The organism is Bremerella sp. P1, from assembly GCF_028748185.1.
Lineage (GTDB): Bacteria > Planctomycetota > Planctomycetia > Pirellulales > Pirellulaceae > Bremerella.
This window is the reverse complement of the sequence record NZ_CP118164.1, coordinates 3,919,678-4,150,363: the sequence shown is the minus strand read 5'-3', so window position 1 is coordinate 4,150,363 and position 230,686 is coordinate 3,919,678. Positions and strand designations below refer to the sequence as shown.

The window sequence follows — 230,686 nt, the reverse complement described above, 5'->3', positions numbered from 1 at the left end:
TCGAACCGACCGGGCAGTTTCAGATGTTTTCGTAGATCGCTAAATGCCCCAGCGCTCGCGCAATGCGGCGATCAACTCGGTCTGATCCTTATCGTCGAGATGATCCCAGGCCAGTTCTCCCTTGTAAACCGAGAAGCAGCTTAGCTCCTCGAAGGGAATGCCGGCGACCTGAACCTGAATCCGGCACAACGCTTGAACGTGATCTTTCCCGTCCGGCACATACCCCAGAACCTTGGCCGACTCGAACTTAGAAACGACCTTCTTGAGATCAGGAAGATGCTTCTCGTGAATGGCCTGGGCATGTCGCCACATCCGCGGCACTTCGTCGTCGAGCAGCATGTACCACTTGCCGTCGACCTTCTGGCAAGTCTCTTCGATCACATGCAGCGTCACCGCACGTGTGATGACATGAGCGCGTTCCGGTGACTCGTTAATGACACCCAGGATCTCAAGCTCTGGCGTACTTTCACGGAGCTGCTTCTTGGGAATCACCCCAAAGGTGTTTTCATACTTCTGCTTCAGCACCGCATCGGGACCGGCCTGGCTGACTTTCTCTTTGGTGTCGATCGGATGCAGCTGCTGCTTGTGATGGGCAACGACCGGGTCGAGCGGATTGCTCGCGAACAGTTCCATCAAGAACTTGGAGTACGCTTCCTTCGACTTGGGATGCGTCAGGGCAATGATCCGATCGAAGTCGGAATCGTAGAGCGCGTTGAACGTTGCCTGGACGACGGCCTTGGGGGAAGCCTGGGCAGGATCAACTTCTTCTCCCCAAGCAACTCCCGGGAAGAGCACTACCAGCACCAGCCAAACAAATTGATTTCGCATATCGCTTTCCGAGCAGTCGAGTTGTTTCGAGTTCGCTTCAGTATACAGAAGCGAACCAGTCCGTTTTCCGAACGAACCGAATCTTCGACGTAACCTACAAGCAATTAACACGTTACGCCACTCTCTGGCAAATTCTTTCAAAAACTTTTCCCACCTGAAATTCAGGTGACCCAACGTGTCACCCGCCTAATCGATAGTACTTGTGTCGCGGATGGAAAGGGTTTTCCGCCGGGCTGCACACGACACAAAACACATCACGTTGCCGAGATATGGAGAGGTCTGTCATGGCTTTGGGAATTGGCCTGGAACTGGGTGATTGGATCGAAGAGTCGACCGAAACGAAGACCGCATTTGCGGAACTGGCCGTACTGGAAGATTTGTTCGAGGGTGTCGATGCTCAGCCGCGTCCGTACCAGGTACGCATCGCGACGAAAGCAATTCAAGCTCTGTTGAGTGCCGACGCAGATCCGTTTGACGAATTTGCCGGGTCGAGTGCTTCGGTCCTGATCGAAAGTCCCACGGGCAGCGGGAAGACGGTCATGGGCCTGGCAATCGCCCAGTGGATGCAAAAGCACTTCGGCCTGTCGATCGGCTGGGTTTCGATGCGACGCAATCTTCTGTCGCAAGCCCAGGCCGAGAACATCGCTCGCGGCTTCGATGTGAAGCTGGAGCTGATCTCGATGTTCGACAAGGACCCACCGAAGGTCGACATGTTGATCGTCGACGAAGCCCAACACGACGCCGCGATGAGCATGGCCAATCTGCACTGCACGATTCGCCCGCAATATATCTTGGGCCTCACGGCGACTCCCTTCCGTGGCGATCGCGTCAAGCTTTGCTTCGATCATGTCATCCGCGACGCAGGCATCCATCAACTGATTCAAGATGGTTACCTCAGCGAGTACCACCACTACACAATTCCTGAATATACCCCGGGAGCCGTCGCGGAGACCTACGCGTCGGACATCCAGCGGTGGGGGAAGTCCATCGTCTTCTTCCACCGCCACGACCAATGCGTCGAATGCCAACAGGAGCTCACGCTCCGCGGCATTCGCAGCGAGATTGTCACCGCCAAGAGTGACCGCGATCGGCAACTGGCCGACTTCATCTCTGGCAAGATCACCGTGTTGATCAACATGAACATCTTGACCGAAGGGTTCGACTGCCCTGATTTGAAGACGGTCTTCTGTCGACCATCGAGCAAGGCCTGCACGATTCAAATGTGCGGGCGAGTCTTCCGCAAGCACGTCAGTCACCCCTTCAAGCAAGTGGTGCAATGTCAACAAACGCCGCATCCGATTCTGAAAACGGCCGCGGCCATCGAGCAGTACGTGTGGGCCGGCGATCAGTGGAACAGCTTGAAGATGAACCGCCAGATCGAAGCGATCAGCCAGCGATCGCGACGCCTGATCGCCGGTACCCAGGTACGCTTGCCCAAACTGGTCGCGGCACTCAAAGAGACGCGGCCGATGTGGGAACAGCGGCGGAACCGCTTCTAATCGTTCACCAGAAAGCGATTAGCCCCTCACCCTAACCCTCTCCCCTCAGGGGAGAGGGGACCAGATGTTGCTGAAAGCAAATCCCTCTCTACTGAAAACTGAACACTGAAAACTTCACACTGACCCAAGAACCAGGTCAAAACTCATCCGGAGCCCTGAACCATGCGATGGAATTTTGAATACGGACATGCTCGCGTTTCTGATTTTCGTGTCGAGGCCGAGCGAGACCTGAAGTCAGGCCGCGTGAACGTGACCGGCATCGAACTGCACGGCGAGAAGCTTCGGCCGACGAAGCGATTCTGGAAGTCGATGTTCATGCGGTTCGGCTTCTCGGAAAGCGTCTTCCGCTACTTCGATCATGGCGAAGTCTTTCAGCGGATCTCGGAGAAGGCCCCCAACGATTCGGTTCGCTTCTGCCTGGAACGGGGCGGTGCGAAAGGGCCGCGACTGCTTTCGGTCAGCAATCCGAAACGCCCCGTGATTACGCACGAGGAAGTTCGCGGCTTGCTCGACCAGTACGACGGGAAAGACATCAAGTACACCGAAGGGGTCATCACCAGCACGCATCGTCCTCGCAGCGGCGACTGCGACTTTGAAATCGGCGGCGACCGCTTCAAGCATCGCTTCGTGATGGAGACCCCGATCGATGGTTTCAGCCAACCGAAGATCTACCTTTCGTTTCTGCGGATGCTGTGCAGCAACGGAGCGATCGGCTACAGCCGGGCGTTCCGCAGCGACATCAGCCTGGGCAAGGACATCGGGCACTGCATCTCGCGGGCTCTGGAAAGCTACGACAACGGTGAAGGGTACGCCGGACTACGGCAACGGTTTGAAAGCTCGCAAACCTCGTGGGCTTCGCTCAACGAATGCAACAAGCTGTACAAGCTGCTGTTCCGCTGGGACCGCTCGAAGTCGTTCGATCGCCCCAACGTGTTGACCGACTTCCACCGCTTGACCGGCCGCATGAATCAGATGTACGGGCTCACCAACCTGGATGCGTTAAGCGAGAAGCGTCTCCGCGTGTTACCAGCCAAGTGCCGCGTGTACGACCTGGTCAACTTCGCCAGCGAAGTCGCGACGCATCACGCCGACGAAGCGGCCTCGCGTACGCTGCAAGCCTACATCGGCAGCTTGATCTCCGACGAATACGACATGGAAGGCACCGCCGGCGAAGGCTCGGAATTCGCCGACTTCTTCGTCTCGGACGAGAAGCCCGCCAACGCGATGTTGAACTAAACAGATCTGGTCCCCTCTCCCTCGCAGGGAGAGGGTTAGGGTGAGGGTTTATCGAGCAAAGATCGCACAAAGTCGCCCGTCGAATTTCCAGGTCTGTCCAGAACTCAAGCTAAGCAATCTCTTCAAACAAACGCGACGCCCCCACACCCTATCCCTCTCCCCCGAGGACGGTGGAGAGGGGACATGATATTGCCGCCACCCATCCAATTCCGTTTCTCCTCCGTGACCCCGAAGGCGGGCCGAACTTGTTCGGCCCGCTTTTGTTTCTTGGTACGATAGTCGAATTAATCACCCCTGGTCCGCTGCAGACACCGCCGTGACTGACTCATCTGAATTGAAGATACCTGCCTGGCTTCAGGCCATTGTGCTAATCATGATGGTCGCGTGCGTGCCGCCCATCGCATTGATCCTCCATGCAATCTTGTGGCACCTTTTTGACTTTCCCCTATTTCCTTTTGCTCTCTTGATTGGATATCTCTTCCTGATTAGCGTTCAGTTTGAAGCAACCTTCTTCAAGTCGCCCCGGGCAACAAAGCGTGCAATTTATTTACTGGGAGCCGCAGCCATAATGCACGCATACCTCTTCTTGGCCGCAATAACTTTTCCTGGATCCATGCAAAGATTTCGCGTAGTTGAACAAGTTCTCTTCTACACTTCGCTCGTCTACCTGCCTGCGACCGCAATATTGTTCATAGTCATGATAAAGATGAACTACGTTTGGTTTGACCGACTTTGGAATGCTTACGGAGAGGAAGGTCCACGCGAGATTCCACCCGTGATGACCTTAAGAAACTTGCTGGGTGCGATCGCCTACCTTGCCATGGTGCTGGGATTCATGACCGCGATTGCCCGCTTTGTCTAATCGTACAGACGGAACAACCGCTTCAGGGCATCCAGCAGCCCACCTTGGGCGCCGCTTTCGATGTCATCGCGAAGCGATTCCAGCGGTGGGTGTAGCAGCTTGTTCACCAGGCGATCGAAGGAGCGTTCGATCTCTTTTTGCAGCTTCGGATCGAGATCGTCCATCTTGTTCATCAGCCGCTTCAGTTCGTCCTGCTTCAGTTCGTCGGCGGCTTGCTTCAGGCGTTTGATCGTCGGGCCGGTCGCGCGGTGGTGCAGGTCGGCCATGAACTTGGCCGTTTCTTTTTCAACGATCTTCTCGGCCTTTGGCCATTCCAGCTCGCGGGCCTTGCGGTTCTTCTCGCACGCTTTCTGCAGGTCGTCGATCGAGAATAGGTAGACCCCTACGCAGTCGCCGATCTTCGAGTCGAAGTCGCGGGGGATAGCCAGATCGAGGACGAACAGCGTCTTCTGATAGCGCTTCGATTCGACTTCCTGGAATTGCTCGTACGTAATGATCGGCTCGCTGGCTCCGGTCGTGCTGATGACGACGTCGGCCCGCACCAGCTGCCGCGTGAGTTCCGTCCAGGGGAACGCATCGGCGTTGAACGCTTCGGCCAGCTTCTGCCCCCGTTCGAGGTTGCGATTCACAACCGTAAAGTCGCGCACGCCCATGTCACGCAGGTAATTGAGAGTCTCTTCGCCCATCTCACCGGCACCGATGATCAGGACCTTCTTATCGTCGAAGCGGTCGAAGATGCTCGAGGCGAACTCACCCACGGCCACGCTGGGAATGCTGACCCGCTTCTGGTGGATATTCGTTTCGTTGTGGACGCGTTTGGCGACGTGGATGGCCGCTTGAAACACGCTGTGCGTGAGCGTTCCGGCGCAGTCGGCATCGGTCGCCATCTCGTAGGCCTGTTTGACCTGCGAGAGGATCTGGGCCTCGCCCACAACCATGCTGTCTAAACTGGCCGCGACCGTGAACAAGTGCCGCACGACATCTTCGCCGGTGCGTTCCAGGACGTTGTCGAAGATGTCTTCCGACTTCAGTTGATGAAACTGAGCCAGGAAGTCGACCATGTCGTGGTGACTGGGGAACTTGGTCGGATCGATCGCCGCGGTGTAAAACTCGGTTCGGTTACAGGTCGAGAGGATCACCGACTCGGTATCGGGGTAGTGCTCTCGCAGCAGAAGCATGGCTTGCTTGGCCTGCTCTGGCGTGAAGGCCAGCTGCTCGCGGACTTCGACCTTCGCGTTGTGGTGGCTACAGCCGATCATGTGGAGCTTCATCGCGTGAGGCTCCTTGGCGGGTCGGCTGGCAATTCGAGCAGGCTGGTGCTCTCGCTCGTGCCTGGGCTTTCCGGGTTTCGGGCATGCTGCGACGGGCCGAACAGGATCAACGCCAATACGATCATCAGGAATAAGAAGTTCGCCATTGTCAGGTAGGCGACCTTTTGACCACGCCGGGCCGGGCGATAGACCACTTCAAAGATCGTCGCCGCGACGAGCCACAAAAACAGGATCGCCGAGCTCCAGATCACGGGATCGGTCCAAGGGAAGCTGTTATGGCTGATCTTCAACAGGATGCCAGCGAACATCCCACCGGCCAATAGACACGTCGAAATGACCAAGGCTCGTCGATTGGTCGTTTCCAGCCATTCGAGACTCGGGAGCTTGAAGCCTTCGCTGGTCAGCATCTTGTGCTTCAGCCGGTAAGACTGAATGAGGTACATGATCCCGGTCACGAATCCCAGCATCACCACGACCGTTCCGGCCAATAGCGCGGTTCCGTGAATTACCCCCCAGGTTTCTGCCGAGGTGGCGGCGCCAAAGGGTGCGACCTGGTCCATCAAGTAAGCGACGCCGATCAGCAGCAAGACCATCGGCAGCAGAAATAATCCGAGCGAGGTCCCTGGCTGGGCGAACGCGGCGATCACAAACAGCGACATCAATACCCAGGCCGCCATCAAGCACCATTGGTGCCACGAAGAAATCGGCCCCGATTGGATGAGACCTTGTTGCTCGCCAATCAGATAGAGCGTGTGGGTGATGATCCCCACGACGGCAAACCCGAGCGAGACGACAGCCCGGGATCGTGCTCGAACCCAGATTCGCGCAACCTCAAGCCCGAGCGTAATCGCGTAGCAAGATGCAAAACAAAGCAGGGTTATCCCAGACAGCATGACCGTTCTAAATGGACCTTCGTGGGGGGGAAGGGGTTGGGCTTCTCGTAATGGGGATCGGCCAGGCTCACCGCCAGCTTCACTCGATCGAGCATCTTCCGGCGGCTTCCTGCGAAGGTGGGTAAAGTCGACTCACTTATTCTAGATATGAGGACCCCAAAAGGGTAACTCCCCTGAGCGTGGTACACGGCGACGGAAAGCCAAAAAACGGCGTTTGTGCGGTTTCCCACGCGATAAAGCGGCCCTCGTATCCCTTATGTCCGCATCTACACCGCTTTCATGAGGGGGCGAAACATCTTATAGTGATCGTTTACGTTCTGGCTTCGGGGATCTACCGTGCACCCCAGAACCAAGGCCGTAGTCCAGACAATCTCGCTCCCCACGCTCACTCGCCGACGGATTCTTTCGCACTCGGCCATCCCTACTGAAGCGTGGGCTAATCGTTTTCGACCGCAGGATATTGAATGAAAACGCTGATTAAGAACGCCACCGTAGTGCTGCCTGATGGCCCGCAAAAGACGTCCGTCTTGATCGATGGAGCTCAAATTGCCGATATCGATCCGGCCGAATCGGTGAAAGTGGACGAGACCGTCTATGCGTACGGCATGACGCTGATCCCTGGCGTAATCGACGCCCACGTGCACATGCGCGACCCCGGCCTGACCGCCAAGGAAGACCTTCGCAGTGGTAGCCGAGCCTGTGCGAAGGGGGGAATCACCACCTTCCTGGAAATGCCGAACACCAACCCGGCCACCATCTCGCAGAAGCTTCTGGAAGAGAAGCTCACCCTGGCAGCCAACAAAAGCATCGTGAACTACGGGTTCTTCCTGGGTGCCACGCTGCAGAACATGGAAGAACTGAAAAAGGGCACCCGCACGCCTGGTATCAAGATCTACATGGGCAGTAGCACCGGCGATATGGCCCTGACCGATCCCGGCCTGCTGGAAGCGATCTTCGCGGAAACCAAGCTGCCGATCGCCGTGCATGCCGAAGACGAAGCGATCATCGAAAAGATGAAGCAGGAATTGGCCGGCACGCGAAACGTGGTCGACCACTCCAAGATTCGCAACGTCGAGGCCGAAGTCTCGTCGGTGAAGCGTGCCTGTGAGCTGGCTCGCGAATACAAGCACCGCCTGCACATCTGCCACGTGAGTGCCGGAGCCTCGGTCGATGTCTTCGAAGATCACGCCGACGTGATCACCGCCGAAGTCACCCCGCATCACTTGTTCCTCAACGTGGACGACTACATGAACCTGGGCCCGCTGGCCCAGATGAATCCTTCGCTCAAGACGAAGGAAGACAACGAAGCGTTGTTCCAGGCCCTGCTGGACGACAAGATCCAGATCGTCGCGACCGATCACGCCCCGCACACGTGGGAAGAGAAGTGCGGCCGCTACCCTGACACCCCAAGCGGTGTGCCTGGCGTCGACACGGCCCTGCCGCTGATGCTGGACATGGTAGCCAAGGACAAGTGCACCATCGAGGACGTTGTCCACTGGATGTGCGAAGGCCCGGCATTGGTTTGGGACATCCTGGAAAAGGGACGCATCGAAGTCGGCTACGACGCCGACCTGGTGCTGATCGACATGAACAAGACCCAGGTCATCCACGGCCCAAGCATGGAAACCAAGTGCCGCTGGACACCTTTCGAGGGCCGCGAAGTCACCGGTTGGCCCATGCGAACCTGGGTCTGCGGCAAGGAAGTCTACCGCGACGGCAAGTTCGACGAGTCGCGCATGGGCGTCGAAGCCATGTTCGACCACGATCGCGGCGGGTACTGGGAAGGGGTCGACGAGTAATCGTCCCTCTTCCAATCGTGCCAGCCCCGCAAGGGCAACATCCCAAAGCCAGAGGTACTCGCCCCTGGCTTTTTTCGTTGGCGCATGCGTCACCCGCACACCCAAGCAGACTTCGGCGTGGCACCCGATCTTTATCTCTCTAGTCCCCTCGCCACCGTCTTCGGGGGAGAGGGTTAGGGTGAGGGGGCAGTTCGCAGAAATGAATCCCATGCGCGGCCGAGGTTTTCGATCGATACGGAACTCTCGTCTGGCGATGCAAGTAAACGTTGCACAAGAAACCCCTCACCCTGGCTCTCTCCCTGCGCGGGAGAGGGGACAAGAGGTTTATGGTGGGCCGCGTTTGTTCGGTATGTCTTGGCAAGACGCGGGTGCCACGCCCAAGTCCGCTTGGGCGTGTTTTTGCGTCTCACCAATGCCGGGGACCGTCGGTTCTTGGCGTATGACCTCTTTCACACGCCCAGGAAGACTTGGGCGTGACACCTGGGCTGTTGATTGCTTCTTCAGCAGCTTCTTGAGCCGCGTGATTTCGCTCCCTTGCCGGTCGAGGACCTTCAGGTGAAACGAAACCCACGTCAGTGCTCGATCTAATTCTTTGGCAGATGGAACCCGCAGCCCGTCGATGATCGTGTTGGTGAATGCGTCCCGTTTGGGTTGCCTCGGACGCTTCGGCCTGGCAGGCCGGGCCCCCTGTAAAGTCGATCGCGGCGCAGGCTCTTCGATGAGAACCGGTTGCGGCTGCGGCTCATGGTGAGTCGATACCTTCGAAACAGGCTCAGCGTGGGCAGGCGGTTCCTCAGCAGATGGTTCCCCAACACAGACCTCCTGCGGCATTGGATCGACCGCGTTTACCAACTGCCCGACGACATCTGCCGGTATTTCTACCAACGTCCCGCACGAGGAGCACACATAGGTTTTGCCAGCGCGCACGACAACCTCGGGCATTCTTACGCCGCGCTGTTCAGGTTGTTCGTGGGATGATGACATAGTGATGCTCGAAAAAAGAAAGTTGCTCGTGATTGAGTAGAGTAGGGCCCGCGGGTCGCGCAGCGGGTACCAGGCTTCCGACCCGCGCTCGCGCGGGGCCCTACGATTCGGAGGCCAGTGACACCCAGGAATCGAAGTGATCCGCAGGGTGTACGTGCAATTTAGACGGCTAGCGCTTCAGAAAGATAGTGCGCCTGGAAAATTTTTTTGGGGGAGACCCGACGTGGCACTAGAGACGTATCGTTTCGATTAATCTATCCGACGCCAAGGGGTCAGCTCTTGGGGTGTTCGCCAGCGGATTCCGTATTCCAGAATAAGTCGCTGCTGTACTTCGTGCCATATACGATGACATATGCCACGCTTCGACTGGCCTTCAGCTATCGAAGCAGACACAGACGCTTCGACATCACGAAGGACGCATTGAATCAGGGGACCAGTGACCGGATCTGATTCAATAGGATCATGAATCATGCCCCCGTCAGCATTTTCTGCCATCGCGACATAGGTTTCAGGGTCGAATTCGGTAAGTTGCTCCAAACACTCCCGAGCAACAGGTGGCGATAGCCCAGTTGCTTTTCGAAACCGCATCACCAGATTCGCGTCGACGGCCATCGCACTTACAGATACATCCCCAGAAAACCTTCATCCGATTCGCTTTCTTCTTTGATCTTGGCGATTCGTTCTTCGGTTTTCTTCAGGTCGCCTGCTTGGATGTAGTGGTCGAACTCGACCGCCACGCTGCGCTGGACCGTTTCCTGGAACCAATGCACGATCGGTTCGGATAGCCACGTGCAGGTTTCTTTGACCAGTTCCACTTCCAGGTCGCTGCCGCGGGTTTCCATATCGTCGGCATCGGTGATGACGGTGCCGTGGAACTTGAACTGGATCATCCCGTCAACCGGGTGATTCAGCAGATGGTAGGTGCACTTGGCGTTGTGCAGATAGTACGTGTTGTGCGAACCATGCTTTTCCATGGCCGCTTTCACACGCAGGCAATGCTCCTGAAACTTCGGCGAAGCATCCATCGGAATATCAAGCCGATCGATCGAACGCAGCGGAAGACAGTCGAATTGAATTTCTACCCAACGATCCATGGGCGCTCCTTTGGAGCTCAGGTTTGAAGTTTTCAGATTTCCGTTTTCAGTGAAGATATCAGCTTCTAAGTCAAACGACAAAGGCACCCAAAGAGACGGTTCGCATCGAACGCGTCTCTTGCTGAAAACTGAACACTTCGCACTGAAAACTCGCGAAGCGGCTTATTCTACCACAGAAGTCACTTCTGTCGCAGCGGCGGGTTCTGGAGCTTCGAGTCTCCAGCTACCCACAAACCAGCCTGGCGTGACGGCCAGGGACGAGATGCGGAGCGTGCCCGCCTTTTCCCATTCGCCTTCGAGCTTGATGCCTTCGCCGACGATTTCCGGCTTGAAGACGGCTTCAAACTTCTTTCGCAGGAAGGTCTTGGCGGTCAGATCGAGCGGACCCAAGCGTTCCTGGGTGGGGAAATCGACCACGACGTCGCCGGTGCGGGTCAGCAGCGTACCGCTTTCCCCCTTTTCGATCTTGTAGTCGGCACTGATCGCGATGGTGCGGTTCACTTCGTTATCGCCACGGGTGAACTGCCGACCGCGGATGCCGATCTTGACGGTGTCGTTGTCGAAGACGACCTGAATCGGGCTCTTGTAGTCAAATGTGATCGACCAAGGATCGGTATCAGGCGTGATCTGCAGCTCTTCAGGAACCTCTGCATCGCGTTCCGTTAAGATCTCGACCAGGCGTTCGTCGGTCAGCTTCACGCCGGCCAGGAACGTTTCGCCATAGTTGTTGACGATCGATTCGTGAAGTTTCAGTGTCAGGTCAGCTGCTTCGTCTTCGGAAGCCGGAGCAGGACCAGGGGCGGCCAACTGCGATTGGCTGGCTTGCATGACTTCGAGATTCAGATGCTCGGTCGTCGTCGAAACATTGACTTCGTCCGGAAATTCATCACGACCAATGAGGGGTCGGTAAAGCTTTTCCTGCAGCCGGGTATTGGCGTCGGCGACAAGGTCTTTCGTTTCGTCGTCGAAGCGATTTTGAATGCGGAATTCGGTTCGGTCGGAAGCAATGGCTTCGGCCTGCGATTTCTGCTGATAGGCACGCTTGGTGGCGATCTTCTGCACCAAACGCAGCTTGGCGCAAATGGCGTTGAAGGTCGTCGAGGTGTCGGCATGGGCGACCGCAGGATTGGGCGTCAGGCCGTCCTTATCGACGGTCAGCAGTTTGCTGGCCCCGATGGTGCTATGTCCGGTCGAGTAGATCGTGGCCGGGCCGTTCACACCGACATTGTCGGAGGTCACGGTGCCGGTCAGCGAAAGCTCGATTAGCCCCTTGTCCTTGCTGGGAACCAGGTTCACGTCGACATCACCAACCATATGAGCCGTTCCGTGGACGTCCGTTCCGAGGATGATCTCGTGGACGGGATTCACTTGATCGACAGGACGGCTGATGCCACCGGCGATCAAATCTCGGGAAACCGAAGCGTAGAGGTTGGGTTGATCCAATTTATTTCGGATCGTTTTAAGCGCGGCAGGAACCTGTTCGCCTTGCTCAAGCCAGCCGAGAATGGCACCAATTGCCCGGGCATCGTCCCCGGTGGCCATGTCGGTGTAGCGTTTTACCGCGTCAGCCAGCGTTTTTAGCTGCATATCGAACTGCTGCTTGTACTGATCAACCTGCACGAAGTAGGCCAGATTAATGTACGTCCGCAGTGCCTGTCGGGCAGACACAACCTGCTTCTTGTCAAGGCCCGCATACGAACCCTTGTACTTCAGGTAGATTTCTTCCAAGGTTCGCATGTCGGGGTTTTCGGCCGACAGTTGAGCCTGCAAGTCGTCCCATCGCAGATAGTCTTTCCAAGCTTGTTCGTTTTCGGACGAACCATTGGACAGCAAGCTCTGCAATGAATTGAGTTTGGCTTGAAGCGTCGATTTTGCAGCGGCAACATCGTCTGGCGTGACTGGCTTAAAGCCGGCCTTCGCGTCTTCGATGGTTTGTGTCAGATCACCAGCTGGTGCTGGCTCTTGAGCCAGGACATTGCCTGTGAAGAGAAGAAATCCTGAAGCCAGGATCACAAAACTGTGCGCCGCCGTACGCCGTAGATTCCAAATCATGATGTTCCTCATCCGTGGGGGAAGGGGCTGAATACGGTTTGTGAGGTTTAGGCAGCCCACAAGATATACCGATTAGGTGATCTCGTGAAGCTTTCATCGCCAGCATTCCTTGGAAAAGCCGCCTAATACACAAACTATTCCTTGACCACATCCTTTTTCTATACTTCGTACTCAACCCACTTTAACGTCAGGGCAAAGATCCCAGGAAATTCCATCTCTCTACTGCCCAGGACGGTACTAGTAGATTGACTGCTACAACTCTCCCACTTACCTTTACGTAAACAACTTGACCGGTATATCCAGCTTTTCCTGCCTAAATGCTGGATCCTTTACCATCGATAAGTCTCCCTTTAACCTCCCCCGATCTCCATGAACATGTCGCTTCGCTCATTTTGCCTGCTGTCTTGTCTTCTGCTTGTAGGAAGTTGGACAAGCATCGCAACAGCGGAAACCTCAGAGTCTCCTTGGCACCACGATTACTCGAGTGCCGTCAAAGCTGCCACGGCAGAAAAGAAAATGTTGTTCATCGTCTTCAATGACGATTCCAACGCAGCAACACGCTTCGAGTCCGAAGTCCTCACCAATCGCCGCGTCCAAGAGTTATTGGATAACTACGTCGTCGCGAAGCTTTCCGTTGATGCCAACGTGAAAGTAGACGGCAAGCCGACTCGCATTCTGAATCATGGCGCGTTCAGCTACATGTACGGCAACGCTGGGATTGCGATCGTCGATTACACCAACAACGATCCTTCGCAGTACGGCCAGGTCGTCAGCCAATTCAATTTCCGTTCGACGCAGGGTCGTTCGGTGCAAGAGATGGAAGTCATCCTGACGCTGCCGCCGGGCTCGCTGACGCAGCGGACGCTGATCTACGCGGTGCGGATGCATCCCGAGAAGCCTCGCAGCACCAAGGGCATCTTCCGTCGTCTGCTGGCACTGGAAACGTTCCGCCACAGCCGCAACCAGGCCAACATGCAGTTGCAAGGGCATCACCAGTGGGAATCGCGTTTCCAGCAGATCAAGGCTCAGCTTCCCGGTGGATTGGTTCCGACCGAAGTCTGTGCCGAAAGCTGGCCAGGTCAACAACTGGAAGACGCCGCCGTCGAATGTGTTCGTAGCTGGCGTCATTCGTCGGGACATTGGTCGGCCGTCAGCGATAACAATGTCTATTACGGCTACGACATGAAGCGCGGCCGCAACGGCATCTGGTACGCCACCGGCATCTTTGCCCGTAACCGCTAGGGCATTGGGCCGCTCGGCCCTGCAATCTGAATAACCACGACGACCCGTGCAGTTCGCGTAACCGCACGGGTCGCGTTGTTTTTTCTCAACATCGCATGATGAAAAAAAGCCGCATGTTGCCTAACCGCGTGCTAAGTTTTCACGGCTTGTCATTCTGGGCAAGCTACGTCGGGAACTCCACGTCCGAGTTTTGGAAACAGTCATGCGTTGGTCAACTAGCACGAAGCGAATGTTGCTCCTTACGACGCTCTGCCTTGCGATCGTCAGCTCAGGGTGCGCGCCGCTTCGCGTCCCTCGCATCGATCCTACCGGACAGCGGATCTTCGCCCGCGACACCACTCCAGTCGACTGCAACCTCGGCTGCTTCAATCAGCAGCCAGCCTTCCAGCAGCCGGCTCCCCTTTCCCCCTGCCCTGCCTCAGGCGTCACGCCGCTGACTCCCCTTCCTGCTCCGCCCAAGGGCGTTGTCGATACCGAAGCCTTGCAGCTTTCCCCATCGCGTGTGGTGGCTCCGGTCGGCACCGAGGTCGTCCTGGTGGCCGGCCTGAACCGTAAGAAGCACTTGCACGAAGCCGGCCGACCGGTCAACTGGATCCTTTCGCGTGAAAGCGTCGGCTATATCACCGAAGTGGGCAGGGATTCCAATATGTTCGACCTGGTCTCCAGTCGAGACTACGGCGTGCAAGGCCCTGACTTTGCTACCAGCAGCACTCTGCTTTGCAATAAAACGATCGATCGCGGCACAGAACTTCCCGGTGACGATGTTCGCGTATTGAAAGGCCAAACCTGGATGTCGATCAGTTCCGCCGCTCCCGGTGTGAGCCGTGTCACGGCATTGGCCCCAACTTTCGAGAACTGGCCTGCTCGCCAGCAAACGGCAACCATCTATTGGGTCGATGCCCAGTGGCAGTTCCCTGCCCCGGTGGTTGTCCCAGCAGGTGACAAGGCCGTTCTAACGACCACCGTGCTGCGACAAACCAATCGCCAGCCGGTCGAAGGTTGGAAGGTCCAATACGAAGTCCTCGACGGTCCTGCCTCGGCGTTCCTGGTCAATGGACGACCTGCCGAACAAGGGGCTCCGATCGAAACGCGTAGCGATGCCAACGGTTTCGCCACGGTCGAATTGGCACCGCTCTCCAATCAGGCCGGAACGGCCCAGGTTCGTGTCACGATCATCCAACCTAACTTGGATCCCGAGAGTAACGCCGAGAACCTCATGCTCGGCTCAGGCGTGACGACGGTGACCTGGAGTGCTCCGCAATTGGCGGTCGACATGACCGGTCCTCAGGTTGCCGAATTCAACGCTCAAGCGGTTTACAATATCAACGTCCAGAACGGCGGCGATGTCGCAGCCCGTAACACGCTGGTCAGCGTCATCCTTCCGCCTGGCCTGTCTTACGAATCGAGTGTTCCTGCGGCCCAGCAAATGGGTAACCGCCTGGAATGGTCGATCGGTGACTTGGAGGCCCGCGGCTTCCGTCAGATCTCGCTCACGACCCGGGTTCAGCAGTCCGGCACGATCGAGAACTGCGTAGTTGCCACCGCCGAGCCAGGACTGCGAAGCGAAGACTGCACGAGCACGCAGATCTCGGTCGACGCCATCCACTTGGAAATGACCGGCCCGGAAGCCGTCACGGTCGGCGACCCGGTCGTGTACGAAGTGACGATCCAAAACACGGGCGATCGACCGCTGACGAACTTGAAGCTGGAAGATGTCTTCGACGATGGCTTGCTCTATCCGAATCAGCAGAGCCCGATCTTTAACGATCTGGGAACGCTGGGCATCGGTCAGGCCAAGAAGATTCGCTTGAACTTCCAAACCCAGACCCCAGGACGCTTCTGTCACCGCCTGACGGTCTCGGCCGACGGGGTGCAAGGGAAGTCATCCACGGCCTGCGTCTCGGTCAATCCACCACCACCGGAACCAACCTTCACGCTGGAACTGCGAGCCCCGGCCAGCCGCGAAGTGGGTCAGCCGATCCTGTTCCGTGCGGTGCTTACCAATACGGGTGCCACGCCACTGACCAATGTCGTAGTCGAAGAGCTGATCGATCCCGAGTTCCAAATCACGGGACGAACCGATCCGGCCCGCGACGAACAGAACAAGGTCATCTGGACGTTCCCACGCATCCTGCCCAATCAACAAGCGATCCTGGAAGTGCAGTGCCAGGCCAATCGTCCAGTCGGTCAGGCCTGCAATCGGATCTCGGCCCGCACGGATGAAGGGCTCACGCAGAACGCCCAGACGTGTACGTCGGTCACACCATCGAGCCAGCCGGCAGCCGAGCCTCCACCGGCCGTCGGACAGAATGGGGGCGGCGGTGCTGCCCAGCCGGTAACTGGCCAGTTGGAAGTAACCCTCACCGAACTGCAAGACGGCATCCCAGCCGGACAGAATGTTCGCTACTACCTGACCGTCAAGAATTCCCGCAACGTCGACGACGAGAACGTGCAGATCATGCTGCGGCTAGGCGAGGGCATGCGATTTTTGAAACTGAGTGGCCCTGTGAATCCGCAAGTATCGCAGTCGCCCGATGGACTGACCGTGGGTGTGCAGCCGCTTCGCTTCCTGCGAGCCGGAGAGGCCGTCAGTTTCCAAGTCGATATCCAGACCGCCACCCCAGGCAAGAAGATCGTCAAGGCTGAAGTTCGCAGCCAACAATCGCCGCAGGGAGTTTCGGTCCAGGAAGATACGACCGTATACTAGTGCAATGCCTCGCTTTGCCATCCTTCATCACATCACGCCGGTCGATGCCGAGAAGCCTGATCATTATGACCTGCTTCTCGAAGATGGCGATGTCTTGAAGACCTTCACGCTCGAGAGCTTTCCAAGCGTGGATACCTCGGCAAAAGCGGTCGCCGACTTTGATCATCGGATGATCTACCTCGACTACGAAGGCCCCATCTCCGGCAACCGCGGAGAAGTGACCCAGGCCGACTCAGGCACGTTCAGTTGGATCACGCGGCAAGCGGACCAGATCACGGTTCAGTTGCAAGGCAAGCGGCTTGTAGGGCAACTCACCCTAAAGATTCAGGATTCGTCTGCTGACTCTTGAACCTCAGAAGCAGCAGGCAGGGCTTGTTCCGTCGCTGCGTCTTCCTCTTTGAGTTCCTGCTCGGTCTTGATCGTTTCGCCGGAAAGTAAGATCTCGCCATCTTTGAACTCAAGGGCATCAATCCGGATCTCGCCGTCGATCTCTTTGCCGGTGCTTGGGATCGTGACCAACGCTACCGGGTCTCCATCGCGCTGCTGCCAGCGGATCGGGATATCGGCTTTGCCGGCATAGGTATCGATCTCTGAAAGCAGCTGACCAATCGGGATCGGTAGTGCCCCGGCGGTTACGTTATGAAGCTGAATCCCGACGACGTTGGGTTCCCCTTCCACGAGATAGCAATCGAGTGAGACGGCCAGTACCGAGTGGAGCGATTGCCCGTTGTATTTGCACCCGACCAGAAGCGTCTTCCCTTTGACCGCAATGCGAGGGTCTTCGATATGCTCGGGCAGAAGCTCCGGGAACTTCTCTTTCAAATCAGCGGCCAGCCAGCTGTTGATCTGTTTGTCGGTCAGACGCAGCGACCATGGCCGGGGTTTTTTGACCTGGTTGGAAAAGGCAAAGACCTGCTCTTCCAGGACTTCGCCATCCTCATGTGCGGTGGTTGGCTCGACGTAGAGGGCTTCGGTGTAGAAGTCTGGCACGTGCTGAGTAGCGTTGTACACCGATCCGGCCACGGCCGCGATCAGCACGGCCGCACCAACAAACAACACCAAAAACGTTTTCTTCCGCGCCACGATCGACCTAGCTGTCAGGGAGAATGCCCCACCCCAAAATGCGAACCGCCTGCCGGAATAGTAGGAACTTGGCAGGCGGTCGTCAATTTGAATCGGGGGATAGCTAGCAAACCGCTAGGACTAGTTGGCGAATCGCAGCAGGGCATACTTCTTCTTGCCGCTGCGAAGCACCATGACCGTTTCACTGGCCAAGTCCTCGGTTCCCAGGGTTTTCTCGACCTCTTCCACACGGCGGTTATTCACGTAAGCCCCGCCCTGCGAAATAGTTCGGCGTGCGTCCCCCTTGCTCTTGCAGAGGCCTGATTCGACCAACGCATCGACAATGTTCAACCCACCGTCGGCGGTCAATCGGTCACGGCTTAGCTCCTGGCTGGTAACATCCGCGAAGATTTCGGTCAGTTGCTTGTCGCTCAGATTGTCGATCTCACCCCCGAAAAAAATCTCGGTGGCACGCTGCGCACTCGCAACCCCTTCGGCCCCATGGACCAATTCGGTCAGCGCCTCGGCCAATCGCTTCTGGCTCTGTCGCTTGTGCGGCTCCTCTTCACGAGCTTTATCGAGTGCTTCAATCTCTTCTCGATCCAACTCGGTCAAGAAGCGTAGGCACTTACCGGCATCTTCATCGGCGACGTTGACCCAGTATTGGTAGAACGCGTAGGGGCTCGTACGGTCTGGCGAAAGCCAAATGGCACCCGACTCGGTTTTACCCATCTTGGTTCCGTCGCTCTTGGTCAGCAGCGGACAGGTCATGCCGAAAAGCTGAGCCGATCGCATACGACGCCCCAGGTCTATCCCAGCGGTGATATTGCCCCACTGATCGCTTCCACCGATCTGCAGCGTACAGCCATGCTTGTCGAACAGGTGCACGAAGTCGTACGCCTGAAGCAGCATGTAGCTGAATTCGGTGTAGCTGAGGCCAGCGTCATCGCGTTCCAAGCGGCCTTTCACCGAGTCCTTCGCCATCATCACGTTGACCGGGAAGTTCTTCCCGATGTCGCGGAGGAAGTCGAGGTAGCTGAAGCTCTGCATCCAGTCGAAGTTGTTCACCAGCACGGCGCCGCTGCCGGCTTCGTCGAAGTCGAGGAATTGCCCCATTTGGACTTTGATCGCCTCGACGTTGGCGCGCAGTTGTTCAACCGACAGCAGATTACGTTCGGCGCTCTTACCGCTCGGGTCGCCGATCATCCCGGTCGCACCACCGACCAAGGCAATCGGTTTGTGCCCTGCCGCTTGAAAACGACGTAGCAGCATCAGCGGCAGCATGTGCCCAACGTGCAGACTCTCGGCGGTTGGGTCAAAACCGGCGTAGACGGTCCGCGGCTGCTCATTCAGCCAGGTACCGAACGAGTCGTCCCCGGTTGTTTGATTAATGAGACCACGCCACGAGAGTTCTGCGAAAATATCGTTCATCTGACCAGGATCGCCACCGTTAAGGGTTTTGTTGCCAATTTCAAACCGGCATTCTAAGAAAAATCGCCCCATTGAACTACGGGACGACACCGAAACCGCTTGTCAGGTTCAACTTCCGTCGGCCAACAGCCGTTCAGCCACGGCCAGATCGTCCTTGGTCGTGATCTTCAGATTCTTCATCGCGCCGCGAACGACTGAGACGGGGTGCCCCAGACGTTCGACCAGGCTGGCATCGTCGGTGGCAGGCTCGTTGCGGAACTTGTCATACGCCTCGAGAATCAAGGGGCGTCGAAAGACCTGGGGGGTTTGCGCTTCCCAAACTCCTTCGCGGGGAACCGTTTCGACGATCTTGCCTTCGATCGAGACTCGCTTGAGCGTGCCAGGTACCGGCAGAGCGAGAATCGCGGCACCACTTCCGGCGGCCGAGTTGAACACGGCATCGATCATCGCATCGTCGATCCCAGGCCGGGCCGCATCGTGAATGGCGATGAACTCGCTTCTGGAGTCTAACGCGTCGATACCGTTGGCAATCGAATCGGTTCGGGTTTCTCCTCCCAGAACGATTTGAATTCCCAACTCGTTACAGACATCGGAGAACTGCTCACGAAAGTACGACTCATCATCCTGCGAGATGACAATCACGACGCCGCTCACATCCGGGCGAGCGGCGAATCGCTTCGCGCTATGCAGCCAGACCGGCTGTCCCAACAGCGGAACGTATACCTTTTTCAGTTCGCCGCCGCCGAAACGCGTACTACGGCCGGCGGCAGGCAGGATGACACTGAATTTGATCACCGATGCGGTCCTTCCAGACAATCAAGTAACAAAGCGTTACTTATCATACCGCATCATGATTTCGTCTGGGGGAACGTCAACGCCGGGGAAGTTTCCTTCGGCGATCATACCCCCCACTTCCGAAACGCGACGGAAGTAGCGATCGCTTGGCCGCGTGAGCAGAATCTTCCGCTTCAAGTCGCGGCAGGCGATATCGGCCGCGGCGCGAACCGTTTCGTTCTCTTGCTTCGCCGCGTACAGCGCCGTGCACAGAATGGTCATCAGGTCCTGCACATTTGCCGACAAATACGACATACGGCACTGACGGTCGGCCAGCTTCAGTTGGTGCTTTCGCATGGTGCCTGAGATATGCAGCGGCATGTCTTGCAGACGGTCGGCAGCGAACTGAGCGTGGGCCTTCAGGTCTTCTGGCATCTGCGGGAACTTCGGACGCGGCTTGCCGCCCATGTACTCCTTCATCATCCAGCTGGCGTACGGAGCCAATGCCCCCTTGAGCGCCCAGGCATGGGCCGGGTTGAAGGGATTGGGCTTCTTGATGCCGGCTTCGTGCAGAGCCTTGCCGATCGGCTCGAAGAACTGCGTACCGTGCTTCTTGACTAGCGATTTGAAGAACGCCATCCCGAGCATCTCCCCTTCCCCTTCATAGATGCAAGGAGCCAGGTACTCGTGGACGTTGTCGCCGAACATGTGCCCATGCAGGAACGACCGTCCACCGTGCGTCTTCATGAACAGTTCGATCGCCGCTTCCTTTTGCGACTCGCTACCGAAGATCTTGGCGATGATGCATTCCATCTCGCCCCGGTAACCGGCATCGATCAGCGTGCTACACCAGGCTACCAGTGCATCGGAGGCCACGATCATCCCGGCCAGCTTACCCAAGCGGCGCTGCACCAGTTCCCGCTTGGCGATCGGCTCGCCGTACGTTTCGCGGAAGTGAACCCAAGGGATCATGCTGGCCATCATCAGGCGCATCGTACCGGCCGCATTGGCGCACAGGCTGATACGACCAAGGTTGAGCCCATGATAGGCGATGGTCAGACCATTCCCCTTGCCAGGCACCAAGAGGTTCTCTTTCGGGACGCGGAAGTCCTTGAAGATGATGCCCTGGTTGTAGGTGTGCTTGAGGGCCCAGATACCATACTTCCGAAGTTGAAAGTTATCGTTCTCTTCGGGAGGCAAATCGACCACCAACACCGCCGGCACGTCGTCGATGAGACACACCACGCCGATCGTTCGGCCAGGCACCACGTTGGTGATGAAGAGCTTCTCGCCGTTGAGCACGTAACTGTCGCCATCAAGCTTGGCGTGTGTGCGCAGCGCGGTCAGGTCGGAACCAGCACACGGTTCGGTCAGTGCGAACGCCGAGAGCTTCTCGCCGCTGGCCAGCTTGGGGAGATACCGCTGCTTCTGTTCTTCGCTACCAAACGTACTGACAGGATCGACCGCCCCAATACAGCCGTGCACCGAAGCCAGGCCTGCGAGGGTCGGATCGACCATGGCCATTTCGGTCAGAAAGGGTGCAAACGCGCGAAAGGGCGTACCGCTACCGCCGTATTTCTTGTCGACGAGCAAACCCCAGTAGCCTGCATCGCCTAGCGACTGAAGGACTTCGTCGCGGATCTTCCCTTTGTCGTCGGTAATGGCCTTGCTCTTACGGAAGCCGCGCACGACCTCCAGGCTGTCGTCCATCACCTTGCGAATCTCAGGCGGCGTCGCAACCGGATCGGCTTCAAACAGTTCGACCGGAATACCTCGATCCCACACCGCGCGATGGGCCGGGCTGTTGGCCGTTTGATACTGCGGCTGGAAGAGCTTCTCGACCTGATCGTCGGCCGAATCGATCGCCCCGGTACGACGTGCTTCATCCTCGCTCTTACCGCCGAGCTTCAGCGCGGTTTCGGCGAACGAAGTCTCTTGCTGCTCTTCCGGCTTCGTTTCCGGCGGCTGTGGATTGGTCGTGTCACTGCTCATCGTTGCTGCTCCTGCCGAGGTTCGAGTGTACGCATAACGAGGGACTCACCCCCGTTAGCAATGCTTCCTGGCTACCTAACTCTACCTTATTTTCGCTCAACTGGCTCCCCGCGGGCCAACTGAATTGACCATAACCTATTGCAAATCAAGCAATTACAACAACCACAACCTCCACCAAGGTCTCGACACTTCCTGGGGCTTGTACATTTGCTCGATCGTATCCTGGTAATTTTTCACGATGGCATCCCGGCGCAAACTGAGCTTAGCGGTCATTTCACCGGTCGCGGGCGTGAAGCCTTGCCCCAGGATCGTGAACGGTCCGACCTGTTCGTAGTCGGCGCGATTGGCCAGATGACAGTCGAGGATGTCGCGATACCATCCTCGGACGGTCGGATGCTGCAACGCTTGTCGCTTGGAGAACACCCACAGCCGGGCCTCTTTGATGCGCTTACGCAGCTGATCCGGATCCGGCACGACCAGGGCCGACAGGCACTTGCGACCTTCGCCACATACGATCACCTGGGCGACCAAAGGATCACTGCTGATGGCCAGTTCCAAGGCTGTCGGAATGACTTTCCGACCTGTCGAAAGGACGAGCATTTCTTTCTGCCGACCGGTGATCCACAAAAAGTCTTCCTCGTCGATCATGCCAAGGTCGCCAGTGCGTAGCCAGTCGCCATCCATCACTTGCTGTGTGGCCTGGTCGTCCTGGTAGTATCCCCTCATCACGTGCGGACCGCGGGTTTCCAGTTCGCCTTGCTCGGAGATACGAACTTCAACGCCTTCCAGCTTCTTGCCGACACTCCCGGCGCGGTGGGCCGCTTCGGTCGACACCGAGATCACCGGTGAGGCCTCGGTCATGCCGTACCCTTCCAAAAGCGAAAGGCCCTGTTTCTCGAAGGCTTCGATCACCCAGCGGGCCAAAGGCGCACCGCCACTGGCACACATGCGGACCTCGCCCCCCAGTGCGGTTTGCAGTGTACCGGGAGCATCGAGCTTACCTTTCGCTTTCAGGCCTTCGACCACCTTCTGATAGAAGTAGGGCACGCCGTTAATCAGCGTAGGCTTGATCGCCTGGCAGTCGGCGAGAATGGTCTCGCGCGCATGGGCCAGCGCCAACTGCGATCCACGGGCAATCCAGGTATAGACATCGCACGTTCGGGCATACAAGTGGCTAAACGGCAGAAAGCTCAACCGTTTGTCGGCCGGCTTCTCTTCATAGGCGTGCACGACCGCCATGGCGTCGAAGGCCAAATTGCGATGCGTCAGCATCACTCCCTTGGGCGGACCTGTCGTGCCGCTGGTATAGACGAGCGAGCAGATCTCATCCGGATTGATCCGCTGCAAACGGTCCTCCAAATCAGCCAACGCTCGATCGACCGTCGTCGGAAAAGCTCCCGTAAGTTCAGACATCAAAAGTGCGTCGGAAGATCCGTCTGGATCGTAGCCAATGGTGATGACCGAATCGGAGACATCCTTGGCGATCCATCCGTCCTTGAGCGTTGACTCGACCACAATGATGGCAGGATCGCAGTGATCCAGGATCTGACGAATCTGACTGGGAGACGCGTGCGTGCTGATCGGCACATGCCAGGCACCAAGAAGCAGCAGAGCCAAGTCGAGCGTGATCCACTCGCGGCGATTCTCGCTGAGCTGAACGACACGCGTGCCGTGGGTAACGCCCTGTTGCTCAAGCGCCGCCACCGTACTGGCGACCTCGAGCAGAAGTTGCTCCCAGGTGGTGGCCTGGTACTGGGAATCCGCGGATCGCGTCCACAGGGCAGGCGACTTCAGATCGGCGCGGACTCGCTCTAGAAAGATAGCCGCGATTGAATCGGTTCGCTGGATCTCTCCCCCCGTATCCATCCGAGATCTCCGTGCCGGCGTTAGTCGATCCGCTCGAAGATGGTCGCGATTCCCTGGCCGACACCGATACACATCGTCGCCAGGCCGAAGCGAGCACCACGATCGTGCATCGCGTGCAGCAGCGTTGTACTGATGCGTGCTCCCGAGCATCCCAGTGGATGCCCGATCGCGATCGCCCCGCCGTTGACGTTAACCTTCTCAGCGTCCAACTCGAGCCCGCGAAGGCATGCCAACGATTGAGCCGCGAACGCTTCATTCAGTTCGATGAGGTCGATCTGATCGAGCGTCATTCCGGCCCGCTTCAGGACTTTGTGTGTGGCAGGAATGGGGCCGGTTCCCATCACCGACGGCTCAACGCCAGCGACAGCAGTGGCAACCACCTTGGCCATTGGCTTCAGCCCTAACCGCTTGGCAGCCGCGTCCGACATCATGAGCATCGCACACGCGCCATCGTTGATCGGCGAAGCGTTCCCAGCGGTGACCGTACCTCCATCCGGCATGAAAGCGGGACGCAGGGCCGACAGGGCTTCCATGCTGGTGTCGTCGCGAATGCACTGATCGCTGGTGAGCAGTTGGCGTTTACCATCTTCAGTACGGCCGTGCGTGGGGATGATCTCTTGGCTGAACTTGCCAGCTTCGGTCGCAGCGATCGCTTTTTGATGGCTGGCCAAGGCAAACTCGTCCTGATCCTTGCGTGAGATCCCCTGCGTCTGAGCGAGAAACTCCGCGGTAATGCCCATGTGCAAAGCCGCTTCGGACGTGTGATGGTAAAGCTTGGGATTTACGTCGATCGCATGATCCATCGGAACGTGCGTCATGTGTTCCAGGCCACCCACGATCTGCACGTCTTCGCCGCCTGCGATGATGCTGTGCGCGGCTTGATTGAGTGCTTGCAGGCTACTGCCACAAAGCCGGTTGATGGTCGCCCCAGCCGCCGTCACCGGCAAGACGGAGGTCAGCCCAATGATTCGAGCGACGTTCAGGCCTTGTTCCAGCGTTTGCTGGGTGCAGCCAAACAGGACATCTTCGATCTCGTGGGGATCGATCCCGGTTCGCTCGACCAGGGCCTGGACGCAGTGCACGGCCAGGTCGTCGCTGCGGACGTCCCGATAGTAGCCACGCTCGGGGTGAGCTCGACCGATCGGAGTTCGCAAACAGTCAATGATTACCGCCTGATTCATGATGATGCTTTCTCTCACTTCCTCGTGCGTTTAGTCCGAGGTCCGGTCATAAAACTTGCTGTCCTGCTTGGCCATCTCCAGAAGCATATCGGTGGGCGCGAAACGATTGCCCAGTTCCTGAAGCGGCTCGAGCCACTCGACCAATGTCTTGGCCCCGACGGTATCGGCCCAGAACAGCAGGCCTCCCTTGAACGGTGGAAAACCAATGCCGAAGATCAATCCGAGATCGACATCACGCGGGTCGCGGACGATGCCTTCATCCAAGGCCCGGGTCGCTTCGAGCAGCATCGGCAGAATCAAGCGATGCTGGATCTCCTCGTCGGTGATCTCTCGCTCAGGTGCGTCGACATACCGGGCAATCAATTCCAAGGCCATCGGATCTGGCTCAGGACGGCCCTTCTTCTTTTCGTGGTTATAGAACCCGTACCCCTTCTTCGTACCGAGCCGCTCATTCTTGATCAGTGCCGGCAGAATGGGTGAAACGAGCGTCCGCTCGGGGAACGCATCATACATGGTTCGCCCGGCGTAGAAAGACGTATCGATCCCCACCATGTCGTACAGTGCGATCGGCCCCATCGGCATGCCGAACTTCACCGCAACCTTGTCGATCCGTTTCATGTCGACGCCATCTTGCAGCAACTGCGTCGCTTCGTTCATGTACGGGAAGAGCAACCGGTTGACCAGGAAGCCAGGTCCGTCGTTGACGACAATCGGGAACTTCCCCAGCCCCTTGGCGTAGGCAACGGCCGTCGCAGCCGTTTCGTCGGAGGTCTTCTCGCCACGGATCACTTCGACAAGCTTCATCTTGCGGACCGGATTGAAGAAATGAATCCCCACAAAGCGTTCGGGATGCTTCAGGTTCTCGGCCAGCTTGGTGATCGGCAGCGTCGAGGTATTGCTCGCCAGGATCGTCTCGGCAGGTAGCTTTTCTTCCAGGCCGGCGAAGATCTTGCGTTTGAGTTCCAGGTTCTCAACGACCGCTTCGATGATGATGTCGGAATCGATCAGCTGGTCGCCGCTGGTCGTGCTGTGCAACTTGCCGGAGTAGCGAATCGCTCTCTCGACGCTCTTGCTGCGAGTTTCCTTATCGAACGATACTTCATCCAACACCAGGCTGGCACCACGCTCGAGTGCTTCAGGGTTGGCGTCATTCAGCGTGACGGCCAGGCCTCGTTTGAGATTCGCCGCCGCGATGCCACTTCCCATGATGCCGGCCCCGATGACACTGGCCGATTGAAGCTTGCGTGGCTTGGGGCCATCCCCCTGGACGCCGCTATCCTTCTTGTTGCGATCGGTCAGCAGGAAGACATTGATCAATGCCGCATTCACTGGTGTTCCGAACAGCTTGGCCATGCCTTGGGCTTCGGCTTCCAGGGCCGATGGGGCATCGACCATGGCTCCGCCAAGCAGTGTTTCCAAAGCCGCGAGTGGGGCCGGATATTGCCCCTTGGTCTGCTGCTGAATGTAGGCCGAAGCGGTCGCACCGAGAAACCCAAGCTCGGTTTCGTTGATCGAGATCGGCTTGACGCGTTCAGCGCGGTCTTTCAGATACTGACCGGTTTCCTGCTCTTCGCGAATCATCCGAATCGCGGCGGCAACCATCTGATCGGCCGGTACCATGTCGTCGGCCAGTCCCAGTTCCAAGGCCTTCGCTGGCGAGACACTTTCGCCGGAGGTAATCATTTTGACGGCATTGCCCAAGCCAATCAGACGCGACAAGCGAACCGTACCACCCCATCCGGGATAGATGCCAAGCTTCACCTCAGGCAGGCCGATTTCGGTTTTCTCGTGAGTCGAGACAATCCGGCGATCACAACCCAACGCGAGTTCCGTTCCACCGCCGACGCAGGTTCCATTGATCGCCGCGATAGTCACCCACTTGTAGGCATGCAGTCGACCGAACAGATCCTGTCCCCAGCGGGACATCTCATAGGTTCGTGTTTCGTCGACTTCCATCGACGCCGCGAATTCGTTGATATCGGCACCGGCGATGAAGATGCTGGGCTTCGCCGAATCGATAATGAGACCGACGATGTCGTCGCGGTCGGCGAGCGTGTCGAGATGCCCGTTGAGTTCTTCCATGACAGGACGACTCAGAATGTTCGCCCCCTTGTCAGGCAGGTCGAACGTCAGGCAGGCAATGTCCTGTTCGGGGAAGCTAAGCTTGATGCTGCAGTTAGGGGCCATGTCTGGTTCCGTTTCGTCCCGGGCCAAACAAGAACGGCTCGCTTGACCACGTAACTAATCTTGGGGAGCGCAACATGTGGGGTGCTCCCAGACGCTGGAATTATAACGCGCAAGCCGCCTCAGGGTTGAGAGGGTTAGCCTGAGGGCGACAAGATTTCGCGCTGGCTTTGACCTGCTTGCCGGTCGAACCAGTTTTTCCAGGCAGCGCACTTCGCTTCTAAAGAAATTGCGTCAGAAATCGCCCCGGGCCATTGATCTTTCGGGACAATACTGGACAGTCCGTCAAGTGCGGCCGAGCGGATCGCCGTTTCATCATCCATCACGCGAATAAGAAGTGGGATATCGCCTGCCTGTTTTCTGGAGGCAATCGCTTGTACCGCTTTCAGACGAATGGACTTCGAAGACGAATAAGTCATGCGGCTCAAGTGATCGAGTCCGCGGGGATCGCCTTGAGCATCGAGCGCTCGGCACGCGGCCATTTGCACATCGATATCACTATCGGTCAATCGACCCACAAAGTCATCGATGCTGGCTGGTCCATTCACGCTGGCAAGTGCTTCGATCGCAGCGACGCGGACATTGGGCATCTCGTGCCGAAGACCGTCTTGGACCTGCGAAGAAACGTCTTCCAACGGAAAGTCGGCGATGTATCGATAGGCAGCAATGCGTACCTGGGGGTTGTCATGTGCTAAAGCACGTCGGACGATTTGCTGAGCCGCTTCGCGTTGGTCACTGCGAATCACTTCCATCAGCACCGGCCATGTCATCGGCGTGAACTGCTCGACGTGCGATTGTAGTCGCCACACGACGAGTTCCGGCAAGTCTGCCTGACGAGACTGCTGTTCCAACTTTCGCAGTGCGGAAAGCGTGAGCTTGGGATCGCCGGACGTCGCCTCTTGAAGATGGCGGTAGGCGGGATCGCACTGGGGCAGTAGCACGTCGAACAAGTAAGGATTGTTGTACGAGACCAAGGGCTCGGCGGCCTGATCGACCGCGGCAAGGACCGCTTCCGGCTTAAGCAGCAAGGCCCGTCGGGCATCGGTTCTTTCGGTTTCACCGGAGGCATGTTCGGCCTTTTCGATCAGATCGAGAATGGCCACAACCTCTTCCGCTGAAAGCGTCGGGATCTCTTTGGGCTTCGCTGCTCGCGGCAATACTTCCGGCGACCGCTTCTGCTGGGCCACCAATTCCGGCGAACGTTGAATCATCGCCTCGCGTACCTGGCGACTATTGTCTTCCTTCAGGCGAGCAAAGACGGCTTGATACTTCGACTGCAGCGGCACTAACTCGGCAACCGCCAGGCGTACCCGCCATGACGAAGCTTCCGACAATCGTGACCACTCTTCATGGCCAGGAATCAGGCTCCAGGCAAACACCGCGGCAACTTGAACCAAGGTAGGATCTTTGTCGGTGATCTCTTTCAGCATGGCCTGAGCCGCGGCCGAGCCGTCACGTCCGAGCCCAATGGTGGCGTTGGCCCGCGAAGCGAACTCCGGGGATCGTGTCTGGGCGATGAGCGTTTCCAAGGAAGCCACGCTACGCAGGTAAGGCTCCCACAGCCCAAGGCGACGGATGGCCTGAGGCGATAACTGATCGAAGTGTTCGGTGATTGCGTCTGGCTCGGTCGAGCGATGAAACATGAGTAGGTCGAGCAGCGTCCCTTGCAGTGGAGGCGCGACTTGCGAGAAGTTGTCGATCAGTACGGATGCCTGCTGGTCTACCGGGAGAACCATCGCCAGGGAGATCCAGAACTGTTGCTCCAGGGCTAACGCTACGACTTCGTCCGTGGCTTCGGCAACACCGATGATTGCTTCCTTCTCTTGGAAGAGCTTCTCCACGATCGGCTTGGCCTGCTTGGGCGACGTCATCGCGAGAGCTTCCAAGAGCGCTGCTTTGGTGGTGAAAGCGACCTCGGGATCCTCGATCAATTCAGCCAACCGTCGGGATTCGACGGCGTACCCACCTCGCACCAAACCGATCAGCGCGGTTGCGGCGATCTCGGGATTGTTCGACTTCGTTCCGTTTTCCAAGGTCGCTTGCGGCGATTCTGGCTGATCTAACAGCGACTCGAGCGCGGAGTGACGCCAGCGAGTGCTTCGTTGAGCGACGGCCTGGTAGACAGGCACGCCATGATCGAGATACCAACCGCGTGACTGAACATGCTGAGGTCGGAGGGCCGTTTCCGAGGTTTGCACGACACTCGCGGCAAGCACCACTTCAGCCGCTTCCACGGCGGGATCGGTTTCGGCTGGCAGTTTCGCAGAAGAACGGGGGGGCTTCTCAGGCTTCTCTTTCGGTGGAGTCGAAGCCAACTCGGTCAGATCGCGGGAACCATCGACAACACTACGACAGCCGGGTCCCGTGGCGAGGGCCATGGTAACGATCGCTGCTAGCAGCGCAGCATGAATCGAATGGTTGCGAAGGTAATGAACGAACATGCCGCTGCTTTTAGCTGGCAGCGGCAGCTACGACAAGAGCATTCCAGCCGTCACGCCCCGTTAGTTGGGCACATCGGCTGGTGGAGCACCAGGACCATCGGCCATCGGAGCAGCCGCAGCCCCAGGAACGTCTGCTGGAGCGGCACCGGGAACATCGGCCGGTGCTGCACCCGGTACGTCTGCAGGTGCACCAGCACCAGGAATATCAGCAGGAGCTGCTCCTGGAATGTCAGCCGGTGCGCCACCTGGAATATCTGCGGGAGCGGCACCACCAGGAACGTCGGCCGGTGCTGCACCGCCAGGTACGTCAGCCGGGGCGGCACCTTCCGCATCAGGTGCTGCGATGTCGACGGCGGCCTTGGCAGCCAGTTTCTGGGCCGACACGGTCAGCGACTCGAGACGTGTCTTCGAGTTCTTCAGCAAATCGTCTTCCCACAGCTCGTCGTCATCGACGGTTGCCAACATCGAGAGCATCGACTTGGACAGGTTGACGATCAGCTGTCGATCTTCCGCGTTCTTGGCATACCGAATGAGACCTTCGCGGATCGAGCTACCATCGCCAGGGACTTGCGTTGTGGAGCCAATCAAACCTTGCTTGCAATCGTCGAGATGCGTCTTCACGCGACGACGGAACAAGGTTTCCATACGAACGACCAGGGGATCGCGAATGATCTCTGGCTCGGCCATCTCGTCGCCGAATTCACCGAATTCACCAAACTCGCCAGGACCACCTGGGCCACCGCGACCGCGCGACGTACGGGAAGGACGCGTCGAACGACCCGATGGAGGTCGCGACGTAGGGCGACCCATCGGCTGCATCATCGGAGCACCGGGACCGAATTCACTTCCCATCATTCCGGAACCACCTGGGCCCATCAATGCTTTGTAATACTCCGTCATCGCGTTGTCGTACCACTCGACGTCTGCCGCAACGGCTTCCAATGCAACCTTGCCAATTTGAGCCGAATCTTTGGCGACGTCCAGTTTAGCAGCCGTTTGAGCGTCGAAAGTGAGATAGCCCTTGGCTGCGATCGCATTGCATCGCATTTCAATCGGCAAGCTCTCATCGAGAATGATAATGTTGAGGGCGTTGGCCAAAGCACCATCACGGCCAGCGTTACCAATACTTCGTGCGATGTCGATCGCGCGTTTTCGCATCCAGGTATGGGCATCGGCTCCGCGACCTTCCGGCGGTGCCTTCTCGGTCAATGTTTTGACGACCAGGTCCATCACCTTGGTCTTCTCAGCACCGGCCATTGCTCCGAGGTTCACCCCATAAAGCTGGCACTGCTCCATCAAACCAATCCAGGCACCCACCTTCACGGCGTCGCTTTGATTCGGATCTTCCAACGCGGAAAGCAGAATAGCGGTCGCCGGAGCGTAAGGAACCTCAGGTGTCTGGTTAATGTTATCCATTTCCCGTGCGCGGAGGTCGCCCAGCAGCAAAATTGCGTTGTATCGAAGCACAGGATGATAATTCGGCTTGATGTATTCGCGCATAAACTCGACCATGATCTCGTTCACCATGGCTCGAGAAGTTGGCTCGGAGTAGAGTGGGCCGTAATAGGCACGCAAGAACTCTTGGCGCTTCGCACCAGCCTGCGTCCAATTCTCTTTGCGAGTCCAACTCTTGAGGTAGGCATCGCGGAAGAATTTGCGAATGAGTGCCCGGCCTTGCTCGTCCATCGTCTTACCGCTGAGGTATTCGCGAACGGCAGCTTGAGCCTGACCGAAACGGATGCGAGTTTGCGTATCACGCGAATCGGGATCGATGTCGGTGGCGGTAACCGGAATCTCGTTGTACTGAGCCCAGCTGGTCTGCGCACAGCAGGCCATGATGGCGAGTACCAGGGTCGAGACAGCAACTCGTTTCATGCCACGATGTTCCTATGAGTAAGAGTCTTCCCACCTCAGACAAACTGAGATAGAGCTTCGATGAGATGAGCGAGGGATCTAAGGGAGTACTTTTCCCCAATCGACGAGTAATCTAATCATACCCTCTGACATCGGTTAGGTTAAGAATAGTTGCTCGCCCGATTTTGTGTCAACGAATTCGCACTATCCCCCCAAAAGAGCCAACCTCGGCGATGACCAGCCTGCTTTATTACCACGATCGTTGTCTTCAGCACCAAACGGGCAAACATCCGGAATGTCCGTTGCGCCTGACGACGTGCACGACGCAGCTTCGCGACAAAAAAATCTGGGAAAAATGGACCCTTCCTACGTTTGAGGCAGCCACGCTCGAACAGGTTTTGATGGTTCACGACCGCGATATGATCGCCCGAACCCGCGAACTGGCCGAAAACGGAGGGGGAGAACTTGATGCCGATACGGTCGTTTCACACGACTCTTACAAGGTAGCGCTACTCGCTGCCGGTGCCGCAATTGATGCGACGCGGAAGGTGGTTCAGGGGGATGCTTCCAACGCGTTTTGCATGATCCGACCGCCGGGGCACCACGCCACAACCGACAAGGCGATGGGCTTCTGCCTGATGAACAACATCGCCATCGCGGCCGCCTTGGCGGTCAAAGAGCTGGACGTCCCCAAGGTCTTGATCGTCGACTGGGACGTTCATCACGGGAATGGAACCCAAGACATCTTTTGGCGTGACGAGAACGTGGCGTTCTTTTCCATGCATCGCTATCCGTTCTACCCAGGCTCTGGTGATCGAGATGCCGTGGGAGAAGGCCCGGGAAAAGGTACGACCTGGAACCTACCGGTCCCGTACGGAACCGATCGCATGGCTACGCTCACTACCTTTGAGTATCAATTGCAAGAGTTTGCCGAGCGTATTCAACCAGACCTGGTGATGATCAGCGCCGGCTTCGATGCGCACAAGGACGATCCGGTCGGTGACTTGGGCCTCGAAACCGAAGACTTCGCCACGCTGACCAATATTGTCCAGCAAATCGCCAACACATGGTGCGAGGGACGCATCGTCAGCATGCTGGAAGGTGGATATAACCCGCCACGCCTGGCCGACTCGATTGAAGTGCATCTTCGTGAACTGGCCAAGGCATCGGTGGAGAATGCTTCTTAGTGTTTTCTAGAGCTCGAACTCGTCTCCATCGGAGACTTCATCGGCCACGCTCAGCATCTTGAGCAGAACGACTACGTAGGGTGTGTCTGGGTGTGGATTCGGAGGCAGCGGCCGCGAGAAAGCATCCAAATCCATGGGGTCGTTAGAATTGGATTGGGGCCACTGAAAGTGGTTGACGTTGCAAACCATCGATGCGTCTTTCAACTAACCGGAGGAGACCAGGGGGAGACTAGTCGCTCTATTTAGCAACCGTAGTGCCAAATTCCCGAAAAGACATCCGAAAAAGTCTCAAGTCGCTGATATGCGTGTTTCTGGATGTTCGCTAGGTGCCGGCACAAACTGCCCTGTTTGTGCCTTCGGAGCAGCCGCTCAGGTCGATGGAAGAAATTGCAAATCGCTTTTGCAAAACGTACCAAAGGCTTACTTTTTCGCTTCTTCGATCAATTCAATGGCCAGTTGCAACTGAGGATCTTCAAAGTCGAGAAGCTCCTTCTCTTCATCCGAAATTTCTCGCTCGTTGGCCTCGTCCGGATTCGAGAAGTTGGTCCGGTCGACGTCGTGTAAACGCCTCGCCTTGATGACTTTCGTCAACGTCTCGTCGTCCAGCTCCATTTCCCCCCCCTCGTCAGGAGTTACGCCCCAATCGTCTTCTTCCTTGGAATCGGGAAAACGATGAATATTGCTTCCGTTGGGTCGCCAGTAGGTGGCCGTCGTGATCTTCATAGCGCGACGATCTCCATCGAGCGGGAAAATACTTTGCACCGTTCCTTTGCCAAACGAACGTTCTCCGACGACCGTTGCTCGCCCGTGATCCTGCAGCGCGGCTGCGAAAATCTCGCTGGCGCTGGCACTGAACCGATTCACCATCACCACAACCGGGAGATCACTGGGGACGATCGTTCCACCGGACGAAGCCTCGTAGACGTCGCGAATGCGATTGTTCCGCGTACGTGTCGTGACGATGTCCCCTTGATCGATGAACATGTCGACCATCTGGATGGCCGCCGTCAGGTAGCCACCGGCGTTGCCCCGCATATCGATGATCAAACCTTCCGCTTCTTCGTCAATTTGCTCCAGGGCAAACTCGAAGTCTTCGGCCGTTCGATCGCCAAACGAGTCGACACGGATGTAGCCAATCTTGGGGTTGCTTGCGAGATGGAAATCCCACTTCCCCCCTTCTCCATGTGTATCCCCCATGACTGACTCGACCATGATGTTGGCCCGGGTCATCGTGATATCGACGGGGTCTTCCTGGCCAATATGCCGCACGGTCAGTGTGACCGGGGTGCCGGTCTCCCCGTGCAGACGTTCCAGTGACTTGTCAAAATCTTCGCCGTTTAAGTCGACACCATCAATCGCCAGGACGATATCTCCGGCCTGAATTCCGGCCTCGTAGGCAGGAGCACCCGCAAGCGGCGTAATGATCACCATCTCGCGGGTTTCTTCATCGAAATCGACATGCACGCCGATCCCACCAAATTCCTGACCAAGCTCGCGGCGAAAGTTGGAATAGCGTGGCGGCGCGATATAGACCGAGTTCTGATCTAAAGGGGCGGTTAGCCCTTCCATGGCGGCGTTGAAAAGATCCTCGTTCTCAACCGGACGCACATAGAAGTCCGAGATCGTCCGCATCCCCTGCTGAAACATCAACGCATAACGAGATTGCGCCGCTGACTGGTAACAAATCATCGCCACCACAAAGGCGACGCAAATCACGATCAGGTTTCCACGCGGCATGGAACACTTCAACCTAAGAGCGGGAGAGAGATAAACCGATGGTTCTATCGTACCCCTTTGCCGGGGACGGTCCTAGTGCCAACATCCTAGAGGGGAAAAGCTAAGCCCCTAAGAATGGTACAGGAACCAGAAACGCATGCTGCTCTAAAAGGCTATCCGCCCCGCGCCACGAGATGTACAGAAACAAGTACATAAAGAAGATGTACGACACCACCACCGGGATCGCCGCCAGACGACTCATCCAGCGCCAGACGAAGTGGGCCGGCTTCTCGCGTTTCTGAGCCACGGCAACCGCCCAGCCTGAAAGCATCCGCGCCGGGAAAATGAAAATCACAAAGAACAAGCTCGGCAGCCAGGCAATCTCGCGATCGATCATTTCAATCTTCAGCAAGTACAGCGGCAGCGCAAACAGCAAGGTAATAAACAAGGCCAACCACCATGCCAGCGGTGCCTGACGGAACAACTGGCGAATGGCACGCACTTCAAACAATGCCTTGAAGCGGTTCTCGGCCGCGAAACGAGCTTGCAGAAATGGCAAGTAAAGCAGCACAAATGCAAAAAGGATCATGCCTGGCAAGCTCACCAGGAATGCAGGTCCAGGCTCGTTGATCTGGCGAGCACCGATCATCCACAGCACCGGCACCAACAGCCAGATCAGGGTGCCCACGAATCCCCGGGCACCCATCGAGAAATAGTGCCAGAGATGAAGTTCTTTGATAAAAGCAAGCGTTCCTTCCCGAGCCTGGGAATACATGCCGCCGTGAAAGATCGTTTTGAAGAACCTGATCGGAGCTGGCCAAAGAAAGTGTCGCAGCCGCCCACCGCGGTAGCATGCCCAAGCGACATGCAGGCTGACGGCGACCGTCGCGACCATCGTAATCACCCACAGATTTCGTGTTTGAGCGCTCTGCGGATCAATCAGCCAAGCGCTTTGCCAGGCATCCGATAAAAGCCGCAGCGGCAGAAACATTAACCAGGCACCAGCGACGATGCTCCCGATACGGGCCGCTTTGCGAATACCGACAAACCCTTGTGTGAACTTGCCGGTCCGGGCAATTCGTCCGCTTACTTCCAGCAGATAACCCAGGCTCATCAGGTTCAAAATGGGCACGGTCGCGAGAAAGGCGAGAATCACGATCATCGAAACGACGCCAAAGCACCACTCCCAGGCACTCATCAGCCCATAGCCAATGCGCCAGACGATGTTTTTCTGCGGCGGCTGGGCGGCCTCGGCCGGGATTTCGCTGGCAGGCTCATCGCGCGAATCGACAACCGGGGCAACCAGTTCCTCGGTAGGAACAAGCTCTTCGTCATGCCAAGTTGAATTGACCACAGACATCGGGGAGATCCAGGAATCGATGAGACGGGAATCAGCGTAATTCCTTATGTCTGTTCTACCTAACGCGATGCCGTCTTGGTTTTGAGATTTCTGTGAAAACAGAAAGATTTCTCGACAACAGGAAACAAATATTGCCCAGACCCGGTAAGAATAGGTACTAAGCCGTTTCTTTTCTAATCTCGAGAGTCTCAGAGCGAGTCTCCCTATGTGGCTCAAGAATATTGCCTTTATCGCCCTGGCCACCGTCGTCTTGGCCTCTCTGGCCAACTGGCTGCTAGCGCCGCCTAAGGTCGAAGCACTCGACGAACCGGTTGTCGTTGTCTCGGATGACTTCCAGACGGCGAAAGAGGCGGTCGATGCTCAGTTTCGGGAAACCTGGCAATCCCAAGAGCTTGAGCCAGCGCCGAAGGCCGACGATCTTACGATCGCCCGGCGTATCTCGCTGGGTCTGACGGGCTCGATTCCTTCGCTGGAAGAAATCCGCCTACTCGAGAATCGCCCGGCAGAAGACCGCCTGGCATGGTGGGTCAACCATCTGCTGGAAGATCGCCGCTATGGCGACTACATGGCCGAACGCCTTTCGCGAGCCTATGTCGGCACCGAGAATGGCCCCTTCCTGATCTTCCGCAAGCGGCGTTTTGTCACCTGGCTCAGCGATCAGCTGATGGCCAATCGCCCCTATAACGAATTGACGCAGGACCTGATTGCCGAATCAGGCCTCTGGACCGATCACCCCGCGGTCAACTTTATTACCGCGACCGTCGATCAAGATGGCACCAAGGAACCGGATGTCGCGATGTTGGCCGGTCGCGTGACCCGTGCTTTTCTGGCGACCCGCATCGACTGCGTGCAGTGCCACGACGACAACCTCGGTGGCGATCTGAAGCAAACCGACTTCCACGAGTTAGCATCATTCTTCAGTGAAGCCCAGAACTCGTTTGTCGGCATCATGGACAGGAAAGGGAAACCGTACGAGTACAAGTATCTGCATGCCGAGGAAGAAACGACCGTTCCGGCCCAGGTGCCGTTCAATCAGCATCTGCTCGACGAATCGGGCGGAACGCTACGTGATCGCCTGGCAGGCTGGGTCACACATCCTGAGAACAAACCGTTTGCCCGGGCGATCGTGAACCGTGTCTGGGCAGTGATGACCGGTCGACCACTCGTCGAGCCGGTCGACAACATCCCGCTCAAGGGAAGCTTCGAGCAAGGAAACTACCCCGCCGGGCTCGATCCGCTGGTCGACGACTTCATTCAACACAACTTTGACCTGAAGCGATTAATTCGCCTGATCGCGTCGACCGAGGCTTTCCAGCGTGATAGCCGTGCCGAGCATGAAATTACCGCCGAGCACGAACGTACCTGGGCTTCGTACCCAGTGACGCGACTACGACCTGAGCAGGTCATCGGCAGTATCAACCAGGCTTCCTCCTTGAGCACACTCAATGCCGAGAGCCACGTTCTTACGCGATTGGTTACCTTTGGCGAAACGAACGAATTCCTCAAACGGTACGGGGATGCTGGCGAAGACGAGTTCAGCATGGACGGTGGAACGATCCCGCAGCGTCTACTCATGATGAACGGCAATCTGGTCACTGAGCGGACTCGCAACAATTTTGTCCGCAACGCCGCCACTCGCATTTCGCAGCTGTCTCCCGACAACGAGACCGGTGTGGAAACGGCTTTCCTGTGCGTACTGACGCGACGTCCAACTCCCCAAGAGTTGGAGCACTTTGTCAGCAAGCTGGAAAACGACGAAGTGAAATCGAACCGCACCCAAGACTATGAAGACATCTACTGGGCTTTGATGAACTGCACCGAGTTCGCCTGGAATCACTAGGAAACGCCATGAAACGCTTTCAACATCTCCTTGGTCCCGAAGGTTGCGGCACACGTGCGCATTTCAATCGCCGCACGCTGCTCGGAGCCGGTGCCGGTCTGGCTTGGCTGACGCCACTTTCCCAGTTGCTGGCAGCCTCGTCGGAAGAGAAGTCCAATAAAGGACGCCCTAAGTCGGTCATCGTCCTGTGGATGCAAGGTGGTCCCAGCCAACTGGAAACCTGGGACCCACATCCCGGCAAGATGATCGGTGGCGATACCAAAGCGATCGACACGTCGGTCAAAGGCCTGAAGATCGCCGACACAATGCCGCACACTGCCGAAGTGATGCACGAGATGGCGTTGCTGCGGTGCGTGACCAGTAAAGAAGGCGATCACGAGCGAGCCACCTACAACATGCAGACCGGCTATCGGCCTGACCCCACGCTTATTCATCCATCGATCGGAGCCATTCTCTGCCACGAGCTTTCAGCCCAAGGGGTCGAGATCCCTCGGCACGTGTCGATCTTCCCTTCGGCGTTCGCTTCGCGAGGTGGTTTTCTGGGAAATCAGTACGATGCATTCAAGATGTACGATCCAACTGGCCCGCTGCCAGACCTGCCGAAGCGTGTCCCGGAAGATCGCTTCGAAGCCCGACTGAGCGACCTGGACATACTCGAATCAAGCTTTGCCAAAGGACGTCGTTTCGATCTGGAGAAGAACAAGACTCTGCATCGCGAGACCGTCGATCGTGCTACCACAATGATGACATCGGACCAGATTGGTGCGTTCAATATTGACGGCGTGCCGGAGGAAATCAAAGAGCAGTTCGGTAACACTCCGTTCGGCCGCGGCTGTCTGTGCGCGACACAGTTGATTGAAACGGGCGTACGCTGCGTTCAGGTAACACTTAACGGCTGGGACACGCATGCCAACAATCACGAACTGCAATCGGCCCGCGCCGGCGACCTCGATGCCGCACTCAGCGCGACCATCAAGCACCTGAAGGACCGCGATCGCCTGGATGATACGATCGTCCTGTGTGGCGGCGAGTTTGGGCGAACCCCTAAGATCAACCCAGCCGCTGGTCGCGATCACTGGCCGCACGGCTTTAGCGTGGCCTTGGCAGGCGGCGGCATCCGCAAAGGGGTCTTCCTCGGCGAAACCGATCCCGAGGGGGAAAAGATCACGCCTGAGACCAAGCACGCGGTTCGTGTCGAGGATATCCACGCCACGATCCACAATGCCTTGGGGATCGATATCGACAAGGACTACCAGACTCCCATCGGACGCCCGATGGCAATCTGCCAGGGAACTCCCATCTCTGAAATCGTGGCCGACGCTTAATCAACCGGCCGCTGTTTCTCGAACTCGAGAATCGCATCGAGTGTCATGTTCGATTGTTGATACTCGATGACCATCATCTGCGGCTGTTTCAGAAGTGTCTCGATGGCATCATTCGTCACAGGCGTATTGGCAAGTCCGATGCCCACCAGCTTCGGCAGCAGGGGCAAACGCATCAGGTCGTCGTCGGTCACTTCGCAGCCGGCCAGGTTGATCTGCTCGAGATTCGGAAGACCTGCCAACATTTCCAGTAGTTCAGGTCGATATCGCTCCGGGGGAATCTCCACGGCGTAAATCGTTGTCTGCTCGTCTCGGCGGAGCATTTTCACGCCAGCACGAGCTAACAGGAAACGAATCCGTCGGCTCTCGACCTCCATGCCGAACACTTCGTCATCGCTCCCTTGCACAAACTGCTCGCGTGTTTGTTCGACCAGTCCCCCTTCGTTGTTCAGGACATAGTACTTGTCCCCCAGCCATGGCCGAGGCTCCGACAGGTGCAGCTTATCCCCAGGCTGCGATGAACGCTGAAAGTAAAGCGTGAGCAGTCGCCGCTCATTGGGAAACGGCACGTGAAGGTCTCCCCAGCCGGTAATCTTCGTGGCATCCTCCTTGGTCGTGATCATCCCTTCCGGCAAATGATTTGAGTAAAGCACGCTGGCGATTCCATGATCGACCAAGCCCAAGTAAAACCCGGCCGGATAGACCAACAGCAGCACCGCCACGACCCACTCCCAGCGAAACTGCGGACGAATGCTCGGAGCATTCCACATCACCCAACTACCGATGACCGCCGTGGCCAGGTTCCATGGCATGACGCTTTCGTTATGACTGTAAAAGAGCGGAGACAGAAAGATGACGATCCCCACATGCATCATCACGCAGGGTATCGCCGCCCAGCGTGGTCGAAATATGGCCAGCAGGCCCACCGCGATCTCTCCCAGCGAAACCCCGTAGGCAAACAGCATCTGGAAGTCTTCCGGGTTCACGTGTAGCGACTTCACCATGTACCACGACCCGAACGAGAACCAGTCCGGCGACAAAAGCTTATGCGTGCCTGCCCAGAGCCATAGCGAAGCGAGAAACCAACGCACGATCACAACACCCACATTCTCGACGGTGGCCAGCATCAAAACGGTATTGGCAATGAACTGAGGCTGCGTGCGGTACTGATCGAACACGAACGCAACGAGCAGCGAAGCTGCGTGCACTGCGAGGCCCATTTGGGGACGGACCAGAACCAATACCAGCGTGGCCAGCATCCACCAGCCGAATGGTATCTGCGGAAGATCGATCAGCGGCATATGGACTGGCATATCACGCACCTGCCACAGCGGCCACGTAATCAGAATGGTGGCAGTCTGAGCTATCACCGCCACGACCAGCAAACGATACCGCACCGGAGGCAGCCCCAGCACCAATGGCTGAGCCCCCTGCAAGGCGTCGGTGTTTTCTGACTTTGTAGCCGTTTCCATGCTTCCGAGTGCTGGTTGGATATTCGATATAACCCTTAACCATAGCACACAATCGGCCAATTCCAGGGAGATCGAGAATTCCGACCCAATCACTTGATCGAGGGGGTCGCCATGCCACACAATGGGGCACACCCCTAGACAGTCCACATGATGAAGGCGACGAGGAATTTGGCATGCTGGCTCAACTACGTACCTACTCCATGGCCGGCATCGATGCGATTCCTGTGGAGGTCGAAGTCGACGTTTCCCCCACGGCATTGCCCAAGACCGTCCTGGTCGGCCTACCGGAAGCGGCGGTGAAGGAAAGCGTTCACCGCATCGAGCGGGCCATCGTCAACAGTGGCTTCTTCTGCCCACGGGACCGCGTGGTGATCAACCTCGCCCCGGCGAGGCCCCGCCCATGAAGCTTATAGAATCCCCGGAAATCGGGACTATTTCGAGCCTAGTTAAACGACTTCGGCCGTTGTTCACCTTCCGTTCCCCATGCTGGAAGTGGCAGACGATCCTATCCACAACACCCCGCAAGGCTTCACCCTTGCGGCGTCCGGCGGCCTCCCGTTCGATTTCCTTCTCTGCCGCCTCAAGGGCCGTCTTGCGGGTTTCGAGTTCCTCACGGATGCCCTGGAAAGGCTTCCGAAGATCAACCAGCCGTTGCCGTAGTTCGCCGATCTCGGCTTCCAGTGGTTCCATCTTTGCGACGGCGCGAACCTTCAATGAATCCGGCAACGTCCGGTAGTCGTCTAGCATGCCATCTAGTTCGGTTTCCTTCTCAGCAATCAACTTTTCGAGCTTGGGCCGGATTCGCTCGAAGGCCAAACCGAAAACCACATCGAATCCCTCCCCAATTCGCTTACGTTCCTTGGACGTGGCGAACTCTTCAACGTAGGCGATGACATCGCAGGCGACGTCCGCGAATTCCTGCTCCAGGAACCGCCCGTTTACCAGGATCGACCGGACGCCCTCTACGTCGCCCGTGTCGCTCGCCTGGATCAACTGCGCCACCTTGGGCGCGGTTTCCTTCAGGTATCGCAAAACGAATTCTTCTAGAACCTCATGGCGCACCCGGTGACAGTGGCAGCCCTTGGGATTCTTGGGGCCGTATTTGTTGTAGGTGCTGCAAAAGTAGTTAGGTTTCATCCGAGTTGAACCACCTCCACCGGCGGCGTGCATGACCTCGCCACAATGGCCGCAATAGAGAAACGGCCTCAACCAGAGTTCCGCAAGTTTGGGCGACCGGTGCCCCCTGTTGGCTGCTTTGCTCGCGGCCTTGAGTTTGTTCTGGCACTTGTTGAAAGTTTCAACGGGGACAATCGGCGCAAATTCCGGCGCTTCGGGCTGGACGTAATCGGCGCAATCGCGGCGCTTGGTCCTAGCCTTCCCGTTTATTTCCTGGAGACGCCCGTCGACATACTCTACGAATGCGGCGTTGCTTCGCTTGTTCCAGGTCGGAAGCCCGATATAGATGGGGTTCGAGAGCATCGCCCGTATCGTGTGCTTATACCATGCCTCTCCGAAGATCGGCGAAACCTGGAGACCGTTGAGACGGTCGGCAATTCCACGGGGTGAGATGTCTTCTGTAGAGTACCATTTGAAAACCTGCCGGACAATCTTCAACCGGTCCTTCTCCTTGGAAGGTCGCAGACGTAGCGTGTCGGTGGTGTCCTTAACCGGGGTGACGTTCTTCCCAGTGAATCGTTCCGACTTACCGCCCGGATAAACCTTCAACCGGTCCAGGTGACCGACATAGACCGTCCGCCACTTCTCTTTCCCGTCAGGGCCGAAGCAAACTACGTCCGTCCCGTATGGCGCGTAGCCGCCTTGATACTCACCCTTGCGGGCATAGGTAACCTTGCCGGAGATATTCCGGTGCGCCTTCTCGCGTTGCTCGCGTTTGCTTGTCAGAGCGCCCACAACGCCCGTCAGGACGGAACCGTCATCGTCCCCGGACAATAGCCTGCCCTGCGAGTCGATCAACTCGCATTCGTGATCTCGCAAGATGGAAATCAGTTTGCCCCACTCGAAGGCGTCCTTCGTACCGAATCTATCTTGTGAGTCCACAATGATTCTATCGAACCTCCCCGCCTTCACTGCCGTGAGTAGGGCCTGGAAGTTCTGCCGTTTGTCTGACCGATGCCGGGGGTTCTTCCCGTCGCTGTCCTCATACCAGATAGGCGCGGCCCCATTGCGGGCTGTCCAGGCTGTTATGTTGTCACGTTGGCGAGTGACATCCTGCTTGTCAGAACTGACTCGGACGTAGGCTGCTAATCTCATGGGGCGTTCCTTGTTTGGGTAGTCTCGTCCGATCAAGCCTACTTTGATTCGATCGCGCTAGCAATTCAGTAGTCGCAAAATAAAAGGCCACCGGTCCCCCGGTGGCCTTGCCTTGAATAAGAAGCCCCGGCCCCCTGGAGTAACAGGGCCGGGGCAACGCCGTTCCTAGGCCACTACTACGACGGTCACGGCGAAATGGAAACCCAAAAATTTTTCGATCCTAGATCGTCAAGAAACTAGCTAGATGAGAGGCAGGATTTCCCAGCGTCGGTTGCTTCTCCCTGATTGCATCTAGCTAGAATCTAGCAAGACGCAAAGCCTTTCAGGGCAATCTTTTCCGTTGACGCAAGTGGTTCCCGGTGCATGCTTTCAGTAGTCAATCGCCGCCAACTACTGAGGAACTCGCCATGATGAACAGCAGCTACAACGCCCTATTAACAACAGCCATTGCCCGCAAGACTTCCAACGTCGAACCCGTGTTAGCGGCCGTTTGGCGATACGTGGCAAATCACGAGAAGCCCACTGACATGCCCTTTGAAACTTGGCTGTTTGCCGTGGCCTTTCGTTTCGTGCGAACCCAAGAAAAAGGCCCCGGGGAAAAATGAACAAACCCCGGGGCCTGACCCCGCCTACTTTTGTTGCCGTCGCTCAGCGAGTTCGGCGAGAAGCTTGTCATTCTGCCAAGCCTGGAGGAAGACTTTCTTCTTTCGGCTATCGGTCTCAGCTAGATACCGCTGAAAGGCCGCTTCGGCTTGGGCTTTGAGATATTCAAGGTTCATTGAATCAAACCAGTTAGTTTCTTTCTGACGCTTCGGTCGATTGGGTGCCATCGCTTGCGTGGTGACTCGGACCGACAACCGGCGCAGATGGATAGAGGGTTCACTGGCCACCAACCAGGAGACGGGACAGGTTCTTCTAATCCCGTCATACCTTTTGGAATTGTCCAAACTCGACAACGCCCGTAGTCGGTTCGACTGAAGGCAACGAGTAGGCGACGGGGGAAGGAATCGGGCGTGAATTCGCCGTGCGTACCGGACGTGGTTTCATGCAACCAAGTTGCATAGCGGAAATCAGGGAGAAGCCAGACAACTTCCGTCTCTTGTTCCGCGACGTGGTGCAGGATGTCGTGGGCATGCTCGCGACGTTGTGGGACTGGTTCGGCGTCGATTATGTCGGACATCTGCCAGAATTTCTGGAAGGTGTCGTGATAGTAGGCGGACTGCTGACAGACGTCATCACCGGGGATACGCTTCGGGTATCGACTCGGATGCAACGCCGGACAGTGAAGGTCCAGACGAGGGAAAACAGCATCTTCGGGGATGTCATCAACCGTGCAGCCTTCCGGACGTGGCCGCATGACGTTTCGATAGAGAATCCGCGAGACTCTCGCAGGAGTGTAGACGCCGTTGATTTCGTGTGCTCGCGAGATGGAATAAGCCACAATTTGCGAACCGTGCATACTAGTTGCCGTGATTCCCATTTCGGCATCAACCGTGAGGCAGCGCACCCAAGCCCAACGGCGCGCCGGATCATGCAACCAGCGCACTTTGGTTTCGTGGGATAGGTCACTCACTGAGGCGTTCCTTAATTTTCTCGCGTTCGGCCTCACGCTCGGAAATGGAAACCATCGTCCGCGAGTGGTCTAGGTTCGCCTTTTCACGCTCTTCGGCTTGCTTGGCTGCTTTGCCTCTCGCGGCGTTGAGTTCGGCTTCGGCTAGTCGGTCGATGATGCCCCAAAACTCAGTAGCGAGTACGTCCGGTGATAGATCGTTCGATCTTGCGACAGCGCGGGCATAGGCGATATCTTGCTCGCTTGCATGCGGGTAGGAAGCGAGCGACAGAGACGCCGCGCACTCTCGCGCCGTTTTCACTTCGGGATGATTGCCGAGTGCATCAAGTCGAGATTGTTCGGCCGCTTCGGCTTGCTGTTCCTTGGAGACCTTCTTAGCAATTGCTAGGCGGCGTTTTGCTGCTGCAATCTCGCCAGGGGTTCGCGCTGACTCTAGCGTCTTGGCGGCATGATCCGCGAAAGACGATTGCCAGGGAGTTTGCTCTCGGGGCGCCAGTTCGGCCGCCTCGCGGGCTACTTGGGATTTTGTATTGGCGGCGCGCTGCCGGTCGGCTGCCCGCTCATCGAAGGATTTGAGACGAACTCGATTGCCAGCGTCGTCATATACGAAGTAGTGATCGGGTAGCATTAGCGCGCCTCGCGTCGTTGAGACTGGGTGTTGAGCATCTGACGGACTCGCGCCAGGGCGTTCGGCGAGATGCCGCGCGACTCCAGGTCATCGCAAACGGCAACGAATGGATTTCCATTCGTGGTCACGTCGAGTTGCTCGCCCATATTCAAAATGGCCAGCAGCCAAGCGTTTTCGCCGTGGGCACTGTGGGGGTCGGCGAATAGTGTTTTTCGAGTGTGTGCATAGGGATTCATAGCGGGGTTTCCTAAGTTGAAAGAAGCCAGTCACCACGTATTCGTGGTGACTGGCAACCGGGTTCTACGGACGGCACTTTCAAACCGCCCGGAAAATAGAAGAAGCGACCGTTGATTGCTTACGGTCGCCGTCCATCGGCCCAGACCCGGCCGATGGGTGTTCGAGTCCGGCGGCAGGCAGGTAGGATACCTGCCGCCGGAAGGCTGCCACCGCCCGTCACTTTGCGGTAGCTAGTCGCATTCGGCCGTCGTCATCGACGGTCCAGGTTTTCGGTGGTTCTGGCGAGATGCCAGCGACATAGGCAACGCCATCGGCATTTTTCCCGATTGGGAAGCCAAGTGCAGAAACAACCTCAACGAAACGCCAACGAGGCCAGACCACTCGTCGGCGCTCGTCGAGAGATGTGAGATACCCGTGGTAGGCGTCCTTGAGTTTGACGCGGCCACGTGGGTCAGTGTGGTAGTTGGTGTGGAGAAATTCTTGAATCGTCACGGTGTCTTGCCTTTCAGAATGGGGAACCGTGACGGTGGTTCAGAGTGTCGGCCAGAAAAGATTGCCTTACCCCCTTAGTATCTCCCAAAAGGCCCTCTAAATTCAGGACTTGCACCAAACTTCTACAAATATTCCTTATCAACGCGTCAAGACTAACGCACCTATTCCTGAGATGTGCTGCCGGTGGCCAGTATCAATTTTAAGGCTGCTAGCAGCCCGCCCTCTGCGTGCGAGCCGCAAGAACGATGAACCACGCCACTTGCTGCCAAATGCCGCGAGACGTCGCCTCCGGGCCTCTCAGAGGCTATTGCCATTTCAGTCGACTCTCTAGTTGCCCGAGATTACCCATTTTCCGAGTCAATTCAAAAGGATAATATTCGTAACCCACTGCCATACAATAAGTTGCAAAACAACAGTTACCCAATTAGCCGATTACCGTTTTCTCGCTTCTATTCTCTTATAGGAGTATTAAAACACTTTCCCCTTATATGATTCTCAAGAGATAAATAACTAACTAACTCAGTAACTAAAATAAGGAATCAGGAAACAGGTAAATTGCCGAAGTACATACAGTGCCAATACTTGCGAATATTGCACGCGTCGCCCGACATCTCACGAAACCGCTCACAAAAGGGTAACAATCGGGGTGAAATGGTTACTGTTTCTGGCAGGTGAGCCGCTGACGACGCGACCACGCGTGATACTGCACCGCGTCTCGCGCGGTTAATGTATAGTATACGTCTGTTCACTTTGCAAAAGTCGTCACAATCTCTTCAACCGGTGAAATCATACCGGCCGCGTCTGGCATCGCGACCGGCGAAACCCGGACAACCGCGTCTACCGGCATAGCTCATCCAATCGTCACCACCGGCCGGTGAAGTTGGGCAAAATGCGTTTTACATTCCTTCAACGGACGTTCAAGCAATGTAAAATTGGGTAGGTGAGAGAAGTTTAACCGCCCGGAACCGACATCATGAGCAAGCCACACGTCGCCTACCTTCGAGTCAGCACCCAACGCCAAGGCCAATCCGGCTTAGGTCTGGAGGCCCAACGCGCGGCCGTGGCCTCTTATTCGCCTGCTGCTGAGTTCATCGAAGTGGAATCGGGAAAGAAGTCGGATCGTCCACAACTCGCGGCAGCAATCGCAGAGTGTCGCAGGACGGGGGCAGTCCTCGTCATCGCAAAGCTAGACCGCCTAGCCCGCAACGTGGCTTTCGTGGCGAACCTCATGGAGGCCGGTGTAGAGTTCGTGGCGTGCGACATGCCCAACGCCAACAGGCTGACGGTCCATATCATGGCGGCCGTGGCCGAAGATGAGGCCGCGCGTATCTCGCAACGCACCAAGGACGCCCTAGCGGCAGCCAAGGCGCGAGGCGTTCGCCTGGGGAACCCTGACAACCTCACGGAAGCCGCGAGACGCGCCGGGGCCGACGCTATGCGAGCTAAGGCCGCCAAGGCTTATAGCGGCATCCTCGCAACCATGCAGGCCATGCGAGCCGCCGGTGATTCCCTTCAGGCCATCGCCGATCACCTGACGCAGGCAGGCCACCTAACGACACGGGGGAAGGCGTGGAGTCCCACGGCCGTGGCTCGCGTCCTTGCGAGAGCCTGACACGATCTCCAGACGCTCGTCGTGAGGTTGTGTTGTGTCGATCGTAGGGGGTGGGTCAAATTTGATGATTGACCACACCCCCTCCCATGGGCCGCTAGTCCAGCCCTTTCGACGAACTGCGCACCAGTGAAAATGGGCGGTACCGCGTCGCCATCACCCACTAGCGATCCAGTCTACAGAGGGGCGACGCTGACTTCATTTCGCACAGCTTATTGAAATCATTGGTCATTCTAAACTTTGTAATGCCGTAGGAATCCAGTCGATTGGATTTCTAGCACGAGTCACGTTTTTGAAATTACCTTGGAAATTACCCTAATAATTACTGTGACATTTTAATTACGTAATTAGAAACACTGTGCGATGAAATGCTGAACAAAAGAGAACAACTTTGAACATGCGGCAAAATATAAATTCAAGCCATGAAGAATTTGGGTCCATGCAGGAGAAGCAATATCTCGACACAGAAAAAAGATGTTTGAACAACAATATCCTCATTGGAGTTCAGCTCAGGAATTCAATTCGGGAATGTTGTTCGCGATGAGATTTAGAACCAAACAACGTCGATATAGCAAACAAAGAAGCGAGTGAGGATCGCGATGAGAATTTGAAAGTTTTTTCTCTTGAAGACGATTTTTGCTGTTGGCGCATTCGGAAAATATGCTCCAATCGAAGCAATCAGAAAGGAAACCCGTGGCCTTTAACTTTCAAAAATTCACCGATACCGACACGTCCTTCGTGGCGAGGATCACGGTCCGCCAAACGGGCCAGCTTGGTTTCAATGCCGGTGCGATCAACCGCTTCGATATCAACAGCTATGAGAAGGCGATTCTCTATTTTGATCCGGTAGAACGCGTGGTAGGTATCGAATTAACAAACGAGAACAGCGAGGGCGCAATTGATATCAAACGCAGCCCAACGAACACGTATATCCGCGCGAAGAATTTTTGTGACCGGTTTGAGATCGACTACAAGGAGTCCCACCGGTTCGAGCTACAGAAAGACAGCGACACCGGTTTACTGATTTTTGAACTAGCCAAAGAAATAACAAAGGACAGTGTGTCCGATTAAACGCACAAAGCCGCCTCCGAGACAAGTTTCTGAGGCTTATCGGAGGCGGCTTTCGTTGGGCGGGGTGGGTACCTGTAAGGCTTTCCCCCTATGCATACAGGTACTCCGCCATCGCCTTCATGTCAACCTGTTTCCTAGGGGGCATGGAGGTTTCTTCGATGAAACCATACATGATTTCGTACGACCTGAATCGGCCAGGTCAGAACTATGCCGATTTGTACGAGGCGATCAAGAAGGTGGGGAACTGGTGGCATCACCTGGACTCCACATGGATCGTCACGACTTCGTTGTCCGCTAGTCAAATTCGCGACAATCTGGCGCCCTATCTGGACGGCAACGACAAGTTGCTTGTCGCCCATCTCTCTGGAGAGGCGGCTTGGATCGGCTTCAATAAGAACGCCTCGGATTGGCTAAAGGACGCGCTGTCGTAGTCTGTTAATAGCCCACGGCGCGATTCGCGCCGTGGGCTTTTCCTGTGATTTCAAGTTTACGTCAAAGTTCTAATCCTGCGTGGTGCCATATGAACGAACAGCAGAAACCCTCCGACAAGCGATCCATTCAGGAATCGCAGGGGGTCCGGGGAACCGTCAAGAACGAACAAAAGGCCGACGAAGCCATTCGTCGGATGAAGGAAGGCAAGAAATAATGAGTGACGACCAAAAATCCAATAGTGGCATTACCAATAATTCACAGGCCAGTGCCAGTTCGGCAAAGAATGCTCAAATGGCCGACAAGGCGATTCAAGCAATTAAACAAGAAGGAGCAAATGATGTCCGATCGGAAAAATGATGATGTTCGTTTCAAGGAAATGGACTTGCGTCCGCAACACGTACAGGGTTCGCAGGGCGGTAAGGGCACTTCCGAAAATGATCGTAAAGCACAGGAAGCCATCACTGAAATGAAGAAGAAGCAGGAAAACAAATGACTCCAGAATGGGTATCAGCGATTTCCTCTGCGGTCTGCGGATTCGGTACGCTCGCAGCAGTGCTCGTCGCATTCTTCCAATTGCGAAAACTCAACAAGTCGGTCGCGTTCGCTGGATTGGCGAACGTGATCCAGCTTGAACGTGACATGTGCAACAGCAAAGAGAAACTGGACGAAATCAACAATCGGATTCGGACAGAGTGCCATAATAATCCCGATCCTGCCGCGATCGAAATTCTTGAGGATTTGCGTCAATGCTATTTGGAAAACTGGCTCAACACCGTGGATCGCTTGGCCTATTGCATCATCAAGAAGCACCTTGATGATCGTGAGTGGAAGGTTGAATATCGTCCGTACATCAATACGGTGATCAATTCATTCCCCGAAGAATTCGGAGTGAATTCGATTTATACCAATACGATCGATCTCCATGACAAGTGGAAGCGATCGTAGTTGCAAGGAGGGAGATAAATCTTAGGCGTCGAGTAAGTTGGCTCAATGGTGTTCCGCAAGCCCCGGAAACTCGGTTAGTCCGGCCTCGTATTCGAGACGGTCCAACTCTTCCAGAAGTTCGCCTTCTCGCGTCGCCGGGTCGCCATCAACGACACGGCCCTTGGCGATGCCTTCTAGCTCTTTGTCGATCTCATCCCATCGACGCTGAATCTCTTCCGGTGTCATAGCCCACCTTGAATGTGTTAGAGTTTTCCGCGATTCTAACCCCTCTGCGGCTAGTTACCACCCCCGCCTTCTGAAGGAATTCCAATACTGGAGATTCATCTGATGTCTCACCCTTTCATTCCCGGGACAGAATACACCCGCGCCGACGTCTATCGCTTGCTCGACGTCCCCACTCACCTGCAACGTGGGAACTGGGAAACGGGCTACAACCGGTATGAGAACAACCTCTACATTTTCTGCAATGTCGGTGTGAAAGGGCGCACGGATCACGACTACGACAATCACTGGGAGGGAGATGATTTCGTCTGGTTTGCGAAGACCGGAACCAAGCTCAGGCAGCCTCAAATCCAATGGATGCTCAACCCGACTGGGAAAATCTTCCTATTCACCCGAAGCGTCGAGCGAGGGGCGTTCACGTTCTGGGGAACCGTCATCGCGAAGAACTCGGAAGATTCTTCACCGGTGAAAATCACATGGAGAGTGGAAGAGCGTTTCCTGATCGCAGTCGACATCGAACCCGTACCAGCAGACCGAACAGAGACCACGATATCCAGAATCATACGTGATACGGCCCTGGCGAAACGAATCAAGGAACTTCACGGCAACCGGTGCCAGATATGTGGCGAGGCTTTGAAGCTATCGGACGGGACGTTCTACTCGGAAGCCCATCACCTGCAACCTCTCGGCAGCCCTCACGATGGCCCGGATGTTGAAGGAAATATCCTTGTAGTTTGCCCAAATCATCACGCCCTTTGCGATTTCGGAGCAATTCACTTGGATATCGAAACATTGCGTCGACACCCTTTGCACGAAATCGGTCCACAGTTCGTAAGTTACCATAACGCCACAATTGCCCATCGCAGTAGCAGATAGGCGGGCTCACATTTAGGCGTTCAACTTCGCCTTCCGTCGCTCTAACCTGTTTTCTCAGCCGGGTTATTGACGGCTGACAATAGCTTGCCAGAATATCGGTAACATGGACACGCTTACACCCTCCCAGCGCAGCGAACGCATGAGCCGGGTCCGGTCGAAGGACACGAAGCCAGAACTTCGAGTCCGCAAGCTTATCCATGGCATGGGATATCGCTATCGACTTCACGTAAGAAAGCTTCCCGGTAACCCCGATCTCGTCTTTGCCTCCCGTCGCCGTGTCATCTTTGTTCATGGCTGTTTTTGGCATCGTCACAGAGGGTGTCCGAATTGCCGATTACCAAAGTCGAAGCTTGATTTTTGGGAACCGAAATTGGAAAGCAATGCCCGCCGGGACACCCGGAATCAAAGGGAATTGCGTAAACTTGGCTGGAAGGTGCTCGTTATCTGGGAGTGCCAAACCAAGGATGTGGAACGCCTCACGGAAGTGGTACGTTCCTTCATGGAAGACGGCGAATGAAAGCTATTGAACTTTTCGCGGGTGGTGGCGGACTTGCTCTTGGAACCAAGGCCGCCGGTTTCGATCATGCTGCCGTTGTCGAATACGACCGCAATTCATGCGATACAATCCGCGAGAATAACCGGCGCGGAGTTGTCGATTGGCCAATCTACCAAGGCGATGTCCGAGAGTTCGATTTCAAGCCCTATGAAGGCGTTGACCTTGTCGCCGGTGGACCGCCATGCCAACCGTTTTCAATCGGTGGAAAGCATCGGGGCCATAGCGACCACCGCAACCTTTTCCCCGAAGCTGTCCGTGCCGTACGCGAGACAATGCCGCGCGCGGTGCTCATTGAAAACGTCAAAGGCTTGTTACGTCCGGCTTTCAATTCGTTCTTTGAGTACGTGATTCTACAACTCACCTATCCTGAACTCACGATCAAAGCTAACGAGGAATGGCAGAAACACCACGAAAGGTTGGAACGCCATCACACAAGGGGCCGCAATAAATCCGGGCTCCACTATCAAGTTGTCTGGAACCGAATCAACGCCGCTGATTTCGGCGTACCCCAAAAGCGCGAACGGGTTTTCATTGTTGCTTTTCGTAGTGACATCGCCGCGCGATGGGCATTCCCACAACCAACGCATTCCCACGCTGCTTTGCTGCGCAGCCAATGGATTACGGGGGAATACTGGGACCGCCATAAGATCACCAAACGGAAGCGGCCCCCCATGCCGACGATTACCGATCGCCGTCTTGAACAACTCGAAGCCGGTGACGGCTTGGAATCGTGGTTGACGGTCCGAGATGCAATCTCTGATTTGCCAGACCCAACAAAGGGCCGCAACAAAATCCCCAACCATGTCCACAATCCCGGGGCAAGAACCTACAAGGGGCATACCGGCAGCCCGCTAGATGTCCCAGCCAAGACACTCAAGGCAGGTGACCACGGTGTCCCGGGTGGTGAAAATATGCTGGCCTACCCTAGCGGGGATGTCCGATACTTCACGGTGAGGGAAAGCGCGCGATTGCAGACCTTTCCCGATAACTTCATTTTCGCGGGCTCTTGGACCGAAACCATGCGGCAACTCGGAAACGCCGTCCCGGTATCCATTGCCGCGAAAATAGCAACGAACATCCGGGAAAGCTTAGCGACGGAGCGAAGGCGTGAGGGAAGAAACGCCATACAACCCACTGGACAAGGTTCATCTAGGCGAAAGCGTAGCTAACGCCATCTTAAGGCGACCCGTGGAGCCACTGCCGCCACCAGAGGCTTTTCTTGGGGCTGGTGTTTACGCAATCTACTACACCGGTGACTTCCCAGCATATCGAAAGATTTCGGAAAGGAATCGGGAGAACCGTTTCGAGTGGCCAATCTATGTCGGTAAAGCAATACCAGCGGGCGCTAGGCGTGGAGGATTCGGTCTGAATGTCTCACCAGGGCGGGCGTTGTTTGGGCGTTTGAATGAACATGGGCAATCGGTAGAACAGGCAGGGAACATAGACCGGTCCGATTTTTTCTGCCGCTATCTAGTTGTTGATGATATCTGGATTCCACTTGGTGAGGCTCTGTTGATCCAGATGTTCTCCCCGGTATGGAACACAACATTAGACGGATACGGCAACCATGATCCGGGCAGGGGGCGCTATAACCAGCAGCGTTCCCCATGGGATGTTGTTCATCCAGGCAGAGAGTGGGCAATGCGTTGCGCAGAAAACGCTAGGACTTCGGATAGCATACTGGAGGACATCGAAACCGCAATTATCGCGACTTTCTAGGTTTCCATTTACTCCGGATTGAGCAGCGAGGACCGGGAAGGTTCCATAGCGATTGATTGGAAATGCTTGCTGATTTCTACCTTTATGGAAGCCGGTGTTTTCCTCTTACGCGACGTCTGCCCAGTTGCCCACGGTCGGCCTGAATGTAACACGTCCCACTTCGAGAGTTCGCCTCGCTCCCGATCTCCGTGTTTTCCAAACCCTGTAACAACCAGATTCCATATCGGGCGAAAGTGTTTGATCAGGTATTCTTCGGTTGCGTCTTGTAGCCCTGATTGGATGACCATATACCGGCAGTGGAAATCCTGAATCCTGACATGCTTAGCTTTCCGAAGATTGCTTGCGTGCTTAGCTAGTCGGTCCCAGACCGCAGGCCCTTGCTCTTTAGGGGTGACCGCTTCGTCGCGATCGGGTCTCGCCTTGCCCACATAAATTGGGCATGTCGTGCCCTTGATTGGTTGATACGCCGCGAACTTGCCAGTGTAGTAGATAGCGTAGACCCCCGAACCATAGAACCGATGCACATCGGCTATCGGTTGTGGCTCCGATTCTCCTAGGGCGCGACCAATCAACATCCCGGTAATCGCTGGATTCTTCAAGTCATAGACCATAGCCGGGGGCAATGTCGGGTCAATCCTATCGGACAATTGCCGAAGCTTAGCTGCAAAGTCATCAAGTTGACGCTGGAGGTTGTTCTTGCGGCGATCGGTAAGGCGCCTCACGTCGCTAAGAATTCCGTCCGAATCCGCGAGTGTGACCTTCAACTGATTTAGAACAATTTGTAATTCTGTCAGGCTCATATCGGTCGTTTCGACCGATATGACGTAGTTGATTAGTGGGAGTTCGATTTTATGGATTTGGCGGCCTCTCGCCTCCGTCTATAGCTCTCCTGTGCTGCGTTGTGGGCCTTTTTGATAGAATCCTTCCATGGTTGCCCTAGTACCTCCCCGATCTCGACCGGTCCGAACTCGCGGCGCAATGCTACAGTTACGGGATCATGCCCCGGCCGAACTCCCGAAAAACGCTGCCTCATTCGATTTGCCAATCACGCTGGGCATCCTGCTGGGCAGCGGCCAACTCGAAAGCGATCGATTGAGCGAGTACGCGATCGTCGGTGAACTGGCCCTCGACGGCAATACGCGTCCGATCCGCGGGATTCTTTCCAAGGCGATGGAAACGGAAAAGCAAAAGCTGCGTGGCATCATCGTGCCGGCAGAGAATGCCCGGGAAGCGGCCGTGGTCGAAGGAATCGAGGTCATCCCGGTCGCCAGCCTGAGCGAAGCGGTCGGCTTCCTTTCCGGTCAGCTCGATATCGAACCGGTCCCACCCCAGATCCAAGCCCTCTTGGAAGAGCACTCGACCTACGAAGTCGATTTTGCCGATGTTCGCGGACAGGAACTCGCCAAACGCGCAGCCACCATCGCTTCGGCCGGAATGCATAATCTGCTTCTTGTCGGTCCGCCAGGTTCCGGCAAGACAATGCTCGCCAAGCGGGTACGGACGATCCTGCCGGAACTCACCCCAGGAGAATCGGTCGAGACAACCCGCATCTACAGCGCGACCGGCCGCCTGGCGACCAATCAGCCGCTGCTGGCGACTCGCCCGTTTCGTTCGCCGCACCATACGATCTCGGAGGCCGGCCTCGTGGGTGGTGGCAGCAACCCGGCTCCGGGTGAGATTAGTCTTTCGCACAATGGAATTCTTTTTCTCGATGAACTACCCGAGTTCAACCGCCGCACGCTGGAACTGATGCGGCAGCCGTTGGAAGATCGGCAGGTCACCATCAGTCGAGCCTTGCGCAGCGTAACCTTCCCCGCAGACTTCATGCTGGTCGCGGCGATGAACCCGTGCCCGTGCGGCTTCCGCAACGACCCCCGCCGCGATTGCCGATGTTCGGTTCCGCAGGTCGAGAAATATGTCGGCAAGATCTCCGGCCCTTTGCTCGACCGAATCGACATTCAGATCGAAGTCCCTGCGGTTCCGTACCAGGAACTAGCTAGCGAGACGGAAGGAACCAGTAGCGCGGAACTGAAGGAGATGGTCATCGCGGCCCGCAAGATCCAAACCCGCCGCTTCGTCGGCAGCCGTACCCGCTATAACGCCCAAATGAGCAGCCGCGAAGTCCGCAAGTTCTGCCACGTCGAAGAAGATGCCGCCGCCCTGATGAAACAAAGCATCAGCAACTTCGGCCTGAGCGCCCGGGCCTACGATAAGATCTTACGCCTGGCGAGAACGATCGCCGATCTTGAATCGGCTACGACGATTTCAGCCGACCATGTTTGCGAGGCGATTAACTATCGGATGTTAGATAGGAGTCTGGTAGGGTAGCATTCGAGGAAATCAACATGACTTACTTCCCAGACCTAACCGAACACACCTACACAAAATTCCCGCGGAGATCAGGCGTGCTAAACGTCGGTTGGCTGGGTAAGTCACATCCCTTCCTTACTGGGGAGACTCCGGTTCCATTCCTGGATGCTTTGAAGAAGCTTTGCGAATCTCCGATCCTATTGCATCGCGGCTTTCACCTATGCCAGTTTTGCGAGCCTGGTGATCAGTTCCCGGGTAATGGGCAGATTCGCGTCGAAGATCAGAACGGGCAAGTCTACTCGGCACCGACGATGGTTTATCACTACGTCAGCGTGCACAACTATCGGCCGCCGGAAGAGTTTATTCAGGCCGTACTCAATCCTAAGCGGATCGTGAGTGAGTCGTCGTTGTGACGTCGGCTTAGGCTATTTATCGAGAAGCCGCAGCTCGATCTTGCGGATCTCTGCCGCGCTCTGCCAGGCGGCCAGGCCCATCGGGTGCGATAGATCGACTTCGTTGCGGGTGGTGATCTTCTTGCCTTCGATGTTGGCATCGATCACCTTCTTGTCGTCGATCCAGGCTTCGATCTTTTTGTCGGTCACGCGGACCTTGAACTGATACCACTGGTCGTCTTTAAAGGCGATGTACGTAGTGGTTTCGTTTTCCGAGGCGTCTTCGCCGTCAATGTTGCTCAGGCCGACGACCGCTCCGCCCCAGCCGCCGGGGATGAAGCTGCAGTGGCTGTCTTTCACGGGGAACGTGGCAGCGGCGAAGAAGTCGATGCCCATCGTACGCCGGGCTTCCCAGCTCAGCTCGTAGTTCGTCTTGGGGAAGTCATCCTTCTTGTACGTGATGCCGGTCAGCATGACGCCTTGCCCTAGCTTGATCACGCCATCGTTGACTTCGACGCTACCTTCGCCGCCAAACTGAGGCACCTCGAAATGGTCGAGGCTCTTTCCGTCGAACAGAGATTTGCCCTTAGGCTTCTCTTTGGCTTCCTCAGCCGAGATACAGACCGAAGCGAACATAACAAGAGCAAGACTGAAGATCGTGGTAGCGGTACGCATGGCGGCAATCTTAGTAGGCGAGTACGGAGGGTGCTGGGCAGGCGTTATCTGGCCTACTCGGCGGACTCTACCAGCGTACCAAGCCGCCCCGACCGATTCCATTAGCCGTGCCAGCTACGGAACCAATCGACGTATTCCTGGATACCGTCTTCGATTAGTACTTTCGGGCCATAGCCAAGCAGTTTTTCCGCCTTTTCGAGGTTGGCGTACGTGATCGGTAGGTCTTCTGGCCGCTCTGGCTGGTAATCGATGATCGCCTTCTTGCCGAACGACTTTTCCAGAAGTTCGATCAGTCGTCGCATTTCGATCGGGTCGCTGTGCCCGAGGTTGATCTCTTGCCCGACAACCCCTTCGGCCGTGAGTGCCGAAATGAAGCCTTGGCAGATATCACTGACATGGGTGAAGTCGCGGCGGATGCTGCCATCGCCGAACAAGGGAATCGGGGTCCCTTCGTGGACTGCCTTGGCAAAGATGGTCAGGGCCAGGTCGGGGCGTAGCCGCGGTCCATAGACGCTAAACGGGCGAAGGCATGCCGTGGGAACCCCATGCAGTTGGTGGTAGGTCAAACACAACAGCTCGGCGGCTCGCTTGGTAGCACCGTAGGGACTCGACGGGATGCTGAGTGGGGCATCTTCTCGGAAGGGAACGCCAGCTCCTTTGCCGTAGACGGTTGAAGACGAGGCCAACAGGAACCGCTTCACCGGATGATGCCGGGCCGCTTCCAATAGGCTTAAGGTCCCGGCCACGTTGGCTTGCTGATACATCTCCGGCTTCTGCACGCTGATCCGCACGCCGGCCATGGCGCCCAAGTGGACGACCTGGTCGATATCGTGCTCGTCGAATAGCCGCTTCATGGCATCGGAATCGCAGAAGTCCCCTTCGATGAGCGTTACCCGGGGCTCGTCGGCGACTGGCTTCACATTTTCCCGCTTTAGCGCTGGATCGTAGTAGTCGTTGAAGTTATCGATCGTGACGAGCTTCTCGTCCGATTGCTTCAAGAGGATCTGCGTGAGGTGACTACCAATGAAACCGGCTCCGCCGGTGATCAGAATGGCCATGCGTTGATTGGGGGTTGTACTCGTGATCAGGAAAATTGCCTAGAACCTATAATCGCTACAAACGATACCTAATTCGGTGCGATTCTCGCAAGGCACAACGTGGTTGTGAGCCCCTGGAACGTCGATTAGTCTGAAGACTGCTAGTTTTTATCTGCCAGGGAAGCATTCCATGTCGCTGCGAAAAGTGCCTCTGATCGCCACCATCGTCCTGATTGGACTGTGGGTGCTTGCTTTCACGGCGACGCACTGGCCCATGCAGCCAGGGCAGGAACCTTTGTTTCCGCACTTCGACAAGGTCGTGCATGCGGCAATCTACGCAGTTCTGGCCATTACGGCGATGATCGCCGCGACGGCATGGAACTATCGCTGGACACTACTGCTGGCAGCGACCGTCGCCGTGGCCTTGGTGGGTGTAGGCATCTTCGACGAATTGACCCAAATGTTCGTCGTCGGCCGTACGGCGGACCCTCTGGACCTAGTAGCCGACACGTTTGGGGCGGTCTTGGGTATTTCCTTATACAGCATTGCTCGCGGCGTCCGGCAAACGCAGGAACTTTCTGCTAGCGAGTCCCCCTGAAACCCCAAGTCTGCCCCGGATGGACCCTCCTGATCTTCACCAAATTGCGGACGCGTTTGCCGCTGGTATCCCCAACCTGATGGACCAGGTCGATCAATTGGTGCGAGCGATCCCGCCTGGAAGTGTGGCGACCTACGGCGATCTGGCGAAATCACTCGGCGACTCGGTTGCCAGCCGCTGGGTAGCCACTTATCTGCTTGATCCAAATTGCAACGTGGCAGATCTCTCGCACCGCGTCGTGCGATCGACCGGGGAGATCGGACTGCACTACAGCGGCAGCAGCGAAACGAAAGCTCGGCTTCTTAGCGCGGAAGAGGTCTTCGTTGCCAACGGTTCAATCCTGTTGGAAACGTATCGCACGCAGCTGCCGCCGATTGTCCCCTCACTTGCCAAGTTGAAAGCCTGGCAGCGTGACTTTGCATGCCCCGAAGAGCCAGCGTTTCGTCTCTCCGATGTCGAAGTCATCGGTGGGATTGATGTTTCCTATGGAAAGGAGCAAGCTGTTTCGGCCTGTCACCTTACCAAGTCGAACGGGCAGAGTTCGCTCGGCACGAAAACCTACATCGGCGAAGCGAAATTCCCTTACATCACCGGGTATCTCGCGTTTCGTGAAATCAGGTTGCACTTGAATCTACTGGCCCAAATGCAGGCGACCGGCACGCTTCCTGACGTTCTGCTGGTCGATGGCAACGGTCGACTTCATCCGCGCCGGATGGGGATCGCGACCATGCTGGGCGGCCTCACAGGTATTCCAACAATTGGCGTGGCCAAGAAGCTGATCTGCGGAGTCATCCGAGCCCCCGAGCTGCGCGTGGGCAAGTGGGAACCAATCATCGCATCGAAAGATGAACTGGATGAGATCCTTGGTTACGCGACCATGCCGCATACCAAGACCAAGCATCCGATCTATGTTTCACGCGGCTTTGGCGTCGATGACAAGTCGATGCAGACGATCCTTGAACGATGCATGGCCGAGCATCGTTCGCCGGAGCCCATCTATTGGGCCGACCGCGAAAGCCGAAAGCTTGCTAGCACGCTGTAAGCGATTCATCTGGACCTCAGGCCAATGGTTTAGGTAAGGTTCCGGGCAATCGGAACTTTCCACCTTGTATGACTCTTTCGCCGAGTTGATCGAACCCGTGAAAACTGCATCACTTTCGACCGCTGTCCTGACCGTCTGGGCTTCTTTCGTGTGCGTGAGTGCCGCGGCGGACTTTCAAGTGACTACGCAGATCTTCCGTGGTAATGCCCGGATTCCGGCGGTCACGTATCAGACCGTCTTTCACGGAACGAAGGTCTACGATGTCGTCACGACGCCGCCGCGTCAGGCAACGATCATCGATTACGACTCGGGCCAAATCACGCTGTTGGATCCGCAGCGGCAGGTCAAGCTGACGCTGACTACCCAAAACGTGCTGCAGCACTCGGCCTATTTCAAGTCGCATGCGAATTTCCCAGAGGGCCCGCTGTGGACGTTCCTCCGAGATCCTAAGTTCGAAGCCAACTACAACCAGCAAAACCAGGTCCTGAAACTTGCCGGCGATCCCCTGACCTACGAGGCCGACCTGACGCCAATTCGTGATCAGCCAACCGTCGATGCCTACTCGCGTTTCTGCGATTGGTCTTCGCAGTTGAATTTCATCTGTGCCGGCAGCGACTTGCCTCAGGCTCGCATCGAGCTGAACAACCAGATCCGCGCCAAAGGGGCCGTGCCGGCTGAAGTCCGCAAGACGATCCGTCATGCCGACCCCACCAAGAGCATCTCCCTTCGCAGCACCCATGAATATCGCTGGGAGCTGCAGGAAGAGGACGCACAGCTGATTCAGTCGATTGAGGCTGATCTGGCCAATGCCAAGGCCGTTTCCTTCGATGAATACGTAAAACCAGCGTTCGTCACCGCTCAAAAGTAGGTGGTTGCTGGATTGCGGAATATCTCTCAGGTAAGATGAGAACAGTTCTCTAAAGTTTGACTGTTCCCCCATCCCACCTGATTTCGAAGGATATGCCGCGCATGATCCGCCTGTTTAGCATTCTGCTGCTGGTTAGCTTTTCGTCTGCCTGTTTGGCTGAAACGTATGAAATCGTCCAAGAGGACGACGGTCTGACCGTTCATTACGACGGCAAGCTGCTGACTCGCTATCTGATCAAAAGCGGCGCGAAGCCGATTCTTTACCCGCTTCTGGGCCCTGACGGTCTGCCGATGACGCGTCGCTACCCGATCGAATCGGTCGGCGAGAGCGAACGGGACGATCACCCGCATCATCGCAGCGTCTGGTTTACCCACGGCAACGTCAACGGCACCGACTTCTGGCTGGAGAAGGAAGGCGTCGGCGGTCAGATCATCCACGAGAAGTTCGAAAAGGTCACCGACGGCGAGACAGCCCAGATCGTGTCACTTAATCGCTGGGAAACGCCGCAAGGCAAAGTGCTGTGCCGCGATCGTCGCACCATCACGTTCGGCCATGACGAAGGACGTCAGTACTTCGACTTTGACGTCACGGTTACCGCTGGCGATGAGCCGGTCACCTTCGGCGATACGAAAGAAGGCGCGTTCGGTATTCGCGTACCTGGGACGATGAAAGTCGACGCCAAGAAGGGCGGTACGATCGTCAACGACAGCGGCCAGAAGGACAAAGATGCGTGGGGCAAGAAGTCGGCCTGGGTTGATTACTACGGCCCTGTGAAGGACAAGACGGTCGGTATCACCATCATGAATCACCCGTCGAGCTATGGCTATCCAACGCACTGGCATGTCCGCACGTACGGTCTGTTTGCGGCCAACCCATTCGGCATCCATGACTTTGTTGGCAAGAACGTGAAGTCAGGCGACCACACGATCGAGCCTGGCAAGACGATGAACCTTCGCTACCGCGTGCTGCTGCATGAAGGGACGACCGAAGACGCTGATATCGATGCTGCTTTTGCTCGCTACGAAAAGGTCAAGAAGTAAGGCGCGAAAGCACGTAAATCTCTCGAATTCTGCGGAATTAGATCAAAGCCCAGGCAATTCTGTTGCCTGGGCTTTTTGTTCGCGCACAACAAACAAATTTCCCATACTTCCTAGTCTATCTATGTCAAACTTTGACGCGCACACTGCCGATACCTAACTTTGCAAACACATAACCCAAGTTACCCAACCAGCCTACTCTCGATGGCGATTGAGAACTGGCCGGATAGATACGGAGCATCCCCAACCTATGGCCGCTGAATCCCCGTGTTTCACGCAGCTGGAACACCTTCGGCAGTACATTTACCAGATTCTATGTGACAAAGAACAACTTGAGCCGGGCGTATTCCCCATGACCGAGCGTGTCATCGTGCGAGCCCAAGATCCTTGCGGGATCTACTTTTGCTTGCACGGCCCACGTAGCGTCAAATGCACGGCAATCTGGGAGACTGATACCAACACAATTTTGTTCTATGGAGCCAGTGGCGAGCGGTTCCTGCGAACTCAACTGTCGAGTGCTTCCGCCTTACAGGTGGCTGCCTAAATATCAGAAGCCTCGGTCAATGGATTGGCCGAACGTCACATGATTGCTGGATCCAAATTTCATCTTACCAACGCATAAACATGGAGGTTTATTCATATGCTAGTGCTTTCCCGCAAGGAAGGTGAGAAGCTTCGACTCGGCGAAGAGATCTTGATCACCGTAGTGAAAGTCGGTGCTGACAAGGTTCGCCTGGGGATTCAAGCGCCTTCGAACATGCTGATTCTGCGCGACGAACTGGAACTCCACGATCAGATTGAGGCCGAGGAAGAAGAACGCATCACGCTGGTATTCACGCAGGAAGTTAACCAGCCGGTTGCGAAACCGATGCGGATCGCGGCCTAGAGCGAATTCCATGTAAGCGTTAGCGGCTTGGACGCAGGCGAGGCAAGCCAAGTCGCTAAGCAGCTTAGTGGAAACGCTCATATCATGCCGGCGACGGGCATGATTGCAGAACACGTAGGGTGGCTACAGCCTAACAAGAGCGAATGCCATCTTCCCAGTTTGGTGCGTCAGGCGGACGAATAGATGGCCGTCCGCCATAACGCTGGTAGCCATCCTACGAGACGTGCGAGCTCTGAGAATTAACCACAGCGCATAAAAAAATGAGGGGTATATACCACCCCTCATTCATCTTGTATCATCCGATACGTTCTCGCCAGTTTTACTCGCGAGGACGGATGGCACCCGTCAGACCGGAGTAATCGCAACGGTCTTCGTCGTGCCACAGCGGCAGACCTTGCTCGACGCGTCGGCGAAGCACTTCAATCTTAGCTTCAGAGCCAGCAGGAGCATCGGTCGGGATAAACTCATCACCAGCATCCGGGACGAAGTCTTCATCGTGGCCGAACTTCAGGATGGCATCGAAAACGTTCTTGATCTTCTGCATCTTCGTTAATACCTACTTTCAAAACAGGGGCGCACTTGGCGTGATTCGGGTACGGCTTACACAGCCGGATGGTTCATATCAATCAAGGCCGAACCAGGCAGAAATATCTGCCGGCTGACCCTTGCGGGTATTAAGAGCAATATCCGTTCGCTCGTGAGACAGCATGCTGCCAGTGCTGCTTCATAAATAAAAGGCTATGAGGCAGTGAACTATCGGGCTCCAGACCCAAACAGTTCTCGGCTTGTGATGCTGACGACCTCCACTTCGACCATTAAAAATCAACAAATTCTTTGTGGGTCGTAGTGTCTTGAGATTTGGTCGTTGATCTTCCCTAAGGATCCTCCCCAGGTCTGATCAAGCACACGATTATTTATTGATCGCTTGTCGTGTCAATAGAATTTTCTGCGCGTTGCCGCAAGGCAGGTTTTCCTATTAGGGTTAAACGATTCAATACGTTCCGATCTAAAGGATATGTTTGAATTGCAAAAAGGCAAAAACCTTCTAAAACTAGCAGGCAAAATAGCCTTAGCTTCTCTTTAATGGAGACTTAACCTGCATTGGTGGTTCGCCGCACGGGTTGCCGAAACTGAGCCGATCCGTGAAGCTGTTACGATTGCCCGGCAAGGGGCCTTGCCAAAAGTTTTTTCCTTGCTCTGAAAATTTCCTCGCCCGACGGTCCACTTGGGGGGCCAAAATGACCTGGATCCAAAAAGAAATCACCCTCCGAGCCCGCTCTCGTGGGTTCCACCTGGTAACGCGTGAAGTCCTCGATCAGCTGCCCGAATTGCGAGAAATCTCGGTCGGTTTGCTGAATATCTTCATTCAACACACGTCTGCTAGCCTGGGCATCAACGAGAATGCCGACCCCGACGTCCGAGTCGATCTGGAGATGGCCTTCTCGAAGATCGTCCACGAGGATTTCCCCTACGTCCATACGCTTGAGGGACCAGACGACATGCCGGCACATATCAAGGCGGCCATGATCGGCAGCAGCCTCAGCATTCCCATCACCAACGGGCACCTCAACCTGGGCACCTGGCAAGGGATTTATCTCTGCGAACACCGCAACCGAGCCAGCGGTCGCCGGCTTGTGCTGACTATCCAAGGCGAGCGAAGTTAGTTCCTGACGACCTGCTGCTTGCCGTCGTAGCAGATCCCTTTTTGCCGACTGAAGGGGCGAAAACTGCACAAAAAAAGGAGGTTCGCCGTACGAACCTCCTTCTCAAATGAGCTCTTGCAAACGCCTGTTACGGCTGCGGCTGACCCGGCGCCGCCATTGGCGGTGGAGGCAGGTTGATCGCCCCACTTTCCGCGGCCATGGCCGAAAGGGCGTCGGTGTAGGTAATCAACAGCCCATGGACATGTTGAAAGTCAGGTCGCTGCGTCAGCTGGGCGTAGTTGGCATTGCCGGCAACTTGATCGTAACGGGCGATGCAAGCCTGAAGGACCTGAGGATTGGGGTGTGGTCCTTGTTCGTAGATCTGCTTGGGGAGACCTAGATAGGCCTTCCACTGGTCGTCGAGCATGCTTCCCAGGCGATTCGATGCCGCTGCTAACTCCATCCGAAGTTGATCGACACTGATGCTGTTTGCCGGCGGCATGGCCGGATTCAGTTCGACCGCTGGCGTAGGTGTTTCATAGGCCCCAATCTGCTGCGGCTCGACCACAGCGTTGTCGGAATACTTAGTCAATGTAGTCAGCAGTTCAGCAGCCGAAGCGGGCAACACGGGCGTATTGGTTGCCGGTTGACCGGTAGGCGTGAGCCCTGTGCTGGCATAGTAGTTTCGATTGGCGGCTGGATCGATCTGCAGCGAGCTTCCATCGACCGAAGCTCCTACGAATAGTCCACGACTGCGGCTGTACGAGTAGATCTCGCTTTTGAGCGTCAAGTCGGTTCCTGCCGAAGCATTTCTTCCCACAGGGCCTGCAGAGGCGGCTGCGTCGACACCAATGGTGAATTGACCGGTAAGCAACCCTTGCACGCTGTTGCGAGTCATGAAGACCAGCACCACGTCGGTTGCCTGAATCCCAGCCTGCCAGCCTACGCTTCCGCCGGTCATGGTGACAAACTGTGGCGGCTGCCAGGCACGGTTTTCATCGCGGATCAATACGACGCCACGTCCATGACGCACGCCGACGACGAAACCTCCTTTGATCATGTTGGGAATGATGACGACCCCTTCAGCTTTGGCGAGCATCGATTGGGGAATCCCACTGGCAGGGATCGCCATGATCTCGTTCAAGACGCCGGTCGACTGACGTACGATCAGGTCTTCGCGTCCTTGCTGAGCAAGGGCACTATGCACCATGAGCAACGAAAGGGTGAGTGCCGCGAGAGCGACGGATGTATGCCTGGTCATTTTGAATTCTCCTCCGTGAACGTGGCCGGCCGCTAGCGATGCTGGCATTGAGGCGACAGCCTGGGTGAGCCCAATGTATCGCAGTGGCAACGAAGGACAAACCTCGATTTGCCACGAATGAGTGGGCCTGGTTCCTTTTTAGTACTACGAATGGATGCGCATTCCGTTCGCAGTTCGCTACTTGGTAGTGTGCTGTTTCGCGAGGTATTTCTTCAGTTTCCCTTCCACACCAGGAATCACTTTCGCGGCGTTCTCGTGGTAGATCTTCTTCAAAACATCATCCGGCAAACCAATCCCGTAGATGTACCACAGCCCTTGTGGTGGCGGAACTTTCTCGGAATAGGGGAAGTACTCGTCGAAGGTCTCGAAATAACGCCAGTAGTAATGCAACCGTTCTTCCGGCCAGGGACCATCTGTTCCGAAAAGAATCCGGTCCTGGTATTTCAGAATGAAATCGCGGGAAGTGTACGGCTGGCGTCCCAACTCGGAAATACGTGACGCAGGCTCGACGTATAGATTCGGGTACCTGTCAAGCCACTCCGAAACAACGGCCAAGTCTTCCGAGTTATTCGCCATGTGCGCGCCGATGAAGATTGTCTCGGGATGACGCTCAATCACTCGATTGCGCGCCGTCAGAAGTTCTTCTCGCGAGGGAAACTCGTCGCCATAGAAGCTCCAGTCAGGATGGCGGGACAACTCTTCCCAGCGCTCATTCGTTTTGTCGATCGGCTCAAAGAAGGCCACCGGATCGGCCGTATGAATGATCACCGGTAGGCCGAGTTCGCCACAGGCCTTCCAGATAGGGTCCCAGCGAGGATCATCGATCTTCAGGAGTGAGCCGTCGGCGTCTTTGTACCCCAGCCCAAACTGCTTGAAGAGCTTGAGCCCGCTCGCCCCTTTCTTTTTGACCTCGGCCAGTTCCAAGGCCATCCGTCGCCCAAACTCTGGCCGCTGACACGCCCAGGTCTCAGGCTTCTCGGGGTCACCTTCCCCTTGCCAGTCAATATTCGCATAGATCAGGAACCGGTCGGGATACTTGGTCCACAGGTATTTGGCATGGCTGTCAAAGTCGTCCCCCAGCTTCCCGTCGAGACTCACGCATAACGCGATATTGTTGCGATCCATCACGTCGACGAAATCGTCTAGCTGTTCAGGAGAGTGTTTCAGGCGATAGCGAAAGTGGGTGTGGTCGTCGACAACGGGGAACTTGGCCCCGGTCAGATTGGTTTGGCGGACCCGGAGCGTGGCCTCAGGTCGGAACTCGCCAATGGCGAGTTGTCGTCCATCCTCACCGTCCAACGGTGGATCGTCTTCACCAGTTTGGGCGAAGGCGAGACTGGGACCACTGGCCAAGGCAACCAGCAGCCACACAAGCGATCGCAGGCGACGAGGGGGACAGAACATCAAACTTTCCTTTCGTTGTCAACTTTTTTTGCCTGCGGCAGATAACCCTATCAAGGCATTTTTTAGTGTCTGGCGGCAAGGGCGGTTAGGTAGTGATTGGTACTCAAGCAAATTGGCCGTAAAATGTGGCGATCGACCCAATCTTCGAACTCTTGCGATCTTATGAGCCTGGACGAAACGCAAAAACAAACTCCGGGGCAGCTAAGTGCGGCGAAACATTTGAGTCGCCCGAAGGGACGCCCCCCTTGCGATATACCTGGCTACGACATGGATTCGTTGCTGGGGCGAGGAGCCTATGGCGAAGTCTGGGTCGCCACGGACCAAAATACGGGACGCCGGGTCGCGATCAAAATCTACCACCATCGTGGGGCTTTGGACGAAAGCTTGATTGCGTCGGAAGTCGAAAAACTCGTCTTCCTTTCCGCCGATCGATACGTCGTTCAGCTGCTGGAAGTGGGTTGGAACGCGGAACCTCCCTATTATGTCATGGAATACCTTCCCAATGGCTCGCTGGAAGATCTCCTGCGCCGTGGGGGAGCCATGGACATTGAGGACGCGATTCAAAAATTCAAGGACGTCGTCATTGGCCTGTTGCATGCTCACGGGAAAGGTATTTTCCATTGTGATCTGAAGCCGGCTAATATCCTACTGGATCAGGATGGAAAGGCTCGCATCGCCGATTTCGGCCAATCGCGGCTTTCCAATGACCAGCGGCCAGCATTGGGGACTTTGTTCTTCATGGCCCCAGAGCAAGCCGACATCGAGGCTTCGCCAGACGTCCGCTGGGATGTCTACGCCCTGGGGGCACTTCTCTATACGATGCTGGTGGGCGAGCCTCCGTTTCGCTCTTCTTCCAGTGTCGGAGAAATTGATTCGACATCCGGGCTACGTGATCGCTTGGAGAAATATCGCAAGGTGATCGCGATTTCGCCGCCGCCGGATGCCCATAAAAAGATACGAGGGATCGACCGAGAGCTGATCCATATCATCGATCGAGCGGTCGCGGTCAATCCACGCGAACGCTTTCGCAACGTTCAGGAGATTTTCGATGCCCTGAATGAACGCGAACGCAATCGTTACCGTCGCCCGTTGATCATGCTGGGGATCTTGGGACCGGCGATCTTGCTGACTATTGGCATGTTCTTCGGTTGGCAGAATTACAAAGCAGTAATGCGTACCAGCGAAAACGCGATGATTGCCAAAACGTATGAAAGCAATCGATTCGCCGCCGAGTTGGCTGCCACCAACGTTTCCAATGCGATCGAAGAACGATTCAAGCAGGTGGAAGATCTGGCCGCCGACCCAGAATTCCAAGACCTATACCTGAATACCATCAACGACCCTGAACTGAGTAAGCTGCTCGACGAGCTTCATGAGGAACGGGCGACCGGTACGAACCAGACGCCTGAGCGTATCGACTTCCAGAATCATCCCAATCGTCAGGCGCTTCAAGATCGCATTCGCGCCCAGTTTGAGTTGCCTTCGCAGAGAAATACGGCCAGCTGGTTTGTCGTCGATGCCCAAGGCTTTCACGTCGCTTCGTCTTTTGACGCCGAACCATCGGTGTCGCCGATCGGGGGTTATTTCGGCTATCGAACTTATTTCCATGGCGGCAGTGCCGATCTCTCGCCGACCGACCCTACGCCTGAACCAATCCATGAGACGCACCTTTCTGCCGTGTTTCTGAGTACGGCCTCGGGCACATGGAAGGTTGCCATGTCGACTCCCCTGCACAGCGATGGCAAGCTCGTGGGAATTGTGGCCATGTCGATTGATGTCGGTAAGTTCACCAGCCTGGAACCTGCCGAACACCAGTTTGCCGTGCTGGTCGACGGACGTGATGCACCCACGCAAGGCGTCATCCTTCAGCATCCTCTGTACGACAAGCTGATTCAGAATAGCGAAATTGTTCCGATCCGCTTCTCGGAAGAGGAGCAGTACCGCGTCAAGCTTGGCAAGTTCGAGACCGGACTCCCAGTCGTGGGGCAAGACCCGATCGGACGCGACGAATTGGGCAAGGAATACGACAAGAACTGGATCTTTGCCGCCAAGCGAGTGTCGTTGCCTCATCGAGATCACCAGATTACAGACACCCCTGGTTCCACAGGCTTGGTCGTGGTGGTGCAGGAAGACCACCGATTCGCGGTCAAACCGATCTATGAATTGGGCGATCAACTTTCCCGTCAGGCAATACTTGCTGCCAGCCTGATTATTCTCGTCGTTCTGACACTATGGTATTTTGTGGTGAGGGCTCTTCGTCGTGTAAAAGTGGGAGCCATGGCAACCGGCGATACGAGCAGTCTCATTCCGCCACACGAGCTGACGACCATTATCGCGCCGGCCAAGACGGGTACCAAATCATAAGTCAGGGGCCAGAATGGCTGAATTGTTCGCCCGAGACACGCTATCCTCTCAGCGGTGGCGTCGACGATTGGTTCCGAACCAGCCATTTATTCTGGGGCGTGCGACACCGAAATTCCCTGTCGAATGGGACAAGCAGATCTCCTCCAAGCATGCTCAGCTCAATTGGAATGGCGTGCAGCTTGAAATCCGCAAATTCGAAGGAGCGGCCAACCCCATCTTCTTCGACTCGCGCCCGCGAATCTCGTTTATGCTCGATCCAGGTCAACACTTCGTCATCGGGCATACGGAGTTCCTCTTGGAAGACTCCGAGCCGACGATGCCGCTGCCGCATCGCAGCCCCCGAACAGAAGTCACGATTCGCCCCGAAGAGATCCGCCGAACCTCCTTCCGAAAGACGCCAGGGCGGATCGAACTGCTGACTGAGTTGGTCTCAAAGATGACGGCGTCGACCGACCACGAGCAACTCATCACGATTACACTTCAGCAGCTTTTGCATGGGATACCCCATGCGACTGATGTTCAGCTGCTGGAGCAATCCCAAGACGGTGAGTCCCATACGTTCTCACCGATTGCCTGGGATAGCCGCGATGGCGTATCGACGCCGGGCGGCTCTAGCCAGAGCCTGATCGAGAACGCCACCAGTTCTCAGATGTGCGTCTTGCATGTCTGGCCCAACGAACCCGATCCTGCCGACGCCGACTTCACACAAATTGCCGGGCACGATTGGGCGATGTGCATACCGCTGGAGATCAAGCTACATCAAGTGGCTGCGTTGTACATTTCGGGCAAGCGAGCACGCCTCGAGGGGAATCTAACCGAAGTCGAGATCCTGCAGGATGATATCAAGTTCGCGGAACTGGTCGGTTCAACTTTCGCCAATATTTCTAGGAACATGGCATTAGAACGCCGCCAGTCGCAGCTGAACCAGTTCTTTACACCAGGCTTGCTCGACCACGTAACGACCGATATCGAAAGTTATCTGGCCCCTCGCGAAGCCGGTTTGATGGTTTTGTTTTGTGACCTGAGGGGATTCTCAGCGGCGACCGAAGACAACATCGACCGCCTGATCCCGCACTTGCATCAAACGAGTGAAACACTTTCCATCATCACCTCGGCGATCCTTGCCCAGCAGGGAGTTATCGGTGACTTTCATGGCGATGCGGTCATGGGATTTTGGGGATGGCCTGTTCCGGCATCCGAAAACCCCCTGGGGTGCATTCAGGCGGCGTGGGAAATTGTTCAAGCCCTGGCAGGAACCGAGTTTCTATGCGGCGATACGCCTGCCAAAGCCGGCATTGGTATCGCCGCGGGACAGGCCGTCGCCGGCATGATCGGCAGCCGCGACCAGGTAAAAGTGACCGCGTTTGGCCCTCCGGTGAACCTGGCGTCAAGAATTGAGGGAATGACCAAACCGCTCGGCATTCCGCTACTACTAGATGAAGAGGCCGCCACGCAGTTGCAGAGTCACCCTTCGATGCCTCCCAATACGTTCTTGCGCCTGGGAAGTTTTCGCTTGTCGGGGCTGCGGCACGCGACGCAGATATTCACGATCAATTCCGGCGAACTCGCCTGGCTGCCGGAATTCTCGCAAGCGTTGATCCAATTCGAGGAAGGCCATTGGCCTCAAGCCATCTCGATCCTCGAATCGCTTCCGGCCCAGTTTGGTCCCAGAAACCTACTGCTGAAATTCATGCAGGGCCACCAAAACCGCTGCCCCGATCCGTGGAACGGCACGATCGAACGGCACACCAAGTAGCTATCGCGTTGCCGGAGAAGTGGCAGTTTGAGTATTCGCGCCGACCTCGCGCCAGAATCGCTTGAACTCTGCGGCGATGAAGAAGGAGCCCGTGACGACAAGAACGTCTTCCTTCTCCATGGCTGCCAAGGCTTCATGGAATGCGACCTTGGCTTCCTCCGCTGTGTGAATCGGCAACGTGCGATCGTACTCAATCGAGTCGAGCACCTTCAAAAGCTGCTGCGGGCTCGTTGCCCGGCTACTGAAGCCATACTTGGTGAACCAAGCCTGCTGAAAGACACCCAGCAGTTGCGAGAGGACGGCGGCGTGATCCTTATCGCCACTGGATGCGAACACCAGGTGACACCGACGATCGGGAAAGTGCTTTTGCAGTACGTCGACCAATGCCGCAGCAGAAGCATCGTTGTGGGCGGCATCAACGATCACGATTGGCCGCTCGGACAAACACTCGATTCGGGCTGGTAGCTGAGTGGTCTTTAAGCCGGACTGAAGAGCTTCCGACGAGATATCATGCCCCAACTCGCGTAGCTTCTCGACTGCCGCAACGGCAAGACCTGCGTTGGCGACCTGGTGGTCCCCTTTAACACGGATCACTAATTGCTGCTTGGAATTCGCTTGCCACTGAAATTCAAATGCCTGCTCAAAGAGACCCGCGGATTCTGCTTCCTTCCAAGAGTTCGGCAGAGGAACGCTCGTGAACTGGTCGCCAAGCTGATCAAGTGCCGAATGATTCTGCGAGGCAACCGTGGCGATTACCTCTTGAGCCTCACGAGCCATCACACCGCTGATGACCGGAACATCAGGCTTGATGATCCCAGTTTTCTCTCCGGCGATTTCCGCCAACGTGTCTCCCAGAAGTGCGGTGTGATCGCGGCTGATGCTAGTGATGATGCATAAATGGGGTTGGCACACATTGGTCGAATCGAGCCTGCCACCGAGCCCCACTTCGATCACGGCAAAGTCCACGCCTCGCTTAGCGAACAGGAGAAAGCCCATGGCCGTGGTGATCTCGAAGAAGGTCAAACGATCTTCGGCACTTGCGTTCTCATCCATGCGGGCAACCACCGGACGCATCGCGTCGACCAACTCGACAATATCTTCGGCGGTACAGTTGCCGCCATCCAGCCAATAGCGTTCTTCCAGTCGCTCTAAGTGGGGCGAGGTGAAACGCCCGACGTGATAGCCTGCTTGCCAAAGAATGTTGGAAAGAAACGCCGAGGTGGAACCCTTTCCCTTAGTACCGGCGACATGAATGACTTTCAGCCGGCTTTGTGGATCGCCCAACTGATGCATGAAGTCGTGCATCCGATCGAGCTTGAAGTTCCGCGAACGGTAAGGAATGTCGGTGGTTCGCTCGTAATTGATCCGCTGGAACAACCAGTCCAGGGCTTCCTGATACTGAGGCGAATCGGAATCAGATTGACTGGCGTCCAACGAGGTGACTTTCTCGGTAACGTAAGCGGACAGTGGAAGCAGAGACGACCACTATCTTAACGAAAAAGCGCTACGCCCTCACCGGCATCGACTGTTCCCATCCTGAAAACGGAAAACTGAATGCGGAAATCAAGAACAAAAAAAGGCCGGTTCACTGCGGGGTGAACCGGCCTGAGTCAGGAGACGGACGTTGTTGCTTCAAACGGGGGTTCGTTTCGTTGGACAGACGAAACGAAAAGTTGGAGGTTGCACGATGACGTTCGGGGGAACATTTCGTACGAGCTTGTCTTCCACTAATGCATTGAGCGTGCCAATTCGACAAACTATTTCACTGCGAATGTCACAACTCACTCAATGGCATAGAGTTACAGAATCTCTTGGCAAACTTCTGCTAGCAAGAGTAGCGATCCAATTTGTAACGTTTGCAATATGTACAAACGGACTTTTGAAGTTCCTACTTCCACCAGGCATCGGGAGAAGGTTACAGCTTGTTACGCAGTGAGACCTCACCCCCAAAGCGTGTAGCAATCGTACGGTAGACGTTCAGATCAACCGTTTCGGTAACCTTGCTGACGCTTCCATCGACAAAGGCCACATTGACCACGCCGGGGTGAAAACTGCGGGCTGTTACTGCCGCCATGCAGGGGTTCTGGTCGACGTCCCCTGCCCCTTCGGTGTTATTCACGAAGTCAGCCGGCTGCAAACGTCCATCGATATTGAAGATCGTGTTGGGCGTAAAGAAAGCGGTGTAGCCCGTTTGTTGAACGTTACCACTGACCCATTGGGTATGCCCGGCTGGGGGCGTGCTGCTTGTCACATTGCCGTTGATCTCGCCGGCAACAGTTGACAGCGAAGGAATGCCCGTGCTGTTGTCATATACCGAAGCGGAATGGAACTTCGTAAACGAGTTCACTTCCGAGAGTGCCATGGTATTGCTGGTACCGTCGGCAAATTCCGCGATGCGGGTAAAGCGATTGGCCCCAAAAGCCCCATCACCAGATTGAGAACCGTCGTACACCAGGAACGTGCCAATCGACAGGGCATAGTTCGACGGGAAATGATCCGGTACACCATCGCCCGTGACATCCACGGCCCGCAGATTCACTTCCGATGGGCACTTGAACATATCGAGTTCAATCGCCGGCAGTGGTACGCCCACATTCAAAATATTCGCATTCGCCCCGTTGGACTGATAGGCCGTGTAAGAGGTGCCCCAATCGATGGCGGCTTCCAGCGGACCTTGTTCAATGAACGGCAAAAGTCGGGCGAGACCAGACCATTGGCCGCCACCGTCCCAGGAAGGTGGGAAAGAATCATATGTGTCGTGGTAGGTATGAGACGCCAACGAAAGCTGTTTGAGATTATTCGTGCACTGCATCCGTCGAGCCGATTCGCGGGCCTGTTGCACCGCTGGCATGAGCAATCCAACCAAAACGCCAATAATGGCAATCACCACCAACAATTCGACAAGCGTGAAACCGTGACGATGTTTCATTCGAGACGACCCTTGGAAAAGCTCAGGCAGGGAGTAGGGAGGAAAATAGATACTTCCCCCGCGCTAGGTATCTGAATGATACCCACCTAAACATCATAAACCGAGGGATTTTGTCATGTTTTTCGACGTTATTTTACCTGAAGAGGTAGACGCCGGCATTAAAAAAACGCCACCTCGAGATGTTCCCGAGATGGCGTTTTTGATTCTTAGGCTCAGAATCGGTCTCAATACAACTGACTTATAAATCGTTGCGATTCAGCACTTCGCCACCATTGCGCGTCGCCGCAGCACGGTAGACGCTTAGGTTCACGGTATCGGTGACCCGAGATACCGAGCCGTCCATGAACGCCACGTTCACGACGCCAGGGTGGAAACTACGAGCCGTCACGGCTGCCAGAGTAGGCGAACCACTAGTCGCTCGATGCTCTCGGTTGTTGGTGAAGTCTGCCGGGGTCGGGCGACCTGCACCGATGTTGAAGTCGGTGTTGGGTGGGAAAAACGCGGTGAAACCCGTTTGATGTGCCTTGCCATCGACCCACTCGGTATGCCCCGAATTACGAGTCGAAGTGGTAACGTTCGATTCAATGTAGCCAGCCACGTCTGGGAACGAATTGATCTCGGAACTGCCGTACGGTTCGTTGTCCCGGTCGTAGTGCGTATAGGCTTTCACCTCAGAAAAAGCCATGGTGTTGCTGGTTCCGTCGGTCATGTCGGCCATTCGCAAATACTTGCCAGGCACAAAAGCCCCTTCACCCCCACTGGAACCATTATAGACGTACCAAACGCCCATATTGATCGCGTAGTTCAAAGGGTAGTTCTCGGGCCGACCCGAACCATCGACCCGCTGTTTGTCATTTACTTCTGAAGGGCAAAGCAACGCATCAATTCGCAATGCCGGCAGCGGAATACCGTTGATCAGCGTTTCGTGTGTTCCACCATAGTGGTACTCGTGGTAGTCAACGCTGTAGTCAATCTCGGTTTCGATGGCCTTTTGCTCCAGAAAGGGAAGCAAGCGAGCCTGAGCCGACCACTGGTTTTCTCCAGCACCCTGAAAACTAGTAGGAAACTTGGTGAACGTATCGTGATAGTTGTGCGTGGCGAGGATCCACTGCTTCAACTGGTTGGTGCACTGCATCCGCCGCGCGGCTTCGCGGGCTTGCTGGACAGCAGGCAAAAGGAGGGCAATCAGAATGCCAATGATGGCAATCACCACCAACAACTCAACAAGGGTAAAACCTTTTCTCTTCATCCGGCGGGCGCCTTCTCTATATGGGATCATGGAGAGCCTGAAAACTCGATAGGCCAACAAAGCAGGCCTTCATGATACAAAGTCTCAGTCCATTTAACAGACCCAACGGGGGATACCTTCCTAATTAATCTTCAACTATTCCCCTTACCCCCTACTGGTGAAGAGCATGACCTAAACGTCGAACAGTCCCCTATAAGCGGTAGAAATGGGACATTAAGTAAGGAAGATCCTATGAAGTCCGCATCCCAGGCAAGCTTGGTTCCTTGTCACTTTGGTGCAGCGGATTTATAGTCGGACTTTTCCCTCTTTTGTTCTCCCTTAGGTAGAAGGAAAGAGAAAAGCAGGCACCGCTAGCCGAACCAAGCTGGCTGAACTGCGTAAACAGGGGATATCGGGTCAATCCGCCCACTTTTTTAGGGCACGACGGCTCGCCATCATTCACTGCTAATCTTTTCTTCCTCACTATTAAGCACCACCGTGGCTTGAAACAGGTTCCATGGCATCGGTAGAAACTCAACCGCAAGCGTCAAATTCCTCGTCCGACAACGAAGTCATTATCGAAACGCGTAATCTGACCAAGATTTACCGCGACTTCTGGGGGCGTCAAAAAGTCCGAGCTCTGAAAGCACTCGACCTGGAAGTGCGTCGTGGCGAAATCTTCGGCCTGCTAGGCCCGAATGGTTCCGGCAAGTCGACGACCATGAAGCTTTTGCTGGGTCTACTCTTTCCGACCAGCGGTCAGGCCCTGGTCTTCGGACAAGATCCGACCAGCATCGCCACCAAGGAACGCATCGGTTATCTCCCGGAAGAGTCCTACCTCTATCGGTTCCTTGATGCCCGCGAAACACTCAACTTCTACGGCCAGCTGTTCAACATGCCAGCCGATGTCCGCCAGAAGCGGGTCAACGACCTGATCGAGATGGTGGGTCTGAAGTGGGCCGAACGTCGCCAGCTGAAGGAATACTCTAAGGGTATGACTCGCCGCATCGGTCTGGCCCAGGCTTTGATCAACGATCCCGAACTGATCTTCCTGGACGAACCGACTACCGGCTTAGACCCAATCGGTATTCGCGAGATGAAGGACCTCATCCTGAAATTGAAGGAAGAGGGTAAGACGGTCCTGGTGACAAGCCACCAACTGGCCGACCTCCAGGACGTTGCCGACCGAATCGCTATCTTACACCAGGGTGAACTCAAAGAACTCGGTCGCGTGGATGCACTGCTGAAGGTGAGTGACGAAACCCAGATTCGAGCCAAGGGCGTTAGCGAGGAAGCCAAGGCCGAGATTCGAGCGATCCTCGAACGGGAACATGCCGAGAACATCTCGGTCGAGAACCCAACCACCACGCTGGAAGAACTCTTCCTGAATATCGTCCGTGAGAGTGAAGCCCGACCTGGTCGCCGCGCCGGTTCGGACCGTTCTTAGTCCCGTCGCCTACGCACCTAGGCCCAACCTTCCACGCGAATCATCGATTAAGAAAAAGTCACCATGGGGATTGAAGATACTATCCAGCCGCTGAGCGAGTGGCTCCTTCCCATCCCGGGGCAGCAACTTGGCGGGCTCCTCACCTTCTTGATTGCCCTGGTAATCCTGATCGTCTGCGGTCTGGTGTTCGGGTTTATCGTGTCGGTGTTCCGCAATGGACCGTTCGAGGCCTTCTATGCTGTGTTCGGGACGGCCGTCAAATCGGTTCCCGAACTGCTTTCGATTTCGCCTCGCCGTGTGTGGGCCATGACCTGGCTCGCATTTCAGGAAGCGATCCGAAAGAAAGCCCTGCTGGTATTCGCCCTGTTTATGGTCGTGCTCTTGTTCGCCGGTTGGTATATCAACCCAAGTGCCGAGCAACCGGTGCGTCTTTATCTCACCTTCGTGCTGACCTTTCCCAAGTGGCTGGTCCTGCTGCTGGTGATCGCATTGAGCGTTTTCAGTCTGCCTGACGATATCAAACGCCGCACGATATACACCATCTATACTAAGCCTGTTCTACCGAGCGAATTGTTCCTGGGACGTCTGTTCGGTTTCGTCGGTGTGGGAACGATCGTGCTGTTTGCAATGGCACTGGTTTCCTACATCTTCCTGCTGCAGGGCTTCAACCACACGCATTACATCAACGCTGACGAACTGGTCGCTGGCGAGAACGGTACGCTGATCGGCGAGACAACCGAAGCGGCAGGTCACAAGCACGCCATCACCGTCTATCCTGACGGCAACGGAGAAACAGACCGCACCCACGAACACCGTCACGCAATCAGTACCAATGAAGGAGCCAGCGGCGACGAGAAATATGTGGTGCATGGTCCAACCGACATGTTCCAGGCCCGTGTGCGACACATCGGCACGGTCCGCTTCCTCGATCGTTCCGGTAAGAATGCAGCCCCGCGCGGCATCAACGTCGGTAAAGAATGGGAATACTTCAGCTACATCGAAGGTGGTACTTTCGGTGCCGCGATCTTTAGCTTTGAAGACGTCAACGAAGGTATGCTCACCGAAGTCACCGAGGGTGACGAAACGAAGCAGATGCTTCCCGTCGAATTCAACCTGAGCGTTTTCCGAACCTACAAAGGGATCATCACCGAAGGTATCCGCGGCAACTATTACCTGAAGAACCCAGAGACGGGTGCTCGCAGCATCGCGATTCCCTTCACGGCCAAGGAAGTGTCCGACCTTCACTACATTCCTCGCACGCTCTCGAACTTCAAGGCCGATTCCGAAAAGCCTGAACTCGACTTGCTGGAAGACCTGGCTACCGAGGATGGAGGCCGACTGGAACTGTGGATTCAGTGCGTCGAACCGGGTCAGTACTTTGGCGTCGCTCAAAACACGGTTTACATCCTGGAAGCCAACCGCAATTTCACGATGAACTACGTCAAATGCTACTTAGGCATTTGGTTCCAGGTGATCCTGGTCATTACGTTTGGCTTGGTGTTCAGCACCTTCCTGAATGGTCCTGTGGCCCTACTGGCTTCGTTCCTGGCACTCGGCTATGGCAGTATCGCCGGAGAGGTGAAGGGCTTGGCCCGAAACGTGATCTTCGGCGAGAAAACCGGTTGGTACGGGGGTGGTCCGGCGGAAGCCATGGTGCGACTATTCACACAGAAGAACATCATGACCGAACTCGGCGACTACTTCTGGGTAGACGTCGTCAAAGGGATCGACATGGTCTTCGCCTTCATGATTTACGCCTTTGTCAACATGCTGCCTGACTACGGCATGTTCGATACGCAAGGTTTCGTTGTCGACGGATATAACATTCCATTCGCCGTCGTCACGGAACAACTCGTCACGGTTCTCGGCTTCCTGATCGCCCTGGTGGCGGTCGGTTACTTCTTTCTGAAATCGAAAGAAATCGCGGCATGAACAAGAACAAATCTTTTCAGCATAAAGTTATCTACGGCGTTTGCATGATCGTGATTTTGATCGCGGTCTCGCTGATCAGCCGTCCGGCGACATCCGATCAACCAGGCGGGATGCTCGCCCAGATGCGTCGTGACTACCATATTTCGGACGCCCAGCTTGGTAAGGTCGACCCGGCCAGTGAAGCTATGCGTCTCTCGCTGTTAGGTCTCGACGGTGTGGCGATTACGTTTCTCTGGAGCAACCTGAACGAATACCAGAAGACCGAGCAGTACACCCTGATGGAGGCTACCGCCAAGACCATCTCGTACTTGAACCCACACCTTCTGAAGGTTTGGGAGTTCCAGGCCTGGAATCTCTCGTACAACGTTTCGCGCGAGTTCGACAACTACGAACACCGTTACCTGTGGGTCAAACGCGGCATCAACTACCACATGGACGGGACCGAGTACAACTACAACGAACCCCGCATGATGAACTCGATCGCCCACTTCTTCGGCAACAAGTTCGGCAACGCGGACGAGAAGGTCCAGTACCGCGAGCTGTTCCCCGAAGACGATCTCTTCCACGACGAAATCCAAAAGCACCTTGAAGGCACCGCTTACTCGGTGACCCAAGACGCCGAAGGTGTCCAGGAAGGCAAGCCTGATCACTGGCTGGTCGCGCGTCTGTGGGACAAGTGGGCGACCGAAGTCGTGGACAATGGCCTGGGAAGCATCGGTGCCATGTCACCGACGATTTTCTACCAGTATCCGGCCAAGCGTCTGATGAACTTCGGCGAAGCCATCGAAAAGGAAGGGCACATCTCCGAAAAGGCCCAGGCTGCCTGGGCTCAGGCCCACGAAGAGTGGAAAGTCTATGGCGACCACGAGCTTCCTTCGACTTACGGTATTCCGATCAAGTTGAATGACTCGGATCGTTTGGCGAAGGAAATCAGCGAAGCGGATAAAAAGTTCAACGAAGCATACGGTGAGTACTCCTCCGAAGTGAAGAACGAGAAAATCGCCAAGCTTCCAGAGTCAACGCAAAAGGCGCTCGATACGCCTGAGGAAGATCGTACCGAAGAACAGATCCAAGAGATCAAATCGGTCCAGAACTCTTTGAATGTTTCGCGGCTTGAGATCGTGAAGCATATGCAAGACAAAGCCAACGCTTTGAAGAAAGATCAAGCTGACTCCGCAGAAGGCAATGAGCTGGCTCAAGCTGCCTTGGAGGCATCTCGCGAAGCAAACCGTCTGGGTGAGATGGAGTTCCTGAAAGGGGTGATCGATCGCCAAAAGGACATCGTCGCGTTTAACTACTGGCAAACGCGAGCTCTCTCGGAAAGCACTGACCGCACGGTGGAAGCTCGTCGTCTGGTTTACGAAGCCCATGAGGCGTATAAGGATGCCAACCTGGTCAAGGCTCGGGAACTCTACGAACAGGCATGGGACAAGTGGATTGCGATCTACGAAGACTATCCAGTCCTGCGTGACGACGCTTCGGCCGACGTCCTGTCAGATTCCATCAAGGAATACCGTGCCCTGTTGAATCAGTTTGACCAGGACATTTCGCCGAACTTCCCGCTGATCGATATCCTTCGTGCCAATTCGGACGTATTCATCGAGCCCGTCTGGAGCCCAGATGATGCCCCAGCTTCGGCAAAGGATTCGGACGAAAAGGCCGACACCGAAGCGGATGACTCCGAATCCAAGCCAATGGATGCCGATAAGCAACCAATGGAATCGGAAGATAAGCCGATGGAAGCCCCGGCGAAGGAAGAAGCTTCTCCAGAAGCGACCACGGAGAAGCCTGCCGAAGAATCAGCAGATCCGGAAGCAACGGATGCTAAGCCTGCGGATGAACCTACCGAGTCCAACGAAGAAGCTTCGCCGTCCGAAGAAACGACCGCTGCCGATTCGTAAGGCTTATCCCACGTGAGCACGACCCCCACAGAAACTAACGAGGCTCGATCCGCTACGGATCGAGCCTTCTTACTTTACCAGCGGCTGGTTGCCCTCTTTCTGCTCATCCTAGTCGGCGTGACCTACCCTCTCTGGATCGACCAGACCGTATTCCCAGCCGTTCCCATCGTCAGTGATTTGTGCGCCATCCCTGGTCTGGCAGACCTCATCCTATTGGCATCGCTCATCGCAATATTGGTCACCGTCCAGATACTTGGGCCTCAATCATCGAAGGCTTCATGGCTTTGGATCGCCAGTTCCATAGTCCTGATTCTCTGCTTCTTCCTGAATCAACATCGCTTCCAACCTTGGGCCTACCAGTTTGCCGTATTGGGTATGATCTTTGGCCTCGCCCCACCGCGAAGTGCCCGGCGGTTGACGATGTGGATTTCGCTGAGCATCTATTTCTACTCGGCGTTATCCAAGCTAAACCCATCTTTCGTCAACGAACTGGGCTCCGACTTCCTGGTGACCTTTAGCTCGATCATTGGCACTTCCCTGTCGCCAGATCAACTGGCAACTTGGAAATGGCTGGCACTGGGGTTCCCCCTGTTTGAGCTGCTCGCGTTCGTGCTACTACTCATACGACGAACGAGAAAAATCGGGGTGGTCGCGGCCTGCCTGATGCATATCGGCCTGATTGTGGTACTTGGCCCCCTCGGGCTTTCTCACAGCTGGGGCGTGCTGACTTGGAATGTATTCTTCTTCCTGCAAGCGATTCTTCTATTTGGTTTTCCCGATCCAACCGAAGAGATCGGACCAACTCGAGAGGTCAAGCGAAGGCTACTCACCGCACAAATCATTTGCGGCTGTGTGCTCCTCTTTCCCACGTTGGAATTGATTGGACTCGGCGATCCTTGGCCTGCCTGGGGGCTGTATGCTTCGCACGTCGGACGAACACATCTCTTCATTTCGCGGCATGCGGCCGATCGCTTGCCGGAGCCCATGCGGGCGTACGTTGACACCGACTCGTCGGATGACTTATTCGTTCCCGTCCGACTCGAGAAGTGGTCTCTAGAGACAACTGGTGCCCCGATCTATCCTGGCCAACGCTTCACGTTTGCCGTGGCACGTGCTTTCGTCAACAAGACCGATACGGCAAATTCGGTGCGGCTTGTCCTTGAATCACCATCGGGACGACTTCAGGACGATCGCGAAGCCGACACCTTCGCAGGAGATAAGATCGCGATGGAAGCCGATCGCCGGTTCTGGCTGAATACGAAGCCGCGTGACGCCTTTCTGGATGCCCCTTAGCTGTTGCGGCCTACAAACAAAGCTACTGAGCCAACCTGCTGGATCTCGATATCCACCAGACTGGTCTCGAGAACCTCCTTTAGCGATTCCAGCGTGTCTTGCTCGTTGCCAAAGATTCCTTTGCGGTTGTACGAGGCCATCACCTGTCGCCCCAACCAAGAAGTCGGACTTGGCTTGCCTAACAGCGTCGCACCGAAGAGTTTTCCATCCTTCGTTAAGACAGCACTGGCATGCTCGATGACTCGCTTGCGGAACGCTTGATCACCTGGCAAGCAGTGCAGCACATACATGAGCGAGACCGACGTAAAGGGCTCGGTTAGCTGCTCAAACGGCTCAGCAAGATTCGCCTGAATCGTTTCCGGATGGTAACGCTCTATTCGCTTGGCGGCCGCCGCCAAGCAGTTGGGATTCGCATCTAACAGGCCAATGCGTGCATCGGGTGAAAACACCGAGCAGCGATCAAGGAAGAAACCGGTCCCCACTCCAATATCGAGATGGTTATTCGTCGCGTGGTCGTCGAACCAGGCTTCTAACAGCTGCGTTGGACAACTCCAAAACCAACGATTCGATACCCCGTGCACAATCAAGTCGTACCAGCGCAGCAGCTTCGGCGTGTAAACCTGATGTCCTGAATTGACATCCAAATTATCGGTGTTTATTGAAGGCATGACAAAACGACCTGTTTTCCAAATTTGATCGACGAAAGCCGAAACTATTCGTTGATTTTCCTCACTAATTGGTGTCTGCTGATAAGATACCCCCGCTTTTGAGCTAACAGCATGCGACGTCGCCTTGTCGCTGATCCACTATGAAAGACGATACCACGAGGGGAGTCTGGTTCCCTTTGTATCAAGAATTCGTCGAGCTTTGGGCCGCGGACTCTCCGCCGGACCTCGGGAGTTTTATATCCCGCGTTTCCCCGGACGAGCGATTCGATCTCTTTCGTCAGCTGGTCATGCTGGATGTCTGCGAACGCCAGAAGCGAGGGCTCGAAGCAGGCAAAGCTTATTACAGCGGTCGCTTTCCTGAATTTCAGCCCCTCATCGAAAATGCCTTCGAACGTCTCTTGGAACAGTTAGGGGAAACTCGCGGATCAGACGCGAAGGACACTCAGACAAATTTTGCGCTCGATCAAACAGCCTCTCACGGCGATCCCCATACCCAACACTTATGGGACGCCTTGCAAGACTGCCAGGCTCATCCCAACGAAGTCATCGGGCTACAAGCAGGCGAGTATCAGTTCCTCGAACTCATTGCCCAGGGTGGTATGGGAACCGTTTATCGTGCTCGCCACCGCACGCTCGATCGCTTGGCCGCAATCAAGTTGATGCGTCCCGAAGCGTCAACCGATCGCTTCATCCGCGAAGCAAAACTGTTAGCCCGCATCCGTTCGCCACACGTCGTATCTGTCTACGATTTCTCCGTTCTCCCCAAAGGCTCGCCGTTGATCGTGATGGAGTGGGTCGAAGGTATCGATCTCAAACGCATCATCAAGGAGAGTTCCGAGCCAATCCCAGAAGAGAAGATCGTCCAATGGATGCAGCAGGTTTGCGAAGGAATGAACGCGGCCGCCAGGCTCGGTGTCACCCATCGTGACGTAAAGCCCTCGAACATCTTGATCGACCGCGATGGTTACGCACTGGTAGCCGACTTTGGATTGGCTCGCAGCGGTATCTCATCGACCGACTTTTCTATCTCGGGAAACATGATGGGAACGCCTCTTTACATGGCGCCTGAGCAAGCAGAAGACCCTCGCAATGTCGACGTGCGAAGCGATATTTACGCATTCGGTGGAACGTTCTACCACGCCGTGACGGGGCAGCCACCGTTTGTCGGCGAGACGGCCTTCAGCATCTTGTTCAAACACAAGATGGAACCGATCGTTCCACCTAAGACCCACAACCCGAACATATCAGAACGCGTCAACGACATCATCGAACGCTGCCTGGCAAAGAGTCCTCGTGATCGCTTTCAGTCGTTCGACGAAATTCTTATGCAACTGCGGGACCCTTCCGAGAGCATCTCGCCGTGGCAGTTCAGCGACAGCAAGATCCTTCAATCGTTCCGAGCAATGTTCGAGGATCAAAAGAGCGACTATATCCATGAACCTGAAAAGTTCATGCGTCCCGATCCATACTATCTGCCCAACGGCCGCCGTCTGGAAATCGTGTGTGGAGATGTCACCAAGCAACATGTCGATGCCATCGTGAGCTCAACCGATTGTTGCTTGTCTCTCGACCTAGGATTGGCCAAAGCGGTCAGCGACGCAGGCGGCCCACTGATCGAGTTCGACATCCGGCGTCTGGGCATTAACCGTGTTCCGCCTGGACGCGTAGTTGTCACCCCAGGCAGCGAACTACCGGCGCTGTATGTGTTTCACTCGGTCACACGTAGCGAAGTCACCGGCGTTACCCCCAGCCGCGACTTGATCTCCGAAATCGTCTCGAACTGCATGTACAACGCCACGACGCTTGGGATCGAGTCGATCGCGTTTCCCTTGATCGGTACTGGTATCAGTCGATTCACAGCTGAGGTCTGTCTCGATACGCTCTTCCGAAACCTGGTCCGCCGACTTCTCTATGAGCCCACCAGCTTAAAGGTGGCCCGGATCGTTATTCGACCCACTAAGGATAAAGAGCAAATCGTCTAACGCTTAGCTCGGATCGCTTTGGCGCGGTTGTAACGACTACACCGCCTCCCGCTACTTGGAATCAGCAACGGGTTCCACCATTCTGACTTGCTCGATCGGCAGGCTTGCTTCTTTTGCGACCTATGGTTGACCAATGGGGCTTTTCCCTGCGAACCATTAGGTCTCCGATATCGTGCAAGAATCCTCTTCCATTCCGAACACCTCTGCGCCACGTTCCTGGTCGGCCTGGGCTATTGTTGCCGCCACCATGTTGGCCGCCGCGATTGCGGTCAGCCCCAACGGCGCCGATCCCGATTTGTGGGGTCACGTTCAATACGGAAGAGACGCCCTGCGGGAAGGTCTGGCCCGCACGACCACATACAGCTACACCGCCAACGGTTACCGCTGGATCAATCACGAAAACCTAAGCGAACTGGCCCTGGCAATCGGCGTCGACACGATCGGACCGGCGGGGCTACTCGTCCTTAAGACGCTACTCGGTTTGGCCATTTGCCTGGTTCCCTTCTGGAAGACCGAGAACTTTGCTAGGCATGCACTTCCGGTCGTCGTCGTTTCCCTGCTGATCGCAGTCAACTTGACCAACCATTGGAATGTTCGCCCGCAACTGTTCAGCTTCGGGTTCTTTGCCCTACTACTGCTACTGATCGAATTCGCTTTTACCGGCTGGCAGGGACATTGGAACCTACCCTGGCTGACCTCATTTCGCCGAGGCGAATCAGCCGACGCTTTCAGCTGGAATCACCGCTGGGTGAAGCTAATGTGGCTAGCCGTGCCTCTGTGCTTCCTTTGGACCAATACCCATGGTGGCTTTATGGCTGGCGTGGGTGTCCTGTGCGTCTTTCTGGCGTGCCGAATGATCGAAGCGGCCACGATGCGCAAGTGGCAGGCCGCCGGAATGCTACGCCGACTTACGCTTATGATCGTCGTCGTTCTGCTGGCGACGCTCATCAACCCATACAGCTTCGGGCTTCATCAATGGCTGCTGGAATCCCTACGTGAGCCTCGGCCCGAAATCACCGAATGGCACCCGCTGTATTCGCTTGACATGTTCAGCATCGCGTTCGTCGCGATGTTAGGCGTTATCGTTTTGTCGTTGGCATCTTCCCGCAAGCCACTCGACTTCACACAACTGGTTATCCTGACCCTAGTCGCCGCTCAGGCGATCATGCACCAGCGACACGCGCCGTTTCTAGCCATGCTGTGCGGGTTCTGGGTGACGCCTCATGTGGTCAGTGCCTGGGAGCGTATCACTCAAAGATCAGACGGAACCGAGCGAGGCCCGCACCCGGCCATTGCCTGGGGTGTCGTGATCATCGGTGGAATCTTATTCGCAGTGCCAATGTTTCATCGCCTGAGTGTGATGCCTGTTTACCGCGATACCTATCCCGTGTCGGCCATCGAGTACCTCGACGAGCACAATCTGCACGGAAAAACAATCGTCTCTTACAACTGGGCGCAGTACTTCATTGCCGCTCGTTGTGGTGAAGGAGATTCGAGTGTTCAGTTCGATGGACGATTCCGCACTTGCTATCCACAGGCAGTTGTCGACCGTCACTTCGATTTCATTTTGGGTGACGCCTCGGGTATGCGAAATCGCAAACTTGCAGGCCCGATCGATCCCAAGGCGGCCCTGATCGAAGGATACCCGAAGTTGGTTCTCTTAGATCGCGGCCAACCTCATTCCGAACACGTCATGGAAGACGTCAACGGTTGGACGCTCCTTTACCAGGATTCACTCGCACAAATCTGGGGACGTAGCGACTTGTTCGATGAACCCCAATCTCCTGAGTACCTCGCCCCACAACAGCGCAGGATTTCTGACGCTGAACAAATTGGCTACGTTGCCTGGCCTGCGATACCTCCGCACGACGGCAACAACCTCCCATCATCGCAACTGGCCCGTGCCAACGGCACGACCACCACACGAGGGCAACCATGAGCACCAGCTTACTAACACCAAACTGCGGAGCATCTACCTGGGAACCGATCGACGACCATCCGCTCGATCTGGCCCCGTTCGAATTTCGACTGGCTGATGCCGAGGAACTGACGGAAGAAGTTCTGTCGGATGGCCACGACACGACCGGCGTCGACTATCCACTACCGCATGATTTCCGCCTGTCGGTGATCGTGCCCGTTTTCAACGAAGAAAATACGATCGCGACCGTGATCCAGCGGCTGATGCAGTTGCCATTTCGCACCGAAATTGCCATTGTCGACGACGGCAGTACGGACGGAACACGCAGCGTGCTGGCCCGCTTGGCTCACTTTTGCGATCTGAAGATCTTCTATCATCCCAATAACCAAGGCAAAGGTGCAGCGATTCGTACGGCCTTGCCAGAAGTGACTGGCGATGTGGTCGTCATCCAAGATGCCGACATGGAATACAATCCCCAAGATCTCGTGCAGGTGATTCGTCCCATCGTCACAGGCGAAGCGGACGTCGCTTACGGATCTCGATTCCTCGCGCACAACGGCACCTCGAAGGAAACCTCTTGGATTCGTCAGCTAGGCAATCAAACGCTGACCTGCATTTCCAACTGCTTGACCGGACTGCACCTGACCGACATGCAGACCGCTCTGAAAGCCTTTCCTCGTAAAGTCATTCAGCAGGTCAACTTGCAGGAGAATCGCTTTGGCATCGAACCGGAAATCACCGCCAAACTGGCCAAGCGAAACTATCGCTTCACCGAACGACCCGTGACGTACAACGCTCAGGACTGGTCGGCCAGCAATAAGATTAGCTGGAAAGATGGGCTAGCAGCGTTGTGGTGCATCCTGCGGTATCGAATGGCAGACTGACCTTCAACGCGAAGTTGGCATCCTGCCTCAGATTGAGCCAGGGTGCCCTGGTCGGCCTGAAACTTTCGACGCAATTCAAGCTACGCGTCATGCATTCGTGGGCATGGATCTCAAAAGCCCTACTTGGCCCATTCGTAAATATCTGCGCAAACGGCCGTGAATTCTGCCAACCGAGACCCTGCAAATACCCTGTTTTAGTGGTTTTCCGCACCTGAAAACGGGCTCATTCGGTTGAACCTTGTGCCATAGTTGCCTATCCTTATAGTTTGGACTAATGTCCCCTGACTCCTTCTATGGGCATAGGGCCTTTGGTAAAGGGATTCAGGCAATCCAAATCGCGCGTGCTCGGTTAGCACCAGGATTGGGTCCAAAGGGAATCTGTTTCAATCACCGGAGAAAATCTGTGAGTACTTCGACTGAAAAATCTACGCAAAACCAAGTCATGCTAGGCGCCGACATTATGATCGAATCGCTGGTACGACATGGCGTAGAAGTACTCTTCGCTTATCCCGGCGGTTGCAGCATGCCGTTGCATCAGGCCCTGACGCGTTACAAAGACAAGATCCGCACGATCCTTCCTCGTCACGAACAGGGCGGCTGTTTCGCAGCTCAAGGTTTGGCTCGTTCGACTGGTAAGGTTGGTGCTGCCATGGCGACCAGTGGTCCCGGCGCAACCAACCTCGTTACGGCCATTGCCGATGCCAAGCTCGACAGCATTCCGCTGATCGCCATCAGTGCCCAGGTTCCGCGTGCCGTGATCGGTAGCGATGCGTTCCAGGAAACGCCGATTGTCGAAGTTTGTCGCGGTATCACCAAGCATCACTATCTGGTGACCGACATCAAAGACCTGTGTCGGATCATGAAGGAAGCCTTCCACATCGCCACGACCGGCCGACCTGGCCCCGTGCTGATCGATATTCCGAAAGACGTCCAGCTCGAACAAACGGTGCCTGACTGGGACTGCGAAATGGATCTGCCTGGCTACAACGTCACGTCGCGTCTGGCCAAGCCTGAACAAATCCGCCAGGTCGCTGCCGCGATCAAGCGCGCCAAGCGTCCGATCATCTACGCTGGTGGTGGTATCATCACCTCGGAAGCTTCCGAGGAGCTGCGTGAGTTGGTCAAGAAGACGGGCATTCCCACCACGATGACCGTGATGGGTTTGGGCGTGCTCCCGAACTCCGATCCGCTGTCGCTCGACATGCTCGGCATGCACGGTACCGTTTACGCCAACCTGGCCGTGAGCGAGTGCGACCTGTTGATCGGCTTGGGCGTTCGCTTCGACGACCGCGTGACCGGCAAGCTTGCTGAGTTTGCCAAGGACGCCAAGATCGTCCACATCGACATCGACCCAGGCGAACTCAACAAAAACAAGATCGCCCACATTCCGATCGTTAGCGATCTGAAGCCAGCACTCAAGATGCTGAACGAAGTGGTCGAAGCCCCTGAGGATATCTCCGACTGGGTGGCCCACTGCCAGGACATGAAGAAGAAAGATCCGTTGACCTACAACAAGGACTTCGACGGAATCTTGCAGCAGCACGCTATCGCCGAGCTTTCGCGCATCACGCAAGACCGCGAAACGATCATCTCGGTCGGCGTCGGCCAGCACCAGATGTGGGCGGCTCAGTTCTACCAGTTCAAGAAGCCACGCACCTGGATGTCCAGCAGCGGTCTGGGCACCATGGGCTTCGGCCTGCCAGCTGCCATGGGTGCTCAGGCAGCCAACCCAGATGCCCTGTGTATCGACATCGAAGGGGACGGCAGTTTCCAGATGAACATCCAGGAACTGGCAACCTGCTATTGCGAAAACCTGCCAGTGAAGGTGCTGCTCCTTAACAATCAGCACCTGGGCATGGTGGTCCAGTGGGAAGACCGCTTCATGGCCGGTAACCGAGCCCACACCTACCTGGGCCCGATTCACCACGAAGAATGGTACGGCAAGGGTGAAGACATCTACCCGAAAGAGACTTACCCGAACTTCGTCCAGATCGCCAAGGGCTACGGCTGTGGTGGTGCAACGATCCGCGCCAAGGCCGACTTGCTTCCTGCCTTGGAAGAGATGATCGCCTACGACGGCCCCTACGTCCTGGACGTTCAAGTTCCTTACCAAGAACACGTCCTGCCAATGATCCCAAGCGGCATGACCGTGAAGGAAATGATCAAGTCGTAAGACTTGTTCGGCACATCAAAACAACCAAGACAGGGAGCTAGAAATGGCTCCCTGTTTTTGTGCCTACTGATCAAGATTCCTCAAGCTCTATCGAAGATATCTATGTGTCAATCTTGTTGTGTCGATAGGCTACATTCAATCGTGCGAAACCAGTCAACGACAAATCGGTTTCTAAGAGCATTGCTGAACATGGCAATCATCGCCCTCACGTTGACGGCGATAGGAAACCTTTGGTGGAAAGTGTTTGCTCCGAGCGAATTTGCACTGAGCACTTGGTTCATGATTTACTTTATGTCGAACCTACCCAAGTCATTTGAAAGCCTAGAATGCGATCGGTGGCATGCGGAGAGCATAGCTCTTAAACACGCGATCGGACTGATTTCTGACGAACAGTACCGAACCCTTGCAAAGACTTATACATGGACGCCGAATTTGGTACCGACAATGGTTGGCACCCCCTGCCAAGTGTTGCTACTTTGTTCGATCCTAGCGCGGCTCATCACTTAGAAGTGTTGCTTAGGAACCTGTGAAAATACCGACTCGTTTCACATTCGTTTCATCCAGAAGCGTCAGCGTCACGAGCATTAGTACCCCAAAAGCCGCAGCGCCGTGTCGACCTGGTCTTCCAGCTGTTTCTTGGTAGCCTTTGGTTTTCGACCGAACAGTGCCCCCAGATGATTACGGGCCAGCGCGGCACCCAGGAGCGTTGCGGTCATTTGATCAACGTCGTCGATCTGCGGGCCGACACCTTCGTCGCGGGCACGTTCGACCGCTTCGGCCAGGTAGCGGCGGGCTTTGGAGATCACGCGATCGTGAAAGTCGCGGGCCAGTTTCGGCGTGCGTTCGGCTTCCGAGATCAACAGCCGCGTCAGGCGGACTTGCCGCGCCGTCATGATGAACTGCACCATCGCATGCAAGCGACGACGAAGCTCGGCCCCTGCATCAATGACCTGCGATTGGTCGTTTTCCCAGGGAGAGTCCCACAATCCGCCTACCATCGCGGCGAACAAATGTTCCTTGTCCGGGTACAGCGCATAGAGTGTCTTCTTGGACATCCCAGCCGATTTGGCGATTTCTTCCATCGTCGCCGCACCATACCCCGTCGTGGTGAACACCTGTTCTGCTGCCGTTAACAGTCGCTGACAGCGTTCTTTTTCGGTGTAAACCGGTGGACGGCCCGGTTTGGCCTTCTCAGGTTCGTGGGATGTGGGTTTCGTCATAACCGTTGACTCATAGGAGGAAGACGAATATGGTTCCATTTAAGAAACGATATCGTTTCCAATATTCAAATTCAAGTAAAAAAACAAACGCACTGACACTAAATCGCAGGAAGCACTATGACCTCGCGGCAAATTCATCCCTGGCTGATTGCTCCCATTTTGGGAATCCTGGGGGCTGTCGGCCCCTTGGCGATCGACTTATACCTGCCAGGCATGCCGCAGATCACCTCAGAGCTTGGCGTCAGCGAAGGCATCGTCCAGTTCAGCCTGATGACCTTTTTGGCCGGGCTGATGACGGGGCAGTTGTTCCTGGGACCAGTCTCCGATCGTGTCGGTCGCAAGCCGATGATCATCGCAGGAATGTTACTATTCATTGCCGCATCGCTTGGTTGTGCGTTTGTTCAAAACGGCGAACAACTTCTCGTATTACGGTTCATCCAAGGGCTTGGTGCTTCGATCGGCCGCGCGATTGGCATGGCTGTAGTTCGCGATCTTTACACGGGACCAACCGCCGCCAAACTCGTGGGCATGATGATGCTGGTGCTTGGCTTAGCGCCGATCCTCGGGCCTCTGTTGGGTTCGGCTATTTTGATGTTCGCATCGTGGCGATGGATCTTTGTCCTTCTCGCTTTGTTTGGAGTGGGTTGTATTATGCTGGTGTTGACGCTGATGCCGGAAACCCGCTTGCCGGAGCAACGGACTTCCAGCCATCCGATCGCCGCGCTACGGAATTATGGCACGCTGCTCTTCAGTCGACAGTACATACCGTACGTGGCCACCATGGCGTTTGCCCAGGCAGGTATCTACGCCTACCTGACCGGGTCGTCGTTCGCGTTCATCAACATCCACGGAATCTCGCCCACGGTTTTTAGTTTCATTTTCGCGTCGAACGCTGTCGGGCTGATGATCGGTGCGCAGAGTGGTCCGCGGCTACTGGGTCGCTTCAGTGCCGAGACCATCATTCGCTCGGCGCTAGCGACCTATGTGCTGGCCGCCGTGACGTTCCTATCTTTGGAGCTGGCTGGCGAGATGAACGTTGTGCTGCTTTCGATTCTGCTGTTTGTCATTATCACTTCGATCGGGTTCATCCTGCCGCTGTGTGGTGTGATGGCGTTGGAGGCCCATGGGAAGATTTCCGGTACGGCCGCCGCATTGATGGGTGCCTGTCAGTTTGGCTTCGGCACGATCGCGGCCCTGGTGATTGGGCTGACAGCCAATGGCACGGCGATCCCCATGGCCGTTACGATCGCACTTGCCAGTATCGCCGCAGGCATCACCGCAAACTGGGCATTCCCGAAACCGGAGCCTGCAGAAGAGCTTTGCCTGGGCGAAGAGAGTGCCTAAGGATCGACGACTTCGTCTTCGGCCGCCTTGGGAACCAGCCAGACCATCATCCCGGCACACGTCTTGGGCTGCTCGTCGTCGCTAGGGTTTTCGATCGGGAACACCCGCGTGCGACGCAGCACGATTGGTTGGTCCGGGTCGAAGGTCGTCGCCACGAACTCAGGGTCGTCGATCAGGCCCTGACTTGACGTGCGATACCACTTATCGCCTTCGCCTCGAGCAACCTCACGATACTCGCCGCCATAGTGCGCAAGCCACGAGGCCTCGCGCCGCGACAGGCCATGGTACAGCATGGTTTGCACGTCCTGAGCTGGCACAACGTAGCGTCCGCGTACCGTTACCGTTGGTGGCAAATGCTCTTGCGGGTCAATCGAAAGGTTGATGCGAACTTCGCCGTTGGTAAGCGATTCGACATGGATCGGATTTTCCGGCAGGCCCTCGCCGGGAACATGCGTGAACGCCACGTACAGGTCGTACTCCTTGCCGTCGGGAAGAAAGACGTGCCACTCCCAAGATTCTTGCGTCATCACCGGAACACCAATCGCGGTAACCTTCGTCGAGTCAGTGATCGGAGGAATCCCCAGCGCCTGCGAGAGCTGCTCGTTCCGCACTTTCATCTGCGAAAGTTGCTCGAACATCTGCCAGTGAGAAATCGAGAGGGCCACGACCGTGACCAGAAGGATCATCGAGAGTAATGAAAAGCGAATCCCCCACGAGCGCCGCTTGGGTGTATCAGACACATGGACGTCATGCTTCTCGGGCGTGTTCATGGAACAATATCCTCAGGGGAACCAACTCGCACTTGAAAACCATTTGCCAAGGCCTTCTGGCGAATCAGCGGACAAGGAATAAGCCCCTGCGAAACCTTCGGCGGCGGCTCGCGCTCGATCCACAACCTAAAGACTTCTAGCGGCAAGTAGTCGCTTGGCTCTTGGCCGACTGGGTTGCGTGGCTCGTCGACCTCCCAGCGCATCAGATCGACCTCTTGATCCGCGTCGTGCGAGGTTTGGTCGTAGGCAGACATCGGCAACGCGAGTTCCACACTCGGAATGACATTAAACCGGACCTTTTTCCCCGGCTTGCTCTCTTCGGTCGACGGAAGGACAAAGTCACCACTGGGCAGCATTTCGGCCTCCAGCCAACTGAGTTCTTCACGCGGCACACGACCGCTGGCCCGCACGTCGGCGTAAGGCCCGGTCGCGGCCAGGTTGAATTTCCACTTCGAAGCGTTCGAGGCTGGTTCAAAGATAAACATCTGCGTAATCACATAAGTCCCCGGCGAAAGGGTCAAGTTGGAACGGGTCGCCGGTTTGGGCGTTTTCGGCGGGATGCTGTTGTAGTCGAACTTGATACGATAACGGCTCCCTTCCGGCAGAAAGACGCGCCACTGCCACATATTACTCGCAGGCACCTTCATCATGCGAACGTAGATCTTCTGGTTATCTTCGACATCGATCAACTCGTACGTCTGACGAACATCCGTTAGCTCGGCCTGAGCGTCCAACAAGTCGCTCCGCGATCGGAAGTATGCGAGCGAGAGGCCAACGACCGTTGTGACGAGGAGGATGGTGAGAATTGAAAAACGGAAACGGCAGCCGGTCGGCTGCGTTTCGACGTGTTCCGTAGGTGGCTCATTGGTTTCCATGGGACACTGGTTCGATCCATAGCTGAATGCCGTCGCTGATTTCCGGTATCTCGTTATTTTCTTCGAGTGGCTTCGGATCGGTCCTGAAAGGATACGTATTGATTGCTTCGCTTACGGGGGCTGGGATTTCCGTCGCACGTATCTTGATGAGATCGAGCGACTGGTCCGGGTCGCAACTCCTATGACCTAACATACTCGTGTCGTGCACGCCCTGATTTTCGACGAGGAAATAGCGAACATCGCCTTCCTTTCCATCCTGCTGTTGGTGAAAGTAATAGACATTACTAGTGAAGCTAATCCGGTGAGCATCGAACCATTCCAGTGTCGTGAAATGGTTCGATGTTGTGTCTAGCATGGTGGAGAAACCGCCACGCCCCCAAGATCCCCTCCGATAAACCCTCCACTCAGTTTGTCCCTGACGTTCGAGCCAAAACGACACATTAACATAGCCTGGCCCCAATTCCTCGACAAAGATCCGAGCGTCTCTTTTAGGGCGTCCATCTCGCGGAATTTCACCGACACGGTGACAGAGCCGATAGCTGCGTCCCTCGGGCAAATAGAACCGAAAATGCCAAAGTCCTTTGACCGCAGTTCCCACGTTCGTGACCTGAATCTTCGTCGGATCATCAACAACCAAGTATCCGGTTGTCCGCTCAGCAATGGCCAGTTCGCGTTTCAAGGCTCGTGTTTCGTAATACCATTTGCCTGCACTGATGATATTGCCCATCACCAGGCAAGAGAGCGAGATTGTGACAATCATCGTTGTGAGCGAGAAACGCATGCGACTGGGGCGGGCGTCGCTTTGGTGTTCGGCTGCGGAAATGGTGTCACCTGATTCACTGGTTGTAACATTCAACGCTCGCGACTCACTTTTCATCGGTTACTGGTTCAATCCAGGCAGACATGCTGTCGGCTTCATAAGTACCCCCGGAGAACCCCATTGAAACGAGGTTCGCTTCTTTGGTCGGAGAATAAGGTCCCTGGTATTCTCTCGCTATCCGATCAATGTTGATAATGCGATATTGCTTCCCGGCCTCGTCTTCTGACTCCGAAGTAACACGTTTGATGAATTTCCAATACCCCTGGGACAGGATGCCTCGGTCTTGTTTGAAGTTTTGGGTCACCACCCTGCGTGTTGGCGCGAATCCAGATCCAAATTCTTCCCAGTCAACGGTTAGTTCTCCCTGATACTGATCGTTTGCCCTCTCGAGAATCCGCAGGGTCAGCACACCCGTACCTGGCTGAAGGGGAACCTTCCACGTTGATGCCTGGTCATTCCCGACGTGATCGATGGCCCGAGCAAGACAAAACTGGTAGTCGCGTCCCGTTGGCAAGGAGACTCGCCACTGAAAGTAATAGGGTGGATTGCTCGCCAGCATCGTAAGATAGATCTGACTGGAATCTTGAACATTAAGCAGATGATAGTCGTTGCGTACCCGTCGCAACTGCTTCTCGGCATCGGCAAGTTTCTTTGACGTCCAGACATGCGATGCCGCTAGTGTTGCGAAAAACATGAACACGAAGAAAGTCTTGAACGAAAAATTCCACGCATTCGGAAAGAGGTGCTGCGGCTTGTGCCGTTCCTTCGCTGGTGGACTAGGCTTTGCTTGATCGACTTGGGAAAGGGGATCGTTGTTCATCGTCTAACGAGAGCTTCGACGTAATCTTGGAAGAGGTACTGCTGTGTCATGGGGGGCAGTCTACCCCACGCCAGAGGCCATGGCCATTCTTTTTGCAATCTCGTACGACTTGCAATGGGGGGCTAAGAAACAGCGGTCGCCGCGAATGGGACAGAAGCTAACGGGCTCGTTCACTTCTCGCCGTACCACATCAACAGCATGCCTGCTCCGGCGTTTCCCAGGGTCAGGCCGAGACAGAGCACCGTGGTCCAGAAGATCATCGATCCAATCGAAAAACGGCCGGTCGTCTTCGTAGTTCTCGTTTTCCATTGCAGGTCGTTAGTTGGAAGTGGGTGTCGATGATGTTCGATACTTGTCCCAAGGTCCTCCGACCGGGGCTGGCTCGATCCAGATCATGATGCCCTCTTTATGAACGGCACCAGGTCCATCACGCGGAGTCGAATCCACAGGCCATTGGCGTAGCAAGACGATCTTCTCACCGACATTGAATACGTGCTCGCCATCACCTGACTCGATAGCAATTCGATCGACGTATCCGTTCATCCAATCGAGATCCCCGACGGCACTCCACGAAGTCCCGTAGAACTGTTGTGGTAATATCCCGCTGTTTTTCTGAACGGCCTTGCCGAGGCCAACCTGTGAGTTCTCCGAAAGCGTTTCAACGTAAAAGTGAAGCAAATAGTCGTGTTCCCGATGTACCTCCCCACTGCGAACAACGACTTCTTCTATTTTGCCGGAGACAGGAATATCAGCAACGCTGTAGCACACGATATAAATCTCGCTTGGAGGAATCTTGATGCTCCATTCCCAATCATCATTCCCCAGTGGGCGAACCGCCGAGACATAGATCTTGTTCGGATCCCTCTGTTCGACCAACCCAAAGCTGCGGCCAACTCGCGTAATGTTTTCCGACAGTACATAACCCCAGTGCGTATAACGCAAGTAAGCGAAGATCACGCCCAGCAGCACGAACGTGACGACCATCTTCCACAGCGTGAAACGGTACCACTTGCGCGGCGGCGTTTCAGGGTTGGGTTCTGGTTCGCTTGGCGGTGGCGAATAGTGATCGTTCTCGAAGGGGGGCGGTGCTTCCATGGGTGTCAGTCTAGCCAACCCATCGTGCAATAGCCAAACAACTTCCTGGCGAATTGCCTCGCGTGGTTTGGCAAGTTAGGATAAACACTCTTCCACCTGCCTCACCCAAACAAACCCATCCAATATACGGAGCTTCTCTCATGCGTGTTTCCTCCCTGGCGCTAACTCTGCTGGCCTGCGTAGCGATAGCCGTTCCGGCTGCGGCCGATGATGTTATGAAGACGATTGGCGAGATCGAACGGTTGGATCCGGCGTTCGACGAGCTCGTTCCGACCGATGCCAAGATCGAGGTGTTGGCCGATGGGTTTGAATGGTCGGAAGGCCCTGTCTGGATGCCCAAGGGCTTTCTGCTTTTCAGCGACATCCCCAACAACCGGATTGTGAAGTACAAGCCAGGGCACGGCACCGACGTGTTCATGCAGCCTGCTGGGTACACCGGGATGTCGAAGTTTGAGGGACACGAGCCTGGCACCAATGGCCTGGCGATCTCACCGGAAGGTCACCTGACGATGTGCTGCCACGGCGATCGCAACATCACGCAGATGGTCGATGGCGAACGCAAAGTGCTGGTCTCGCACTACGAAGGCAAACGTCTGAACAGCCCGAACGACTTGGTCTATCACTCCAACGGCGATCTGTACTTCACCGATCCTCCGTACGGCCTGCCAGGCGGATTGAACGGGAAGGAAGCGGAACTCGACTACTGCGGCGTTTATCGTCTTGGTAAAGATGGCAAGTTGACCCTGCTGACCAAGGAGTGCCCTCGACCAAACGGGATCGCTTTGTCGCCGGATGAAAAAACGCTGTACGTCGCTGACTCGCAGGAGTGTCACTGGAAGGCCTTCCCTGTGAAGGAAGATGGCACACTGGGCGAAAGCAAGATGTTCTACGACGCCAGCAAGTGGAAAGGGAAACGCCCAGGCGGGAGCGATGGCTTGAAGGTCGATACCAACGGTAACCTTTGGGCGACCGGCCCAGGTGGTGTGCTGGTCTTCAACCCCGAAGGCAAACTGCTGGGTCGCCTCAGCACTGGGGAACGCACCGCTAACTGTGCGTTTGGCCCTGACGGCACGATTTACCTGACAGCTGACATGTACCTGTGCCGCGTGAAGACCAACGCGAAGGGCCTGATCGGGTCGAAGTAGATCGCCTGGTGACTATTGCGAATGAAATAAGAAGATGGCACCACCTTCCCAAGTGGGTGCCATCTTTTCTTTTAGGTCACTTGCTGTCACGATTGATGGCGATCGACCGAGTTCGACACTCGCCATCTGAAGCCCTCATTGGTTGACGTAGTAAATATGCCTGCAGCACGACAAACGACTGGTATTCCCAAGCTGGATGAACATCTGGGAGGGGGCCTGATTCCTGGGACGCTGACTTTGGTTATCGGGGCAACCGGTATCGGCAAGACGCAGATGGGGGTTCACTTCGCCCATGCTGGGCAAGAGGCCGACGACCACAAAGGGATCTTCTTCGACATGAGCACGCGAGGGGACTCGCAAAGCCACATCGAATATGCCGAGCGGATGTTCGATTGGACGCCGGTAGAAGCCGATTCCCACAAGCAGCCTGACCTGGAGAACTTCTTCGAGTCCGACCTGACCCATGGTGAGATGCTGCACGTGTTTGACTACCAGGGCAAGCGGGTGTCACGCCGCGAGATGGACTGGGACGAGCTGGGACACTGGCAGAAGCAGATCAACGAGAAGCTGGCGACCACCATTGGCTACCTGTATGGCAACTTTACACGCGGGTGTCGCCGTGTGGTGATCGATGGTCTGGAACCGGTCGACGTTCCCGCCGAGTCGATCCAGATCGAGCTATTCGAGTACGTCTATCACCAAGTGCTGCGAAAAGATCCGATGTGGGTTGCCCGGGATCTGTTTCGCCAAGCGTTTCGCAAGAACAGCGAAGCGGCCGAGAAGCACAACTACGACAGCCAGTCGATTGGCTGCATGATGCTACAGACGTCCAAAGAAGCGATGCTTGAGCACCTGATCTCGCGCAATCTGGACGAAGGGGATTTGATCAGTGGCGCGAATACGGTGATTTACATGGGTAAGATGCTCGACGGCACCAAGATCCGCCGAGCCATGTATATCAGCAAACACCGAGGCAGCGCCGCGACGGACGAGATCATCCCGTACCACATCGACGACGCTGGTATTCAGATTGACGGGTAGTCTGAAGGACTACATGCCGCCCCGAGAGACATCGGAGTGGTGCTTGGCCTGTTCGGCCTTCTCAATGTACTTCGGATCGCGGGTCGCTTCGAAGGCTTTTTGATAGGTCACGCTGAGGGCCGTGAAGTTGAACGGTTCGTTCGGCTCCAACTGGCAAGCCGTTTCCGCATGGTGGCAGGCATTGTCAAAGTCATTCAGATTCCCGTAGGTCACTGCCAGCGCCATATGCGACAGGACATGGTCAGGCTTTTCGGCCAGCACCGCTTTGAATTTCTCGACGGCTTCGGCATATTTCCCTTCGTCTCGAAGCTTTTCGCCTTCGCTATACAGGGCAGACGTATCGGACATGGTCTCGCAATCGTGGTAAAAGACGCAAAATAGGTTCGGGAACGTTCGTTAATTATAGGCAAGCTCGCGTCGATTGACACGACCCTGCTGCTGGCGGTGCTAGCGATTCTAGATACGGGAAGTCCTGCGCAAATATGCGGTTTCTATCGATCGGGGTGGACAGGTTTTACCGATAATCGTATCTAGGAACGACAAAGCGCGAAGAATTGCGGCCAGGAGGGCCCTTTTCCAGCGGTTCCGATAACATCGATACCCATCTCGACCTTCAGCAAAAGGATTTGCTGTGACTCAGATCCACCCTTCCGCAATCGTTCATGCTTCGGCGGAAATTGGCGAAAACGTCACGATCGGCCCGTTCTGCGTCGTTGAAGAAAACACCAAGGTGGGAGATGGATGCGAGCTGAATTCCTTTGTCTCCATCAAAGAAGGCACCACGCTAGGTGCGAACAATAAAGTACACGAACACGCCGTCATCGGTGGACCTCCCCAACACCTGCGGGCCGGAGCCGATCTGGGCGACGTCATCATTGGTACGGGCAATGTCATCCGAGAGTTCACCACCATTCACCGCGGTTTGGCTCCTGGCAAAAATACGGTCATCGGCGACAACAACCTGTTGATGGTTCAATCGCATGTCGGCCACGACACGATCATCGGAAACAACACCATCATCACCAATAACGTGATGTTGGGTGGACACGTCGTCATTGAAGACCGCGCCTATGTCAGCGGTGCCGTTGCCGTGCATCAGTTCTGCCGTATTGGTCGCAACGCCATGGTGGGCGGTCAGGCACACGTCGTGCAAGACGTTGCTCCCTACGTCACCGTCGATGGCTGCAGCAGCCTGGTCGTTGGCCTGAATATTATTGGGCTGAAACGAAGCGGCTTCACACCGGAACAGCTCTCGGAGCTGAAGCGAGCCTATCGCATCATCTTCCGATCGAACCTTACCAATCGCGAAGCACTGGATCGCGTTCGACGCGAGTTCCCGATGAGCCCCGCCGGTCATTTCGCCGACTTCCTGGCCGAAAGCGAACGCGGCTTCATTCAGGCCCGTAGCCGAGGTCGTGGCGTGGACGTCAGCCGACCGCAACTTCGCGTTCTCTTAAACGAAAAAGACACCACCAGCGACACAAGCCGCCGTGCTGGTTAGGCATTTCGTTGTAGCCTAAACACATCCATGCTAAGGTGAGTCACGAAGTTTCTCATCTTGCCGTGGAATTCGTTTAGCAAGCGTAAATGCTCAGAATGATGTCGAATCTACGTAGCCTGACACAACCTAAACGTGGATTCGTTGGGTTTGCCGCGGCAGCTTCCTTGGCCATCGGCTTCTGCGCGATCTTGTCGCTCGCAGTCCCCATTGCAGGGCTGGTGCTCTTTTTCTTCTGGACGCTACCGAGCCTCATTCATGCCAGGGCCAGTATTGTTCGTCAAAGCCTCTTTGTTCCACTGCCTTGGGAAGATCAATTCGCTGCGGTAATCGTGGGGTTCATTCTGCAAATCCCACTTTGGCTGACAGCCGGATTTATTGGCTTTTTACTGGCTGCCGTCCTACTCGCCGGCACCCCAACGCAAACTATCGGCGGTTGGCCGCTCGAATCCGCGGTGTACTTCGTCCTTTGGATCGGCGTCACTATCGGCATCTATTGTCTTCTGTTTTTCGCAACGCTGATCTGGTCGATTCATGGAATCTACCATGACGATCCCGCTTCGAAATGCGTGAGCATTCGCGACGCAAAACCGATCTATCATCCGTTCTAACTACTTGATTGAGTTCAGCCGCTCGTCCGAGAGATCCAACTGGTACATGATCGTGTTGTAGTCGTACCGGGGCGTGCCGACTTTGGTCGCGGAGAACTGCTTGGTGTAGGTTCCATCGAAGTAAATCAACTGCCCATCGGCTTGATCCAGAAAGTGATGGTGCACCGGATTGTAGAAGGTGTATTTGTCGTGCGTGACGATCTTCTTTGCCTTTTCCCATTTGCCGGGGATTGTCTTTGAGGCCAGGAAATAGACTTCCCCTAGATTGGACTCTTCCCCATAGATCTCATTGGCAATCATCACCCAACACTCGAGATATTCGTTCCAACGTACCGAACCGCGATGCAGCGTAATCTTCCTGCCTTTGTCGATATCGGTGGTTTGAATCCAACCTTCTCCTGGTTGAATATGACCTGCCTGTTCTAGCTGCCGCTGCCGCTGAGCGTCGACAAGGTCCGTATCCTTTCGCCAGGCGTAGTCGAGCTGGCCCTGCGAATCTCGAGCAAGCCGAGGATTGCGTCGATCAAAACTGGCCCCTTCTTCTAAGCACGTCCAGGCCTCGTACTGAGTAGGATCGAACACGGCATCCCACTTGGCTGACACACGTAGAATTGGGTAAGGAGTTGCGAAATAGATGTACTGCTGACCGTTGTCCTTATGCCTGAACGTTTGCCCTTGGGGGTAAAGTCGTGTCCCTGCGGGAAACTGATTAACTTGATCGAAGATCTCGGTCTCTTCGTTGAATACGGCGATCCCGCTGCGGTGTTCCTTGCCGAGGCCTTCTCGAACGGAGTAGTGCGTGACCGCCTTTGTTTGACCATCGTTGTCTTCCAGCGTAAAGATACCGTGCATCCAGACGACAGCCCCTCCAATATCGTTCTTATACATCGGCTTGCTGAAGCCACTGTCGTCGTCGATGTATTTCTGATCAATGCCGATCGACGGATCCATTCCCCCGTTACTCGGCAGTTTGGACCAGGCGCCAGACGTCGCGAAGTTTCCCAGGGGATAGGATGCCCGAGCCGTGTCGCCCCACGTCCAGAGAATCCGATCACCTAAGACGACGGCCTGGGTCGAGTCCTGCCCCATGACTTGGGCGTTCAGATTTGGATGCCGCCAAGGGCTCGGCATGCCCAAGTGAGTTGAGTAGTGGAACTGCCCCTGTCCGGTAACTCGATAGAGTCTCTGAGCGACGTTCTTTCGTTTGATCTTCAACTGAGCCGTTTTACCCGGAAGCACCTCCAAGGCGCGACCGCGGTTGCCAAAGCCATCAGCGGGGAATTCGTAGCCGTGACCTTCGATCGAAAAGTAAACCTTCTGCCCCATCAGTCCTGGCTCATCAACGGCGACCCAGCCTGCGTTGTCAGTGACCAGTCGAATCTCGTTAGTCGTTCGAAGTTCAACCAACGGCACTCCGCGTCCCGTATCCTCATCGATCATCTGGATTCCAAACGGAGGAGACGAGTCCGAGGCCTGGGTCGGTAAGCCCTGTGCCGACAACACGGCACGAAGGACTAAGGCCAAAAGCAGCGAAGCGAGGATCATTACCCAGTGTGCGCGGGAGCGAAACATGCGAGGCTCGGAGGGGGAAAACAAGGAACACATACACCGCTATGCATGCGTTAAGGGAGGGATTGGCGAAGGGAAGTCGAAGGAATCGACGAACTTCTATGTTAACTAGTTTCCCCGGAGGGATTCCAGAGAATAAGATACGTCATCCGCTATTCTCAGAGAGAGAGACCGACCGAGTTTTTTGCTAGCGAGATCGCCCCGAGCCCCCAGAACATCCTTCCTGTAGCTCACGCTGACACAATTCTCAATCCAAATAAGAGTAAGAGACCTACAACTTGCCGTGCCACACGCACTAACGCATGTGGATTGGTGAATTTGCTTGTATTGCCAATTGATCGTTATGAAGATGGGGACAGAAGGGGACGCAGTCGGCGGTAAGATAACCGTCGAAACCAAGAAAGGGATTCTCCCGTGTTTGCGATTGCCTACGCTAGTTACAGCACCGTCGACAGCTCTGAGCTGGATCTGGAAGGATTAGCCAGTCATGCTTCCGCGAAGAACGCTACTCTGGGAATTACAGGTTACCTGTGCTACGACCACGGCGTGTTCTTTCAGTATCTCGAAGGAGAGCGGCAGGTCGTGGTAGACCTGATGGACGTCATCGAAAAAGACATCCGGCATGATGTGGTCAACAAAGTCGACCTGGGAGAGTATGACGGACGCATTTTCCCCGATTGGAGCATGCGATACCTGAACCGCAGCGACCTGCGACGTGTCGATCTAGAAAACGTTCTGGAGCACTCGCTGTTTCACATGGATCCGAAGCTGTACGGCCAAGAGAATATTGTGGCTCTGATCAAAGCCCTGGTCGCGAATATTTCGGCCCGACAGAACCATTTGAAAGCTGTCTAAGAACCCGCATGGGATCTTTCTAGACCGGTTGAATTGGTTTTTCAGGCAAATCTGAGGCAGCAGGCCAATTTTTGGCCCCTGGGGTCCTTGAAAAAAGAGGCATCCAGAGGCATAAATAGTTGTTTCCAGCTGACAACTTAGGCCGAAGTGGCGGAATTGGCAGACGCGCTAGGTTCAGGTCCTAGTGGGGGTTAACCCCGTGGAGGTTCAAGTCCTCTCTTCGGCACTCAATAAAAAAACCACGATGGGTTAACCATCGTGGTTTTCTTTTTTGGTAGTTGATCAAACTTCTAGTTCTCGACGAACATCGCGTTGTTGCGATCACCTCGCGAAAGAAGATAGGCCATCAGGTCCTTGATTTCTTCTTCGGTGAAGTTGTCTAACAGCCCTTCTGGCATCATCGACTTATCCGAAGGAACGATTTCTTCGATCGTGTTGGTGTTAACCATGGTCAGGGCGTTTGGATCGAGCATGTTCGTGTTCACTCGATACGTGTCTCCGGCCAGGTTCACAATTCGACCAACCACGACTTTACCGTCATCGGTGAGGATTTTGACGGCCTGGTATTGATCGCTCACCTGCTTGCTTGGCAGGATCGTCGACTCGAGGATGTCACGCGGGCTGAAGCGGCCTGACAGACCGGTCAAGTCGGGACCGATCGCCCCGCCCTGTCCGTCAAATCGATGGCAGGCAAAGCAGCTCGCTTCGCCGAAGAGCTGACGCCCCTTGTCGAAGTTGCGCCCCTTCAATGCCGAAGGCTCGACCACGGCGGCCAGATCTTCGACCCCCCATTTCTTGACAAGCGTGCGAGGCTTGCCGCTGAACACAGGCGTCGTCGATTCCGGCTTCTTGTTCAGAATCGCAGCCAAGGCCTTCTTACGTTCTGGTGTAAGGTTCTCCACGGCTTCCTTCTTGATGTCCTGCACAAACAGATCGAAGCTTGCCCCACCACGGTAAGTCGCCGCTTTATGGAACCAGCTGAAGTAGCGTTCTTGCAACTGATCGGTCCAGCCTGCCTTCAACAAGCGAAGGCTCTTGGCCAGTTCGATCTGCTGCTCCTGAGTCGGCGTTGCTTCCAACAGGGCCACCAGTTTAGGTGCCGCGGTCGGCGATTGCAGACGAACCAGAATTTCGGCCAGCATGCGGTTCTCTTCAGGAGACTTGGCCGGCAGCAGCGGGTCGAGCTTCTTCAGGTAACGGTCACGAAGGGCAGCATCGTCTCCCATCCGCAGTAGGACCAGGCCATAGGCCCGCAAGAGATCCAGCTTCTGCGATTTGGTTACCGAAGCGTAATCGATCGCGTCAAGCTTATCGAGAATCTGTCCACGTAGCGAATCGTCGCCGGTACGAGCCAACGCGATGGCCGTGGTGATCACGCCATTGGTGTCGCTCAAAGCGAGAGCCTTTTCCTGCCAGGAGGTCGGATCCTGATGTTCCAGGGCGATGCGGGCTGCCTGTCGGATGAAACGGTCGTCGTTACCTAGATTTGCCACGGCGAGATCCAAACCGACAGGATCCTTGGAAACATGCAGCTTTTCCAGCTCGCGACGCAGCTTCATCTTTTCGCTTGCGCCAGACGAAGGGGCCTCATGACCGGGCTGCTCGTCGCCAACGTAGGTAACCCGGTACAGACCGGACTGAACCTTACGACCACCGACGGTGAAGTACATCGCTTTGTCCGCAGGGCGAACGACGATATCTGTCAACGGTAGAGGCTGGCCGGTAATGAACTCTTCGGCGGTTGCCTTGTAGGACGCACCATCTTCTTCCAGATGCACAGCGTAAAGCTTGCCGTAGCTCCAATCGCAAGCGTACAGGGCGTCTTCGTACTTCTTGGGGAAGTCGGCACCGTAGCCAAACGCGACGCCGGTGGGAGAACCTGGGCCGATATCAATCGTGGCTGGAGTGCTGTCCGGGTAGTATTCAGGCCATTTTCCTGATCCGTTTCGCCAACCGAATTCGGCACCGCTGACCACGTGACAAATACGGGTCGGTCGATACCAAGGCGTATTCAAGTCCCATTCCATGTCGGCGTCATAGGTGAACAGTTCACCATCGCGATTGAACGCGGCGTCGTATTCATTACGGAAACCAACGGCCATCAACTCCCACTCTTTTCCTTCGGGGTCGATCTTGGCGATGTATCCACCAGGAGCCATCTTATCTCGCATGAATCCACGACCGTAAATTCGTGGCAGGATCAGATCTTCGTCCCAGACCTGTGGCACACGCGAGGACGCAAATTCGGTCTCATTGGTTTGGTTACCACAAACGACCACCAAGTGCTTGCCGTCAGGGTGCACCATGATCGCGTGAGGACCATGCTCGCCGCCACCATTAAGCTTGCGAAGCTCGGTCACTTTGTCGAGCTTGCCATCTCCATCGCTATCGGTCACGCGGTGAAGTCCGCTCGGGAACTGGCCACTATTGACGACGACGTACAGACTGTCGAAAGCCCAAATCAAACCTTGGGCACCACCGATCTTCACATCGATCGGGGTTACCGTGACTTCACCCTTCGTACCAGCGTTGGGCACGGCCACATGGTAGAGCTTGCCGTACTGATCGCAGACAATCAGATTGCCATCAGGGCCAATACACATGCTAACCCAAGATCCCTGCTGATCTTTGGGAACAGAGTAAAGTAGTTCCACGTTGAATCCATCAGCGACCTTGAAGTGCTTAGGATCGGTGGCTGTCGGCTCCTTGGCCAGCGCTACCGTACCCAAACTGAGCAGCAGCGCGAATGTGCTGAGGAAGGTCCAAACTTGCTTTTTTGTCATTGAGATCAACTCACCAGGCAGAAACATAAAAAATAGCGCAAGAGAATTTAAACTCTCTTTCGGGGGACTTTTCAATCTAATCACAGCTGTTGCGGGCTTTCAACTCCCTTAGAAACCGCAGTTTGTCGTTTTGGGACAAAAAAATGGCCACCGAGTTACTTCGGTGGCCCTTTCAAATTGCAAGAACGGACGAATTACGGACGCAGGTCGTAACACATCAACTTGTCTTGTTCGCGGAGGTAAAGCTTGCCATCCACGATGACCGGGTGCGACCAGCTTTCTTTCTCTTGAAATTCAGGTTTCAGCGTTCCCTTTAGTACGTACTCGTTTGGATTCGCTTCCACCAACGCCAGAATGCCGGACTGATATCGGTAAATCAGGTTACCGTCGGCGTAAAGGATCGCGGCTGAGCCTTTTCCTTCAGGTCGGAAGTCGCCCCCCCACTGAACTTTGCCAGTCTTCATTTCAACACAAATCGGAAATCCGCTGTTGTGCTTGGTACCGGCGTAGATGTAGTCACCGATTTTGATCATCCCGCCGTGATGGTTTTGAAAGGTCTTGGCATCCAAGAAGTAGACTTCTTCGGCTTCGATCTTGCCACCAACGTTCTTCAAGTGAACCAGTCCCGCGCCGGTTTGGTATCCCGTCGAAGCAAAGATATAGTCGCCGTCGATCACAGGATCGGGAATGTTCGCCGTACCATTGGCAACCTGATTGTACGACCAGAGCAGATCACCCGTTTCGGCGTCGACACCAATCAAGCCGCGGCCGATCAGCTTTACGTATTGCTTCTTGCCGGCTGCATTGCAAACTAGCGTCGACGAGTAGCCTGCTTCGTCTTTGCCTTTATCACCCAGGTCTGCTTCACCACGCGGGGTCACCCAGATTTCATCACCCGTCTTCTTATTCAGACAAACGAGCAGGGCCTTGGACGAGCCAGCACCGCAAATCAATTTGTCGCCATCAATCAGCGGCGATTCGGCAAAGCCCCAACTAGGCAGCTTTGCCCCATATTCTTCTTGCAAGTTTCGCTTCCAGACGATGTCTCCCGACTTGCGATTCAGTCGGGCAACGGTCCCTTCCGACATGACGACATAAAGGTCTTCGCCATCGACGGTCGGCGTGCAGCGCGAACCAGTGTAACCGTGCTTAGGGACTTTGGAGGTCAGGTTTTGCTTCCAGGCAACTGTCTTCGAGCCGAGGTCAAAGCAGACGACGGCTTGTCCGTCCGAGAAATTACCGGTGGTGTACAGGTCGTTTCCAACAATGGAAACACTGGCATAACCTTCGCCAAGACCTTCCCCCATCCAAAGAAGCTTGGGTTGTTGCTCTTCCCAATTGGAAATCAATCCGGTCGCCGGCGACTTGCCGTTACGCTCGGGGCCACGCCATTGCGGCCAATCTTGATCATTCTCGGCCGCCAGCGCAGGGATGGTGCAGGTAAGCAGCAGCAGAGCGATCGTTGTGTACCGGCTTTTCATGCCAATTCCTTGAAATTAAAGGGAGGGAGTCTAGTCGGGCAGGCGATTATGGAAGGCGCGATCGCCGTGAGATAGAATAGAGGTATCCAATTTGCAGGTGAACCTCGATTGAGGAAAGTTTAAACGGGGTAAAATTCCCTTGCAACTGATGAGTAAATTCACTACCTCATAGATTCAGCAGGTTTGCTGCCACAAACGTGCCGCATATCCTTTGGACAATTTTCGCCGGAGGGTTAAGCCTGTAGTTCCCGAACACCCTGTCGTACCTCTTCTCGTGGGAATGGATTGGCCCGAATGCCTTCGTCCTCGTCTAGCTCGACCCAATCAGAATTGCGGTGGTATTACGCCGTTGACGATGCCCACGTCGGCCCGGTCTCGGCGACCAAATTTTGGCAACTGGCTGAAGAAGGGGTGATCAAAGCAGATACTCTTGTCTGGTGTACGGGGTATACCGATTGGGTCCCCGCGAAAACAATCGATGGGCTATTTCGCTCTCGCCCAGGCCGTTCGAGTGATTCCAGCTTTTCAGGCAGTTCGTCGAGTTCCGCACAACTCAGCCCTACCCCGATGAAGCCCCCACCGATGGAGGATGCCCCTTCCGATATCGACACCACCTTACTCATGCAGATCGCCAAGTCCGGTATTCTGCTGGGGTTGCTCTGCATCGTATTTACCCGAGGTTGTGACCAGATCGATCAAGCTCGTATCGATGGCCTTTCCGCGGAACGAAGCATCTCTGAACAGGAATTCGAGCAGCGCGAAGCGTCTGAGATTGGTCCTTTGCAGCAGACAGTCGATGAACTTCAGGCCAAAGAGTTCGTTACTACCGAAGATAAGAAACAACAGCAGGAAGCCATCGAGGCATTACGTACTGCCAAAGTCATGATGGCCAACGAGCAAAAGCGAATGGAGTCGGAAACCTGGGGCCCCCTTCGAGCAGAAGAAGCACGTGCCGCATCTGAGAAGCTCTCGGTGCAAATGTTCCGGCGGATCGCGGGCCTCTTGGGAACAACACTCACGCTTCTGGGGCTCGGGATCGCTCTCTTTTATGGGCCTTCCGACCAACAACTGGGGATTTGGATCGTGCTGGCGGTCCTTATCGCGGCCGCTTACTTGGCTTAGCTCCCAATCTAAGCAATTTCACAAGACGCCTGGCCAATTTCACAGACGACAGGCGTTTTGATTGGAATCGAGGCCACGAGATTTTACATTGGTTGGAGATCCTTTCCCGTCCGCCATGCCCCACTCGCCTCCTCCGAAAGCTCCTCAATGCGTCGCACTTTCGTTCGAATTATCCTGTCCGTGGGACTCATTCTGACTACATTCTCCACGGTTCAAGCTGCCGAAAATGACGACAACTTCGTTCCTCGTCGTCAGCAAGGAATCCCAGGCCCGCCACTTTCGCCCGAGGAAGCTATCGCCAAGATGACTGTCCCAAGCGGGTTTTCGGTGGAAGTCGTTGCGTCAGAACCAGACATTGTGAATCCGGTCGCGATGACATTCGACGAGAAGGGACGGATCTGGGTCACGGAGAGTTTCGAGTACCCACGCTCCGAGCCAGGTCCAGGCCGCGATCGTATCAAGGTTCTGGAAGACTCCGACCAAGACGGGAAAATCGATAAAGTAACAATCTTCGCTGAAGGACTGAATATCCCCTCAGGCATTGCTGTTGGGCATGGGGGCGTGTGGGTCGCCAACGCCCCTGACATTCTCTTCATGCAAGATACCGACGGTGACTTGAAAGCGGACAAGACCGAAGTGGTCGTTTCTGGCTTCGGTCGGACCGACACCCACGAGCTACCGAATTCTTTGACCTGGGGGCCTGATGGATATCTCTATGGCCTCAATGGCGTCTTTAACTACTGCCACGTAAAGCATCGCGGACAAGATTTCGTATTCACGTGCGCCATGTTTCGGATCGATCCACGTACCCGAGAGTTCGAACTATTTTGCGAAGGAACCAGCAATCCCTGGGGGATCGCCTTCGATCCCAACGGCCAGGCGTTTGTCAGTGCCTGCGTGATTGACCACCTATGGCATCTCACCGAAAGCGGCTACTACCACCGGCAAGGCGGTCCCTACCCACCGCATACCTGGAAGATCGAATCGATCGTCAATCACAAACACCAAATGGCTGCCTACTGCGGCATCGAATACTTCGATAGCGACGCCTATCCCGAAGAGTACCGCGACTGTTTGTACATGGGGAACATTCATGGTGGATGCCTGAATGTCGATGTTCTCGAGCGTGATGGTTCCACGTACTTTGCCAAACCGCGTCCCGACTTCATGACAGCCAACGATGTCTGGCATATGCCGGTGGATCAGAAGACCGGCCCCGATGGCTGCCTTTACGTGCTCGACTGGTACGACCGGTACCACTGTTATCAAGATGCCCGGGCACGTCCTGCTGATGTCGACCGGCTGAAAGGACGTCTCTATCGCGTTCGCTACGAAAACACGCCACGAGCCAAACCGTTTGACCTGAAGCAAGAGACCGACGACGAGCTCATCGCACGACTTGCTTCCCCCAATCGTTTTTATCGTGAGCTGGCTCAACGCGTTCTATCCGAACGAGCAAGCCAAAAGGCAATTCCCAAGCTCGAGTCGATCGTGCTGGACGAAACTGTGACCCAGAAGACGCGTCTCCACGCGTTGTGGTCGCTGATCGGTGCTCGCCAGCTTTCCGATAACTTCTCGCTTAAACTTCTCGCGCACTCCAATCCTCAGCTGCGAAGTTGGGCCGTGCGGTACCAAGGCACCGTCGCATCCGATAATGCCGAGATCGCCCAGCGAATTCGTGAATTGGCACACGACGAAAGCCCCGATGTTCGCCTGCAAGTTGCCACCCTTGCCCCACAAGTTGATTATCTGCCCACGGTCCCCACGCTGTTGGAAGTCTTGCATCATTCGCAGGGAGACAAGCTGATTCCACATATTGTCTGGCAGAATCTGCATCCACGGCTGGAGCAAGAGACGCCTAAGTACCTTTCGCTGATGCAAAAGGCCCCCTTCGCTCAAAGTGAGGCCGCTTTGTCCCTCTTACCACGTGCAGCCGGACGCATCTTGGGGACACAAGGGCTTTCGGTCGAGCATGTCGCAACATTGGTGAAACTGCTTGCTTCCCAAGACGGCCAGGAAAAACAACTAGCCGCATGCCTAGGAAGAATTGCTGCCCAAACTCAGTCACGTGAGCTGACTGGCGAGCGTTTAGCCCAGCTCAAGTCGGAACTTGCCGAATCTCTTTCTGAAGTCATTGCGTCCGGCAGCAAGCACCCAGGCTATTATGATGCGGCAAACTTGGCACTCGCCTGGAGTGACCCTAACGCCATAAACATCGTCCCGCAGGTCTTCATGTCGACCAATGAGCCAGCCGGCCGACGTGTCGCCGCACTTGATGCGATGTTGTCCGCTGGTCATCCTCAGGCAATTGCCCTGGTCACGAAGTACTTTGAGGCTCCCAGCAAAGACCAAGACGAAGTTGGCCGGATTATTCAAACGCTCGGTAAGTCCGACTCGGATGTCATCGCTAAACTTCTACTAGAACGACTTGATGCGCTGTCTTCTGAGAATCGCCCGAAAGCGGTCGAAGTCCTGTTGCAGCGGCCAGCGTGGACACTGTTGCTTCTCTCGCAGATCGAAAACGGCAGCATTCCGAAAGACACAATGTCGGTCAATCAACTTCAACGATTGGTGAGCACATCGCACCCTGAAGTCAACCAGCAGATTGCTTCGATCTACGGTACGATCAAAACAGGACGTGATCCCTCTCGCACCTTCATCGTCGCCCAGATGCGGCGTTTGGTGACCTCCCGCGACGGCGACCCTCATCGCGGGATCGAAGTCTATAACAAGCTTTGCGGACAGTGCCACAAACTGCACGGCAAAGGACAGGAAGTTGGCCCGGAAATCACCGTCAATGGACGAGGGAATCTCGAGCAGTTACTCTCGAATGTCTTCGACCCTAGCTTGGTGATCGGCAAAGACTATCAAGCGGTCACGGTCCTAACGACCGAAGGTCGCGTGCTTTCGGGGCTGCTAGTCGAAGATAGCCCTTCGCGTGTCGTCCTGAAAATGCAGGGAGGCAAACTGGAAACGATCGCCCGGGACGACGTCGATGACATGAAGACGTCGGACACATCCCTGATGCCCGAAGGAATCGAAAAGCAGCTCTCCCCGAAAGAAATCCTTGATCTGTTTGCCTACCTGACCCTTACCAAGCCTCCGGAAGATCCAAACGCTGAATTGATCTCTGGGGCAGGCACCGTTGATCCGGGTGAGATTGTGCTTCCTTCTAACGCCCACAATCTGCTGGTAGACGCGAAGATCTCGACCAATGTCCCCGAGTTTGAAGCAGGCAAGCGTGGTGAAGCTCGCGATCCTATCTTCAACCCCAAGACCGACAAGTTCGTACGAGACTCACAGTGGCACGAGATCGGAGTGGGTAGTGGCGGCGAGCTTGGCGTCCTCAGCGAAGAACAAGCGGTTACCTGGACCGCGACCTGGGACAAACCAGTCAGCATCAACTTCCTGACACTTTCAGGTACGTATCCGAACCAACCTCAGCCAGACACGGCCTGGGCGGTAGAAGCCAAGGTTGACGGAACCTGGCAAACGCTCGAACGGGGCCAAGGCGGCTGGTACAACAAAGGCCGCTTTGTGTGGGGCTGGCCTGGTGCGGTTAGCGTTCCGGTCGAGGCGCTACGCGTGAAGGTGTTCAGCCCCGACGAAAAAACCCCTATTCGCAGCATACACTTCCGCGGCGAACAGGGGTTCTCATGGTTTGCAGGTAATCTGCTGCCGGAAACGAGCGTTGTCCGGCAGTAGTCACCATTTCTACTGATATCAACCGGCCTTACGGCTGGCGACCGTTACCGAGCCTTCCTTGTTCGCGTGAAACACGCCAGGATCGTCGGTGCCGTTGCCATCCCAGTCACCAACCGTGGGCACATCGTCCCAATCGCCAAGCTGGAAGACCTTGTCGGTCGGCTCCATGACATGGTTGCCGTTGTCGTCGAGGATCCACTGCCCACCACGATAGATACCGATTTCATCAATGCCGTCACCATTCCAGTCGCCGACGACCGGAAGGTCACCATCTTCCCCGTAGGCAAACGCCGCATCGACTTCAGGATTCCAGCGACCATCGCCGTTGGAGTCGACGTGCCATGTACCATTACGGAAGACAGCAATCGTGCTGATGCCATCACCGTTCCAGTCACCAACCAACGCATGATCTCCACCTACACCAAAGTGGAACGTATGGTCGATCAGGTCCTGGCGGAACTTGCCATGCTGGGCGACCTTCATCACGCGAGTACCGTGTGGAGCATTCTCTTCTTTCGGAGGAATGTTCTTAGGCTTCTCGACTGAGACGAAGCTATTCGCTGCGTCCGGCAGACCGGGTTCTTCCTTCACGGCGCGAGGATCGTTCGGCCAGGCCTTGCCGTAGATACCGATGTCGTCTTTACCGTCGCCGTCCCAGTCACCCACAACTGGCTGATCGCCATCATGACCGAGCTTGGCGTACATATCTTCGTCGTCCCACCGACCGTTGCCGTTGAGATCGATGAACCAGTGACCATCGATAAAGACACCCAGTTCGCTGACACCGTCACCGTTGAAGTCACCAGCAACCGGAATCGCGTCCTTCGAGCCGAACAAACGATGAAGCGTTTCAGACTCTTCACTATCCTCGCCATCGGCGAGCAAGGTCCAACTTGCCTGACTGAGGTTTTCAGTGTTCCAAGGATTCAGATCCCCGTTAGCCGACGTGAGCCAGAACGATTCCGAAACCGCGACGGGTTCTTTACCACGAGGATCACCGGCATTGACCACGCTCAGATGCCAGGTAAACCCAACGGCCGAACCACCGTAAGGCTGAATAATTTGCGGCAAGGCCAACAGTTCCGCCGGAGGAATCAGCTCTGGGGTCGGCGGTGGAACCGCAACAACCGGAGGCGTCAGAGGCGGATCGGATGGCGGAATCTCCGGTGGCGGAATGAATGGCACCACACGGATTTCGCTGAAGTTGTTTTCCAGCGATTCGGTTCCGCCGACCACGAAGATCCGAATGATCGCGTCATGACCTGGATCGATCGACAAGGCAGAAACTTCAGGACCGATGGTGCCTGGGTTCACCGCCAAACCACCAGTGGTACCAACCGTGTCGATACTGTCGATGTAGCCATCGGGATGAATCTGATAGACGGCGTAGAAGCCGGTCTTAAGTCCTTCAAATCGATAGAAACCATTCGCGTCGGTCACCACGCGGACCGGCCCATCCCCGTAGATCCCTTGCAGGACGGTATCGCTATTACCGTAAATCGGCATACCCGAGAAGCCATCGCGTAGCTCAAGTACAACGCCAGAAAGTGGAGTATCGTCTGCTGTTCGTTGCCCATCTCGCAAGGAAGCGATATCGCTGGGCACTTCGCCGGTGGCATTCGAGATCACGGCACCATCCTGGAACACGTACCCCGAGAGTGCCGCAGGCGGAAGCTCGCAGAAGTTGTGTTCGTCGAGATGCTGGCCGGAATGCGTAACGATGTTCGAGATGACGTCGGTCACCGAAGCATCGGCCAAGCCGTTGTGGTCGATTTGTCCACCTTGGAAGTATCCAGCCGGCTGCGATTCAACAACGGTGTAATTACCTGGCGGCAAGCCATCGAACTGATAGTGACCGTTGGCATCGGTGAACGTGGTTGCGATCTCGTTGCCACTTTCATCAAGCAGCGTGATCTTCACGCCGACGATAGGCTGCTCGTCCTCGTCGAAGATACAGTCCTGATCCGGGTCGACGTGAACGAAACCACCGATCGAGGTCGGCAGCACTTCACCGAAGTCGTATTCGATACCTGACTGACCGAACTTCAAGTCGATCGTGTGGATCACGTCCCCAGGGTTCGTGGCCGAACCAACGGTCGATCCATTGATCGTACCGGCGGCATCGAGGCCATCGAGGTAACCGGTTGGCTGTGTTTCGACAATGCGATAAACGCCCTTGGTTAAACCGGTAAAGTGATAGAAGCCGTTTTCATCGGTAACGAGCGTATCGACCAGGTTGCCGCTCTCGTTGAACAACTGAACCGTCGTTCCTCCGATCCCTTCTTCTCCGGCTTCACGAATCCCGTTGTTGTTTCGATCGTGATAAACGTAGCCTGAAAGATCGGCAGGCTCGCTTTCGCAGAAGTCGTAGTCTTCGCCGTGCTGACCAGCCATCAGCGTGATCGATTCGATTCGGTCGTTGCCACCAAACTCACCAACCACGATGCCATTAATGGTACCGATACTGTCTCCGCCGTCGATCAGGCCTGGCGGAGTCACTTCGACAACGGTGTAGGTACCTGGCAGCAGTTCGCCAAAGAAGTAATCGCCGTTGGCGTCGGTAACCGTCGATTTCAGCAAGTTGCCTGAGGCATCGTAGAGATGAATCGTCGCACCCACGACGGGGCGAGCGGTCGATGATTCGTGTTCACAGTTACCATCCTCGTCAGTGAGGTGAACACTTCCAGAAATCGAAGCGTACAGGAATTCGCCAAAATTGTAGTTGATACCGTGCTCGTCGCTGCCGATCGCAATGCCGTTGATTTCGTCGCCAGGATTCACGGCGACGCCACGAACGACACCATTAATCGTACCGGCCTCGTCGATTCCGTCCTGGTAGGCAATCGGATGCGTTTCGATAACGCGGTAGTTGCCTGGCACCAAGTCCAGGAACTCGTAGTAGCCGTTCTCATCGGTCGTCGTAAAGAACGTTTCGTTGGTATCGGTGTTGATCAACGTGATGGTGACGTTGGCGATTCCTTCTTCACCGGCATTCTTGGTGCCGTTCACGTTCCGGTCGTGATAGACGTAGCCACTAAGCGAACCATGTTTGATTTCACCAAAGTTATACTCAATACCTTGGTCTCCCCATTTCACGTCGATCGTGTTGATCTCGTCGCCTGGGTTTACGGCCGTACCAACCGTGGTGCCAAAGATCGTACCGGCCGTGTCGAGACCGTCGATGTATTCAAACGGTTGAATTTCGCCGAGATGGTACTGTCCCTTGCTCAGGCCGACGAATTCGTAGTAGCCGTTGACATCCGTGATGGCGAGCCCAACCGGGATGTTGCTTTCGTCATACAGCTGAACGAGTACGCCTTCGATGCCCTCTTCGCCAGCTTCGCGAATGCCGTTGTTGTTACGGTCGTGGTAGACGTATCCGGAGATGCTGGCCGGTAGGTGTTCGCAGAAGTCATAATCGACACCGGAATCACCGGAGAGCAACTCGATATTCGCAATACGGTCGTTGCCGTCAAGGTTACCGACCTGGATGCCGTCGATCGTGCCGACATGGTCGCCACCATCGATGAGCCCTGGAGGAGTGATCTCTTCGATTGTGTACACGCCCGGCAGCAAGTCACCGAAATAGTAGTCACCATTGGCATCGGTGGTCGTCGTCGCAACGAGATTACCTAGGCTGTCGTACAGATTGATGACTGCACCTTCGATCGGCGTCGTGACGATGTCTTCGCCGTAGCAATTGCCATCAGGGTCAGTAAGGTGAACATGACCGCGGATCTCAGCGGGACGAATTTCGCCGAAGTTGTAGTTGATACCGGAGTCACCACCCTTGAGCGTGATGGTGCTGATTCGATCGCCTGGATTCTGTGCGACACCTTTGATCACGCCATTCACGGTACCGGCAGTGTCTTTACCATCCTGATACGTCGGCGGCTGAACGACTTCCAGCACTTCGTAGACGCCTGGCGGCATATTGGTGACTTTGTAGTAGCCGTTGGCATCCGTGGTCACCAGGAACGACTGAGGATTGCCCAGGACGTCGACTCCTTGCACCCGGATCTGAACGCCAGCAATTCCTTCTTCGCCTGCTTCTTTGATTCCGTCGTTGTCGCGATCGTGGTACACGTAGCCATCGATCATGGCAGGAGTCGCTTCGGCGAAGTCGTAGTCGATCGCCGCCGTACCGCCTAGTGGAATACTAATCTCGGTCAGCACGTCCGGATCGCCCGAAACCGTGGAACCGGTTGGGGTTCCTTCGACGGTCCCTGGTACCGCACCAACGCTGAAGTAACCGGTCGGCTGGGTTTCACGTACTTGGTAGGTACCTGGCTGCAGCCCCAGATCTTCACCAAAGAGGTAGTTACCGTCGGCATCGGTCAATACGGTATGGCCCGTGTTAACAAAGACGCCGCCTTCCTTCTTCCACAGGGTCAGCGAAACACCCGCGATACCAACTTCTCCGGCATCTTGGGTGAGGCTGAGGTTCGGGTCGTGGTAAACCGTACCACTGATGCTAATTGGAAGCGGCTGCTGGACGATGCTGCCGAACGCACCGTCAGTTCGGTCACGATGTCCGGTCGAGTTGTCAGCTGGCAGATCCAAGCCGGATTCGGCCAACTTGGCATCGTACATGTCATAGAACTTGGTATTGATCGTGGCGTCCTCGTAGTGAGCCGCCGAGAATTCACCGGTGAGCAGCGTTCCGTGGAATTCCGCACCCGAAGCAATCGGGTCGATCAGCGTTTCCCCAGGGTTGCTGGGGTCGTAGATGATGATTTCATCGACGTCGATTGAGAACTTTAATTCTTCGCCAGCATCGAATCCGACAAAGTCGAGGATCAAGCGACTACCACCATCGGTGACGGTCGCGGTAATCGAATCAATGCCATTGGCCGAGACGATTTGGAAAGGAAATGCGTTATCAGCTCCGAGGCCACCAGGCGTGATATCGAAGATCATGTCGCCGGTGCTTAGCCCAGGTATATTTCCGAAGTTCTCGATCTGATCACCATCGAAGACCAGTTGGGTCAGTTGCGTTCCCTCAGCACCACCATCGAAGGTGACGATGAACGTATCGCCATGGTCGTCACCACCGGCGCCGTCCTCTTCATGATAAATCGCACCAAGCCGAATCGGATCGGCCGACATTACGCGGCGTGCTTCGAGTGCCTCGATACCTCGCGAACGTACCGGGCGATTGAGAGCAGCATTCTTGCCGCCACCAAAAAAGCTACGAAAACGACGCAATGCGTCTCGATAGTGGAAACCCATCAGGCGACTCCTGTGCCTTGCTTTCGCATCCCTGCGAAAATGGTGACCTAATTAATTCGAGAAACGGCTGACCGGAACCGTTAACACGGGGGGGGAATTTTGACGCGAGTTGCCCAGGTCCCAAACACGGATCGTGGTATCGAAACCGCTGGAAACCATCGTTTTCCCTTGAGCAGCAAGCGTCGCGACAGTGCCATCATGGCCTGCCAGACGATCAATCTCTTCGTAAGTATCCAAGCTCCACAGGCGAACTTCGTTGTCGCTTCCGCCAGTGGCGATAATTCCTGGCTGAACGAGTGAAACCGAAAAGACCTTCGCATCGCCGGTTGGCAATGAAGCGATCTCTTGCCCAGTCTCTACGCTGTGAACGTTCAACTTGCGATCTTCACTTCCGCTGACGATCTGCACGCCGTCTTCGGAGAAAGCCAAGCCGTGGATACGCTCGTTGTGTGCGCGAATGTCTCGCACCTTGGAACCACTTGCCGTGTTCCAAATACGAATAATGCCGGTACGCCCTGCGGCGGCGACAAGTTTGCCATCGGGTGAGAAGCTCACAGCTCGCAGATCGTTTCCAGCGGCATTCCACTGTTGGATCTTCTTACCGGAGTACGGATCGTAAACGACAACCGAATCATCGAAGCCGACGACTGCCAGCTGGGTTCCGTCATGATTGAAATCAACGGCGGTGATCACGCTGGGAAATTCACTTCCGCTACGCAATTGGATGTTCTCCTGAACGTCCCAAAGCAAGACCTGACGATCGTTACCGGCCGTGGCGAGCAATTTTCCGTTAGGCGAAAACTGAGCCGCACGGACCCAGTCAGTATGTTCCTTGAGCGTCACAATGACTCGCCCAGTGGCGATTTCCATGATCCGCACGAAGTGATCATCCCCAGCGACCGCCATCAGCTTGCCGGTAGGATGAATTTCGATCTGAGAAACGACCGGCGGGTGCAGTCGCTCGGCATCCGGCTTCAACTGGATCGTGTGCGACAGCTTGACGGGCGAAATCTGGGCAAGGGCAATCGACGGAACGATCCAAGTGGCGATCACGGCTGCGGTACCGATAATTTGCTTAATCATCGTTCTGTTGCGTCTCCCTCGCTGAACTCATGTTCGGGACCCTTCGTAGTCCCTAGACGTACAACGGTATTTATCGACACAACGCGCAGGCCAACCTCAAGCGATCGCCGAAAGTTTACCAATTTAGGTAAACTTTTCCGGATACGCGGCCGCATGCTCTGCTGGCATCTCAAAGAATTAGCCAAGCCGATTCAAGAAAAAAGAGGACATGTGAACATGTCCTCTTTTGGTAGCTGCGAAGTCAATTCACAAGCGATGCTATCGCTTTTCAATCGGAACGAATTCCCGCTTGGTTTCGCCCGTGTAGATCTGACGTGGACGACAGATGCGTTTGGTCGGCGAGCCGTGCATTTCTTTCCAGTGGGCGATCCAACCGGGAAGTCGGCCCATAGCAAACAGCACCGTGAACATTTGAACGGGGATGCCGATGGCTCGATAGATCACACCGGAATAGAAGTCGACGTTCGGATAGAGCTTACGTGCAACAAAATATTCGTCGTTCAAGGCCGCATGCTCAAGCTTTTGAGCAACATCGAAGAGCGGATCCTTAATGTCAAGCTTATCCAACAGACGGTCACAAGCCTTCTTGATGATCGTCGCTCGCGGATCGAAGTTCTTGTAGACGCGATGCCCGAAGCCCATCAAGCGGACTTTGCTCTTCTTATCCTTGGCCTGCTCGACGTACTTATCGACGTCGCCGCCATTTTCAATGATCTCTTCCAGCATGTTCACCACGGCTTCATTCGCACCGCCGTGAAGCGGTCCCCACAGGGCACTGATCCCTGCGGAAATCGAAGCAAACAAGTTGGCATCAGCCGAACCGACCATGCGAACTGTCGATGTGCTGCAGTTTTGTTCGTGATCCGCGTGCACGATCAGCAACAAGTTCAATGCATCGACGAAATCAGGGTCGACATGGAATGGCTCGCTTGGAACGGCGAACATCATCTGCAGGAAGTTTTCACAGTACGAAAGGTCATTCTGCGGATAGATAAACGGTTGGCCGAATGACTTTTTGTAGCTGTAAGCGGCAATCGTCGGCAGCTTGGCCAACAAGCGATGGATCGAAACTTCAACTTGTTGTGGATCGTGAGGGTCGAGCGAGTCTTGATAGAACGTCGAGAGGGCGCTGACAACGCTGGACAGGATGGCCATCGGGTGCGCGTCACGTGGGAAGCCGTCGTAGAACGACCGCATGTCCTCGTGCAGCATCGTGTGGCGGCGGATCGAATTACGGAAGTTCGTCAGTTGCTCTTCGGTGGGCAGTTCGCCGTAGATCAAAAGGTACATGACCTCGACGAAGTCGCAGTTGGCGGCCAGTTCTTCGATTGGGTAGCCGCGATAGCGAAGGATACCCGCTTCACCATCTAAGTAAGTAATCGCGCTGGTCGTTGAACCTGTGTTGACATAGCCTTCGTCCAGGGTGATGAAGCCGGTCCCGCCACGAAGCTTCGAGATGTCGACCGCCTTCTCGTCTTCACTACCCACGACAACGGGCAGTTCGATTTCATTTCCATCGAGCAATAGCTTGGCAGTATCGGACATGCAGACTTCCTCACTGGGGGCATACGCGAGCTTCCCCGACGCATTTCGGGGCAGCCTTGGTTCCGCGGCGGTCACGGCACCGATCGACTGCACGATGCATTAAATAGCTGGCGCGGAACAAACTCTGGACATTAACTTTTGACCGCTACTTTACTCGATTGTAGAGGCCAACAAAATAGGCGGTACTGAAACATTCGCCTGACATAAGTACCGCTTATTTTAATTCTTACGAAACGAGAGACATTTCTATGGCAGAACAGGCGAATTAACCGCCCTAATAGCCAAGAGAAAAGCAGGGAAATCTTAATAAGATTTCCGGCTCGCGCAGAGTTTTCCGGCAGTTTCACCCCCTGCCGAAGGGCCTCGCTGGGGCCAATTATTTGTCTTCGTCGAAGATTGTCCAGACTTGGGCTTTCGACTTTACATCCTTGATGTAGGCCTGCATCTGCTCTTGGCGACGCTCATTCTGGATTTTCTCTCGAATCTCGACTTGAGCTTTGGTGAAGGGAACCATGCCAGCGTCTTGTCGCTCGAGAACACGAACGATGTGAAAGCCTTCGGCCGACTCAATAATAGGGCTCAGTTCACCAACCGGCAGACTGAAAATGGCCTGATCGACCGTTTCGTTCTTCAGACTACCTTGGCGAGTCCAATCGTACTGACCACCGCTGGAAGCCTTGATCCCCTGGGATTCGCGTTTGGCAACCGCGTTCAAGGGGGCTCCGCGTAGTACCTGATTCCCCATGCTGGCCATCGCTTCCCAAGCCGCCTGACGATTGGGGAATTCCGAGAACTTCACCATCAACTGTTCCCATTTGACCTTGGCTAGTTTTTCGTAGTCTTTGGCGTGCTCGTTGTAGTAGTCGAGCATTTGCTGATGGGTGACTTCTTCGTCCTTCTTTACCTTCCGTTGGATCTGCTGCTGGGCAACCAGCTTTTCGACGAACTGTCGTCGTTTCTTTTCCAGCGACCCACCCAGTTCGCGAAGCTTCATGTCGAGTTCGGCAGGCGAGTTCACCTCGGCGTTCTTCATGTCGGTCTCGAGCTGATACTCTTCGTAGTTCTTACCGAGCATCTCCTGCATTTCGGACATCCGATCGCTAGGGACCGCGCGCATGAAATCAAGATAGACGACTTTGATGTCAATCAAGCCGGGCAGCATCTGCTTGAGTGCCTGCTCCTTGAACTTCTCGATCTCTTCCGGTGAAACACTTTCACGCTGCTCAGGCGGAAGTGATGCGAGACGCTCGTTGATCATCTGATTCACCGGCCCCAAGACATCACCCGCGAGGATCGGTTCGCCATTGACGATCGCCACAATGCGAGCTGGCTTAAAGAGATCTTCCTTGGGCCTGGCTGCCGGTTGCTGAGGCAAGTTGGCAACCCGAGGAGCCGCGGGCTGATTGAAATTGTTTTGCGGGGGAACCGTCTGATAGTTGGGCTGATTAGTCGCGGGGTAGTTTGTTGTCGAGTACGTCGGCACGGCCGCTTGCGTTTGCGGATAGTTGTAGCTGTTTTGAGGTGGATAGCTCGGCATGTCACCCACAACTGCCGTTGCACCACCCGACGAAGGAGAATTGCTGGGGTAGCTTCCGACGCTAGGGGCAGTCCTCGCCGCCGTTCGGTATTGAGGTTCACTCGCAGCGCGACGCTGAGAGAATGGATCGGAAGGCGTTTGTTGAGCCGTCGCTGCCGCGTCCTCTTTCCAAGGATTGAGCCAGCCAAACTGAGCTCTAGCTTCGCTCGGAGAGAGCAGGACGGAGCTAAGCATGAGGCCTGCAAAGCAGGTGCTCAGACCAATGTTTTTGCTAGTCGCGTAAGCAGCTGAAATCACGTTGCTTGACTTCCCATCCATGAGGAGTTCCCATTCGATTGCGGCATCCGGCCGCGCTCGCGCAAGAGAATTGCGGGCGGAGTATAGGAACGCACCTAACTAGCACGCAACATCATTCTTGCAAAATCCAGCAATTCCGATCCATTCATGCTGGCATCTGGCAGCGGAATATAGGCCCGGGTCTCGTCCACAACACGGAGCTTCTTTCCGCGCAACTTTGCTAGCTGCTGGATTCTGGATGCATTCGTATATACGAAGACGAGAAAAGTTTGATCGACCTCTTCCTCGACGTAAATCGCGGAAACCTGCCAAAAAGCTGCATCTAATTTGAGGGCAACCAGCCGCAAAAGCTCTTCGACCGCCTCGGGAGTCGGTCCAAAGCGGTCGCGCATCTCCTCTTCAATTTGTTGCAGATCTTCATCGGATGCGATCCGGGTCATACGTCGATAAAGATCGATCTTCTGCCGCATATCACCGACGTAATCGTCGGGCAAGTATGCCTCAACAGGCAAATCGATATCGACATCAATCGTCAGCTTCGGCGGCATCTTCTGCAGCTTACGCACGGCACTTTCCAGAAGCTGGCAGTACAACTCGTAGCCAACCGTCGCGATGTGCCCGCTTTGCTGGGTCCCAAGAATGTTGCCAGCACCGCGGATTTCGAGGTCCCGCATCGAGATAGCGAAACCGGCCCCCATGTGGCTGAATTCTTCGATGGCATGCAAACGCTTGCTAGCGATCGGCGTGAGGTGCTTGCCTGGCTCAAGCAGAAGATAGCAATAGCCGCGATGGTGCGACCGCCCGACGCGTCCGCGAAGTTGGTGCAGGTCAGCCAAGCCATATCGATCGGCTTCATCAACGAAAATGGTATTCGCGTTAGGAATGTCGAGCCCACTCTCGATAATCGTAGTCGCCAGCAGCAAGTCGAACTTCCCGTCAATAAAGTCGACCATGACCTGCTCGAGCGCCCCTTCGGCCATTTGGCCGTGGCCAATCCCGATCTTCGCTTCCGGCACGATCCGCTGCAGCTTCGCGGCCACCAGCTGAATATCTTGAACGCGGTTGTGAACGAAATAGACTTGCCCACCGCGGTTCAATTCACGCAGGACCGCATGACGGATGAGTTCGTCATTCCATCGTGAAACCTTGGTTTCAACCGCGATACGATCTTTAGGCGCGGTTTCCAGATTACTGATATCTCGGACACCCACCAGCGACATATGCAGGGTTCGCGGAATGGGAGTCGCCGTCATGGTGAGCACGTCCACGGTTGTACGCAGATGCTTCAACCGCTCTTTCACCTCGACACCAAAACGCTGCTCTTCATCAATGATGACGACGCCTAGGTTTTGAAACTCGATATCCTTAGAAGCCAAACGATGCGTACCAATGACCACATCAACGGTACCCGCCTTCAACCCTCCAACGACTTCCCGCTGCTCTTTGGCCGTACCAAATCGACTGAGACGAGCAATGGTGAAAGGGAATTCAGCCATCCGCTCCCGAAAGCTCTTGTAGTGCTGTTCGGCCAGGATCGTCGTGGGTACGAGGACAGCTACCTGGAAGCCATTGTCGACCGCCTTGAATGCTGCCCGCATCGCGACTTCCGTCTTTCCAAAACCGACATCACCACACAACAAGCGATCCATAGGACGAGGCTGGATCATATCCTGCTTGATGGCAGCGATGGCCAGCACCTGGTCGTCCGTTTCCGTGTAGGGAAACGAGGCGTCAAACTCGTACTGCCAGCGTGTATCTTCAGCGAAAGCGATCCCAGGGCGACTCTTTCGTTCGGCTTGAACTTGCAGGAGATCGGCGGCCAGATCCTTGACCGCCTTTTCAACGTTCTCTTTCTGCTTCTTCCAGACAACACCGCCAATGCGTGCCAGGGGAGGCCGGGTCTTGCTGCCGCCAACATATTTCTGAACAAGATCGATCTTGGAAGCTGGGACAAAGATCTTGGTCTCGCCGTGAAACTCCAGCACCAAGTGCTCTTCGGCGTGCCCTTGCTTCTCGATCAGCCGCAAGCCTCGATAACGGCCAATGCCATGACCAAGATGAACAACCAGATCTCCCTTTTTCAGGTCAAGAAAACTATCGATGACCTTGCCGAGACGTCGCGTCTTGGTGCGGTGCAGAGCTCCACGATGGAAGATCTCGTTGCCACTAACCAGCACGAGTTGCCCATCACGAAAGCGAAAACCTTGGTGCAATTCTCCCAACACATAATGAAGCCGCCCCGACTTGGCGACCTGCGTTGCATCGAGAATCTCATGCAACCGTTCGACTTCGGCTTCCGTCTGCGAAACGATGACGACGTCTAGATTCTGGCTGACGACATCCAATTCACCCCGGACACGTTCGACATCGCCGCTAAACTGTTCGACCGACTCAAAGTTCAGATTGGCCGTTACGTTAAACGATCCGCTCGCGATGCCTGCCACCGAAACCTTACGAAAGTCGTTTAGCCTGACGATGGTCTCTGCAAACTCAAAGGCATCGCGTACGTCATCGACACGCTTCAGATAATCGTTCGCCGTTTGCTTCATCTGATCGGGCTCGATCAGCAGAAACACAGAATCTTCCGGTAAGTAATCAACAAAACTACCCTGGTAGTCTCGCGAATGCCTGAGGGCCGTGATATCGATCTGTTGAAGTGAATCGACACTACGTTGCGTTTGGACATCAATTTCGCGGAGTGATTCGATTTCATCGCCAAACAGCTCCACCCGCACCGGCCGTTGCCAATCAGGAGCAAAGATATCGAGAATGCCCCCTCGCAAGGAAAACTCGCCTGGCAACTCCACCGCCGTTGTCGAGTGATATTTGTGAGCGAGCAGCCACTTGCCTAATTCCTCCGGCAGCAACTGCTGACCCACTTCAAGGCGGCGGCTGTTGGCAACGATGTTCTCTTTACCAGGAACGGGCTGAATCAAGCTCTCGATGGAAGTGACCAAGAGGGAAGGACACTTGCCATAAACCAACTGCTTTAAGAGTCTCAGCCGGGCAGCGTAAATCTCGTCGTGCAGTCGACGTTCGTCAGGCGATGACTCCCAGGCCGGAAATGCGGCGACATCCGCGTTGGAAAACAGCGGCAGCGCTTCGGCAAGCTTGTCGATCTCGGTCAGATGAGGAGCGACAAGTACGACATGCGGGGACACTTCGCCGAAGAAAGCAGCGGCCACCAGCGCGCAGGCTGAGCCCCAGACTCCTTCCAAAGTTGCGTCCTTCCCTTGCTTCAGGGCCTGGACTACGTTTTGGAACGATTCATTCTGCTCGAAACATTGCGGCAGACTTTTGAGCATCGTCGCCGCTTGCTGGGATGTCGCAATGCTCATTTTCGTAGTCGTGAATTCTAGAGTGAATGATAGAATCGGGCCAAGATGCGATCCGCTGTTTTCTTGTCCTTCCCGCCATGTACTTCGTTCAAAAGGAACTTTTTCATGGACCTTCGCCTTCTGTTGGTTCTCTTACTCACCTACTTCACCGGTGTCGCAACTCTCTCGGCCGAAGAACTCCCGGGCTGGGGTGAGGTCATCGATCCAGTTGGCAATTGTCCGGTTGATTTCGTGGACTCTGGCATCTCGATGTCGATTCCAGCGGGGCTGCACGACATGAACCCGCGAATTCAGATCACCAACGCTCCTCGCGTGCTTAAAGACGTTAACGAAGACTTTCTCTTTGAAGTACGCGTGGGAGACTACCCGAGGCCACAAGCGCAGACCGGTGTCGATGGACACGCAAGCTATGTTGCTGCGGGAATACTGCTCTGGCAGGACGATCGCAACCTACTTCGCTGGACGAGAACGGCCAGTGGCGAAGCCAACGCGGTATTTCTCAGCTGCGAGCAATACAAACAGGGGCAATTGATAGGTGGTGGCAACTTCCCGATGGAAGACAAGCCAATCACCCTTCGCCTGGAACGCCGAAAAGACCGACTTATACTCTCGGCAACTTACGACAACTCGACGTGGCGCAAGGTGTTAGAACGCCGCTGTTCGCTCGAGAAAGACATTAAAGTAGGGGTGTTCGGCCTCAACGTAACGGAAAAGGACATCGAATATCGATTCGAAGCACCCTATTTGCTCTCGTCCCAATAGTGGAAATCTCCATGTATTCACCTCACATTCAGGAATCCTGAAGTAAATGCAAAGATTTCGCGAACGCATAACCCATTATGACCTCGCCACTTGCGACCGATTGCCAAAAATCATGGTCAAATTCTCACCACCCCCGTTTGACAATGTTGGCCGTCCAGTGATACATTGCGTCCTTCCAGTTGAGGTTAATTCCTCGACAGGGAACACTCACTTCACCAAGAAGTGATCATGATCTTTGACAATTTGGTTGGTAGATGGCATTTGCGTAGCAAAGTGGATGTCGAGCTTGGGGTTTGTCATTGGCAGGCCGCTTGCTCAACGAAAGCTTTGTTGCGACATAAACGATGCAATTTCATAGAGTTATGGTTATTACCAAAAAGTGTTGCTCTTGATTCTCAGCCTAGCTGAAATCAGGGCAGTGCCGATTTTGAGTGGTAGCCGTTCTTAAAGAGAATCTCGATGTCTGTCGGGCCTCATCACATGGCCAACCTGAGAGGGTTGGCAAGTGAAGTGTGTCACGCAGCATTGTGAATCGTTACAAGATCGGATCTCAGTGATTGGCCTTAGACAAGCCAGTCACATTAGGTAGTCCGAAATAGTTTGGTTGTTCAAGCTGGTATGGGTTTGCTAACCCTAAGCGAGCTTTGAATATTTGTGGTCAAGCTATTAAGGGCACATGGGGGATGTCTTGGCATCAGAAGACATGGCGTGGAAGACTGCGATAAGCCTGGGGAAGTTGTCAAACGAACGTTGATCCCGGGATTCCTGTTCAACCTAGGGAACTGAAACATCTAAGTACCTAGAGGAGAAGAAAGAAAAATCGATTCCGTCAGTAGCGGCGAGCGAACGCGGAATAGCCCAAACCTTGAGGATTTTCCTCAGGGGGTTGTAGGGCCTCTCATATGGAAGTTACAAAACTGCCGACTAGCCGATATGACATGGAAAGGTCAACCATAGAGGGTGACAGTCCCGTAGGCGAAAGTTGTGTAGTCTTCCGAGAGGTACCTGAGTAGGTCCAGTCACGTGAAACCTGGATTGAATCTGCGGGGCCCATCCCGTAAGGCTAAATACTCTCTGATGACCGATAGTGAACTCAGTAGCGCGAGTGAAAGATGAGAAGAACCCCGACAAGGGGAGGTATGTGAACCTGAAACCATGTGCCTACAAGCGGTCGGAGCCCGATTAATGGGTGACGGCGTGCCTTTTGCATAATGATCCGGCGAGTTACCGTCTGCGGCAGGTTAAGGCCTTACGGGCTGTAGCCAGAGGGAAACCGAGTCTTAATAGGGCGTTAGTCGTAGGTGGTAGACGCGAAACCAGGTGATCTACCCATGAGCAGGTTGAAGCGCGGGTTATACCGCGTGGAGGACCGAACCCACTTAGGTTGAAAACTGAGGGGATGACTTGTGGGGAGGAGTGAAAGTCTAATCAAACCTGGAGATATCTCGTTCTCTCCGAAATAGCTTTTGGGCTAGCCTTGAGCCACTACGTACCGGGGGTAGAGAGACTGAATCGGTTTGGGGCCCTTCCCGGGGTACCCTGCTGGACCAAACTCCGAATACCGGTGCGACTATCTCAGGAGTCAGTCCGCGAGGGATAAGCTTCGCGGTCGAGAGGGAAACAACCCAGACCGTCTGCTAAGGTCCCCAAGAGATGCTCAGTCACTAAGGAAGTTGAATTGCCGAGACAACCAGGATGTTGGCTTAGAAGCAGCCACCATTTAAAAAGTGCGTAACAGCTTACTGGTCGAGCAATTCTGCGCCGATAATGAACGGGAGTAAGCATTTCACCGAAGCAGCGGATTCGAAAGAATGGTAGGAGAGCGCCGATCGTCAGATACGAGCCGTACCGTAAGGAGCGGTGTTGGGGCGATCGGGTGATTATGCCGGAATGAGTAACGATAAAACAGGTGAGAATCCTGTTCGCCGAAAGCCTAAGGTTTCCTGGGGAAGGCAATTCCGCCCAGGGTTAGCCGGTCCCTTAGTCGAGGCTGAAAAGCGTAGACGATGGACAGCAGGTCAATATTCCTGCGCTACGGTTGTGGACTGATGGAGGGACGGCGTTTCAAAGGTGATCGGACTGGTGGAACAGTCCGTGGGCTCTAGCAAGGTGAGGAATAGGCAAATCCGTCCTCACAAGCCAAGTTAGAGCGCTGACTCTTCGGAGGTAATCATCAGCGGGACGTCCAAGAAAAGCTTCTAAAGGTTGAAGCAACTGTAACCGTACTAAAACTGACACAGGTAGGCGGGTCGAGAAGACCAAGGCGCTCGGGAGAACGGTGGTTAAGGAACTCTGCAAAATGGCCCCGTAAGTTCGCGATAAGGGGTGCCCCTGGCGGTTCACGCTGCTGGGGGTCACAGTAAATCGGCTCTGGCAACTGTTTATCAAAAACACAGGACCCTGCCAACTCGCAAGAGGATGTATAGGGTCTGACGCCTGCCCGGTGCCGGTAGGTTAAGGAAGCGGGTGCAAGCTCTCGACCGAAGCCCCGGTAAACGGCGGCCGTAACTATGACGGTCCTAAGGTAGCGAAGTTCCTTGTCGGGTAAGTTCCGACCTGCATGAAAGGCGTAATGACTGGAGCACTGTCTCAACCACCGACCCGGTGAAATTGTAGTCGTGGTGAAGATGCCACGTTCCCGCAGTTAGACGGAAAGACCCCGTGAACCTTTACTGTAGGCTGATATTGGTCTGAGATATGTTTTGTGTAGGATAGGTGGGAGGCTTTGAAGTTTGCACGCCAGTGTAGATGGAGCCATCCTTGAAATACCACCCTGAATATGTTTTAGCTCTAACCTAGAATTTCTGTGAATCCAGACTAGGAACAGTGTCAGTTGGGCAGTTTGACTGGGGCGGTCTCCTCCCAAAGAGTAACGGAGGAGTGCAAAGGTACCCTCAGCCTGGTTGGTCATCAGGCATAGAGCGCAATGGTAGAAGGGTGCTTAACTGTGAGACCCATAGGTCGAACAGATACGAAAGTAGGTCATAGTGATCCGGTAGTCCCGTATGGAAGGGCTATCGCTCATCAGATAAAAGGTACTCCGGGGATAACAGGCTTATCGCATCCGAGCGTCCATAGCGGCGATGCGGTTTGGCACCTCGATGTCGGCTCATCACATCCTGGGGGTGAAGAAGCTCCCAAGGGTTCGGCTGTTCGCCGATTAAAGTGGTACGTGAGCTGGGTTCAGACCGTCGTGAGACAGGTCGGTCCCTATCTGCTGTGGGCGTACGAAACTTGAGGAGATTCTTCTTTAGTACGAGAGGATTTGGAAGGACGTTCCTCTGGTGTCCCAGTTGTCATGCCCGTGGCACGGCTGGATAGCTATGAACGGAAAGGATAAACGCTGAAAGCATCTAAGCGTGAAGCCCGCTCCAAGATTAGGTTTCGTAAGTACTTTGTACGAGAGTCCCCTGGAAGACGACCAGGTTGATAGGCCAGATGTGTAAGCACAGTAATGTGTTCAGCTAACTGGTACTAACGGACGAAAGCTTGACCACTTATATTCAACGCTCACTCGTTGAGCCAACTTGAATACCAAGTGACGATTCACAAGGTTCTCAACAAACCATCGAACGTGTTGCGAATACGCAAACACCTCTACCAAACCAAATTGAGCCTGACTTGGCCCACACGTCAGTCAGGTTCTTTCCGGTGACCATATGGTTGTGGAAACACCTGTTCCCATTCCGAACACAGCAGTTAAGCACAACCAGCCGATGATAGTGCCCACCAGTGCGAAAGTAGGTATCGCCGGATTCATTTACACTTCAAAGCCCCGCTTATAACAAGCGGGGCTTTTTTATTGCCCATGGGCAAAGTAAAACAGGGTTTCTCCACCACTCATCAACGCTAACCAGGCCTATCCTTTGTCTGAATCACATTCGATCTTCCCAATCTATCGCTCGGCTCGTCGAAAAGGCGCTGCGTCTCCTTTGGTCCTTGCGATTGCGGCTGTGTCGGGACTGATTCTCGTTAGTTGCCTGGTATGTGGAGGCTTGGTCTATTTTGGTGTCAACTCCCAGGCCACTTCTCAGATTCAACAGAAGTACGGCGAAAACCCAATCGTGAAGGAACACCTCGGCGAGATTCATTCTGCTTGGATCAACACCGAGGCGAGTCACGAGGTTGCTGAGGAGTTTGGTACGCCTGATTACATCGTGTACGATGTTCACGGTTCAGAAGGTGATGGGCAACTGCTTATCAAGCAAGGCGAGGGTGATAACTTTGTCGGCGACGAGGGAATTCTCCGCATCGACTCCCAGGACTTCGATCTCTAGACGTCGAAGTGCGCCAGGAAGGATCCATCTCACGTGAGCATTGGGCCATCTGCTTATCGAATCGAGGCCGAGCTCGCCAGAAATTCCCCCCAGAAACGTCGCGACCGAGGCGTGTTCTACACCCCCTGGGAAATCGCCCAACGAATTGTCTTCCAAGTCGACGCTCGGCTGAAAAGCAAGTTTCTACTACCGAATGGTTTGGCAGATACTTCGACTTGGGATTCCCTGGGGAAACGATTTAAGACGGAACTCCCATCCGAAATCGATCGACGACAACCTTTCATCAAGATCTTAGAGCCTGCGGCTGGGTCCGGCATCTTTCTGATTGCCGTACTGAAGCAGATGCATAAGAACATCGTTTCGCGCTCACAAAATCGAAAGGATGCCGATACCCGATGGCGAGAATACGTTGCCGAAGATCTACCTGGTCGACTACACGCTATTGAAATCATGCCCGATGCGATCGAGCATCTACAGAGCTTGCTCACGCAGTTCCTCGAAGACAATGGTATTCCGCATACGGATATCGATCCTGTTTCCGTCTACTGTGGAAATGCTTTGGAATGCGATGTTCATACTGAACTTGGTTCCCCAGCGACAATTGTCCTGGGGAATCCTCCCTATGCTGCGGCATCAACCAATACCAGTGCCTGGATTAGGCAGCTACTCAGGGGTACGACAGCCGAAAAATCGGACTTTCGCAGCTACTTCGAAGTCGACGGACATCCGCTTCAAGAGAAGAAATTCTGGCTGCATGACGACTACGTCAAGTTTCTGCGTATCGCCCAGTGGCATCTAGAGCGATCGAAGTACGGTGTCATTGGTTTTGTGATTAACCATGGCTTCTTAGACAATGTCACCTTCCGCGGCCTTCGCTTTCAACTACTGGATCAGTTCGATGATATTGATCTGCTCGACCTGAATGGCAATTCCAAGAAAAGAGGGACGACGTCTCGGCTTACCCGCGATGAAAGCGTCTTTGATATCGGACAGGGCGTCGCCATATCGCTTTTCTCGAGATCTCCCTCGCCTGAGAAGAAGCAGTCCGTTCGATATGGTGAACGCTGGGGGCCACGCGATTCAAAGCTGAAAGAGATCGCCGAATCCAGTTGGGACGAACTTGTTGATCAAGACATTGCCCCCGCGTCCCCTCATTACTTTCTTTCGCCTCGCTCTTTTCACGCGTCACACGAATATGCCCGGGGGGTATTGATCACGGAGCTATTCCCGCAAGGGACTTCCACGGTCGTTACCGCGCGGGATGCGATTGTCATTGATACCTCTCGAGAACGACTCTTGGCTCGAATCGATGAATTTCGTGACCACCGTGTTTCGGACGACAAGCTGCGATCTAAGTATTTCCCACGCCCACGCAGCAGCCAGTACCCGCCTGGTGATACGCGAGGCTGGAAATTGCCGTCGGCCCGGGAAACACTTGACGAAGACGACCAATGGCAAGATCGAGTTGAAGCCTGTGCTTATCGTCCATTCGATCGTCGCTGGATCTATTGGTCCTCCAGCATGATCGACTGGCCACGCGGCGAGGTCATGAACGAGATGCGAAATGCGAATTCAATTGGCTTGGTTGTTCGCCGACAAATGCCGCCTGACCGACCCTGCAATTTCTTCTTCGTTACCGATTGCTTAGCGATCGATGGCCTACTTCGCAGCGATAACCGAGGTAACGAGACACTTTTGCCATTGGCAATTCACGGTCAGGAAAACATTAACCGCGAACTTCTCCCGTCTCATTTGTCAGACGTGACTGCTGAGTCACTAATGGCGTTCGTCTATGGTCTTTTCCACAGCAACGAATACCGTACCCAATTTTCAGATCATCTGCGGATCGAGTTTCCACGAGTATTGTTCCCTGCCGATCGTGATGTATATAGGCAACTGTCCGAACTAGGGAAGCAGTTGATTTCGCTGCACTTGTCTCGTGAAGAACTCGACACTGACGGTGTCTTTCCTCCCCACACCCCGATCGCACCAGGACACCCCCAACATCGAGATGACTTGGTGTGGATCGACCGAAATACGCCCATCGCACAAGCTGAAACCGATACTTGGCTCTTCCATATCGGAAGTCATCAGGTTCTACGAAAGTGGCTAAAAGACCGTCGGGGGATGATTCTGTCAAAGGAAGAAGTTGCCCGATACCTTCACATCATCAAAGCCGTTGGAGAGACAAAAGTTCTCATGCGGCAAGTTGATGAAAGCATAAAAAAGCTCGGTGGGTTGCACCGAGCTTTGGGAATTTCCAAGTTAACGTGATAAGCCTTAATCTTCTTCGCGAAGCTTGGCCAACACCGAATAATCCTCGAGTGTCGTCGTGTCACCGACCACTTCTTTGCCCGATGCAATGTCGCGTAGCAAGCGACGCATGATCTTTCCACTACGAGTCTTCGGCAAGGTAGCGGTGAAGCGGATATCATCAGGTACAGCCAGAGCGCCGATTTCCTTACGGACATGCTGCTTCAAAATGTCGCGGGCTTCCTCAGTATCGTCCGTTCCCTTGAGCGTGACGAAGGCAGCAATTGCTTCTCCTTTCACTTCATGTGGACGACCGACAACCGCCGCTTCCGCAACGAGAGGATGCGACACCAACGCACTCTCAACTTCAATGGTACTCAACCGGTGACCGGCGACATTGATGACGTCGTCGATTCGACCCATGATCCAGTAGTAACCATCTTCATCGCAACGGGCGTTATCGCCTGCCAGGTACTTACCAGGGACTTTCGACCAATAGGTTTCCTTGAAACGCTCTTCGTCACCCCAAACGCCTCGCAGCATACCTGGCCATGGCTGCGTGATCGTGAGCATTCCGCCTTGGTTGGTTCCAACTTCGTTGAGCGATTCATCAAAGATACCAGGCACGATACCAAATAACGGCCGGGTACAACTGCCAGGCTTCGTGGCGATGGCCCCGGGTAGCGGCGACATCATGATGCCGCCCGTCTCGGTCTGCCACCAGGTATCAACGATTGGGCACTTCTCGGAACCGATCTTCTTGTGGTACCACATCCAGGCTTCAGGATTGATGCCTTCGCCCACGGTGCCAAGCAGCCGCAAGCTCGATAGATCGTGCTTGTCGACCCACTGGTCGCCCCACTTGATAAAGGCACGAATGGCCGTCGGAGCCGTGTACAAAATGGTGACCTTGTACTTCTCAACGATTTCCCAGAACCGACCTTCATCTGGATGATTCGGGGCACCTTCGTACATCACGCATGTCGCCCCCGCCGAGAATGGACCGTACACCACGTAGCTGTGGCCGGTGATCCATCCGCAGTCAGCCGTACACCAGTAAATGTCATCATCGCGGTGATCAAAGACCCACTCAAAGGTCTTTTTCGCGTACAGGTTGTATCCGGCAGTCGTATGCAGAATGCCCTTTGGCTTTCCGGTGGAACCGCTGGTGTACAGAATGAACAGCGGAGTTTCGCTATCCAACGGTGTCGCCGGGCAGTCCTCCGAGGCGGCATCCATCAGCTCGTGCCACCAGACATCCCGATCGGATTTCATCTCGATATCATTGCCGACGCGTTTCAGCACGACGCACTTTTCGATCGATTCCGATTTCTCAAGGGCTTCGTCAACGATCGCTTTGAGTGGCAATTCTTTACCGCGACGCCAGCCAGCGTCCGCTGTGACAATGACCTTCGCATGAGCATCGTTATTGCGGTCCGCGATCGATTCCGCCGAAAACCCAGCAAAGATCACAGAGTGGATGGCACCGATCCGGGCACAGGCGAGCATGGCAATTGCCAACTCTGGAACCATGGGCATGTAGAGCGAAACACGGTCCCCTTCCCCGACCCCAAGGCTCTTAAGAGCATTGGAAAACTTGCAAACCTCGGCATGTAGTTCTTTGTAGGTCAGTGATCGCTGGTCGCCAGGCTCCCCTTCCCACAAGATGGCTGTCTTGTCCGCAGTTGGAGTCCCTAAATGTCGGTCGAGGCAGTTGTAGCTGACGTTGGTCTTGCCGCCGACAAACCACTTGGCGTTGGGGCAATTCCACTCGAGGACTTCGTTATAGGGCTCGAACCAGTGAAGTTCTTCCTTGGCGAACTTATCCCAGAACGCAGGCAGGTCCGCTTGCGCTTCGTCCCACTTCTGCTGGTACTCTTCGACCGACTTAACCCGGGCCTTCGACGCGAACTCTTCACTCGGGGGGAAGAGTCGCGATTCATGCATCACGTTGTCAATTTGCCCGGTTTTACCATCCGACATGAACAGCACATCCTAAAAGGTTTACTTATGATGGAGTATTTTCCATTGGGGTGAACACGCGATTTTAGGTACGGGTAACCGAGGTGTCAACGAATGCCCCCAATCCCCGCTTTTGGGCGATTACCCGGCTTCCACCGTAACTTTAGGTGGGTCAACAAAGTCGTCGCGCAGCTGTTTGACCTCAGCAACTTCCATTTCGCCAGCCTGAAGCCAGAGTCGGTAGTTAAGCTCTAGCGGTTTGTCTTGGGAGATCTCGGTCGCGAAATACGAACCAAACCGTCCATAGTCTCGTTCGCTGAAGCGAGCCGGTTTCGGATTCTCTGGAGAATCCAGATAGCAACAGGTGTAGCGTTGGTCGAACGCGACAAAGCTGAGTGCGTTGAATTCAAGATCGACGTGGTCTTTGTTGCCTGGCCAATTGCGAAACTTACCTGGCTCACCCTTTCCGTCCGGGCGAACGTAATAGGTCTGCTTGGCCGTGTTATCTGGCACGTGCTGAGTTGCTCGATATTGGAAGCCAGCGTGCTGCGGGTCGCCATCGACCTTCATGTTGTCGGCCTTGGCCGTTAACTCAGAAGTGAAATCGATTACCTGAGCACCATCAACGTGATAGACGGTCATTTGACGCAATTCGGTCGCGAAGGTCTTACCGTCCTGACCATTCCAATCGATCTCTAGAAGTTGACGAGCCATGACCGGGCCAACTTCTTCACGAACGAATGCTTCGTGGGTTTGACTTTCTTTCTTATTGCAGTGCCAGACGTCGGCAGACTTCTTCTGGCCATCTTGCTCGTAGCTGATGCGATTGAACCCGTAGAAAATGCCCCGGTGATGCTGGAACAATCCACCTGGTCCCTTCGTGAGAAGGTTCTCTCCCTTCGGATCAAACAGGTGATGATAGACCTTCATCGTTTCCTTGCGACGGTCTTCCGAGCTGGAATCTACCGCCTCGTACATGTAACGAAGCACGGGACGATCGCCGAACAACAGATCTTTGTGTTTACCTGCTTCATCTTGGAAGTGGAACTCCGTCAGCCCCTCTTTGTTTTCCAAAATAGAAACGGCGAACTCTTGCTCGGGTCCTACCATCTTCTTCGGCAAAACAAGATGCAGCTCACGGGCCAGCGGATCGGATGAAGGGTCGCCGAGACCTGGCTTGGTCAGTTGGCCGTAAAGCGTGTCTCCACCGTTGGTCGTCAGTTCAACCAGTCCGACATCGGCAAAGCTTTTCGGGACAGCAACATCAACTTGGAGAGGAATTGCCCGCTTTGCATCCCCCTGAGCAGCCACTTTAACCTGGAAGGTCTCTGCTGCGTTGACGCCAGGAAGCCACAGCAGACCAAGGGCACAGGAAACGATAAGGGTACGTACAGGGAACATCGATTGGGATCCTTTCGACGTTGAAGGGCGGGATGTAAAGCACGTTCCATCATAAACGCGCGAGAAATCACAAACCACTAGTGAATGGTTGCGGAGGAGAGATTCCCCCTATCTGGCAGTATTCCATAGTGAAAATCGCCGATTCACTACGAAATTCAGAGATAGAATTCGCGGTCCATTTGCGGCCGCGAATCATTTCGGCAAGAACTTTACCAGGGACGCCAAGCTTTCAGACCAAGTCGGAAGATCGTCCAAACGGCAACCATCGCTTTCCGCATGTTGATCTTAGAGCTGCCGTACTGTCGCTCGACGAACTGGAAGGGAACTTCGACGAACGTGGCCCCCTGCTCTTTCAAGTGGAAGAGTACCTCTTCAAAGAAAGAGTACCCGTAGCTAAGAAACGAGTCGAAGTCGATCTTTCGCAACAGGTTCACAGGGTAAGCACGAAAACTTCCGCTGCAGTCGGCCATCGGTAACCACAGCAGCCACCGCGTGTACATATTGATCCCGCGACTCATGAAGTGGCGTTTCAGAGGCCAGCCGGTAATGCCGCCTCCGGGAACATACCTCGAGCCGATGGCGACCGTACTCTCCGATGCCCCGGCTTGCCACGCTTCCAGAAGTTCAGGGATCTTCTCAGGTGGATGACTAAGGTCGGCATCCAGATTGATCATCACGTCATAGTTATTGTCGATGGCATATTGCATCGCGGCGATAATCGCAGAACCAAGTCCTGGTTTGCCCTTCCGATGAAGGCAGTGCATCCGCGCATTCATCTTGGCGTGATCTTCGCACCACTGGCCGGTTCCGTCTGGCGAGCCATCATCAATGACCAACAAATCCGCCTCAGGCAAAGTGTCCACGAGTCGTTCAACGAGAATGGGTAAGTTCTCAATCTCGTTGTAAGTGGCGATGGCAATCAGAACACGCCCCGTCTTCACGGAGTGTTCGTCCCCCTTAGCCAGATCGCTACGGGGTGTCGCCTCAGTTTTGTCAGCGATTTTACTCATTTTGTTGGTCAAAAGTTCGTACTCAGACTGTCCTTAGATAGGCTTCCAAGGATTTCCGGTCTGGGAATGCCTATACTTACATTCTAACCAGAGAGAACACAAAACCGAGCCGAGGACCCATGAATTCCGCCGTAGTAACGGCCGATGAGACATCGACTGCCCCGCAAATTGCTTACGGCCGTGAATTCTGGCTGGCTTACTTTGCCAATACGGCGCTGATTGTCTGTAACAGCTCCTTGTTCCGTTACTTCGACTTTGTCAATTATCTGGGTGGTGACGAGTACGATCTGGGGCTAATCACTGGTTTTGGGATGGGTGGAGCCGTGCTGGCTCGATTTGCCCAGGGAGCGGTGATCGACCGGTTCGGAACCCGCGTCGTTTGGCTCGGATCACTTTGCCTTCTCCTCTGTGCGATCGTCGGACACTTTATTGTCGGCAACGTCGACGGCCCACTGATCTATTTTCTTCGACTGTGCTACATGGTCGGTCTCGCAGGTGCGTTTGGAGCTTCGATCACCGCCATTTCCCTGAAAGCCCCCAAGGGGCGAAGTACTGAATTGATTGGCGTATTGGGTTCGTCCGGGTTCATTGGTCTGGCGATCGGCCCACTCATCGGTGACATCATCTTCGCTGGTGAAGCTGCAATCGACGCGAAGATCAACACCATGTTCTTGGTTGCCTTAGGTGCGTGTGTGGTTTCGATCACACTGGCATACTTTGCCACACGCCAAGACAAACCACAGCGTTCAAGCGGCCATCCCTCGATCATTCGCTTGATCCGTGAATACCATCCAGGCTGGATGCTGGTCATGTCCTTTGCGATGGGTGTGGGCGTACTGTTCCCGCAGATCTTTTTAAGAAGCTACGCGAAGGAAATCGGTATCGAGCACATCAGCTCGTTTTTCCTCGTCTATGCGATAACGGCATTTACATGTCGGTTGCTTACCCGCAAAGTGCCTGAGCGCATTGGCGTGAAGAACGCGGCCACTATCGGCATCTTGCTCTTGTCGATTAGCCTGACGCTTTACCTCCTAGCGAAAAACCCCTGGCTCTTGCCGCTTCCTGCGATCGTGGGTGGCATGGCCCACGCGTTGATCTTCCCAGCGATCATCGGTGGTGGAAGTATTGCGTTCCCTAAGAAGTATCGAGGCACCGGTACGAACCTGATGCTGGTGATGCTCGACTCAGGCGGCTTGTTTGGTCAGCCACTGATCGGCTTGATGATTGCAGGAAGCCGCAAAGCCGACCTACCAGCCTATCCGATTACCTTCATGACCGTCGCCGTGCTATTGACGGTCATTGCCCTGTTGAATCAGCGATTCGCCAAGCCGATCGTATCGCAGGAAGAAGATCAGCCGGTATTGGAAGAACGATCGCACTGTGTGAATGAGTCGCTTTAGACTCTTCGATTCTATGCCCGCTGCAGGGCCAGCTCGCGATAATACTCGATCGAACGCTTAAGTCCTTCGTCGAAGTCGACTTCGATCTCGTAGTCCAGCAGCTTTGTGGCGAGCGTATTGTCGGCCATGCTGTCGCGGACATCACCGGCGCGAGGAGGATCGTGCTTCGCTTGGATGTCAGTCCCCAGATATTCGTTGAGCAACTTCAGCAAGGTCAGCAGGGAAGTGCTTTTGCCGTTGGCTACATTGATGATGCGGCCTGCGACGCCCTCGGCTGCCATCGCCTTGAGGTTGGCGCTCACAATGTTCTGCACGTAAGTAAAGTCGCGAGACTGTTGACCGTCTCCATAGACGACTGGCTGCTTGCCACTCAAGAGAAGTGTTAGAAAGATCGGAATCACGGCCGAGTAGGGGCTGTCTGGATCTTGCCGCGGGCCAAAGACATTGAAGTAACGTAGACCGACTGTTTCCAGACCATAGGTATGATAGAACGCCTGGCAGTAGTATTCGCCTGCCAACTTGGCGACCGCATACGGGGAAAGGGGAGCAGGCAAGTCGGATTCACGCTTTGCCAAGAAAGGCTGATCTCCGTAGGCGCTGCTGGAAGCAGCATAAACAACGCGTTTCACGCCAGCTTTGCGGGCTTCGTTCAAAACATTCAGCGTACCTGTGACGCAGTGCAGATTTGTATCGAGCGGTCGTTCAACGCTTAACGGAACCGAAGCGAGAGCTGCTTGATGAAACACGTACTCAACGCCGTCGAGTGCTTTTGCCAAGTCATCAGCGTCGGTGATCGACCCTTCGATGAACGTTGCTTTGGCGTGATCAGGCAGGTTCTTTCTACTTCCGGTACTGAGATTGTCGTAGATGACGACCTCATCGCCTCGGGCCAACAAACCGTCAACAATGTGAGAACCGATAAAACCGGCACCGCCGGTAACAAGATACTTGGCCATGGCAACTAGTCTGGCTGAGGGTTTGTTCGTCTGGGGCAGATCGCAAGGTCTAACGACTTAGCAGCCAAGTATAGCACTTAATTACGGGTCGAGGTGGCTATCAATCCAGCCGGATCTACCCCGACCTGATGATAACAATCGACGGCGGCCTGTATGTCTTCGCGTGACACACTTCCCAGATCTGCCTGAAGATAAGTCTTGTTGGCGACTTGCGCGAGCAACCAAGACGCGGGAATGTCGGGGCCTTCTCCAACGACCAACACGACCGAACAGATTTTTAAGATCTCACGAATTTGGTCACGCAGCGAAGCAAGGTCCTGCTCGCTGCTGGTCAGCATGAACGAAGACTTGCCTGCCGGAATAATCGATACCCCGGTATCGCTATCGCGATACGTTCCGTCCTGGCGATAGGACTCCCGTCGAACGATCTCAAATAGACCAGGGCTCGATCGCAGCCCCATTTGCTCCGACAGCGTCTTGTTCTTCAATGCACCATCGATCATGAATACATCGCAAGCATTCTGACTTAGCCAGGCTGCCAGGCGAATGGCTAAGCCCGAGGCATCATGTCCTGGGACACAGGTTCCCAGGAAAATAACGAGCGGCTCCGTGATCGCGGAAAGCTCGATCGGTCCGAAGATGGAATTGCAAAGCTGAACAAGCTCCTCCGAGTACTGCGGATCGTCAAGAGAAACGATCGCACGACGCAGAGCATCCATAACTGGAATTGGCTTTTCTGGCGTTGTTACTCGCGGTTGCGGCTTGAAAACAGGGGAGGCCTCTAACGGCTTTGGCTCCGGCACACTTGGTATTGGCGAAGTGACTTCCGATTCTTTCACTTCGGCTGGTACCGTGGCGGTCGCCTGCCGTTGCACTCGCTCCTCAACATCGCTCAATTGCTTGGCGAACGACTCCCCCTGGCGTTTGAGTTCTTTGAGAAGCTCTGTCTGGATCGACTTGGAGGATTCCTGATGCGACTGGAGCGTATCTCGCAGGCGAACGATCTCTTGCTCGTATCGCTTGTCATGAGACTTTAACTGCTCGCGAACCTGTTGTATTCCAAGCTCAGCATTCGAGTCGTTGACGATTGTTGGAGTCGAGGATTGGGCCTGAACTCGCTGCTCAACTTCGCTCAGTTTTTTGGCGAACTCTTCCTGCTGTGCTTCGAGCTGCCTGCGGAGTTCAGACTGAATCTCTTTCAATTCCGCTTCGATCGTCTTGGACGATTGCTGATGGGTTTCGAGCGTATCACGCAAGCGAATGATTTCGTCTTCGTGACGTCGGTCATGTGTCGCCAGCTCTTCCTTAACCTGAGAAACCTCCTTCGCCACTTTGTCTCGCTGCTTAAGCATGCCGGCGAGTTGCTGCGTTAGTTTTTGGATAAGCTCGTTCTGCTCTGGCGAAGCAACCGGAGGTGATGCAGGCTTCGTTTCTGGTGCGTTGGCTGGCTCCTGCATCATGATCGTTTGCGACATGGGTCGCGGATGCGATTCAGCTGCCTGCTTTTCTTCTGCGGCCTTTGACTCGTCAGACACCTCAGGTGATGCATCGGATGAACCCGAGGAGGCCTCTTGCGGAGGATTTGCCTCAGGGACATCCGATTTCAGTCCTTGCAGTGCTTTTAGAAAACGAGCCATGACTTCCGCTTATGCGTGTTGACGACGCAGTTGAGAGAACAATTGACGGTACGTTCGGCGACGCGGCGCTGGCATCTTAGGGTGCTGTGGTTCCTCAACCTTCGTTTCATTGGCGTCGATCACAATAATGTCGCGATCGTCCAAATCGGAGAACCCTGTCGAATGCGTCGAGAAGTCGCGCGAGACGACCATCCCCTCGGCATTCGTGTAACTCGGTTGAACCATTTCGACCTCGGCAAGATTCTTTTCTGATCCCACCAGGAATGCCGCGATTTCGGAGTTGCGAGGGCTCACTACGCGACGAATGCCTCGGACCTCTTGATCCCCCAGCGAGGCAAAGCGATCAAGGACCACTTCTTCCTTTTCGAATTGTTCATCAAACGGATTGGTGGCATTTTGAAACGTCAGTTCGACCTCTGGCTCCTCAGCAGCTTCTGGCGTGAACTCTTCCTCTGCTTCAGCTTGCGATCGCTCTTCAAAGCGAACAACCGAAGGGAACTCCGCCGAGGATTCTGACTTCGTTTCTTCCAGCGAACCAAACTCGATTAGTGAGTCCGTCGTATGCGCGTTGTCTGTCCGAATCTGCCGTTTCGGTGCTGGCAGTCGCTGCAGATCGGCCCAGGCTTCTTCGATTCCATCCGCGTCGAGCGTTGTCTCATCCCCCAAAGCGGCAAGCAGCAAGGAATGATCGCAGATTTGATTCACCAGGCGTGGAACACCTTGGCTACGCTGAGCAATCGCTTCGATCGCTGAGTCATCGAAGATGGTTTGACTCGCTCCGGCCAATTGAATCTGTTGGCGGACGTAGTTGGCTACCTCGGCTGTCGTAAGTGGCTGCAGATAGGCCCGGGCGCCAACTCGCTGATTGAACGACATCAGGTAAGGGCTCGCGAGACGTTCTTCCAGCGACATATTCCCGACCAGGACGACGGACACTCGGGAACGATCTTTACTGGCGAAGTTCGTCAGCAAGCGAAGCTCTTCCATCAGGCGAATCGGCAGTAGATTCGCTTCGTCGACGAGAATGACGATGCCCATCATTCGACGGCTTTCCAGGCGTTCGACATACTCCGCGAATTGAATTCGCAGTTCGCCTTCTTCCAGACCGCGACAAGGGAGGTCTAGTTCGTAGGCGATTGCCTGAAGCAGTGCGCGTCGCGAACCACAGTGACCACTGTTAAGACGGACGACTTCGAAGTCCGTTTCCAGCTCTTCTTGCAGACGCAGTGCGATCGTCGACTTGCCAAGCCCTGGTGCCGAGATCAGTGTGCCGACGCCTTCATCGCGGCGAACACATCGCAGCAGGGTTTCGATCGCTTCGAGGTGAGACTCCGTTTCCACGTAACCGACCAAGGACGGGACGCTGGGAAATGGGCGATGCGATAATTCAAAAAATTCTTCGTACATGGTCATCCGTGTCCCGGGAAGGGGTATGATCTCCGCGTCCTTGCGGATGGTCGAACTAATCACTCGAGAATGCAGCCTTTCTTTTCATCGGCATTCTTAGTCGTCATTCTCCAAACGGAGGGATAAGCAAGCCGCTCTTACGACTACGCTGGAATTAGACTGCGAAGCAATTCGCGAACTGCAGCCAGTGGATCGTCTCGCAACAAGAGACTGAATTCAGGTTGCGTCTGGGTCGCTAGCACCACTAGCCCAATCACAGTCACGATCGTCAATTCGGCGAGCCTTGTCAGCAGAAATGATGCCCGACCAAATTGCCACTGACCTCGACCACCCGGCTGAACTCCTTCGGTAAGTGTCACCGTGCCAGCCACGGGGATCGGAGTCGCTGTCGCAAGTTTATGCGTCGAGGTAATCATGACCGGACGTACCGAACTCGCCGCCATCTGGAATGCAATCAGACCTGTAAATATGGCCCACCCACCAAGCACCAGTAGGGACGTCGGTCGCCACACTCCACCAATCGACGAGATCTCGATGTCACCGGAGGGTTGCATCGTGATGCCGTTCAAAAAGCCCAATGCCTTGGCGGCATCTTTTTGTCGCAGCTTAAGGGCGTCGAGTCGCTTCTGACTCTCTTCTCGCTCAGAACTGAGCGTAGCAATCCGCTGCTCGTACTGCTCAGCTTGTTTCTCGCGATCCGACATAGGCACTGGCGTTTGCGGCTTTGAATCGTACTCAGGCAAAGATGCGAACTGCGCTTCGAGTTGCTCAAGCTTCTTCTGCTGATCTAAGACAACCGGGTGCCGCGGTGTCCGCGTTTGTAACAATCCTTTCAAACGCGACTGGGCATCCTCAAGCTGCTGCCGGGTCTGAACCCAAGCGGGATTTCGCGGCAAAGGCGTATCGACCGGGGCCGGCGGCATATCGCCCGGTCGAGCAACTTCGAGACCACGAAGTTCCACGTCCATGGCCGCGATCGCTTTTTCCGTGTTCTTGAGTTGGTCGACGTAAGTGTCTTCGATAGCCGCTACTTTTTCTCGCTTCCAGTCATTGAACTCGCGATCGAAATCTTGCAGGATTCGAGACAACAAACGTGAACAAGCCTCGCGGTCATCTCCGTAATAATTCAAGCGGAGTGTAACCTGGCCGCCAACGCGATTGGGGGTTACTTCCAAGCGGCGGCGAAGAATTTCCAGGGCATCCTTGTCATCGACGACGTGAAGATCACGTCGCAGTTGTTCGTCTTGGGAAAGGTATTGAGTAAGCAACTCGTCGGTTGTTGCTGCTTTCAGAATGTCTTCGACCAGCGGTTGTAAGTGGGCGTGGGCTTCTGGTTCTCGAGAATCCGAAAGAATCGTTGCTTGGCCTTGGGCCACGAATCCAGAACTGCCCGAGCGGCACCACGGCAAGCCGACTAGAACGACGGCCACAATCACCACCAATGCGCGGTACCAGACCCAAAGGCCTCCGCGGCGAGATCGGGGGGGCGTGTAGCGTGGCTGCGACATGGACACCAACGGGTCACCTTGAGCAAAGGATGCTGTAAAATAGAGGCAAGGAGAACCGTGTGTCCTCCTGACATCACCGCTATCTACCTTGCATCGGTATCGCGAGGAAGAATATTCCGTCTAGCGAGGCGGTTAACGAATATACGGACTTCGTCGATCATGCCTGTCCCTGACATATTCCGCATTAAGATCTGTGGTTTGAACGATTTCGAGAACGCCGTGGCAGTCTCGCATAGCGGGGCCGATGCGATCGGCCTGAACTTCTTTCCCCAGAGCAAACGCTGTGTGGAAATGAAAACCGCCGTAAAAATTGCAAACACGGTCCGGGGAGAAGTTCAAATCGTCGGGTTGTTTGTGAACGCATCGCAAACCGAGATCGAACAAGCCCACGAACGTGTCGGTTTCAACTGGATCCAGTTGCACGGAGACGAATCGGTCGAGTTCGCTCAGTCAATCTATCAGTCGACTGGCGTTCCCATCTTGGCGGCCAGCCGCGGTTCACTTGTTCGCTGGGCCACCCTGCCGGATGACTTTCATCCTCAGGCTCTTCTGATGGATGCGGCCGTCCCGGGTTCCTTTGGCGGGACAGGACACCTTTCCAATTGGGATTTGGCGGCCACCTGGCGCACGATGCCTCACCTGAAACACTTAGTGCTAGCTGGGGGTTTGACCCCGGAGAATGTTGCAGAGGCGATCCGAGCCGTTCAACCATCCGCGGTCGATGTGGCCGGTGGAGTTGAGAATCCGGGACAGCCTGGCATCAAAGATATTGCCAAGGTCGAGGCGTTCGTCTCGGCTGCCCGCAAAGCCTTTGGGGAGCTTCCCAAAGAATAACCTGCGTGGGAGAAGTGACGGGTGCGACGTATCTCTTGAAATCGCACGACTTTCCCCGCTGTTACCCGAGATTTCGCGTTACGCTGCGACCCTCATCCCGGGTTGCTAAAGAGTGCCAGCACTTTATCATAACAGATTAATTGCGGCGCAATGTTTTGCGTACTTTATGGGCCTGACGGCGACCCACTGGAGTGGAGTATCGCGATAGGCTCATCCCCCGGTCCCTCCAAAACAAGGTGGAGTTCATAGTGTCCCAGGTCGAAAAGCTTCCGTACAAGGTCAAGGACATCTCCCTCGCGAAGCGTGGACGTCAAGAAATCAAACTGGCCGAAGTCGAAATGCCCGGCTTGATGGCCCTTCGTGAGAAATACCGTGACGAGAAACCTCTCGCCGGAGCACGAATCGCTGGCTGTCTTCACATGACCATCCAGACGGCTGTTCTGATCGAAACGCTCGTCGAACTGGGTGCCGAAGTGACCTGGAGCAGCTGTAACATCTTCTCCACACAAGATCACGCCGCTGCCGCCATGGCCGAAGCCGGTATCCCGGTCTATGCCTGGAAAGGCATGACCGAAGAAGAATTCGATTGGTGCATCGAACAGACCATCTTCTTCCCCAGTGGCGAACCGCTGAACCTGATCCTGGACGATGGTGGTGACTTGACCGCCATGGTTCACAACAAGTTCCCGGAATTGCTGGACGGCATCAAGGGTCTGTCGGAAGAAACGACCACAGGCGTTCACCGTTTGTACCAGATGCACCAGAAGGGCGAACTCAAGACGCCTGCCATCAACGTCAACGACTCGGTCACCAAGAGCAAGTTCGACAACCTGTACGGTTGCCGCGAATCGCTGGCCGACGGTATCAAGCGTGCCACCGACGTTATGGTCGCTGGTAAAATCGTTGTCGTAGCCGGTTACGGCGACGTCGGTAAGGGCTGTGCCCAATCGATGCGTGGTTTCGGTGCTCGCGTGATCATCACCGAAATCGATCCGATCATCGCCCTGCAAGCCGCGATGGAAGGTTACGAAGTGTGCACGATGGAAGATTGCTGCGATCGAGCAGATATCTTCGTTACCACCACTGGGAACCGTGACATCATCACCGGCGAGCACATGGATCGCATGAAGAACGACGCGATCGTGTGCAACATCGGTCACTTCGATCTCGAAATCGACATGGCTTGGTTGAACGGCCGTAAGGACGTTAGCAAGGAATCGATCAAACCATCGTCGCAAGAAGGTGGTCCGGTCGATCGCTATACGTTCCCCGATGGTCATAGCATTCTGATCCTGGCCGAAGGCCGCCTGGTGAACCTCGGCTGTGCTACGGGTCACCCATCGTTCGTGATGTCCGCCTCGTTCACCAACCAGGTGCTGGCTCAGATCGAACTGTGGAAGAATGCCGAAGCTTACCCACTAGGCGTTCACGTTCTGCCGAAGAGCTTGGACGAAGAAGTGGCTCGCCTGCACTTGGAAAAGCTGGGGGTGAAGATGACCAAGATGACCCAAGCTCAAGCCGACTACATCGGCGTGCCAGTCGAAGGCCCATTCAAGCCAGATCACTACCGCTATTAATTAAGCGGGGCCAGTTTTGGCTGAGACTAAAGAGCAATGTAAAAGGGGCTCGCTCATGTGGCGAGTCCCTTTTTTATTTTGCACAGTTCGTTTCGCGTATTTCTACAGACGATGTCCACCGCTTGGACTTTTCGGATGAAACGAAGTAGTCTGTTTCACGTGAAACTTCCCCTAACTAGCCAAATCGAACTATGCCAGACATTCGAGCCATTCACGGACTGCGGTACGATCTGGGGCATATTGGTGCCCTGGCGGACGTCATCGCGCCGCCTGCCGACAAGCTCAATCCCGATCAGATCGACGAGTTGTATAAGCGTCACCCAGCCAACATCGTACGTGTTCTGACCAACCGAGAAGAGCCTGGGGATGATGAACTGAACAATCGTTATTCGCGAGCCAAGCGGTTTCTGACCGACTGGCAGCGGCAAGGCGTGCTTCAGCGTGAGCCAGACCCAGCGATCTACGTCTATCACCAGGAGTTTGATTGGAACGGACAGCGTGTCACGCGGCGAGGTTTTCTGGCAGGTCTCGACGTGCCTGAGATCGACCGGGAGCAGTACGAGGCACTGTCCGTCTTCCTCAATGAAGACTCGGCAGCAAGTCTCGATCGCCGCCGAGCGATCCAGGCCGAAGTTTGCCCGCAGACATGTCTGTATGCCGATCCGGGCATTTCGATCCAGCAAGTCCTGGAGAACCACATTGCCACGGCCACTCCTCTGATCGCGAAGGACGATTCCGAAGTAACCCATAATCTGTGGCCAGTGACCGATCACAATTTGATAGGGACGCTACGCGAGAAGATGGCTCACCGAAAACTTCATTTCGCAAGCCCGAATGAGTTCACCGCCGCAGGGCTTCATCGATACGAACTGGCTCAACAAGATGAACTGCCCGCACAACATCCGGCCAACTTCATGCTGACCGCGTTCTTTGAAATGGGCGAACCGGGCTTCGACGTGCGCCTGCTGTTTCCCCTTGCACATGATGCTCCTTCGCTGACATCCGACCAACTCATCGAGCGTCTGGGGGTGCACTTCGACTGCCAAGTTCTCGGCAATGGCCCACAAGCGGCAAGTGAACTATGGGAAGAACTTCAGACCAGCAGCGAGCTCGGGAATTTTGGGATCTACTGCGCGGCAGACCGCACATGGGTTTGCCTGAAATTGACTGCCGATGGTCAGCTGAAGATGGAAGAGGTTACTCCAGAAAGAGACGACGCCTGGAGGGAACTAGACGGCATGCTTTGGGAATGGCTCGTCCTGACGGAGTTGCTCGAGACAGCCAATGCCCAAGAGACCTTTGTCGGCTCCGTCGATAATTTGATCTCGATGCTCGATGGCGGATCTGGTCAGACCATTCCACTAGCCGCCCTACTCCGCCCCGTGACCATGGCCCAGTATCAGGACATGATGCACCGCAACGTCGGGTTCAGCCAGGACATTCTCGTACAGCCGAAACCTGCCTGTGGGCTAGTCATCCACCCGTTTTCTTAGCAATGCGTTTCACGTGAAACAGAATCGATTGCCGCAATTAGCGCGGATACTCATCGTTTCCGGAATCCGTAATCTGGGTGTTTCACGTGAAACACGTAAGCTAAGGGCAAATGTTTCACGTGAAACGAGCCTTCTAATTGGCAAAGTGCCGTTTCCTCGTTTTTGCATTCGCGTCTAAAATCCTCACCTCGAAAACGGATTTTCGACTCGCAACTGCATTGAGGCATCATGGCTCGCATCCTGTGCATCGCCAACCAGAAGGGTGGCGTCGGCAAGACCACTACGGCCATCAACCTGGCCGCTGGCTTGGCTATGGCCGAGATGCGCACGCTGCTGGTCGATCTCGACCCTCAATGCAATGCGACGACTGGCGTCGGGCAGAAGCCGACCGAACGTCATCCGCTTGTCTCAGATCAGCCGCTGGTGGACTCGATCCTGGAAACCAAAGTTGAGAGCCTCTTCCTGGTTCCCGGTAGCCGCAGTTTCGAGGACGTAGAGCGTTTGGCCGGGGGCGAGAAATCCACTTCGGCCGTGCTCACCAATCACCTCGAATCAGGCATGAATCAGTTCGACTATGTTCTGATCGACTGTCCCCCTTCGGTCGGTGCGATCACGCAAACCGCCTTGGCCGCTTCGACGGAAGTCCTCATGCCAATCCAGGCCGAGTACTTCGCGATGGAGGGACTGACGCAGATGATCAAGGTCATCCGGGATGTCATGCGTCGTCCGCCTGGCAAGCTCGAGTTCGGTGGGATCGTGCTTACGATGTACGACCCAACCCTGGAACTGACCCACGAGGTCGAACAGGAAGTACGTGAGTTCTTTGGCGACATCGTTTTCGATACGGTGGTCCCCCGGGATCACTGGGTTTCCGAAGCACCTAGCTTTGGGCAATCAGTTATTACCCACGCACCTCGCAGTCGCGGGGCACGTGCTCATATGGAATTGTGCATGGAGGTTTTAGACCTTGACTAGACAAAAGCGATTGGGACGGGGACTGGCCGCGCTGTTGGGAGACCCAACCGACGAAGCAGCGGAAGTAGAATTGCGCGAGGAAGCCGTCGAAACGGTTCCGTTTCGTCCTCGCTTGGCCGAATCGGACTTCACGGAAGAAGCCTCGCGGAAGTCAGACGCGTCTCGGATCTCGCTCGACTTGATCGATCGCAATCCATTCCAACCCCGGCACAACTTCGACGACGCTGAGATAGCCTCCCTGGCCGAAAGCTTGAAGGAGCATGACATCCTTCAGCCGATCGTCGTGCGTCAGATTGGTGATCGCTTCCAACTGATCAGTGGCGAACGCCGTTTGCGTGCAGCAGGCATAGCCGGATGGGATTCGATTCCAGCACTCATCCGAGAAGCGGACGATCGGTTGGTAGCCGAATTGGCGATTGTCGAGAACCTGCAGCGTCAGGACCTCAACCCACTGGAAAAGGCGATCAGCTTCCAGCGATACCTGGAACAGCACGATGCCACCCAGAGTGAACTGGCCGACCGCATCAAGGTTGACCGTAGCACAATCGCCAACCTGGTCCGCCTGTTGGATCTGCCCGATACCGTGAAGTCGGCCCTGCACAACGGAGAGATCTCGCAAGGGCATGCCCGCGCACTATTGCCGCTGGGAGAAGAACAGATCCAAAGCGAATTCGCCAGCCGGATCGGCACCGAAGGCTGGAGCGTCCGAGCCACCGAACAGGCCGTGCAGGACTACCTCAACGGGGAAGAACCTGCGGCACCGACCACGCCTGCCAAGAAGGGCTCACGCAGCAAGTCGCAACAGGTTGTTGCCCTGGAGGAAGACTTGCGGATGGCCCTGGGCACCAAGGTCGACATCAAGCAGTCGACCAAGGGAGGCAAAATTGTCATCCACTTTAAGAATGCGGACGAGTTCGATCGCCTAAACGAGTACCTACTCGCCGATGGCGACGAAGATCGCCGGGCTGCTTAGAAGCCCAGATCGCTCTTCCGTGAAAAGGAATGGGAGCCAACGGCTCCCATTTTTTATGCGCAGATACAAAAAAAGCGGCCCGTCGTAAATGAAACGACGGGCCGCTTTTAGCTGTAGTCGGGATGATAGGATTCGAACCTACGACCCTCTGCTCCCAAAGCAGATGCGCTAGCCAGACTGCGCTACATCCCGAGGACTTACGATCATACCCACATGGTCCAGAATTGACAATGCGGGGTAGTCCATGATTTCGATATAAATCTAGTCACATTTTCGGGGGTGTGGTTCGCGGCTTCCACAAAATTAAAGAGCATCGAAGCTGATCACCAAGCCGTCATCAACGACACACAGGCGACGGAACATTTCTCCATCGCACGTATAGCTAATAAACCGGACTGATCCGTCCACCAAAGCCACGTTGATACCAGCGGGGTGGGCCGACCCAAAGAGGTTGGAGTTCGAGTCGGTACCGAGAACGGTCTCGGGGTGATTTCGGTCGTGGTCAGGAGGAGAATTGCCCAGGCGATAGATGTCGACTTCCCAGCCGGGATTGTAGGGATTCTCGTTGTCGTCGCAGCACCCGGCATCGTAGGACCGATCGGTTTGTTTTTCTCCTACGAGGACCGTGTTTGACGTGCCATCGACAATGTCTTGAAATGCGGTTCGAGACCGATCTGCACGACGTGTTACTCCGTTATCTCCTTCATTATCCGTCCCGGCGTTAGCAGCGTAATCGATCCGGGCATGGGCTGAACCACCGTAACCTTGAGCACTTCGGCGACTAGGACAGTAGTACATCTCGACCGCAGTCTTATAGACCTGGTTGTAGTCGGTATTGTCGTACAGGTTGTTCTGCTCGATGTACGGAAGAATTTGATAGGGCCAGCTCCACTGGGTTCTATCGTTGTGCTCTCCGGAGCAACATGGGTCACCGTCGGTAGCGTTAATGCCGCCATGCGGAAACTTCTGCAGGATGTCGTGATGGTTATGGAAGGCGAGCCCGAGCTGCTTCAGGTGATTTACGCATTCAGTCCGACGTGCTGACTCACGGGCCATTTGCACGGCCGGAAGCAGCAGGGCGATCAGAATGCCAATAATGGCGATCACAACCAAAAGTTCCACCAGGGTGAATCCAAAGCGACACGAAGAACGTGGCATAGTCGTAGGGCCTATAGAGGAATGGCTAAAAAGAAGGGATTTATGAGATTTATCTTACGACAAGCAAGCTTGGATACATAGAATAAATCACAACTTTCCTGAAAATTAGACCCATCCACGCGTTCTCGCATTCCCTTGGAAACAAAAGCTTTATTTGACCTGTCCCGTCTCCTAAACTTTTTTCCAGGCTTGGGTCGAATCTGCTGACTCCCCTTCGACTAGCATTCGGGGGATGCTCTGTCCGTACCGAGTCCTCTCTTCCAGAAGCGTTTACCCTCTTTGGCTCTTCGCACTATGTCCATTTCCGTCCAAGTCCCCTATGTACTCCGTCACGAGTGCGGGGGAAAGTCCGAATTGGAGGTTTCCGCTGCTACGGTCCAGCAAACGCTGGTCGCGTTGAAAGACCGTCAGCCGAAACTCTATCGCAATATCTGCGATGAGACGGGCACCGTTCGCAGGCACATCAATCTGTTTGTCAACGAGTCGCTCATTCATCGAAAGGACGGACTCGAAACAAAGTTAGAGCCAGGGGATCTTCTTTTCATCATGACCGCTGTATCGGGAGGCTGAAGATGGCTGATCGCGTCGTTTTGTGCATTGGTACCAAGAAGGGACTGTTCGTTGCCGAGGCCAGTAAATCGCGAGGTCGGTTCTCCTTACGAGGACCATTCGGCTCTGGTGTGGCCGTCTATTCCGCTTTGATCGACACGCGTAAATCGACACGAATCTATGCTTCGAGCTGTAATGCCTGGTTTGGCATGAAGGTACTGGCCTCAACCGATCTGGGTAAGAAATTCAAGGAAACCAAGTCAGCGCCTGCCTTCCCTGAAAAAGATGGTCGTGCCCTGGCGAACATCTGGTCCCTCGAACCAGGATCCGACAGCAAAGACCTATGGGCCGGCGTCGAGCCAGCCTCTTTGTTTCGAAGCGAAGACGGCGGAAACACGTGGGAGATGGTCGCAGGCATCAGCAACCATAAGCACTCGAAAGACTGGCACCCCGGCGCTGGCGGCTTGTGCCTGCATACGATTGTGCGTGACGGAGATCGCATTCACTTGGGTATCTCCACTGGCGGGCATTACCTGAGCGAAGATGGTGGACAAACGTTCAATGCGGCAAATGAAGGAGTGGGAGCTGGCTTCGATCCCAATCCGTACCCCGAGTTCGGCCAATGCGTGCACAAGATTGCCCGACACCCTGATGCCCCGGGGCGCCTGTACATGCAAAACCATGGCGGTTGGCCGGAACGCCCTGGCATCGGCGTGTTGCGTAGTGACGATTTCGGTCATACCTGGCAGTCGATTGCCGAAGGCTTACCCTCAGACTTTGGCTTTCCCATCCTAGTTCATCCCCACGACCCCGATACCATCTATGTCGTTCCGCTGGAACCCATGACGCGTACCTGCCCAGAGGGAAAGCCGGCCGTCTGGCGAAGCACAACCGGGGGCAAGAAATGGAAGAAGCTATCCAAAGGTTTGCCCAAAAAGGACGGTTACTTCACCGTTCTGCATGACGCCATGACAACCGATACGCTTGCGAGTCCGGCGATCTATTTCGGGACAACCACCGGACAACTCTGGATGGGGCATGATGGCGGTGATGAGTGGAAATGCGTCTTCGACTCGCTGCCACCGATCAATTGTGTCAAAGCGGCCGTGGTTTGAACTTTTTTGGAAGCCAAGTGTCGAACGGCACACCTCGAAATCGACTACTCCTCAAACAGGCATCACTATTAACCTGGGAGAATCGATTTCATGCCGAGCATTACCCCTTTTCTCTGGTTCAACGATCAGGCCGAGCAAGCCGTTAACTTCTACCTTTCGATCTTCGAAGACTCACGCATCTTGACCCACGCAAGGTACGGCGAAGTTGGACCAGGGCCGGAAGGTTCGATCATGACGATAGAGTTTGAACTTCAAGGACAGAAGTTCGTGGCCCTCAATGGCGGACCTCACTTTACATTCAGCGAAGCCGTTTCTTTTGTCGTCAACTGTGAAACGGCAGAAGAAGTGGACCACTACTGGGCCCGTCTCTCGGAAGGTGGCGAGCAATCGCAGTGCGGTTGGCTGAAGGACAAATTCGGCGTTTCCTGGCAGATTGTCCCAACTCTTCTGCAACGTTTGATCAGCGATGCCAATCGAGACAAAGCTCAAATGGTGATAGCCGCCATGCGGCAGATGCAAAAGCTGGATGTCGTCGCGCTGCAAACCGCCTATGACGATGCTTAACCTCTAAATAGCCACTCCTACGATCGACCAAGAAAATTCAACGAAAGGTACACAATGAATCATCCTATCCCACCGGAACTTCATGGCTTCATACCACACTTGGTTTGTGATCCCTGTTCGGATGCAATCGAGTTTTATAAGAAGGCGTTCTCGGCGGAAGAAACGTTCCGCTTGTCTACCGAAGCCGGCGACAAGTTCATGCACGTGCAAATGACCATCGATGGCGCGACCTTCTTCATGGCCGACGACTTTCCCGAATACTGCGAGGGGAAATCACAATCACCCAAATCGCTGGGCGGGACACCGGTGACCATTCACCGATACGTTCCCGACTGCGACGCCGCCATGGCTCAAGCAGTAGCCGCAGGGGCCACGATCAAGATGCCTGCAACGGATATGTTTTGGGGAGATCGTTACGGAGCGATCATCGACCCGTTTGGGCACAGCTGGTCCTTCGCGACACCTCAACGAGATGTCAGCATGGACGAGATGAAGCAAGCCGTTAAGTCGATGGGCGAGCAATAACCCAATATTCGATTCACTGCGACGAATGACCTTAAGATTTCACTTAAGGTCATTTCTCGTTTGCACAAACTTAGGAGTATATAGCGTGATCGCCTGGGATAAGGGGCGGATCGTAGCGTGCACCGTGGCGGGCGTCTCCCTCGTTGTTCACTTCTTCATGAGTTCAAACATTGAGTCGGTCGTATCACATGCGTTCTTTCTGTTGTTGCCGCTCTCGGTCATATTCTGGCCGGAATACTGTGATCGCGTATTTCGTCTTTCAAGCGAGGGGCGTGCTCATTCCATGGCCGAAGCAACGCCTGGAGTCATGCTTCAACTCGTCGGTTGGATCCTGCTCATTGTCATCTGCAGTATTCCGCTGTTAGGAGCTGCGATGCTATAGGCACTCCGCTTGTTAAACTCTTGCCTATCGGTCTCGGGGAGAGTATTTTTGGGGCTGAACTTCTCCCCTAACTCTCGCTCGAGAATCAAACATGCCTGCCACCAACCGTGCCGCTGCGGCGTTTCTGCTATGTATCTGTCTGCTGATTAGTCCACTTTCCGCAGCTGATGGTGATCCCACCGCCGCAGAAGTATTGGTGGCCATGAAAAAGGCGGCAACCTATTACCACGATCAGGTCGCGGTTCACGGTGGCTATGTCTACTTCTACAGTCCTGATCTCTCCAAGCGTTACGGAGAAGGAACTGCTTCGCCCGATCAAATCTGGGTTCAACCCCCCGGCACGCCGACGGTGGGCATGGCCTACCTCGAAGCTTATCACGCCACGACCGATGCTTATTACTTGGATGCGGCAACGGAAACGGCCGAAGCACTCATCTATGGCCAACTGCAATCGGGCGGATGGACCAACTGCATCGACTTCGATCCCAAGGGACAACGTACGGCTCAATACCGAAACGGGAAAGGTCGCGGCAAGAACAACACTTCGCTGGACGACGATCAAACGCAATCGGCCATTCGTTTTCTGGTGCGATTGGATAAGGCTTACGACTTCAAAAATGAAACAATTCACGAAGCAGTAACAACCGCGCTCGATGCCTTACTGGCGGCTCAGTTTGCCAATGGAGCATTCCCCCAGGTCTGGACCGGCCCCGTTGATCAATCGCTGCCGATCCAGCAGGCCAGCTTTCCGAAGTACGACTGGAAGACCGAGGGACGCATTAAGAACTACTGGGACATGTACACCTTGAACGACGGTCTGGCAGGCAGTGTCGCTGCGGTCTTGGTGGAAGCCCATGAAACCTATGGGGACGATCGCTACCTATCGGCACTTAAGAAACTGGGAGACTTCCTGATCCTGGCGCAATTGCCAAGTCCACAGCCAGCCTGGGCTCAGCAGTACAACTACGACATGAATCCGATCTGGGCACGCAGGTTCGAGCCAGCCGCGGTTGCCGGCCGGGAATCGCAAGACGCGATTGAAACCCTACTGACCATCTTCGAGGTAACGCGTGACAAGAAGTACCTGGAGCCCGTTCCCAAGGCGGTGAATTACCTCGAAGCATCAATCCTCCCCGACGGACAATTGGCACGTTACTACGAATTGGAATCGAACCGCCCCTTGTACATGAATCGTAACGGCAAGGATTACTTTCTCACTTACGACGACAAGAACCTCCCGGACCATTACGGCTGGAAGACCAGCCAGAAGCTCGAGAAGCTCAAGAATGAATATCGCAAGCTGGTTAATTCGCCCAAATCTACGGGCACCAGCAAGAAGGTTTCCGCGGATCAAGTTCAGGGCATTCTTGAAAGCATGGATGACCAGGGGCGTTGGATTACGACATTCAAAGACCAGAAACTGGTTGGCGATCAACGATTTCATCCTGGCGACCAGTACATTTCCAGCGAGACATTCGCGAAGAATATCGAGACGCTAAGCGGCTATCTCAAATCGTCCCGCTAGAGAGAAAGCGTCTTTTGCATGAGATAGTTTTGCAGTGTGATGCCGTTGATCGTGACCACCTGAGATGTGACGAATTCGAAGCCGTGCACTTCAAAGAATGGCCGAGCCGTGATACTGACATGTGAGTGAAGTTCGCGCAAATTGATCTGCTCTGCTTTGCGGTGTATTTCAGTGAAGAGCGTGCTCCCGACACCTTTTCGCTGCCATAGGTGGTGAACATAGAACATGTAGACCAGACCATCCGACTGAAGATCAGAAAATCCAACGATCTGTGCTTCAGCTGTTACTACCAGCGGGTCAATCCCTTCCATCCGCAATGCCCATCGCGAGAGATCGACCTCATCCGGTGCCCAGGCTGCCAATTGTTCTGGCGTGTAATCCTGCCTGTTGACGTGATGTACCGTGTCGTGAAACAACCGCCATAGCACCGGAAACTCTTCCCGTTTTGCCTGGCGAACCTCCAATCGCATCATGCACCTGCCTACGAATCGACCGTGACGCCACGGTAGGTGACCTTTCCTCGCGTGGCACAGAACCGTTCGGCAAGCTGCGGGATATCGTTCGAGTGGCCTAAGACGATCACAATGTCGCCGGTAACCAGCACCGTTTCTGCCGGAGGATTCAGCATGGTGGTGCCATCCTTGCGGCGAAGACCAACGATCAAAAAGCCATGGTTGCTTCGCAGCTCGATATTGCTAATCGTCTTGTTGACTAGCGAGGAACCGTCAGCGACGGTTAGCTCGTCGAAACGAAGCCCGATTCGATCTAGCTCGTCGTTCATATCCCCTTGGGTTGTCAACTGCTCGAGCATGTTTTCAGCTGACGGGCGGATGATCATCTGAGCAAGTTTCTTCGCGCCAATGGCAGTCGGCAAAACAACCTTATTGGCCCCGCATCCGATGAGCTTCTTCTCTGTCTTTGGATTTTCACCTCGGGCAATGATCATGATGTCGGGATTCATCCCGCGGGCCGTCACCGATACGAACACGTTGGTGGCATCTTCCGACAAAACGGAAGCGAGAACTGAGGCCTGTTTGATACCGGCTTGCTCGAGTACATGCTCGTCGGTCGCATCACCGTTGATGAAGAGATAGCCTAACTCCTGGGCCGAGTTCAACCGTCGCTCATCGGTGTCGATCACGACAAACGATTTGCCTTTGGCAGCCAGTTCACGGGCCAGGATCGAGCCCATTCGGCCCACACCACAGATAATGGTGTGGTTTTTCAATCGATCGATTTCCATGTGCATGCGTCGCGCTCCCAAGGCCTTTTGAAGTTCTCCATCCACTACCATTTGCATGAACCCGCCGACCGTGTAAATGACGGCCCCGTAGCCAGCGATGATCACCATGATGGTCAACGCACGCAGGGCAGTGGATTCGACCGGTTGGACTTCGCCATAACCGACGCCAAAGATCGTGATGACGACCATGTAAATGGCATCGTCCAAACGCCAACCGTGTGCCACGTAGCCAAACACGGCCACGACGCAGATTGCCACAAACAGTGCGGCACCAGTGGCCATCTTGCGGATGGGCCCAGAAAGGGGCTGTTTGCGTTCCGGTGGCGGATGATCCGGATCGAGATGATGTGTTACCACGTTCGCTTTTTCACGTTGCGCGTTTGCTTAGCGACTGAATCCCATCCGCCAAGCGTGATTCAGCTAACTCGGTACCGAACGAGCATTGGCAAAAAGCCACTTTCGGACGGTGATTTCTACTCAATAAAGTCTACCAGCCGGCACTAAACTTCGCCATTGTGATTCCCGTAGCTTGGTCGAAGACGCCAACACATGTCTTGACAAGTGTTGTTTCAACGCCTCCAATGACCGAAATTCGCTTTCCGTTCTTTTTTGCCCTGGACTCGACCTTGATGGGACTTCCTCCCGTCCGTACCTGGCCACGAATCTGGCCGTTTATTGCCTGGCTATTCGCGTTCTACAGCGTATGGCTGACGATCGTGACCGTGGGTGAATACTGGCCAACAGTTCTCTCTCACTGGCCCATCGCGCTGACGATGTCGGTCGGCTCATACGTTGCCGGTTCGACCCCCATGGGAGGAGGAACGGTGGCCTTTCCCGTCTTGGTTCTGCTGTTTGACCTGCCAGGCTCTTTGGGCAGAAACTTTGGCTTGGCGATCCAGTCGATCGGAATGACGTCGGCGACCATCTACATCCTTTCCACGCATCGCCCGGTAGATTGGCGACTGCTCCGCCCTGCCCTGTTGGGTGCGTTTGCCGGAACGCCGATGGGTGCGGCGTTGATCGCTCCGTATGTGCCTGACTTGTGGGTCAAGCTGATCTTCGGTGTGATCTGGGCCAGCTTCGGCATCCTGCACTTGGTGAAGATACGTGAGCTGACCTCCAATCAGGGAGCCTCGGATCAAGGTTCGCTTTTCGACTTTTCGATTGGCATCGCCATCGGGGTCACAGGAGGGATTGCCTCCTCGATTACGGGCGTTGGCATCGACATGATGATCTACGCAATGCTCGTGTTGCTTTACCGGGAAGACTTGAAAACGGCCATTCCGACTTCCGTAATCCTGATGGCGTTCACGTCGCTTGTTGGCATCGCGTCGAATATCGCGCTGTCACAGGTTCGGCCAGATACCTACGCCATCGATCCTCAGGTCTTTTTCTACTGGCTGGCGGCGGCCCCGATTGTCGCACTCGGAGCTCCATTCGGAGCCATCGTCGTCAACCTGATTAGCCGAACCCCGACGCTGATCATCGTGTCGCTACTTTGCATAGGACAGTTTGTGTGGACATTGATTCACGAGCAAGTTACCGGCTTCGCATTGCTGGCGTCATTGGTCGGTGTCCTACTGTTCAACGCGATGTTTCATGGTCTGTACTATCTGGGCAAAGGAGAGTCGCCGTTTCCCGTGGGCAGGCAGATCGAACTTGCCAATGACGAAGTGGACGGTTGATTCTCTCCTCTTTCGGATAGAACGAATACGCATGACAATGAAGCGGAACTGACTTACAAAAAGCGTAGCCGACGAGGGGTGTCATCATGAAATCGCCAGAGACCGTTTTTGAAGGTGTTCGTTTCAATATCGAGCGTGTCTGGCAAGGAGAGCGTCCGCGCGATGTCATGCGCCATCCTGGTGCCGCTGTCATTCTTCCTCTGGTCGATGATGACCACGTTTGTCTGATCAAGAACTATCGCATTGCCGTTGAGCAGACCCTCTTGGAACTGCCTGCCGGAACACTCGAACCGAATGAACCTCCAGAGATCACCGCCGGCCGCGAGTTGGAAGAAGAGACAGGCTACCGCGCCGATAAGATCGAGCTATTATCGGCTTATTATCCATCGCCAGGCGTGATGGACGAGAAAATGTACATGTACCTGGCAACCGGTCTCACCATGCACGCCCCGGCTCGCGAAGAAGGGGAAGAGATCGAGAATCACGTTGTGACCCTCGAAGAAGCCAAGGCCATGATTCAGGACGGGCGGATCGCCGATGGCAAGACGATCGCCGGCCTGTTGTTTTACTTTCAGTTCCGCACTTAGTTCATCTGAATCGGCGGATCAAGTTTTGGGTCGGTGTCTTTGGTTTCTTTGAAACCTGCCTCGACCAAATCTTTGTACGACTGGGTGATTGCCACCACCTTGGCATCTACACGCTTGAACATGTCGGCCGCCAAAACCGAGCGACGGCCCGAGCGACAGTACGTATAGATTTTCATCTCAGGATCTTTGGTGTACTTCTCGATCGCCTTCTTCGCATGCTTGTCGGTGGCGATCGTCGAAAGTGGTACGAGATCCGCTTGGCTGAGATGAGCTTTCTTCCATTCCACTTCTTCGCGAACATCGAGCAGGACCGCCTTGCCGTCAGCGACCTCCTTCTTCAATTCTTGCAGGTCAACGGCATAGCCGATCGCGGCAAACGAAAGCGTTCCCATTACGCTCAACGCGACGAACATCAGGCGACGGATCATATCTCGAATCCTAAATGGAAAATGACACAGGGGAACCGAAAGCTTAAAACTCGGCCCAGCCAGGGGTACGAGGGAACGGAATCACATCCCGGATATTCCCCATGCCCGTAATAAACTGTAGAACGCGTTCCAGGCCAAGTCCAAAACCAGAGTGCGGAACGGTGCCATATCGACGTAAGTCCAGATACCACCAGTACTCTTCAGGATTGAGGGCCTGCTCTTTCATGCGGCTTTCAAGCACATCCAGGCGTTCTTCACGCTGGCTTCCCCCGATAATCTCACCTACCTGAGGTACCAGCACATCCATGGCTCGAACCGTCTTACCATCGTCATTGCAACGCATGTAAAACGGTTTAATGGTCCGCGGATAGTCGTGAAGAATGACCGGTCGCTTGAAATGCTGCTCGGTCAGGAATCGCTCGTGCTCCGACTGAAGATCCACACCCCAGCTCACGCGGTATTCAAACTCCTGCCCCGATTTCTCCAGGATATCGATCGCATCGGTATAGCTGCACCGCAGGAACTCGCTATCGACGATTGATTGAAGCGTATCCAGAATTCCCGGTGCGATCCGCTCGTTAAAGAATGCCATGTCTTCGGCACAGTCATTCATGACGTCGCGGAAGATTCGCTTCAGGAAGGCCTCGGCAACCTCCATGTTCTCTTCCAGGTCGGCAAACGCGATCTCTGGCTCAACCATCCAAAACTCAGCCAAATGCCGGCTGGTATTCGAGTTTTCTGCGCGGAAGGTCGGCCCGAACGTATAAACCTTGCCCAGCGACGTCGCGAAGATCTCGCCTTCCAGCTGGCCGCTCACGGTCAGATAGGCTGGCCGAGCGAAGAAGTCTTTGCTGAAGTCGACCTTACCATCGACCATCGGAGGCTTTTCCACGTCGAGCGTCGTTACGCGAAACATCTCGCCAGCCCCTTCGCAGTCGGAAGCAGTAATAATCGGCGTGTTCACGTATAGGTAACCGCGTTCCTGAAAGAACTGATGAATCGAATACGACACCCGGTTCCGCACCCGAAACACGCTGCCAAAGGTATTTGACCGAGTTCGCAGGTGGGCCCATTCGCGGAGCTTCTCGAACGTGTGCCGCTTCTTCTGCAGCGGATAAGTTTCGGCGTCCGCCGTCCCATAGAGGAAGACTTCGCTGGCCTGGACTTCCGTGGCTTGACCTTTCCCCTGAGATTCTTTGACTTCGCCCACCACGCGAATCGAACAACCAGGCGTCAGGTGCTTCACTTCGCTTTCATAATTGGACAGCTGATTGTCAGCAACGACCTGGATGTTCGCGAGACAGCTGCCGTCATTCAACTCGATGAAGCTAAAGCCCCCCTTCGAGTCACGCCGCGTACGAACCCAACCCTCAAGACAAACCTGTTGCCCTATCGAATCTGCCGAGCGTGCCTGCAAGACCGTTCGCTTTTCCATCGCACCGTCCCTGTTGTTGATATGCCTGAAGCGAGGCTCCTTCAAAATTACCGAAAGAGCCTGGCGAAGTTTCCATTCTAGGCAGTTTCTGCCGCATCGGCATCGATAGGATCGTCGTCGTCTTTGCCGCTACGGAGGAAGAATCCGCCTACAAATAGGATCAGGTACCCGATAACCACCGTCAAGACGACGGCCTTCTGAGCAAAGGGAGTACCAGGGTTGGTAACTTTGTCCGTGAGGGACACCACGGCAGCTGCAATGGCCCCAATGACCGAGATGACCATCAGGACGTTCCAGATAATCCAGCTAAGCCCCTTTGGCTTGTCATCGCCCAAGATTTTCTTGCTGTTCATCATCATGAAGAACGTCACGTAGGCGATCGGCAGGAACATCACAGCAAAGCTGGAGACGAGAATTGCCAGCCAGGTTTTGGCAGGACCGTCCCAAAGAATAAACCACGATGCACCGGAAAGCCCGGCAATCAAACAGCCGATTACGTGGGCCGCTCCGTTCGGCTTAGTGTTGAGCATTTCGGTGAACGCGTAGCCGTTGATCATCATCAAAATGATGATCGTCGAGAAACCCATACCGAAGATACCGATTCCAAATACCCAGCGGGCCATTTCACCGCCAAGCAGGGGTGCCAACGATTCCGACAGGAGAAACTCGCTGCGTTTGACCAACGACGCAGCAAGTTTCTTTTCGTTTTCAGGAACGTCGGCAATCGCTTGCTTCAGCGGTGCATACTTGGCACTGAGCAAAATACCTGAGAGCTTGGCGTCATCGACGTTGCCGTCCTCGCCCTTGGCCTCATCCAAATATTCCTGCGGGACATTTAAGCTGTCCTTGTCAAACTTGACGACGCGCAACGCCAGCGTTTTCTCAGCACCACCGTAGATGGGACTCTTGGCCATCGTCTCTGGCGAGGTCGAAAGGAAATCGGCATCGACCTTGGCATGAAACGCCGCGGCCGAAGCAATCACGACGCAGCTCGTCACCAGGATGTAAGGAATCGCCATACCCGTGGAAAGGTCGAATCGTGCCAGACCTCGGAATGTCTTGTCCCATCCGCGGGCCAGCATCGAGTACGGGAGCAGGAAGGTCATGTTGATGCCAACCGCCGTCGCAGCTGCACCAATCATCGCGGCACGTTGGTCAGCAACGATTCGATCGGTCCAAAAACCACGATACGTTTCTTGAACTTCGGCAGCGATGTCACCTAGCTGCCCGGTTGGCTCGGTTGCTGCGGAAAAGTCAGGGATGAACCCCGCGAAGACTTCCGACCACGAGAACGCTTCGCCGGACATGCCCAGCTTGACGACAACTCCAAAGAAGCAAATCACGATCACACCGATCATGGCCTTTAGAAGGATGTCGAAAATCTTTGTCGCCAGCCCTGGCCGGGAATTCATAAACACGAGTACGCCACCGGCAACCAGCAACAATAACGAAACGGTTGCCTTCGCTTCCATCGAATCGCCCACCAAACCAGGTGCGAGATTCTTATTCAGCGCAGCGTAGCAGAGACCGAACTGCGGCATCAGGAAGATCATATTGGCCGCGACGGTGGCTACGATCCAACCCCAGCCAAGCACCGGATTGATGTGAGCATTGATCTGACGGAAAGGCCGCTTGCCAGTCGACAAGGTGACGTAGCTAATTGCCGAAAGCATCACCACGCCGCAAATAATGGCCACCAGTTGCAGCCACAGAAGACTATATCCACCCAAGATCCCCATGAAGAGCGCGCCGGACAACGAGCCGCCACCCAGGGTGATTGCACTTTGCAACCAACCAGGTCCTGAAAGTCGAACCCAGGCACCCAGCGTGGCTCCAGCCCCTTTCGCTTGCGCTTCCTGGAGAATCTCTCGGTCCGTTTCGACTTTGCTTACGGTCTCAGACATAGCGAATCCTTCGCCTAGATTCGGCGTAGATAAGGGATGATGGGGTGGGGATAACGAAACAAGGGGAACGATCTTCGCTCCCCTTGCTCAGTTTTTTTCGTTGACACACGGAACAAGCAAGGTTCTCAGTGCATCTAATGATGGTTGCATTTTTCGCTTAATGCAAGCCCTGCGAGGCCAACCAGCGTTCGGCGTCCAAAGCCGACATACAGCCAGTCCCGGCAGCGGTAATCGCCTGACGGTAGTAGTCATCCGCCACGTCACCGGCTGCAAAAACGCCGTCGACGCTCGTATTGGTACGGAAAGGCACCGTCCACTTGAGGTAACCAGCGTTGTTCATATCGAGCTTCCCCTTCAGGAAGTCGGTGTTAGGCGTATGGCCAATCGCCAGGAAGAAGCCGGTCGCATCCAGTTGCTTGGTCGAATCATCGACCGTGCTTTCGAGCATGGCACCGGTCACACCGTTTTGGTCGTCACCCAAGACTTCCGTCACAACGTGATTCCAGACAATTTCGATCTTCTTGTTTTCCATTGCCCGGTCGACCATGGCCTGCGATGCACGGAATTTATCGCGGCGATGTACCAGGTAGACCACCGAGCTGTACTTGCTCAAGTAGTCCGCTTCTTCGATGGCTGAGTCACCACCACCGACCACGATGCACGGCTTCTCGCGGAATCGCGGCAAGGCACCGTCGCAAACCGCACAGGCACTCACGCCGCGGTTCTTGAACTTGCTTTCCGATTCCAAGCCGAGGTAATTCGCTCGAGCACCGGTTGCGATGATGACGGAGCGGGTCTTGAGCCACTCTTCGCCTTCGCGGGGCTTCAATCTGAACGGTTGATGGCTGAAATCGACTTCGACAATATCATCGGTCACGACGCGCGTGCCGAAATTCTTGGCCTGCTGACGCATCAGCTCCATCAATTCAGGACCGCTAACACCATGTTTCTGGTGTGGAGCCATGTACTGGCGCAAACTTTCATCAATGGCGTTGTCCAAATAACCGCTCAGGTCGCCAGACGGAAACCCTGGGAAGTTCTCGACTTCCGTAGTCATTGCCAACTGGCCCAGTGGGCCACGCCCGAGGTCATAATGCTCCTGAAGTGCGGCGCCTTCGTACAAAAGAGGCTTCAAGTTTGCCCGAGCCGCATAGATTGCGGCAGTCCATCCCGCAGGTCCACTTCCGACAATAATGACGTTTTCAATCTTTTCCGACACGGTCGATCTAATCCTTGTGAAAGCGCTAAGCCGCGAAAAAAATTTATCTCAGTTGAATTGTGAGCTATTCACGTCGCTGGAAGAATTCATCATTATAGGGGTAGGCGGGTAAGCTCACTATCCCCGCGTATCACCCACCATAAAGTTCACTCCTCCCTTGGATGCACGACGCCTCACGTCGTGACACATATTTTACGCTTATGTCGACGCTAATTGTTGCGGTTCTGTCATTTGTTGGCTTTATTGTTGCCTATAACACCTATGGGCGCTGGCTATCACACCGGCTGTTCGAGCTTGATGACAACAACGAACCGCCCAGCAAACAACTGCAGGACGATGTCGACTTCTGCCCAACCGATCGACAGGTTGTCTTCGGCCACCACTTCACAAGTATCGCCGGTACCGGGCCCATCGTCGGACCTGCCATCGCCGTCTTTTGGGGTTGGCTACCGGCTCTCTTGTGGGTCGTCTTCGGTTCGATCTTCGTCGGAGCCGTGCACGACTTGGGGGCCTTAATCATCTCGTTGCGTAATCGCGGTCAGACCGTCGGTGAAATCGCAGGCCGCATGATCAACAAGCGAGCCAAGTACCTGTTTCTGATTGTGCTCGCCGCCGCTTTGATGGTGGTCTTAGCGATCTTCGGTTTGGTGGTGGCGGTTATTTTCGCCGAGTACCCGCAAACTGTATTACCGGTATGGATCAGTATGCCCATCGCAATCGCATTGGGACTTTACGCTCGCAAGAAAGACGCCCACCTGTTGGTGCCGTCACTGGTTGCCCTGTTCATTGTCTATGCATCGATCCTGGTTGGGGTCTACTATCTTCCGATCGACCTGGGAGCAATTCTGGCCAACGTGCTCGGACCTGACCTGTCCGCCAGTCCCTACCTGAGCCCGTTAATGGTCTGGACGATCATTCTGTTGATTTACTGTTTTGTTGCTTCCGTGCTGCCTGTTTGGCTGCTGCTTCAACCACGTGACTATGTGAACAGTCACCAGTTGATTGTGGCCTTGGTGCTGCTGTTCGTTGGTCTGCTCGTAGCAAGCGCAACCGGTGCAGCGAACCTGGCCCAGTCCACGCCAGCGGTGGCAACCGAAATGCCGGCCGGGGCGCCGCCGATCTTTCCGTTTCTCTTTATCACGATTGCTTGTGGCGCATGTAGTGGTTTCCACTGCCTGGTCAGTAGCGGCACCTCGAGTAAGCAGGTCGAAAAGGAAACCGACGCCCAGTACATCGGCTACGGTGCGATGCTCTTGGAAGGCGGCCTGGCTGTTATCGTGATTCTTGCTTGCTGTGCCGGCGTCGGAATGGGGATCTTCGAGGGAAGCAAAGCAGCGGACGGATCGTACGTATATACCGCCATGACCGATGCCGAAGGTGCCCCCCTGACCGGGCAAGCGGCCTGGGAAACGCGGTACGCGATCACGAAGAGCTGGAGCGATTTCAAACTCCCCAACCTGGTCGCAGCATTTGTTGAAGGGGGAGCCAACTTCCTCACGTCGATTGGAATTCCACTGGAAATCGGTATCAGCATTATCGCAGTGCTGGTGGCAAACTTCGCGGCAACGACACTCGACACGGCGACGCGTCTACAGCGTTACGTGCTGCAAGAATTGTTCGCCTCGACGCCGATCACCAAACCCCTGGCCGGAAAGTATGCCGCCACTGCTGCTGCGGTGCTTTCGGCTTTAGCCATTGCCGTATTTGCCGACAAGATACCTGGCAAAGGTGGTACGCTGCTTTGGCCACTCTTCGGTGCTATGAATCAACTTCTCGCCGGCCTGGCGATGATGGTTACGGCGTTCTATTTATGGCGACGCAACAAGCCCATCTGGTTTGTCGCGATTCCCATGATTGCGATGTTGATCCTGCCAGCCTTGGCAATGTACTACAACGTTTTCAGCGAATCGGGATACTGGGCCAAACAGCAGTGGCTGCTGCTAGTCCTGGGCATCGGCGTGCTGATTCTGCAAGCCTGGATGCTGTTTGAGGCCATCGTGATGTGGCCAAAGGTAAAGGGAGTCCTGGAAGAAGCACTCCCACCGCTGCCGGAGAAGAAGCCCAAAGTAGCCGCCGACAACTAGTAACGAAAAAGGCCCCGACTCAATGACGAATCGGGGCCTTTTTTTGTTTTATGTAGCTTGGCTTATTAGGTCTCGGAGTTGCCTTCGGTCACAACGACGGTTGCGACCGATTCGCCACTGACACCTTCGCCCAGATCGGTCTCGATCTTAATCTTCTTGACGACCGTGCCACCTTCGCTACCGGCAGTAAAGGTCAGCGGCAGGAAGTGAAGCTTCTTGGGTTCTTCTGGCAGAGCCGCGAACTTGAAGCATTCGCTGTCGCAGCTGATTCCGGTAATCAGGAATGGCTTTTTAGCTCGGACGATCAACTTGGCTTCGGTCTTTTGACCTGGCTTCAACTCACCGAGCGACAAAGCACTTGGGCTCACATTCAAAGCCGACTCGACTTTGCCTTCAACGGGCAGCGAGACAGATGGGCTACGGCTGTCATTAGTAATCAATGCCAACTGGCTTGAGATGAAACCGACGGGTGCATTGTCCTTCAGGCGAACCACTAAGTCGTATCCAACACGACCTCCACCACGATTAGTTTCACTGAGCTCGACACCCAGGAAGTCATCGTTGCTGCGAACATCGGTAATCTTCCAGTCGCTACGACCGGCTTGGGAAACATGCACTTTAGCGATGCCACCTTCGCCTTGTTCGACGTTACCAAATTGCACAGCACCTGGCTGGAACACAAGGTCTCCACGAATGTCAGTCGAAACGTTCAGCTGAACTTCAGCGTAAAACGGCTTGTCGATCGTAACGGTGACGGTTGCACTCTTGTGACCAAGGAAGCTGTCGGTGTTCAGCTTGGCAACAATCGCCCCTTTCTCCCACGTCTTCAACGTGTCGTTCTTAATCGAAGGGCTGGTACATCCGCAGCTCGATCGCACGCTGGCGATGTGAACAGTTTCCTCGTAGATGTTTTGCAGTTCGAACTCGTAGTAAACCTTGGCCCCTTTCGCCACAGCACCAAAATCGTGCGTGCGAACCTGGAACATCTTATTCGCCCAGTCTTGGCCCATGCCAAAGGACGCGAGCATTGGTAATAGACAGAGTGCGAGCCATACTTTACGAAACACGGTTTAATCCTCCGATATTTGGCGGGGTTGGTCCGTAAGGGTAGGATGTGGCGAAAGTCACTCCGACTTCACCGCACGTAGACCATTCCACCAAAGGTAGCACATTCCTCGGTGCAAGTTCGACAATATCGTCTCCGGACGCATCCGGAATAATCGCTATAATCGTTATAGTTTGTCGGCAAAATTCCATGCTCGCCCCAGGAATTTTTTGAAGATGCTCGCTACACTCCTCTGTAGGGTGGGCGATGCATGCTAGCCGTTCCTAAAATGAAAAGAGCTACCAGCGACAACGTCAGCCGGTAAACTAACTAGCATTGTACGAATATATACAGCCTTTCTCTCCCTAAATCGTTCCAATTTATTGGAATCCTGCCCCCAGATACGGAAGGTCTTATCCATGACTTGCCTGCATGTTTCTCCCTTACCAATCCTGCGCAAGCTAGCGCTGTTTGCTGCTGTCTTGCTACTGGTCGGCTGCGGAAGTTCTTCGACGCATCCGTTTGCGATGGCGGAAGAACAGCAACCAGCCGCCACCAAGGAAGAAGCAACCAAAGATGAGCCGGAGGCTAAGGAGCCCGAACATCCTTTCCGTGCCCGTATTCCAGCTCCGGCGTTTCCCAAAGACATGGAGTGGATGAACACCAAGGGCCCCCTGGAACTTGAAGACGTGAAAGGGAAGTACGTCCTGCTCGATTTCTGGACGTATTGCTGCATCAACTGCATCCATATCCTCCCTGAGCTTAAGAAGTTAGAGCACGAATTCCCCAACCAGCTCGTTGTGATTGGCGTTCACTCGGCCAAGTTTGATACGGAAAAAGAGGCCAAAAACATCAGCGAAGCGATCCTCCGATACGAGATCGAACACCCCGTCGTGAACGACGACGAAATGAAGATCTGGAATGGCTACAGCGTCAGCAGTTGGCCCACGATGTACCTCATCGACCCCGAAGGCAACGTCGTTTATCTTCGCCGCGGCGAGTTCAAAGCGGACGACATTCGCGAGGTGCTAAACCGATCGATGCCCTACTATCGGAACAATGGCTCGCTCGACGAAACGCCGATCCAATTCGACCTGTTGGCCTACAGCCAGCAGCCGACCCAACTCCGTTTCCCGGGGAAGGTTTTGGCTGACGAAAAGTCCAATCGATTGTTCATTTCAGACAGTAATCACAATCGAATCGTGATCACATCTCTCGACGGTCAATTGCAGGATGTGATCGGGAGCGGTGAGATTGGTTCGGCCGACGGCGGGTATGCATCAGCCATGTTTGATCATCCGCAAGGAGTGGCCCTCGTACAGGACACTTTGTATGTCGCCGACACCGAAAACCACCTGATTCGCAAAGTCGATCTGAAAGAGAAACAAGTCTCGACGATCGCTGGGGTCGGCGAACAGGCACGAAATAACTGGCCAGGTGTTGGTGAAAATGCCACGTTATCCAGCCTGCCAGATCGATTCGTTGGATTGCCCAAGACGACGCCCATCAACAGCCCCTGGGCTCTTTGGCCCCATGGCGACAGTCTTTACATCGCGATGGCAGGTCCTCACCAGATCTGGAAAATGACACTCGACGAGAAGGAAATCGGTCCATACGCAGGCAACGGCCGCGAAGACATCGTCGATGGGCCCCTGCTCCCCCCTGTTCCTTACCAGCAAGGGCACTCGTCCTTCGCCCAACCCTCGGGGCTAACGTCGGACGGAAAGGAATTGTTTGTGGCTGACAGCGAAGGCAGCTCGATCCGTGCCGTACCGTTCGATCCCGAAGGAAGTGTGCGAACCGTGATTGGAACGGCTCATCTACCTTACGGTCGTTTGTTCAGTTTTGGCGACGTGGATGGTCCTCCGAAGACGGCCAAACTGCAGCATGCTTTGGGCGTTTGCTACGTTGATGGAGTCATCTACACCACCGATACCTACAACAACAAGATCAAAGCAGTCGATGCAGCTACTGGCGATGTGACAACGATTGCAGGCACCGGCGAGCCTGGTAATGCCAACGATCCCGCCCAGTTCGACGAACCGGCAGGGATTTCTCACGCTGGCGGCAAGCTCTACATCGCGGACACGAATAACCACATGATTCGTGTCATGGATATCAAGACGAAAGAGGTTTCCACCCTGCAGATCAAAGGATTGAAGCCGATGCCCGTGAAGAAGCGGCCAGAGGCACCTGAGGGGGCGATTCAGAAGTAGAGCGTCCCAATGCCGTCCACGTTTACCTTGGATAGTTATCGTCAAGAACTCCATGATCTGATTTATCCGACATGGTTTGATCGATTCGCCGGATTGCTGGTTCAAGGCTGGTACGAGCACAAGAAGCAACTCCGAGAGAAGCTTGGCGACTATGTCGAACAAGAACTGCGAATTCTCGATTCGATGACGGTAGAAGAACGAAAAACGCCATCTTTAATCGACGGAACACGCCAAGAGCGGATTGCGGTTGCTGCAGGCGTCTCGACAAAGGAAGTCCGTTTACTGATTCGCTCGTACGAGCAGTTTAAGGACATCAAGGAGAGAGGATGGCCGCCTACCGGAGACAACCCACCCCCCATCTAAGGGCCAATCGCTCGTGAAAATCCCGCCTTCGTCCCCGCATTACCAATTGCCAACCTGCCGTGGGGTTCGCTAGAATACGCGTTTCGACCCATCTCTCGGGAGTGGGCCGTAGGGTTGTTTTGTCTTTTCATGGGCAAGATCTCACCCCTCGGAGCGAACTCCCAGCTACGTGATATTCGACCCTTAGGCAGATCCTGCGATGTTGGACTCGTTACAAGACGGCTTACGATCAGCGTTTAAGACGCTGCGCGGACAGGGCCGACTGACCGAATCGAACATGCGGGAGGGCCTGAAGCTCATCGAGAACGCCCTGCTTGAAGCTGACGTAAGCTATGACGTCGTCAAGACTTTCATGCAGGACGTCTCTGAGAAAGCAGTCGGCCAGGACGTCCTCAAGTCGCTCAAGCCTGAGCAGCAGCTTGTCGGTATCGTCAACGAGGCCCTGATCGAGCTACTGGGCGGCGATTCCGACCCTACCCTGCACCTGAAACAGGGTGTCACCGTGCTGATGATGTGCGGTTTGCAGGGTGCCGGTAAGACGACCACGTGCGGTAAGTTAGCACGCTTGATCGGCAAAGAGGGCAAAAAGGCCCTGCTCTGTGCTGCCGACCTTCAGCGTCCTGCCGCCGTTGAACAGCTTCATATTGTCGGCAAAAGCGTCGACACGCCCGTTTACAGCGAAGAGGGAGCCACCAACCCGATCGCTGTCTGCCAGAACGCCGTCAAACACGCCAAAGACAACGGCATCGATGTCGTGATTCTCGACACGGCCGGTCGTTTGGCAATCGACGAAGAGCTGATGCAGCAGCTCAAGACCATCGACATGAAGGTTCAGCCGGACAAGGCTTTCCTGGTTGTCGACGGCATGACCGGACAAGACGCAGTCAACAGTGCCAAGGCGTTTAACGAAGCCCTGGAACTGGACGGCGTCATCATGACCAAGCTCGATGGCGATGCCCGAGGCGGTGCATTGCTGTCGGTCAAACATGTCACTGGCGTACCGATTAAGTTCGTCGGTGTCAGCGAGCACATGGACGGCCTCGATCCTTTCCACCCGGACCGCTTTGCGAGCCGGATTCTTGGAATGGGCGACATCCAGTCGATGTTCGAGATGGCCCAACGTGAGTTCGACCAGGAGCAAGTCCAGAAGACGCAGGAACGGCTTCAAAAGGGCCAGTTCACACTGGACGACTTCCGTAAGCAGCTCAACCAGATCGCTCGACCTGGCCTGATGCAGAAAATGCTCGGGATGATGCCAGGCATGGGCGAGATGACCAAGATGCTGCAAGGCGGTGATCACGAGAAAGAAATGCGTCGTCTGGGCGGCATGATCGACTCGATGACCCCGGACGAACGCAACGATCCTAAGTTGATCGACAACAGCCGTCGTCAGCGGATCGCTAAAGGCTCTGGCGTTTCCCCCCAGGAGGTCAACGAACTCATCAAGCAGTTCGACAGCATGGCCTCGCTGATGAAGGGAATGGCCGGAGGCGGCATGGGTGGCGCCATGGACATGATGCGGAAGCTTCGCTCCGGCGAGCTGATGGATCCAACCGGCAAGATGAAGAAGGCCAAGCAAAGCACCGGTAAACGGATGACCTCCAAGGATGTCCAAAACCAGAAGAAACTCAAGAAGAAGCTCAAGAAACGGCGTCGTTAACCTCGTCGTTGAGCAAGTTTAGACAGAAAGTTTACTAAGGAGTAACGTTACGTGGCAGTTCGCATTCGCATGAAGAAGATGGGTCGGGCACACCGTCCGTTCTATCGTATTTGCGCCATGGATTCTCGTACCCCACGAGATGGCAAGGCAATCGAGTATCTTGGTACCTACGATCCGTTCGTCAAAGAAAAGGACGCCCGGGTTAACCTGAAGACCGAACGCGTCGACTACTGGCTCGGCGTCGGTGCTCAGCCTTCCCCGAAGGTTGCTGTTTTGATCCGTAAGTACGGCACCAACGGCAGCCACGTGGCAGCTCGCGAAGAAGCCTTGGCTCGCATGGCGACCAAGACTGCCTACGTTCCTCCGAAAGTTGAAATCAAAGAGCCTGAACCGGAAGCACCAGCCGCCCCTGAAGGCGAAGCTGCCGAAGCTCCGGCCGAAGAAGGCGCTGAAGCTGCTGCTCCTGCCGAAGGTGAAACCGCGGAAGCTCCGGCTGAAGGCGGCGAAGAGCAGCCCAAGGCTGAAGGCTAAGCAGGTAGACCTGCAATGCGGTTCGATGTCCTCACGTTGTTTCCGGAGATCTTCACCGGCTATCTCGGTGAAAGCCTGCTCAACAAGGCCATTGATAAGCAGCTAGTTGAAGCCCATGTCCACAACCTGCGGGACTGGGCAAACGACAAGCACAATCGAGTCGACGACCGCCCCTTTGGTGGTGGACCTGGCATGGTCATCCGCGTACAGCCGGTCGTCGAGGCGATCGAACAAATCCAGCCACTGAGCGACAAGCCAGGCCGGTTGATTTTGCTGAGCCCGCAAGGGAGGACGCTCAATCAACCCCTGGTCGAAGAGCTTGCTCAGGAAGAACGGCTGACCATGATATGTGGCCGCTACGAAGGCTTCGATCAGCGAGTGATCGACCTTCTGCAGCCCGAAGAGATTTCGCTGGGAGACTTCGTCCTCAACGGAGGCGAGGTCGCCGCGATGGCAATTATCGATTCGGTGATTCGCCTGATCCCTGGCGTACTTGGCGACGAGCAAAGTGCCGTCGACGATTCCTTCAGTGAAGGTAATCGTCTTCTCGAGTTCCCGCAGTACACGCGGCCTCGAGAATACCGCGGCCTGAATGTTCCAGAGGTTCTCTTAGGTGGCAATCACCAAGAGATCCATGCCTGGAGAAAGCAGCAGTCGCTGGATAAGACCAAGATGCGACGAGCCGACTTGCTTGACGAGCAATCGGACGACGCTAACCAAAATAAACGTTAAATCGCTGTAGCAGAAGGAAACTGGCAATGAGCCAAGATTTGATGAGCAAGGTCGAATCGGCCTACAAGAAGTCGGATGTTGATTTCTTTGAAATCGGCGACACCGTCGAGGTCCACACCAAGATCCTCGAAGGTCAAAAAGAACGTATCCAGAAGTTCATCGGTACCGTGATCGCCAAGAGCGGCAGCGGTACCCGTGAAATGTTCACCGTTCGCCGTATCGTGGCTGGCGAAGGTGTTGAAAAGAAGTTCCCGCTTCACAGCCCACAGATCGCCAAGGTGGAAGTCACGCGTCGCAGCGTTGTCCGCCGTGCCAAGCTGTACTACCTGCGCGATCGCGTTGGTAAGGCGACCCGCCTGCGAGAACGCCGCGTCTAAGACGCCGCTTGCGACTTCGCCTACAGCGAGACGAACACGAAACACCGCGCGTCATTCACGTCGCGCGGTGTTTTTGTATGCGCTAGTCTGGCTTCCAGGCGTAACAATGCAATTCGCCGTACTGGCGAAAACCGATCTTCCGATACAGCGACTCCGCTTTCTGCGAAGCACAAAGCGTAGCCAGTTCGCATCCTCGCTCGTCGATCAAGGACAGTAGCGAAATCGTCAGCGTCGAGGCGACTCCCTGTCCGCGAAACTGAGGAAGCACGGCCACGCTGTAGATTCCTGCGGCCTGGCTTCCATAGAAAATCGATCCCACGCCAGCGACTTCTCCTTCCACCATCGCCAGGAAATGCTGCAGCTTCTTCCGGCTACCAAGTCCAGCCTTCTTGAGAATCTGAAACCACGGCTCCTGGGTGAATTCCGGTAGACCGTAGACGCCAGTCATGATCTCGACCCATGTACGTAGGTCGGCTATTGATGTGACGGCTTGAATCTCAACCTCTGCACTGGCCCGTTCGTAGTCGGCATCGAATGGGCTGATGGCCATCGCTGCTTCTGCCGCCACCTGTTCAAAACCGCAGCGACTTAAAAACTGACCAAGGCTAGATGGTTGCGTCTTCGGGCCTACCCACCAGGCCATCGGATGGCCTTTGTCACGAAACGGTGCCAAGGCTCTATCCACTGCCTCGGGAAGCTGATCTGGCGGAATGTTCGCCTCGAAGATGCTATTGAAGTAGGGGTGCGAGATCTCACTGGTTAGTCGATACCAGTGCTCTTCCCGCGTGATTTCTACCTCAGGCGACTGCGCCCAGTGACAACAGAACTCACTATCATTCGTCTCAATCGTCTCGGCAATTTGAGAAGCATTCAGGTCTGCCAATCGACTCTCCCAACGCTTTTATCCATCGAACGGTTTCCTAGAAACTGATCGACTGACACTAGGCAGCCGCAGAGGTTCGATTATTTTGCCACCACTGTCCGGCGATGGTCGGTTTCCATCAAAGATTTCCCTTGCGAAGGACGACAAATAGTGTACATTTATACACATACCTAAGTCGCATCTCCTTGAGGGCCTCCGCAATGACGCACGTGAACTGGATGATGCAGGACATGAACTCGTTTTTTGCTTCGGCAGAACAGCTCTTGCGACCAGAATTGCGAAATCGGGCAATCGGAGTCGTCCCACTCGAATCGGACGCAACGTGCATCATCGCAGCCAGTTACGAAGCGAAGCGGTGTGGCATTCGAACTGGAACCAAGGTCTTCGAAGCCAAACGTCTTTGCCCTCATATCCAATTGGTTAGGGCCCGGCCCAGTGTCTACGTAGAGATTCACCACGAGCTGCTCAAAAGCGTGGACCAATGCGCTGAAGTGCATCACGTTTACTCGATCGACGAATGGACGATCAAGCTATGCGGTCGTTATCGCCAAGTCGAACAGGCCGTTCAACTCGCTGGGGCAATTAAGCGACAACTCCGCCGCGACTTCGGTCCTTGGTTGACCAGTTCGATTGGAATTGCCCCCACGCGACTTTTAGCCAAGACAGCAAGCAACCTGAAGAAGCCGGATGGCTTAACCGTCCTTCCGACAGAAGAACTGCCAGGTCGACTCTCTCACTTGAACCTGGAAGACCTGCCTGGACTGGGGACCGGCATGGTGTCGCGTCTCAATAGGGCTGGCGTTCATTCGATTGAGGATCTCTGGAATCTCGATCGCCGAAAGGCGTTGCAGGTTTGGGGTTCAGTTTCAGGAGCTCGCTGGTGGGACGGATTTCACGGCATCGACGTTCCAGAGCCTGCGACGCAGCGCCATTCCATGAACCACGGCCGAGTGCTGGATCCTCGCTATCGGAACGAAGCCGGATCGCACTGCATTCTCGTACTGCTGATCTGCAAACTTGCCCGAAGACTGCGACAGACAGGCTACTATGCGCGCAACTTACAGCTGACACTGACCGGAAATCGAGGAGTCTTGTTCAGTGAGAAAATCGAATTGCCGTGCGTTCAAGACACGCTGTCGATCCTGCATCAGTTTGAACGCTTGTGGCTTCGGCGTCCGCGGGATTTGCGAGGCCTTAAGAAGGTCGATGTCACCGTCAGCAAACTAGAGCAGCGTAGCGAAGTCTCCGGCTATCTCTTTGACGAAATCTCTCAGTCCCAACGGCTATCGCATGCCCTGGATGAAATCAGCGATCGTTGGGGACCCAACTCGATCTATTTCGCCAATACGCACGCCTACCGAGATGTCCTGGAAGACAAAATCGCTTTTGGCAGAATTCCCGAGTTGGCCTCGAAGAAGAAGGCGTTTCAAACGGTCACCTAATTGACCCGTTTCCACTCGCGATAGATGAATCTGGCATGCTCGTCTTCACGAGCAACTTCCCATTGGCTGCGATCGAAATTTGGAAAGTACTTGTCCCCTTCATAGTCTTCCCTGATTTCGCTTAGGAACATCCAATCCGCATGCGGCAGCGCTAGTTCGTAGATCTGCGACCCGCCGGCGACAAAGATCTTCACGCCATAGGAACGAGCCAGCTCAAGGGCTTTCTCCATGCTATCGACAACCGGCACCTCGACGTCCGGTGTACCACGCGAGACGACGATCGCGTGGTCGCTTGTAAGATCGGGACCAAATTCTTCGTATGACTTGCGTCCCATGATGACCGTCTGTCCGCGAATGTTATCGATGAACGTATGATATTCTTCGGGGATATCCCACGGCATTCCGTCCCCCTGACCGATCACGCGGTCTTTCGTCATCGCCCCGACGAGGATCACCGGGAGTTGCAGATCGTCCAATCGAGTCATCACCAGACATGCTCCTGCATCAAGAAACAAAAAAAGCGGCTCAAGACCGGAGTCTCAAGCCGCCTCATTCTACCAGGCCAGTGCCTTAGACTCTCCGGCAGAGAGTCCAAGGAGCCGGTTTTGCATCATTACGCACCGCAACCGCAATCGCTGGCAGCAGCTTCGCCACCGCAGCATGGATCACAGCAAGGGGCCGGGCAGCAAACCGTGACCGGAACCGTCTTGCAGATGGTCTTAGGAACGCAACGGGTAACCGTGTAAGCAACCTTCTTTGGCACACACTTGGCAACCTTGACGGTCTTCGTGGTGTGAACAGGCTTCTTCACGCAGTAAGGAACTTGCTTGGTGTGGGTCTCTTGGACCATCTTGCACACCTTGTAAGGAACTTCCTTCGTGTGACATTCCTTGACCATCTTGCAAACCTTGTAGGTGCAGGTCTTGGTACGCTGCTCAGGAACCATGTGGCAGACCTTGTAGGTGCAGGTCTTGGTACGCTGTTCAGGAACCATCTTGCAGACCTTGTAGGTGCAAGTCTTGGTCTTGTTTTCCTTCACCATGTGACAGACCTTGTAGGTGCAGGTCTTGGTACGCTGCTCAGGAACCATCTTGCAAACCTTGTAGGTGCAAGTCTTGGTACGCTGTTCAGGAACCATCTTGCAGACCTTGTAGGTGCAGGTCTTCACGCGTTGTTCCTTCTCCATACGGCACACTTTGTAAGGAACTTGCTCGGTGACGGTTTCGTGTTCGTAACGAACGCAGTCAACGGTCTTTTCGCTGACTTCAGGAACCCAAACCTTCTTGCAGCAGGTCTTTGGTGGGCACTGAACTTCAACAACCTTGGTTTCGCCTGGGCAGTAGACGCACTTGCACTTGCAAGGGTCCCAAGTCCAGCAACCTGGTTCTTGAATGCACTTCTTCACAACAGGACCGGGGATCGTTTCGGTCTTGGTTTCCCAGTGACCGCCACAGACCTTAACCGTCTTGGTGTAATGAACTGGCTTGCAGATCGTCTTGCAGACGTCACGATACTTCGTTTCGTAGACCGGCTTGCAAACGGTGTAGCAGATGTCCTTGGTCTTGGTTTCCCAGACAGGCTTGCAGACCGTATAGCAGATCTCTTTGGTCTTGGTTTCCCAAACTGGCTTGCAGACGGTGTAGCAGATTTCCTTCGTCTTGGTTTCCCAGACAGGCTTGCAAACCGTGTAGCAAATTTCCTTGGTTCGGGTCTCGTAGACCGGCTTGCACACGGTGTAGCAGATTTCCTTGGTCTTGGTTTCCCAGACAGGCTTGCATACCGTGTAGCAGATGTCTTTCGTTCGGGTTTCCCAAACCGGCTTGCAGGTGGTGTAGTTCACCGTGCGGTACTTGGTTTCCCAAACTGGCTTGCACGTGGTGTACGTGCAATCTTTGTAGCGCGTTTCCGTTTCGTAGGTAACGCAATCCACAGTCTTGTCTTCGTAGACCGTTTCATACACGGTCTTGTAGCAGGTTTGTTCCTGCTTTTCGTAAACAGTCTCTTTGCAGGTCTTGTTTACGGTGTAGCACTGCTGCTTGCAGCAGGCGTAAGTGGCTGGCTCACAACAGCCAGCATTCCGGAAGCTGAACAATCCGCCATAAGCGGCTTCAGCCGAGTTCGCCGAAAAAGCAGCCAACATGACCGCTAGGATCGGCAATCCCAATACAGCTCGCATTTTCCTTCTCCTTCGTTGACAAAACGCCGTACGACTAAGGGCCTGGCCTGGTTTGGGCAAATCCTTGCCGTGTCCTGTGCCCTCAAACATTGAATCGTGCAATATCTCCTGCTATCGCCCGTTTATCTAAAGCACCTACTTAGGGCTTCTTTCGCGTCACGCAATGACAGCCCAAGTCGCCTATTCAGCGCTCAGATGTCCTTCTGTATCGTCAATCTGGGATGGATGCTTGAGATTGAACAAATGGGTGTTTCGCAAAAGACGCGAAGAGGTGACTAGATGGGTAGAGTGCATGCATCGAAGCGAATACACCGGTAAAACCCGTACTTATCGAATATGACGATTGAAAGAGAAACTCCGCAGATGGCTTTTGTGCGGGTTTTCTAGGGGGATACGCACTCCACCTACCAGAATGAAGGCCCTTCGCTACCTAATAGGTAGGAGCACAGAGAGATCGCGGCGCAGCGGTGTTACCACACTTATGGCTGGCATGCATGCGTTTTGATGAAAATCTTCTTGACCGGACTTCCGCGTGACGTATCTACCTTCAGAAGCAAATCCATTACTGCTTCCGGGTAATCCACCAACGCAAAGAAAAATGATCCTTGCTGATCGATCCGAAGCGGGAATTCTCCCCTAACTGATCAGCAATATTCGACTTGGAGTGTCAAGACAATGTCGCAATCGAAGAAAGCTGGTTTCACGCTTATTGAGGTCCTGATTGTTGTGGTCATCTTGGCTGTTCTGGCAGCCACGGTTATCCCGCAATTCACGGACTCGACAACGGATGCCAAGAAGAGCAGCGTGCTGTTCAACCTGCATACGTTGCGATCGCAGATCCAGCTCTATCGCGCCCACCACGATGGGGCCGTCCCTGGTAACGATCTGAACGAGCTGACCATTGCTACGAAAGCCGACGGCACGGCCGGTGGTCCATTCGGTCCGTATCTGTCGAAGCTTCCCGTTAACAACTTCACGAATAGCAGCACGGTAAAGGTTGTCACCGATGACCCGGTCTCCGCCGATTTCACCGATACCCATGGCTGGCTCTACAACGCCACCACTGGCGAAATCTGGATCAATTATGAAGATCTGGGTACGGAATAATTGCTGAAGCGTGATTACCTGAAGGCATTCAAAAGAGCCTGGCCCGTTTGCTGCCAGGCTCTTACTATTTCTTGTCGCGTGTCTCGCCGGGCAACCACTCTTGTTGGGCAGTCTGCTAACAGGTTAGAGTTGTTGGTGTACTGACCACCAATTCTCGTGATTCTTCGCTGACGCCTCGGCGTCAACCTGATAACGCACGCCATGGCGAAAAGCAAAGACAACAAGAAAGCTACCAGCGACCAGCGTGTCTCGAAGGCCGTCGTCAGTCGATTAAGCCTTTATCTACGCGAGCTTTCGCGCCTCGAGCGGGCCGGCATCGAAACGACCAGCAGCACCAAGCTGGGAGAGATGCTGGGGTTCTCGGATGCCCAAGTCCGAAAAGACCTGGCAAACTTCGGACAATTCGGATACCCGGGCGTTGGGTATCGTTGTTCCGAGCTGATCTCCACGATTCGCCAAATCATGGGAACCGACCAGAAATGGCCGGTGGCACTGGTTGGTGTGGGTAATCTGGGTCGTGCCCTACTGGGTTATCGCGGCTTTTCGAACCAAGGCTTCAACACCGTCGCCGCATTTGATCTCGATCCGAAAATCGTTGGAACCGAGATTGAGGGGATCCCCGTTTTTAGCCTGGACAATGTAGACAAGATCGTTAAGGAGAAATCAATCCAATTAGCGATCCTAGCTGTTCCAGCCGCAGCCGCCCAGGAAGTGGCCGAGCGACTTGTCGAGGCTGGCATCCGTGGTTTCCTCAACTTTGCTGCGGTTACCCTAAGACTGCCAGATGATGTCACTGTGATTGGGGTCGATCTGGCGATCGAAATGGAACAATTATCATTCGCAATGACTTCGCGAATGTCGTAGTTTCCGAAGCGAACCGAATGTTTGTCAGCGGGTCCTCTTGTCGGACCCTAAAGGTTTCCAGTAGTATCTATACTCCCGTGAACGGGAATTACCCCCTAGTGTAATGGTAGCACTACAGATTTTGGCTCTGTCAGTCGAGGTTCAAATCCTCGGGGGGTAGCTAAGCACGCCTGATTTGGGCGTGCTTTTTTTATGCAATTACGCCTGCGATTAGGCATTATCCTCGGCAATTCGCCCAATTCGGCACGAATTACCCGTCAATCTGTAACGGAGGAAACGGATTCGCATCGAAGTCGCAGACCACAATCACAATACATGCCGAGCGATGATCAGGGGCAAGTCATCGCGAACAGAAGGATCACCCATGGCGGGACAAATTTGGTATCTCAAGTCGTGCCGGCTCTTTGAGAACTGTACCCCTCTGCAAATCGCACGACTTGAGGCCGCTAGTCGCTCCAAGTCTGTCGCCAAGGGGGAGCCGATCTATTTGCCGGCCGATGATGCCAACTCCGTCCTCGTTTTGGCCAGTGGACGCGTCAAGATCTGCCATTTAACCAGTGATGGAAAGCAATCCATTCTGGCCTTCATCGAGCCTGGTGAAGTCTTCGGTGAATTAGCGATTCTGAATATGGGGAATCGCGAAGAGTACGCCGAAGCCGTCGAAAACTCACGAGTCATTGCCATTCCCGAGGAAACACTTCGGGAACTGATGGAAGAGCATGCGGATCTTTGCCTCGGCGTTACCAAAATCATCGGATTGCGACGACGAAGAATCGAGCGTCGTGTGAAGAACCTGCTGTATTTGCCTAATCGAGAGCGGATCATCCATCTGCTGCTGGAATTGGCCGAGCAATATGGCCTCGAAACCGATCGGGGAATCGAGCTTTCCATTCGTCTTTCGCATCAAGATTTGGCTAGTCTTGTCGGCAGCACGCGTGAAACCGTGACCGTTGTTCTCGGTGCGATGCAGAACGAAGGACTGATTGAACTGGGGCGGAAAAAGGTTATCCTCAAAGCACCTGACCAACTAGCTCATCAAGTTGGCGTTCCTCCGCTGCGGATGAGCGATCAGCCCCCATCCCATTCCCCCGCCGGTTTCTATTTTCGCCATTCACTTGGCACCTGAACCTCCGCTCCTCGCCCGAATTGAGGAGTACGTCTCCTTTTCGTTGCAAGAGAGGGCGTTCTCCGGAAAATCATGACTATGCCCTCCGACGAATCTTGGTCCGAATGCCCTGCTGGAGAGCTCGCCGAGCTCCAGCGGTCGCTTAAAGAACAAGAGCGTCGTATCCAGGGACGGCGGAAAATCCTGATCGCGGCTGGAAGCGCTACCCTAGGAATAGCCAGTGTGGGGGTCAGCATTGTATTGAGCCGTGCTGACCGAAGTACCGCGATCCTCTCCTGCCAGGAAACAGTTGACCTCCTGCCCAAATACGTCGCTGGAACGATAACCAGCGGGAAGACGCGAAAAGCGGTTGAAATGCATCTAGACCACTGCCAGAAGTGTCGCGAGTATTTCGAGGAAACCTACTAGGCCGCCCCAGTTTCCGGGGTCGTTGACGATTCTCGGATAATCGGCTATTCTCATCAGCTTCCCTCCCCCTCATTTTGTTGCCCTGGGGGAGTATCAAGAACCAGGGAAGGCTCCCAACAACTGGGAAGCCGGCCACGACTGGGTCGTTCGACCGCGACGAATTCTCCGAAAACTGTGTGGGAAGTGAGGTTTTCGGAATCGAGAGTCGCCGCGGAACAGGTATCGCTTCCACTAATTGGTATGGCGCCAATCTAGAGCCTGAAACGTCCAAGTGTCGTTGCAATCCCTTACTAGAAAGGATTTTGCGCCATGTCGAGCGGACAGCAATTTGTCCAGGAACTTGTCGAATGCGGCATTCACTTCGGTCACCGCACCAGCCGGTGGAACCCGAAGATGGCACCGTACATCTACGCCAAGAAGAATCAAATTCACATCATCGACGTCCGCGAAACTATTCGTGGGCTTCTGCGAGCCAAGAAGTATCTGGCTCAGGTTTCCGAAGGGGGCAGCCTGGTGCTGTTCGTGGGAACCAAGCGTCAAGCCGGTGCTGCCATCGAACGTGAAGCCGAACGCTGCGGCATGCCGTTCATCAACGAGCGTTGGCTCGGTGGTACTCTGACCAACTTCCGCACCATTCGTAGCCGCTTGAGCCGTCTGGAAGAGCTGGAACGAATCATCGAGGGCGAAGAACTGGCCAAGTACTCGAAGAAGATGCAGTCGTCGCTTCAACGCGAGTACCGCAAGATGTACCGCAACTTGAACGGTCTGCGTACGATGAACCGCCTGCCAGAAGCTTTGGTCATCGTCGACCCCAAGAAGGAAAAGAACGCCATCAAGGAAGCTCAATCGCTGGGCATCACGACGGTGGCTCTGACCGATACCGACTGCGATCCAGATCAAGTCGACCTGCCGATCCCAGGCAACGACGACGGTATCCGTTCGATCGAAATGTTCCTCAAGCTGATGGCAGACGCCGCCATCGACGGCAAGCATCACGCTGCCCAGCAAACGGAACAAGCGGCTAAGTAAGCTATTACCGGCTTAGGGTCCCTCGGTGAACCTGGAAGGAAGATCCAATCTCCTTCAAATGTTAACCGAATCGGTCTTCGCCGAGGGAAACCCGCAGCGGTAGAATTTTCCACGTATAGCTCCCAGATTTTTAGAGCGACCAATTTCGAGCATTGGAGATAAGACAATGACGGCAATCACCGCCGGAGCAGTTAAGGCACTTCGCGAAAAGACCGGCCTTCCCATGATGGAATGCAAAAAGGCCCTGACTGAGTCGAGTGGCGACGAAGAGAAGGCAATCTTGTGGCTTCGCGAAAACGGCAAAGTCAAAATGCTCAACCGCACCGACCGAGTTACTGAATTCGGTCGCGTTGGTATCTACACCGACGCTGACAAGGGTGCCATGGTTGAGTTCAAGTGCGAAAGCGCTCCGGTTACGCAACTGGAAGAGTTCATCGCTCTGGCCGATGACTTGGCCAAGGTTTACGCCGAAACTCCTAGCGTCACCACTGCCGAAGAACTGCTGGCTCAACCTTCCACCATCAAGGAAGGCACCACGCTGGGCGAGTTGAAGGACGACATGTTCAACCGTATCCGCGAAGTCTTCAACGTTGGTCGTATGATCCGCGTCGAAGGTGCTACCGGCGGTTACAGCCACAACTCCAGCACCGTTAGTGGTGTTCTGGTCGAAGTCGAAGGCGACAATGCCGAAGTCGTCAAGGACGTCGCCATGCACGTCGCTGCGATGAGCCCTTCGGTTTTGAGCAAGGAAGACATCGACCCTGAATTGGTGGAAAAGGAACGTGCCATCCTCAAGGCAGCGGCCATGAACGAAGATTCGAGCAAGCCGGAAAACATCATCGACAAGATGGTGGAAGGCCGCCTGCGTAACTTCTACGCTCAGGTTGCCCTGCTCGAACAGCCTTTCGTCAAAGAGCCCAAGCAGACCGTCAGCAAGTACGCTGCGGAAAACGGCGTGAAGATCAAGGGCTTCACCCACTGGGTCATCGGCGACGACGCTACTCCTTCGGAAGAAGGTTAGTCGTTCGGACTTAGCTTGATCGCGTAAACATAAGATCCCTCGGCATTTTCCGCCGAGGGATTTTTTATGCGCGGCGTTCTCCTGCACAGGGCCGGCAATCTCGGTTAGAATCTCCCCAATCCTAAAATTTGCCACGCTTGCCCTGAGGACGGCTCAACCATGTCGGAAACGCCTGAGAACAATACCACCAAATACAAACGGATCATCCTCAAGCTTTCTGGCGAAAGCTTCTCCCGGGCCGGCGAACGCGGGATTGCTATGGACGAGGTCGTCAGCATCTCGCAGCAGATCCAGCAAGCAGCAGCGCTAGGCTGCCAGATCGCCGTGGTCATCGGCGGGGGCAATATTCTTCGCGGTGGCCAATTCAAAAACGAAAGCGCTTCGATTCAGGAAGCCACGGCCCACTACATGGGCATGCTGGCAACGGTAATCAATGGCTTGGCCCTGCAAGACGCACTGGAAAGCCTCGGTATGTCCACGCGATTGATGACCGCCATTCACATGCATGGCGTTGCCGAACCGTACATCCGCCGCAAGGCATCCCGCCATTTGGAAAAGGGCCGCATCGTTATTCTGGCCGCCGGAACTGGTAGTCCGTTTGTCACCACCGACACGGCGGCCGCTCAACGGGCGCTGGAACTGGAAGCCGATATTTTGATGAAGGCAACCCGAGTCGATGGTGTCTACAGTGACGACCCCGAGAAGAACCCTCATGCGGTCTTCTACCGCACGCTTGGTTTCGACAAGGTCGTCGCTGAAAACCTCCGCGTAATGGATGGTACCGCGATTAGCCAATGCCGTGAGCATGGTATGCCGATCCTTGTTTTCAACTTTAAGATGGACGGCAACATTCAAAAGGCAGTCCGTGGCGAACAGGTTGGAACGCTGATCGATCCGAATCTGTAATACTAAATCGCACCAAGATTGCCCGGCGGATAGCGAATAACACGTCATCACAGTAATGTGCTTGGTGACGTGTTTGGGGACTAGTGCGATGAACCGATCCTTCTATCCCGCAAAAATCGACTGGGGAGTTTCCCTGCTACTTGCCGGCCAGGCAATGATCTACTTTGGACTGGGCATCGTCTGTTTCTTTCTCTCCCCGCCTACGTATATCGGTGGAATACTGCTCGTTTTAACAGGTGCACTTCTCCAATCGATTTGGATGTACACCTATTACAAGATCGATGAGCAGTACCTGCGGATTCGGTGTGGTCCCATATGGTGGACAGTCCCGCTAGAGCATATTTTTTCGGTCGAGAAGACTTCGAGCATCTGGCTCATGATGGGAGGCCCTCACCTGCGGTTAGCCCTTTCGAAAGATGGCCTGATGATCCGCTATCGGAGCCGTCCTCAGCAAAAGTGGCTGGGACTTTTCACCCCTACAGTGCTCATTTCGCCAGTCGACCGAGATGAATTCTTGGGCGCCATACAGTCCGCTCGCCCCGACCTGACGCTGACTAAGGATGGAAACCTGGGGCTTAAAGAGCAGTAGTCCTTATGTGATCGTTATCTTTTCATGCTCCGGTCCGTGGTGTAGGTTATTCTCGGAGGCATCTCCACGCCTCAAACGTTAGTTAGCGAGGATCATTCCTGCGATAAAGGTTATCAAAGATGAACGCGGATCAAATTACGGAAGACGCAACGCAGCGTATGGAAAAAGCGATCGACGTCCTGAAGAACGGCCTCAGCGGTGTTCGAACGGGTCGTGCGACACCAGGTCTGGTCGATTCACTTCGAGTCGAAGTGTATGGATCGCTTCAACCTATCAAGCAGATCGCTTCGGTGAGTGTTCCCGAGCCGAGCCAGCTTTTGATCCGTCCTTACGATACCGGCGCCATCAAAGACATCGAAAAGGCGATTGTCGCCAGCGACCTGGGCATGGCCCCTCAGAGCGATGGCCGCGTGATCCGCTTGAACGTGCCGCAACTGTCGACCGAAGTTCGTAAGAAGCTTGTTTCTCGTATCAAAGAACTGGCCGAAGAGTCGCGTGTATCGATTCGTAATATCCGCCGCGATGCCAACAAGGCTGCCGATACCGCGGAAAAGGATAAGACGATCAGCGAAGACATCCGCGACGATATCAAGGACAACGTTCAAGAGCTGACCAAGAAGTACGAAGACCAGGTCAACGATTTGGCCAAGACCAAAGAAAAGGACGTGATGGAAGACTAAGCTTCAAAGCAGTCTTTCACATTCGTCAGGAAAAGCCACAGCGGTGCGGTCGGAAACGTCGCATCGCTGCTTTTTGCTAGCACCTCTTGTCCATGCTTGGCTGTGTGATCCGCGCTTTTATCTCTTCCTATTGCCGAGTACGAATCGATCTTGACCCGGTTCTAGCATTCTTCTTATATTCCGCTGCCCGAACCTTATGGTATCGGTAATTCGAACACCTCTCCTTGAGAAAATCTTGCAGAAAATTTTTGGAGCAAGCGGAATGACTGGCAAGGATGCTACTCGCCGACTTCCCCTAGGTAAGTCCTGGGTTCTGGCAGCCGTCGGATTTGTTGTTTTGATTGGTGGAGTCGTCGCTTGGCGACAAGTCACCGGTGGCCCGCAAACAGCGGAAGCCCAAGCCCCTGTCCAACAACGACAGGCCGCCCCGCAGCGTCAAACAGCCTCTGGCCCGTTGGCAGCTCCGGCGGAAGAAGTGGCTGCCCCAACGCGAACCGCTCAGAAGATCCAAACAGTCGCAGTCGTCAATCGCGAACCTATCTCTCGCGATACGCTGGGCGACGAAGCTCTTCGTCGTCATGGCGAGGACGTTCTGGAAAGCCTGCTTAACCGTCACTTGATCTCGATGGCCTGCCAGCAAAAGGGCATCCAGATTACCGAGGCAGACATCGACAACGAAATTACCAACATCGCCAAGAAGTTTGGCCTGTCGGTCGATCGTTGGCTGGGTCTTCTCAAAGAAGAACGCAACGTGACCCCTGGCCAGTACCGTCGCGAAATCATCTGGCCAACGCTTGCTCTTCGCAAGTTGGCTGAAAACCAACTCGCGGTAACTGACGCTGAAATCCAAGTCGAATACGAAAAGAACTACGGCCCGAAAGTCAAAGTCCGCATGATTTCGCTCAGCGAACGCGGCTTGGCCGAAGAACTACGTGCCAAAGCGGCTGCGAATCCTGATTCGTTCGCTGACATGGCCAAAGATCACTCGCAAGATGTCAACAGTGCTGCTGCTCGCGGCTTGATTCCACCGATTCGCAAACACATCGGTAATCAGGAAATCGAAGACACCGTTTTCGCAATGCAGCCAGGCGAAATTTCCCCAGTGCTGTTCGTCCAAGGTCAGTACTTGATCTTCAAGTGCGAAGAACACCTGCCAGCTGATCAAATCCCTGCCAACAGCCTGCCGGCAATTCGCCAACGTCTGTCCGACGTCGTTCGCGAAAGCAAGATGCGTGATGCTGCTGGGGACATCTACGAACAACTGCAGTCCAGCGCTCAAATCGTGAATGTCTTCAACGATCCAAGTAAGTCGGCCCAGATGCCTGGCGTAGCCGCTACGCTCAATGGACAGCCGGTTAGCATTCAGGAACTGAAAGAAGAATGCATTAGCCGTCATGGCCTGGAAGTCTTGGATGGAGAAATCAATCGCAAGATTCTGCAGCAAGAACTGACCCGTCGACAACTTTCCGTTTCGGAAGCGGATCTCGAATCAGAAATCGTTCGAGCAGCGGATGCGTTTGGTTTCCTCACCAAGGAAGGCAAGCCCGACATGGAAGCCTGGCTGAAGCAGGTCACCGAAGAGCAAGGCGTATCGGTCGAGCTTTATGTTCGCGATGCTGTCTGGCCGACCGTGGCGCTGAAGAAGCTGGTCGACAGCAAAGTTCAGATTACCGAAAACGACATTGTGAAGGGTTTTGCAGCCAACTACGGCGAACGTGCCCAGATCCTGGCCATTGTCCTGGATAGCCAACGCCGTGCGCAGGAAGTCTGGGAAATGGCTCGCCGCAATCCTACCGAAAAGTTCTTCGGTGAACTCGCCCGTCAATACTCGATCGAGCCAGTCTCGAAGAACAACGACGGTCAGGTTCCACCCATTCGTCGACATGGTGGCCAGCCAACCATCGAAGACGAGGCCTTCAAGTTGCAGCCTGGCGAGATCTCCGGAATCATCGCCACGGGCAACCAGTACATTATTTTGTACAGCCTTGGTCTGACTAAGCCGCTGATCCACAACGTGGAAGACGTCCGCGACGAATTGGTCAAAGAACTGCACGAGAAGAAACTGCGGTTGGCAATGGCTGAAGAATTCGAACGTCTGCGTGACAATGCACAGATCGATAACTTCCTGGCCAATACCACCCAGGCTGGCAAAGCCTACGAATCGGCTGTTCGTCAGCAGATGCAGCAGCGAAAATAGTGGCGCAACCACCGCCTGACTTCAACTGTCAGACCAGGCAATCGAATCAAAAAGGACCGTACAAGAGTACGGTCCTTTTTTCGTGATCCCTTGAATGCCAAGTTTTGGGATGAATTACCTGTCGAACTGTCGTATGGTTAAAGCACAGGCCCCACCCAGGGCATATGGCTTCCACCCCCGGACCCATTATTTGGCCGAGCATGCATCTCTTCCTCAATTCTCTGTCCCATTCTCGAGCACAGATCCACGGCTGCTTAGTAGGCTTGCTCTTCTTCGCTGCGTTCTTTTCTTACCTGGTTACACCGGTAGCCGTATGCTTTGGACAAGACTCTGAGCAGGGTCACCCTCAGCTGAACATGGTTCTCTTTGTCCCAGCGGATGTTGAGCCACCACCTGGTGTCCAACGCCGCTTCGCGCAGATCGCGGCGATCACCGAAGCGTTCCTGGTTAAGGAGATGACCAAGAACGGTTACCCTCCGGCGGTGACCACCCCCTTCCCTCGTGACGAACGAGGGAACTACAAGTTTCTGTTCATCCGTGGAGAACATTCCGTTGATAGTGGGAAGTACGACAAACCGGGTTTTCAGAACGCCGTGACCAATGCGGCCGTGCAGAAATACAACCTCTCACGAGATCGTCACGTCTGGTGGATCTGGGTTTACCTGGGGGATCCACCGAAACGATTCACCAATTATCGTGGCGGAGGTAACTCAATCGACGGTGGCTGGGCGATGTGTAACTACACCAATCTTCCTGGCGAACTCGACCCTAAGCTGCCTATCGCAGGCGGGTTCCACCAAGACTTAACGCTGAAGGCTTGTATCCATGAACTTGGCCATGGCTTTGGCTTGCCGCACCTCGGCCCCATATCGCGCGATCGCCGTGGAAATACCCTGATGGGCCCACAAACGAAGGTCTATCACAACAAGGTCGATGCCCACGAAAAAGATGTCTACGTGTGTGACGCCACGGCAGCCATGCTTTGGAAGCATCCGATCTTCTCAGGCAGCGTGGCCAAGCGACAGCAGATGCCCAAGTTCGAGATGACCTCGTGCGAAGGAGAGTTCAATCGCAGTGGACGCTATCTGGAAATCACCGGCGAAATCCAATCCGACATCCCCGCGCACAGTGTGGTGGTCATCGAGGAGGCTCCCGACGGAGGAAGCACCTACTTCCGAAAGTCATTTGCCGGCAAGGTCGATGAGAACGGCAGGTTCCGCGTCAAAGTAACCGAACTCGAACGAGAGGCCGGAGACCTACGAATCCTTTTCTGCTTCGAGAACGGAGTAAATACCGGCGATGGCAAGGGACATGGAAGCCAAAGCGGGCTCACCAAACCATTTCGCGTCACGCGACGCGGTGTCGAGTTGGTCGAATCGACCGGAATCGGAAACTAGACTCTTGGCGCGATACGAATCTCGGATTTCACGGAATTGGCGATGAAGCACAGTTCGTGAGCCTCCTTGTGCAATGTGCTGATCTCATCAGCCGTCGGCTGGCTTTCCCCGCCAAAAACGACTTTAGGCCGAAGCGTGACCACTGACATGGCTGTCCTCCCCTCCTTGTTCTTGTCCATCTTACCGGTTGGCTTATCGTCGTAGCTGTCGACCAACCACTGATGCTTTGCTGCCATGGCCAAGAACCACAGCATGTGACAGCTTGCAAGGGCCGCCACGAAGGCCTCTTCTGGATCGACGCAGCGTGGATCGGACATGGGCGGGGGTAGAACGTGGGGCGAAGAGGATGCCGCGATCTCTGTTCCTCCATCAAATTTCCACGTATGACCCCGACGATATTTCTTGTCGAGAAAGTTTTGATCCCCACGTTCCCAATGTACGTTCGCCGAGTAGTTTTCCATCGCTACCTCCTGCGGGCTTAGATTCTGACCTCAAACCGTGAACTCTTCTCACTTTCCGTTGTCCAATGTGGGCAACCTGTCCCAACGAGAGCACGTCTCGCCTTGGCTTGGTCGCTTGACGATTTTAGAATAAGCGTGCCGGTTCCTCATGCGAATTCTGGCAAATTTAACCTTCCACCACTTTGCCGAAACACGACATCTATGTCCGATTCCGCTCATACCAACGACGACCAACAAGATCCTCCGTTCGAGGTTCAGTTCGCGCAGCGTGTCTATCGCCTACCTCCGTACATGTTTGGGCGAATCAACGCCTTGCTGTATGAAAAGCGGGTCGCCGGAAACGACGTGATCGATATGGGCATGGGTAATCCGTCCGACCCGCCCGCCGACTACGTCATGGATAAGATGTGCGAAGCGGTCAAGGATGTTCGCAACCACGGATATAGCAAGTCCAATGGTATTCGCAACTTGCGCCGAGAAGTCGCCGCGAAATACCTCAAGAAGTATGGCGTTCGGTTGGATCCGGAATCGGAAGTGATGGTCTGCTTGGGGTCTAAGGAAGGCTTTTCCCATATGTGCCTGGCCATGATGGGGCCTGGCGATACGGCAATTGTCCCGGCACCCTACTTCCCCGTACATACTTACGCTGTTGCGTTGGCATCGGGAAATGTCATTTCCCTGGACGTTGCCAACAGCGAGAAGTTCCTCTCGAACATCGCTTATACCTGCGAGCACCTCTATCCGAAGCCCAAGCTTCTGATCATTTGCTATCCACATAATCCCTCGACGGTCACCGTTGAGCCTGAGTTCTTTGTGGACGTGGTGAAGATTGCCAAGAAGTACGGCCTGATGGTGATCAGCGACTTCGCCTACGCCGATGTCGCGTTCGATGGCTACAAGCCTCCTAGCTTTCTCTCGGCCCCAGGTGCCAGCGACGTGGGTGTTGAATTCACCACGATGAGCAAAGGCTACAACATGGCTGGCTGGCGCGTCGGATATTGTGCTGGCAATAAAGAGATGATCCGCGGTCTGGGCACCATCAAGGGCTACTACGACTACGGCATGTTCCAAGCTATCCAAATTGCCTCGATCATCGCCCTACGCGAAGGCGATGCCGCTGTCGAAGCTCAAAGCCAGATCTATCAAAGCCGCCGAGACGCCCTGGTCGATGGCTTGGTTCGACTTGGCTGGGATGTTACACCGCCCCGTGCTGGCATGTTTGTCTGGGCAAAAATCCCGGACGAATGGCAAAAACGCATGAGCACGATGGATTTTGCTATGATGCTGCTCGAAAAAGGGGACGTTGCTGTCAGTCCCGGTAGTGGTTTCGGACCAAGTGGCGAAGGCTATCTGCGACTTAGCCTGGTTGAGAATGAAAACCGACTTCGCCAAGCTGTCCGTCAGATCAAGGGCTGCCTGAAAGAGGCCGAAGCCGAGTCCATCACAGCCTAGGTTTGTCCTGTGACTGATCCGAAGCAGTTCGAGATCGAACTTGTCCACCAATCGCAAGAACCGTGTGTGGGCAAGTTCTTGCTATCCTCAGGCGAAGACGATCCACGCCGCTGCGTCCTTACGCTGGAATGCCCGATGGGTAAATTTCAGGCTTCAGATTGGAATTACTTCGATGCCCTGTGTCTGATTCGCGAGGAGTTAGAGCCCTCTGGGTGGCGGCCTCGTTGCTTTGGCGCTTGCGAAAACGTCTATCCGTCCAATATGTGCCGCGATATGGGAAGAGGCATGGTCGCCTACCAAAATGAAATTGGCCGTGCGGCGGAAGAAGAACACTTGGTAGAAACGTTCGCAACCAGTTCTGAGATCGAGCCCGCCTCTGTGGACGAGCAGCGGGCCTTTTTCCAACTTTGGCGGTCTTCGCCGAGATAAATCTCCCGTAGCAAACTACGGAATCCCCCAGAGCATGACTCTAGCCCCTGTACGGAAGAGTTTCTGGGCCTATAATAGCGGAAATTTGCCCACAGCCAGGGTCTACACCTACGTAAAAAAAGGAAAGCACCTGCTCGCCGAAACAAGTGCTTTCCCAAAGGCTGTCCAAACTTTCGCTTGGAGACCCACAGCCGTACTCCTTGGTATCGGGCCCATCTTCGGGAAGACTTTAGTCGCGTCAACGAGCGGCTCAGTTTCCTTCTCGAAAATGTCCTTGGTCGTCCCCCGCGAACCCAGAAAAAAGAATAAGAGTCGACATGTCGCAGCCCGCCAAACTTGCTCTGGAAGATGGAACCGTATTCACTGGCACCGCATTCGGAGCCATCGGCGAAGTCGCTGGCGAAGCCTGTTTTAATACCTCGATGACAGGCTATCAGGAGATCCTGACCGACCCGAGCTATCGCGGTCAAATCCTGACCATGACCTATCCGCAGATTGGCAACTATGGAGTCAATGCGGAAGACATGGAAAGTGCCAAGATTCACATGGCAGGCTTCATCGTCCGCGAAGCGAGCCGCACCGTCAGCAACTTCCGCTCGGAAGGATCGCTCGACGAATTCCTGAAGAAAAACAATGTCGTGGGCATGGCCAATATCGATACGCGTGCTCTCGTACGTCGGCTTCGATCTCACGGCTCGATGAAAGCAGTGCTTTCCAGCGTAGATCTGGATGATGCTTCGCTCGTCGAGAAAGCAAAAGCCAGCGCCGGGCTAGTCGGTCGTAATCTCGTCCAGGAAGTCCTTCCCGAGCAGCAAAAGATGTGGGAAGAAGACCTCAGCCCCTGGATCAAGATGGGAGATCGCAACCGTGCCCTCACCAGTCGCAAAGAGCAAGACTTGCACGTAGTGGCACTCGACTACGGCATGAAGTGGAATATTCCCCGGCACCTGCGTGATCTGGGCTGCAAGGTCACCGTGCTTCCTGGGACCGCATCGGCCGAAGAAGTTCTCAGCCACGATCCCGATGGCATCTTTCTCTCCAACGGTCCTGGCGACCCTGAGCCATTGACTGGCCCAGTCGAAACGATTCAGGGCCTTTTGGGCAAGAAGCCTATTTTCGGCATCTGCCTGGGACATCAACTGCTGTCACTGGCCTGCGGTGCCAAGACCTTCAAGTTGAAGTTCGGCCACCGGGGTGCGAATCAGCCGGTGCTCGACCTGGAAACCGACAAGGTCGAAATCACCTCGCAGAACCACGGCTTCGCTGTTGAGGAAAACACGCTTCCCGATTGCCTGGAAATTACCCACCGCAATCTAAACGACAACACCGTCGCCGGGGTGAAGCACAAAGAGCTGCCAGCATTCAGCGTTCAGTATCACCCAGAAGCGTCCGCAGGTCCGCATGATAGCGAATACCTGTTTCTCCGCTTCCGCGAAGCTATGGACGAACGCAAGGGTGCTGCAACCGCCTAGTCAGTCCGCGGAGCCTACTTCATCCAGTTCTGGTGCGTACTTTTTCATGTACGCCAGGGCAAACCAGTCATAAAGCGTATGGATGACGATTGGGACGATGATATCACCGGTGTAGTAGAACCAAAGCCCTAGGTAGGCTCCCATGACGGCACTAATGATGAAGTATTCCCTGGTCACATAGTGCACCAGGCCAAACATCAGGCTGGTCAGTAGAATCGGCACGGCAGGTCCTGCACCTGGCCCCATCAGCTCGTGAAGGTAGGTCTGAATGACTCCGCGGAAGAGCGCTTCTTCCCCAAGCCCTGCCGCCAAGCTAATCATACCCAGTTCAAGCAGCGTCGCTTCTCGAAATAACGGAACGATCTGGCGGTCCATATAATCTTGAAGATCGTTGATCGACTGGATGTTGACGTACTGCAAGGCCATGAATGCGGCCAACAGTGGTAGCGTCGCCAGGGCCCCCAGCCCGATTGCCCCGAGGACTGCCGCGGCACTTCCGGTATCCCAACTGGCACTGATCCAGGGGGCCACATCGACCAGCCACCCCAGCCCTACGGCCACAAACGCCAGCGCCGACTCAAAAAGGACCGCAGTGCGAATAAACCCCTCGGCTCGCTCCCGAGCGGTCATTTCCGGGCCAAAAGGATCTTCGTAGTCGTAGTCGTCTTCGTCGTCAAACACGGAGGTTCGCTGTCGCTTTCAGTTGGTTCCAAGCCATGGCGGGGAGGCATCTTAACAGAATCGTAACGCCCTGCCCTCTGGGATCCATTGTCTTGTTTCTGCTGCGATGCGCCAAACGGCTTGTGAGCCCAAATCGGGATGATTCCGAAAATCCCGATTTGCTAAACGGCGTAAGATGAGGGCTGGTTGACGCTTGCTTGCATTCTCAAGTAAACTTTCCTGCTTATATTCGCATGAAATGCGGCCCTTCTGTACATAACTGGCGGGAAGACCCTGCGAGTTGCCGCCGAAGGGACACCCCTTACCGAACAACACTCCAGCGTTTGCGACATTCAAAGGTTTCCAAACATGGCCAAGAAAACGGCAAAGAAATCCAAGCCCTCGAAGATGGTGTACTACTTCGGCAAGTCCAAGACCGAAGGCAAAGGGGTCAGCAAGGATCTCCTCGGCGGTAAAGGTCTGAACCTGGCCGAAATGACCGCGATTGGCCTGCCGGTGCCTCCTGGCATGACCATCACCACGCAAGTTTGTGCCGACTACTACAAGAACGGCAAGAAGCTGCCTAAGGGTTTGATGGACGAAGTCCACGACGCCATCGCCTCGTTGGAAAAAGAGCTGAGCAAGAAGTTCGGCGACAATAAGAACCCGCTGCTCGTTTCGGTCCGCTCCGGTGCTGCCGTTTCGATGCCGGGTATGATGAACACCATTCTGAACCTCGGTCTGACCGATGAATCGGTTGTTGGTCTGGCCAACGCGACCAGCAACGAACGGTTCGCGTACGACGCCTACCGCCGCTTGATCGACATGTTCGGCGACGTCGTGATGGAAGTTGATCGTGAGCACTTCGAAGAAGCTTTCACTGCGATCAAGAAGAAGTACAAAGCGACCCTGGACAACGAAGTGCCAGCGGAAGGTCTGATCGAGCTTTGCAACGAGTACAAGGCGATCTACCAGAAGTACACCGGCGAAGCGTTCCCACAAGACCCAATGAAGCAGCTTGAACTGGCTGTCGAAGCGGTCTTCAAGTCGTGGAACACCACGCGTGCCGTTCGCTACCGCGAAGTTGAAGGCATCCGCGGCCTGCTCGGTACGGCCGTTAATGTTCAGTCGATGGCCTACGGTAACATGGGTCAAGACAGTGGTACCGGCGTGGCATTCACCCGCAACCCGTCGACCGGCGAAAACAAGTTCTATGGTGAATTCCTGATCGACGCTCAGGGCGAAGACGTGGTTGCTGGTATTCGTACCCCGCAGCCAGTTGCCGAAATGAGCAAGTGGAACAGGGCCGTCTACAAGCAACTGCTTGAAATCAAAGACACCCTGGAAGCCCACTATAAAGACGTTCAGGACATCGAGTTCACCATCGAAAAGGGTGAGCTATTCATGCTGCAGACTCGTAACGGTAAGCGTACCGGTGCAGCTGCTGTGAAGATCGCCTGCGATATGGTCAAGGAAGGTCTGATCGACGAAAAGACCGCTCTGCTGCGTATTCCAGCCAATGACTTGACCCAACTGCTGCTGCCAAGCTTCACGGCAGAATCGAAGAAGAACGCCAAGGTTCTGACGATCGGTCTGCCTGCTTCGCCAGGTGCTGCGGTTGGTACTTTGGCCTTCACCGCCGAAGAAGCTGTGGATCGTACTCACGCTGGCGAAAAGGTTTTGCTCGTCCGTAAGGAAACGAGCCCAGAAGACATCGACGGCATGCACTCCGCCGTTGGTATTCTGACCTCGACCGGTGGTATGACCAGTCACGCAGCCGTGGTGGCTCGTGGTTGGGGACGCTGCTGTGTCGCAGGTGCCGGTGAAATTGAAATCGACGAAAAGGGTCGCAAGATCAAAGTCGGCGGTAAGACCTATAAGCACTCCGACGTTATCTCGATCGACGGTTCGACCGGTCAGGTGATGGAAGGGTCCGTTGAAACCAGCGAACCTAAGCTGTCGGGCGACTTCGCCAAGATCATGAAGTGGGCCGATGAGTACCGCACCCTGGGTGTTCGTACCAACGCCGACACTCCGAAGGATTCGCAGCGTGCTCGCGACTTCGGTGCCGAAGGTATTGGCCTATGCCGTACCGAACACATGTTCTTCGAAGAAGATCGGATCACCAGCATGCGTGAAATGATCCTCGCCGAAAGCGAAGAAGATCGTCGTGCCGCTCTGGCAAAGTTGCTGCCATTCCAGCGAGAAGACTTCGTCGGCATCTTCACCGCCATGAAGAACCTGCCTGTGACGGTCCGCCTGTTGGATCCGCCGCTGCACGAGTTCCTGCCGCACGACCCTAAGGCTCAAAAGGAAATGGCCAGCTTGATTGGCGTTTCCCCGGCCAAGGTGAAGTCGCGTGTGGCTGCCCTGCACGAGTCGAACCCAATGCTCGGTCACCGTGGTTGCCGTTTGAGCGTTACCTATCCAGAAATCCTGGAGATGCAGGTCACCGCCATCGTCGAAGCAGCCATCGAATGCAAGAAGAAGCGAATCAACGCCATGCCGGAAATCATGATTCCGCTGGTTGGTACCGCTGCTGAACTTGCGATCCTTCGCGAAAAGGCTGAAGAGACCATCGAGAAGACCAAGCAGGACAAAGGCTACAAGGGCGAACTGGACATCTTGATCGGTACCATGATCGAAATTCCACGTGCTGCTCTGACCGCCAACGAAGTCGCCGAACATGCCGAGTTCTTCAGCTTCGGTACGAACGACCTCACGCAGATGACCTTTGGTTACAGCCGTGACGACGTCAACACGTTCCTGCCTGACTACACTCGCCTGGAAATCCTGCCGACGGACCCGTTCCAGTCGCTCGATACCTCTGGCGTTGGTCAGTTGGTCGAAATGGGCGTTACCAAGGGTCGCAAGGGCCGTAAGGGTCTGAAGTGCGGTATCTGTGGCGAACATGGTGGTGATCCAGCGTCGATCAACTTCTGTCACACCGTTGGCCTGGACTACGTGAGCTGCTCGCCATTCCGCGTGCCGATCGCCCGTCTGGCTGCCGCTCAGGCTGCTATCCGCAACGGCAAGTAAGCCGACCTGCGAGCACGCCTTGCTTGACGATTGAATAGAAGAACGCCGATCTGAAATTTCAGATCGGCGTTTTTTATTTCCCTCCAAGTCACGAATGGTTTAGCCTAGGGATTTCCCTTCCCGCCTGAATCCCCCTGCCCTCTTCGTGATTGGAATCGGTCATGCTTCGCCTTCTCTTGCCTATGTCATGTCTCTTGTTCATGGCTACAGCTACGTCACTCGTCGCAGAAGAACGCCCCAAGGCTGAGATCATCAGCGTAGAGATGATTTCCGACGACGCGCCGCATTCGGCATTCACCGACCTCATCCGTTTCCAAGAGAATTGGTTCTGTGTTTTTCGCGAAGGCAAAGCGCACGTCTCGCCCGATGGTGCTCTGCAGGTTCTAAAGTCACACGATGGGAACGTGTGGCAATCGGTAGCCCGGCTGACATCTCCAAAGGCCGATCTCCGGGACGCCAAGATTACCCGCACACCGGACGGAAAACTGATGCTCTGTGGAGCAGGCGCCCTGCATCAACCGGCCGAAGCTCGCCATCAATCGATGATCTGGTATTCAGACGATGGCACCAACTGGAGCGATCCCATCGCCATTGGTCCGCCTGACTATTGGATTTGGCGAATCACCTGGCACGAAGGCAAAGCGTACGGAGTCGGCTATCACACGGTTCAGCCGCGCGAAACACAGCTATTCGTTAGCGAAGACGGACGCAGTTTCGAAAAACTAGGCAAGCCATTCTCGATCGATGGGTTTTCAAACGAAGCTAGTCTTGTCTTTCATGCCGACGGCACAGCGTTATGTGTTGTTCGCCGCGATGGCGATCCTAGGGACGCCCAACTTGGTACTTCTGTTCCCCCTTATACCGATTGGCAGTGGAAATCACTGGGACAATACATCGGCGGACCGGCTCTGAAGCAACTACCCGATGGGGGACACATCGTCGCGGGACGTCGCCTGAATGGGCCTGCCAAAACGGTACTCTGGCAGCTTGATCCCAACACAGCGGAACTCAGTGAGTTGGCCGTGTTGCCTTCAGGCGGCGATACAAGTTACCCAGGATTTGTCCTGCACGATGACATGCTTTGGATGAGCTACTACTCTTCCCATGAAGGGAAGACACGCATCTACCTGGCCAAAATTAAACTGCCTGCACCTGAATGAGGTGCAGGCAGTTCTACTCGTCCAAGCTGTATTCCAAGCCTTCTCGCACGGCCCAACGCTGCAAGATCTCTTTGGCCGCGGGGCTTGGATCCTCGTTGCTCTTCGCGTTGGCCTGAACGATCACCTTCCTTTCTGGATCGACCTCGATCGTCACCATGCGTTTAGGGCAACCCTTGGCATGGATCCTCAGCGACCAGATCGAAGACTTCCGCTGGGCACACTCATCGACATATTCGGCGACGCAGTGGTCCATCGCGGCTCCTTCCAACATCAACGCGCGATCGTTCAAAAGCTCGAAAATGAGCCACTTCACATCACCGTCCTGATGCACCATGGGCTGTACTTCGATGGCATCCCAATGATAGTTACGCTTGGCCAGGGACGGTCGTTTGAGCAACATTTCTTTCCGCCAGTTGCTCATGTGCCGCTGAAGTGAACGAAGCGTTCGGCCTTTCATTGAGAACTCTGGCTGCAGCGGAAGTGGACCACCTCCACGTCCCCAGACCTTCTCCGCAGGCTGAAACTTCTGTTGATCAACGAAGTCCACAAGCGACGAAGCGTGGGGAACGTAGTTCGGCTTCTCACGAATGAGAAAGCGGATCACCGTCTCCCAGAAACGTTCGTCACGAGTCGGTTCTTTCAGGAGCGTGTTGCGCACCAGTTCGTTGGCCAATGGCTTGCCGCCACCAAACCCACGAATCTGAGCCCACCGCATCGCTTCGACCGGCGCCAGATGAGCTGGTGCCTTGACGAAGAACTTGGCAGCCGTTGGCGTTAACGCGATACCAGGCTTCCCCCTGAATTGCCGCACGCCAAAACCAGCGGCCATGTGCACGTACAAGTCGTGGATCCAACGCTTGGCATGTGGACGCAACCAGGCATATGCCAGAAAGTCTGGCACGGGGTAGCGTTCGAACAAGTGCTTCATCAACGATCGCAGGGCAACTCGATTGCTGGTCGGCTCGGCCGGGAACTTCTCGGGACGCCACGACTCAGGCTGCCGAATCCACTTCGTGCGGTACTTGCCGATATAGCTGAGAGCCCGGATGTAAACGCGAAGATGCTCCGGCTTTCGGATGGCGGGATCAAATCCGACGCTCAAAATCTCGGACTTGGCACGCACCTCAGGAATCAAGTTCCAATACGCACGGCGGTGCCGCACGCACGGCTGATGGCAGACGAGCATTTCGTCTACATATTGCTTCATTTGCTGCTTACGAGAATTCATAGCAACCCATGCTTTCTTAAACATTACAGACATACGGGAAGCGCGACACACGCTTCGCGAGTGATTTCAGATCAAACCGAAACAGGTCTGACCAAACACGTCACCGTCCGTAATCCAAGAGCATGGGTACTATCCTTCCAGTCACGGGCCGTCGGCGCGCGGACTGATCGCAAAGTGAAAAAGAATTAGTCCGACAAACACATGTGGTCGGCCTATTGGCTAGAGAGATACCGGCGGAAAGAAAAGGTTCGCGATCATCTTACGAGAAATGCCTCGCCAATTATTCGGAGGCCTTGTCATCCTTTTCCTGGCAGGAGCAATCTCCGGAATAGCAGTAGGGAATCGGTTCATCGCGATAGAGTTGATGAAGCGACCAGCCAGACCGAATTTGAACCTGATAGGGAGGATAGAGGGTTCCAAAAGATCCGGCGCCTTTAGTTTTATAAAGCCACTCATTCAGATCTGTCATTTTCGTGCATGAAATATTGACTGACAACTTAGGAGCCTGTCCAAGGTTTCGCAGTGCTTGTTCCGTCGTTTCGGTGCCGGATATATCTAACTCTTGTAGTTTTGTTCCCTGAAGAGCCAAGAAGCCGTCATCGGTAATGGCAGTCGAACGAACATCAAGCTCATCCAAGTCTTTCAAACTGCTGAGCAGGTAAAGCGATTGATTGGATATCGCCGTTCTTCGCAGGACCAGCTTGTCGAGCGTGGAGATTTCCGTCAGAAACTGGACGCCTGTATCGCTTACCTTTGTGTTATGCAGATCGAGTTCTTGGAGATGCTCCAAGGAAGAAAGACCAACCAAGGTCGCATCGGTAATTTCGGTCTCTCCAAGCTTGAGGTGCTTCAAGTCCTTCAACTTTGTGATGCCCTGGAGATGGGAGTTGGTTACCGCAACTCCATTGAGTTCCAAGGCAACCAATTGTTCCATTTCTCCGAATCCGGGAAATCCATCGAAGTCGACATCACATCCATTAAGATTCAGGTGTTTGAGCTTGGGCGAGCGACAGATGGCGTGCAGTGTCTCGGCCGAAATAGTCGATTTATTAATCGTCAGGCTGCGAGTATTGGCAAAGGGAACCATCTCCGAAAAGTCGATTTCGCAATTCGTTAAGTTCAACACTTCGAGACTATCAGACTCGCAAAGTCGTCTGATCGCCGACGCGGAAATGGGCATTTCACTCAAATTCAATGATCTTAGTTCACCTGCTCGTGAAACGTGATCAGCCGCGTCGTTCCCCGCGGGTCCAATCTCATTCAGTTCGACACTATGCAGCCCAGGCACCTTATCTATGCCTTTCATTGCGCCTGCAGGAAGTTCACTAAAAGTGACAGATAAACTCTCAAGATGATTCAACTTGGCAAGAGTACCGGGCTCTATCTCGACCTCTTGGCAATGCCACAGACGAAGAAATCTCAGTTGCGAAAGCCCGCAGACGGCATCCCATGCCTCTTGATCCACCGCCATTAAAAAAAATCGAACGTGGTAGACCGTCGAGAAGTATTCTCCGTAGACTATTTTGTCCCATTGGATCGTTGGATGCGATAGTTTCCTCCCATAGTCCCAAATGCTAACCTCGGCCTCAGTTTCCGTCATCAGATACTCGGCAGATTTCCACTCACGATCAAATTGCCGCTTCTTGTATGAGACGAACGCAAAACACGCGGCAATTGGGATCGTCGCCAACAAGACCAATCTCAGCGAGAATTGCCAGGAGAATCGTGAGTAGTGGAGATTCGGCACAAGGACACCAGATCAGGAGGTTTGAATTCCCCTCTACGGTATCCAATTCGATCTTCACTTGCGAATCGTATTCACGAAATTTAGTTTCGGTTTTCTATAATCGCATCGGCATCAACACCCAAAGCCGACGATCTCGCAGAAACACACCCAACCAAATCAGCACGCCAATAATCACCTGGACAACGAACACGTCACCGACCCGCCAGTGGGTGCAGATGGCGCCTCCGATGTAGCCGGTCAGGAGAATGGCCCCGAGCACCGCTGTTTGCGGCACCAGGTAGATGATCGCGATGACCAGTTCGAGGATGGCCAGTGGATATTGAATATCCATCGGCAAACCCAGGTGCGCGAAGCCTTCTTCCAGTCCTGTCCCACCAACGAACTTTCCGACAGCACTGGCGAGAAAAGCCAAGCCAACAAGCCCTGAGATAACTCGTCCCGTCCACTTCGCAGCCGTTGGCGTGGACTTAAGCTGATGGAGTGCAGGCGTGGCTTCGGTCTCATTCATCGTCTGTTCCTTGGAAGTAATGGTACAACTCTCATCGATGCATTCGTGTGACGCTACTCGCTTGACGAGCCAGCTTGGACTTGGGCGAACCCGGCTGGATCCATCCAGAAGACTTCCCAGATATGACCGTCCAAATCTTCGAAGCCGTGTTGAATCATGAAGCCATGATCCTTGGGCTCGGCGTAGATCTTGCCGCCAGCGGCAACCGCCTTGGCAACAAACTCGGTTACCTGTTCGCGCGACTCAAGCTGCAATGCATTGAGCACCTCAGTGCTCTTCTTGCTATCGCAGATGTCCTTGGGCGTGAACTCCTGAAAGCGGCTTTCCACCAAGAGCATGACCATGATGTTCTCCGCCACGATCATGCAGGTGGCCGTATCGTCGGTGAACTGCGGATTGAACTTGAAGCCCAAGGCCGTGAAGAACTCGACCGTTTTCGTCAGATCTTTCACTGGGAGATTCACGAATAGTTGCTGAATCATGACTGTCTCCTTCTTAAGAATGGTCGATTATGTTTTACGGGTGTACCTGGTGGTCATGAACTCTTGCCACACTTCGCTTTCATCCAGCATCATCGCATGCAGGATACGGTGGTCCTCGTCCACGATCTCGATGATGTCCTGATACTGAGAGACCCCGTTTCCGGTAAAACTTGGACCGGTGGTATTCAGCGTGAGCGTCGTGCCTGCATCGTCGAGCGTGCCACTGGTATAAACCCAGAGATATGCCATGCACGACGAAACGAACGATCCAACAAACAACTTTGCCTGTGGGTCGTAGCCAAGAGTCATTTGTGACCGCGCGGTACCATCGCCTGGCATGCCCCCTTCCATATCGCAAAGTACCCAGATGTCGGCGAGTTGTCGGACACTTTCTTTGCCGACCGATGCTGGCATCGGCTTCTCGGCGCCCATGTCTACTTCTGTTTCGATCGTCCATTCACCCAACAGGTTTTCTAGCCAACGGTGCTCGACTTGGGGCTCGACGTGCATGATTGTTTTCCTTGCGATGGAGAGGGAGATCGATGTAAGGCGATCCGCGTGACTAAGACGCGTCGGCTTCTTTGGCCAGACGCTCCGAGATTTCCAGAATCTGCAGATTCATCGCTTCGTCCGCAGGACGGATTTCAAACGGGCCCATGCGAACACCTGGATGCTTCGACATCAGTTGAATGGCGTGGTTCAGGTCGCGTGCTTCCAGCAGCAGAATGCCGCCGATCTGCTCCTTGGTTTCGATAAAGGGACCGTCCGTTACCTGCACTTGGCCATCTTGATGGCTCAGAGTCACGCCATTTTGTGGTGCGTCGAGAGCTCCTCCGCCAGCGAAATGACCTCCCTTACGGAGCTCGTTATCGTAGGCCAGGCAGTCTTCCATCGCCTTTTCGGCTTCTTCCTTAGGAAGACTGGCCCACTTCGACGCATCGATATATCCCAAACAGACAAACTTCATCAGGGTTCTCCTAAAACGGGGTAGGGCTCGCTGCTTTACCCTATGGTCGATTCCGCTTTCCCGAAATCGACAAGCCCTGAAAAAATGTTCGGAACGGAGCCTAACTCAGTTGTTTCAGCCGTCCTTCGAGAAAACGGCGTTCCGGTTCCTGTTTCGCAAGTTCCAAGGCACGTCGATACGCATTCACGGCATCTATGTTGTTTCCCATCCGTCGACACAGGTCTGCTCGCGCGGCATGGGCTAAGTGGTAGTCGGATAAGGTCCCCTCGGCGAGGATATTGTCAATCAAGGTCAAGCCAGCCTCGGGACCGTCACGCATCGCGATGGCAACCGCTCGATTAAGTTCAATCACCGGTGATGGCTCGATTCTCGACAAAACATCATACAGAGCGATGATTTGCGCCCAATCGGTTTCGTCCGGTGTTGACGCTTCGGCATGAACGGCAGCGATCGCTGCCTGGATGGTGTATACACCAAAGCGACGAGTTCGCAGGGCTTGCTGTACGAGTTCGGATCCCTCCGCGATGGACGGCTGAACCCACAACGACCGGTCTTGATCTTCCAACAGGATAATGTCGCCGGAAGCCGATGTACGGGCCGGGCGACGTGACTCCTGGATCAACATGAGGGCCAACAGCCCGATCACTTCTGCGTCAGGAAGGAGTTGGGCCAAGAGCCGCCCCAGGCGAATCGCTTCCTCCGAGAGATCACGGCGCGTAACGGTCTCTCCGGAAGAAGCCGAATAGCCTTCGTTGAATACGAGATAGATCACCGACAGCACCGAATCGAGTCGCTGCGGCATTTGAGGGATGGTAGGTATCTCGAATGGGATACCGGCGTCCCGAATCTTTTGCTTTCCCCGCACAATCCGCTGGGCAATCGTCGGGGGCGTGGTTAGAAAAGCGCTGGCAATCTCCTCGGTGCGAAGCCCACACACTTCTCGCAACGTCAAAGCGACCTGAGCATTGGGTGAGATCGCCGGATGGCAGCAGGTAAAGATCAACCGCAGTCGATCGTCCTCGATGTTTTCATCGTCAATGGCGGCGAACTGGTCACTTTCATGATCCAGCCGCTTGGCGATTTCTCCCAACGACTCGTCGAACCGGACGCGTCGACGAATCGTGTCGATAGCCTTGAAACGCCCCGTCGATACCAACCACGCACGTGGATTCCGGGGGATCCCTTCTTCCTGCCACTTCACGAAGGCGGACGTAAACGCCTCGTGCATGGCCTCTTCCGCAAGATCGAAATCGTTTAGCAGACGTACCAGCGTCGCAAAGACTCGGCGTGATTCGGTGCGGTAAAGTTCATCAATAAATTGACGAACGTCTTGCCGTTCCTCGTCCACCATCGCGGAGAGATCCTGAACTGGGGTAGGGTCAAGGCAGTGGGGAGCAACGGGAAGGTTTATTCTTCCTCAACCAGCCACTTCTTGGCATCTTCCAACTTAGTCTGATCGAAGTATTTTACGCTGGCTGAAGTAAACGGCTTGCAGAAAACGGCCATGCCCGATTCCCACTTCGTTTCACCCACGATTGCCAAACGCTTGATATCGTTCCAGTGCTTCGCGTCAAACTTGACGTCGTCCCACAAGGCTCCCATGGTCCAGCCGTGAAAGTCGTGTAGTTCTACCAACAGACGAAGCTTACCGAATTCAGCAATCTGCTTCTCGATTTCAGGCACGAAGTACTCGTAATCAGCCGCGGTCAGTTTGCCGGTCAGGCGAACAATGGTCAGATCCTTCAGATGCACAACTTCTACGTTTTCACTCATTGCTTGTTGCTCCCTTGAACGCAAACTTATCGGTGGGTGTTGGTTTCGCCCCGATGGGGGTCAGCCTTTATTCTAAAGCTCCCGGCGCGCTAAACAAATCCTGGACTGAGTTTTCTGATTAGCAACCGCCATATCATCCAGGATGCTTTGCGCATTGTGCCTGATGGTCAGACTTTTCCAATCAGGTCACATCATGCCCGTCCAACTGTTGCTGACGATTGCCTGTTCCGCAGCGATAGCTGTCGACCTTGAAATCGTCCCAGATGCGGGATCTCTTCCTCCCAGCTTCCCAGCCGAAATAGGCGTTCGAGCAAGGGGCGTCGAACGGTATAAAATTCCCAATTTCAATCAAAAACCCCGAATCTTGATAGACTCAAGCTTCGTCTCGCTTTCAGACCAACAAGCGTCGTCACCACATTTTGGGGGATAGATGTCATGGCTCGCTGGAAGACGTATCGATTTCACGTGGGGTCGCCACTGGCAGGTTTCTCGATTCGGATGGCTTGGCCGGTGTTTAGCTGGAGTTGGTTTCAACTCCGAATAAGTACCCTGCTCCTGCTCGTCCTTCTGGCGAGTGTCGCGATTGCCTGGCAACGGGATCGAAACGACTTGTCAGACCGAATTGTCGATCTGGAGGTTGAACTTGCCCAAGTTCGCGGCGTGAAGGTCTCTTGGGGCATCGAGCAGCTATTCGGAGAACCCGATACGCCCAACTTCGGTGACTACAGCACTGCGTGGGCTTCGGCGTCAGCCGATGGACAGGATGAGTGGATCATTGCCGAGTTTGAAGAGGAAGTGAGCCCTGCTGAGTTGCGCATCCACGAGACGTACAACCCAGGTGCTGTCCACAAGGTGTCGGTGTTCACACCTCTGGGAAACGAAGTCACCGTTTGGCGAGGAACCGACCCAACTCCGCAAGGCTCCGGCGGGGGCGTCTCGAAGATCCCACTCGGAACGATCTGGCAAACCAACAAGGTGAAGGTCTACCTCGCTTCTAAGCGTGTCAGCGGATGGAATGAGATCGATGCCATTGGACTGGTCGATCAAAGCGGTGAAGTCCAATGGACACGGCACGCCAAGGCGTCCTCGTCGTACGGAACGCGATATAGCCGCACGATGAGCATACCAGGCCCGCTGTTTTGTGGCGTAATGACTACTGAGTAGCCACAGCACTTAGCTGATTCATGATCCAATCGACTGGCGATACGTCCGAGTCCGTGTCGGTAAGCATCGCTTGCTTCCCTTCTCGTTCGTAGGCCAAGCGTACAGGTTTTTCGCTCGCCTTGTCTTCGCCCATCACTCGCAGAAGCATAGGTGATGCCATTGCCAGGAAGCCGGGCACATCTCCGTACTTCGCGCCACCTGGTATTAGATCTGGCGAACGGATCGAATCGACGTGACCAAACCGAAAACCATCGGTCTTCAGGACACCGAAATCGAACGCATCGGACTGGGTGGCAAGTGCGACACTACCCAGTGCAGCCATATTTGGATCGAGGGCGACCAGGCCGATCGATTTCGGCTGACGGTCGTGGCCGCGCATGAACGCTGCCATGGCCAGAATATCGTGAACACGCTCGACCGCGATCGAGCGGTTATACCCAAGCGTGTAAGCCGCAGCTTCTCGTTTATTCTCGACCCGCGGTGTTTCCTGAAAAGGCTGACCATCGGGCAGAAACTCCCCCTGGTAGATCATATCGATCGAGGCAACCGAGATCCCCGAGGATACCAGCTTGGCGACTTCCGACTTGAGCCGCCCTCCCTCGTCGAATACGCCTGACTTTCCATCTTTGGATAGCCAAAGCACGGTATGACCATTCCAATTCTCATTGGGATAAAGAAAGAGAGCCGGCAATTGGGACTTGTTCTTCTCGTTATGCAACAAGCCGGCAATCATCAGGAAATCTTCCTGCTGCTGCTTATTCTTTACGTCAAAATCTAGCTGATCCGCGGCAGGCTGGTGCCATCCCACGATGACTTCCAATGCCGCATTCACCATCTGACGGTACTTGCCGAAAGCTGCCGCGTCGCCCGAAAGCAGCGGCTGGATCTGTTCTTCCGACTGTTTCGTTAACGTCCCAAGTAGATCTCGTTCAAACTCTGGTTCGTAGGATGGCCGATTCTCATCGGTCCAAACGGAGAGTTCTTCGATGCCAAGCCGCTGAAATGGTCTCTCCTCAGTCGACGCATTTAGATCGAACTGCTTGTTGAACAACTCATACATCGCTTTGCGAGCGATGGCGTTGTAGTTGTGCTTAAACTCGGTTCGCGCGGTGAGTTGAACCTGGTCTTCGGCGTCCAGCAAACCATATAGTTTCTTCAGGTCTGGAAACCCTTTAGTTTCAAATTCGACCGTCCAGTCATCGGCCGACGTGAGTCCCTGAGGCTTGGGAGCGAAGAGCGCCGCGAATTCAACATTGCCTGTTCCGACTCGAAGGAGCGAACAGTTCTCGCACGTGCAACCTCCCTGCATCGCAGTCGAAACCATGACCGCCGGAAAAGAGACAGCAACGCGAGGATCAATGGCCGCAACCAACATCGTTTGCGTCGCTCCGCCACTGGCACCGGTAATGGCCAGGCGGGACTTGTCGACACTCGATAGACTTTCGAGTACATCGAGCGAACGGATGCAGTTCCAGATCTGCAGGCCCATGACCGATTGCAAATGCGATTCGGCCTGAGGACTGAAGAACCCCCAACGCTCATTCGTGTTCATTTCGGGACGCTGCTTGCCAAACTTGTGAACCAAGTCGAACGACAGTTGCTGACTATCGGCATAGCCGAGCATATCAACTTGAAACACGACACATCCCATCCGTGCCAAATGGACGGAGCGAGCCTGAATCGGATTTTCGGCCGCTACCGGGTCAGTTTCTGCGCCGCTTTCAAGCTGTTCTTTCAGGGCCTTGGCATCGGCAACATAGTACCGCCCGTTTGCCCAATGTCCATGCGGACAAAGGACTCCGGGAAAAGGGCCTTCCTTCCCTAGTGGTTCATAAAGATTCCCGGTAACAAACAGACCCGGTACGCTCTCGAATCGCACATTCGATACCGCGTAGTCCTCGAACTCGCGACGACCGACCACTTCGTAGTTCAATGGGGTCTTTGGTGGCATGGGCCAAAGTCCCAACGCGACTTTCAGTTGAGTGCGAACTTCTTCTGCCCGAACGTTCCATTGGGCGGCACTCGCTGGGGGCGAGAACGGGAAGTACCCTTCCAGGTCCTTGGGTGGAGCCAGACGGGCATCGTCAGGAATCTGTCCTGGCGGAAGGACGCGAACGGCATCCTGGGCGTTGGCAATGGAAAACAACACAAAAGCAAGCACGAAAGATGTGCCTGCCATGGAGAAGACTCGAGTACGTCGCATCACAGTGATCGTCCTGAGGGAGGGAAAAGGAGGGACGAGAGGTGACTAGCAGTTTAAGCAACCGCCGCGTGAGATGCGAATCTTTTTAGGAAGCTTTGATCTTTTCGATTTCTGCCCGTGTCTTGGCAATTTCCTGTTCGACCGCTTCCACCTCGCCGGGCTCGTCCGCTTGTTCCTTGACGCCAGCCAGCTTCTGATTCAAGGTTTGCATCTTCTTCTGCAGAATATCGAGACGCTTCTTTTGCTTCTTATCCATGAAGACTCCCAAGTTTCGTTTGATGAAAAGGTTGTGTTGTACTAGCTGCTCGAGGGAGCGGCAATGATCTCACGCATCTTTTGCAGGGCAATCATCGCTTCAATTCCCTGAAGCCCGAAGCACTCGTGCATCAGCATCAACGCATCGTTGAAACGGTGCTGGGTAAGCTCCTGCCGAATACGCATTGCCTTGACGACGACGGCCGTATCACATTCGTACCGGGCAGCGAATGTTTCAGCGCACTTTATGCCACTAAAAGGGGATAGCCCTAAGATTTGAGCGATCACATCTCCCGCCTGATCGGTTTCGCCTTGTTCGATGTGGGAAACAAAACGAGCGAAAGCCGGGGCCTTTGGCTGACTAACGCCAGGAGCGGGAAGCCCGATCAAGTCTTCGCGCTGGACGCTGCTTGGCGAAAGTTCGATTTCCGCTTGCGCTGCGACTGGGAAATGCGGCAAACGTGGCTTTGGTGCTTCTTCCGCGTGATCTTCCCGATCGTACGCGAAAGCGTCCTCTTGGGGTTGCGGCTCGGCCGGCAGATTAGAGATCATCTGATTCAGATGAGCCAGTTTATTTCCCATCTGGTCGTACAGCGTTTCGATCTCGCTGAGGAACGAGTGTCCTTCCGCATCGGCAACGATCTCTTCGGCTTGTTCGAGAATCGCTTCCGTCATACGAGCCAGAAGGGCATCGCGAGCTTGCTTCAAAACGGCCAAGGCCTCGTTTCGGTCGGACATGGCAGGCATACCTATCGTCGAAGGGGGGAAATTCGTCACCAATAGCGTCCATGATGGCAGCCACCGGTGTGACTCCATCTTAGTCGCTTTCCCCCCGAACGTTAAGAATTCTCGCCGCTTGGCTGTTCCAGGGAAGGGGTTGGGTCCGCAGAATCAGCAGAATCGGCACTTTTGGGCTCGCGTTCGGCCACTCGTAGCGTGCCGGCCATCAGAACCAGGATGACCGCCAGCGAGGCATTGAGCTTCAACCAGAAAGCCTCCTTCTCGCGAAACTTCTCCGCATTCTTGCTACGCCCTGTCAGCAAACTGGCGATGTAGAGGATTGCCAAGGCCAACAAGAACTTCATTCCCGCGACCGGATGGTAATACTTCTGGGGAAAATCGTAGGTGGTGGCCTGGAGGACAAGTGACGCAATCCCGCTAAGCACTACGATGCCGGCACAGATCATCACCACCTTGGCCCACCGCGCCCGGATAGCGGACTTCAGTTCCGCCTTTTCGTCGAACTCGGTGGCCTGCATCGCGGGATGCAAGGCGAAGACCATGTAGAGCGTGCCACCAACCAGGATGATGGCCGGTAGGATATGGGCCCAGCGAATGATCAATTCCAGCAGCAAGTCCATTGAGTTGTCCTTCAGTCGTCTGTTCTGTGTTGCGTTTGTCGTAGGTGAGCGTCGCTCTTATTCCCAATTTGCTTTGGCAAAAGCCAAGGCTTCGTCTGTCGTGTTCAGGCGCTTCTCCAACTGCTCATCGCGAATTGTCTCGAGCACGCGATGGAACTGCGGGCCGGGTGTGAAACCGGCCTTTATCAGGTCGCTACCGGAAAGGAGCGGGTCGGGATTCAATTCTTCCTCAGGAAGGCTCAGGCATGACTCGGCATGCTCTACACCAACCGTCGAATTGTCACGGGCTCGCTGCACGGCGTACCCCATGGCAATCAAAAGTGGTGCCGGATCTGCAATGAGTAACCGCTGAAGCTTTGGCCAGGCAACCTGATCTGCGTGGCGAATCGTGTGCTCATATCGCAACAACCATTGAATGATTTTGGCCTCGTCGTTGGTCAATTTCCAACGACGACATACCTCGTCAGCTGGATAGATGGGCTTGAGCGGCTTGCCGTTAAGCAGACTGTCCTGGCACGCATATCTTAGTAGTAGCGCCATTGCCACCCGAAAGTCACCTACCGGCAAACGTTCGAGGGAGTGGTATGTCTCGCTCCACCGCAACGCGTGGCCGACCGTGGAATCTGCTTCCGGCAAAATTTCGTGCAGCAAGGTGAGGTCTCGCAGCATACGCACGGCAATCATACGACGTTCGTCGGTCAGCATCCGCCGCATCTCGGCCGCGATTCTTTCCGCACTGACGACATGAATATGGCTGGCATACTCTCGAACGGCATGCTGCGTCTGCATTTCCAGATCAAAGGCGAAAGTCGAGCTGAATCGAACCGCTCTGAGCATTCGCAGCTTATCTTCTTCAAATCGCTTGTAAGGGTTCCCGATACTGCGGACGAGACGATTCTTCAGATCGCGTTGTCCCCCGACATAGTCGAGCACCTTCTTATGGATGGGATCGTAGAACATTCCATTGATGGTGAAGTCGCGCCGCTGAGCATCTTCCTCGGCACTGCTGAAGCGAACATCATCAGGCCGTCGACCATCGGAATATCCCAGATCGGTCCGAAACGTGGCAACTTCGACCTGGCCGCGGCGTTTTCCCCCTTGAACGGTAATGACCCCGAACGAAGCTCCGATCGGCAGGGTCCGATCATGGCCGAAGACATCGCGAACCTGGTCTGGGGTGGCGTTGGTGGCGACATCAAAGTCCTTCGACGGCTTTCCCAGTAGCAAGTCCCGCACACACCCCCCTGCCCAGAGTGCCTGAAACCCGGCTGCCTGAAGCGTTTGGATGATTTCGATCGAGAAAGTTCGGGTTGCTTCGAGATTCATGCTCATCGGCATACTGGTTAAGAAAGACGCGCGTCCGGTAAACCAATCAACTTATCAGATTACGTCCTACTGGACGATGGACGGCTTGATCCTTTAGATTCGTCGGTACGCCAACTTTCAACAGCCAGGAAAAAGAAATGTCTGAAGAAACCAGCCTACCGATCGAAACGACCTGTCTCGATGTCCAGGAACTGAAAAACCAGAACGCCGATTTCGTCCTGCTGGATTGCCGAGAACAGAATGAATTCGACCTGGTCCGTATCGACGGTTCGACGCTCATTCCCATGAGCGAGATTCAGGATCGCCTGGGCGAACTGGAATCTCACCGTCAGCGGCACATTGTCGTGCATTGCCACCATGGTGGACGCAGTATGCGAGTCACGCAGTGGCTGCGTCAACAAGGATTCCCCAAGGTGCAGAATATGGCTGGCGGCATTCATGCCTGGGCCCAGGATATCGACCCAAGCATGCCGACTTACTAATCGAGCGGCTAGTTCTTTTCCGCTTCGTACGGACGCTTTGACTCCGCATTAGGTTCGGGAAAATCGCTCGGAATCGCTTCCGTCACTTTGCCAGTCGCAGCCCATTCCGTTCCGCGAAGCAGTGTCGTGATGAAGCCGACGCATTCCATCGAATAATCAGCGTGGCCCATCGGCGTGTGGAAGATGCGTCCCTTGCCGTAGTCGATAGTCATGATCATCGGTTCGTGTCGGCCACTTCCACCGGTAGCTGGATCGGCATAGGCCGTGGCAAGCACTTTCATGTTTTCGGCTGGGCCACGAAGCTTATCGTACAGTTCGTCCTGGGTATGCATCCACGACTTGGGCATGCCGGAAGTGATTGGATGATCCGAGTCACGCACAACAACCTGGAATGGATGCTGCCGCCCGTGGTGACCTCCGTTGCCTTCGGACTTATCGCGGACGAGATCCTGGTCCTCGTTAAAATAGACATACGGGCCGCTTTTAGCATTGCGTCCGCCCCAACCACCTAGACCGATAATGCGGTTGTACTCTTCCCAATTGCCAAACGCATTGTTCGCCGCGTGAACGACGACAAAGCCACCGCCGTTTTTCACGTATTCGACAAAGGCTTCATCCGTAGCCGCCGGCCAGCGTTGCCCGTTGTAATTACTGATGACGACGTCATAGTCTTTGAAACTGGGGGCAAACCCTTCGGTAGACTTCTTTCCGGTGGTTTCCACGTCGACGGTGAACTTGCCTGAACCTTCGAGATACGACTTCATCATCTGCGTCGTTTTAGGCCAGACACCATGATTGTTTTGACCATCAACGATCAAGGCCTTTAACTTGGTGTCGTCCGCGAAGACAGAAGCGGAAAGAACAAACAGAAGCAGACAAGACCAGGACAGCGATAGGGTACGCATCGAGGAGGGCTCCGAGGTAGATCGTGTTGGGGACGAGAAACGCGTTCCGAATTCTCCCCAGTATAGACCAACCCGCAGGGCAATGCGCTAAGTGATATATCGCCCCGATTAGAATTGCCAGATCAGCAAACAGGCGTAATCCAGGTCGTTTCTTTTGCGATTATTGGGCGTACTATCGTAACGATCTTCGGCACTAAGCTTCAGCGAAAGCCCATGATCCAGCGCAATCGTATAGCTCGCATCGGTTACGCTACGGTAGCCCTGATTTGCTTCAAATGCAGGGAAGAATTCAAATTTGATCTGAAACGACTGCTTTTCGGTAATCTGATGCGTTAGCTCAGAGCCAAGCGTCGCTTCGGGAATAATCCCCTTCTGAGGACTACCGTATTCCTGCGAAAAACCAGAACCGACAGACAACGTCCAATCCGTCGCATCTGTCTTATATGGCTTGTAGCTCACACCGCCGTTGAACACCAACCGCATGTCGAAGGCTTTGAACTCATCGTACTCGATGTCGGTTTTCTCGAACACAGACCAGTTCTTGTGAATCTTCAACGGCCATTCCAGCTTGTGTTTCACGTAGGCGTTGTTCTGCGTTAGCCCGTCTTCATCGCTCGTACGAAGGTGTCGGATATCAGCAGAGAAGATGGTACCTTCCCCTTCTCGTTTAATTTTGGCACCAACGCGCAAGCTGTTGGATTCGGTATTACCGGTTTGGCCATTGAGCCCAAGCTCAGCACTGTTTTTCCACTTGGCTTGTCCCAACCAGTAATCGACGTGGTAGTACTGACCATACGGAACGTATTCGAGATAACCGTAGGTGTCTTCCTCTTCTTCCTTGGGTTTCTCTTCTTTCGCCTTCTCGTCTTTCTTAGCCTCTTTCGGTTTCTCGACCTCTTCCGGTTTGGGCTCCGCAGGCTTCGCTTCCTCTGGCTTGGGAAGTTCAGGAAGAGGAGGCAGTTCCAAAACCGATGTCAGCGAGGACTGTACGTCATCCTCAGGCATCAGGTAGTGAACAAATTCTGCGTCTGATTTCTCGGTCGGGGTCTGCTCGAAGTAGCTCAGCCCGATCCCGTCGAATGAAGCTTTGTCCTCTGCGCGCGAGTGCGACGCTAGCGTCAACAACGCGGCCAGGGATATGAGCAAGATCGAATGTGGAGAGAACCATCCCATTCGGGGAACTTCCTTGTCGGACTCCTAGGTGGGCAATTACCGAAAGGAGTCATATAAGGAAATTCCTACCTATTGCCAATACCAATCGTTAGCGCAACGAACGAGCATCCGACAAAAAAAAAGAGCGTCCCGAGCTGCGAGCAGCAGGGGACGCTCTTAATGCTGGCGTACAAGGACTTATGACCTCCGTGCCGCCGTATCAAACTGCAATTGTCTGGGGTGAGCCTATCGACGCAGTCGACGTATCAATCGCTTTAGCGGACCTTCGCAGCACTGGGTGCGACAAGGTCGGCAACAACAGGGGGTGCACCCTGGGTCAAGTGCTCCGCTAAGCGATGCAATTCCGACGGGTTCATCGGCAACAGTCGCTGCTGGCTCACTTGGCTGGTCAGGCTCTGAATCACTTTCCACGGATTGACTGGCGAGTACGGAGACGAAGCTGGCGTCGGGGTTCCAAGTCGAGCGAGGAGCTCCCCCACGTTGGACTGCGCTTCCTCCATATCTAATCCGGCGCGATTCAATTGTTTTTGCATCGTCAGAAGTTGCTCCAAAGATTGAACCGCAAATTGGGAATCTCCCATCTGGCAGATCAAGTCGGCTTCAATCTGGATCATGTCGTTAGCAACTTGTCGGGCCTTTTTCGTGCGAGATTGCCCTTCGACCAGTTCTTCCTGCATGGCAAAAACATTTTGCAGAACCAGGTCCGCCTGCTTCGCTTGCTGTGCTTGCAAGACGAGTCGATCTTGCAGGTTCACCAGGTCGGCGAGGGTCAGTTTCGCCTTGCGAACGTCGCCCTGAGCCAGAATCAGCTGCGAGTGCAGATTGGCAGATTGATTGAACGCATGTTCTGCCTGAATCGCAGCAGGGTACTGGCTGGCTACACGATCATGGAGACTCGAAATCCGATCGAGGGTAACTTCAGCCTCATGCATGGCGAGTTCCATCGAAGTCAACCGTTGGAATTGAGCCAGGAGTTGATCGTTGACGGCGCTCACGCGTTGCGTCAGCATCTTTTGTTCTTCCAGGGAAGCCAACAGATCATTCGTACCACTCACCGTGGAAGCGGCTTTGCTGAGCTTTTCGACCGATCGATCCAGACGCGAGACGCGAATGTTGAGATCGTGAAGTTGTTCTTCCGAAGGTCGAACGGCAAAGACATAGACCAGGACCACGCCTAGAATGATCCCGAAAGCGAAAGAACCCCAACTGTAAGGTTCGTAAGCGTGTTCTTCCCCATCATGATTGCGATACGCGTCGCTCATCGTCCACCTGCCTCCTGCGGCCAGCATTCATCCAAGATTTGCTAATCGTTTCCGTACGATAGCAGTGGTTATCGTCAGCCTTTATGCAAGCATGCAGGTCTTTTCAGATTGCCCAGTTTAATTTCATGAAGGGTGGTTCCGGTTGTAGCGAATGAACTACTCCTAGGATTACCAGCGTCCGTTTTGATCTGGACCCACCCCAGCCATCCTGCTACTTTCCGCACCCACGTAAGTCTCGGGCGGTAAGAAAAGGTAATTGGATAATGAGCAATAACTTCAATTTCTTCGAATGGATGCGTAACGGAGTCAAGTCGGCTGTCTTGCTAGGCGTTTCGGACGCCGTGGAAGAAATCGGAATGCCAACCGAAGCCGAAGGTTCCGACAACAACATGCTGGGCTTCCTGCAAAATGCCAAGACCCAGAAGATTAGCAACTCGTCCAGCTCCGGTAGCGGCACGCGAGGCGGCAGCCGAAAGCGACTAGGACGTTCGCTGAAAGACATCGAACCTTCGTCGAAGTAGTCGACCCAAGTCGTTCACAGCACTGCGAAACAAAAAGGCCATCCAACTTGGATGGCCTTTTACTTTTTCTTGTCACTTCACGGTCGCCCCGGCGTCTTCGGAATGAGCAGCTCTTGCTCCGTGGCGAAGTGATCGGCGCTAGGCCGCTTTGGCCCGGGTTTCCGGTTGCACAGAGGTGGTGGTCGGCTCTAACTTCGGCGAGCCCTCGTCGACGCGCGGCTGCTTGGGGTTGAAGATCTGGGGAATCGCCTTCTTCAGCCGGCCATGCCACCAGAATTTGTTACGCCACAGCGGAACATGCTTGAAATCAGGCGTTTCCCAATCTTTGGCCTCGATTCGATCGGCCATCAAAGCGGGATGCGTCCCCTTGTACGGAACACACGACTGCATGTCGTAGATGTATTCGTCCACTTCTTCCAATGGGCGATCCTTAATCTTGGTGACCTGATTGCCCTTCTTGTCGAAGACGTAGAACTGCTGAAACTGGGCAGCCTTTTCCGCCATCGCCTTGGGAGGACGGACATAGCCGTAGTGAAACACACGGGCATTGATCAGGCTGGAACGCAATCGGTGACCGTTCTTTCCAAAACCGCAGGCATCGCCGACGCTGCGAATCTGGGGATCGTTGCGTACGATCCGGACTTGCCGCCGGTAACCCAGTGGATCCCGAATGCTGTAATCGCCTCGGAAATGTAAGTATCGAAAGCGAATACCATCGACCCACGGCTTGTGCCAGTTGTCTTCCATCGCCTGACGAATGACAGGGTAATCGGCCTCGTGGATCACTTCATCGGCTTGGATATAGAAGAACCAATCGCCGTCGCAGCGGTCCATCGCTAGATTCGTCTGGTAGGCCAGCACTTCGCCAGCCTTTCGCATCGCCGGGTCCCATGGCGTAATTTCGATATCGATCTTCGGATCGTCGATCGCTTTCAAAACTTCCAGAGAGTTGTCGGAGCAATCACCGACTTGAATGACGAACCGGTCGACCAGTGGTAGTACCGATTTAATGCTCTCAACAAACGGGTACCCGAACCGTACCCCGTCTCTCAGAATAGAGAATCCACAAACTCGCATTTGACGCATCCTTGCGACGCTAGCATCTCAGTTCACGGCAATTTCTGCCAGTAAACCGACGGTTGTTCCATTAACTGGAAGTGACGATAACAAATCGCCGGGTTTGAAACCAACCCAGTTCGCCTGGGCTCAGGTGGCCGCAGCAGCGTCTTTTTCTGCTAAAAGATTGGCGAACTGCTGCTCGTTCAGAACGCTAACTCCCAGGGCCTGAGCTTTCTCCAGCTTACTGCCTGCCTTTTCCCCAGCCACGACGTAACTCGTCTTTTTCGAGACGCTTCCGGATGCCTTTCCTCCGCGGGCACGAATCAGTTCCTCGATTTCGTCACGTGTGTATTTCTCGAGTGTGCCTGTGACAACGAACGTCATCCCGTCGAAGACGGCTGGTCCGGCATCTTCGCCTCGCTGGGCGGTTTCCATTGAAATTCCTACGCCGCGGAGATCTTCAATGGTCTCTTTTCCAAACTCGCTATGGAAAAACTCCCGGACACTCTTGGCGATTACGTCCCCGATGTCTTCGATTTCGCCGATCTCTTCTTCCGATGCTTCCATCAATTTATCGATCGTCCCGAAGTGCATGGCCAAACGCTCTGCTCCTCGGGCACCGACGTGTCGAATAGAAAGTGCATTCAGAAGCCGACCAAGTCCGCGCGATTTACTTTCGACTGCCGCGGCAACTAGCTTGTCGCCAGACTTCTTGCCCATGCGGGGCAGGGCAGCGATCTCTTCGGACGTGAGACGATACAAATCGCCATAGGTCTTCACCAGCTTCTCGTCGACCAGCATGTCGACCAGCTTGTCGCCCAGGCCTTCGATGTCCATTGCATTTCGCGTAGCAAAGTAGCGAATGCGTTCCTTGATCTGAGCGGAACAACCTTGCCAGTTGGGGCAGCGGATATAGACGCCTCCTTCGTCCTTAACCACCGGCGTGCCGCACGAGGGGCACTTCGTCGGGAAAGGGAAGGGGGGAAGGTCCTGTTTTCGCTCGTGCTTTTCGGTACGCACGATGTGCGGGATGATCTTGCCTGCCTTCTCGACGACCACCACATCGCCAATTCGAACATCCTTCCGTTCGATCTCTTCCGCGTTATGCAGACTTGCCCGAGAAACGGTTGTCTCGGCCAGTTCGACCGGTTCCAAAATCGCCACGGGTGTGATGGCTCCCGTCTTGCCGACCTGGACCTCGATGTTATTGACCTTGGTTGTCGCTTCGTATTTCTCGAACTTGTAGGCGATCAGCCAGCGAGGGCTCTTCGATGTTGACCCCAGACGTTCGCGCTGCTCGAATCGATCGACTTTCAGGACGAGTCCATCGACCTCAAACTCCAGTTCATGCAGCGACTCGATCAACTCCTGACAGTACTCAATCGCGGAATCAAAGTCGACAAACGACTTCACAAAGGGTGTCGCTGGAAGCCCGTAAGAGTTCAATTCCTGTAAGAATTCGGTATGCGAGGTAGCCTTGAGCCCTTCGGCATATCCGACGCCATGGCAAAAGACCCGCAAATTGCGCTCTGCGGCAATCCGTGGGTCAAGCAATCGAATCGTTCCGGCCGTTACATTGCGGGTATTCTTATAGGCCGGCTGCCCTGCTTCGGCCTGCTTCTCGTTCAGCTTCACCAGGTCGGCGTTGGTCATGTAGATTTCGCCGCGAACCTCCAGTACCGGCGGAACGCTATCCCCGGACAGCTTGAGCGGTACATCGCCGATCGTGCGAACGTTATGCGTGATATCGTCCCCAACGGTCCCATTACCCCGCGTCAGTGCCCGCGTCAGTACGCCATCCTCGTACAAAATGGATACGGCCACGCCGTCAATCTTCAGCTCGACAACCCAGGCAATCTTTTCGTCGGGAAGCAGCTTATTGATTCGCTCCCCGTACTTCTTCAGTTCTTCGAGGCTGTAGGTGTTGTCGATCGAAAGCATCGGAATACGATGCTCGTATTGCTCCAGGTGCGGAACGGGGGCATCGCCAATCCGCTGCGTCGGACTGTCAGGCGTGATCAGTTCCGGATGCTTTGACTCAAGCTCCTTTAACCGGTTAAGAAGCTTGTCGTACTCAAGATCCGTAATCTCGGGGCTGGCTTCGACGTAGTACTTTCGATCATGGTAGCGGATCTTATCACGCAGCTTTTGGATATCCGTTTCGACTGACATGAAAAGATTTCCTTATTCGTTCCAGCGGAGATTGGGACTCGAGAGACCGCGACCACAAGGCTGAGCTAATCCTGGCACTCAGGGGGAAATTGGGCGTTGTTGGCCGCGTTGGGAACCAAGCATAGAAACTTCAGCGGCGAAGTTCCCGTATTGCGAAATTGGTGAATTTCGTCTGGCTCAACCAGAATGGCATCCCCGGCTTTGATCGGTCGTGGCGAGTCATTTTCCAAAATGACGCCTTCCCCAGCGATCACGTAAACCTCGTGCTCATAGGGATGATGATGGTGCGGTGTGTAGCCTCCCGGGGCGACTTCAAACTGCCGCATCGCGAACAGCGGGGCACCATCCTGCTGGCTGATCAGCTGCTTTACCTGGCAGCCAGCGACACCGTCCATCTCGACTTTCATCGAATCGCCTTGATCGATGTTCTGAATCTTCATAGCCAATTGACTCCCTGTGAAACACGGGTACTCGGTAGAAAGAAAACTTATCCCACCCCCAAGGCCTGAACAAGTGGACAGTCCTCCCCCTGGTATTCTCGCATCAACATTCTCGTTACCATGAAAAATTCATTTGCCATGATGGATCCCGTCCAGAAGAAAGGCGAACCTTGTCGACACTGCAGATTGAAGCCCGAGGGGTCGAAGTTCATAACCTGAAAAAGGTGGATCTCGACATTCCACACCGCCAGCTGATCGTCTTCTGCGGAGTGAGTGGGAGCGGTAAGACCAGTATGGCCCTCGATACGCTCTACGCCGAGGGACAGCGCCGATATATCGAAAGCTTCTCTGCGTACACCCGGCAATTCCTCGATCGATTGGAAAAGCCCGAGGCGGACCGGATCGACAATATTCCTCCGGCCCTGGCGGTGACGAAGGTGAACGATACGCGTTCCAGCCGCTCTACGGTGGGGACGGCAACCGAAACGACCGATTACCTTCGGCTACTTTTCAGCAAGATCGGCAACATCATTTGCCCTAGCTGTGACCAGCCAATTACCAAAGACACACCGGGCCGCGTCGCGGATCACATCTGTGGGGCAGGGGGAAGCGGCCGGATGATGGTCGCATTTCCTGTTGCCTGCGAAAGTGACGAATACGAAGGAGTCATCGAGCAATTGCGTGAAGATGGCTTCGTCCGGGCCATCGTTGCCGGGCAAACCGTTTCCTTGACCCCAGAACAAGACGAAGCCCTCAGCAAGCGACTTGAAACCGGTGAATCGATATCAGTGGTGGTCGACCGCCTGACGCTCGAATCGCTCAAGATTGAACGTCTCCGGGAATCGCTGGAAACCGGTTTCGCGCATGGGGACGGAGTCTGCGAGATTCTGCTCCAGCCGCAAGAAGAAGGCGAACTAAAAGGGCAGGGAAGTGCTGTCGAAATTGATGGCACGACTTGGCAAAGCCTCCGCTACAGCAGTCAACTTCGCTGCGAAGCATGCAACCTGGAATTCATCGAGCCAGACCCGCGGCTGTTCAACTTCAACAGCCCCTTGGGTGCCTGCCCCGAGTGCGAAGGCTTCGGCAACATCATCGACATGGACATGGACCTGATTGTCCCTGATCGTCGCAAGTCGATTGCCGAAGGGGCCATCGCGCCGTGGAATACGCCTGCCTATAAACACGAGTTGGAAGAGCTGATCGCGTTGGCTCCCGACTACGACATTCCCATCAACGCGCCTTATCGTGATTTGACCGAAGATCAGGTCAACTTGATCATTGAAGGCGTACCGGAGCGCGAATTCGGAGGCCTGAAAGGTTTCTTTGCCTGGCTCGAGCGCCGCAAGTACAAGATGCACATGCGGGTATTCCTTAGTCGCTGGCGAAGCTTTCGTATGTGCGAGTCTTGCCTGGGAACCCGTCTCCGTCCTGAGGCTCTGGCCGTTCGCGTCAACGGAAAGAACATCGCCGAGATCTCCTCGATGAAGATCGTGGACGCCTTGGAGCACTTCCGCCAATTAAACCTGAGTGCCTACGAGAGTGCCCTTTGCCGCCAAGTGCTACCGCAAGTACTTGCTCGCCTGGAGTACCTGTGCATCGTCGGCCTGGGTTACCTGGCGCTGGATCGCTCGCTACGCACGCTCAGTGGAGGAGAGGCCCAGCGGGTTACCCTCACTAGTACGCTCGGATCGAGCCTGGTGAATATGCTGTACGTGCTCGACGAACCCACGGCCGGACTTCACCCAAGCGATATTACCCGGCTTAACGAAGCGATTGTCGACCTGCGAAACCGCGGCAATACGGTGGTTGTCGTTGAGCACGAAGAGACGCTGATTCGCGCCGCCGATCAAATCGTCGAGTTCGGCCCCGGGGCAGGGGAGCGGGGCGGAGAGATCATGTTCCAAGGATCTCCTTCCGAAATCGAAGGGGACGAAGATAGTCTCACCGGCGAGTTCCTCTCCGGTCACCGCAGCGTGGTCCGCAAACGCGACCGTCGTACGGCAACACATGGCCGTGTTCGCCTGAAGGGGGCACGCGGCAATAACCTCAAGAACCTGGAAGTCGAATTCCCGCTCGGCGTTTTAACGGTTGTCACAGGCGTTTCCGGGGCAGGCAAAAGTTCGCTCGTCGATCAAACCCTTTACCCGGCACTGTGTCGACGTAAGAAGAAAGAGAATATCCAGAGCCTGCCTTACGACGATGTCTTCGGCGATGGCCAAATTGACGATGTCGTCCTGGTTGATCAGGGGCCCATCGGACGTTCGCCGCGATCGAACCCGGTTACCTATATCAAGGCGTTCGACGAAATCCGCAACGTCTTTGCCGGGACGATGCAGGCCCGAACCCGAAACCTGACCGCCAGTCATTTCAGCTTTAACGTCCAAGGTGGCCGGTGCGAAAGCTGCAATGGGGACGGTCACATCGCCATTGATATGCAATTCATGGCCGATGTCTACGTCAAGTGTCCTGAGTGCAAAGGACAGCGGTACAAGAAGGAAGTCCTGGAGATCACCTACCGCGGCAAAAGCATTGCCGACGTGCTGAACATGACCGTTCGCGAGGCCTTCGTCTTCTTCCGCGGGCAGCCCAAGGTGCAAGGGAAACTGAACCTGCTCAACGAAGTGGGCCTCGACTACCTTCGCCTTGGTCAACCAGCCAATACGCTTTCCAGCGGGGAAGCCCAACGACTGAAGCTGGCCGGTAACCTGGCGACCACCAAAAAGGCTCGCACGCTGTTCCTGATGGACGAACCAACCACCGGCCTGCACTTCGCCGACATCGTGCAGCTGCTGGATTGCTTCGAGAATCTTCTGCAAATCGGCCACTCGCTGATCGTCGTCGAGCACAACATCCATGTGATGATGGCGGCCGACTACATCATCGACCTGGGCCCAGGGGCAGCCGACGAAGGAGGGAATGTGGTTGCCATGGGCTCGCCTGAGGAGATCGCCGCCAACCCGGATTCGATAACCGGCAAGCATCTTGCGGCGGCACTGAAGAACCTGAAGGCGTAATCGGACCATCACCCTCATGACCAACATGGGAGACACCGAGATGCTCATTCAGGGAAGCACCTCGGCTATCAAGGCCGAGATCTGGTGCTTTCCAGAACGCCATGGAATTACGCTTGATACCAGCGCGTTCTTAGAAGGTCCTTTCAGTTCGCGCGGCAAGACTCTGACGACGAGATTTCCGTTCGCTCCGTCAAAACTGCGCGAGCATGACGCGTGGAAGGCAACCATCCTTGAACCGGTCCTATGGTCTCCTCGGATGCCCGCTCTCTATGAACTGGGTGGCCTGAGCGGAATTGCTTCGACGATTGGTCTACGTGACGTGCGGATCAAAGGGGATAGCTTCTACTGGGAGGATCGACGGTGGGTAGCACGCGCTGCGGCAATTCCTCAGTTTGACCAGCTACCCCAGGAAGAGTTGCCGCACGACCAGGGAATGACAACGATTCTGCCGCCGCCACCGTCAGCACTCTTAGCGAAGGCTGATGCGATTGGCTCGCCAATGATCATCGATGCGACTCACGTGAAGAGGGAACACTTGGCAGAACAGATCTCTCGACTGAGTGCCCACGTATCCGTCACGATGATTCTCCTGCCCGACGACTGCGATGCAAATCACCGTGACGCGGCACACTCGCACGTCTTGCTCGGCGCGCTTCAGAAAGTCCCAGGGCAAGCAGCGGACTGGGCACGGTTTATTGCCGTTCCTGAAACGTTACTCTCCACAGGCTGGAAACCGGATCGTCGACTTCCAGTGGTCGCGACGCGAGAATGTGATATAGAGGATCGCTCGCCCGCCGAGCTACGTGCCAAGTGCGATCGATTCCAAGCTGATCTCGACCACGGTGCGGATTACGCAGGCCTATGGCTTCTTCCGAAAGCATCTTTATGACTAAGCAGCCGCAAGATCCCTTTGCCCGATATGCTCGCCAAATGAGCTACTCCCGCTTCGGACGCGAGGGACAGGAAAAGCTTTCGCAGTCGACGGCATTAGTCGTTGGTCTCGGTGCGCTTGGCTCCGTCATTGCCAATACCTTGGCTCGTAGCGGGGTCGGAACCCTACGGATCGTCGACCGCGACTTTGTCGAGTGGAACAATCTGCAGCGGCAGGTCATCTACAACGAAGAGGACGTTCGGCTGCGTCTTCCCAAAGCGATCGCGGCGAAGAATCACCTGGAGGCTGCCAACGCGGATATCAACATCGAAGCGGAAATCGCCGATGTCGATCATCGCAATATCCGCCAGCTGTGCGACGGAGTGGATGTTATTGTCGATGGCACCGACAACTTCGAGATCCGTTTCTTGCTCAACGATGCCTCGTTGGAGTTGGGCATCCCTTGGATCTATGGTGGATGCATCGGTGCCGAGGGACAGACGATGACCATCGTTCCCGGGAAAACTCCATGCCTGCGGTGTGTTGTTCCTGAATCACCTCCGCCCGGCACGACGCCAACGTGCGATACGGCAGGCATCCTTGCTCCGATCATTGGTGTCATCGCGTCGATCGAAAGCATGGAAGCCATCAAGATTCTTAGCGGCCATACCGCACAAGTCAGCCGATCGTTGACCGTGTTCGACCTGTGGGAGAATCGGGTTCGACCGGTGAAACTAGATGGCTTAAGAGACAACTCGGAGTGCCCGGCGTGTGGCCAGCGCGACTTCGCCTGGCTTGCCGGTCAGAAGGGGAGCCAATGGGCAGTGCTCTGCGGCCGAGATGCGGTTCAGTTAAGTTTTCCGGAAAACAACGCGATTGATCTTTCGGCGTTTGCCGAAAAGCTAAAGCCGCTGGGTACCGTCGAGGCGAATCCCTACTTGCTACGAGCCAATATCGGCGAGCATGCGTTCACCCTGTTTGGTGACGGACGCTGTATTGTGCATGGAACAAATGACCCGGCAGAAGCCCGATCGTTACATGCTCGCTATATCGGAACTTGAGCCACCATTCTGGTTTTGGACTGGGCAAATCATTACAATGAAGTGAGTCTTAAAAAGGCTTACAACACCGTAGTTTCACCCTCGTGCGACCAAGGATTTTCCCGTGACGGAACAACCTCATCATCAGTTCAATGAGTCTGACTTTCAGCACATGTTAGATTCCATGTTCGCCGCAGAAAACGAAGAGCTTCTGGCGAAATTGCGGGAACAAATCAAACATGACGAGCAGTTGGAAGAGCTCTCCAAAGCCATCGGGATCGACGACAAAGATCTTGTCCAGAGTCTGATGGACCTGGGTATTACGGCCCACAGCATGGCGGCGTTGACGATGTACCCAATGGTTTGCGTTGCCTATGCGGACAGCGTGCTGAATCTTGAAGAACGCGACTTGATTATGAAGATGGCTAGTGAATGGAACATGAAGCCAGGTGATCCAGGCTTCGAGGTTCTCAACCACTGGCTTGTCGAAGGCCCGACGGAAGACGGCTTCGCAGTCTGGAAAAAATATATTCAGGCCGTCATGGCCCAAATGACACCTCAACAAGTTGCGGATCTGAAACTCAGCATCATGAACCGCTCCAACGCCGTTGCGACCGCTGTGGGAGATGTTTTGGGGCGATTCGGCAACCGTACGAGCAAGGCAGAAGATGCCCTGCTAGGCGAGATCGAGTCGGTCTTCCCGTAATATCGGGTGGTTAGCGCCAAATCTTTTTTCCACGAATCGTTTGCAAGAAATCGCTCTACTTTGCAAACTTAAGGACTTACGGGGGACTGCCAAGGATTTCTCCCCCGATTCCTTTTCCACTCATCCTAAGCTCGTGGTTCTCATGGAGCGGTCCAACGCGCGTCGTCAGGCTATGCTTTTCCTGCTTGGGGTATGCCTATTTGGCATGACTGTCCAGCAATCTGTCGGTGCCGAACTTCCCACGCAGCTATCTGAAAATGGATTTGAGAAATTCGGCTCGAAGTGGGTCCTCACCGAGGAACTTACTTTGAAGCGGGATATGGACGCACTGGAAGATATCGTCAAACGTATCATTCCCCTGCGTCGCCAGATCGACCTTGCCGTAACCGACAACGCACTTAGGTGGCAAAAGCAACAAGCGACGTCAAAATTGATCGACCAGATCGCCATCATCATGCGACGTTCGGCGGTTGGTACCGACGAAGAGAAGAAGGTCCAGAAGCAAGTCGATCAACTGAAACAGGCCAGCCGGGAACTCCGAGATGGAGTAGATCCCAAGCGTTTCGGTGCCCAACCGCATATGCGTGCGATGTTGGAATCGCTAACCCTGATGCACCAACAGGCATCTGTCCTGGCAGTCCGCCTCGAAGACGAATCGACGCAGATAAATCAGGCCTATCAGAAACTGTCCGATACAACTCAAACTTGGCGGGAAGAACATCCCGATATCAGCATCGGGCCACTCTTCCGCGTCGAGCAAGTTGATCAAGCTGTTCGCAAAGCCCGCGCATCGATTAATTTTGATGACGTCCCGATGTACCTCCAGGGGGATCAAAAGCGTGTCGGCGTCGTACTGAGCGACCAGTTTCCGACCGTTCTTACCATCTGTCCGAAAGACAATCGGTTAATTCTGACTTCCAACATGGCCTATACGGTCGGCTTGCGGAATTTAACTGGTCCCGAAACGGTGACACTTCCGTGCGGCAAAGAAACAAAGGCCCGAACGGGCAAACTTCCCCGAATGCGAATGGGGTCCGCAACTCTCCATGATGTATCAGTTATCGTTCTAGAACCCTCCGATGAGCATCTAGGGGGATTTATTGGCCTCAAGCTTCTTCAAGCCTGGAATCCGACCTTCGCCAAGTCGGGAATTTCTCTCTCGCTAGATGCGTCTAACCAAGCGTCTACTGCATCGCGGTAAGAAAAATCGCTTGAATTCTCTCATTTCATCAACCCGAGCGGGCATCCGCATTTGCTTGGTTTTTATGAGTTTTTAGACGACGATGCTTCCATTACCTTAGATAATGGTAACAATAAGAAACTTGGGAAGTTGCATTTAAACTTCTCGATGAAATTTCGATGAGGCAAACCGAATTATTTCAAGATTGGGTTTTCCTAGTTTCGGAATAAGCATTATGAATAACCTCGCGGGCGGTTGAATTTTGGCAAACTTTGCGTGTTGGCTAATTTTTGCCCATTAGAACGCCGAATGCGTAGTAGACGGGCAGTAAATTGTACACGGCAAAGTTGAACGTATAATTCACTGAGCCGATTACCGCGAAAGCATATTTGTGAGGAGTCTTGGGGTTGGCGGCGAAACCCAAAATCCTGTGCCTGTGCGATTCGAACAACGATTCCATTGTTGTTGAGGAACTTCGCCAGGATTTTGAAGTCACGGAAGTGAATAGCCCACTTCGCGTAATTGCCAAACTTCGAAATGACCCCTACAGCGGTTTGTTCATCACGACCTCGCATCAAGAGGTTGCAAGCCGTATCAGCAACTTGCTCGAGAACGAGCACATTCTAGATGGCATGCCGGATGGTGTTGCCATGCTCGACCGGGAAAACACCATTCAATGGGTGAATTCCTGTTTGCAGCGTTGGGCCAATCGAGGTGATTTGGTTGGCCAGAATTTCTACGCGGCACTCAACAGTCCCGAGATCCTTGGCCCCGACTATTGTCCTTTCCACACGGCCATGACCACCGGGGAGGCGAGCGGGTCGACGCTTCGCACGGAAGACAATCGTTACTTCCATGTACACGCGGCCCCAGTACTGGTACCAAACAGTCCGCCGAATAACCTCATCGTTACCGTCCGCGACGTTACCGATGAAGTCATTCAGCGACAAAAGCTAGATGCCATCCACCGAGCTGGGATGGAATTGGCCGACCTGACGACCGAAGAAATCTTCAATATGGAGGTTTCCGAACGGATCGAACTGCTCAAGAGCAATATCCTGCACTACACCAAGGATTTGCTCAGCTTCGACGTCATCGAAATCCGACTTCTGGATCAGCGTACCGGAGAACTCGTTCCGCTCCTTTCTGTCGGGATCGATAAGGAAGCAGCCGAACGTGAACTGTATGCTCAAAGCACCAACAACGGCGTGACCGGCTTTGTCGCGTCGACAGGCAAGAGCTATCTCTGCGAAGACACCAGCAAAGACCCGCTCTACCTGGAAGGCTTCAAAGGAGCGAAGAGCTCGCTGACCGTGCCACTTTTGCTGCACGACCAGGTCATTGGATCTTTCAACGTCGAAAGTCCGGAACCACGGGCCTTCACGAACAGTGACTTGCAGTTCCTCGAGATCTTCTGTCGCGACCTGGCCGTCGCACTGAATACGCTCGAGCTTCTTGTCGCCCAACAGGCGAATACGGCTCAAGCGAGCGTCGAAGCCATTCATAGTGCCGTCGCTTTGCCAATCGACGAAATCCTGAACGATGCCGTGAACGTCATGCAGCGTTACATCGGGCACGATGAGGAAGTGGTCGAGAAACTGAAGAACATCATTCAGAACAGTCGCGACATCAAACGCGTGATTCAACGCGTCGGCGAAAAGATGACGCCTGCCAAAGCTGTTCCTGCTTCGGCCAAGCAAGAGCAGCGACCACTGCTCAAATCGGCTCGCGTGCTGGTGGCAGATGCGGACGAATCGGTCCGAAGCGCCGCTCATGCCTTGCTGGATCGCTATGGTTGTGACGTAGAAACAGCCCACGATGGTGCAGAGGCACTTTGCATGGTCCGCGCAGGACTGCATTCCACGGGATACGATGTCATCATCAGTGACGTCCATCTGCCAGATATGTCGGGGCATCAGTTGATGGTCCAACTGGGCAGTATCATCACCCCCGTCCCGATGATCCTGATGACGGGATTTGGCTACGACCCTGGTCACTCGATCGTCAAGGCTCGCCAGGCAGGTCTTCTGCCCAACGCGGTTCTCTATAAGCCGTTCCGACTTGATCAGCTCGTCGAAACGGTGGAACGGGTCATGACCGCGTTCGCCAGTACCCCTTCGCCGTAATCCCATCGGCAAGATCTGATCTCACGCAAGGGCAGGCATAACGTAGACTTCACGTAGCCAGTTTCCATGCGCTCTAGCGTTTCACTTGATCCCCACCTATTCTGTAGGCGACTTTGGGCTAACTCCTCGTAGATTGCGGCGAAATATGTATGCGTTGATGGCGGTATTGATGTTGATTGCAGGCATCGGGCACCTGGCGATTTGGACTCGACTGCACTGCATGATCCATAGTTTGCCGTACAAGCAGTGGCTGATCGATCTCGGGGAATATACCTGCTATCTCATGTCGGTGCTGATTCCGGCTCTTTTCCTTTTCTGGTGGATGCAACAGCCGCTCAATCCCCAGGTCACTGCCAACGAACCCGTTCAGTACTCAACGATCTACTACGTCTGGCTGGTTTATGGCGTCATCAGTATCGTCGCCTTCGTCGTGGCAGCCCTATTTTGGTTGATTTATCAGCGTGATACCCATATTGCGTCGAACTACTTCAACGAACGACTTCTGGCATCGTTTGATTTTTCGGATCTTGCTCCACAGTTACTGACCTCGACAAGCACGCAATTCGCCAGCCTGCTTCCCGGCAACGAGATTCTTCGCTTAGAAGTCGATCGAAAAGAGATCTTCCTCCCCAGGCTTCCCCAAGAATTGGACGGTTTCACCATCACGCACCTTTCTGACTTGCACCTGAAAGGTCACATGTCGGAAGAGTTCTATCGCAAGGTGGTCGCTCAGGCCAATGATCTTCAAAGCGAGATGATTGTTATCGCTGGGGATATCTTTGATCGCACCAAGTGCTTTCCTTGGAGCCGAACGCTCGCGGCGCTGTCTGCTGAATGCGGAGTCTACTTCATCCTTGGCAATCACGAGGTACGAACCGGTGATCCGGACGGTTGCCGGAAGACGCTCGTCGATGAAGGTTTCATCGACCTGGGTGGACGTCACATGACGCTAATGATCCGAGGCTACCCGGTTGTTCTCGCAGGCAATGAGCTTCCCTGGCACATACCTGCCGCAGATATGAAATCGCTGGACGAGTCACAGTTTGACCAGCGTCCATTGCGAATCCTTTTGTCTCATACACCAGACCAAATCAGCTGGGCAAGATCGTTCGACTTCGACCTGATGCTGGCCGGGCATAATCATGGTGGCCAGATTCGCATGCCAGGTATCGGCGCGATTGTCAGTCCAAGTTGGTATGGCACACGATACTCTGGCGGAGTGTTCTACTTTGATCCGACGCTGCTGCATGTCAGTCGCGGCATCAGCGGTACCAGCCCTTTACGTTGGAACTGTCCGCCGGAGATCACGCAGTTAGTTCTTCGGCGAGCCGATCAGACGTAGACGCGGCGATTGTAGATATACCACTCCAGCAGCAAGATCAGCAGCGCGATCACCACCAGCCACTTCCAGTACTCGCGCCGCATGGGCAACCAAGCAGATTCCCCTTCGATGGTTTCCCATTGCGTTTCGATCTCTGGCTTGGGTTGAATCTCACTCTCTTGCGCATCGAAGATATTCACTGAGAAGTACCGAGAAACATCTTTCGCACTACCCTCGCGAACTTCGTACGTTCCTAGTTGGTCGGTCTCGCCAAAGCTAAACAAGTTGTCGGCGGTCGGTGCGATCGTTCTCGTACGCCCGGACGGTGGCTTGATATGCACCTCCTTGGCAAACCCACTTGAGCGGAACGCATAGTTTTCGCCAGGTCGAATGCTGAATTCCCCCTGCCCTTGCCGCACGCCACCGAGATACTCGACCAGGTTCTTTACAAACACCGGAAAGCTAAGCCGCTTGGTCCATTCGGTATTGAAGAACGTCTTGTCATCCTCGGATGTCAGGAAGGCAAACCCAAGTACTACGTCCTCAAAGCTCTTCCGCGGAGCAATGGTCATCACCGCACCTTGGTCCGATTCAATCAGGACCGTACTGCCTGGCGGGGCCTCAAGCGGAGAAGCCTTGTAGATCGAGACGTTCCCTAAGTTCACGAAATTCATCACCGGATGACTCTGCGCCACGTCAATGATTTGCGGCAAGACCTGGGCTTCCTGGAAGACCCAACCTTCAACAGGCGGCTTCTGGCCGAAGAAAACGGTATTGGATTCCGGCATGGTCTCCGGCACACAGTCGTCGTAGATGATGACGTCGTAGCGACCGCTGGCAGCTTCTTTGGGATAGTCTTCTCCGGCCAGGTAATCAGGCGTCACCAGCGTTACATCAGCAATACGCCGAATCTGATCGGTGGCTAACGCGAACCGCAGATAGTTGTTTCCCTCGGTCACTACCAGAACCTGGGCTCGCTCAGGCGGATTGATCGCGGCATAGGCGATATTGTCTGCGGGGAACACATCGTCGTGCTCGACCTCTAAACGTAGCTTTCCAACGTCGAGGCTTCCCAGGTCGAATTGAGCGCCGCCTGTACCGTCTTCATTATCCAAGCGAATTCGAGCGACATCCAACAGTTCATTGTTGAAGTAGAGATTCGCCGTTACTTCGGTCGGTTCAGGACCGAACCGAGCAATGCGACAGAATACCTGAAGTTCATCGTCCTTCTCGGGATTGCGCTGGGTGCTGAACGCGAGGATGCCGACGTTGGAGGAAACCTCATCTCCAAGGGGAATATAGATAGGCTGCAAGTTACCAAACGAAAAGTCCGTGATCGTTTGAAATCGTCCATCACTCAGGATGTACGCTGTCGCTGGTTTCGCATCGGCGACCTGAACGTCCCCTTCTTCAAATGCCGACTGACCGGGATTCGCCAGACCTGATGCGACCCGCAGGGCTTCCATGATGTTCGTCGTGTGTTCACTCGGCTGGATCGCGGAAACCTTAGCTGCCAGTACCCGTTGATTATCAGTGAACTGCTGGACAACGCTGGCTCGGTCAGAGAAGGTCACGACCATCCCCACATCGCCGCTATCCATCTGATCGATCATTTCCTGGACGCGTTGTTTTGCCTCCTGCAAGCGTGTACGCCCCGACTTCTCATCCTTCGTCCCCATGCTCGCCGAATTGTCGATCAAAAAGACAAAACGGTCCCCCAATAGCTTCTGCTCACCTTCCATCCCGGGGCGCAGTACGGCCAGGATCAGCAGTAACACGAATAGCAGTTGCAAGAACAGCAACAAGCTTTGACGCATCTTCTGCCACAGGCTATTCACGTGGAGATCTTCGATCGTACGACTCCACAGGAACGTGCTGGGAACCTCAAGCGGTTGCCGCCTGAGCTTCAGGAAGTACAACGCGATAATCGCCGGGGGGACCAAGGCCAGAAGAGTCCAGCCCAGTGGACCTAATGTGTTGATAAAGAAACTGGTCATCGCAAAAGCCCCCGTTGCCGCATGTAATTGGAAACGAGGTGGCTCACCGAGACGTCAGTGTTGGCCAACATGTATGCCATCCCACGCTTAGCACAGAAGGTCCGCGCGCCGTCGACAAACGCATCGAGCGTTCGCTTGTAGCGATCCAAAAGGGGACGACTCACCGTAATCTCAGCGATGTCGCCATCTTCGCAATCGACCAGTTTCAGATCCCCTTTGATCTGCTCGGCGGGATTCAATTCCACAGGAGCAAGCGTCTGGATTACATACACATCCATTTGCTGGGTGGAAAGGAATCGGAGCGCTGGCTCATAGCCGCTCTTATCCATGAGGTCGGTCACCAGAACCAGAATTCCCTTGCCGCTGTTTCGCAAGCAGAAGTTCTTTGCGCCTTCCAATAGCGGCACATTCTCGCCAGGCTCGATGCCGTTCAAATAGTCAAGCATTCGCCAGACACTATGACGACCACGCAGTATCGGACCTGGTCTCCGCATAGGAGTTCCGAGCGTTTCAATTCGGACCCGATCTGTTCGACACAAACCAACAAAACCGAGCGCGGCAGCCAATTGTTTGGCGTACGTCAGTTTACTTGGAGTGCCGAAGTCCATCGAAGTGCTGGCATCGATCAGCGTGTAGAAGTGCAGATCTTCCTCTTCCAGGAACATCTTGAGAAACAGCCGATCAAGCCGGGCATACATATTCCAGTCGATGAAGCGTAAGTCGTCGCCAGCAACGTAAGGGCGGAAGTCCGCGAATTCGACACTCGTTCCTTTGCGTTTGCTACGACGTTCCCCCTTCATTCGCCCCCGAAACACCTTACGACTGACCAGTTCCATGCGTTCCAACTGGGCCAGCAGTTCGGGAGAGAGGAGATCGGATTCAATATTCGTCTTCGCCATCGAGCGTTGGTGCCTAACAGGGGATCTAATTCAATCCGAGTGCATTATTTGGCGACGGATGCC

Annotated in this window: 195 protein-coding genes, 2 tRNA genes and 2 rRNA genes (2 of these 199 running past the window's edge); 105 read left to right on the top strand and 94 right to left on the bottom strand. The window is 54.9% G+C overall.

Features of this window, described 5'->3' with window-relative positions; translation table 11 throughout:
• Positions 1-35: the final stretch of a YraN family protein gene (locus tag PSR63_RS17435; protein WP_274326957.1), read on the top strand. 379 nt of this gene lie to the left of the window's left edge; only the last 35 of its 414 coding nucleotides appear in the window; its start codon lies beyond the left edge, outside the window; its stop codon occupies positions 33-35.
• A gap of 4 nt (positions 36-39) precedes the next feature.
• On the opposite strand, the gene PSR63_RS17430 is transcribed toward PSR63_RS17435, so the two are convergent.
• The gene (locus PSR63_RS17430) at positions 40-828 is read right to left on the bottom strand and encodes a hypothetical protein (RefSeq protein WP_274326956.1); all 789 of its coding nucleotides are present in this window, start codon (positions 826-828) and stop codon (positions 40-42) included.
• Between the two features lie 284 nt (positions 829-1,112).
• On the opposite strand from PSR63_RS17430, the gene PSR63_RS17425 reads away from it, so the two are divergent.
• The 3 genes from PSR63_RS17425 (at position 1,113) to PSR63_RS17415 (ending at position 4,425) form a co-directional block, all read left to right on the top strand.
• Positions 1,113-2,327 (top strand): DEAD/DEAH box helicase, encoded by a 1,215-nt coding sequence (locus tag PSR63_RS17425; RefSeq protein WP_274326955.1) that lies wholly within the window; start codon positions 1,113-1,115, stop codon positions 2,325-2,327.
• Between the two features lie 162 nt (positions 2,328-2,489).
• Positions 2,490-3,563: a DUF932 domain-containing protein gene (locus PSR63_RS17420; protein ID WP_274326954.1), complete on the top strand. Its 1,074-nt coding sequence runs from the start codon at positions 2,490-2,492 to the stop codon at positions 3,561-3,563.
• A 316-nt stretch (positions 3,564-3,879) separates the two neighbouring features.
• On the top strand, positions 3,880-4,425 hold the full coding sequence (locus PSR63_RS17415; protein WP_274326953.1) for a hypothetical protein: 546 nt from the start codon (positions 3,880-3,882) through the stop codon (positions 4,423-4,425).
• On the opposite strand, the gene hemA is transcribed toward PSR63_RS17415, so the two are convergent.
• Together hemA and ccsA are read right to left on the bottom strand one after the other, a co-directional pair.
• Complete coding sequence (gene hemA, locus PSR63_RS17410; RefSeq protein ID WP_274326952.1) at positions 4,422-5,696, bottom strand: glutamyl-tRNA reductase; 1,275 nt, start codon at positions 5,694-5,696, stop codon at positions 4,422-4,424. The genes PSR63_RS17415 and hemA overlap by 4 nt on opposite strands.
• Positions 5,693-6,589 carry a cytochrome c biogenesis protein CcsA gene (gene ccsA, locus PSR63_RS17405; protein WP_274326951.1) on the bottom strand — a complete coding sequence of 299 codons (897 nt, stop codon included), beginning with the start codon at positions 6,587-6,589 and terminating at the stop codon, positions 5,693-5,695. Before ccsA ends, hemA begins: the two co-directional genes overlap by 4 nt.
• Positions 6,590-7,053: 464 nt before the next feature.
• Here ccsA and PSR63_RS17400 point away from each other — a divergent pair, with 464 nt between their 5' ends.
• Positions 7,054-8,388 carry a dihydroorotase gene (locus PSR63_RS17400; protein WP_274326950.1) on the top strand — a complete coding sequence of 445 codons (1,335 nt, stop codon included), beginning with the start codon at positions 7,054-7,056 and terminating at the stop codon, positions 8,386-8,388.
• Between the two features lie 324 nt (positions 8,389-8,712).
• Here the strand turns inward: PSR63_RS17400 and PSR63_RS17395 are convergent, their stop codons facing one another.
• The 3 genes from PSR63_RS17395 to PSR63_RS17385 all read right to left on the bottom strand — a co-directional run bounded on the left by PSR63_RS17395 (position 8,713) and on the right by PSR63_RS17385 (position 12,518).
• Positions 8,713-9,372 carry a hypothetical protein gene (locus tag PSR63_RS17395; protein WP_274326949.1) on the bottom strand — a complete coding sequence of 220 codons (660 nt, stop codon included), beginning with the start codon at positions 9,370-9,372 and terminating at the stop codon, positions 8,713-8,715.
• Between the two features lie 617 nt (positions 9,373-9,989).
• Entirely contained in the window at positions 9,990-10,466 is a 477-nt protein-coding gene (locus PSR63_RS17390) for a hypothetical protein (protein ID WP_274326948.1), read from the bottom strand.
• Positions 10,467-10,628: 162 nt separating this feature from the next.
• Positions 10,629-12,518 (bottom strand): hypothetical protein, encoded by a 1,890-nt coding sequence (locus PSR63_RS17385; protein WP_274326947.1) that lies wholly within the window; start codon positions 12,516-12,518, stop codon positions 10,629-10,631.
• Positions 12,519-13,034: 516 nt separating this feature from the next.
• Between PSR63_RS17385 and PSR63_RS17380 the strand changes: the two genes are divergently transcribed.
• The 3 genes from PSR63_RS17380 to PSR63_RS17370 all read left to right on the top strand — a co-directional run bounded on the left by PSR63_RS17380 (position 13,035) and on the right by PSR63_RS17370 (position 16,816).
• Positions 13,035-13,760, top strand: coding sequence for a hypothetical protein (locus PSR63_RS17380; RefSeq protein WP_274326946.1), 726 nt, complete (start codon positions 13,035-13,037; stop codon positions 13,758-13,760).
• A 202-nt stretch (positions 13,761-13,962) separates the two neighbouring features.
• Positions 13,963-16,467, top strand: coding sequence for a hypothetical protein (locus PSR63_RS17375; RefSeq protein WP_274326945.1), 2,505 nt, complete (start codon positions 13,963-13,965; stop codon positions 16,465-16,467).
• Positions 16,468-16,471: 4 nt separating this feature from the next.
• Positions 16,472-16,816 carry a DNA polymerase ligase N-terminal domain-containing protein gene (locus tag PSR63_RS17370; protein WP_274326944.1) on the top strand — a complete coding sequence of 115 codons (345 nt, stop codon included), beginning with the start codon at positions 16,472-16,474 and terminating at the stop codon, positions 16,814-16,816.
• On the opposite strand, the gene PSR63_RS17365 is transcribed toward PSR63_RS17370, so the two are convergent.
• The 9 genes from PSR63_RS17365 to PSR63_RS17325 form a co-directional block, all read right to left on the bottom strand.
• Positions 16,792-17,526, bottom strand: a complete 735-nt coding sequence (locus PSR63_RS17365; protein ID WP_274326943.1) for a hypothetical protein — start codon at positions 17,524-17,526, stop codon at positions 16,792-16,794. The genes PSR63_RS17370 and PSR63_RS17365 overlap by 25 nt on opposite strands.
• A gap of 144 nt (positions 17,527-17,670) precedes the next feature.
• Complete coding sequence (gene tyrS, locus PSR63_RS17360; protein ID WP_274326942.1) at positions 17,671-18,960, bottom strand: tyrosine--tRNA ligase; 1,290 nt, start codon at positions 18,958-18,960, stop codon at positions 17,671-17,673.
• Between the two features lie 108 nt (positions 18,961-19,068).
• Complete coding sequence (gene ispD / locus PSR63_RS17355; protein ID WP_274326941.1) at positions 19,069-19,755, bottom strand: 2-C-methyl-D-erythritol 4-phosphate cytidylyltransferase; 687 nt, start codon at positions 19,753-19,755, stop codon at positions 19,069-19,071.
• 36 nt (positions 19,756-19,791) lie between these two features.
• A complete protein-coding gene (locus PSR63_RS17350) occupies positions 19,792-21,726 on the bottom strand; it encodes an acyl-CoA dehydrogenase family protein (protein WP_274326940.1) in 1,935 nt (644 codons plus the stop codon).
• Between the two features lie 153 nt (positions 21,727-21,879).
• Positions 21,880-23,592 (bottom strand): AMP-dependent synthetase/ligase, encoded by a 1,713-nt coding sequence (locus PSR63_RS17345; protein ID WP_274326938.1) that lies wholly within the window; start codon positions 23,590-23,592, stop codon positions 21,880-21,882.
• Positions 23,593-23,612: 20 nt separating this feature from the next.
• Positions 23,613-24,773 (bottom strand): acetyl-CoA C-acyltransferase FadA, encoded by a 1,161-nt coding sequence (gene fadA, locus PSR63_RS17340; protein WP_274326937.1) that lies wholly within the window; start codon positions 24,771-24,773, stop codon positions 23,613-23,615.
• A gap of 30 nt (positions 24,774-24,803) precedes the next feature.
• Entirely contained in the window at positions 24,804-26,960 is a 2,157-nt protein-coding gene (locus PSR63_RS17335) for a 3-hydroxyacyl-CoA dehydrogenase NAD-binding domain-containing protein (protein ID WP_274326936.1), read from the bottom strand.
• A gap of 134 nt (positions 26,961-27,094) precedes the next feature.
• Entirely contained in the window at positions 27,095-29,398 is a 2,304-nt protein-coding gene (locus tag PSR63_RS17330) for a HEAT repeat domain-containing protein (protein ID WP_274326935.1), read from the bottom strand.
• A 60-nt stretch (positions 29,399-29,458) separates the two neighbouring features.
• The gene (locus tag PSR63_RS17325) at positions 29,459-31,273 is read right to left on the bottom strand and encodes a hypothetical protein (RefSeq protein ID WP_274326934.1); all 1,815 of its coding nucleotides are present in this window, start codon (positions 31,271-31,273) and stop codon (positions 29,459-29,461) included.
• Between the two features lie 212 nt (positions 31,274-31,485).
• Here PSR63_RS17325 and PSR63_RS17320 point away from each other — a divergent pair, with 212 nt between their 5' ends.
• The gene (locus PSR63_RS17320) at positions 31,486-32,439 is read left to right on the top strand and encodes a histone deacetylase family protein (RefSeq protein ID WP_274326933.1); all 954 of its coding nucleotides are present in this window, start codon (positions 31,486-31,488) and stop codon (positions 32,437-32,439) included.
• Positions 32,440-32,445: 6 nt separating this feature from the next.
• Here the strand turns inward: PSR63_RS17320 and PSR63_RS17315 are convergent, their stop codons facing one another.
• From PSR63_RS17315 to PSR63_RS17305, 3 genes are all read right to left on the bottom strand, one after another.
• Positions 32,446-32,574 carry a hypothetical protein gene (locus PSR63_RS17315; protein WP_274326932.1) on the bottom strand — a complete coding sequence of 43 codons (129 nt, stop codon included), beginning with the start codon at positions 32,572-32,574 and terminating at the stop codon, positions 32,446-32,448.
• 285 nt (positions 32,575-32,859) lie between these two features.
• Positions 32,860-34,176, bottom strand: coding sequence for a S41 family peptidase (locus PSR63_RS17310; RefSeq protein WP_274326931.1), 1,317 nt, complete (start codon positions 34,174-34,176; stop codon positions 32,860-32,862).
• A 100-nt stretch (positions 34,177-34,276) separates the two neighbouring features.
• A complete protein-coding gene (locus tag PSR63_RS17305; RefSeq protein ID WP_274326930.1) occupies positions 34,277-35,515 on the bottom strand; it encodes a DUF4013 domain-containing protein in 1,239 nt (412 codons plus the stop codon).
• A 205-nt stretch (positions 35,516-35,720) separates the two neighbouring features.
• Here PSR63_RS17305 and PSR63_RS17300 point away from each other — a divergent pair, with 205 nt between their 5' ends.
• Together PSR63_RS17300 and PSR63_RS17295 are read left to right on the top strand one after the other, a co-directional pair.
• The gene (locus tag PSR63_RS17300; protein WP_274326929.1) at positions 35,721-37,355 is read left to right on the top strand and encodes a DUF1549 domain-containing protein; all 1,635 of its coding nucleotides are present in this window, start codon (positions 35,721-35,723) and stop codon (positions 37,353-37,355) included.
• Positions 37,356-37,363: 8 nt separating this feature from the next.
• Entirely contained in the window at positions 37,364-38,680 is a 1,317-nt protein-coding gene (locus PSR63_RS17295) for a DUF1501 domain-containing protein (RefSeq protein ID WP_274326928.1), read from the top strand.
• Here the strand turns inward: PSR63_RS17295 and PSR63_RS17290 are convergent.
• Entirely contained in the window at positions 38,677-40,149 is a 1,473-nt protein-coding gene (locus PSR63_RS17290; RefSeq protein WP_274326927.1) for a DoxX family protein, read from the bottom strand. The genes PSR63_RS17295 and PSR63_RS17290 overlap by 4 nt on opposite strands.
• A 173-nt stretch (positions 40,150-40,322) precedes the next feature.
• On the opposite strand from PSR63_RS17290, the gene PSR63_RS17285 reads away from it, so the two are divergent.
• The gene (locus PSR63_RS17285) at positions 40,323-40,553 is read left to right on the top strand and encodes a magnesium chelatase domain-containing protein (RefSeq protein WP_274326926.1); all 231 of its coding nucleotides are present in this window, start codon (positions 40,323-40,325) and stop codon (positions 40,551-40,553) included.
• Here the strand turns inward: PSR63_RS17285 and PSR63_RS17280 are convergent.
• Entirely contained in the window at positions 40,522-42,420 is a 1,899-nt protein-coding gene (locus PSR63_RS17280) for a recombinase family protein (protein ID WP_274326925.1), read from the bottom strand. The two genes, PSR63_RS17285 and PSR63_RS17280, sit on opposite strands and share 32 nt — an antisense overlap.
• 407 nt (positions 42,421-42,827) lie before the next feature.
• On the opposite strand from PSR63_RS17280, the gene PSR63_RS17275 reads away from it, so the two are divergent.
• Positions 42,828-43,025: a hypothetical protein gene (locus PSR63_RS17275; protein WP_274326924.1), complete on the top strand. Its 198-nt coding sequence runs from the start codon at positions 42,828-42,830 to the stop codon at positions 43,023-43,025.
• Between the two features lie 24 nt (positions 43,026-43,049).
• Here PSR63_RS17275 and PSR63_RS17270 read toward each other — a convergent pair whose 3' ends face one another.
• The 5 genes from PSR63_RS17270 to PSR63_RS17250 form a co-directional block, all read right to left on the bottom strand.
• Positions 43,050-43,199, bottom strand: a complete 150-nt coding sequence (locus PSR63_RS17270) for a hypothetical protein (protein ID WP_274326923.1) — start codon at positions 43,197-43,199, stop codon at positions 43,050-43,052.
• The gene (locus tag PSR63_RS17265) at positions 43,196-43,993 is read right to left on the bottom strand and encodes a hypothetical protein (protein WP_274326922.1); all 798 of its coding nucleotides are present in this window, start codon (positions 43,991-43,993) and stop codon (positions 43,196-43,198) included. Before PSR63_RS17265 ends, PSR63_RS17270 begins: the two co-directional genes overlap by 4 nt.
• On the bottom strand, positions 43,986-44,618 hold the full coding sequence (locus PSR63_RS17260; RefSeq protein ID WP_274326921.1) for a hypothetical protein: 633 nt from the start codon (positions 44,616-44,618) through the stop codon (positions 43,986-43,988). The genes PSR63_RS17265 and PSR63_RS17260 overlap by 8 nt, the downstream gene beginning before the upstream one ends.
• Entirely contained in the window at positions 44,618-44,854 is a 237-nt protein-coding gene (locus PSR63_RS17255; protein ID WP_274326920.1) for a hypothetical protein, read from the bottom strand. The genes PSR63_RS17260 and PSR63_RS17255 overlap by 1 nt, the downstream gene beginning before the upstream one ends.
• Positions 44,855-45,071: 217 nt before the next feature.
• Complete coding sequence (locus PSR63_RS17250; protein ID WP_274326919.1) at positions 45,072-45,347, bottom strand: hypothetical protein; 276 nt, start codon at positions 45,345-45,347, stop codon at positions 45,072-45,074.
• Between the two features lie 973 nt (positions 45,348-46,320).
• On the opposite strand from PSR63_RS17250, the gene PSR63_RS17245 reads away from it, so the two are divergent.
• From PSR63_RS17245 to PSR63_RS17215, 7 genes are all read left to right on the top strand, one after another.
• Positions 46,321-46,959: a recombinase family protein gene (locus PSR63_RS17245; protein ID WP_274326918.1), complete on the top strand. Its 639-nt coding sequence runs from the start codon at positions 46,321-46,323 to the stop codon at positions 46,957-46,959.
• A gap of 690 nt (positions 46,960-47,649) precedes the next feature.
• A complete protein-coding gene (locus PSR63_RS17240) occupies positions 47,650-48,027 on the top strand; it encodes a hypothetical protein (RefSeq protein WP_274326917.1) in 378 nt (125 codons plus the stop codon).
• A 158-nt stretch (positions 48,028-48,185) separates the two neighbouring features.
• Entirely contained in the window at positions 48,186-48,458 is a 273-nt protein-coding gene (locus tag PSR63_RS17235) for a hypothetical protein (RefSeq protein WP_274326916.1), read from the top strand.
• Positions 48,459-48,547: 89 nt separating this feature from the next.
• Complete coding sequence (locus PSR63_RS17230; RefSeq protein ID WP_274326915.1) at positions 48,548-48,673, top strand: hypothetical protein; 126 nt, start codon at positions 48,548-48,550, stop codon at positions 48,671-48,673.
• Complete coding sequence (locus tag PSR63_RS17225) at positions 48,673-48,816, top strand: hypothetical protein (protein WP_274326914.1); 144 nt, start codon at positions 48,673-48,675, stop codon at positions 48,814-48,816. The genes PSR63_RS17230 and PSR63_RS17225 overlap by 1 nt, the downstream gene beginning before the upstream one ends.
• The gene (locus PSR63_RS17220) at positions 48,794-48,952 is read left to right on the top strand and encodes a hypothetical protein (RefSeq protein ID WP_274326913.1); all 159 of its coding nucleotides are present in this window, start codon (positions 48,794-48,796) and stop codon (positions 48,950-48,952) included. Before PSR63_RS17225 ends, PSR63_RS17220 begins: the two co-directional genes overlap by 23 nt.
• The gene (locus PSR63_RS17215) at positions 48,949-49,404 is read left to right on the top strand and encodes a hypothetical protein (protein ID WP_274326912.1); all 456 of its coding nucleotides are present in this window, start codon (positions 48,949-48,951) and stop codon (positions 49,402-49,404) included. The genes PSR63_RS17220 and PSR63_RS17215 overlap by 4 nt, the downstream gene beginning before the upstream one ends.
• Before the next feature lie 42 nt (positions 49,405-49,446).
• On the opposite strand, the gene PSR63_RS17210 is transcribed toward PSR63_RS17215, so the two are convergent.
• Complete coding sequence (locus tag PSR63_RS17210) at positions 49,447-49,629, bottom strand: hypothetical protein (RefSeq protein WP_274326911.1); 183 nt, start codon at positions 49,627-49,629, stop codon at positions 49,447-49,449.
• 102 nt (positions 49,630-49,731) lie between these two features.
• On the opposite strand from PSR63_RS17210, the gene PSR63_RS17205 reads away from it, so the two are divergent.
• The 4 genes from PSR63_RS17205 (at position 49,732) to PSR63_RS28220 (ending at position 52,777) form a co-directional block, all read left to right on the top strand.
• Entirely contained in the window at positions 49,732-50,502 is a 771-nt protein-coding gene (locus PSR63_RS17205; protein ID WP_274326910.1) for a DUF3427 domain-containing protein, read from the top strand.
• Positions 50,503-50,605: 103 nt separating this feature from the next.
• Positions 50,606-51,019 (top strand): very short patch repair endonuclease, encoded by a 414-nt coding sequence (locus PSR63_RS17200; protein ID WP_274326909.1) that lies wholly within the window; start codon positions 50,606-50,608, stop codon positions 51,017-51,019.
• A complete protein-coding gene (locus PSR63_RS17195; RefSeq protein WP_274326908.1) occupies positions 51,016-52,227 on the top strand; it encodes a DNA cytosine methyltransferase in 1,212 nt (403 codons plus the stop codon). The genes PSR63_RS17200 and PSR63_RS17195 overlap by 4 nt, the downstream gene beginning before the upstream one ends.
• Positions 52,166-52,777, top strand: a complete 612-nt coding sequence (locus PSR63_RS28220) for an Eco29kI family restriction endonuclease (protein WP_443111047.1) — start codon at positions 52,166-52,168, stop codon at positions 52,775-52,777. Before PSR63_RS17195 ends, PSR63_RS28220 begins: the two co-directional genes overlap by 62 nt.
• 8 nt (positions 52,778-52,785) lie before the next feature.
• On the opposite strand, the gene PSR63_RS17190 is transcribed toward PSR63_RS28220, so the two are convergent.
• The gene (locus tag PSR63_RS17190) at positions 52,786-53,577 is read right to left on the bottom strand and encodes an Eco29kI family restriction endonuclease (protein WP_274326907.1); all 792 of its coding nucleotides are present in this window, start codon (positions 53,575-53,577) and stop codon (positions 52,786-52,788) included.
• Positions 53,578-53,755: 178 nt separating this feature from the next.
• Here PSR63_RS17190 and PSR63_RS17185 point away from each other — a divergent pair, with 178 nt between their 5' ends.
• Entirely contained in the window at positions 53,756-55,105 is a 1,350-nt protein-coding gene (locus tag PSR63_RS17185; RefSeq protein ID WP_274326906.1) for a YifB family Mg chelatase-like AAA ATPase, read from the top strand.
• A gap of 17 nt (positions 55,106-55,122) precedes the next feature.
• A complete protein-coding gene (locus tag PSR63_RS17180; RefSeq protein ID WP_274326905.1) occupies positions 55,123-55,500 on the top strand; it encodes a DUF7919 family protein in 378 nt (125 codons plus the stop codon).
• Between the two features lie 12 nt (positions 55,501-55,512).
• Here PSR63_RS17180 and PSR63_RS17175 read toward each other — a convergent pair whose 3' ends face one another.
• Positions 55,513-56,154, bottom strand: a complete 642-nt coding sequence (locus PSR63_RS17175) for a 3-keto-disaccharide hydrolase (protein ID WP_274326904.1) — start codon at positions 56,152-56,154, stop codon at positions 55,513-55,515.
• A gap of 101 nt (positions 56,155-56,255) precedes the next feature.
• Entirely contained in the window at positions 56,256-57,212 is a 957-nt protein-coding gene (locus tag PSR63_RS17170) for a GDP-mannose 4,6-dehydratase (protein ID WP_274326903.1), read from the bottom strand.
• Between the two features lie 169 nt (positions 57,213-57,381).
• Between PSR63_RS17170 and PSR63_RS17165 the strand changes: the two genes are divergently transcribed.
• The 6 genes from PSR63_RS17165 to PSR63_RS17140 all read left to right on the top strand — a co-directional run bounded on the left by PSR63_RS17165 (position 57,382) and on the right by PSR63_RS17140 (position 61,622).
• The gene (locus tag PSR63_RS17165; protein ID WP_274326902.1) at positions 57,382-57,789 is read left to right on the top strand and encodes a VanZ family protein; all 408 of its coding nucleotides are present in this window, start codon (positions 57,382-57,384) and stop codon (positions 57,787-57,789) included.
• A 19-nt stretch (positions 57,790-57,808) separates the two neighbouring features.
• The gene (locus tag PSR63_RS17160) at positions 57,809-58,831 is read left to right on the top strand and encodes an endonuclease V (protein WP_274326901.1); all 1,023 of its coding nucleotides are present in this window, start codon (positions 57,809-57,811) and stop codon (positions 58,829-58,831) included.
• A gap of 64 nt (positions 58,832-58,895) precedes the next feature.
• Positions 58,896-59,699, top strand: coding sequence for a hypothetical protein (locus PSR63_RS17155; protein ID WP_274326900.1), 804 nt, complete (start codon positions 58,896-58,898; stop codon positions 59,697-59,699).
• 101 nt (positions 59,700-59,800) lie between these two features.
• Positions 59,801-60,739: a PmoA family protein gene (locus PSR63_RS17150; RefSeq protein ID WP_274326899.1), complete on the top strand. Its 939-nt coding sequence runs from the start codon at positions 59,801-59,803 to the stop codon at positions 60,737-60,739.
• A gap of 247 nt (positions 60,740-60,986) precedes the next feature.
• The gene (locus tag PSR63_RS17145) at positions 60,987-61,280 is read left to right on the top strand and encodes a hypothetical protein (protein WP_105349541.1); all 294 of its coding nucleotides are present in this window, start codon (positions 60,987-60,989) and stop codon (positions 61,278-61,280) included.
• A gap of 96 nt (positions 61,281-61,376) precedes the next feature.
• Positions 61,377-61,622: a carbon storage regulator gene (locus tag PSR63_RS17140; RefSeq protein ID WP_274326898.1), complete on the top strand. Its 246-nt coding sequence runs from the start codon at positions 61,377-61,379 to the stop codon at positions 61,620-61,622.
• 319 nt (positions 61,623-61,941) lie between these two features.
• On the opposite strand, the gene PSR63_RS17135 is transcribed toward PSR63_RS17140, so the two are convergent.
• Positions 61,942-62,166, bottom strand: a complete 225-nt coding sequence (locus tag PSR63_RS17135; protein ID WP_105349539.1) for a hypothetical protein — start codon at positions 62,164-62,166, stop codon at positions 61,942-61,944.
• Positions 62,167-62,860: 694 nt separating this feature from the next.
• Here PSR63_RS17135 and PSR63_RS17130 point away from each other — a divergent pair.
• On the top strand, positions 62,861-63,286 hold the full coding sequence (locus PSR63_RS17130; protein ID WP_274326897.1) for a secondary thiamine-phosphate synthase enzyme YjbQ: 426 nt from the start codon (positions 62,861-62,863) through the stop codon (positions 63,284-63,286).
• A 127-nt stretch (positions 63,287-63,413) separates the two neighbouring features.
• On the opposite strand, the gene PSR63_RS17125 is transcribed toward PSR63_RS17130, so the two are convergent.
• Positions 63,414-64,526, bottom strand: coding sequence for a lipid-binding SYLF domain-containing protein (locus PSR63_RS17125; RefSeq protein WP_274326896.1), 1,113 nt, complete (start codon positions 64,524-64,526; stop codon positions 63,414-63,416).
• A 177-nt stretch (positions 64,527-64,703) separates the two neighbouring features.
• Complete coding sequence (locus PSR63_RS17120; protein WP_274326895.1) at positions 64,704-65,930, bottom strand: amidohydrolase family protein; 1,227 nt, start codon at positions 65,928-65,930, stop codon at positions 64,704-64,706.
• Positions 65,931-66,197: 267 nt separating this feature from the next.
• Here PSR63_RS17120 and PSR63_RS17115 point away from each other — a divergent pair, with 267 nt between their 5' ends.
• Together PSR63_RS17115 and PSR63_RS17110 are read left to right on the top strand one after the other, a co-directional pair.
• The gene (locus PSR63_RS17115; protein WP_274326894.1) at positions 66,198-68,294 is read left to right on the top strand and encodes a protein kinase domain-containing protein; all 2,097 of its coding nucleotides are present in this window, start codon (positions 66,198-66,200) and stop codon (positions 68,292-68,294) included.
• Positions 68,295-68,307: 13 nt separating this feature from the next.
• A complete protein-coding gene (locus tag PSR63_RS17110) occupies positions 68,308-70,050 on the top strand; it encodes an adenylate/guanylate cyclase domain-containing protein (RefSeq protein WP_274326893.1) in 1,743 nt (580 codons plus the stop codon).
• Here PSR63_RS17110 and PSR63_RS17105 read toward each other — a convergent pair whose 3' ends face one another.
• The 3 genes from PSR63_RS17105 to PSR63_RS17095 all read right to left on the bottom strand — a co-directional run bounded on the left by PSR63_RS17105 (position 70,051) and on the right by PSR63_RS17095 (position 74,228).
• Positions 70,051-71,484: a bifunctional folylpolyglutamate synthase/dihydrofolate synthase gene (locus PSR63_RS17105; protein ID WP_274326892.1), complete on the bottom strand. Its 1,434-nt coding sequence runs from the start codon at positions 71,482-71,484 to the stop codon at positions 70,051-70,053.
• A 481-nt stretch (positions 71,485-71,965) separates the two neighbouring features.
• A complete protein-coding gene (locus PSR63_RS17100; protein ID WP_274326891.1) occupies positions 71,966-72,979 on the bottom strand; it encodes a DUF1559 domain-containing protein in 1,014 nt (337 codons plus the stop codon).
• 238 nt (positions 72,980-73,217) lie between these two features.
• Entirely contained in the window at positions 73,218-74,228 is a 1,011-nt protein-coding gene (locus PSR63_RS17095) for a DUF1559 domain-containing protein (RefSeq protein WP_274326890.1), read from the bottom strand.
• Between the two features lie 496 nt (positions 74,229-74,724).
• Between PSR63_RS17095 and PSR63_RS17090 the strand changes: the two genes are divergently transcribed.
• From PSR63_RS17090 to PSR63_RS17075, 4 genes are all read left to right on the top strand, one after another.
• Positions 74,725-75,654 (top strand): ABC transporter ATP-binding protein, encoded by a 930-nt coding sequence (locus PSR63_RS17090; RefSeq protein ID WP_274326889.1) that lies wholly within the window; start codon positions 74,725-74,727, stop codon positions 75,652-75,654.
• A 63-nt stretch (positions 75,655-75,717) separates the two neighbouring features.
• Positions 75,718-77,586: an ABC transporter permease gene (locus tag PSR63_RS17085; protein ID WP_274326888.1), complete on the top strand. Its 1,869-nt coding sequence runs from the start codon at positions 75,718-75,720 to the stop codon at positions 77,584-77,586.
• The gene (locus tag PSR63_RS17080) at positions 77,583-79,487 is read left to right on the top strand and encodes a hypothetical protein (RefSeq protein WP_274326887.1); all 1,905 of its coding nucleotides are present in this window, start codon (positions 77,583-77,585) and stop codon (positions 79,485-79,487) included. Before PSR63_RS17085 ends, PSR63_RS17080 begins: the two co-directional genes overlap by 4 nt.
• Before the next feature lie 12 nt (positions 79,488-79,499).
• On the top strand, positions 79,500-80,780 hold the full coding sequence (locus PSR63_RS17075; RefSeq protein WP_274326886.1) for a MauE/DoxX family redox-associated membrane protein: 1,281 nt from the start codon (positions 79,500-79,502) through the stop codon (positions 80,778-80,780).
• Here PSR63_RS17075 and PSR63_RS17070 read toward each other — a convergent pair.
• Positions 80,777-81,448 (bottom strand): class I SAM-dependent methyltransferase, encoded by a 672-nt coding sequence (locus PSR63_RS17070; RefSeq protein WP_274326885.1) that lies wholly within the window; start codon positions 81,446-81,448, stop codon positions 80,777-80,779. The genes PSR63_RS17075 and PSR63_RS17070 overlap by 4 nt on opposite strands.
• A 176-nt stretch (positions 81,449-81,624) precedes the next feature.
• On the opposite strand from PSR63_RS17070, the gene PSR63_RS17065 reads away from it, so the two are divergent.
• From PSR63_RS17065 to ilvB, 4 genes are all read left to right on the top strand, one after another.
• Positions 81,625-83,430 (top strand): serine/threonine-protein kinase, encoded by a 1,806-nt coding sequence (locus PSR63_RS17065; RefSeq protein WP_274326884.1) that lies wholly within the window; start codon positions 81,625-81,627, stop codon positions 83,428-83,430.
• A 172-nt stretch (positions 83,431-83,602) separates the two neighbouring features.
• Positions 83,603-85,369: a hypothetical protein gene (locus tag PSR63_RS17060; protein WP_274326883.1), complete on the top strand. Its 1,767-nt coding sequence runs from the start codon at positions 83,603-83,605 to the stop codon at positions 85,367-85,369.
• A complete protein-coding gene (locus PSR63_RS17055) occupies positions 85,366-86,232 on the top strand; it encodes a glycosyltransferase family 2 protein (RefSeq protein ID WP_274326882.1) in 867 nt (288 codons plus the stop codon). Before PSR63_RS17060 ends, PSR63_RS17055 begins: the two co-directional genes overlap by 4 nt.
• 442 nt (positions 86,233-86,674) lie before the next feature.
• Positions 86,675-88,405, top strand: a complete 1,731-nt coding sequence (gene ilvB / locus PSR63_RS17050; protein WP_274334204.1) for a biosynthetic-type acetolactate synthase large subunit — start codon at positions 86,675-86,677, stop codon at positions 88,403-88,405.
• A 584-nt stretch (positions 88,406-88,989) separates the two neighbouring features.
• On the opposite strand, the gene PSR63_RS17045 is transcribed toward ilvB, so the two are convergent.
• Complete coding sequence (locus PSR63_RS17045; protein ID WP_274326881.1) at positions 88,990-89,625, bottom strand: TetR/AcrR family transcriptional regulator; 636 nt, start codon at positions 89,623-89,625, stop codon at positions 88,990-88,992.
• A gap of 117 nt (positions 89,626-89,742) precedes the next feature.
• Between PSR63_RS17045 and PSR63_RS17040 the strand changes: the two genes are divergently transcribed.
• Positions 89,743-90,969, top strand: a complete 1,227-nt coding sequence (locus PSR63_RS17040; protein WP_274326880.1) for a multidrug effflux MFS transporter — start codon at positions 89,743-89,745, stop codon at positions 90,967-90,969.
• Here the strand turns inward: PSR63_RS17040 and PSR63_RS17035 are convergent.
• From PSR63_RS17035 to PSR63_RS17015, 5 genes are all read right to left on the bottom strand, one after another.
• Entirely contained in the window at positions 90,966-91,739 is a 774-nt protein-coding gene (locus PSR63_RS17035; protein ID WP_274326879.1) for a hypothetical protein, read from the bottom strand. The genes PSR63_RS17040 and PSR63_RS17035 overlap by 4 nt on opposite strands.
• On the bottom strand, positions 91,736-92,614 hold the full coding sequence (locus PSR63_RS17030) for a hypothetical protein (protein ID WP_274326878.1): 879 nt from the start codon (positions 92,612-92,614) through the stop codon (positions 91,736-91,738). Before PSR63_RS17030 ends, PSR63_RS17035 begins: the two co-directional genes overlap by 4 nt.
• Positions 92,601-93,395 (bottom strand): hypothetical protein, encoded by a 795-nt coding sequence (locus PSR63_RS17025; protein ID WP_274326877.1) that lies wholly within the window; start codon positions 93,393-93,395, stop codon positions 92,601-92,603. Before PSR63_RS17025 ends, PSR63_RS17030 begins: the two co-directional genes overlap by 14 nt.
• 85 nt (positions 93,396-93,480) lie before the next feature.
• On the bottom strand, positions 93,481-94,254 hold the full coding sequence (locus tag PSR63_RS17020; RefSeq protein ID WP_274326876.1) for a hypothetical protein: 774 nt from the start codon (positions 94,252-94,254) through the stop codon (positions 93,481-93,483).
• A gap of 318 nt (positions 94,255-94,572) precedes the next feature.
• Positions 94,573-95,349 carry a hypothetical protein gene (locus PSR63_RS17015; RefSeq protein ID WP_274326875.1) on the bottom strand — a complete coding sequence of 259 codons (777 nt, stop codon included), beginning with the start codon at positions 95,347-95,349 and terminating at the stop codon, positions 94,573-94,575.
• A 140-nt stretch (positions 95,350-95,489) separates the two neighbouring features.
• Between PSR63_RS17015 and PSR63_RS17010 the strand changes: the two genes are divergently transcribed.
• Positions 95,490-96,494 carry an SMP-30/gluconolactonase/LRE family protein gene (locus PSR63_RS17010; RefSeq protein ID WP_274326874.1) on the top strand — a complete coding sequence of 335 codons (1,005 nt, stop codon included), beginning with the start codon at positions 95,490-95,492 and terminating at the stop codon, positions 96,492-96,494.
• 156 nt (positions 96,495-96,650) lie between these two features.
• Positions 96,651-97,535 carry an RAD55 family ATPase gene (locus PSR63_RS17005; RefSeq protein WP_274326873.1) on the top strand — a complete coding sequence of 295 codons (885 nt, stop codon included), beginning with the start codon at positions 96,651-96,653 and terminating at the stop codon, positions 97,533-97,535.
• Positions 97,536-97,544: 9 nt separating this feature from the next.
• Here the strand turns inward: PSR63_RS17005 and PSR63_RS17000 are convergent, their stop codons facing one another.
• Positions 97,545-97,883 carry a tetratricopeptide repeat protein gene (locus tag PSR63_RS17000; protein WP_274326872.1) on the bottom strand — a complete coding sequence of 113 codons (339 nt, stop codon included), beginning with the start codon at positions 97,881-97,883 and terminating at the stop codon, positions 97,545-97,547.
• Positions 97,884-98,166: 283 nt separating this feature from the next.
• Here PSR63_RS17000 and lpxA point away from each other — a divergent pair, with 283 nt between their 5' ends.
• A complete protein-coding gene (gene lpxA / locus PSR63_RS16995) occupies positions 98,167-99,036 on the top strand; it encodes an acyl-ACP--UDP-N-acetylglucosamine O-acyltransferase (RefSeq protein ID WP_274326871.1) in 870 nt (289 codons plus the stop codon).
• A gap of 86 nt (positions 99,037-99,122) precedes the next feature.
• Complete coding sequence (locus PSR63_RS16990; RefSeq protein ID WP_274326870.1) at positions 99,123-99,644, top strand: hypothetical protein; 522 nt, start codon at positions 99,123-99,125, stop codon at positions 99,642-99,644.
• On the opposite strand, the gene PSR63_RS16985 is transcribed toward PSR63_RS16990, so the two are convergent.
• Complete coding sequence (locus PSR63_RS16985; protein WP_274326869.1) at positions 99,645-101,216, bottom strand: hypothetical protein; 1,572 nt, start codon at positions 101,214-101,216, stop codon at positions 99,645-99,647.
• Positions 101,217-101,627: 411 nt separating this feature from the next.
• Between PSR63_RS16985 and PSR63_RS16980 the strand changes: the two genes are divergently transcribed.
• On the top strand, positions 101,628-102,068 hold the full coding sequence (locus tag PSR63_RS16980) for a BLUF domain-containing protein (protein ID WP_274326868.1): 441 nt from the start codon (positions 101,628-101,630) through the stop codon (positions 102,066-102,068).
• Positions 102,069-102,209: 141 nt separating this feature from the next.
• Positions 102,210-102,294: transfer RNA gene (locus tag PSR63_RS16975), tRNA-Leu, on the top strand.
• Positions 102,295-102,358: 64 nt separating this feature from the next.
• Here the strand turns inward: PSR63_RS16975 and PSR63_RS16970 are convergent.
• Positions 102,359-104,851, bottom strand: a complete 2,493-nt coding sequence (locus PSR63_RS16970; protein ID WP_274326867.1) for a c-type cytochrome — start codon at positions 104,849-104,851, stop codon at positions 102,359-102,361.
• 194 nt (positions 104,852-105,045) lie between these two features.
• Positions 105,046-106,332 (bottom strand): PQQ-binding-like beta-propeller repeat protein, encoded by a 1,287-nt coding sequence (locus PSR63_RS16965; RefSeq protein WP_274326866.1) that lies wholly within the window; start codon positions 106,330-106,332, stop codon positions 105,046-105,048.
• 294 nt (positions 106,333-106,626) lie between these two features.
• Here PSR63_RS16965 and PSR63_RS16960 point away from each other — a divergent pair, with 294 nt between their 5' ends.
• Together PSR63_RS16960 and PSR63_RS16955 are read left to right on the top strand one after the other, a co-directional pair.
• Positions 106,627-107,454 (top strand): DUF4339 domain-containing protein, encoded by an 828-nt coding sequence (locus PSR63_RS16960; protein WP_274326865.1) that lies wholly within the window; start codon positions 106,627-106,629, stop codon positions 107,452-107,454.
• A 147-nt stretch (positions 107,455-107,601) separates the two neighbouring features.
• Positions 107,602-111,159: a PVC-type heme-binding CxxCH protein gene (locus PSR63_RS16955; protein ID WP_274326864.1), complete on the top strand. Its 3,558-nt coding sequence runs from the start codon at positions 107,602-107,604 to the stop codon at positions 111,157-111,159.
• Between the two features lie 18 nt (positions 111,160-111,177).
• Here PSR63_RS16955 and PSR63_RS16950 read toward each other — a convergent pair whose 3' ends face one another.
• The 5 genes from PSR63_RS16950 to mfd all read right to left on the bottom strand — a co-directional run bounded on the left by PSR63_RS16950 (position 111,178) and on the right by mfd (position 124,191).
• Positions 111,178-116,391, bottom strand: a complete 5,214-nt coding sequence (locus PSR63_RS16950; protein ID WP_274326863.1) for an SdrD B-like domain-containing protein — start codon at positions 116,389-116,391, stop codon at positions 111,178-111,180.
• A gap of 51 nt (positions 116,392-116,442) precedes the next feature.
• Entirely contained in the window at positions 116,443-117,474 is a 1,032-nt protein-coding gene (locus PSR63_RS16945; protein ID WP_274326862.1) for a WD40 repeat domain-containing protein, read from the bottom strand.
• Between the two features lie 258 nt (positions 117,475-117,732).
• Complete coding sequence (locus tag PSR63_RS16940) at positions 117,733-119,019, bottom strand: citrate synthase (RefSeq protein WP_274326861.1); 1,287 nt, start codon at positions 119,017-119,019, stop codon at positions 117,733-117,735.
• 376 nt (positions 119,020-119,395) lie between these two features.
• A complete protein-coding gene (locus PSR63_RS16935) occupies positions 119,396-120,790 on the bottom strand; it encodes a peptidylprolyl isomerase (protein ID WP_274326860.1) in 1,395 nt (464 codons plus the stop codon).
• Positions 120,791-120,948: 158 nt separating this feature from the next.
• Complete coding sequence (gene mfd / locus PSR63_RS16930) at positions 120,949-124,191, bottom strand: transcription-repair coupling factor (protein WP_274326859.1); 3,243 nt, start codon at positions 124,189-124,191, stop codon at positions 120,949-120,951.
• A gap of 105 nt (positions 124,192-124,296) precedes the next feature.
• Here mfd and PSR63_RS16925 point away from each other — a divergent pair, with 105 nt between their 5' ends.
• From PSR63_RS16925 to PSR63_RS16905, 5 genes are all read left to right on the top strand, one after another.
• Positions 124,297-124,953 carry a hypothetical protein gene (locus PSR63_RS16925; RefSeq protein ID WP_274326858.1) on the top strand — a complete coding sequence of 219 codons (657 nt, stop codon included), beginning with the start codon at positions 124,297-124,299 and terminating at the stop codon, positions 124,951-124,953.
• 656 nt (positions 124,954-125,609) lie between these two features.
• Positions 125,610-128,450, top strand: a 23S ribosomal RNA gene (locus tag PSR63_RS16920).
• Positions 128,451-128,600: 150 nt separating this feature from the next.
• Positions 128,601-128,709, top strand: a 5S ribosomal RNA gene (gene rrf / locus PSR63_RS16915).
• Positions 128,710-128,819: 110 nt separating this feature from the next.
• The gene (locus PSR63_RS16910) at positions 128,820-129,230 is read left to right on the top strand and encodes a hypothetical protein (protein ID WP_274326857.1); all 411 of its coding nucleotides are present in this window, start codon (positions 128,820-128,822) and stop codon (positions 129,228-129,230) included.
• 33 nt (positions 129,231-129,263) lie between these two features.
• Positions 129,264-131,504, top strand: coding sequence for a type ISP restriction/modification enzyme (locus tag PSR63_RS16905; protein ID WP_274326856.1), 2,241 nt, complete (start codon positions 129,264-129,266; stop codon positions 131,502-131,504).
• A gap of 6 nt (positions 131,505-131,510) precedes the next feature.
• On the opposite strand, the gene acs is transcribed toward PSR63_RS16905, so the two are convergent.
• The 3 genes from acs to PSR63_RS16890 form a co-directional block, all read right to left on the bottom strand.
• Entirely contained in the window at positions 131,511-133,466 is a 1,956-nt protein-coding gene (gene acs, locus PSR63_RS16900; RefSeq protein WP_274326855.1) for an acetate--CoA ligase, read from the bottom strand.
• A gap of 120 nt (positions 133,467-133,586) precedes the next feature.
• Positions 133,587-134,846, bottom strand: coding sequence for a DUF6807 family protein (locus tag PSR63_RS16895; protein ID WP_274326854.1), 1,260 nt, complete (start codon positions 134,844-134,846; stop codon positions 133,587-133,589).
• A gap of 209 nt (positions 134,847-135,055) precedes the next feature.
• Positions 135,056-135,856 carry a polyprenol monophosphomannose synthase gene (locus PSR63_RS16890; protein ID WP_274326853.1) on the bottom strand — a complete coding sequence of 267 codons (801 nt, stop codon included), beginning with the start codon at positions 135,854-135,856 and terminating at the stop codon, positions 135,056-135,058.
• Between the two features lie 119 nt (positions 135,857-135,975).
• On the opposite strand from PSR63_RS16890, the gene PSR63_RS16885 reads away from it, so the two are divergent.
• Positions 135,976-137,256, top strand: coding sequence for an MFS transporter (locus PSR63_RS16885; protein ID WP_274326852.1), 1,281 nt, complete (start codon positions 135,976-135,978; stop codon positions 137,254-137,256).
• A gap of 11 nt (positions 137,257-137,267) precedes the next feature.
• Here PSR63_RS16885 and PSR63_RS16880 read toward each other — a convergent pair whose 3' ends face one another.
• From PSR63_RS16880 to PSR63_RS16865, 4 genes are all read right to left on the bottom strand, one after another.
• Complete coding sequence (locus PSR63_RS16880) at positions 137,268-138,212, bottom strand: SDR family oxidoreductase (protein ID WP_274326851.1); 945 nt, start codon at positions 138,210-138,212, stop codon at positions 137,268-137,270.
• A 77-nt stretch (positions 138,213-138,289) separates the two neighbouring features.
• The gene (locus PSR63_RS16875) at positions 138,290-139,849 is read right to left on the bottom strand and encodes a hypothetical protein (RefSeq protein WP_274326850.1); all 1,560 of its coding nucleotides are present in this window, start codon (positions 139,847-139,849) and stop codon (positions 138,290-138,292) included.
• A 9-nt stretch (positions 139,850-139,858) separates the two neighbouring features.
• Positions 139,859-141,256: an ExeA family protein gene (locus tag PSR63_RS16870; RefSeq protein WP_274326849.1), complete on the bottom strand. Its 1,398-nt coding sequence runs from the start codon at positions 141,254-141,256 to the stop codon at positions 139,859-139,861.
• Positions 141,257-141,399: 143 nt separating this feature from the next.
• A complete protein-coding gene (locus PSR63_RS16865) occupies positions 141,400-142,764 on the bottom strand; it encodes a hypothetical protein (RefSeq protein WP_274326848.1) in 1,365 nt (454 codons plus the stop codon).
• Between the two features lie 159 nt (positions 142,765-142,923).
• On the opposite strand from PSR63_RS16865, the gene PSR63_RS16860 reads away from it, so the two are divergent.
• From PSR63_RS16860 to PSR63_RS16840, 5 genes are all read left to right on the top strand, one after another.
• Positions 142,924-143,598, top strand: a complete 675-nt coding sequence (locus tag PSR63_RS16860) for a phosphoribosylanthranilate isomerase (protein WP_274326847.1) — start codon at positions 142,924-142,926, stop codon at positions 143,596-143,598.
• Positions 143,599-143,846: 248 nt separating this feature from the next.
• Positions 143,847-145,175, top strand: a complete 1,329-nt coding sequence (gene ahcY / locus PSR63_RS16855) for an adenosylhomocysteinase (protein ID WP_274326846.1) — start codon at positions 143,847-143,849, stop codon at positions 145,173-145,175.
• Between the two features lie 191 nt (positions 145,176-145,366).
• The gene (locus tag PSR63_RS16850; protein WP_274326845.1) at positions 145,367-146,668 is read left to right on the top strand and encodes a DUF1015 domain-containing protein; all 1,302 of its coding nucleotides are present in this window, start codon (positions 145,367-145,369) and stop codon (positions 146,666-146,668) included.
• Between the two features lie 228 nt (positions 146,669-146,896).
• Positions 146,897-147,643 (top strand): ParA family protein, encoded by a 747-nt coding sequence (locus tag PSR63_RS16845; RefSeq protein WP_274326844.1) that lies wholly within the window; start codon positions 146,897-146,899, stop codon positions 147,641-147,643.
• Positions 147,636-148,616, top strand: coding sequence for a ParB/RepB/Spo0J family partition protein (locus PSR63_RS16840; RefSeq protein ID WP_274326843.1), 981 nt, complete (start codon positions 147,636-147,638; stop codon positions 148,614-148,616). Before PSR63_RS16845 ends, PSR63_RS16840 begins: the two co-directional genes overlap by 8 nt.
• Before the next feature lie 117 nt (positions 148,617-148,733).
• On the opposite strand, the gene PSR63_RS16835 is transcribed toward PSR63_RS16840, so the two are convergent.
• Both PSR63_RS16835 and PSR63_RS16830 read right to left on the bottom strand, forming a co-directional pair.
• A tRNA-Pro gene (locus tag PSR63_RS16835) sits at positions 148,734-148,808 on the bottom strand.
• 111 nt (positions 148,809-148,919) lie between these two features.
• On the bottom strand, positions 148,920-149,774 hold the full coding sequence (locus PSR63_RS16830; protein WP_274326842.1) for a DUF1559 domain-containing protein: 855 nt from the start codon (positions 149,772-149,774) through the stop codon (positions 148,920-148,922).
• A gap of 294 nt (positions 149,775-150,068) precedes the next feature.
• Between PSR63_RS16830 and PSR63_RS16825 the strand changes: the two genes are divergently transcribed.
• The 6 genes from PSR63_RS16825 (at position 150,069) to PSR63_RS16800 (ending at position 154,434) form a co-directional block, all read left to right on the top strand.
• Positions 150,069-150,344, top strand: coding sequence for a MoaD/ThiS family protein (locus tag PSR63_RS16825; RefSeq protein ID WP_274326841.1), 276 nt, complete (start codon positions 150,069-150,071; stop codon positions 150,342-150,344).
• 2 nt (positions 150,345-150,346) lie between these two features.
• Positions 150,347-151,438, top strand: coding sequence for a WD40/YVTN/BNR-like repeat-containing protein (locus PSR63_RS16820; protein WP_274326840.1), 1,092 nt, complete (start codon positions 150,347-150,349; stop codon positions 151,436-151,438).
• A gap of 90 nt (positions 151,439-151,528) precedes the next feature.
• Positions 151,529-152,002 carry a VOC family protein gene (locus PSR63_RS16815; protein ID WP_274326839.1) on the top strand — a complete coding sequence of 158 codons (474 nt, stop codon included), beginning with the start codon at positions 151,529-151,531 and terminating at the stop codon, positions 152,000-152,002.
• Between the two features lie 54 nt (positions 152,003-152,056).
• Positions 152,057-152,527, top strand: a complete 471-nt coding sequence (locus PSR63_RS16810; protein WP_274326838.1) for a VOC family protein — start codon at positions 152,057-152,059, stop codon at positions 152,525-152,527.
• 85 nt (positions 152,528-152,612) lie between these two features.
• On the top strand, positions 152,613-152,909 hold the full coding sequence (locus tag PSR63_RS16805) for a hypothetical protein (RefSeq protein WP_274326837.1): 297 nt from the start codon (positions 152,613-152,615) through the stop codon (positions 152,907-152,909).
• Positions 152,910-153,000: 91 nt separating this feature from the next.
• The gene (locus PSR63_RS16800; RefSeq protein WP_274326836.1) at positions 153,001-154,434 is read left to right on the top strand and encodes a pectate lyase; all 1,434 of its coding nucleotides are present in this window, start codon (positions 153,001-153,003) and stop codon (positions 154,432-154,434) included.
• Here the strand turns inward: PSR63_RS16800 and PSR63_RS16795 are convergent.
• Both PSR63_RS16795 and PSR63_RS16790 read right to left on the bottom strand, forming a co-directional pair.
• A complete protein-coding gene (locus tag PSR63_RS16795; RefSeq protein WP_274326835.1) occupies positions 154,431-154,907 on the bottom strand; it encodes a GNAT family N-acetyltransferase in 477 nt (158 codons plus the stop codon). The two genes, PSR63_RS16800 and PSR63_RS16795, sit on opposite strands and share 4 nt — an antisense overlap.
• An 8-nt stretch (positions 154,908-154,915) precedes the next feature.
• The gene (locus PSR63_RS16790; protein WP_274326834.1) at positions 154,916-156,034 is read right to left on the bottom strand and encodes a potassium channel family protein; all 1,119 of its coding nucleotides are present in this window, start codon (positions 156,032-156,034) and stop codon (positions 154,916-154,918) included.
• A gap of 224 nt (positions 156,035-156,258) precedes the next feature.
• On the opposite strand from PSR63_RS16790, the gene PSR63_RS16785 reads away from it, so the two are divergent.
• The gene (locus tag PSR63_RS16785) at positions 156,259-157,362 is read left to right on the top strand and encodes a sulfite exporter TauE/SafE family protein (RefSeq protein WP_274326833.1); all 1,104 of its coding nucleotides are present in this window, start codon (positions 156,259-156,261) and stop codon (positions 157,360-157,362) included.
• An 86-nt stretch (positions 157,363-157,448) separates the two neighbouring features.
• A complete protein-coding gene (locus PSR63_RS16780; protein WP_274326832.1) occupies positions 157,449-157,949 on the top strand; it encodes an NUDIX hydrolase in 501 nt (166 codons plus the stop codon).
• Here PSR63_RS16780 and PSR63_RS16775 read toward each other — a convergent pair.
• The 4 genes from PSR63_RS16775 to PSR63_RS16760 form a co-directional block, all read right to left on the bottom strand.
• Positions 157,946-158,377 (bottom strand): rhodanese-like domain-containing protein, encoded by a 432-nt coding sequence (locus PSR63_RS16775; RefSeq protein WP_274326831.1) that lies wholly within the window; start codon positions 158,375-158,377, stop codon positions 157,946-157,948. The genes PSR63_RS16780 and PSR63_RS16775 overlap by 4 nt on opposite strands.
• A 43-nt stretch (positions 158,378-158,420) precedes the next feature.
• The gene (asnS, locus tag PSR63_RS16770; RefSeq protein ID WP_274326830.1) at positions 158,421-159,812 is read right to left on the bottom strand and encodes an asparagine--tRNA ligase; all 1,392 of its coding nucleotides are present in this window, start codon (positions 159,810-159,812) and stop codon (positions 158,421-158,423) included.
• A 77-nt stretch (positions 159,813-159,889) separates the two neighbouring features.
• Positions 159,890-161,716, bottom strand: a complete 1,827-nt coding sequence (locus PSR63_RS16765; RefSeq protein WP_274326829.1) for a divalent metal cation transporter — start codon at positions 161,714-161,716, stop codon at positions 159,890-159,892.
• A gap of 157 nt (positions 161,717-161,873) precedes the next feature.
• Entirely contained in the window at positions 161,874-162,935 is a 1,062-nt protein-coding gene (locus tag PSR63_RS16760; protein WP_274326828.1) for an NAD(P)/FAD-dependent oxidoreductase, read from the bottom strand.
• Between the two features lie 200 nt (positions 162,936-163,135).
• Here PSR63_RS16760 and PSR63_RS16755 point away from each other — a divergent pair, with 200 nt between their 5' ends.
• Positions 163,136-165,019, top strand: a complete 1,884-nt coding sequence (locus tag PSR63_RS16755) for a carbon starvation CstA family protein (protein WP_274326827.1) — start codon at positions 163,136-163,138, stop codon at positions 165,017-165,019.
• Positions 165,020-165,084: 65 nt separating this feature from the next.
• Here PSR63_RS16755 and PSR63_RS16750 read toward each other — a convergent pair whose 3' ends face one another.
• The gene (locus PSR63_RS16750; protein ID WP_274326826.1) at positions 165,085-166,086 is read right to left on the bottom strand and encodes a DUF1573 domain-containing protein; all 1,002 of its coding nucleotides are present in this window, start codon (positions 166,084-166,086) and stop codon (positions 165,085-165,087) included.
• 397 nt (positions 166,087-166,483) lie between these two features.
• Here PSR63_RS16750 and PSR63_RS16745 point away from each other — a divergent pair, with 397 nt between their 5' ends.
• The 6 genes from PSR63_RS16745 (at position 166,484) to rplS (ending at position 171,943) form a co-directional block, all read left to right on the top strand.
• Entirely contained in the window at positions 166,484-168,280 is a 1,797-nt protein-coding gene (locus PSR63_RS16745) for a thioredoxin-like domain-containing protein (RefSeq protein WP_274326825.1), read from the top strand.
• A 9-nt stretch (positions 168,281-168,289) separates the two neighbouring features.
• Positions 168,290-168,643 carry a hypothetical protein gene (locus PSR63_RS16740; protein WP_274326824.1) on the top strand — a complete coding sequence of 118 codons (354 nt, stop codon included), beginning with the start codon at positions 168,290-168,292 and terminating at the stop codon, positions 168,641-168,643.
• A gap of 199 nt (positions 168,644-168,842) precedes the next feature.
• On the top strand, positions 168,843-170,303 hold the full coding sequence (gene ffh, locus PSR63_RS16735) for a signal recognition particle protein (protein ID WP_274326823.1): 1,461 nt from the start codon (positions 168,843-168,845) through the stop codon (positions 170,301-170,303).
• Positions 170,304-170,354: 51 nt separating this feature from the next.
• Positions 170,355-170,834, top strand: coding sequence for a 30S ribosomal protein S16 (rpsP, locus tag PSR63_RS16730; RefSeq protein WP_274326822.1), 480 nt, complete (start codon positions 170,355-170,357; stop codon positions 170,832-170,834).
• A gap of 15 nt (positions 170,835-170,849) precedes the next feature.
• The gene (trmD, locus tag PSR63_RS16725; RefSeq protein ID WP_274326821.1) at positions 170,850-171,566 is read left to right on the top strand and encodes a tRNA (guanosine(37)-N1)-methyltransferase TrmD; all 717 of its coding nucleotides are present in this window, start codon (positions 170,850-170,852) and stop codon (positions 171,564-171,566) included.
• A gap of 26 nt (positions 171,567-171,592) precedes the next feature.
• The gene (rplS, locus tag PSR63_RS16720) at positions 171,593-171,943 is read left to right on the top strand and encodes a 50S ribosomal protein L19 (RefSeq protein ID WP_274326820.1); all 351 of its coding nucleotides are present in this window, start codon (positions 171,593-171,595) and stop codon (positions 171,941-171,943) included.
• Between the two features lie 82 nt (positions 171,944-172,025).
• On the opposite strand, the gene PSR63_RS16715 is transcribed toward rplS, so the two are convergent.
• Positions 172,026-172,826, bottom strand: a complete 801-nt coding sequence (locus PSR63_RS16715; RefSeq protein ID WP_274326819.1) for a GNAT family N-acetyltransferase — start codon at positions 172,824-172,826, stop codon at positions 172,026-172,028.
• A gap of 230 nt (positions 172,827-173,056) precedes the next feature.
• Between PSR63_RS16715 and PSR63_RS16710 the strand changes: the two genes are divergently transcribed.
• Entirely contained in the window at positions 173,057-174,268 is a 1,212-nt protein-coding gene (locus PSR63_RS16710) for a Y-family DNA polymerase (RefSeq protein ID WP_274326818.1), read from the top strand.
• Here the strand turns inward: PSR63_RS16710 and PSR63_RS16705 are convergent.
• Together PSR63_RS16705 and PSR63_RS16700 are read right to left on the bottom strand one after the other, a co-directional pair.
• Entirely contained in the window at positions 174,265-174,753 is a 489-nt protein-coding gene (locus PSR63_RS16705; protein WP_274334203.1) for a dihydrofolate reductase, read from the bottom strand. The genes PSR63_RS16710 and PSR63_RS16705 overlap by 4 nt on opposite strands.
• Before the next feature lie 128 nt (positions 174,754-174,881).
• Complete coding sequence (locus PSR63_RS16700) at positions 174,882-176,444, bottom strand: hypothetical protein (RefSeq protein WP_274326817.1); 1,563 nt, start codon at positions 176,442-176,444, stop codon at positions 174,882-174,884.
• Between the two features lie 675 nt (positions 176,445-177,119).
• Here PSR63_RS16700 and PSR63_RS16695 point away from each other — a divergent pair.
• The 11 genes from PSR63_RS16695 to PSR63_RS16650 all read left to right on the top strand — a co-directional run bounded on the left by PSR63_RS16695 (position 177,120) and on the right by PSR63_RS16650 (position 187,768).
• Positions 177,120-177,551 (top strand): type II secretion system protein, encoded by a 432-nt coding sequence (locus tag PSR63_RS16695; RefSeq protein WP_274326816.1) that lies wholly within the window; start codon positions 177,120-177,122, stop codon positions 177,549-177,551.
• Between the two features lie 201 nt (positions 177,552-177,752).
• The gene (locus PSR63_RS16690; RefSeq protein ID WP_274326815.1) at positions 177,753-178,415 is read left to right on the top strand and encodes a redox-sensing transcriptional repressor Rex; all 663 of its coding nucleotides are present in this window, start codon (positions 177,753-177,755) and stop codon (positions 178,413-178,415) included.
• Positions 178,416-178,779: 364 nt separating this feature from the next.
• Complete coding sequence (locus tag PSR63_RS16685) at positions 178,780-179,541, top strand: Crp/Fnr family transcriptional regulator (protein WP_274326814.1); 762 nt, start codon at positions 178,780-178,782, stop codon at positions 179,539-179,541.
• Between the two features lie 72 nt (positions 179,542-179,613).
• Positions 179,614-179,949: a zf-HC2 domain-containing protein gene (locus PSR63_RS28215; RefSeq protein ID WP_443111046.1), complete on the top strand. Its 336-nt coding sequence runs from the start codon at positions 179,614-179,616 to the stop codon at positions 179,947-179,949.
• A 309-nt stretch (positions 179,950-180,258) separates the two neighbouring features.
• The gene (gene rpsB, locus PSR63_RS16680) at positions 180,259-180,978 is read left to right on the top strand and encodes a 30S ribosomal protein S2 (RefSeq protein ID WP_274326813.1); all 720 of its coding nucleotides are present in this window, start codon (positions 180,259-180,261) and stop codon (positions 180,976-180,978) included.
• A 166-nt stretch (positions 180,979-181,144) separates the two neighbouring features.
• Positions 181,145-181,999 carry a translation elongation factor Ts gene (gene tsf, locus PSR63_RS16675; RefSeq protein WP_274326812.1) on the top strand — a complete coding sequence of 285 codons (855 nt, stop codon included), beginning with the start codon at positions 181,145-181,147 and terminating at the stop codon, positions 181,997-181,999.
• Positions 182,000-182,158: 159 nt separating this feature from the next.
• On the top strand, positions 182,159-182,905 hold the full coding sequence (pyrH, locus tag PSR63_RS16670; RefSeq protein WP_274326811.1) for a UMP kinase: 747 nt from the start codon (positions 182,159-182,161) through the stop codon (positions 182,903-182,905).
• 88 nt (positions 182,906-182,993) lie between these two features.
• Positions 182,994-183,494: a PH domain-containing protein gene (locus PSR63_RS16665; RefSeq protein ID WP_274326810.1), complete on the top strand. Its 501-nt coding sequence runs from the start codon at positions 182,994-182,996 to the stop codon at positions 183,492-183,494.
• A gap of 119 nt (positions 183,495-183,613) precedes the next feature.
• The gene (gene frr / locus PSR63_RS16660; RefSeq protein WP_274326809.1) at positions 183,614-184,174 is read left to right on the top strand and encodes a ribosome recycling factor; all 561 of its coding nucleotides are present in this window, start codon (positions 183,614-183,616) and stop codon (positions 184,172-184,174) included.
• Positions 184,175-184,436: 262 nt separating this feature from the next.
• On the top strand, positions 184,437-186,371 hold the full coding sequence (locus PSR63_RS16655) for a peptidylprolyl isomerase (RefSeq protein WP_274326808.1): 1,935 nt from the start codon (positions 184,437-184,439) through the stop codon (positions 186,369-186,371).
• Positions 186,372-186,727: 356 nt separating this feature from the next.
• Complete coding sequence (locus PSR63_RS16650) at positions 186,728-187,768, top strand: hypothetical protein (protein WP_274326807.1); 1,041 nt, start codon at positions 186,728-186,730, stop codon at positions 187,766-187,768.
• On the opposite strand, the gene PSR63_RS16645 is transcribed toward PSR63_RS16650, so the two are convergent.
• Entirely contained in the window at positions 187,765-188,229 is a 465-nt protein-coding gene (locus PSR63_RS16645; RefSeq protein ID WP_274326806.1) for an OsmC family protein, read from the bottom strand. The genes PSR63_RS16650 and PSR63_RS16645 overlap by 4 nt on opposite strands.
• Positions 188,230-188,430: 201 nt before the next feature.
• Here PSR63_RS16645 and PSR63_RS16640 point away from each other — a divergent pair, with 201 nt between their 5' ends.
• The 3 genes from PSR63_RS16640 (at position 188,431) to carA (ending at position 191,582) form a co-directional block, all read left to right on the top strand.
• On the top strand, positions 188,431-189,681 hold the full coding sequence (locus PSR63_RS16640; protein ID WP_274326805.1) for an aminotransferase class I/II-fold pyridoxal phosphate-dependent enzyme: 1,251 nt from the start codon (positions 188,431-188,433) through the stop codon (positions 189,679-189,681).
• Between the two features lie 9 nt (positions 189,682-189,690).
• Positions 189,691-190,110: a hypothetical protein gene (locus PSR63_RS16635; RefSeq protein WP_274326804.1), complete on the top strand. Its 420-nt coding sequence runs from the start codon at positions 189,691-189,693 to the stop codon at positions 190,108-190,110.
• Between the two features lie 317 nt (positions 190,111-190,427).
• Positions 190,428-191,582: a glutamine-hydrolyzing carbamoyl-phosphate synthase small subunit gene (gene carA / locus PSR63_RS16630; protein ID WP_274326802.1), complete on the top strand. Its 1,155-nt coding sequence runs from the start codon at positions 190,428-190,430 to the stop codon at positions 191,580-191,582.
• Here carA and PSR63_RS16625 read toward each other — a convergent pair whose 3' ends face one another.
• Complete coding sequence (locus tag PSR63_RS16625) at positions 191,583-192,263, bottom strand: CPBP family intramembrane glutamic endopeptidase (protein ID WP_274326801.1); 681 nt, start codon at positions 192,261-192,263, stop codon at positions 191,583-191,585.
• 348 nt (positions 192,264-192,611) lie between these two features.
• Between PSR63_RS16625 and ppdK the strand changes: the two genes are divergently transcribed.
• Complete coding sequence (gene ppdK / locus PSR63_RS16620; RefSeq protein WP_274326800.1) at positions 192,612-195,281, top strand: pyruvate, phosphate dikinase; 2,670 nt, start codon at positions 192,612-192,614, stop codon at positions 195,279-195,281.
• Between the two features lie 161 nt (positions 195,282-195,442).
• Positions 195,443-196,441: a sialidase family protein gene (locus PSR63_RS16615; protein WP_274326799.1), complete on the top strand. Its 999-nt coding sequence runs from the start codon at positions 195,443-195,445 to the stop codon at positions 196,439-196,441.
• Between the two features lie 13 nt (positions 196,442-196,454).
• Here PSR63_RS16615 and PSR63_RS16610 read toward each other — a convergent pair whose 3' ends face one another.
• From PSR63_RS16610 to PSR63_RS16575, 8 genes are all read right to left on the bottom strand, one after another.
• Entirely contained in the window at positions 196,455-197,669 is a 1,215-nt protein-coding gene (locus PSR63_RS16610) for a PcfJ domain-containing protein (protein WP_274326798.1), read from the bottom strand.
• Between the two features lie 280 nt (positions 197,670-197,949).
• Positions 197,950-199,359 (bottom strand): hypothetical protein, encoded by a 1,410-nt coding sequence (locus PSR63_RS16605; protein WP_274326797.1) that lies wholly within the window; start codon positions 199,357-199,359, stop codon positions 197,950-197,952.
• A 151-nt stretch (positions 199,360-199,510) separates the two neighbouring features.
• Positions 199,511-199,924, bottom strand: a complete 414-nt coding sequence (locus tag PSR63_RS16600) for a DoxX family protein (protein WP_274326796.1) — start codon at positions 199,922-199,924, stop codon at positions 199,511-199,513.
• 53 nt (positions 199,925-199,977) lie between these two features.
• On the bottom strand, positions 199,978-200,406 hold the full coding sequence (locus PSR63_RS16595; RefSeq protein ID WP_274326795.1) for a VOC family protein: 429 nt from the start codon (positions 200,404-200,406) through the stop codon (positions 199,978-199,980).
• Positions 200,407-200,433: 27 nt separating this feature from the next.
• Positions 200,434-200,916, bottom strand: a complete 483-nt coding sequence (locus tag PSR63_RS16590) for a DUF1579 domain-containing protein (protein WP_274326794.1) — start codon at positions 200,914-200,916, stop codon at positions 200,434-200,436.
• Between the two features lie 52 nt (positions 200,917-200,968).
• Complete coding sequence (locus PSR63_RS16585) at positions 200,969-201,373, bottom strand: YciI family protein (protein ID WP_274326793.1); 405 nt, start codon at positions 201,371-201,373, stop codon at positions 200,969-200,971.
• A gap of 100 nt (positions 201,374-201,473) precedes the next feature.
• Positions 201,474-202,724, bottom strand: coding sequence for an RNA polymerase sigma factor (locus tag PSR63_RS16580; RefSeq protein WP_274326792.1), 1,251 nt, complete (start codon positions 202,722-202,724; stop codon positions 201,474-201,476).
• Positions 202,725-202,780: 56 nt separating this feature from the next.
• Positions 202,781-203,146 carry an STAS/SEC14 domain-containing protein gene (locus PSR63_RS16575; RefSeq protein WP_274326791.1) on the bottom strand — a complete coding sequence of 122 codons (366 nt, stop codon included), beginning with the start codon at positions 203,144-203,146 and terminating at the stop codon, positions 202,781-202,783.
• A 435-nt stretch (positions 203,147-203,581) separates the two neighbouring features.
• Between PSR63_RS16575 and PSR63_RS16570 the strand changes: the two genes are divergently transcribed.
• Positions 203,582-204,310: a hypothetical protein gene (locus tag PSR63_RS16570; RefSeq protein ID WP_274326790.1), complete on the top strand. Its 729-nt coding sequence runs from the start codon at positions 203,582-203,584 to the stop codon at positions 204,308-204,310.
• Here PSR63_RS16570 and PSR63_RS16565 read toward each other — a convergent pair.
• The 5 genes from PSR63_RS16565 to PSR63_RS16545 form a co-directional block, all read right to left on the bottom strand.
• On the bottom strand, positions 204,300-206,513 hold the full coding sequence (locus tag PSR63_RS16565; protein WP_274326789.1) for an alpha/beta hydrolase family protein: 2,214 nt from the start codon (positions 206,511-206,513) through the stop codon (positions 204,300-204,302). The two genes, PSR63_RS16570 and PSR63_RS16565, sit on opposite strands and share 11 nt — an antisense overlap.
• Before the next feature lie 85 nt (positions 206,514-206,598).
• Positions 206,599-206,769, bottom strand: coding sequence for a hypothetical protein (locus PSR63_RS16560; protein ID WP_274326788.1), 171 nt, complete (start codon positions 206,767-206,769; stop codon positions 206,599-206,601).
• A 41-nt stretch (positions 206,770-206,810) separates the two neighbouring features.
• Positions 206,811-207,506: a hypothetical protein gene (locus PSR63_RS16555; protein WP_274326787.1), complete on the bottom strand. Its 696-nt coding sequence runs from the start codon at positions 207,504-207,506 to the stop codon at positions 206,811-206,813.
• A 101-nt stretch (positions 207,507-207,607) separates the two neighbouring features.
• Positions 207,608-208,129 carry a hypothetical protein gene (locus PSR63_RS16550; RefSeq protein WP_274326786.1) on the bottom strand — a complete coding sequence of 174 codons (522 nt, stop codon included), beginning with the start codon at positions 208,127-208,129 and terminating at the stop codon, positions 207,608-207,610.
• Between the two features lie 57 nt (positions 208,130-208,186).
• Positions 208,187-209,461: a CCA tRNA nucleotidyltransferase gene (locus PSR63_RS16545; protein WP_274326785.1), complete on the bottom strand. Its 1,275-nt coding sequence runs from the start codon at positions 209,459-209,461 to the stop codon at positions 208,187-208,189.
• A 131-nt stretch (positions 209,462-209,592) separates the two neighbouring features.
• Here PSR63_RS16545 and PSR63_RS16540 point away from each other — a divergent pair, with 131 nt between their 5' ends.
• Entirely contained in the window at positions 209,593-209,937 is a 345-nt protein-coding gene (locus PSR63_RS16540; RefSeq protein ID WP_274326784.1) for a rhodanese-like domain-containing protein, read from the top strand.
• An 8-nt stretch (positions 209,938-209,945) separates the two neighbouring features.
• Here the strand turns inward: PSR63_RS16540 and PSR63_RS16535 are convergent, their stop codons facing one another.
• The 3 genes from PSR63_RS16535 to PSR63_RS16525 all read right to left on the bottom strand — a co-directional run bounded on the left by PSR63_RS16535 (position 209,946) and on the right by PSR63_RS16525 (position 213,277).
• Positions 209,946-210,842, bottom strand: a complete 897-nt coding sequence (locus tag PSR63_RS16535) for a ThuA domain-containing protein (RefSeq protein WP_274326783.1) — start codon at positions 210,840-210,842, stop codon at positions 209,946-209,948.
• A 108-nt stretch (positions 210,843-210,950) separates the two neighbouring features.
• Positions 210,951-212,015, bottom strand: coding sequence for a DUF481 domain-containing protein (locus PSR63_RS16530; RefSeq protein WP_274326782.1), 1,065 nt, complete (start codon positions 212,013-212,015; stop codon positions 210,951-210,953).
• A 254-nt stretch (positions 212,016-212,269) separates the two neighbouring features.
• Positions 212,270-213,277 carry a hypothetical protein gene (locus PSR63_RS16525; protein WP_274326781.1) on the bottom strand — a complete coding sequence of 336 codons (1,008 nt, stop codon included), beginning with the start codon at positions 213,275-213,277 and terminating at the stop codon, positions 212,270-212,272.
• A gap of 263 nt (positions 213,278-213,540) precedes the next feature.
• Between PSR63_RS16525 and PSR63_RS16520 the strand changes: the two genes are divergently transcribed.
• A complete protein-coding gene (locus PSR63_RS16520) occupies positions 213,541-213,798 on the top strand; it encodes a hypothetical protein (protein WP_274326780.1) in 258 nt (85 codons plus the stop codon).
• Between the two features lie 138 nt (positions 213,799-213,936).
• Here the strand turns inward: PSR63_RS16520 and PSR63_RS16515 are convergent, their stop codons facing one another.
• The 3 genes from PSR63_RS16515 to PSR63_RS16505 all read right to left on the bottom strand — a co-directional run bounded on the left by PSR63_RS16515 (position 213,937) and on the right by PSR63_RS16505 (position 217,469).
• On the bottom strand, positions 213,937-214,875 hold the full coding sequence (locus tag PSR63_RS16515) for a hypothetical protein (protein WP_274326779.1): 939 nt from the start codon (positions 214,873-214,875) through the stop codon (positions 213,937-213,939).
• A 129-nt stretch (positions 214,876-215,004) separates the two neighbouring features.
• Positions 215,005-217,029: an NAD-dependent DNA ligase LigA gene (ligA, locus tag PSR63_RS16510; RefSeq protein WP_274326778.1), complete on the bottom strand. Its 2,025-nt coding sequence runs from the start codon at positions 217,027-217,029 to the stop codon at positions 215,005-215,007.
• A gap of 65 nt (positions 217,030-217,094) precedes the next feature.
• On the bottom strand, positions 217,095-217,469 hold the full coding sequence (locus PSR63_RS16505; protein WP_274326777.1) for a cupin domain-containing protein: 375 nt from the start codon (positions 217,467-217,469) through the stop codon (positions 217,095-217,097).
• Positions 217,470-217,639: 170 nt separating this feature from the next.
• On the opposite strand from PSR63_RS16505, the gene uvrA reads away from it, so the two are divergent.
• The 7 genes from uvrA to PSR63_RS16470 all read left to right on the top strand — a co-directional run bounded on the left by uvrA (position 217,640) and on the right by PSR63_RS16470 (position 227,748).
• Positions 217,640-220,483 (top strand): excinuclease ABC subunit UvrA, encoded by a 2,844-nt coding sequence (gene uvrA / locus PSR63_RS16500; protein WP_274326776.1) that lies wholly within the window; start codon positions 217,640-217,642, stop codon positions 220,481-220,483.
• 16 nt (positions 220,484-220,499) lie between these two features.
• Complete coding sequence (locus tag PSR63_RS16495) at positions 220,500-221,372, top strand: hypothetical protein (RefSeq protein WP_274326775.1); 873 nt, start codon at positions 220,500-220,502, stop codon at positions 221,370-221,372.
• Positions 221,345-222,415 carry a ThiF family adenylyltransferase gene (locus PSR63_RS16490; protein WP_274326774.1) on the top strand — a complete coding sequence of 357 codons (1,071 nt, stop codon included), beginning with the start codon at positions 221,345-221,347 and terminating at the stop codon, positions 222,413-222,415. The genes PSR63_RS16495 and PSR63_RS16490 overlap by 28 nt, the downstream gene beginning before the upstream one ends.
• A 103-nt stretch (positions 222,416-222,518) precedes the next feature.
• Positions 222,519-223,100 carry a hypothetical protein gene (locus PSR63_RS16485; protein WP_274326773.1) on the top strand — a complete coding sequence of 194 codons (582 nt, stop codon included), beginning with the start codon at positions 222,519-222,521 and terminating at the stop codon, positions 223,098-223,100.
• 205 nt (positions 223,101-223,305) lie between these two features.
• On the top strand, positions 223,306-224,301 hold the full coding sequence (locus PSR63_RS16480) for a hypothetical protein (RefSeq protein ID WP_274326772.1): 996 nt from the start codon (positions 223,306-223,308) through the stop codon (positions 224,299-224,301).
• A 386-nt stretch (positions 224,302-224,687) separates the two neighbouring features.
• A complete protein-coding gene (locus PSR63_RS16475; protein WP_274326771.1) occupies positions 224,688-226,406 on the top strand; it encodes a hybrid sensor histidine kinase/response regulator in 1,719 nt (572 codons plus the stop codon).
• Positions 226,407-226,563: 157 nt separating this feature from the next.
• Positions 226,564-227,748: a metallophosphoesterase gene (locus tag PSR63_RS16470; RefSeq protein ID WP_274326770.1), complete on the top strand. Its 1,185-nt coding sequence runs from the start codon at positions 226,564-226,566 to the stop codon at positions 227,746-227,748.
• On the opposite strand, the gene PSR63_RS16465 is transcribed toward PSR63_RS16470, so the two are convergent.
• The 3 genes in view from PSR63_RS16465 to PSR63_RS16455 are tightly spaced (at most 44 nt apart) and all read right to left on the bottom strand, a layout consistent with a single transcriptional unit that may run on beyond the window.
• Positions 227,739-229,724, bottom strand: a complete 1,986-nt coding sequence (locus PSR63_RS16465) for a vWA domain-containing protein (protein ID WP_274326769.1) — start codon at positions 229,722-229,724, stop codon at positions 227,739-227,741. The two genes, PSR63_RS16470 and PSR63_RS16465, sit on opposite strands and share 10 nt — an antisense overlap.
• A complete protein-coding gene (locus PSR63_RS16460) occupies positions 229,721-230,623 on the bottom strand; it encodes a DUF58 domain-containing protein (protein WP_274326768.1) in 903 nt (300 codons plus the stop codon). Before PSR63_RS16460 ends, PSR63_RS16465 begins: the two co-directional genes overlap by 4 nt.
• A gap of 44 nt (positions 230,624-230,667) precedes the next feature.
• A protein-coding gene (locus PSR63_RS16455; RefSeq protein WP_274326767.1) for an AAA family ATPase crosses the window boundary here: on the bottom strand, positions 230,668-230,686 show its final stretch. The gene runs 1,010 nt beyond the window's last position; 19 of the gene's 1,029 nt are visible here — the last part of the coding sequence; its start codon lies off the right edge, out of view — the gene reads right to left on this strand; it ends in the stop codon at positions 230,668-230,670.

Excerpts from the sequence above, each read along its gene's own strand:
- PSR63_RS17430 (WP_274326956.1), bottom strand. The coding sequence starts at position 828 with ATGCGAAATCAATTTGTTTGGCTGGTGCTGGTAGTGCTCTTCCCGGGA.
- PSR63_RS17425 (WP_274326955.1), top strand. The coding sequence starts at position 1,113 with ATGGCTTTGGGAATTGGCCTGGAACTGGGTGATTGGATCGAAGAGTCG.
- PSR63_RS17420 (WP_274326954.1), top strand. The coding sequence starts at position 2,490 with ATGCGATGGAATTTTGAATACGGACATGCTCGCGTTTCTGATTTTCGT.
- hemA (WP_274326952.1), bottom strand. The coding sequence starts at position 5,696 with ATGAAGCTCCACATGATCGGCTGTAGCCACCACAACGCGAAGGTCGAA.
- ccsA (WP_274326951.1), bottom strand. The coding sequence starts at position 6,589 with ATGCTGTCTGGGATAACCCTGCTTTGTTTTGCATCTTGCTACGCGATT.
- PSR63_RS17400 (WP_274326950.1), top strand. The coding sequence starts at position 7,054 with ATGAAAACGCTGATTAAGAACGCCACCGTAGTGCTGCCTGATGGCCCG.
- PSR63_RS17395 (WP_274326949.1), bottom strand. The coding sequence starts at position 9,372 with ATGTCATCATCCCACGAACAACCTGAACAGCGCGGCGTAAGAATGCCC.
- PSR63_RS17390 (WP_274326948.1), bottom strand. The coding sequence starts at position 10,466 with ATGGATCGTTGGGTAGAAATTCAATTCGACTGTCTTCCGCTGCGTTCG.
- PSR63_RS17385 (WP_274326947.1), bottom strand. The coding sequence starts at position 12,518 with ATGATTTGGAATCTACGGCGTACGGCGGCGCACAGTTTTGTGATCCTG.
- PSR63_RS17380 (WP_274326946.1), top strand. The coding sequence starts at position 13,035 with ATGTTGTTCATCGTCTTCAATGACGATTCCAACGCAGCAACACGCTTC.
- PSR63_RS17375 (WP_274326945.1), top strand. The coding sequence starts at position 13,963 with ATGCGTTGGTCAACTAGCACGAAGCGAATGTTGCTCCTTACGACGCTC.
- PSR63_RS17370 (WP_274326944.1), top strand. The coding sequence starts at position 16,472 with ATGCCTCGCTTTGCCATCCTTCATCACATCACGCCGGTCGATGCCGAG.
- tyrS (WP_274326942.1), bottom strand. The coding sequence starts at position 18,960 with ATGAACGATATTTTCGCAGAACTCTCGTGGCGTGGTCTCATTAATCAA.
- PSR63_RS17350 (WP_274326940.1), bottom strand. The coding sequence starts at position 21,726 with ATGAGCAGTGACACGACCAATCCACAGCCGCCGGAAACGAAGCCGGAA.
- PSR63_RS17345 (WP_274326938.1), bottom strand. The coding sequence starts at position 23,592 with ATGGATACGGGGGGAGAGATCCAGCGAACCGATTCAATCGCGGCTATC.
- fadA (WP_274326937.1), bottom strand. The coding sequence starts at position 24,773 with ATGAATCAGGCGGTAATCATTGACTGTTTGCGAACTCCGATCGGTCGA.
- PSR63_RS17335 (WP_274326936.1), bottom strand. The coding sequence starts at position 26,960 with ATGGCCCCTAACTGCAGCATCAAGCTTAGCTTCCCCGAACAGGACATT.
- PSR63_RS17330 (WP_274326935.1), bottom strand. The coding sequence starts at position 29,398 with ATGTTCGTTCATTACCTTCGCAACCATTCGATTCATGCTGCGCTGCTA.
- PSR63_RS17325 (WP_274326934.1), bottom strand. The coding sequence starts at position 31,273 with ATGAAACGAGTTGCTGTCTCGACCCTGGTACTCGCCATCATGGCCTGC.
- PSR63_RS17320 (WP_274326933.1), top strand. The coding sequence starts at position 31,486 with ATGACCAGCCTGCTTTATTACCACGATCGTTGTCTTCAGCACCAAACG.
- PSR63_RS17315 (WP_274326932.1), bottom strand. The coding sequence starts at position 32,574 with ATGGATTTGGATGCTTTCTCGCGGCCGCTGCCTCCGAATCCACACCCA.
- PSR63_RS17310 (WP_274326931.1), bottom strand. The coding sequence starts at position 34,176 with ATGCCGCGTGGAAACCTGATCGTGATTTGCGTCGCCTTTGTGGTGGCG.
- PSR63_RS17305 (WP_274326930.1), bottom strand. The coding sequence starts at position 35,515 with ATGTCTGTGGTCAATTCAACTTGGCATGACGAAGAGCTTGTTCCTACC.
- PSR63_RS17300 (WP_274326929.1), top strand. The coding sequence starts at position 35,721 with ATGTGGCTCAAGAATATTGCCTTTATCGCCCTGGCCACCGTCGTCTTG.
- PSR63_RS17295 (WP_274326928.1), top strand. The coding sequence starts at position 37,364 with ATGAAACGCTTTCAACATCTCCTTGGTCCCGAAGGTTGCGGCACACGT.
- PSR63_RS17290 (WP_274326927.1), bottom strand. The coding sequence starts at position 40,149 with ATGGAAACGGCTACAAAGTCAGAAAACACCGACGCCTTGCAGGGGGCT.
- PSR63_RS17285 (WP_274326926.1), top strand. The coding sequence starts at position 40,323 with ATGCTGGCTCAACTACGTACCTACTCCATGGCCGGCATCGATGCGATT.
- PSR63_RS17280 (WP_274326925.1), bottom strand. The coding sequence starts at position 42,420 with ATGAGATTAGCAGCCTACGTCCGAGTCAGTTCTGACAAGCAGGATGTC.
- PSR63_RS17275 (WP_274326924.1), top strand. The coding sequence starts at position 42,828 with ATGATGAACAGCAGCTACAACGCCCTATTAACAACAGCCATTGCCCGC.
- PSR63_RS17270 (WP_274326923.1), bottom strand. The coding sequence starts at position 43,199 with ATGAACCTTGAATATCTCAAAGCCCAAGCCGAAGCGGCCTTTCAGCGG.
- PSR63_RS17260 (WP_274326921.1), bottom strand. The coding sequence starts at position 44,618 with ATGCTACCCGATCACTACTTCGTATATGACGACGCTGGCAATCGAGTT.
- PSR63_RS17255 (WP_274326920.1), bottom strand. The coding sequence starts at position 44,854 with ATGAATCCCTATGCACACACTCGAAAAACACTATTCGCCGACCCCCAC.
- PSR63_RS17245 (WP_274326918.1), top strand. The coding sequence starts at position 46,321 with ATGAGCAAGCCACACGTCGCCTACCTTCGAGTCAGCACCCAACGCCAA.
- PSR63_RS17235 (WP_274326916.1), top strand. The coding sequence starts at position 48,186 with ATGAAACCATACATGATTTCGTACGACCTGAATCGGCCAGGTCAGAAC.
- PSR63_RS17230 (WP_274326915.1), top strand. The coding sequence starts at position 48,548 with ATGAACGAACAGCAGAAACCCTCCGACAAGCGATCCATTCAGGAATCG.
- PSR63_RS17225 (WP_274326914.1), top strand. The coding sequence starts at position 48,673 with ATGAGTGACGACCAAAAATCCAATAGTGGCATTACCAATAATTCACAG.
- PSR63_RS17220 (WP_274326913.1), top strand. The coding sequence starts at position 48,794 with ATGATGTCCGATCGGAAAAATGATGATGTTCGTTTCAAGGAAATGGAC.
- PSR63_RS17215 (WP_274326912.1), top strand. The coding sequence starts at position 48,949 with ATGACTCCAGAATGGGTATCAGCGATTTCCTCTGCGGTCTGCGGATTC.
- PSR63_RS17210 (WP_274326911.1), bottom strand. The coding sequence starts at position 49,629 with ATGACACCGGAAGAGATTCAGCGTCGATGGGATGAGATCGACAAAGAG.
- PSR63_RS17205 (WP_274326910.1), top strand. The coding sequence starts at position 49,732 with ATGTCTCACCCTTTCATTCCCGGGACAGAATACACCCGCGCCGACGTC.
- PSR63_RS17200 (WP_274326909.1), top strand. The coding sequence starts at position 50,606 with ATGGACACGCTTACACCCTCCCAGCGCAGCGAACGCATGAGCCGGGTC.
- PSR63_RS17195 (WP_274326908.1), top strand. The coding sequence starts at position 51,016 with ATGAAAGCTATTGAACTTTTCGCGGGTGGTGGCGGACTTGCTCTTGGA.
- PSR63_RS17190 (WP_274326907.1), bottom strand. The coding sequence starts at position 53,577 with ATGAGCCTGACAGAATTACAAATTGTTCTAAATCAGTTGAAGGTCACA.
- PSR63_RS17185 (WP_274326906.1), top strand. The coding sequence starts at position 53,756 with ATGCTACAGTTACGGGATCATGCCCCGGCCGAACTCCCGAAAAACGCT.
- PSR63_RS17180 (WP_274326905.1), top strand. The coding sequence starts at position 55,123 with ATGACTTACTTCCCAGACCTAACCGAACACACCTACACAAAATTCCCG.
- PSR63_RS17175 (WP_274326904.1), bottom strand. The coding sequence starts at position 56,154 with ATGCGTACCGCTACCACGATCTTCAGTCTTGCTCTTGTTATGTTCGCT.
- PSR63_RS17170 (WP_274326903.1), bottom strand. The coding sequence starts at position 57,212 with ATGGCCATTCTGATCACCGGCGGAGCCGGTTTCATTGGTAGTCACCTC.
- PSR63_RS17165 (WP_274326902.1), top strand. The coding sequence starts at position 57,382 with ATGTCGCTGCGAAAAGTGCCTCTGATCGCCACCATCGTCCTGATTGGA.
- PSR63_RS17160 (WP_274326901.1), top strand. The coding sequence starts at position 57,809 with ATGGACCCTCCTGATCTTCACCAAATTGCGGACGCGTTTGCCGCTGGT.
- PSR63_RS17150 (WP_274326899.1), top strand. The coding sequence starts at position 59,801 with ATGATCCGCCTGTTTAGCATTCTGCTGCTGGTTAGCTTTTCGTCTGCC.
- PSR63_RS17145 (WP_105349541.1), top strand. The coding sequence starts at position 60,987 with ATGGCCGCTGAATCCCCGTGTTTCACGCAGCTGGAACACCTTCGGCAG.
- PSR63_RS17140 (WP_274326898.1), top strand. The coding sequence starts at position 61,377 with ATGCTAGTGCTTTCCCGCAAGGAAGGTGAGAAGCTTCGACTCGGCGAA.
- PSR63_RS17135 (WP_105349539.1), bottom strand. The coding sequence starts at position 62,166 with ATGCAGAAGATCAAGAACGTTTTCGATGCCATCCTGAAGTTCGGCCAC.
- PSR63_RS17130 (WP_274326897.1), top strand. The coding sequence starts at position 62,861 with ATGACCTGGATCCAAAAAGAAATCACCCTCCGAGCCCGCTCTCGTGGG.
- PSR63_RS17125 (WP_274326896.1), bottom strand. The coding sequence starts at position 64,526 with ATGACCAGGCATACATCCGTCGCTCTCGCGGCACTCACCCTTTCGTTG.
- PSR63_RS17120 (WP_274326895.1), bottom strand. The coding sequence starts at position 65,930 with ATGTTCTGTCCCCCTCGTCGCCTGCGATCGCTTGTGTGGCTGCTGGTT.
- PSR63_RS17115 (WP_274326894.1), top strand. The coding sequence starts at position 66,198 with ATGGATTCGTTGCTGGGGCGAGGAGCCTATGGCGAAGTCTGGGTCGCC.
- PSR63_RS17110 (WP_274326893.1), top strand. The coding sequence starts at position 68,308 with ATGGCTGAATTGTTCGCCCGAGACACGCTATCCTCTCAGCGGTGGCGT.
- PSR63_RS17100 (WP_274326891.1), bottom strand. The coding sequence starts at position 72,979 with ATGAAACATCGTCACGGTTTCACGCTTGTCGAATTGTTGGTGGTGATT.
- PSR63_RS17095 (WP_274326890.1), bottom strand. The coding sequence starts at position 74,228 with ATGAAGAGAAAAGGTTTTACCCTTGTTGAGTTGTTGGTGGTGATTGCC.
- PSR63_RS17090 (WP_274326889.1), top strand. The coding sequence starts at position 74,725 with ATGGCATCGGTAGAAACTCAACCGCAAGCGTCAAATTCCTCGTCCGAC.
- PSR63_RS17085 (WP_274326888.1), top strand. The coding sequence starts at position 75,718 with ATGGGGATTGAAGATACTATCCAGCCGCTGAGCGAGTGGCTCCTTCCC.
- PSR63_RS17080 (WP_274326887.1), top strand. The coding sequence starts at position 77,583 with ATGAACAAGAACAAATCTTTTCAGCATAAAGTTATCTACGGCGTTTGC.
- PSR63_RS17070 (WP_274326885.1), bottom strand. The coding sequence starts at position 81,448 with ATGCCTTCAATAAACACCGATAATTTGGATGTCAATTCAGGACATCAG.
- PSR63_RS17055 (WP_274326882.1), top strand. The coding sequence starts at position 85,366 with ATGAGCACCAGCTTACTAACACCAAACTGCGGAGCATCTACCTGGGAA.
- ilvB (WP_274334204.1), top strand. The coding sequence starts at position 86,675 with ATGCTAGGCGCCGACATTATGATCGAATCGCTGGTACGACATGGCGTA.
- PSR63_RS17045 (WP_274326881.1), bottom strand. The coding sequence starts at position 89,625 with ATGACGAAACCCACATCCCACGAACCTGAGAAGGCCAAACCGGGCCGT.
- PSR63_RS17040 (WP_274326880.1), top strand. The coding sequence starts at position 89,743 with ATGACCTCGCGGCAAATTCATCCCTGGCTGATTGCTCCCATTTTGGGA.
- PSR63_RS17035 (WP_274326879.1), bottom strand. The coding sequence starts at position 91,739 with ATGAACACGCCCGAGAAGCATGACGTCCATGTGTCTGATACACCCAAG.
- PSR63_RS17030 (WP_274326878.1), bottom strand. The coding sequence starts at position 92,614 with ATGGAAACCAATGAGCCACCTACGGAACACGTCGAAACGCAGCCGACC.
- PSR63_RS17025 (WP_274326877.1), bottom strand. The coding sequence starts at position 93,395 with ATGCGTTTCTCGCTCACAACGATGATTGTCACAATCTCGCTCTCTTGC.
- PSR63_RS17020 (WP_274326876.1), bottom strand. The coding sequence starts at position 94,254 with ATGAACAACGATCCCCTTTCCCAAGTCGATCAAGCAAAGCCTAGTCCA.
- PSR63_RS17015 (WP_274326875.1), bottom strand. The coding sequence starts at position 95,349 with ATGGAAGCACCGCCCCCCTTCGAGAACGATCACTATTCGCCACCGCCA.
- PSR63_RS17010 (WP_274326874.1), top strand. The coding sequence starts at position 95,490 with ATGCGTGTTTCCTCCCTGGCGCTAACTCTGCTGGCCTGCGTAGCGATA.
- PSR63_RS17005 (WP_274326873.1), top strand. The coding sequence starts at position 96,651 with ATGCCTGCAGCACGACAAACGACTGGTATTCCCAAGCTGGATGAACAT.
- PSR63_RS17000 (WP_274326872.1), bottom strand. The coding sequence starts at position 97,883 with ATGTCCGATACGTCTGCCCTGTATAGCGAAGGCGAAAAGCTTCGAGAC.
- PSR63_RS16990 (WP_274326870.1), top strand. The coding sequence starts at position 99,123 with ATGCTCAGAATGATGTCGAATCTACGTAGCCTGACACAACCTAAACGT.
- PSR63_RS16985 (WP_274326869.1), bottom strand. The coding sequence starts at position 101,216 with ATGTTTCGCTCCCGCGCACACTGGGTAATGATCCTCGCTTCGCTGCTT.
- PSR63_RS16970 (WP_274326867.1), bottom strand. The coding sequence starts at position 104,851 with ATGACAAAAAAGCAAGTTTGGACCTTCCTCAGCACATTCGCGCTGCTG.
- PSR63_RS16965 (WP_274326866.1), bottom strand. The coding sequence starts at position 106,332 with ATGAAAAGCCGGTACACAACGATCGCTCTGCTGCTGCTTACCTGCACC.
- PSR63_RS16960 (WP_274326865.1), top strand. The coding sequence starts at position 106,627 with ATGCCTTCGTCCTCGTCTAGCTCGACCCAATCAGAATTGCGGTGGTAT.
- PSR63_RS16955 (WP_274326864.1), top strand. The coding sequence starts at position 107,602 with ATGCGTCGCACTTTCGTTCGAATTATCCTGTCCGTGGGACTCATTCTG.
- PSR63_RS16950 (WP_274326863.1), bottom strand. The coding sequence starts at position 116,391 with ATGGGTTTCCACTATCGAGACGCATTGCGTCGTTTTCGTAGCTTTTTT.
- PSR63_RS16945 (WP_274326862.1), bottom strand. The coding sequence starts at position 117,474 with ATGATTAAGCAAATTATCGGTACCGCAGCCGTGATCGCCACTTGGATC.
- PSR63_RS16940 (WP_274326861.1), bottom strand. The coding sequence starts at position 119,019 with ATGTCCGATACTGCCAAGCTATTGCTCGATGGAAATGAAATCGAACTG.
- PSR63_RS16935 (WP_274326860.1), bottom strand. The coding sequence starts at position 120,790 with ATGCTTAGCTCCGTCCTGCTCTCTCCGAGCGAAGCTAGAGCTCAGTTT.
- mfd (WP_274326859.1), bottom strand. The coding sequence starts at position 124,191 with ATGAGCATTGCGACATCCCAGCAAGCGGCGACGATGCTCAAAAGTCTG.
- PSR63_RS16925 (WP_274326858.1), top strand. The coding sequence starts at position 124,297 with ATGGACCTTCGCCTTCTGTTGGTTCTCTTACTCACCTACTTCACCGGT.
- acs (WP_274326855.1), bottom strand. The coding sequence starts at position 133,466 with ATGTCGGATGGTAAAACCGGGCAAATTGACAACGTGATGCATGAATCG.
- PSR63_RS16895 (WP_274326854.1), bottom strand. The coding sequence starts at position 134,846 with ATGTTCCCTGTACGTACCCTTATCGTTTCCTGTGCCCTTGGTCTGCTG.
- PSR63_RS16890 (WP_274326853.1), bottom strand. The coding sequence starts at position 135,856 with ATGAGTAAAATCGCTGACAAAACTGAGGCGACACCCCGTAGCGATCTG.
- PSR63_RS16885 (WP_274326852.1), top strand. The coding sequence starts at position 135,976 with ATGAATTCCGCCGTAGTAACGGCCGATGAGACATCGACTGCCCCGCAA.
- PSR63_RS16880 (WP_274326851.1), bottom strand. The coding sequence starts at position 138,212 with ATGGCCAAGTATCTTGTTACCGGCGGTGCCGGTTTTATCGGTTCTCAC.
- PSR63_RS16875 (WP_274326850.1), bottom strand. The coding sequence starts at position 139,849 with ATGGCTCGTTTTCTAAAAGCACTGCAAGGACTGAAATCGGATGTCCCT.
- PSR63_RS16870 (WP_274326849.1), bottom strand. The coding sequence starts at position 141,256 with ATGTACGAAGAATTTTTTGAATTATCGCATCGCCCATTTCCCAGCGTC.
- PSR63_RS16865 (WP_274326848.1), bottom strand. The coding sequence starts at position 142,764 with ATGTCGCAGCCACGCTACACGCCCCCCCGATCTCGCCGCGGAGGCCTT.
- PSR63_RS16860 (WP_274326847.1), top strand. The coding sequence starts at position 142,924 with ATGCCTGTCCCTGACATATTCCGCATTAAGATCTGTGGTTTGAACGAT.
- PSR63_RS16850 (WP_274326845.1), top strand. The coding sequence starts at position 145,367 with ATGCCAGACATTCGAGCCATTCACGGACTGCGGTACGATCTGGGGCAT.
- PSR63_RS16845 (WP_274326844.1), top strand. The coding sequence starts at position 146,897 with ATGGCTCGCATCCTGTGCATCGCCAACCAGAAGGGTGGCGTCGGCAAG.
- PSR63_RS16830 (WP_274326842.1), bottom strand. The coding sequence starts at position 149,774 with ATGCCACGTTCTTCGTGTCGCTTTGGATTCACCCTGGTGGAACTTTTG.
- PSR63_RS16825 (WP_274326841.1), top strand. The coding sequence starts at position 150,069 with ATGTCCATTTCCGTCCAAGTCCCCTATGTACTCCGTCACGAGTGCGGG.
- PSR63_RS16820 (WP_274326840.1), top strand. The coding sequence starts at position 150,347 with ATGGCTGATCGCGTCGTTTTGTGCATTGGTACCAAGAAGGGACTGTTC.
- PSR63_RS16815 (WP_274326839.1), top strand. The coding sequence starts at position 151,529 with ATGCCGAGCATTACCCCTTTTCTCTGGTTCAACGATCAGGCCGAGCAA.
- PSR63_RS16810 (WP_274326838.1), top strand. The coding sequence starts at position 152,057 with ATGAATCATCCTATCCCACCGGAACTTCATGGCTTCATACCACACTTG.
- PSR63_RS16800 (WP_274326836.1), top strand. The coding sequence starts at position 153,001 with ATGCCTGCCACCAACCGTGCCGCTGCGGCGTTTCTGCTATGTATCTGT.
- PSR63_RS16795 (WP_274326835.1), bottom strand. The coding sequence starts at position 154,907 with ATGATGCGATTGGAGGTTCGCCAGGCAAAACGGGAAGAGTTTCCGGTG.
- PSR63_RS16785 (WP_274326833.1), top strand. The coding sequence starts at position 156,259 with ATGACCGAAATTCGCTTTCCGTTCTTTTTTGCCCTGGACTCGACCTTG.
- PSR63_RS16780 (WP_274326832.1), top strand. The coding sequence starts at position 157,449 with ATGAAATCGCCAGAGACCGTTTTTGAAGGTGTTCGTTTCAATATCGAG.
- PSR63_RS16775 (WP_274326831.1), bottom strand. The coding sequence starts at position 158,377 with ATGATCCGTCGCCTGATGTTCGTCGCGTTGAGCGTAATGGGAACGCTT.
- asnS (WP_274326830.1), bottom strand. The coding sequence starts at position 159,812 with ATGGAAAAGCGAACGGTCTTGCAGGCACGCTCGGCAGATTCGATAGGG.
- PSR63_RS16765 (WP_274326829.1), bottom strand. The coding sequence starts at position 161,716 with ATGTCTGAGACCGTAAGCAAAGTCGAAACGGACCGAGAGATTCTCCAG.
- PSR63_RS16755 (WP_274326827.1), top strand. The coding sequence starts at position 163,136 with ATGTCGACGCTAATTGTTGCGGTTCTGTCATTTGTTGGCTTTATTGTT.
- PSR63_RS16745 (WP_274326825.1), top strand. The coding sequence starts at position 166,484 with ATGACTTGCCTGCATGTTTCTCCCTTACCAATCCTGCGCAAGCTAGCG.
- PSR63_RS16740 (WP_274326824.1), top strand. The coding sequence starts at position 168,290 with ATGCCGTCCACGTTTACCTTGGATAGTTATCGTCAAGAACTCCATGAT.
- ffh (WP_274326823.1), top strand. The coding sequence starts at position 168,843 with ATGTTGGACTCGTTACAAGACGGCTTACGATCAGCGTTTAAGACGCTG.
- trmD (WP_274326821.1), top strand. The coding sequence starts at position 170,850 with ATGCGGTTCGATGTCCTCACGTTGTTTCCGGAGATCTTCACCGGCTAT.
- rplS (WP_274326820.1), top strand. The coding sequence starts at position 171,593 with ATGAGCCAAGATTTGATGAGCAAGGTCGAATCGGCCTACAAGAAGTCG.
- PSR63_RS16710 (WP_274326818.1), top strand. The coding sequence starts at position 173,057 with ATGAACTCGTTTTTTGCTTCGGCAGAACAGCTCTTGCGACCAGAATTG.
- PSR63_RS16705 (WP_274334203.1), bottom strand. The coding sequence starts at position 174,753 with ATGACTCGATTGGACGATCTGCAACTCCCGGTGATCCTCGTCGGGGCG.
- PSR63_RS16700 (WP_274326817.1), bottom strand. The coding sequence starts at position 176,444 with ATGCGAGCTGTATTGGGATTGCCGATCCTAGCGGTCATGTTGGCTGCT.
- PSR63_RS16695 (WP_274326816.1), top strand. The coding sequence starts at position 177,120 with ATGTCGCAATCGAAGAAAGCTGGTTTCACGCTTATTGAGGTCCTGATT.
- PSR63_RS16690 (WP_274326815.1), top strand. The coding sequence starts at position 177,753 with ATGGCGAAAAGCAAAGACAACAAGAAAGCTACCAGCGACCAGCGTGTC.
- PSR63_RS16685 (WP_274326814.1), top strand. The coding sequence starts at position 178,780 with ATGGCGGGACAAATTTGGTATCTCAAGTCGTGCCGGCTCTTTGAGAAC.
- PSR63_RS28215 (WP_443111046.1), top strand. The coding sequence starts at position 179,614 with ATGACTATGCCCTCCGACGAATCTTGGTCCGAATGCCCTGCTGGAGAG.
- rpsB (WP_274326813.1), top strand. The coding sequence starts at position 180,259 with ATGTCGAGCGGACAGCAATTTGTCCAGGAACTTGTCGAATGCGGCATT.
- tsf (WP_274326812.1), top strand. The coding sequence starts at position 181,145 with ATGACGGCAATCACCGCCGGAGCAGTTAAGGCACTTCGCGAAAAGACC.
- pyrH (WP_274326811.1), top strand. The coding sequence starts at position 182,159 with ATGTCGGAAACGCCTGAGAACAATACCACCAAATACAAACGGATCATC.
- PSR63_RS16665 (WP_274326810.1), top strand. The coding sequence starts at position 182,994 with ATGAACCGATCCTTCTATCCCGCAAAAATCGACTGGGGAGTTTCCCTG.
- frr (WP_274326809.1), top strand. The coding sequence starts at position 183,614 with ATGAACGCGGATCAAATTACGGAAGACGCAACGCAGCGTATGGAAAAA.
- PSR63_RS16655 (WP_274326808.1), top strand. The coding sequence starts at position 184,437 with ATGACTGGCAAGGATGCTACTCGCCGACTTCCCCTAGGTAAGTCCTGG.
- PSR63_RS16650 (WP_274326807.1), top strand. The coding sequence starts at position 186,728 with ATGGTTCTCTTTGTCCCAGCGGATGTTGAGCCACCACCTGGTGTCCAA.
- PSR63_RS16645 (WP_274326806.1), bottom strand. The coding sequence starts at position 188,229 with ATGGAAAACTACTCGGCGAACGTACATTGGGAACGTGGGGATCAAAAC.
- PSR63_RS16640 (WP_274326805.1), top strand. The coding sequence starts at position 188,431 with ATGTCCGATTCCGCTCATACCAACGACGACCAACAAGATCCTCCGTTC.
- carA (WP_274326802.1), top strand. The coding sequence starts at position 190,428 with ATGTCGCAGCCCGCCAAACTTGCTCTGGAAGATGGAACCGTATTCACT.
- ppdK (WP_274326800.1), top strand. The coding sequence starts at position 192,612 with ATGGCCAAGAAAACGGCAAAGAAATCCAAGCCCTCGAAGATGGTGTAC.
- PSR63_RS16615 (WP_274326799.1), top strand. The coding sequence starts at position 195,443 with ATGCTTCGCCTTCTCTTGCCTATGTCATGTCTCTTGTTCATGGCTACA.
- PSR63_RS16610 (WP_274326798.1), bottom strand. The coding sequence starts at position 197,669 with ATGAATTCTCGTAAGCAGCAAATGAAGCAATATGTAGACGAAATGCTC.
- PSR63_RS16600 (WP_274326796.1), bottom strand. The coding sequence starts at position 199,924 with ATGAATGAGACCGAAGCCACGCCTGCACTCCATCAGCTTAAGTCCACG.
- PSR63_RS16595 (WP_274326795.1), bottom strand. The coding sequence starts at position 200,406 with ATGATTCAGCAACTATTCGTGAATCTCCCAGTGAAAGATCTGACGAAA.
- PSR63_RS16590 (WP_274326794.1), bottom strand. The coding sequence starts at position 200,916 with ATGCACGTCGAGCCCCAAGTCGAGCACCGTTGGCTAGAAAACCTGTTG.
- PSR63_RS16585 (WP_274326793.1), bottom strand. The coding sequence starts at position 201,373 with ATGAAGTTTGTCTGTTTGGGATATATCGATGCGTCGAAGTGGGCCAGT.
- PSR63_RS16580 (WP_274326792.1), bottom strand. The coding sequence starts at position 202,724 with ATGGTGGACGAGGAACGGCAAGACGTTCGTCAATTTATTGATGAACTT.
- PSR63_RS16575 (WP_274326791.1), bottom strand. The coding sequence starts at position 203,146 with ATGAGTGAAAACGTAGAAGTTGTGCATCTGAAGGATCTGACCATTGTT.
- PSR63_RS16570 (WP_274326790.1), top strand. The coding sequence starts at position 203,582 with ATGGCTCGCTGGAAGACGTATCGATTTCACGTGGGGTCGCCACTGGCA.
- PSR63_RS16565 (WP_274326789.1), bottom strand. The coding sequence starts at position 206,513 with ATGCGACGTACTCGAGTCTTCTCCATGGCAGGCACATCTTTCGTGCTT.
- PSR63_RS16560 (WP_274326788.1), bottom strand. The coding sequence starts at position 206,769 with ATGGATAAGAAGCAAAAGAAGCGTCTCGATATTCTGCAGAAGAAGATG.
- PSR63_RS16555 (WP_274326787.1), bottom strand. The coding sequence starts at position 207,506 with ATGTCCGACCGAAACGAGGCCTTGGCCGTTTTGAAGCAAGCTCGCGAT.
- PSR63_RS16550 (WP_274326786.1), bottom strand. The coding sequence starts at position 208,129 with ATGGACTTGCTGCTGGAATTGATCATTCGCTGGGCCCATATCCTACCG.
- PSR63_RS16545 (WP_274326785.1), bottom strand. The coding sequence starts at position 209,461 with ATGAGCATGAATCTCGAAGCAACCCGAACTTTCTCGATCGAAATCATC.
- PSR63_RS16540 (WP_274326784.1), top strand. The coding sequence starts at position 209,593 with ATGTCTGAAGAAACCAGCCTACCGATCGAAACGACCTGTCTCGATGTC.
- PSR63_RS16535 (WP_274326783.1), bottom strand. The coding sequence starts at position 210,842 with ATGCGTACCCTATCGCTGTCCTGGTCTTGTCTGCTTCTGTTTGTTCTT.
- PSR63_RS16530 (WP_274326782.1), bottom strand. The coding sequence starts at position 212,015 with ATGGGATGGTTCTCTCCACATTCGATCTTGCTCATATCCCTGGCCGCG.
- PSR63_RS16525 (WP_274326781.1), bottom strand. The coding sequence starts at position 213,277 with ATGAGCGACGCGTATCGCAATCATGATGGGGAAGAACACGCTTACGAA.
- PSR63_RS16520 (WP_274326780.1), top strand. The coding sequence starts at position 213,541 with ATGAGCAATAACTTCAATTTCTTCGAATGGATGCGTAACGGAGTCAAG.
- PSR63_RS16515 (WP_274326779.1), bottom strand. The coding sequence starts at position 214,875 with ATGCGAGTTTGTGGATTCTCTATTCTGAGAGACGGGGTACGGTTCGGG.
- ligA (WP_274326778.1), bottom strand. The coding sequence starts at position 217,029 with ATGTCAGTCGAAACGGATATCCAAAAGCTGCGTGATAAGATCCGCTAC.
- PSR63_RS16505 (WP_274326777.1), bottom strand. The coding sequence starts at position 217,469 with ATGAAGATTCAGAACATCGATCAAGGCGATTCGATGAAAGTCGAGATG.
- PSR63_RS16495 (WP_274326775.1), top strand. The coding sequence starts at position 220,500 with ATGACCAACATGGGAGACACCGAGATGCTCATTCAGGGAAGCACCTCG.
- PSR63_RS16490 (WP_274326774.1), top strand. The coding sequence starts at position 221,345 with ATGGCTTCTTCCGAAAGCATCTTTATGACTAAGCAGCCGCAAGATCCC.
- PSR63_RS16480 (WP_274326772.1), top strand. The coding sequence starts at position 223,306 with ATGACTGTCCAGCAATCTGTCGGTGCCGAACTTCCCACGCAGCTATCT.
- PSR63_RS16470 (WP_274326770.1), top strand. The coding sequence starts at position 226,564 with ATGGCGGTATTGATGTTGATTGCAGGCATCGGGCACCTGGCGATTTGG.
- PSR63_RS16465 (WP_274326769.1), bottom strand. The coding sequence starts at position 229,724 with ATGACCAGTTTCTTTATCAACACATTAGGTCCACTGGGCTGGACTCTT.
- PSR63_RS16460 (WP_274326768.1), bottom strand. The coding sequence starts at position 230,623 with ATGGCGAAGACGAATATTGAATCCGATCTCCTCTCTCCCGAACTGCTG.